Origin of the sequence: Actinoplanes sp. NPDC051513 (assembly GCF_044454685.1) — a bacterium.
Classification (GTDB): domain Bacteria; phylum Actinomycetota; class Actinomycetes; order Mycobacteriales; family Micromonosporaceae; genus Actinoplanes.
In genome coordinates, this window is the sequence record NZ_JBITDW010000015.1 from 1 (window position 1) to 194,344 (window position 194,344).

General features: G+C 70.8%; 189 protein-coding genes, 1 tRNA gene, 4 pseudogenes and 1 riboswitch. Of the genes and pseudogenes, 76 read left to right on the top strand and 118 right to left on the bottom strand.

From position 1 onward, the window contains the following. Positions 1–884 precede the first annotated feature (884 nt). The 5 genes from ACIA5D_RS34470 to ACIA5D_RS34490 all read right to left on the bottom strand — a co-directional run bounded on the left by ACIA5D_RS34470 (position 885) and on the right by ACIA5D_RS34490 (position 4,624). On the bottom strand, positions 885–1,892 hold the full coding sequence (locus tag ACIA5D_RS34470; protein ID WP_396034587.1) for a lysophospholipid acyltransferase family protein: 1,008 nt from the start codon (positions 1,890–1,892) through the stop codon (positions 885–887). Then, entirely contained in the window at positions 1,889–2,971 is a 1,083-nt protein-coding gene (locus ACIA5D_RS34475) for an NAD-dependent epimerase/dehydratase family protein (protein ID WP_396034588.1), read from the bottom strand. The genes ACIA5D_RS34470 and ACIA5D_RS34475 overlap by 4 nt, the downstream gene beginning before the upstream one ends. A 69-nt stretch (positions 2,972–3,040) precedes the next feature. Next, positions 3,041–3,142, bottom strand: a complete 102-nt coding sequence (locus tag ACIA5D_RS34480; RefSeq protein WP_007465623.1) for a 30S ribosomal protein bS22 — start codon at positions 3,140–3,142, stop codon at positions 3,041–3,043. Positions 3,143–3,319: 177 nt separating this feature from the next. Beyond that, the gene (locus tag ACIA5D_RS34485) at positions 3,320–3,532 is read right to left on the bottom strand and encodes a helix-turn-helix domain-containing protein (RefSeq protein ID WP_020512985.1); all 213 of its coding nucleotides are present in this window, start codon (positions 3,530–3,532) and stop codon (positions 3,320–3,322) included. A gap of 171 nt (positions 3,533–3,703) precedes the next feature. Continuing rightward, the gene (locus ACIA5D_RS34490) at positions 3,704–4,624 is read right to left on the bottom strand and encodes a proline dehydrogenase family protein (RefSeq protein WP_396034589.1); all 921 of its coding nucleotides are present in this window, start codon (positions 4,622–4,624) and stop codon (positions 3,704–3,706) included. 78 nt (positions 4,625–4,702) lie between these two features. On the opposite strand from ACIA5D_RS34490, the gene ACIA5D_RS34495 reads away from it, so the two are divergent. Then, the gene (locus ACIA5D_RS34495) at positions 4,703–5,239 is read left to right on the top strand and encodes a CGNR zinc finger domain-containing protein (RefSeq protein WP_396034590.1); all 537 of its coding nucleotides are present in this window, start codon (positions 4,703–4,705) and stop codon (positions 5,237–5,239) included. Here ACIA5D_RS34495 and ACIA5D_RS34500 read toward each other — a convergent pair. Then, the gene (locus tag ACIA5D_RS34500) at positions 5,226–6,047 is read right to left on the bottom strand and encodes a sugar phosphate isomerase/epimerase family protein (RefSeq protein ID WP_396034591.1); all 822 of its coding nucleotides are present in this window, start codon (positions 6,045–6,047) and stop codon (positions 5,226–5,228) included. The genes ACIA5D_RS34495 and ACIA5D_RS34500 overlap by 14 nt on opposite strands. Before the next feature lie 111 nt (positions 6,048–6,158). Here ACIA5D_RS34500 and ACIA5D_RS34505 point away from each other — a divergent pair, with 111 nt between their 5' ends. Beyond that, positions 6,159–6,998, top strand: coding sequence for a hypothetical protein (locus tag ACIA5D_RS34505; RefSeq protein WP_396034592.1), 840 nt, complete (start codon positions 6,159–6,161; stop codon positions 6,996–6,998). Positions 6,999–7,002: 4 nt separating this feature from the next. Here the strand turns inward: ACIA5D_RS34505 and ACIA5D_RS34510 are convergent, their stop codons facing one another. Together ACIA5D_RS34510 and ACIA5D_RS34515 are read right to left on the bottom strand one after the other, a co-directional pair. Then, the gene (locus ACIA5D_RS34510) at positions 7,003–7,686 is read right to left on the bottom strand and encodes a response regulator (RefSeq protein WP_396034593.1); all 684 of its coding nucleotides are present in this window, start codon (positions 7,684–7,686) and stop codon (positions 7,003–7,005) included. Between the two features lie 31 nt (positions 7,687–7,717). Beyond that, entirely contained in the window at positions 7,718–9,013 is a 1,296-nt protein-coding gene (locus ACIA5D_RS34515) for a sensor histidine kinase (RefSeq protein WP_396034594.1), read from the bottom strand. A 197-nt stretch (positions 9,014–9,210) separates the two neighbouring features. Between ACIA5D_RS34515 and phoU the strand changes: the two genes are divergently transcribed. After that, positions 9,211–9,864, top strand: coding sequence for a phosphate signaling complex protein PhoU (phoU, locus tag ACIA5D_RS34520; protein WP_396034595.1), 654 nt, complete (start codon positions 9,211–9,213; stop codon positions 9,862–9,864). Positions 9,865–9,926: 62 nt separating this feature from the next. Here phoU and ACIA5D_RS34525 read toward each other — a convergent pair whose 3' ends face one another. Further along, positions 9,927–10,673 (bottom strand): phosphoglyceromutase, encoded by a 747-nt coding sequence (locus ACIA5D_RS34525; protein WP_396034596.1) that lies wholly within the window; start codon positions 10,671–10,673, stop codon positions 9,927–9,929. Between the two features lie 134 nt (positions 10,674–10,807). Here ACIA5D_RS34525 and ACIA5D_RS34530 point away from each other — a divergent pair, with 134 nt between their 5' ends. Beyond that, positions 10,808–12,106 carry an MDR family MFS transporter gene (locus tag ACIA5D_RS34530; RefSeq protein ID WP_396034598.1) on the top strand — a complete coding sequence of 433 codons (1,299 nt, stop codon included), beginning with the start codon at positions 10,808–10,810 and terminating at the stop codon, positions 12,104–12,106. Further along, on the top strand, positions 12,084–12,299 hold the full coding sequence (locus ACIA5D_RS34535; protein WP_396034599.1) for a hypothetical protein: 216 nt from the start codon (positions 12,084–12,086) through the stop codon (positions 12,297–12,299). Before ACIA5D_RS34530 ends, ACIA5D_RS34535 begins: the two co-directional genes overlap by 23 nt. Positions 12,300–12,307: 8 nt before the next feature. Here ACIA5D_RS34535 and ACIA5D_RS34540 read toward each other — a convergent pair whose 3' ends face one another. The 4 genes from ACIA5D_RS34540 to mshA all read right to left on the bottom strand — a co-directional run bounded on the left by ACIA5D_RS34540 (position 12,308) and on the right by mshA (position 16,705). Next, positions 12,308–13,684 carry a glutamate decarboxylase gene (locus tag ACIA5D_RS34540; RefSeq protein WP_396034600.1) on the bottom strand — a complete coding sequence of 459 codons (1,377 nt, stop codon included), beginning with the start codon at positions 13,682–13,684 and terminating at the stop codon, positions 12,308–12,310. A 12-nt stretch (positions 13,685–13,696) separates the two neighbouring features. After that, the gene (locus tag ACIA5D_RS34545) at positions 13,697–14,392 is read right to left on the bottom strand and encodes a hypothetical protein (protein ID WP_396034602.1); all 696 of its coding nucleotides are present in this window, start codon (positions 14,390–14,392) and stop codon (positions 13,697–13,699) included. Positions 14,393–14,957: 565 nt separating this feature from the next. Then, positions 14,958–15,440, bottom strand: a complete 483-nt coding sequence (locus tag ACIA5D_RS34550) for a YbjN domain-containing protein (protein WP_396034603.1) — start codon at positions 15,438–15,440, stop codon at positions 14,958–14,960. After that, positions 15,434–16,705 (bottom strand): D-inositol-3-phosphate glycosyltransferase, encoded by a 1,272-nt coding sequence (gene mshA / locus ACIA5D_RS34555; protein ID WP_396034768.1) that lies wholly within the window; start codon positions 16,703–16,705, stop codon positions 15,434–15,436. Before mshA ends, ACIA5D_RS34550 begins: the two co-directional genes overlap by 7 nt. Positions 16,706–16,833: 128 nt before the next feature. Here mshA and ACIA5D_RS34560 point away from each other — a divergent pair, with 128 nt between their 5' ends. Continuing rightward, positions 16,834–17,586, top strand: coding sequence for an SDR family oxidoreductase (locus ACIA5D_RS34560; RefSeq protein WP_396034604.1), 753 nt, complete (start codon positions 16,834–16,836; stop codon positions 17,584–17,586). A 2-nt stretch (positions 17,587–17,588) separates the two neighbouring features. Beyond that, complete coding sequence (locus tag ACIA5D_RS34565) at positions 17,589–18,401, top strand: class I SAM-dependent methyltransferase (protein ID WP_396034605.1); 813 nt, start codon at positions 17,589–17,591, stop codon at positions 18,399–18,401. An 11-nt stretch (positions 18,402–18,412) separates the two neighbouring features. On the opposite strand, the gene ACIA5D_RS34570 is transcribed toward ACIA5D_RS34565, so the two are convergent. The 3 genes from ACIA5D_RS34570 to ACIA5D_RS34580 all read right to left on the bottom strand — a co-directional run bounded on the left by ACIA5D_RS34570 (position 18,413) and on the right by ACIA5D_RS34580 (position 21,916). Beyond that, positions 18,413–20,002 carry a DNRLRE domain-containing protein gene (locus ACIA5D_RS34570; protein WP_396034606.1) on the bottom strand — a complete coding sequence of 530 codons (1,590 nt, stop codon included), beginning with the start codon at positions 20,000–20,002 and terminating at the stop codon, positions 18,413–18,415. Between the two features lie 193 nt (positions 20,003–20,195). Further along, positions 20,196–20,600 carry a response regulator gene (locus tag ACIA5D_RS34575; protein WP_396034607.1) on the bottom strand — a complete coding sequence of 135 codons (405 nt, stop codon included), beginning with the start codon at positions 20,598–20,600 and terminating at the stop codon, positions 20,196–20,198. 86 nt (positions 20,601–20,686) lie between these two features. Next, on the bottom strand, positions 20,687–21,916 hold the full coding sequence (locus ACIA5D_RS34580; RefSeq protein WP_396034608.1) for a S8 family peptidase: 1,230 nt from the start codon (positions 21,914–21,916) through the stop codon (positions 20,687–20,689). 269 nt (positions 21,917–22,185) lie between these two features. Between ACIA5D_RS34580 and ACIA5D_RS34585 the strand changes: the two genes are divergently transcribed. After that, positions 22,186–22,398 (top strand): hypothetical protein, encoded by a 213-nt coding sequence (locus tag ACIA5D_RS34585; RefSeq protein WP_396034609.1) that lies wholly within the window; start codon positions 22,186–22,188, stop codon positions 22,396–22,398. A 56-nt stretch (positions 22,399–22,454) separates the two neighbouring features. Further along, on the top strand, positions 22,455–24,251 hold the full coding sequence (locus ACIA5D_RS34590; RefSeq protein WP_396034610.1) for an ATP-binding protein: 1,797 nt from the start codon (positions 22,455–22,457) through the stop codon (positions 24,249–24,251). Positions 24,252–24,261: 10 nt separating this feature from the next. On the opposite strand, the gene ACIA5D_RS34595 is transcribed toward ACIA5D_RS34590, so the two are convergent. From ACIA5D_RS34595 to ACIA5D_RS34625, 7 genes are all read right to left on the bottom strand, one after another. Further along, on the bottom strand, positions 24,262–25,125 hold the full coding sequence (locus tag ACIA5D_RS34595) for an SRPBCC family protein (protein WP_396034611.1): 864 nt from the start codon (positions 25,123–25,125) through the stop codon (positions 24,262–24,264). 89 nt (positions 25,126–25,214) lie between these two features. Beyond that, on the bottom strand, positions 25,215–25,940 hold the full coding sequence (locus ACIA5D_RS34600) for a hydrolase (RefSeq protein ID WP_396034612.1): 726 nt from the start codon (positions 25,938–25,940) through the stop codon (positions 25,215–25,217). A gap of 161 nt (positions 25,941–26,101) precedes the next feature. Then, on the bottom strand, positions 26,102–26,338 hold the full coding sequence (csrA, locus tag ACIA5D_RS34605) for a carbon storage regulator CsrA (protein ID WP_396034613.1): 237 nt from the start codon (positions 26,336–26,338) through the stop codon (positions 26,102–26,104). A gap of 75 nt (positions 26,339–26,413) precedes the next feature. After that, positions 26,414–26,851 (bottom strand): flagellar assembly protein FliW, encoded by a 438-nt coding sequence (gene fliW, locus ACIA5D_RS34610; protein ID WP_396034614.1) that lies wholly within the window; start codon positions 26,849–26,851, stop codon positions 26,414–26,416. 2 nt (positions 26,852–26,853) lie between these two features. Beyond that, complete coding sequence (locus ACIA5D_RS34615) at positions 26,854–27,765, bottom strand: flagellin (RefSeq protein WP_396034615.1); 912 nt, start codon at positions 27,763–27,765, stop codon at positions 26,854–26,856. A gap of 32 nt (positions 27,766–27,797) precedes the next feature. Continuing rightward, complete coding sequence (gene flgK, locus ACIA5D_RS34620; protein WP_396034616.1) at positions 27,798–29,201, bottom strand: flagellar hook-associated protein FlgK; 1,404 nt, start codon at positions 29,199–29,201, stop codon at positions 27,798–27,800. Next, positions 29,201–29,686: a flagellar protein FlgN gene (locus tag ACIA5D_RS34625; protein ID WP_396034617.1), complete on the bottom strand. Its 486-nt coding sequence runs from the start codon at positions 29,684–29,686 to the stop codon at positions 29,201–29,203. The genes flgK and ACIA5D_RS34625 overlap by 1 nt, the downstream gene beginning before the upstream one ends. Positions 29,687–29,939: 253 nt before the next feature. Between ACIA5D_RS34625 and ACIA5D_RS34630 the strand changes: the two genes are divergently transcribed. The 14 genes from ACIA5D_RS34630 to ACIA5D_RS34695 all read left to right on the top strand — a co-directional run bounded on the left by ACIA5D_RS34630 (position 29,940) and on the right by ACIA5D_RS34695 (position 43,430). Beyond that, positions 29,940–31,280, top strand: a complete 1,341-nt coding sequence (locus tag ACIA5D_RS34630) for a flagellin (protein WP_396034618.1) — start codon at positions 29,940–29,942, stop codon at positions 31,278–31,280. Between the two features lie 116 nt (positions 31,281–31,396). Then, positions 31,397–32,815 (top strand): flagellar filament capping protein FliD, encoded by a 1,419-nt coding sequence (gene fliD / locus ACIA5D_RS34635; RefSeq protein ID WP_396034619.1) that lies wholly within the window; start codon positions 31,397–31,399, stop codon positions 32,813–32,815. A 72-nt stretch (positions 32,816–32,887) separates the two neighbouring features. Continuing rightward, positions 32,888–33,268 (top strand): flagellar export chaperone FliS, encoded by a 381-nt coding sequence (fliS, locus tag ACIA5D_RS34640; protein ID WP_396034620.1) that lies wholly within the window; start codon positions 32,888–32,890, stop codon positions 33,266–33,268. 4 nt (positions 33,269–33,272) lie between these two features. Continuing rightward, positions 33,273–33,593, top strand: coding sequence for a hypothetical protein (locus ACIA5D_RS34645; protein WP_396034621.1), 321 nt, complete (start codon positions 33,273–33,275; stop codon positions 33,591–33,593). A gap of 176 nt (positions 33,594–33,769) precedes the next feature. Continuing rightward, entirely contained in the window at positions 33,770–34,117 is a 348-nt protein-coding gene (locus tag ACIA5D_RS34650) for a flagellar basal body rod protein FlgB (RefSeq protein WP_396034622.1), read from the top strand. A 3-nt stretch (positions 34,118–34,120) separates the two neighbouring features. Then, positions 34,121–34,513: a flagellar basal body rod protein FlgC gene (locus ACIA5D_RS34655; RefSeq protein ID WP_396034623.1), complete on the top strand. Its 393-nt coding sequence runs from the start codon at positions 34,121–34,123 to the stop codon at positions 34,511–34,513. 11 nt (positions 34,514–34,524) lie between these two features. Continuing rightward, on the top strand, positions 34,525–34,860 hold the full coding sequence (fliE, locus tag ACIA5D_RS34660; protein WP_396034624.1) for a flagellar hook-basal body complex protein FliE: 336 nt from the start codon (positions 34,525–34,527) through the stop codon (positions 34,858–34,860). 1 nt (position 34,861) lies between these two features. Further along, positions 34,862–36,478, top strand: a complete 1,617-nt coding sequence (gene fliF / locus ACIA5D_RS34665; protein ID WP_396034625.1) for a flagellar basal-body MS-ring/collar protein FliF — start codon at positions 34,862–34,864, stop codon at positions 36,476–36,478. A gap of 91 nt (positions 36,479–36,569) precedes the next feature. Beyond that, positions 36,570–37,595 (top strand): flagellar motor switch protein FliG, encoded by a 1,026-nt coding sequence (gene fliG, locus ACIA5D_RS34670; RefSeq protein WP_396034626.1) that lies wholly within the window; start codon positions 36,570–36,572, stop codon positions 37,593–37,595. Then, positions 37,579–38,259, top strand: coding sequence for a FliH/SctL family protein (locus tag ACIA5D_RS34675; RefSeq protein WP_396034627.1), 681 nt, complete (start codon positions 37,579–37,581; stop codon positions 38,257–38,259). Before fliG ends, ACIA5D_RS34675 begins: the two co-directional genes overlap by 17 nt. Before the next feature lie 18 nt (positions 38,260–38,277). Continuing rightward, positions 38,278–39,585, top strand: coding sequence for a FliI/YscN family ATPase (locus ACIA5D_RS34680; RefSeq protein ID WP_396034628.1), 1,308 nt, complete (start codon positions 38,278–38,280; stop codon positions 39,583–39,585). A gap of 233 nt (positions 39,586–39,818) precedes the next feature. Next, a complete protein-coding gene (locus tag ACIA5D_RS34685; protein ID WP_396034629.1) occupies positions 39,819–40,271 on the top strand; it encodes a flagellar export protein FliJ in 453 nt (150 codons plus the stop codon). Next, a complete protein-coding gene (locus ACIA5D_RS34690) occupies positions 40,268–41,275 on the top strand; it encodes a transglycosylase SLT domain-containing protein (protein ID WP_396034630.1) in 1,008 nt (335 codons plus the stop codon). Before ACIA5D_RS34685 ends, ACIA5D_RS34690 begins: the two co-directional genes overlap by 4 nt. Positions 41,276–41,309: 34 nt before the next feature. Continuing rightward, a complete protein-coding gene (locus ACIA5D_RS34695) occupies positions 41,310–43,430 on the top strand; it encodes a flagellar hook-length control protein FliK (protein WP_396034631.1) in 2,121 nt (706 codons plus the stop codon). A gap of 46 nt (positions 43,431–43,476) precedes the next feature. On the opposite strand, the gene ACIA5D_RS34700 is transcribed toward ACIA5D_RS34695, so the two are convergent. The 25 genes from ACIA5D_RS34700 to ACIA5D_RS34820 form a co-directional block, all read right to left on the bottom strand. Beyond that, positions 43,477–43,728 (bottom strand): hypothetical protein, encoded by a 252-nt coding sequence (locus tag ACIA5D_RS34700; RefSeq protein WP_396034632.1) that lies wholly within the window; start codon positions 43,726–43,728, stop codon positions 43,477–43,479. Continuing rightward, a complete protein-coding gene (locus ACIA5D_RS34705; protein WP_396034633.1) occupies positions 43,725–45,221 on the bottom strand; it encodes a hypothetical protein in 1,497 nt (498 codons plus the stop codon). Before ACIA5D_RS34705 ends, ACIA5D_RS34700 begins: the two co-directional genes overlap by 4 nt. After that, the gene (locus ACIA5D_RS34710) at positions 45,211–47,253 is read right to left on the bottom strand and encodes a flagellar biosynthesis protein FlhA (RefSeq protein ID WP_396034634.1); all 2,043 of its coding nucleotides are present in this window, start codon (positions 47,251–47,253) and stop codon (positions 45,211–45,213) included. Before ACIA5D_RS34710 ends, ACIA5D_RS34705 begins: the two co-directional genes overlap by 11 nt. A 92-nt stretch (positions 47,254–47,345) precedes the next feature. Next, positions 47,346–48,437, bottom strand: a complete 1,092-nt coding sequence (locus ACIA5D_RS34715) for a flagellar biosynthesis protein FlhB (RefSeq protein WP_396034635.1) — start codon at positions 48,435–48,437, stop codon at positions 47,346–47,348. 12 nt (positions 48,438–48,449) lie between these two features. Beyond that, positions 48,450–49,214, bottom strand: a complete 765-nt coding sequence (locus tag ACIA5D_RS34720) for a flagellar biosynthetic protein FliR (RefSeq protein ID WP_396034636.1) — start codon at positions 49,212–49,214, stop codon at positions 48,450–48,452. Then, the gene (gene fliP, locus ACIA5D_RS34725; protein WP_396034637.1) at positions 49,211–50,065 is read right to left on the bottom strand and encodes a flagellar type III secretion system pore protein FliP; all 855 of its coding nucleotides are present in this window, start codon (positions 50,063–50,065) and stop codon (positions 49,211–49,213) included. The genes ACIA5D_RS34720 and fliP overlap by 4 nt, the downstream gene beginning before the upstream one ends. Before the next feature lie 4 nt (positions 50,066–50,069). Continuing rightward, positions 50,070–50,471 carry a FliO/MopB family protein gene (locus ACIA5D_RS34730; protein WP_396034638.1) on the bottom strand — a complete coding sequence of 134 codons (402 nt, stop codon included), beginning with the start codon at positions 50,469–50,471 and terminating at the stop codon, positions 50,070–50,072. Between the two features lie 5 nt (positions 50,472–50,476). Beyond that, positions 50,477–51,229, bottom strand: a complete 753-nt coding sequence (gene fliN / locus ACIA5D_RS34735) for a flagellar motor switch protein FliN (protein ID WP_396034639.1) — start codon at positions 51,227–51,229, stop codon at positions 50,477–50,479. Beyond that, on the bottom strand, positions 51,226–52,173 hold the full coding sequence (locus ACIA5D_RS34740; protein ID WP_396034640.1) for a flagellar motor switch protein FliM: 948 nt from the start codon (positions 52,171–52,173) through the stop codon (positions 51,226–51,228). The genes fliN and ACIA5D_RS34740 overlap by 4 nt, the downstream gene beginning before the upstream one ends. 121 nt (positions 52,174–52,294) lie before the next feature. Further along, positions 52,295–52,756: a flagellar basal body-associated protein FliL gene (gene fliL, locus ACIA5D_RS34745; protein WP_396034641.1), complete on the bottom strand. Its 462-nt coding sequence runs from the start codon at positions 52,754–52,756 to the stop codon at positions 52,295–52,297. 15 nt (positions 52,757–52,771) lie between these two features. Then, the gene (locus ACIA5D_RS34750) at positions 52,772–53,833 is read right to left on the bottom strand and encodes a flagellar motor protein MotB (protein ID WP_396034642.1); all 1,062 of its coding nucleotides are present in this window, start codon (positions 53,831–53,833) and stop codon (positions 52,772–52,774) included. A gap of 3 nt (positions 53,834–53,836) precedes the next feature. Next, positions 53,837–54,628: a flagellar motor protein gene (locus tag ACIA5D_RS34755; protein WP_396034643.1), complete on the bottom strand. Its 792-nt coding sequence runs from the start codon at positions 54,626–54,628 to the stop codon at positions 53,837–53,839. Then, positions 54,628–54,912 (bottom strand): flagellar FlbD family protein, encoded by a 285-nt coding sequence (locus ACIA5D_RS34760; RefSeq protein WP_396034644.1) that lies wholly within the window; start codon positions 54,910–54,912, stop codon positions 54,628–54,630. Before ACIA5D_RS34760 ends, ACIA5D_RS34755 begins: the two co-directional genes overlap by 1 nt. 208 nt (positions 54,913–55,120) lie before the next feature. After that, positions 55,121–56,368: a flagellar hook protein FlgE gene (locus ACIA5D_RS34765; protein WP_396034645.1), complete on the bottom strand. Its 1,248-nt coding sequence runs from the start codon at positions 56,366–56,368 to the stop codon at positions 55,121–55,123. A 33-nt stretch (positions 56,369–56,401) separates the two neighbouring features. Beyond that, a complete protein-coding gene (locus ACIA5D_RS34770) occupies positions 56,402–56,890 on the bottom strand; it encodes a flagellar hook assembly protein FlgD (protein ID WP_396034646.1) in 489 nt (162 codons plus the stop codon). 120 nt (positions 56,891–57,010) lie between these two features. After that, on the bottom strand, positions 57,011–57,499 hold the full coding sequence (locus ACIA5D_RS34775) for a hypothetical protein (protein WP_396034647.1): 489 nt from the start codon (positions 57,497–57,499) through the stop codon (positions 57,011–57,013). Positions 57,500–57,506: 7 nt separating this feature from the next. After that, entirely contained in the window at positions 57,507–57,869 is a 363-nt protein-coding gene (locus ACIA5D_RS34780; RefSeq protein ID WP_396034648.1) for a response regulator, read from the bottom strand. Further along, positions 57,866–58,354 carry a chemotaxis protein CheX gene (locus ACIA5D_RS34785; protein ID WP_396034649.1) on the bottom strand — a complete coding sequence of 163 codons (489 nt, stop codon included), beginning with the start codon at positions 58,352–58,354 and terminating at the stop codon, positions 57,866–57,868. The genes ACIA5D_RS34780 and ACIA5D_RS34785 overlap by 4 nt, the downstream gene beginning before the upstream one ends. Beyond that, positions 58,351–58,728, bottom strand: a complete 378-nt coding sequence (locus ACIA5D_RS34790; RefSeq protein WP_396034650.1) for a response regulator — start codon at positions 58,726–58,728, stop codon at positions 58,351–58,353. The genes ACIA5D_RS34785 and ACIA5D_RS34790 overlap by 4 nt, the downstream gene beginning before the upstream one ends. A 16-nt stretch (positions 58,729–58,744) precedes the next feature. Continuing rightward, complete coding sequence (locus ACIA5D_RS34795; RefSeq protein WP_396034651.1) at positions 58,745–59,590, bottom strand: CheR family methyltransferase; 846 nt, start codon at positions 59,588–59,590, stop codon at positions 58,745–58,747. Continuing rightward, positions 59,587–60,786: a chemotaxis response regulator protein-glutamate methylesterase gene (locus tag ACIA5D_RS34800; RefSeq protein WP_396034652.1), complete on the bottom strand. Its 1,200-nt coding sequence runs from the start codon at positions 60,784–60,786 to the stop codon at positions 59,587–59,589. Before ACIA5D_RS34800 ends, ACIA5D_RS34795 begins: the two co-directional genes overlap by 4 nt. A 13-nt stretch (positions 60,787–60,799) precedes the next feature. Then, on the bottom strand, positions 60,800–61,672 hold the full coding sequence (locus tag ACIA5D_RS34805; RefSeq protein ID WP_396034653.1) for a hypothetical protein: 873 nt from the start codon (positions 61,670–61,672) through the stop codon (positions 60,800–60,802). Beyond that, entirely contained in the window at positions 61,672–62,109 is a 438-nt protein-coding gene (locus ACIA5D_RS34810) for a chemotaxis protein CheW (RefSeq protein WP_396034654.1), read from the bottom strand. The genes ACIA5D_RS34805 and ACIA5D_RS34810 overlap by 1 nt, the downstream gene beginning before the upstream one ends. Next, positions 62,110–64,521 carry a chemotaxis protein CheW gene (locus ACIA5D_RS34815; protein ID WP_396034655.1) on the bottom strand — a complete coding sequence of 804 codons (2,412 nt, stop codon included), beginning with the start codon at positions 64,519–64,521 and terminating at the stop codon, positions 62,110–62,112. It abuts the gene before it with no gap. An 85-nt stretch (positions 64,522–64,606) separates the two neighbouring features. After that, positions 64,607–65,305: a response regulator transcription factor gene (locus tag ACIA5D_RS34820; RefSeq protein ID WP_020513053.1), complete on the bottom strand. Its 699-nt coding sequence runs from the start codon at positions 65,303–65,305 to the stop codon at positions 64,607–64,609. Positions 65,306–65,645: 340 nt separating this feature from the next. Here ACIA5D_RS34820 and ACIA5D_RS34825 point away from each other — a divergent pair, with 340 nt between their 5' ends. After that, positions 65,646–66,152 (top strand): CAP domain-containing protein, encoded by a 507-nt coding sequence (locus ACIA5D_RS34825; protein ID WP_396034656.1) that lies wholly within the window; start codon positions 65,646–65,648, stop codon positions 66,150–66,152. A gap of 10 nt (positions 66,153–66,162) precedes the next feature. Here the strand turns inward: ACIA5D_RS34825 and ACIA5D_RS34830 are convergent, their stop codons facing one another. After that, entirely contained in the window at positions 66,163–67,215 is a 1,053-nt protein-coding gene (locus ACIA5D_RS34830; RefSeq protein WP_396034657.1) for a UDP-N-acetylmuramate dehydrogenase, read from the bottom strand. Positions 67,216–67,355: 140 nt separating this feature from the next. Between ACIA5D_RS34830 and ACIA5D_RS34835 the strand changes: the two genes are divergently transcribed. From ACIA5D_RS34835 to ACIA5D_RS34845, 3 genes are all read left to right on the top strand, one after another. Further along, positions 67,356–68,120: a maleylpyruvate isomerase family mycothiol-dependent enzyme gene (locus ACIA5D_RS34835; RefSeq protein ID WP_396034658.1), complete on the top strand. Its 765-nt coding sequence runs from the start codon at positions 67,356–67,358 to the stop codon at positions 68,118–68,120. A 95-nt stretch (positions 68,121–68,215) separates the two neighbouring features. Further along, positions 68,216–69,640 carry a GH1 family beta-glucosidase gene (locus tag ACIA5D_RS34840; RefSeq protein WP_396034659.1) on the top strand — a complete coding sequence of 475 codons (1,425 nt, stop codon included), beginning with the start codon at positions 68,216–68,218 and terminating at the stop codon, positions 69,638–69,640. Between the two features lie 4 nt (positions 69,641–69,644). Beyond that, positions 69,645–70,655 carry a LacI family DNA-binding transcriptional regulator gene (locus tag ACIA5D_RS34845; protein WP_396034660.1) on the top strand — a complete coding sequence of 337 codons (1,011 nt, stop codon included), beginning with the start codon at positions 69,645–69,647 and terminating at the stop codon, positions 70,653–70,655. A 61-nt stretch (positions 70,656–70,716) separates the two neighbouring features. Here ACIA5D_RS34845 and ACIA5D_RS34850 read toward each other — a convergent pair whose 3' ends face one another. From ACIA5D_RS34850 to ACIA5D_RS34895, 10 genes and pseudogenes are all read right to left on the bottom strand, one after another. After that, complete coding sequence (locus ACIA5D_RS34850; RefSeq protein ID WP_396034661.1) at positions 70,717–71,514, bottom strand: EI24 domain-containing protein; 798 nt, start codon at positions 71,512–71,514, stop codon at positions 70,717–70,719. A gap of 25 nt (positions 71,515–71,539) precedes the next feature. Beyond that, complete coding sequence (locus tag ACIA5D_RS34855; protein WP_396034662.1) at positions 71,540–71,950, bottom strand: hypothetical protein; 411 nt, start codon at positions 71,948–71,950, stop codon at positions 71,540–71,542. Between the two features lie 67 nt (positions 71,951–72,017). Next, the gene (locus ACIA5D_RS34860; RefSeq protein WP_396034663.1) at positions 72,018–72,905 is read right to left on the bottom strand and encodes an alpha/beta fold hydrolase; all 888 of its coding nucleotides are present in this window, start codon (positions 72,903–72,905) and stop codon (positions 72,018–72,020) included. Next, positions 72,902–73,216 carry a DUF2516 family protein gene (locus ACIA5D_RS34865; RefSeq protein WP_396034664.1) on the bottom strand — a complete coding sequence of 105 codons (315 nt, stop codon included), beginning with the start codon at positions 73,214–73,216 and terminating at the stop codon, positions 72,902–72,904. Before ACIA5D_RS34865 ends, ACIA5D_RS34860 begins: the two co-directional genes overlap by 4 nt. A 61-nt stretch (positions 73,217–73,277) precedes the next feature. Next, positions 73,278–73,721, bottom strand: coding sequence for a hypothetical protein (locus ACIA5D_RS34870; protein ID WP_396034665.1), 444 nt, complete (start codon positions 73,719–73,721; stop codon positions 73,278–73,280). Between the two features lie 8 nt (positions 73,722–73,729). Then, positions 73,730–74,101 (bottom strand): annotated as a pseudogene (locus ACIA5D_RS34875) (helix-turn-helix domain-containing protein); the annotation flags it as partial. Positions 74,102–74,170: 69 nt separating this feature from the next. Continuing rightward, positions 74,171–75,079 (bottom strand): asparaginase, encoded by a 909-nt coding sequence (locus ACIA5D_RS34880; protein WP_396034666.1) that lies wholly within the window; start codon positions 75,077–75,079, stop codon positions 74,171–74,173. Beyond that, positions 75,076–75,909, bottom strand: coding sequence for a 3-keto-5-aminohexanoate cleavage protein (locus ACIA5D_RS34885; RefSeq protein WP_396034667.1), 834 nt, complete (start codon positions 75,907–75,909; stop codon positions 75,076–75,078). The genes ACIA5D_RS34880 and ACIA5D_RS34885 overlap by 4 nt, the downstream gene beginning before the upstream one ends. Positions 75,910–75,924: 15 nt before the next feature. After that, positions 75,925–76,965, bottom strand: coding sequence for a YgfZ/GcvT domain-containing protein (locus ACIA5D_RS34890; protein ID WP_396034668.1), 1,041 nt, complete (start codon positions 76,963–76,965; stop codon positions 75,925–75,927). Between the two features lies 1 nt (position 76,966). Continuing rightward, positions 76,967–77,362, bottom strand: coding sequence for a Fur family transcriptional regulator (locus ACIA5D_RS34895; RefSeq protein ID WP_396034769.1), 396 nt, complete (start codon positions 77,360–77,362; stop codon positions 76,967–76,969). Between the two features lie 58 nt (positions 77,363–77,420). On the opposite strand from ACIA5D_RS34895, the gene ACIA5D_RS34900 reads away from it, so the two are divergent. Continuing rightward, a complete protein-coding gene (locus tag ACIA5D_RS34900) occupies positions 77,421–78,161 on the top strand; it encodes an aminotransferase class IV (protein WP_396034669.1) in 741 nt (246 codons plus the stop codon). On the opposite strand, the gene ACIA5D_RS34905 is transcribed toward ACIA5D_RS34900, so the two are convergent. Together ACIA5D_RS34905 and mtfM are read right to left on the bottom strand one after the other, a co-directional pair. Further along, positions 78,158–78,769, bottom strand: coding sequence for an FABP family protein (locus ACIA5D_RS34905; RefSeq protein WP_396034670.1), 612 nt, complete (start codon positions 78,767–78,769; stop codon positions 78,158–78,160). The two genes, ACIA5D_RS34900 and ACIA5D_RS34905, sit on opposite strands and share 4 nt — an antisense overlap. Then, positions 78,766–78,870: a small membrane protein MtfM gene (gene mtfM, locus ACIA5D_RS34910; protein WP_020513070.1), complete on the bottom strand. Its 105-nt coding sequence runs from the start codon at positions 78,868–78,870 to the stop codon at positions 78,766–78,768. Before mtfM ends, ACIA5D_RS34905 begins: the two co-directional genes overlap by 4 nt. 14 nt (positions 78,871–78,884) lie before the next feature. On the opposite strand from mtfM, the gene ACIA5D_RS34915 reads away from it, so the two are divergent. Next, positions 78,885–79,259 carry a DsrE family protein gene (locus ACIA5D_RS34915; protein ID WP_396034671.1) on the top strand — a complete coding sequence of 125 codons (375 nt, stop codon included), beginning with the start codon at positions 78,885–78,887 and terminating at the stop codon, positions 79,257–79,259. Here the strand turns inward: ACIA5D_RS34915 and ACIA5D_RS34920 are convergent. Next, positions 79,253–80,113 carry a hypothetical protein gene (locus ACIA5D_RS34920; RefSeq protein ID WP_396034672.1) on the bottom strand — a complete coding sequence of 287 codons (861 nt, stop codon included), beginning with the start codon at positions 80,111–80,113 and terminating at the stop codon, positions 79,253–79,255. The genes ACIA5D_RS34915 and ACIA5D_RS34920 overlap by 7 nt on opposite strands. Before the next feature lie 28 nt (positions 80,114–80,141). Continuing rightward, positions 80,142–82,196 carry an ATP-dependent DNA helicase gene (locus tag ACIA5D_RS34925; RefSeq protein ID WP_396034673.1) on the bottom strand — a complete coding sequence of 685 codons (2,055 nt, stop codon included), beginning with the start codon at positions 82,194–82,196 and terminating at the stop codon, positions 80,142–80,144. Between the two features lie 55 nt (positions 82,197–82,251). Between ACIA5D_RS34925 and ACIA5D_RS34930 the strand changes: the two genes are divergently transcribed. Further along, positions 82,252–82,755 (top strand): DUF402 domain-containing protein, encoded by a 504-nt coding sequence (locus tag ACIA5D_RS34930; RefSeq protein WP_396034674.1) that lies wholly within the window; start codon positions 82,252–82,254, stop codon positions 82,753–82,755. On the opposite strand, the gene sigJ is transcribed toward ACIA5D_RS34930, so the two are convergent. Then, positions 82,738–83,622, bottom strand: coding sequence for an RNA polymerase sigma factor SigJ (gene sigJ / locus ACIA5D_RS34935; RefSeq protein WP_396034675.1), 885 nt, complete (start codon positions 83,620–83,622; stop codon positions 82,738–82,740). The genes ACIA5D_RS34930 and sigJ overlap by 18 nt on opposite strands. An 89-nt stretch (positions 83,623–83,711) precedes the next feature. Here sigJ and ACIA5D_RS34940 point away from each other — a divergent pair, with 89 nt between their 5' ends. From ACIA5D_RS34940 to ACIA5D_RS34950, 3 genes are all read left to right on the top strand, one after another. Continuing rightward, positions 83,712–84,671: a hypothetical protein gene (locus tag ACIA5D_RS34940; protein WP_396034676.1), complete on the top strand. Its 960-nt coding sequence runs from the start codon at positions 83,712–83,714 to the stop codon at positions 84,669–84,671. 100 nt (positions 84,672–84,771) lie between these two features. After that, positions 84,772–85,398 (top strand): DUF47 domain-containing protein, encoded by a 627-nt coding sequence (locus ACIA5D_RS34945; protein ID WP_396034677.1) that lies wholly within the window; start codon positions 84,772–84,774, stop codon positions 85,396–85,398. A gap of 3 nt (positions 85,399–85,401) precedes the next feature. Next, the gene (locus ACIA5D_RS34950) at positions 85,402–86,403 is read left to right on the top strand and encodes an anion permease (protein WP_396034678.1); all 1,002 of its coding nucleotides are present in this window, start codon (positions 85,402–85,404) and stop codon (positions 86,401–86,403) included. 430 nt (positions 86,404–86,833) lie between these two features. Here ACIA5D_RS34950 and ACIA5D_RS34955 read toward each other — a convergent pair. From ACIA5D_RS34955 to ACIA5D_RS34965, 3 genes and pseudogenes are all read right to left on the bottom strand, one after another. Beyond that, positions 86,834–88,459: pseudogene (locus tag ACIA5D_RS34955) on the bottom strand (glycoside hydrolase family 13 protein). A gap of 30 nt (positions 88,460–88,489) precedes the next feature. Further along, positions 88,490–89,536: a LacI family DNA-binding transcriptional regulator gene (locus ACIA5D_RS34960; protein ID WP_396034679.1), complete on the bottom strand. Its 1,047-nt coding sequence runs from the start codon at positions 89,534–89,536 to the stop codon at positions 88,490–88,492. 13 nt (positions 89,537–89,549) lie between these two features. Next, positions 89,550–90,527 carry a Gfo/Idh/MocA family protein gene (locus ACIA5D_RS34965; RefSeq protein ID WP_396034680.1) on the bottom strand — a complete coding sequence of 326 codons (978 nt, stop codon included), beginning with the start codon at positions 90,525–90,527 and terminating at the stop codon, positions 89,550–89,552. 144 nt (positions 90,528–90,671) lie between these two features. Here ACIA5D_RS34965 and ACIA5D_RS34970 point away from each other — a divergent pair, with 144 nt between their 5' ends. Next, on the top strand, positions 90,672–91,502 hold the full coding sequence (locus ACIA5D_RS34970; RefSeq protein WP_396034770.1) for an NUDIX hydrolase: 831 nt from the start codon (positions 90,672–90,674) through the stop codon (positions 91,500–91,502). Between the two features lie 10 nt (positions 91,503–91,512). On the opposite strand, the gene pstB is transcribed toward ACIA5D_RS34970, so the two are convergent. The 4 genes from pstB to pstS are packed head-to-tail and all read right to left on the bottom strand — an operon-like array spanning position 91,513 to position 95,609. Then, the gene (pstB, locus tag ACIA5D_RS34975) at positions 91,513–92,289 is read right to left on the bottom strand and encodes a phosphate ABC transporter ATP-binding protein PstB (protein ID WP_396034681.1); all 777 of its coding nucleotides are present in this window, start codon (positions 92,287–92,289) and stop codon (positions 91,513–91,515) included. Between the two features lie 11 nt (positions 92,290–92,300). Continuing rightward, complete coding sequence (pstA, locus tag ACIA5D_RS34980; protein WP_396034771.1) at positions 92,301–93,350, bottom strand: phosphate ABC transporter permease PstA; 1,050 nt, start codon at positions 93,348–93,350, stop codon at positions 92,301–92,303. 35 nt (positions 93,351–93,385) lie between these two features. Continuing rightward, positions 93,386–94,456, bottom strand: coding sequence for a phosphate ABC transporter permease subunit PstC (pstC, locus tag ACIA5D_RS34985; RefSeq protein ID WP_396034682.1), 1,071 nt, complete (start codon positions 94,454–94,456; stop codon positions 93,386–93,388). Between the two features lie 55 nt (positions 94,457–94,511). Continuing rightward, a complete protein-coding gene (gene pstS / locus ACIA5D_RS34990; RefSeq protein ID WP_396034683.1) occupies positions 94,512–95,609 on the bottom strand; it encodes a phosphate ABC transporter substrate-binding protein PstS in 1,098 nt (365 codons plus the stop codon). 275 nt (positions 95,610–95,884) lie between these two features. Between pstS and ACIA5D_RS34995 the strand changes: the two genes are divergently transcribed. Genes ACIA5D_RS34995 through ACIA5D_RS35005 form a run of 3 tightly spaced genes read left to right on the top strand, consistent with a single transcriptional unit; the run spans position 95,885 to position 97,223 of the window. After that, positions 95,885–96,328, top strand: a complete 444-nt coding sequence (locus tag ACIA5D_RS34995; protein ID WP_396034684.1) for a universal stress protein — start codon at positions 95,885–95,887, stop codon at positions 96,326–96,328. A 56-nt stretch (positions 96,329–96,384) separates the two neighbouring features. Further along, positions 96,385–96,813 carry a MarR family winged helix-turn-helix transcriptional regulator gene (locus tag ACIA5D_RS35000; protein ID WP_396034685.1) on the top strand — a complete coding sequence of 143 codons (429 nt, stop codon included), beginning with the start codon at positions 96,385–96,387 and terminating at the stop codon, positions 96,811–96,813. A gap of 11 nt (positions 96,814–96,824) precedes the next feature. Next, on the top strand, positions 96,825–97,223 hold the full coding sequence (locus tag ACIA5D_RS35005; protein ID WP_396034686.1) for a MarR family winged helix-turn-helix transcriptional regulator: 399 nt from the start codon (positions 96,825–96,827) through the stop codon (positions 97,221–97,223). Here ACIA5D_RS35005 and mshD read toward each other — a convergent pair. Together mshD and ACIA5D_RS35015 are read right to left on the bottom strand one after the other, a co-directional pair. Next, entirely contained in the window at positions 97,207–98,061 is an 855-nt protein-coding gene (mshD, locus tag ACIA5D_RS35010; protein WP_396034687.1) for a mycothiol synthase, read from the bottom strand. The two genes, ACIA5D_RS35005 and mshD, sit on opposite strands and share 17 nt — an antisense overlap. Positions 98,062–98,074: 13 nt before the next feature. Continuing rightward, positions 98,075–98,791, bottom strand: coding sequence for a winged-helix domain-containing protein (locus ACIA5D_RS35015; protein ID WP_396034688.1), 717 nt, complete (start codon positions 98,789–98,791; stop codon positions 98,075–98,077). Positions 98,792–99,104: 313 nt separating this feature from the next. Here ACIA5D_RS35015 and ACIA5D_RS35020 point away from each other — a divergent pair, with 313 nt between their 5' ends. The 5 genes from ACIA5D_RS35020 to ACIA5D_RS35040 all read left to right on the top strand — a co-directional run bounded on the left by ACIA5D_RS35020 (position 99,105) and on the right by ACIA5D_RS35040 (position 102,436). Continuing rightward, a complete protein-coding gene (locus ACIA5D_RS35020) occupies positions 99,105–100,097 on the top strand; it encodes a hypothetical protein (RefSeq protein ID WP_396034772.1) in 993 nt (330 codons plus the stop codon). Between the two features lie 66 nt (positions 100,098–100,163). Further along, positions 100,164–100,940: a DUF2993 domain-containing protein gene (locus ACIA5D_RS35025; RefSeq protein ID WP_396034689.1), complete on the top strand. Its 777-nt coding sequence runs from the start codon at positions 100,164–100,166 to the stop codon at positions 100,938–100,940. A gap of 70 nt (positions 100,941–101,010) precedes the next feature. Beyond that, positions 101,011–101,088: an Ms5788A family Cys-rich leader peptide gene (locus ACIA5D_RS35030; protein WP_322112171.1), complete on the top strand. Its 78-nt coding sequence runs from the start codon at positions 101,011–101,013 to the stop codon at positions 101,086–101,088. A 162-nt stretch (positions 101,089–101,250) separates the two neighbouring features. Next, positions 101,251–102,099 carry a sulfurtransferase gene (locus ACIA5D_RS35035; protein ID WP_396034690.1) on the top strand — a complete coding sequence of 283 codons (849 nt, stop codon included), beginning with the start codon at positions 101,251–101,253 and terminating at the stop codon, positions 102,097–102,099. A 4-nt stretch (positions 102,100–102,103) separates the two neighbouring features. Beyond that, positions 102,104–102,436 carry a DUF1416 domain-containing protein gene (locus ACIA5D_RS35040; protein ID WP_396034691.1) on the top strand — a complete coding sequence of 111 codons (333 nt, stop codon included), beginning with the start codon at positions 102,104–102,106 and terminating at the stop codon, positions 102,434–102,436. Positions 102,437–102,485: 49 nt separating this feature from the next. Here the strand turns inward: ACIA5D_RS35040 and ACIA5D_RS35045 are convergent, their stop codons facing one another. Next, positions 102,486–103,769 (bottom strand): AI-2E family transporter, encoded by a 1,284-nt coding sequence (locus tag ACIA5D_RS35045; protein ID WP_396034692.1) that lies wholly within the window; start codon positions 103,767–103,769, stop codon positions 102,486–102,488. Between the two features lie 172 nt (positions 103,770–103,941). On the opposite strand from ACIA5D_RS35045, the gene ACIA5D_RS35050 reads away from it, so the two are divergent. Further along, positions 103,942–104,238, top strand: coding sequence for a GroES family chaperonin (locus ACIA5D_RS35050; protein ID WP_396034773.1), 297 nt, complete (start codon positions 103,942–103,944; stop codon positions 104,236–104,238). Between the two features lie 17 nt (positions 104,239–104,255). On the opposite strand, the gene ACIA5D_RS35055 is transcribed toward ACIA5D_RS35050, so the two are convergent. Together ACIA5D_RS35055 and ACIA5D_RS35060 are read right to left on the bottom strand one after the other, a co-directional pair. Beyond that, positions 104,256–106,454: a PrsW family glutamic-type intramembrane protease gene (locus ACIA5D_RS35055; RefSeq protein ID WP_396034693.1), complete on the bottom strand. Its 2,199-nt coding sequence runs from the start codon at positions 106,452–106,454 to the stop codon at positions 104,256–104,258. Positions 106,455–106,610: 156 nt separating this feature from the next. Continuing rightward, positions 106,611–107,771, bottom strand: coding sequence for an aromatic acid exporter family protein (locus ACIA5D_RS35060; RefSeq protein WP_396034694.1), 1,161 nt, complete (start codon positions 107,769–107,771; stop codon positions 106,611–106,613). Positions 107,772–107,794: 23 nt separating this feature from the next. Here ACIA5D_RS35060 and ACIA5D_RS35065 point away from each other — a divergent pair, with 23 nt between their 5' ends. Next, positions 107,795–108,442, top strand: coding sequence for a metal-dependent phosphohydrolase (locus ACIA5D_RS35065; protein ID WP_396034695.1), 648 nt, complete (start codon positions 107,795–107,797; stop codon positions 108,440–108,442). Here the strand turns inward: ACIA5D_RS35065 and ACIA5D_RS35070 are convergent. Beyond that, complete coding sequence (locus ACIA5D_RS35070; RefSeq protein ID WP_396034696.1) at positions 108,416–108,676, bottom strand: DUF4031 domain-containing protein; 261 nt, start codon at positions 108,674–108,676, stop codon at positions 108,416–108,418. The two genes, ACIA5D_RS35065 and ACIA5D_RS35070, sit on opposite strands and share 27 nt — an antisense overlap. Next, complete coding sequence (locus ACIA5D_RS35075; RefSeq protein WP_396034697.1) at positions 108,673–110,472, bottom strand: glycerol-3-phosphate dehydrogenase/oxidase; 1,800 nt, start codon at positions 110,470–110,472, stop codon at positions 108,673–108,675. The genes ACIA5D_RS35070 and ACIA5D_RS35075 overlap by 4 nt, the downstream gene beginning before the upstream one ends. Before the next feature lie 77 nt (positions 110,473–110,549). Between ACIA5D_RS35075 and ACIA5D_RS35080 the strand changes: the two genes are divergently transcribed. After that, positions 110,550–111,485, top strand: coding sequence for a GNAT family N-acetyltransferase (locus ACIA5D_RS35080; RefSeq protein ID WP_396034698.1), 936 nt, complete (start codon positions 110,550–110,552; stop codon positions 111,483–111,485). Positions 111,486–111,508: 23 nt separating this feature from the next. Then, positions 111,509–116,935, top strand: a complete 5,427-nt coding sequence (locus ACIA5D_RS35085; RefSeq protein WP_396034699.1) for a beta strand repeat-containing protein — start codon at positions 111,509–111,511, stop codon at positions 116,933–116,935. Positions 116,936–117,057: 122 nt separating this feature from the next. Here ACIA5D_RS35085 and groL read toward each other — a convergent pair whose 3' ends face one another. Then, positions 117,058–118,680, bottom strand: coding sequence for a chaperonin GroEL (groL, locus tag ACIA5D_RS35090; protein ID WP_396034700.1), 1,623 nt, complete (start codon positions 118,678–118,680; stop codon positions 117,058–117,060). A 276-nt stretch (positions 118,681–118,956) separates the two neighbouring features. After that, the gene (locus tag ACIA5D_RS35095) at positions 118,957–119,886 is read right to left on the bottom strand and encodes a hypothetical protein (protein WP_396034701.1); all 930 of its coding nucleotides are present in this window, start codon (positions 119,884–119,886) and stop codon (positions 118,957–118,959) included. Positions 119,887–119,948: 62 nt separating this feature from the next. On the opposite strand from ACIA5D_RS35095, the gene ACIA5D_RS35100 reads away from it, so the two are divergent. Further along, on the top strand, positions 119,949–120,494 hold the full coding sequence (locus ACIA5D_RS35100) for a GNAT family N-acetyltransferase (RefSeq protein ID WP_396034702.1): 546 nt from the start codon (positions 119,949–119,951) through the stop codon (positions 120,492–120,494). Positions 120,495–120,497: 3 nt separating this feature from the next. Here ACIA5D_RS35100 and ACIA5D_RS35105 read toward each other — a convergent pair whose 3' ends face one another. From ACIA5D_RS35105 to ACIA5D_RS35120, 4 genes are all read right to left on the bottom strand, one after another. After that, positions 120,498–121,475 carry a GNAT family N-acetyltransferase gene (locus tag ACIA5D_RS35105; RefSeq protein WP_396034703.1) on the bottom strand — a complete coding sequence of 326 codons (978 nt, stop codon included), beginning with the start codon at positions 121,473–121,475 and terminating at the stop codon, positions 120,498–120,500. Between the two features lie 241 nt (positions 121,476–121,716). After that, the gene (gene thrC, locus ACIA5D_RS35110) at positions 121,717–122,997 is read right to left on the bottom strand and encodes a threonine synthase (protein ID WP_396034704.1); all 1,281 of its coding nucleotides are present in this window, start codon (positions 122,995–122,997) and stop codon (positions 121,717–121,719) included. A gap of 10 nt (positions 122,998–123,007) precedes the next feature. Beyond that, positions 123,008–123,145, bottom strand: a riboswitch (SAM riboswitch). Between the two features lie 74 nt (positions 123,146–123,219). Further along, on the bottom strand, positions 123,220–124,110 hold the full coding sequence (locus ACIA5D_RS35115) for an ABC transporter permease (protein ID WP_396034705.1): 891 nt from the start codon (positions 124,108–124,110) through the stop codon (positions 123,220–123,222). Then, a complete protein-coding gene (locus tag ACIA5D_RS35120; protein ID WP_396034706.1) occupies positions 124,107–126,863 on the bottom strand; it encodes an alpha/beta fold hydrolase in 2,757 nt (918 codons plus the stop codon). Before ACIA5D_RS35120 ends, ACIA5D_RS35115 begins: the two co-directional genes overlap by 4 nt. Positions 126,864–126,959: 96 nt before the next feature. Between ACIA5D_RS35120 and ACIA5D_RS35125 the strand changes: the two genes are divergently transcribed. Next, positions 126,960–129,167, top strand: coding sequence for an AAA family ATPase (locus ACIA5D_RS35125; protein WP_396034707.1), 2,208 nt, complete (start codon positions 126,960–126,962; stop codon positions 129,165–129,167). Here ACIA5D_RS35125 and ACIA5D_RS35130 read toward each other — a convergent pair. From ACIA5D_RS35130 to ACIA5D_RS35150, 5 genes and pseudogenes are all read right to left on the bottom strand, one after another. Beyond that, positions 129,164–129,388, bottom strand: a pseudogene (locus ACIA5D_RS35130) (DUF3263 domain-containing protein); the annotation flags it as partial. The gene ACIA5D_RS35125 and the pseudogene ACIA5D_RS35130 sit on opposite strands and share 4 nt — an antisense overlap. 212 nt (positions 129,389–129,600) lie before the next feature. Then, on the bottom strand, positions 129,601–130,608 hold the full coding sequence (locus ACIA5D_RS35135; RefSeq protein WP_396034708.1) for an ABC transporter permease subunit: 1,008 nt from the start codon (positions 130,606–130,608) through the stop codon (positions 129,601–129,603). Then, positions 130,605–131,582, bottom strand: coding sequence for an ABC transporter ATP-binding protein (locus ACIA5D_RS35140; RefSeq protein ID WP_396034709.1), 978 nt, complete (start codon positions 131,580–131,582; stop codon positions 130,605–130,607). The genes ACIA5D_RS35135 and ACIA5D_RS35140 overlap by 4 nt, the downstream gene beginning before the upstream one ends. A 24-nt stretch (positions 131,583–131,606) precedes the next feature. Continuing rightward, positions 131,607–131,993, bottom strand: a complete 387-nt coding sequence (locus ACIA5D_RS35145) for a contact-dependent growth inhibition system immunity protein (RefSeq protein WP_396034710.1) — start codon at positions 131,991–131,993, stop codon at positions 131,607–131,609. Continuing rightward, entirely contained in the window at positions 131,990–132,775 is a 786-nt protein-coding gene (locus tag ACIA5D_RS35150; protein WP_396034711.1) for a DeoR/GlpR family DNA-binding transcription regulator, read from the bottom strand. Before ACIA5D_RS35150 ends, ACIA5D_RS35145 begins: the two co-directional genes overlap by 4 nt. 193 nt (positions 132,776–132,968) lie before the next feature. Here ACIA5D_RS35150 and ACIA5D_RS35155 point away from each other — a divergent pair, with 193 nt between their 5' ends. From ACIA5D_RS35155 to nagA, 3 genes are read left to right on the top strand one after another with little or no spacing between them, the layout of a single operon-like run. Further along, entirely contained in the window at positions 132,969–133,892 is a 924-nt protein-coding gene (locus ACIA5D_RS35155; RefSeq protein WP_396034712.1) for an SIS domain-containing protein, read from the top strand. Then, a complete protein-coding gene (locus ACIA5D_RS35160; protein WP_396034713.1) occupies positions 133,889–134,812 on the top strand; it encodes an ROK family protein in 924 nt (307 codons plus the stop codon). The genes ACIA5D_RS35155 and ACIA5D_RS35160 overlap by 4 nt, the downstream gene beginning before the upstream one ends. Next, positions 134,809–135,915, top strand: a complete 1,107-nt coding sequence (gene nagA, locus ACIA5D_RS35165; RefSeq protein WP_396034714.1) for an N-acetylglucosamine-6-phosphate deacetylase — start codon at positions 134,809–134,811, stop codon at positions 135,913–135,915. The genes ACIA5D_RS35160 and nagA overlap by 4 nt, the downstream gene beginning before the upstream one ends. Here the strand turns inward: nagA and ACIA5D_RS35170 are convergent. Both ACIA5D_RS35170 and ACIA5D_RS35175 read right to left on the bottom strand, forming a co-directional pair. Continuing rightward, the gene (locus tag ACIA5D_RS35170) at positions 135,872–136,564 is read right to left on the bottom strand and encodes a phosphatase PAP2 family protein (RefSeq protein WP_396034715.1); all 693 of its coding nucleotides are present in this window, start codon (positions 136,562–136,564) and stop codon (positions 135,872–135,874) included. The two genes, nagA and ACIA5D_RS35170, sit on opposite strands and share 44 nt — an antisense overlap. A 10-nt stretch (positions 136,565–136,574) precedes the next feature. Next, positions 136,575–137,900 carry a trypsin-like serine peptidase gene (locus tag ACIA5D_RS35175; RefSeq protein WP_396034716.1) on the bottom strand — a complete coding sequence of 442 codons (1,326 nt, stop codon included), beginning with the start codon at positions 137,898–137,900 and terminating at the stop codon, positions 136,575–136,577. 182 nt (positions 137,901–138,082) lie between these two features. Between ACIA5D_RS35175 and ACIA5D_RS35180 the strand changes: the two genes are divergently transcribed. After that, positions 138,083–139,303, top strand: a complete 1,221-nt coding sequence (locus ACIA5D_RS35180; RefSeq protein WP_396034717.1) for a DUF4032 domain-containing protein — start codon at positions 138,083–138,085, stop codon at positions 139,301–139,303. A gap of 10 nt (positions 139,304–139,313) precedes the next feature. On the opposite strand, the gene ACIA5D_RS35185 is transcribed toward ACIA5D_RS35180, so the two are convergent. Next, a complete protein-coding gene (locus ACIA5D_RS35185; protein WP_396034718.1) occupies positions 139,314–141,101 on the bottom strand; it encodes a potassium channel family protein in 1,788 nt (595 codons plus the stop codon). A 114-nt stretch (positions 141,102–141,215) separates the two neighbouring features. Between ACIA5D_RS35185 and ACIA5D_RS35190 the strand changes: the two genes are divergently transcribed. Further along, positions 141,216–142,190 carry a hypothetical protein gene (locus ACIA5D_RS35190; protein WP_396034719.1) on the top strand — a complete coding sequence of 325 codons (975 nt, stop codon included), beginning with the start codon at positions 141,216–141,218 and terminating at the stop codon, positions 142,188–142,190. An 86-nt stretch (positions 142,191–142,276) separates the two neighbouring features. Here ACIA5D_RS35190 and ACIA5D_RS35195 read toward each other — a convergent pair whose 3' ends face one another. Continuing rightward, positions 142,277–144,010, bottom strand: coding sequence for an FAD-dependent oxidoreductase (locus ACIA5D_RS35195; protein ID WP_396034721.1), 1,734 nt, complete (start codon positions 144,008–144,010; stop codon positions 142,277–142,279). Positions 144,011–144,065: 55 nt separating this feature from the next. On the opposite strand from ACIA5D_RS35195, the gene ACIA5D_RS35200 reads away from it, so the two are divergent. From ACIA5D_RS35200 to ACIA5D_RS35210, 3 genes and pseudogenes are all read left to right on the top strand, one after another. Next, positions 144,066–144,491: a MarR family winged helix-turn-helix transcriptional regulator gene (locus tag ACIA5D_RS35200; protein WP_396034722.1), complete on the top strand. Its 426-nt coding sequence runs from the start codon at positions 144,066–144,068 to the stop codon at positions 144,489–144,491. Beyond that, the gene (locus ACIA5D_RS35205; RefSeq protein ID WP_396034723.1) at positions 144,488–145,084 is read left to right on the top strand and encodes a cadmium resistance transporter; all 597 of its coding nucleotides are present in this window, start codon (positions 144,488–144,490) and stop codon (positions 145,082–145,084) included. Before ACIA5D_RS35200 ends, ACIA5D_RS35205 begins: the two co-directional genes overlap by 4 nt. A 276-nt stretch (positions 145,085–145,360) precedes the next feature. Continuing rightward, a pseudogene (locus tag ACIA5D_RS35210) lies at positions 145,361–146,936 on the top strand (IS1182 family transposase). Positions 146,937–147,119: 183 nt separating this feature from the next. Here the strand turns inward: ACIA5D_RS35210 and ACIA5D_RS35215 are convergent. Continuing rightward, positions 147,120–148,298 carry a low temperature requirement protein A gene (locus ACIA5D_RS35215; protein ID WP_396034724.1) on the bottom strand — a complete coding sequence of 393 codons (1,179 nt, stop codon included), beginning with the start codon at positions 148,296–148,298 and terminating at the stop codon, positions 147,120–147,122. Then, the gene (locus tag ACIA5D_RS35220; RefSeq protein WP_396034725.1) at positions 148,291–148,722 is read right to left on the bottom strand and encodes a GNAT family N-acetyltransferase; all 432 of its coding nucleotides are present in this window, start codon (positions 148,720–148,722) and stop codon (positions 148,291–148,293) included. Before ACIA5D_RS35220 ends, ACIA5D_RS35215 begins: the two co-directional genes overlap by 8 nt. A gap of 211 nt (positions 148,723–148,933) precedes the next feature. On the opposite strand from ACIA5D_RS35220, the gene ACIA5D_RS35225 reads away from it, so the two are divergent. Continuing rightward, on the top strand, positions 148,934–152,146 hold the full coding sequence (locus ACIA5D_RS35225; protein WP_396034726.1) for an Hsp70 family protein: 3,213 nt from the start codon (positions 148,934–148,936) through the stop codon (positions 152,144–152,146). Between the two features lie 49 nt (positions 152,147–152,195). Here ACIA5D_RS35225 and ACIA5D_RS35230 read toward each other — a convergent pair whose 3' ends face one another. Beyond that, on the bottom strand, positions 152,196–153,281 hold the full coding sequence (locus tag ACIA5D_RS35230) for an ABC transporter ATP-binding protein (RefSeq protein WP_396034727.1): 1,086 nt from the start codon (positions 153,279–153,281) through the stop codon (positions 152,196–152,198). A 136-nt stretch (positions 153,282–153,417) separates the two neighbouring features. Here ACIA5D_RS35230 and ACIA5D_RS35235 point away from each other — a divergent pair. From ACIA5D_RS35235 to ACIA5D_RS35245, 3 genes are all read left to right on the top strand, one after another. After that, a tRNA-Thr gene (locus ACIA5D_RS35235) sits at positions 153,418–153,491 on the top strand. A 68-nt stretch (positions 153,492–153,559) separates the two neighbouring features. After that, positions 153,560–154,486 carry a hypothetical protein gene (locus tag ACIA5D_RS35240; protein WP_396034728.1) on the top strand — a complete coding sequence of 309 codons (927 nt, stop codon included), beginning with the start codon at positions 153,560–153,562 and terminating at the stop codon, positions 154,484–154,486. Positions 154,487–154,551: 65 nt separating this feature from the next. After that, positions 154,552–155,760, top strand: coding sequence for a PQQ-binding-like beta-propeller repeat protein (locus ACIA5D_RS35245; RefSeq protein WP_396034729.1), 1,209 nt, complete (start codon positions 154,552–154,554; stop codon positions 155,758–155,760). Here the strand turns inward: ACIA5D_RS35245 and rlmB are convergent. The 3 genes from rlmB to ACIA5D_RS35260 are packed head-to-tail and all read right to left on the bottom strand — an operon-like array spanning position 155,754 to position 159,668. Beyond that, the gene (gene rlmB, locus ACIA5D_RS35250) at positions 155,754–156,878 is read right to left on the bottom strand and encodes a 23S rRNA (guanosine(2251)-2'-O)-methyltransferase RlmB (RefSeq protein WP_396034730.1); all 1,125 of its coding nucleotides are present in this window, start codon (positions 156,876–156,878) and stop codon (positions 155,754–155,756) included. The genes ACIA5D_RS35245 and rlmB overlap by 7 nt on opposite strands. Continuing rightward, positions 156,878–158,290, bottom strand: coding sequence for a cysteine--tRNA ligase (cysS, locus tag ACIA5D_RS35255; RefSeq protein ID WP_396034731.1), 1,413 nt, complete (start codon positions 158,288–158,290; stop codon positions 156,878–156,880). Before cysS ends, rlmB begins: the two co-directional genes overlap by 1 nt. A 22-nt stretch (positions 158,291–158,312) precedes the next feature. Further along, complete coding sequence (locus ACIA5D_RS35260; protein ID WP_396034774.1) at positions 158,313–159,668, bottom strand: class II fumarate hydratase; 1,356 nt, start codon at positions 159,666–159,668, stop codon at positions 158,313–158,315. Between the two features lie 342 nt (positions 159,669–160,010). Between ACIA5D_RS35260 and ACIA5D_RS35265 the strand changes: the two genes are divergently transcribed. Next, the gene (locus ACIA5D_RS35265) at positions 160,011–160,526 is read left to right on the top strand and encodes a hypothetical protein (protein WP_396034733.1); all 516 of its coding nucleotides are present in this window, start codon (positions 160,011–160,013) and stop codon (positions 160,524–160,526) included. Here ACIA5D_RS35265 and ACIA5D_RS35270 read toward each other — a convergent pair. The 3 genes from ACIA5D_RS35270 to ACIA5D_RS35280 form a co-directional block, all read right to left on the bottom strand. Further along, positions 160,523–162,181: a fumarate hydratase gene (locus ACIA5D_RS35270; protein ID WP_396034734.1), complete on the bottom strand. Its 1,659-nt coding sequence runs from the start codon at positions 162,179–162,181 to the stop codon at positions 160,523–160,525. The two genes, ACIA5D_RS35265 and ACIA5D_RS35270, sit on opposite strands and share 4 nt — an antisense overlap. Before the next feature lie 71 nt (positions 162,182–162,252). Further along, positions 162,253–163,554 carry a PQQ-binding-like beta-propeller repeat protein gene (locus ACIA5D_RS35275; protein WP_396034735.1) on the bottom strand — a complete coding sequence of 434 codons (1,302 nt, stop codon included), beginning with the start codon at positions 163,552–163,554 and terminating at the stop codon, positions 162,253–162,255. Between the two features lie 63 nt (positions 163,555–163,617). Then, on the bottom strand, positions 163,618–164,103 hold the full coding sequence (locus ACIA5D_RS35280; RefSeq protein ID WP_396034736.1) for an Lrp/AsnC family transcriptional regulator: 486 nt from the start codon (positions 164,101–164,103) through the stop codon (positions 163,618–163,620). An 88-nt stretch (positions 164,104–164,191) separates the two neighbouring features. Here ACIA5D_RS35280 and hppD point away from each other — a divergent pair, with 88 nt between their 5' ends. Genes hppD through hisC form a run of 4 tightly spaced genes read left to right on the top strand, consistent with a single transcriptional unit; the run spans position 164,192 to position 168,157 of the window. Beyond that, positions 164,192–165,346, top strand: a complete 1,155-nt coding sequence (gene hppD, locus ACIA5D_RS35285; RefSeq protein ID WP_396034737.1) for a 4-hydroxyphenylpyruvate dioxygenase — start codon at positions 164,192–164,194, stop codon at positions 165,344–165,346. A 10-nt stretch (positions 165,347–165,356) separates the two neighbouring features. Then, positions 165,357–165,956, top strand: coding sequence for an RDD family protein (locus tag ACIA5D_RS35290; RefSeq protein ID WP_396034738.1), 600 nt, complete (start codon positions 165,357–165,359; stop codon positions 165,954–165,956). Next, entirely contained in the window at positions 165,953–167,029 is a 1,077-nt protein-coding gene (locus ACIA5D_RS35295; RefSeq protein ID WP_396034739.1) for an RDD family protein, read from the top strand. The genes ACIA5D_RS35290 and ACIA5D_RS35295 overlap by 4 nt, the downstream gene beginning before the upstream one ends. A 39-nt stretch (positions 167,030–167,068) precedes the next feature. Next, positions 167,069–168,157, top strand: a complete 1,089-nt coding sequence (gene hisC, locus ACIA5D_RS35300; protein WP_396034740.1) for a histidinol-phosphate transaminase — start codon at positions 167,069–167,071, stop codon at positions 168,155–168,157. 17 nt (positions 168,158–168,174) lie between these two features. Here the strand turns inward: hisC and ACIA5D_RS35305 are convergent, their stop codons facing one another. Further along, complete coding sequence (locus ACIA5D_RS35305; RefSeq protein ID WP_396034775.1) at positions 168,175–169,374, bottom strand: MFS transporter; 1,200 nt, start codon at positions 169,372–169,374, stop codon at positions 168,175–168,177. A gap of 52 nt (positions 169,375–169,426) precedes the next feature. Here ACIA5D_RS35305 and ACIA5D_RS35310 point away from each other — a divergent pair, with 52 nt between their 5' ends. Then, entirely contained in the window at positions 169,427–170,536 is a 1,110-nt protein-coding gene (locus tag ACIA5D_RS35310; RefSeq protein WP_396034741.1) for an ROK family protein, read from the top strand. A 78-nt stretch (positions 170,537–170,614) separates the two neighbouring features. On the opposite strand, the gene ACIA5D_RS35315 is transcribed toward ACIA5D_RS35310, so the two are convergent. Genes ACIA5D_RS35315 through ACIA5D_RS35335 form a run of 5 tightly spaced genes read right to left on the bottom strand, consistent with a single transcriptional unit; the run spans position 170,615 to position 175,023 of the window. Beyond that, entirely contained in the window at positions 170,615–171,418 is an 804-nt protein-coding gene (locus ACIA5D_RS35315) for an SMP-30/gluconolactonase/LRE family protein (RefSeq protein WP_396034742.1), read from the bottom strand. Between the two features lie 13 nt (positions 171,419–171,431). Beyond that, positions 171,432–172,565: a PQQ-binding-like beta-propeller repeat protein gene (locus tag ACIA5D_RS35320; RefSeq protein ID WP_396034743.1), complete on the bottom strand. Its 1,134-nt coding sequence runs from the start codon at positions 172,563–172,565 to the stop codon at positions 171,432–171,434. Between the two features lie 14 nt (positions 172,566–172,579). Then, positions 172,580–173,038, bottom strand: a complete 459-nt coding sequence (locus tag ACIA5D_RS35325; protein WP_396034744.1) for an SRPBCC family protein — start codon at positions 173,036–173,038, stop codon at positions 172,580–172,582. A 45-nt stretch (positions 173,039–173,083) separates the two neighbouring features. Beyond that, on the bottom strand, positions 173,084–174,181 hold the full coding sequence (locus ACIA5D_RS35330) for a fumarylacetoacetate hydrolase family protein (protein ID WP_396034745.1): 1,098 nt from the start codon (positions 174,179–174,181) through the stop codon (positions 173,084–173,086). Continuing rightward, a complete protein-coding gene (locus ACIA5D_RS35335) occupies positions 174,178–175,023 on the bottom strand; it encodes a hypothetical protein (protein ID WP_396034746.1) in 846 nt (281 codons plus the stop codon). The genes ACIA5D_RS35330 and ACIA5D_RS35335 overlap by 4 nt, the downstream gene beginning before the upstream one ends. Before the next feature lie 113 nt (positions 175,024–175,136). Between ACIA5D_RS35335 and ACIA5D_RS35340 the strand changes: the two genes are divergently transcribed. Then, positions 175,137–176,297, top strand: a complete 1,161-nt coding sequence (locus tag ACIA5D_RS35340) for a homogentisate 1,2-dioxygenase (protein WP_396034748.1) — start codon at positions 175,137–175,139, stop codon at positions 176,295–176,297. A 56-nt stretch (positions 176,298–176,353) separates the two neighbouring features. Here the strand turns inward: ACIA5D_RS35340 and ACIA5D_RS35345 are convergent, their stop codons facing one another. After that, positions 176,354–177,565 carry a chitosanase gene (locus tag ACIA5D_RS35345; RefSeq protein ID WP_396034749.1) on the bottom strand — a complete coding sequence of 404 codons (1,212 nt, stop codon included), beginning with the start codon at positions 177,563–177,565 and terminating at the stop codon, positions 176,354–176,356. 194 nt (positions 177,566–177,759) lie between these two features. Between ACIA5D_RS35345 and ACIA5D_RS35350 the strand changes: the two genes are divergently transcribed. The 6 genes from ACIA5D_RS35350 to ACIA5D_RS35375 all read left to right on the top strand — a co-directional run bounded on the left by ACIA5D_RS35350 (position 177,760) and on the right by ACIA5D_RS35375 (position 184,463). Then, positions 177,760–178,950 (top strand): ROK family protein, encoded by a 1,191-nt coding sequence (locus ACIA5D_RS35350; protein WP_396034750.1) that lies wholly within the window; start codon positions 177,760–177,762, stop codon positions 178,948–178,950. Positions 178,951–179,033: 83 nt separating this feature from the next. Then, on the top strand, positions 179,034–180,305 hold the full coding sequence (locus ACIA5D_RS35355; RefSeq protein WP_396034752.1) for an ABC transporter substrate-binding protein: 1,272 nt from the start codon (positions 179,034–179,036) through the stop codon (positions 180,303–180,305). 6 nt (positions 180,306–180,311) lie between these two features. Continuing rightward, positions 180,312–181,238 (top strand): carbohydrate ABC transporter permease, encoded by a 927-nt coding sequence (locus ACIA5D_RS35360; protein ID WP_396034753.1) that lies wholly within the window; start codon positions 180,312–180,314, stop codon positions 181,236–181,238. Further along, positions 181,235–182,122: a carbohydrate ABC transporter permease gene (locus ACIA5D_RS35365; RefSeq protein WP_396034754.1), complete on the top strand. Its 888-nt coding sequence runs from the start codon at positions 181,235–181,237 to the stop codon at positions 182,120–182,122. The genes ACIA5D_RS35360 and ACIA5D_RS35365 overlap by 4 nt, the downstream gene beginning before the upstream one ends. Next, positions 182,119–183,375, top strand: coding sequence for a 6-phospho-beta-glucosidase (locus ACIA5D_RS35370; RefSeq protein ID WP_396034755.1), 1,257 nt, complete (start codon positions 182,119–182,121; stop codon positions 183,373–183,375). The genes ACIA5D_RS35365 and ACIA5D_RS35370 overlap by 4 nt, the downstream gene beginning before the upstream one ends. Continuing rightward, positions 183,372–184,463, top strand: coding sequence for an N-acetylglucosamine kinase (locus ACIA5D_RS35375; protein WP_396034756.1), 1,092 nt, complete (start codon positions 183,372–183,374; stop codon positions 184,461–184,463). Before ACIA5D_RS35370 ends, ACIA5D_RS35375 begins: the two co-directional genes overlap by 4 nt. 154 nt (positions 184,464–184,617) lie before the next feature. Here ACIA5D_RS35375 and ACIA5D_RS35380 read toward each other — a convergent pair whose 3' ends face one another. From ACIA5D_RS35380 to ACIA5D_RS35400, 5 genes are all read right to left on the bottom strand, one after another. Further along, the gene (locus ACIA5D_RS35380; protein WP_396034757.1) at positions 184,618–185,823 is read right to left on the bottom strand and encodes a hypothetical protein; all 1,206 of its coding nucleotides are present in this window, start codon (positions 185,821–185,823) and stop codon (positions 184,618–184,620) included. Between the two features lie 148 nt (positions 185,824–185,971). After that, a complete protein-coding gene (locus tag ACIA5D_RS35385) occupies positions 185,972–186,364 on the bottom strand; it encodes a PPOX class F420-dependent oxidoreductase (protein WP_396034758.1) in 393 nt (130 codons plus the stop codon). A 27-nt stretch (positions 186,365–186,391) separates the two neighbouring features. After that, the gene (gene ispF, locus ACIA5D_RS35390) at positions 186,392–186,865 is read right to left on the bottom strand and encodes a 2-C-methyl-D-erythritol 2,4-cyclodiphosphate synthase (RefSeq protein ID WP_396034759.1); all 474 of its coding nucleotides are present in this window, start codon (positions 186,863–186,865) and stop codon (positions 186,392–186,394) included. Between the two features lie 4 nt (positions 186,866–186,869). Beyond that, entirely contained in the window at positions 186,870–187,592 is a 723-nt protein-coding gene (gene ispD / locus ACIA5D_RS35395; RefSeq protein ID WP_396034761.1) for a 2-C-methyl-D-erythritol 4-phosphate cytidylyltransferase, read from the bottom strand. A gap of 40 nt (positions 187,593–187,632) precedes the next feature. Continuing rightward, complete coding sequence (locus tag ACIA5D_RS35400) at positions 187,633–188,118, bottom strand: CarD family transcriptional regulator (RefSeq protein ID WP_026206027.1); 486 nt, start codon at positions 188,116–188,118, stop codon at positions 187,633–187,635. Positions 188,119–188,451: 333 nt separating this feature from the next. Between ACIA5D_RS35400 and ACIA5D_RS35405 the strand changes: the two genes are divergently transcribed. Then, positions 188,452–189,219 (top strand): hypothetical protein, encoded by a 768-nt coding sequence (locus tag ACIA5D_RS35405; RefSeq protein ID WP_396034762.1) that lies wholly within the window; start codon positions 188,452–188,454, stop codon positions 189,217–189,219. Here the strand turns inward: ACIA5D_RS35405 and ACIA5D_RS35410 are convergent. Genes ACIA5D_RS35410 through ACIA5D_RS35425 form a run of 4 tightly spaced genes read right to left on the bottom strand, consistent with a single transcriptional unit; the run spans position 189,216 to position 192,608 of the window. Further along, on the bottom strand, positions 189,216–189,677 hold the full coding sequence (locus tag ACIA5D_RS35410) for a DUF6023 family protein (protein ID WP_396034776.1): 462 nt from the start codon (positions 189,675–189,677) through the stop codon (positions 189,216–189,218). The two genes, ACIA5D_RS35405 and ACIA5D_RS35410, sit on opposite strands and share 4 nt — an antisense overlap. After that, the gene (locus tag ACIA5D_RS35415) at positions 189,677–190,747 is read right to left on the bottom strand and encodes a type III polyketide synthase (RefSeq protein WP_396034763.1); all 1,071 of its coding nucleotides are present in this window, start codon (positions 190,745–190,747) and stop codon (positions 189,677–189,679) included. Before ACIA5D_RS35415 ends, ACIA5D_RS35410 begins: the two co-directional genes overlap by 1 nt. Beyond that, on the bottom strand, positions 190,741–191,895 hold the full coding sequence (locus tag ACIA5D_RS35420) for an acyl-CoA dehydrogenase family protein (protein WP_396034764.1): 1,155 nt from the start codon (positions 191,893–191,895) through the stop codon (positions 190,741–190,743). The genes ACIA5D_RS35415 and ACIA5D_RS35420 overlap by 7 nt, the downstream gene beginning before the upstream one ends. Continuing rightward, positions 191,892–192,608 carry a methyltransferase domain-containing protein gene (locus ACIA5D_RS35425; protein ID WP_396034765.1) on the bottom strand — a complete coding sequence of 239 codons (717 nt, stop codon included), beginning with the start codon at positions 192,606–192,608 and terminating at the stop codon, positions 191,892–191,894. The genes ACIA5D_RS35420 and ACIA5D_RS35425 overlap by 4 nt, the downstream gene beginning before the upstream one ends. 46 nt (positions 192,609–192,654) lie before the next feature. Here ACIA5D_RS35425 and ACIA5D_RS35430 point away from each other — a divergent pair, with 46 nt between their 5' ends. Together ACIA5D_RS35430 and ACIA5D_RS35435 are read left to right on the top strand one after the other, a co-directional pair. After that, the gene (locus tag ACIA5D_RS35430; protein WP_396034766.1) at positions 192,655–193,482 is read left to right on the top strand and encodes a UbiA family prenyltransferase; all 828 of its coding nucleotides are present in this window, start codon (positions 192,655–192,657) and stop codon (positions 193,480–193,482) included. A 121-nt stretch (positions 193,483–193,603) separates the two neighbouring features. Next, the gene (locus tag ACIA5D_RS35435; RefSeq protein ID WP_396034767.1) at positions 193,604–194,245 is read left to right on the top strand and encodes a hypothetical protein; all 642 of its coding nucleotides are present in this window, start codon (positions 193,604–193,606) and stop codon (positions 194,243–194,245) included. The last annotated feature ends 99 nt before the right edge of the window (positions 194,246–194,344 follow it).

Here is a 194,344-nt window from a genome sequence, read left to right on the forward strand (position 1 = left end):
AGGCTCCCGATCCACGCCCGCCCAACGCCACCCCGCCATCAAGAAAACCCAAGTCAAGACCCCGAAACGACGAAACCCACGTTAAACGCGAAGCTAAGAACCAGACAGGTACGTGGCGAGGGGCGGTTGCCGGGAATTACCGGACCGCCCCTCGCTCGTCACTATATCGACCCATCCGACCGCCCCGGCCCGCCACCAAGAACGGACTAAAGGTCATCTAGAGACATCTGGGGTCGGGTTCGCGGTCGTCGGCCGCCGCCTGTGGAGAGCGGCCTCGATTTTGTCGTACCCGGCTGTTCTACTCGTCCCCACCCAGAGGTGCGGGGCGGGGGAGGTCTGTGGGCCGCCGGGTGATCCGAAATTCTTGCGGTGATCTGTGGCTGGGCGGGGCGTGCCATGGCCGGGGGCCGTGGGTAGGTGCGGTGGGTGCGGCCCGTCGCGCTGAGCCTTCGGGATCCCGCGATGTGGTGGTCGCGGTCAGTCTCTGGGACGCACTCCACCGTCTGGCCGGGCGTCCCGATCAGTGGGAACGGATGCCCAGGGTGCGGGAAGATCCATGCCGAGAGACGGGAATATCCGCTTATATCAACCGCTGTTGATCGAGGGCGGCTAGCTGTGATGAGTTCCGGTTCGCGGCAAACCGCCACTTATCAAGGTCTCCACCCGCGGTCGCGGCAGCCGGGGCGAGCCGGGCTCGAAGCCGGCGTCGACGACGACAACCACCGATGACCGCGACGGGCGGCACTCACGGTGACCACGCACGACCCCGGGCCATGGCAAAACCCCAAGCCGACGCTTCAACCGCAGCAGGCCGCACCCACACCACCCCGAAGCCGCCACGACAGCCAGCCCACTCAAACCCAGACCCCCACCCCAACAGGTGTCTAGATGCCGAACGGATCGGGCCGTTTCTCGAGCAGCTCGAGCAGTGTGGCCTGGATCGTCTCGCGTACCTGGTCGGCGAGGTTGTAGACGACCATCGGGTCGTCGGCGTGCTCGGTGAGGTGCGCGGTCGGAATCGGCGGGCAGAACTGGATGAGCCACTTGCTCGGCAGCGGCACCAGCCCGAGCGGCCCCAGCCAGGGGAAAGTCGGCGTGACGGGGAAGTACGGAAGGCCCAGCAGGCGGGCCAGCGGCTTCACGTCGGCGAGGATCGGATAGATCTCCTCGGCGCCGACGATCGCCACCGGGACGATCGGCGTGCCCGTCCGCAGCGCCGCCGAGACGAAGCCGCCCCGGCCGAAGCGCTGCAGCTTGTACCGGTCGGCGAAGCGCTTGCCGATGCCCTTGAAGCCCTCGGGGAAGACGCCGACCAGCTGGCCGCCGCTCATCAGGCGCTCGGCGTCCGGGTTGCAGGCCACGGTGGCGCCCGACTTGCGGGCGAGCTCGCTCAGGAACGGCACCCGGAACACCAGGTCGGCGCCGAGCAGACGGAGGTGACGGCCGCCGGGCGTACGGTCGCGGATCGCCACCGAGAGCATCAGGGCGTCGAGCGCGAGCGTGCCGGAGTGGTTGCCCACGACCAGGCCGCCGCCGTCGGCGGGAAGGTGCTCGACGCCGTACACCTCGGTGCGGAACCAGTCGTGGTAGAGCACGCGCAGCAGCGGCTGGAAGACCGCGTCGGTCAGCTCCTGGTCGAAGCCGAAGTCGTCCACCTCGTACGTCCCGGCGAGCCGGCGTCGCAGGAAGGCCAGCCCGTTGGCGACGCGCTGGTCCCAGATGTCGACCTGGTCCGGCCGCTTCGCGGCGGGCTCGTTTTCCTCGAGATGGCCGTTCATCTGCGGCACCTCCGGGATCGGCCGCCGGCCGTTCACCTTGACCGGCGCTGCCGGCTTGGGCAGCGTGAAATCGGCGTGGCCGGGCAGCATGTCACGGTACTCGTGCTGGCTCACTTCACATCGCCCCCGACGGACGGCTTTTCGCTCATCGCGGCGCGGGTGCGGCGGATGCCGTCCAGGATGGCCTGCTCGGCGGCGGCCAGCCGGTCGGCGGTGAGCGAGGAGCCGTTCGCGTGCGCCGCGATGAAGTCGTCGAAGGCGGTCGCGGTGTCGCGGGGCGTGAAGCCGAACTCGCGGACCAGCCGGGTCGTGTCGACCACGCGACCGTGCACGAACAGGTCGATCTGGTCGAGGCCGATCTCGCCGATGCCGACGTTGCGGGCGAGCGCGAGCAGGGTGGAGAGCGTGCCCTCGGGCAGCGGCACGGCGATGCGGCCGGCCCGGCGCACGGCCTGGGACAGCGCGAGCACCCCGGCGCCGGCCACGTTGAACGTGCCCGGGTGGTCTTCGATCACCGATCGGTGCAGGACCTCGAGAGCGTCGTCGACGTGCACGAACTGGAGCCGGGCGTCGCGGCCGAAGACGGTGGGCACGAATGGCTGGGCGAACAGGCGGGTGAGCGTCGTGCGCGCCTCGGAGCCGATGAACGGCGCGAACCGCAGCACGGTCGCGGACACGTCCGGCCGACGGCGGCGGAACCCGCGGACGTACCCCTCGATGTCGAGGATGTCGCGGGCGAACGAGCCGCGTGGCACCGCCCGGGGCTCGGTGTCTTCGGTGAAGACCGCCGGGTCGCGGAACGACGCGCCGTAGGCCGCCGTGGACGAGCGCACGACGAGCTTGCGCAGGCCGGGAACGCCCTGGGCGGCGGCGAGCAGCTGCATCGTGCCGATGACGTTCTGCTCTTTCATCGCCTGGCGGCCGCCGTGCTGGGAGTCGGGCGTGCTGCCGATGGCCATGTGCACGACCGCCTCGGCCCCGAGGTCGGCGAAAGCGCCGGAGGCCGCGCGGGGATCGGCCCGGATCAGCTCGACGTCCTCCAGCTCAGCCCGCAGGGCCGAGGGGGGTTCGTGCGGATCCAGGCCGACGACGCGTTCAATGCGTGGATCAGCGGCGAGGCGGGCGGCCACCCGGGCGCCGAGCGGCCGGCTGACACCGGTCACCACGACGACGCGGGGCGGTGAGGTCACCACAGGCGCACCTTCCGACGCGGCAGAGTGCGGCAAGCGCGGGGGCCGGGCTCGATTACGCCCGGCCAATCGTCACTTGCCGAGACGGCGACGCTGGACGCGGGTCTTGCGCAGCAGCTTACGGTGCTTCTTCTTCGCCATACGCTTGCGGCGCTTCTTGACCACGGAGCCCATACGAACTGCCTCTCGAAACCATGTGGTGGACGCGGCGTGCTCACCGGCACGCGGATGCATCCGAACTGGACGGCGTCCCGACCTGGTCGCCGCGCGAAGCAGCGGCGAGTGGCGGACCGGGAACCAACCGGTCCAGCCTACCGGCCCGTCCGGGCCAGGCCCAAACGGGCCTGGGTATCAGGCGGTTTGAGAGAAGGCGCCCCGCAGGTAGTCGTGCACCGCGTGCTCGGGCACGCGGAACGAACGGCCGACCCGGACGGCGGTGAGATCGCCGCCGTGCACCAGCCGGTAGACGGTCATCTTCGAGACCCGCATGAGCGCGGCGACCTCGGCCACGGTCAGGAACCGCACCTCGGAGAGGCGTTCCTCGGTCTGGGCTGGACCCGTCATCCCTCGCACCGATCCTTTCGCAGGCACGTTCCGCCGCGACCGGACAGGCTTCGCGACGCGGCGGCTAACGTGCGTGTCATCAGAACGTTATCGATACGGCTGTGACCGACGCGATGCGTTCCGTGAAATGGCCGTAAAAAGTCAAGGCCGACACGCCGGATCTGTGTGGTTTTAGCCCTTTTTGGGGACTCTGCGGCCGAACCGCACCACGGTCGAGGGTCGTTCCGCCAGCCTGCGCAGCAGGTAGCCGTACCACTCGGTCCCGTACGGCAGATAGACCCGGACGATGTTGCCGCTCGCCGCAAGCCGGGCCTGCTCCTCGGTGCGCATGCCGTAGAGCATCTGGAACTCGTACTCCTCCGCGGAGCGATCGAACCAGCGAGCCCGGTCTTCCGCGATCGCGATCAGCCGCGGGTCGTGGGTCGCCACCATCGGGTAGCCCTCGCCCGACATCAGGATGTTCAGGCAGCGGACGAACGACTTGTCGATGTCGAGCGCGTCGGTGAACGCGACCGACTCGGGCTCCGCGTACGCGCCTTTGCACAGCCGCACCCGCGAGCCCGCACGTGACAGCTCGCGGCAGTCCCCCTCGGTGCGCCGCAGGTACGCCTGGAGCACCGCGCCCGTCGACGGGTACTCCTTGCGGAGGTCGGTCAGGATCTCCAGCGTCGAGTCGGTGGTCGTGTGATCCTCGGCGTCCAGGGTCACCGAGGTGCCCGCCTCGGCCGCCGCGGCGCAGACGGCGAGCGCGTGGTCGTACGCGAGCTTCTCGTCAAGCCGTTGACCCAGCGCCGAAAGCTTCACGCTCACCTCGGCGGCCGGCGTCAGCCCGGCCGTCCTGAGCCGGCCCAGAAGGGTGACGTACTCGTCGCGGGTCGCCCGGGCGTCCTCCGCCGTGGCCGTGTCGGGCGCCAGGTGGTCCATCGTGATCGACAGCCCGTCGTCGGCCAGCTCGCGCGCCGCGGCCAGCGCGGCGTCGACGTCGTCACCGGCCACGAAACGGCTGGCCACGTTCTTGCTGAGAGACGACGAAGAGACCAGGCGTCCCAGGCGGGACGAATCCGCGGCGGCCAGGAAGACGGAACGGAGCATGCGCCGAGGGTATCGCCCGAAACCGCGCCGGTCGCGGCAACCGTGTCCGTCGGGGCGCGGTGCGGCTACCGTTGTCGAGTGAACTTCGATGAGTACGCGCGGACCGCCGTCGACCTCGTCAACGCGGACCTGGGCGACCTCGCGGGCATGCGTGCCCTGTTCGCCAACGACCGGGGCTGGATGCGCGAACACCTCACCGAGAAAGACCTCGGCGCGTTCCGTCGCGCCCAGCGCCGGCTGCGCGACGTCTTCGAGCTCGGCACCACGGGCCGGGACGGCGACGCGGTCAACGAGCTGAATGCTCTTCTCGAGAACTTCCCCGTGCAGCCGCGCATCTCCGGGCACGATGCGAGCGACTGGCACATGCACGTGACCAGCCGCGGCGCCTCGGTCTCCGCGGAGTATCTGGCCGGCGCCGTCTGGGGCCTGTCGGTCTGGCTGTGCGAGTACGGCAGCGCCCGCTTCGGCATCTGCGCCGACGAGCGCTGCGGCAACGTCTACCTCGACACGTCGTCCAACAACTGCCGGCGCTTCTGCTCGGAGCGCTGCGCGACGCGGTCCCACGTGGCCGCCCACCGAGCCCGCAAGAGAGCAGCCAACCTCACGCCGGCATGACAGCCGGCGCGGCCGACGACGCCGGGGCTAGGTGACGGCGCGCGAACTCCAATGACTCGCGCAGGTCGGCCTCGCGTGCCGCCCGCGACGCTGCCCGGCGGGTCGAGACCTCGAGCGCCACCGAGCCGGTGAACCCGCGCGCCACCAGCGTCCGCAACACCTCGGCGCAGGGCTGATTGCCCCGCCCCGGCACCAGGTGCTCGTCGCGCCCCTCACCGGTGCCGTCGCCGAGATGCACGTGTCTCAGGCCGCCGCCCATCTTGTCGAGCATGTCCAGCGAATCGATGCGCGAGGCCGCGCAATGCGACAGATCGAGGGTGTACGCGTCGAAGCCGGGCTCGGTCGGATCCCAGCCCGGGGTGTACGGCACGAACCAGCGGCCGGCCATCTTCACCGGGAACATGTTCTCGATCGCGAAGCTCATGTGGGGATGCCGCTGCTGCACCTTCTCGAGGCCGGCGGCGAAGTTCTTGGCGTAGTCGCGCTGCCAGCTGAACGGCGGGTGCACCACCACGGTCGGCGCGCCGAGGGTCTCGGCCAGTTCGGCGGACCGGGTCAGTCGTTCCCACGGGTCGGAGCTCCACACCCGCTGGGTCACCAGCAGGCACGGCGCGTGCACCGACAGGACCGGCATGTCGTAGTGGTCGGCGAGGCCCTTGAGGGCGCCGGCGTCCTGGCTCACCCGGTCTGTCCAGACCATGACTTCGAGACCGTCGTAGCCCACCGTGGCGGCCATCTCGAAAGCGGCGGCGGTGGGTTCGGGGAAGACGGAGGAGCTGGACAGGAGGACGGGGACGCGGGACTTCACGAGGTAAAGGGTAGACCTGTTTGTCTCGTACGCCCTCCACGCGGGCGGGTATATGGGGCTATACCGGGCGGCAACGCGGCATTAGTCACCTGCACGCGTACGCTGTCGCGAGTGACCCGCAGTGACCAGAACCGCCCCAGCGAGGTCGGCCTCGATTTCCCTCGCGAATGGATCGAATTCCTCGACCCGGCCGATGAGCAGCATCTGATCCGCGCCGACCTGACCTGGCTGCTGTCCCGCTGGACGTGCGTGTTCGGCTCCGCCTGCCACGGGATCGTGGCCGGCCGGGCGCACGAGGGCTGCTGCACGCACGGCGCCTTCTTCACCGACGCCGACGACGAGAACCGGGTGAAGGCCGCGGTCGCGAAGCTGACCCCGCAGACGTGGCAGCACCACCGCAAGGGCTTCAAGAACTGGACCGAGATGGACACGGTCGACGGCTCGAACCCGGCCCGCCGCACCGCCATCCGCACCGAGGACGGCCCGTGCGTCTTCCTCAACGACGGCGATTTCCCCGGTGGCGGCGGTTGCGCCCTGCACGCCCAGGCCCTGCGCGACGGCGTGCACCCGCTCGCCTACAAGCCGGACGTCTGCTGGCAGCTTCCGGTCCGCCGCGAGCAGGACTGGGTCAAGCGTCCGGACGGCACCAAGATCCTGCAGTCCACCCTGACCGAGTTCGACCGCCGCGGCTGGGGCGCGGGCGGCGCCGACCTCGACTGGTGGTGTACCTCGTCGCCGGAGGCTCACGTCGGCAGCGACCCGATGTACATCTCCTACGGCCCCGAGCTCGCCGCGCTGATCGGCAAGCCGGCCTACGACAAGCTGACCGAGCTGTGCGCCGCCCGCGCGAAGTTGGGCCTGGTCGCCATCCACCCGGCCACCGCGGCCGCCGGCCGGCCGAGCGAAAGAGGCGGGCGCGAGCCCGCCTCCCCGAGCGCCCCGAAGCGCTGACGGCCTACGGCTCGAACTTGTAGCCGAGGCCGCGCACCGTGACGATGTACCGCGGCGCGGAGGGCTCGGGCTCCACCTTGGAGCGCAGCCGTTTGACGTGGACGTCCAGGGTCTTGGTGTCGCCGACGTAGTCGGCGCCCCAGACCCGGTCGATCAGCTGGCCGCGGGTCAGCACCCGGCCGGCGTTGCGCAGCAGCAGCTCGAGCAGCTCGAACTCCTTCAGCGGCAGCTGCACGCCGGCGCCGGCGACCGTGACGACGTGGCGCTCCACGTCCATCCGGACCGGGCCGGCGGCGAGCGTCGGGGTCGACACCTCGGCCGCCTCGGTGCCCTGTCGGCGCAGCACGGCGCGGATACGGGCGACGAGCTCGCGCGGAGAGTACGGCTTGGTGACGTAGTCGTCGGCGCCGATCTCCAGACCGACTACCTTGTCGATCTCGCTGTCCCGGGCGGTGACCATGATGATCGGGACGGCCGAGCGCTGACGCAGCTGACGGCAGACCTCGGTGCCGGACATCTCCGGAAGCATGAGGTCGAGCAACACGATGTCGGCACCGGTCCGATCGAACTGCGTCAGCGCCGAGGTTCCGGTCGGAGCGACCGACACCTCGAAGCCCTCCTTGCGCAGCATGTACGACAGGGCGTCGGAGAACGACTCCTCATCCTCGACCACGAGCACGCGGGCCAATGTGGTTCCTTCCATCTTCCGGTTCCGGGGACTAGCGCCCGGCCGCACCGGACTCGATCTCAATTGCCGCTGGTAACGGCAAAGGGGCTTCAGGGGGGCGCGCGGGTAGGCGCAGGGTGAACGTCGAGCCATCACCAAGCGTGCTGGTGACGTCGACGCGGCCGCCGTGGTTGGTGGCGATGTGCTTGACGATGGCCAGGCCGAGCCCGGTCCCGCCGGTCGACCGGGACCGCGCCTGATCAGCTCGGTAGAACCGCTCGAAGATGCGGTCGACGTCGTGCGGCGCGATGCCGATGCCCTGGTCGGCGACGTCGATCTCGACCCAGTCCTCGTCCTGACGCAGCGTGATCGACACCTTGGTGTCCTCGCCCGAGTACGCGATCGCGTTCTCCAGGAGGTTGGTCACTGCGGTGGCGACCTGGCTGTCGCTGCCGTACACCATCGCGCCCTTGGGGCCGGCGTACGTGACCTCGATGGTCTTCGCCGACGCGGTCGTACGCGTACGGTCGATGACCTCGGCGATCACCCAGTCGACCGCGACCGGCTCGGGCGTGGGCAACGGCTCGGCGCCCTGCAGGCGGGTCAGCTCCAGCAGCTCGTTCACCAGGCGTCCCATGCGGGCCGACTCGTGGTGGATGCGTTCGGCGAAACGGCGGGCGGCGACGAGGTCTTCGTCCTTCTCGTCCTCGGGCTCGACCTCGGCGGCGGTCTCGGTGGCGTCGAGCAGCGCCTCGGCGAGCAGTTGCAGAGCGCCGATCGGGGTCTTGAGCTCGTGGCTCACGTTCGCCACGAAGTCGCGCCGCACCCGGGCCAGCCGGTGCGCCTCGGTGACGTCGGCGGCCTCGATGGCCACGTGCGTCGTGTTGAGGGCGACGGCGCGCAGATGCAGCCCGAGCGGCGCGTGCGCTCCCCCGGCGCGACCTCGCGGAAGGTCGAGCTCCACCTCGCGGCGCACGCCGGTGCGTCGCACCTGGCCGGCCAGCGTACGCAGGATGGGATGGGCCGCGATCGTGCCGGGCGCCCCGCCGGAGCGGAGCAGGCCCATGGCCCGGGCGGCCGGATTGACCAGCACCGGGTGATCCTCGGCGTCGAGAACGACCACGCCCACGCGCAACGAGTCGAGGCTCTTGCGGCCCAGCCCTTTCATGGCGTGCTTGGCGGCGTGCGGCCCGTCGTCCGTTTCGATGGTGTGTCCCCCCTCGTCCGACCGGGAGCCGGCGGCGCGCGCCTGCTCCGGCGACCTGCGGGCACGGGCGTACAGCAAGCCCGCGCCCACGCCGACGGCGAGCGCGACGAGGGCGAGGAGGATGCTGTACACCAAGTCCACGCAGCGATCGTAGGGTCATTGTTTACCTGACCCCTACGATGAACCGGACATAACGGGCGCGCGTCGAATAATGTTCACCACTACGCCCGGCGTCGTTCATCGGTGTTCATGTTGACGCCGTCGGACGGACTTAGCGTAGGCATCACCAAGGTCACGCCCCGACTGAAGGGCGCGACCCCAACCCCCGGGACGAGGACATGCGCGAGGAGTTCCAGGCAGATCTCGACGAGATCAGTCGCCTGCTGGTGACCATGGCCGAAGCCGTGCGGGCCGCGATGCGCAAGGCAACCACAGCGCTGCTCACCGCCGACCTCAAGGCCGCCGAATCGGTCATCGAGCGGGACGCCGAAGTCGACACGATCTACGGGCAGGTCGAGGCCAAGGTGGCCGACACCATCGCCCGCCAGGCGCCGGTCGCCGGCGACCTGCGCATGGTGATCACCGCCCTGCACATCTCGGCCGACATCGAGCGGATGGGCGACCTGGCCGAGCACGTCGCCAAGACCGCCCAGCGGCGTCACCCGTCGCCGGCGGTGCCGGCCGAGCTCCGCCCGGTCTTCAAGGGCATGGCCGAGGTTGCCGACCGGATGGCGGCGGAGATCGCCACCCTGCTCGGCAAGCCCGACGCCGAGCAGGCCGCCAAGCTCGAGACGGCGGACGACGAGATGGACGCCCTCGAGCGGCGGCTGTTCCAGGTGCTGCTCGACGACGACTGGCCGTACGGCGCGGAGACCGCGATCGACGGCGCGCTGCTGGGCCGCTTCTACGAGCGGTACGCCGACCACATCGTGAACGTGGGCGAGCAGCTGGTCTACCTGATCACCGGTGAGCCGGTGAGCGACCCGAGCTGAGAGCCGGGTCGCGCGAAAGGCCGGGACGCCACGGGGGCGTCCCGGCCTTCTGCGTTCGAAGCCTAGCGGCCCTGGTTGGCTACCGCGGCGGCCGCGTCCCTGGCGGCGGCGGGGTCGAGGTAGGTGCCGCCCGGGTTGGTCGGGCGGAAGCTCTCGTCGAGGTCGTAGCGCAGCGGGAAGCCGGTGGGGATGTTCAGCTTCGCGATCGCCTCGTCGGAGACGCCGTCGAGGTGCTTCACGATCGCGCGCAGCGAGTTGCCGTGGGCGGCCACGAGCACCGTCTTGCCGGCCGAGAGGTCGGGCACGATCGCGTCGTACCAGTACGGCAGGGCGCGCTCGAGCACGTCCTTGAGGCATTCCGCCTTCGGCAGCAGCTCGGGCGGGAGCTCCCCGTAGCGCGGGTCGCCGACCTGGGAGAACTCCGAGTCGTCCTCGATCGGCGGCGGCGGCACGTCGTACGACCGGCGCCAGAGCATGAACTGCTCCTCGCCGTACGCCTCGAGGGTCTGCTTCTTGTCCTTGCCCTGCAGGGCGCCGTAGTGGCGCTCGTTGAGCCGCCAGGAGCGCTTCACCGGGATCCAGTGGCGATCGGCGATGTGCAGAGCGATCTCGCTGGTCCGGATCGCCCGGCGCAGCACGCTGGTGTGCACGACGTCGGGCAGCACGCCGTATTCCTTCAGCTGCTCGCCGCCGCGCCGGGCCTCGTCCTCGCCCTTGGCGTCCAGGTCCACGTCGACCCAGCCGGTGAAGAGGTTCTTGGCGTTCCACTCGCTGTTGCCGTGTCGCAGCAGCACCAAAGTCCCTGTCATGGCCTCCATCCTGCCGCAGCCGCGAAACCCGCGAGCGAGGACCCGTCCGTGGCGACCACCACATGGAAAACCGGTTGTCGCAGCCCATAAGTTGTAAGTGGAGAACGATTGATCAGGACTTACGGGGAGACGGCGTGCGGGGTTGGTTTCGGGAAGCTGCGGGTGGATTGCCCCGGCAGTTCTGGTTCCTGTGGGTCGGCATCCTGATCAACCGCCTCGGGTCGTTCGTGGTGATCTTCCTGGCGATCTATCTCACCTCCGAGCGGCACTTCAGCCAGAGCCAGGCCGGCCTCGTGATCGGCCTCTACGGCGTCGGCGGCGCGATCGGCACGACCATCGGCGGGGTTCTGGCCGACCGCTGGGGGCGGCGGCCCACCATGCTGACCGCCCAATTCGGTGCGGCGGCGCTGATGCTCACCCTGGGTTTCGCGTACGACTACTGGCAGATCCTCGCCGTGACGTTCCTGCTCGGGGTCGTGACCGAGGCCGTCCGCCCCGCGTTCTCGGCCATGATGGTCGACGTCGTGCCCGACCGCGATCGCGTGCGCGCCTTCTCGCTGAACTACTGGGCGATCAACCTCGGTTTCGCCCTCTCCGCGGTCGGCGCCGGGCTCGCCGCCAAGGCCGACTACCTGCTGCTGTTCGTCGTCGACGCCGGCAGCACCGTGATCACCGCCCTGATCGGCCTGGTCTTCCTGGCCGAGACGAAGCCGAAGACGGCGGCCCCGCACGCTGCCCGGCGACAGCCCGGCCTGGGCATGGCGCTGCGCGACCGCACGTACGTGCTCTACCTGATCATCAGCCTGGGCGCCGTGATCGTGATGATGCAGCACCTGTCGACGCTGCCGATCGCGATGGCGGCCGACGGGCTGTCCGCCGCGACGTACGGCTGGGTGATCGCGGTCAACGGCGTGCTCATCGTGCTCGGGCAGCTGTTCGTGCCCCGGCTGATCGAGGGTTTCGACCGGTCCCGGGTGCTGGCGCTGGCGGCGCTGATCATCGGGATCGGGTTCGGGCTGGTCGCGTTCGCCGACGCGGCCTGGTTCTTCGCGCTGACCGTGGTGATCTGGACGCTCGGCGAGATGCTCCAGTCCCCGTCCAACGCGGCCACCGTCGCGGCGCTCTCCCCGGCCCCGCTGCGCGGTCGCTACCAGGGCCTCAACTCGCTGAACTGGTCGGCCGGCACGGCACTGGCGCCGGTGGCCGGCGGCTTCACCCAGGAGCACCTGGGCGACGCGGCGCTGTGGCTCGGATGTTTCGGGATATGCGTCCTGGTGGCGGTGGGGTATTTGGTCACCGGGCCGCGGCGCGAGCGGCGGATCGAGCAGTTGCTGGCGACGCCGTCGGCGCCGGCCGTCGCCCCGGCCGCGCCGGACGCGCTGCCGCCGATGGTGGCCGAGCCGGTCGCGGATGACGCCCGCGCGGCCGGATAGAGGTCGCGACCCGCCGGCGTCCTTCCTCGCGCCGGCGCTCGGCGGAGCCGGGCTTCAGTACCTGGGCAGCGCCCACTGGGCGGTGGTGGCGGGCGTCGGGGTCGCCGCGGCGGCCCTGCACCTGGCGGCGGGTCCGGCCCGGGAACGGCACATCGCCGAGATCCGCCACGAGACGGCCGCCACCACCCGGTAGCCGGTCGCTCAGTGGCCGGGTCCGGTGATGATCCGGTTCCGCTCCAACTCGTGCGCCCCGCCCTTCTTCGCCAGCGTCGCGCAGGCCTCCGCGATGTCCCGGGCGAGCGTGTCGACGTGCTCGCGGCTCATCGTCTCCTTGACCAGCGCCCGCATGATCGTCACCTGCTGGGCATCCGGCGGAAGCGTGTAGGCGGGCACCATCCAGCCCCGCTCGGCGGCCAGCTGCCAGGCGAGGTCGAACTCGTCGAACCCGTTGTCGGCGGCGAGACGGAACGCCACCAGCGGAAGCTGCTCCTCGTCGGCGCCGATCAGCTCGAACTGTCCCATCGCCGCCAGCTTCTCGCCGAGCACGCGGGCGTTGGCCTGCATGTTCTTCATGATGTACGTGTAGCCGGCCCGGCCGTACCGCACGAGGTTGTAGTACTGGGCCAGCACCATGGCCGAACCGGTGGAGAAGTTCAGGGTGAAGGTCGAGTCGGTCTTGCCGAGGTAGTTCTCGGTGAAGACGAGGTCCTCGGCGAGGTCCGCCTTCTCGCGGAAGATCAGCCAGCCGATGCCCGGGTAGACGAGGCCGAACTTGTGCCCGGAGACGTTGATCGAGCGAACCTGCTCGAGGCGGAAGTCCCACGCCGAGTCGGGATAGAGGAAGGGCCACACGAACCCGCCGCTGGCCGCGTCCACGTGCAACGGTACGTCGATCCCGCGCTCGTGCTTGATCCGCACGAGCAGGTCGTTGATGCCGGCGATGTCGTCCTTGTGCCCGGTGAAGGTCGTTCCGAGCACGGCCGCGACACCGATCGTGTTCTCGTCGATGTGCGCCCGCACGTCCTCGGGGCCGATCGTGTACTTGCCAGGCTGCAGCGGCACGATCCGGGGCTCGACGTCGAAGTACCGGCAGAACTTCTCCCAGACCACATGCACGTCGCCGCCGAAGACGAGGTTGGGGCTCGATGCCGAGGCGCCCGCAGCCGCGCGGCGGGTCCGCCAGTTCCACTTGAGCGAAAGACCACCGAGCATGATCGCCTCGGACGATCCCTGGGTACGCGCCCCGGTCGTCTCGCCCGGGGCATGGAAGAGGTCGGCGAGCATCCGGATGCAGCGCTGCTCGATCTCTGCCGTCCGCGGGTACTCCGCGTGGTCGATGAAGTTCCGGTGCAGGTTCTCGGCGATGATCCGCTGCGCCTCCGGCTCCATCCAGGTCGTGACGAACGTCGCCAGGTTCCGGGCCGGGTCGCCCTCGAGGGCCAGGTCCTCACCGACGAGACGCATCGCGTCCAGGGCGGGCATGCCCCGCGCCGGGAACTCGCGCGTCGGCACTTCCCGGGTGGCGAACCGGTTGCCGTACAACGCCGCGTCCTCGTTGCCGTTGAATGTGCTGGTCATTCGTCCTCCTCGTTACCGCGCTACGGGTCGGCGCTTTCGAACGGCCCGTCGCCAGGCCGGGAACATCAGGACGGCTCCGATCAGGAAGCAGAGGGCGCCGAGCAGGGTGCCGGCCACGTCGATCCGGACGGCGAGCACCTCGCCGGTGCTGGGAAGGACAAAGGCGGCCAGGACCGAGAGCATGAACAGGACGGATCCGATCATGTTCAGCCACGCGATGAGCCAGGGCAGCGATCGCGGCTGCCAGCTCCAGAAGGTCCCGATCGCGAGGATCCCGAACGCGCTGGCCACCAGGAACAGCGTCGACCCGACGGCATCCGGCCGCCACACGTGCCGGTCCTGCTCCCGCACGGAGGCGTTACGGGCCAGCGCGGCGAGGGTGCTCACGTTGAAGGCCAGCGTCCCCCCGAACTGCGTGATCGCCGCGAGCCAGTCGCGATCGTGCGGCAGCCTGCGCCACATCGTCACCGGCTCCGGCGTGTTCTGCTGCTGCTCGTCGACGCCCGTCATCGACGGCGTCTGTGCCTGCAACAGCTGCAGGAACGACGCCGAGGTGAAGAAGAGCGAGCCGACGAAATAGGTGAGGCCGTCGGCAACGCCGCCGACCGCGTCGGCGTAGGCCGGCACCGAGCCCACCACGAAGCAGGCCGAGCCCAGGATGAACAGGCTCGCTATGGCGGCATTGAGGCGGGCCGGCCGCATCCGCATGCTGCCCCCTCGATCGGCCCCGACTGCGGTGAGCTCCACCCATGGTCTGGCTGGTGGAGCGGCAGCGTCGTCATCCACCACGGATGACAGGAGGGCCTTACGGGAGCGCGGAAAAGAGGGCAGAAACAAAGCACCGGCGGCGGCGGACGACGCCCATCCCCATAGGCGTCGCCCGCACTAACCGCCGGTCTCGGGTCGCGCCGTCCCCCAACGGCATATGCCACCCGTCCCCAAACGCCGACCGCGGCGACCATTGCTGATCAACCAGTTCCCCGAACTAACGGCTCGGCGTCCATTGATTACGCTAGTTGGGGCGGTCAAGGCTTACAAGCCAGTTGGCTGTCTGCCATCTGTCTGGACCGTCACAGTCAACGACAAATGGCCGATCGGCGGATCGACCCGTCCGACATCCGGGCCCCCACTGCCTCGGCGAGAGGTCACATTCACCGCTCGTTCACCGCGCGCCCGCCGGAATTCCGCAAACGGGACCGCCGCATCATTATGCGAAGGACCCTATCAATCTCTTGATCCAGCGTCGACGGGTCGATAAGGCGGGCAAAAGCCACTATGCGGGCGGTGGGGCCAGGTGCTTGAAGGCCTGGAGGTTGGCAAGCGATTCCCCGCGTTTCACCCGCCACTCCCACTCGCGGCGGATCGACGTGCCGAAGCCGATCTCGAGCATGGTGTCGAAGGACTCGTCCGCGTACGTGAGGACGGCGCCCAGGAGACGATCCAGCTCGTCCTCGTCGAGCGACTTCAGGGAGACGCGGCCGGTCAGGTAGACATCGCCGGCCGCGTCGATCGAGAACGAGACGCCGTACATCCGGGCGTTCCGCCGGAGAAGCCAGGCCCAGAGCTCCTCGTGGTTCTCGTCCGGACGGCGCATCACGAAGGCCTCGACGCGCAGCGCGTGCTCACCCACGATCAGGTTGCAGGCGGTCTTGAGCTTGTGCGTGCCCGGAAGAGTCACCACATAAGACGAATCGCCGGTCTTCTCCCACTCCAGCTCGCGCTCGGTGAGAGCCCTCTCGACAAGAGCGGTCACCACGCGTACGCCTCCAGGCGCGCGGCGATCATCGCACGGTGCTGCACCACGGCCTCACGGTAGACCCGGAGCAGCCCTTCGGCCGTACGGTCCCAGGAGAAACCCGCAGCGTGCGCGACCGCCCCGGCAGACAGCGAGGCGCGAAGCCGGGGAGCGGCGAGCACCGAACCGAGCGCGTGCGCCCAGTCGCGCGGGTCGTGCCCGTCGACCAGCAGACCACTCACCCCGTCGCGCACCGCCGTGACCAGACCGCCGACCGCGGCCGCCACCACCGGCGTGCCGCAGGCCTGCGCCTCGAGCGCGACCAGCCCGAACGACTCGTTGTACGACGGCACCGCCACCACGTCGGCGCACCGGTAGAGCCCGGCCAGGTCGTCCGCGGTCTGCGGGGGCAGGAACAGCACGCGGTCGGTGACCCCGAGCGAGGCCGCCAGCTCGATCAGCGAGCTGGGCCGGTCGAGGCCGCTCCCGCTCGGGCCGCCGCAGATGACCAGCGTGGTGTCCGGTTCGCGGAGGAACGGCAACGCCGAGATCAGCACGTCGGGCGCCTTCAACGGCTGGATCCTGCCGACAAAGGCAACAATGCGCCCGCCGGCCGGGAGTCCCAGCCGGGCACGGTCGGCGGCGCCCGGGCGGAACCGATCGAGGTCGACACCGGGCTGCACGACGACGGTGCGCGCCGGCGGGGCGTCGTAGTTGGCCACGAGATCTTGCGCCTCGAAGCGGGTGTTGGCGACGAGCCGGTCCGACTCGGCGACCACCTGCTCCTCGCCGATCACCCGGGCCTTGGGCTCGGGCCGGTCGCCGGCCGCGATCAACCTGTTCTTGACCTTGGCGAGGGTGTGCGCGGTGTGCACGTGCGGCACGCCCCAGCGCTCCCGGGCCAGCCAGCCCACCTGGCCGGAGAGCCAGTAATGGGAGTGGATCAGGTCGTATCGGCCCGGCGGGTGCGCTGCCTCGGCACGCAGCACGCCGTTGGCGAACGCGCACAGCTGTGAGGGCAGATCCTCCTTGGCGAGCCCCTCGAACGGGCCGGCGGTGACGTGCCGGACGCTCACGCCGGGCGCCATCTCGACGACCGGGGGAAGCTCGCTGCGGGTGGCCCGGGTGAAGATCTCCACCTCGACGCCGAGGCGGGCGAGCCGCTTCGACACCTCGACGATGTAGACGTTCATGCCGCCGGCGTCGCCGGTACCGGGCTGTTCCAGGGGGGATGTATGCACCGAAAGGGTGGCTATGCGCCGCGGGGTCGGCCACTCAACCACGATATTTCCTCCCGAAGCGGTTCAAACGTAACGTTCACTTGTTACGTCCGTGTCAATCTTCCCCACCGTCGCGCGCCGAACCACTACGCAGGTGGTCCGGGGTGACTGAAGTCATCGGGAAAGATGGGGGCATGGTGAACATCGCAGTGGTGACGGGTGCGTCCAGCGGGATCGGCGCGGCAACCGCCCGCCGACTGGCGCGGGAGGGTTTCCACGTGGTCGCGGCGGCCCGCCGCGCCGACCGGCTGGAGGCGCTGGTCAAGGAGATCGGCACGGCGACCGCGGTGGAGTGCGACATCACCGACGACGCCTCGGTCGCCCGGTTGGCGGCGGCGGTCGACGGCCTCGAGGGCACGCTCACCCTGCTGGTCAACAACGCCGGGGGCGCCCGCGGGACCGACGAGGTGGCGAACGGCTCGATCGACGACTGGCAGTGGATGTACGAGGTGAACGTGCTCGGCACCCTGCGGGTCACCAAGGCGCTGCTGCCGGCGCTCGAGGCGAGCGGCCGCGGGGCGATCGTGATGGTGGGCTCGACCGCGGGCTTCGTGGTCTACGAGGGTGGCGGCGGGTACACGGCGGCCAAGCATGCCCAGAACGCCCTGACCGGAACGCTGCGCCTGGAACTGGCCGGCAAACCCGTACGCGTGATGGAGATCGACCCGGGAATGGTGCGCACCGACGAGTTCGCGCTCAAGCGGATGGGCGGCGACCAGGCCAAGGCCGACGCGGTCTACCAGGGCGTCAAGGAGCCGCTGACGGCCGACGACATCGCGGACTGCATCACGTTCATGGCGACCCGCGCCCACCACGTCAACATCGACCGGCTGGTGATCCGGCCGATCGCCCAGGCCGCGCAGCACAAGGTGGTTCGGGAGAACTAGGCGTGACCAGACCGGTCGGCGCGATCACCCGGGGGACGACGAATCCCAACCGGTTGCGCCGCGTCGACAACTACATCGCGTACCGCTGCGGCGACCTCCTGCGCGAGGCCCCCGATCCGCTGGTCATCGACCTCGGCTACGGGGCGACGCCGGTCACGGCCGTGGAGTTGCGCGGCCGTCTGGCGACGGCCGTCCGGGAGGACGTCGCGGTCGTGGGTCTCGAGATCGATCCCGTACGGGTGGAAGCGGCGCGCCCCTATGCGGATCCGCCCCGGCTCGCCTTCCGCCGGGGCGGGTTCGAGCTGGCCGGCCTGCGTCCGGTCGTCGTGCGCGCGTTCAACGTGCTGCGGCAGTATTCCGAGGATGAGGTGGCGGCGGCCTGGCGGCAGATGACGGCGACCGGCGCGCTGCTGGTCGAGGGCACCTGCGACGAGCTGGGCCGCATCGCGACCTGGGCGGTGGTCGAGGACGGCGAGCCGCTGACCCTGACCTTCTCGGCTCGGCTGTCCGATCTGGACCATCCGGCGACGTTCGCCGAGCGGCTGCCGAAGGCGCTGATCCACCACAACATCCAGGGCGAGCCGATCCACGACCTGCTGGTGGCGCTCGGCCGGGCCTGGGAGTCGTCGGCGACGCCGTTCGGGCCACGGCAGCGCTGGCTGGCGACCTGCCGCCGGATGCGCGCGGAGTGGCCGGTGCTCGACGGGCCGGCCCGATGGGGTCGCGGCGAGCTGACCGTGCCATGGCCAGGAACTGGGCAGGGAACAAGGTCGGGCCGGTCCTCCGCAGCGGACCGGCCCGACCCCAGGGGGTGAGTAAAGCTTCTCTAGTTGTCGATCTCGACGTCGAAGATCGGCGACGCCGCCGCCTTCCTGAACGCGGCGAGGCTGTCGGCGGTCGAGTCGACCGCGATGTTGCGGTCGCCCTCGTCGTCCTGGGCGGTGTCGAAGTAGACGATCGCCTTGACCTTCGGGTGCTTCGTGAGCTCGGGAACAACGGTGCCGAACGCCGCGGCCTTGCTGGTCGGGTACGCGATCCGGTGGTACATGCCCCACTCGGCCACCATGATCGGCTTGCTCGGGTGGTTCTTGACCGACCAGTCGTAGAAGCCGAGGCCGCCACCGGTGGGCTGACGGTCGAGCAGGCTGCCGAAGTCACCGAAGTGGTAGTAGGCCTTCTCGACGCTCACGTACGAGTCGAGGCCGATCCAGTCGACGACGTCGTCACCCGGGTAGAGGTCCTTCCACCAGGACTGCGCCATCCACTTCTCGTTGCCCATCAGCGCCAGCACGTTGACCACATTGGTCACCCCGTCGGCGCGGAGCCGCTCGATGACGTGCCGGTACATGGCCGCGTAGTCCTTGGCGGTCATGCCCGAGGAGGCGGTGGTCTTGACGTCGTTCTCCGGCTCGTGGTGCAGGGCCAGGAAGAACTTCTGGGCGCCGTAGTTGGCCTTGACGTACGCGGCCCACGCGTCGATCCGCGCGTCCTTGTCGCCGGCCGCGACCTTGGCCCAGGTGGTGCCGTAGGCGACCTTCCAGTTCAGCAGCAGCACCCGCCGGCGCGCCGGGTCGCGGGTCATCGCGATCTCGGCCTTGGTCGGGAACTTCTCGTCGCCCTTGTGGTAGGCGTGGAAGATCGTCGAGGTACGGCCGGTGAGGGCCTCCCAGTTCTTGAGCGCGGTGTCGCGCGGGGCGTCGGTGAAGCCGCCGGCCGCCGCTCCCCACAGGACGCCGCAGCTCGGCACGAGCAGGCCGCCGGTGGCGCACGAGTCGGGCTTCACGGTCGGGCCCTGGGTCGGCTTCGTGGTCGGGCTCGTCGCCTCCGTCGCCGGCGCGTAGTTGATCACCAGGCGCGGGCCGGCCGTCTTCTGATCGCCCGACTCGGCGGACAGGAACCGGGTGACCGCCTCGGTCGACGCCGAGCGCAGCGCGAACGCGTACGTCCCGGCCTTGGTGACCGCGCCGGAGAGGTCGATCGTCACCGACGAATCGGTGGCGCGCGGAACGGCCGAGCCGGCCGCGGTGGCGCCGATCGCCGGCAGGTCGCCGCCGGTGATCGTGTCCTCGGACCAGGCGCCGGTCACCGGATACGCGCTGACCCGGGCCACCGCCGGCGTGCTCTCGTACGGCAGGATCAGCCGAGCGTTGGTGATCGCGCTCCCGGCCGGGAAAGACCCGGTGCTGAACCGCACGAACGACGTCTTGGTCTCGCCCTCCGTCGTGCCGACGACCAGCTTGTCCTCGGCGCCGAAGTTGGTCTTCGTCCGCGTGCTGGAGACGTACGCGTCGTCGCCGGCGAAGACAGTGCGGATCGCCGGCGCAGTCGCCGCGTCGGCCGTGCCCGCGATGGCGAAGCCGGCGCTCACCGCCGTCCCGATCGCCGCCGCCCCGATCGCTGCCTTTCTGGCCCCCACGTGTTTACCCCCGTGAATAGTCGAGTCCCTCGTTCGGACTCCACGGTCGGCCGGTGCGGGTGCCGGTCCGGTGCATGCACGGGTGCAGGTGGGGTGCGGCCGATGTGGACGGTCGCTTTCACGGCGCACAGAAGAGCGCCGCCGTCATCTCGACGGCGGCGCTCCGGTACCTCTTTGTTCAGGGCGCTTCTATTTACGGCGCTGCGTTCTCGGTCAGGACCGAGCGCAGCGCCTCGATCAGCAGCTCAGTGCTGAACGGCTTCTTGACCAGCAGCGCGTCCGGCTCGATCAGGCCGTCCGCGACGGCCATCTCCTTGGGCAGGCCCGAGATGTAGACGACCCGCATGTCGGGCCGCAGCTCGGTGGCGGAGCGGGACAGCTCGCCGCCGGACACCCCGGGCAGGCCCAGGTCCGTGACCAGGATGTCGATCTCGCCGGGGTGGTCCCGGCAGACCGCGATCGCCTGTTGCGGGTCGCCCGCGACCAGGGTCGAGAAGCCGCGGCGTTCGAGCATCCGTCGCATGATGTCGCGCAGGTCCTCCTCGTCGTCGACGACGAGGACGGTCGGTCGGTCATCCGTGTCGGGCGCCTGCGGCATGGGTCCTCCTCCGGTACGCGTCGAGTTCCCGATTCACGCTATCGGCACCGGGTTGCACCAACCGGCCTTTGCCACATCCCGGCAGCTCAGCGAGACTTCTGGGCCTTGGCGGCGCCGGTGACCGTGCCGGTGAAGAGCAGCTTGTTCGGCGAACCCGCGCCCGCGTTGCTCACCAGGCCGGATCCCGCGCGTCCGACCAGGTCGTCGCGCACCTGGGCCGGCGTCCAGTCCGGGTGTGCGGCGAGCACCAGCGCCGCGGCGCCGGCCACGTGCGGGCTCGCCATCGAGGTGCCGCTCATCACCGTCGTGCCGGTGTTGGAGGCCTTCGACGCGGACAGGATCTGGACGCCGGGCGCGAAGATGTCGAGACAGGACCCGTAGTTCGAGAACGTCGCGCGGGTGTCGTTCTGGTCGGTCGCGCCCACCGTGATCGCGTTCGGGTCGTGGGCCGGCGACTGCTTGCAGGCCTCGCGGTGGTCGTTGCCGGCCGCCACCACGTACGTCACGCCCATGGCGATCGATCGGTCGACGGCGTCGTCGAGCGTCTTGCTGACCGTGCCGCCGAGGCTCATGTTGGCCACGGCCGGCTTCGCCGCGTGCGCGGTGACCCAGTCGATGCCGGCGATGATGTTCGAGTACGACCCGCTGCCGTTGCAGTCGAGCACGCGCACCGAGACCAGCTTGATGTCCTTGGCCACGCCGTAGGTGGCGCCGCCGATGGTGCCGGCCACGTGGGTGCCGTGTCCCTTGCAGTCGTCGGCATTGGCGTCCTTGTCGACGAAGTCCCAGCCGCTCACGGCCCGGCCGCCGAACTCCTTGTGGGTGGTCCGGACGCCGCTGTCGATCACGTACGCGGTGACGCGGGCCGCCGACGGCGCGGAGTAGGGCTTCGACAGCGGCAGGGTGCGCTGGTCGATGCGGTCCAGCCCCCACGTGGGGGTGGCGCCGGCCATGCTGTCGACGGTGGCGTCCTGCTCGACGTAGCGGACGGCCGGATCGGCGGCGAGGCGGGCGGCCTGGGTCGCGGACATCGTCGCGTGGAATCCGCGAACGGCGGTTGTATAGGTGTCGGCGATCTGGCCGCCGTACCGTTGAGTGAGCTCGCGCGAGACGGCGCCGACGCCAGACTCCCCAGGCTCGAGCACCACGATGTAGCTGTTTGCGATGGCGTCGGCGGAGCCGGCGGCGATGATGACGCCGGTGGGCGCCACGGGCGGGGCGGCAAGGGCGGCGCCGGCTGCTCCGCAGAGCGTGGCGGCGGTGGCGCCGGTGAGCAGCGCGACGCGAGTGGCGATACGGCCGGTGTCGATACGCAAAACAGGTGGTCCTCTCGGTTGGGTGCCCTACTTCACCGGGGGAGACAGGCATGCCGATGACGGCTGAGGGAAATGGTGGAGAGGACGCCCTGCCGGCCCGGGACCCTTCGGGTGGCAGCTGTGGTGCAACGCCTTCCGCGCTGCTCGGAGGGCATTTCCGCTCAGCGCGGACGGCCGGGAAGACCGGAGGGAAAGAGCTAAGGCTGTGCAACGGAGGGCCGATCTACCCGCTGTACCGCTGCACACCGCCACCGAGCAAGGAGAGCGATATGACCAGCCTGCTGTCGCCCGAGGTCACCACGTCCGACGCGATGACCGACCGCTGCGACCGTTGCAGCGCGGCCGCGAAACTGGTGGTCCACCTGACCAGCGGCGGCGAGCTGTCCTTCTGCGGCCACCACGCCAACCATCACCGGGACGACATCCTCCGAGTCGCCGGGAGCGTCGTGCTCGAGGAGGGCTTCGAGTGGGCGGGCAAGTAACCGCTTGACCCCATACGCCGCGATATGCTCAATTCCTCTTATCTGAGGGGAATTGCGTGCATATCGCGGCGCAAAACGTGGGCAGGCTCTCCCGGCTGACCGCCGGGTGCGCCGGCATCGCGGTCGCCGTGATCGGGTTTGTCGCAACACCCGTGATCGGGTTTGTCGCAACACCAAGGCCGCCGGGTGGAGCTCTCTCCGACCCGGCGGCCGCTCTCGTTCCGGCCGGGCTGGCGCTGCTGCTGCAGGCGCTGCCCGTCGCTCACCGGGCCGTGCGCGCGCTCACCCTTCTGCTCGCCCTGCTCGCCGCCGCCATCGGCGCCGCGTCGCTCGGCCCCCATCCGGCCGCGGCCGCCGCCACCGTGCTCGCCGGGCTCGGACTGGCCTGCCTCGACGTCCGGGTCGCGCGGTCCCGCTTTCGCGTCGCCGACCCGCTGGTCGCGGGCGCCGCGATCATCGCGCTGGTCGCGCTCGTGCCGCGGATGTTCGATCCGACCTTTCCGTTCGGCCGCGGGCCCGGCGGCGTGATGGCCCCGGCCGCGGCCGGCGGGCTGCTCACGCTCGCCCTCGGCACCGTGCTGGCCCGTCCCGAGACCGGCCCGCTGCGTACCGCCGAGACCGTCGCCGGTCCGGGCACCACCGTTCGCCGGATGCTGCCGGTGCTGATCGCCGTGCCGGCCGTCGCGGCGCTGGTCAGCGCCCTGGCCGCGCGCAGCGGGATCGGCCGCCCGGCCGCCGCGATCAGCACCGGGGCCGTACTCGCCGCGCTCGCCCTGCTCGGGCTCGTCGGTTACCTCGTCCGCACCCTGGACAGCGCCGACCGGCGGCAACGACGGCTGGTCGGCGAGCTGCACGACCGGCAGGAGTTCGCGGCCACGCTGCTCCAGTCGATGAGCGAGGCCGTGATGGTGCTCGACGCCAACCACCGGGTGATCGACGTCAACCGGCGCTGGCGGGAGCTGACCGGGTACGGGCCGGACGAGCCGATCCGCCTCGCCCCGGAGCTGCCGCCGGCCGGGGGCGGCGACTGGCTGATGCCCCGCGTCGACGGGACGGCCGTTCCGGTGCTGGCCACCGTGGCGACGATTCCGGACGAGGAGGGCGCGCCGCGGGCGTACGTGGCGACGTACGTCGACATCGGCGACCGCAAGCGGGCCGAGGACTCGCTCGGGGCGCAGAACGCCGAGCTACGCGAGGCGAACGCCCGGCTCGAGGCGGCGCTGGCCTTCAAGAACGACCTGACGTCGATGCTGACCCACGACGTCGCGCAGCCGATCAGCTCGATCGCGAGCCTCGCCGAGCTGCTGCGGGCCGACTGGGCGGACCTGCCCGACGACATCCGGCTCGAGCTGGCCACAAAGATCGACAAGAACACACAGCGGCTGATCAAGATGATGAACGACCTGCAGCTGCTGTTCCGCCTGGACACCGGGTCGGTGACCGCCCGGCGCGCGCCGGTGCCGCTGCTCGAGGTCGCCGCACAGGCCGCGGCCACCGCCGGCCACGGCATCGAGGTCGCCGTCGACGAGGATCTCGCCGTGCTGGCCGACTCGGGACACCTGCGCGTGGTGACGCAGAACCTGATCACCAACGCGCTCACCTACGGCGACCCGCCGGTGCGGATCGCCGGCCGGCGCCGCGGCGACCTGGTCGAGCTGGTCGTGCAGGACAGCGGGCCCGGCATCCCGGAGGAGCTGGTGCCGAGCTTGTTCGGCCGGTTCGTGCGCGGGGCCGGGCTCGGTCTGTTCATCGTGCGGCACCTGGTCGAGGCGAACGGCGGCTCGGTCCGCTACGAGCGGGCCGAGCCGCGAGGGGCGCGCCTGATCGTGACCCTGGAGGCCGCGCCGATCTAGTCGTGCCGATCTAGACGCCGCCGGAGCCGCGGTCTTCTTCGTTGATCATGCCGTCGCCCCAGGTGTCCTTGTGCGTGGTGCGGCCGCCCATCGGGGCGCTGCCGGCGGCGCCGCCGCTGATCGGGCCGCCCTTGGCGATCCGGCGTCCCGGCGCCAGCACGTCGTCCAGGTCGTGCTCGCTCGTGATGCCTGGCGCCGAGGTGATGTCGACGTTCGTGCCGGCTCCGGCGGCGAGGTCGTGCCGGGGAAGGTCGGCCCGGCTCGCGTTGCTCTGCTCGGCCGCGCTCGTGCCCCAGCCGGCGCCCGGGTGCGGGTTGCGGTTGCGGATCCGGGCCGCCACCGCGGCCGGGCTCGCCGTGGACGCCGCGTTCGTCATCGTCGAGAGCCGCTTCGTGCTCGCGCCGGTCGTCGGGCGCTTTGGCGACGGCCGGGTGCCCACCGACTTGGGGCGTCCGCCCAGCACCCCGCTCTCCACCAGGCCCTTGAAGGTGGTCAGGTCTTCCTTGAGCCGCCTGGTGAGCGAGGCCTGGCCGTGCCGGTCGCTGGGCATGAGAAAGGCGATGTCCGCCTCGAGCTGCGCCACGATCTGCGTCTTCGTCTCGCCCAGGGGGCGGAGCGTGATCGTCTCGGCGAGCAGCGGGCCTTCCACGGTCGCCCAGGAGACCCGCTCGTCGACGGAGCGCTCGGTGATCCGGGCGTCGAACTCGCGTCGCTTGCCGTCGACGTCCATGATCCAGTGTGTCTGGTCGGCGCCGATCGGGGTGACCTCGCGAACCCCGCTCATGAACCGCGGGTAGTTCTCGAACGCGGCGAGCTGCTCGTACACCGTGTGCAGCGGTGCACTCACCTCGATGGCCTGCTGAACCATACTCATCGCATCTCTCCCATGCCTCGGATGATCCCGGCATGATCGAGCGTACGGAGACGACTACTGATCGTGTTCGTTTTCGGCCCGTTTGTGAGTCAGACCCGGCGCAGGTACTGCCAGTGACCCACCTCGGCCGCATACCGGGCGTCACTCGCGGGCACGAGCGTCACCTGAGCCGCGCGCAGCAGCGCCACGAGCCGGGCGGAGGGGCAGCGCCAGGCCTCGCTGATCTCGACGACCGTGCCGGTCTCGCGGCAGGCGGCGGCGAGCGCGGACACCAGGTCCGGGGTGATCACGGCGTCGTCGAGGCCGACTTGGGCGAGCAGGCTCAGCGGGCGGGCGAGTTGGGTCGGCGCGTACCGGGAGGCGCGCTCGATGCCCTGCACCGTGGCGCCGATCAGGCCCTCGGCGACCTGCTCCGGGCTCAGCTCGCCGGCGGCCAGCATGGCGCGCACGTCCCGCGGGCCGTACAGACCGCTGGACAGCGGCAGGCGGGAGACCGCGACCGAGACCGCCTCGAGGTGGCGCAGGTCGGCCGGCCAGGCCAGCCAGCCGTCCGGCTGGACGACCTCGACCTCGGCGGCGACCCGCAGCGTCATTTCGGTGCGCTGGCGGGCGCGGCGCACGGCATCGGCGTACGCGGACAGCCAGGTCGTTTCCGGGCCCACCTGGTCGGCGAAGGTGAGCGCGGTGAGGCCGGCCTGGTCGGCGGCCGAGACCACGACGCCGACGCTGTCCCGTCCGGCTGCGAAGCCGGTGTGCACATGCGCGTCAATCGTCAGGTCCAGGGCATCGATCACCGATTCCCGCTCTGTATCCACCTGTCGCTCCCCGGCTTCGAGTCGACGGGCTCTTTCCCGTCCTGACACAGAGTGGGGTTTGGGGGTTGACAAGCGTGGTCCGCAGATGGTGCAGCTCGGTTTCTTAGCGCCGGCTTCCAGGCCGCGATCCGAGACGAGCCGCCGGAGGAGCGGTGAGTCGCTCACTCCTCCGGCGTCTGCAGCAACTCGGTTACCGCCCGGACCGCATCTTCGGTGGGCGAGGCCGCCTCGCGGTTGGCCGCCTGCAATTCCCGGAACACTTCCTCGCGGTGGACCTGCACGTCGCGCGGGGCCTGGATGCCCAGGCGGATGACGTCCCCGCGCGCCTCGAGCACGGTGATGATCACGTCGTTCCCGATCATCACGCTCTCCCCGGCCCGCCGGGTCAGCACAAGCATCGTCCGGTGCCCCCCTCCATCCATGGCAGGACCTGGGGGCGCGACCACAGTCCCGGCCGCGCCGGCGACGGGACGTCAGTAGGCCCGGTGCATGATCGCGCGGACCGGGTACCCGGAGCCGCTGAGCACGACCTGCATGGCCCGCATGCTGTCCCGGTCGAGAACGATCGGCGCCAGCAGGTTGGCCGTGGTCTCGTCCACGCCGGCGGTGATGACGGTCATCAGCAGCAGGCGGTTGGGATCCTTCGTGTTCAGAGCCGCGAAAACCTCGTTCTCGATCTCCGGGGCGTAGTCCGGGAAGAACGGCTCCGGCGGGGCCACGAGGAAGCGCAACTCCGGGTCCTGGATGGACGTGAAGGCGTAGAGCAGTCCGTCGTCGTTGAGCCGCACCAGGACGTACTCCCGGTGTGCCGGGAACCCGGGCATGGGCACCGCCATGGTGATGGTCGGCAGACCCAGCGACGGGTCGATCATCGTGGCCTCAATCGGACGGAACGCGGTGCGAGTACTCATGGTCACCTCAGGAAATCGATGAGCGAGGGCTGGATCACCCTGGCCGTGGCGGCCAGGGCGGCCTGATACGAGGTCTGCTGGATCTGCAGTTCCATGATCGCTTTGGGCAGGTCGACATCCTCGATGTCGGACAGCTGCGACGACACGGATAACAGATGGTCGTCTGCGGACTGCTTCATCTGTTCAACCCGATTATATCGGGCACCTACATTCGAAAGCGCGGATTTTAGGAAATCGTGGGCGGTATCGAGATTTTCTAGGCTCTTGTTCAGAGTGTCCTGATCGTCGCTCCGAAGGCTCTTCGAAATGGTGTCGAGAACCGTGAACAACTCGGTGTCCGTCCCGGGCGTGCCGAACGCCTCCGGGCCGGTGGTCTCGATGCGCACCTTGGCGTTCGGGCCGACCGTGCGCGTCGTCGGGTTGTCGTTGCCGACGTACTTGTACTCGCCGGTCGTCGTGTCCACCTCGTACGCCACCCCGCCCGGGGTGGTGCCGCCGAAGACCGGCCGGTTCATGTACTTGGCGTTGGCCTGGCCGACCAGCGTCTCGCGGATGTTGTCGATCTCGACGGCCAGCGCCTCGCGGGACTGGTCGCTGTTGGACGAGCTCAATCCCTGAAGAGTCAGATCGCGTACCCGAATGATCGAAGTGGACGCGTCGCCGAGAGTGTCCTGAATGGTGCCGAGCCAGCCGAGCCCGTCGTCGGCGTTGCGGCCGTACTGCTGGGTGGACCGCACCTCGCCGCGCAGCTGGAGCGACGTCACCGTGCCGGTCGGCGAGTCCGACGGCCGGGTCAGCAGCTTGCCGCCGGAGATCTGCGACTGGATCTTCTGTCCACGCGCGAGGGACCGCTGCAGGTCGCCGAGCGCCTTGGTCGCCATGCTGGTGTCGGTGACCCTGCTGGGAATCGTCATGCCGTGCTACCCCCTCTTGCCGGCTGCCACGATTAGCGGCCCACCAGGCCCGTCCGGTTGATCAGCTGATCGAGCATGGCGTCGATCGTGGTGAGCACGCGCGAGGCCGCCTCGTAACCGCGCTGATAGGTGAGCAGGTGGGTCATTTCCTCGTCGAGGTTGACCCCCGACTCCGCCTCGCGGGAAACGTCGACCTGGTCACGTACGGAATCCTGGATCTCGCTGCGGCGTCCCGCCGCCTGCGCCGAGACGCCGAGCCGGCCGATCATGGCCTGGTAGGTGGCGTCCGGGCCGGTGGCCGAGTTCCCGATGTCGGCGAGCGCGTCGGCGACGTTGTGGTCGAGGGCCGGCGTGGTCGCGTCGTTCGGGTCGCCCTTGGAGAATGCGACCTCCTCGGGCTCGGTGATCGCCACATCGATGGTGGCCGCGGTGGTGCCGGTGAAGAAGTCGGCGCCCGGGGTGCCGTCCTTGGTGAAGCCGCCGGTCTGCGCCCCGTTCACGGTGTCGTGGATGCTCTTGGCCACCGCGTCCAGATCGGTGAGGATGCCCGGGATGATGGTGTTCATCGTGTCGAGCATGGCGCCCATGGTGCCGCCGGGAGTGGCGTTGTCCTTGGTGTCGGTCCACTGCAGCGCCACCTGGTTGTTGACGTCGATGCCGTCGAGCGTGGTGGGACCGGTGAGCTTGAGGGCGCGGGATTGGAAGCCCTCGACCAGGGCGGTGCTGCCGACGTACACGTTGACCGCGCCGTTGGGCGTGGCCTGAGCGCTCGCGCCGACCAGCTCGGACAGCTGCAGGATGTTGCGGTCGCGCTGGTCCTGGAGCTCGTTGGCGGGCAGGCCGGCCTGCTGCGCGATGACGATCTCGTGGTTCATGTCGGCGATCGACGCGGCCATGGTGTTGACCTGATCGACGTACGCGCCCATCTCGCCGTTCTGCGACGCGAACTGGTTGGACAGCGACGCGTGCGTGTCGTTCAGGGTGATCGTCACGGTCTTGCTGCGCTCGATCAGCGCGGTCCGGGTCGACGGGTCCTGCCAGTTGTTCGCCACGTCGTTCCACGCGTCCCACATGTCGTGCAGGCGCGCCTGGAGCGCGGTGTCACTCGGCTCGGCCAGGACGCTCTCGATCCCGTCGTACGTAGCCTTCTGGCCGGCCAGATACGCCGAGTTCGCGTGCTCGGTGCGCCCGCGCTCCTCGAGGTACGTGTTGCGGCCGCGCTCGACGGCGGCCACCGTGACCCCGGTGCCGACCTGCTCGGTCGTGGCGTACACGCCGGGGTTGAGGCTGCCGGTCTGCGCCTGCATCCGTACCCGCTGCCGGGTGTACCCGTCGGTGTTCGCGTTCGCGATGTTCTGCCCGGTGACGTCCAGGCCGCGGCGCTGCGCGTACAGCGAGGTGAGCGCCGTGTTGATACTGCCGAAGGTGCTAGCCATCAGATCGCCTCATCAACCAGGCTGGAGCGGCGCACGCCGCCGGAAACGGTCTGGCCCTGCGGTCCGTACGTTTCCACAGTTTCGGCGAACGCGAGCATGGTTTCGCGTGCTGCGCGCTGGCCGGCCGTGAGTAGGTCGCGGTTGACGTCGGCGAGCGCGCTGATCTCCGAGGTGAGCATCAGGAACGCCTTGCGGTGCTGGTGAAGAAGGTCCGACCAGGGCGGCGGGGCAGCGTCGGCCAGCTCGCCGAGCGAGGCCTCCGGGTCGAGCCCGAGCTCGACGGCGACGTCCTGCGAATAGGCGGCGCGGATGACCTCGGTCTGCCGGATCTGGTCGAGCACCACCTCCACCTCGCGGGTGGCGTGGCTGAGCCAGCGGGAGCGATTGGACGCGAGGAGCAGCTGCTCCTCCTCAAGCTTGAACAGCAGCATCTCCAGCAGCTCACGTGATCGCCACAGGACGCTGGCCAGGTCGGTCAGGCTCACCCTGGTCCTCCGTCTCGCTTCTGGTCGGGCGTGCCCCCTCGACATGCCCGCTCATTCGGACAGGTCGGCACGTCCGCCGCTCCGCTGAGGGATTTCGCCCGATCGGGCCTTCCCGGGCTTTCTTCCGGTTCGCCGGAAAAGGGCGAATAAATCTCGGAGACTGCTCATGACCGTCGGCGCCACGCCGAACGGACCGGCGTATCGCCACGGCTCACGGATGGGCCGGTCAGACCCTGATCAAGGAGGAAAACCCATGGGTCTCCGCATCAACCAGAACATCGCCGCGCAGAACGCCTACCGGAACCTGTCGGTCACCGACAGCCAGATGTCGAAGTCCCTGGAGAAGCTGTCCAGCGGTTTCCGCATCAACCGGGCGGCGGACGACGCGGCCGGCCTCTCGATCTCCGAGGGGCTGCGCGCGCAGATCGGCGGTCTCAAGGTCGCCGTGCGCAACACCCAGGACGGTGTGAGCGTCGCGCAGACTGCTGAGGGCTCGCTCAACGAGGTCACCTCGATCCTCCAGCGCATGCGTGACCTGGCGGTGCAGGCGTCGAACTCCGGCGCCACCGACTCGGACGCGGCCGCCGCGGCCAACAAGGAGATGGAGCAGCTCAACGCCGAGCTGAACCGGATCGGCAGCACCACGGCGTTCGGCAAGCAGAAGCTGCTCGACGGCACCTTCGGCGCCACTAAGAAGACCGTCGTGGACACGACGGCGACCGCGGCGAACTCCGTCTTCTCGGACACGGGCAAGCTGGTCACGCTCGACGCCACCAGCAAGATCGTGGACTCGCCCCAGACCGACGCCGTCACCGGCGGCAAGTACTGGAGTTTCGACCTCACCCAGGTCTCGGGCCTCACCAAGGCCCCGAACGACACCGGCACGACCGACCTGACGTCCACTCCCATCACCGTCAAGGTCGGGGCTCTCACCACCGACGCGACGCCGCAGGACGTCGCCAAGGCGGTCAACGACGCCCTCTCCGACGCGCTCAAGGCGCGCGGCTTCCAGGGCAACGAGGTCACCATGTCGGTCAAGGTCGACGCCAACAACATGACCACGTTCGGCATGAGCGGCGCCGGCGACTTCACGATCGATGACACCGACACCGTCCTGAGCGACCCGGCCGCCGTCGCGGCGGGCGCCACCACCAACACCGGCGGTCTCGGGATCGACCTCACCACGGCCCTGGCTGATACCGGTGGCAACAAGGGCGCGTTCCAGGTCGGCGCGAACGCCAACCAGAAGATCAACATCCAGATCGGCGGCGTGGACTCCGAGAGCCTCGGCACCGCGTCGCTGGACCTCACCAACGACCCGGACAGCGCGATCACGGTCATCGACGACGCGCTCCAGTCGGTCTCCGACTCGCGTGCCTCGCTCGGTGCGTACCAGAACCGGTTCGAGCACACCATCAACAACCTCAACGTCGCGGTGGAGAACCTGTCCGCCTCGGAGTCGCGCATCCGCGACACCGACATGGCGCAGGAGATGGTGTCGTACACCCGGTCGCAGATCCTGACCCAGGCCGGCACCTCGATGCTGTCGCAGGCGAACCAGTCCGCGCAGAACGTGCTCTCGCTGCTCCGCTAACCGAGTTGCCACCCGTCCGAACTGAATAGGAAACGCACTCGGCCGAATAGGTGGGGGTAGCTGGCAGACGGCGCCGGCTACCCCCGCTTCTTTTCCGCACCGAAAGGCAGGCCACTGTGACCAGCTCTGTTGACGGACTCGTCAGCGGCCTCAGCACTTCGTCCCTGATCAGCCAGCTCATGCAGGTCGAGGCCCAGCCGCAGGACCGCCTCAAGACCAAGGTCTCCACGGCCCAGACCGCGGTGACGTCATATCAGTCGGTCAACTCCAAGGCCGCCGCGCTCCGGAGCGCCGGCGACGCGATCAGCCAGCTCGGCACGTGGCGCTCGATCAAGGCGACCTCGAGCTCGTCGACGGTCAGCGCCACCACGTCGAACAACATCAACGCCACCACCGGCAGCCTCACCTTCAACGTGACCTCGCTGGCGACCAAGCAGGTCACCACGATGCCGGTGGACACCACGCTGTACGCCAAGGACCCCGACGGCAAGGTCGACGACCCGGCCGCGATCACCACCGACAACTCGATCACGATCACCAAGGGCGCGTTCGACAGCCTCGGCAACACGACCGGAAGCACCACGACGGTCAACGTCGACATCAGCAAGGACAAGTCGGCGGCCGGCATCGCCAAGGCGATCAACGCGGCCAACGCCGGCCTCTCCGCGTATGTGATGAAGACCGGTGACTCGACCGGCGTCCTGCAGATCAGCGGCACCGCCACCGGCACGGCCAACGGCTTCGTGATCAGCGGCCTCGACACCAAGGGCCTGAACGGCGACTCGCCGGCGACCACGTGGGCCGGGGACGCGTCGATCGACGTCACCGGCGGCGGTGGCACCGCGTACACGGTCAACAGCGGCAGCAACACGTTCACGGGGCTGATGGCCGGCGTGACGCTGACGGTGTCGAAGAAGGAGGACGGCGTCACGGTCGACGTCTCCAACGACACCGGCGCGATCGCCGACAAGTTCCAGGCGATGGTGGACGCGGCCAACGCGGCGCTCAGCGAGATCCGGACGCAGACCGCGTACGACGCCGCCACCAAGAAGGGCTCGCCGCTCACCGGCGACTTCGCGGTCCGCGACATGTCGCAGAAGATCCTCAGCGTGATCAGCCGCGGTGTCGACTGGAGCGTGGAGAAGAAGGCCACCCCGCCCGTCGACGTCACGGCGGAGATCCACACGCTCAAGGACCTGGGCATCCAGCTCGACTCGACCGGGCAGCTGAGCTTCGACCGGGCCGCGTTCCTCAACACGTACACGTCGGACCCCGGCCGCGCCCAGAAGGCCGGCGTCCGCTTCGGCGACACCGTCGAGGCGATGGGCACCACGATGACGACCAACCTCAAGTCGATCATCTTGAACCGCAACAACGAGATCAGCAGCATCAACGACCAGATCAGCAACTGGGACGTCCGCCTCGCCGCGAGGCGGGAGGCGCTGCAGAAGGAGTACACCGGCCTCGAGGTCGCGCTCGGCAAGCTCAAGGACCAGTCCAACTGGCTCTCCGGTCAGCTCGCCGGCCTCTCCTGAGTCGCCGGTCTCTCCTGACCCGTACGCCCTTCCGCCGGCCCTGACGCCCCAGGGCATTGACCGAGGAGTCCGATGACCGCCCCGCACCTGCGCGACCGCTACCTGCAGGATTCGATCAACACTGCCTCGCCCGGCAAGCTGCTGCTGATGCTGTACGACCGGCTCGTCCTCGACCTCATGAAGGGCGAGGAGGCGCTGCGCACCGGCGCGCGGGAGCAGGCGCACGAGCAACTCACCCACGCCCAGGAGATCGTCCTGGAGCTGCGCACCAGCCTGGACGTCGACGCCTGGTCGGGCGCGCCCGCCTTGGCCGGCCTCTACGGCTGGATGCTCACCGAGCTGATCGGCGCCAACATCGCCAAGGACGCCGATCGGGTGGCCGCCTGCCGGACCCTGGTGGAGCCGTTGCGCGACGCCTGGCGAGAGGCGGCCGCCGCGGCGGTCGCCGGCTGAGGCGATGGCCGACGACTGGCGCGGCGTCTGGACCGCCGCCCTGGACGAGCTCGAGCTGGACGTGGTCAGGATCGAGACCATGCTGGCCGACGAGCGCCGGCACGCCGAGACGCCGCCGGCCGACCTGTGGCGCCCGCCGACCGAGCTCGGCGCCCTGCCGCTGGAGCTCAAGCCGAGGGCCGACGCGATACTTACCCGCCAACTACGGGCCGCCGAGGAGATCGCCCGCCGGCTCACCAGCAACCGGCAGCAGATGGCGATGACCTCGCGGCTCGAGACCGGCGAGGCGGTCAAGCGGCCCGTGTACGTCGACTGCGCCATGTGACACCGTCCCGGGGTCCCTTTTCCAGGGGCTCCGGGACTTTTTGCGTGCAACCGCGCGGCAACCTTTACACGCTCAGCGGATGGCGGGCCGGGCCGAACTGCTAGGTACGAGCACGGATTGCTCAGATGAAATAGCCAAGGATCGGCGCCCTGGACCAACCATCCAAGGAGCTGTTTGTGTTCGACGATCTCTCGTCGTCCTCCCTTCGCGTCGCCGCCGCGGGTCTTGCCGCCCGGCAGAGCGCCATCGCCAACAACATCGCGAACATCGAAACCCCCGGCTACCGGGCCCGTAAGGTGGAATTCGAGCAGGCGCTGCACGGCGCGATCGCCCACGGCGAGTCGCCGGCCGGGGTCTCCCCGCAGACGCTGAGCTCGCTGGAGCCGACGCGGCTCAACGGCAGCAACGTCAACCTCGACGAGGAGACGCTGTCGCACATCGACACCACGATGCGCTATCAGCTCACCATGCGAGCCCTGGACAGCAAGTACGGCATGCTGCGCGACGCGATCAAGGGGGCCTGATAGATGAGCACGTTCAACGCGATCGGCGTCGCCGGCTCCGGCGTCACCGTGTACCGCAAGTGGCTGGACGCGGTGTCGGACAACATTGCCAACATCGACAACGTCAGCCGCACTTCCGAGAAGGCCTTCCAGGCCCGTTACGTCGTCGCCCAGGAGGCGGCCGACGGCAACGGCGCCCAGGTGGGCGGGGTCGCCTTCGGCAGCGCCAACGGCATCCTCGCGTACGACCCGGACAACCCGCTGGCCGACGGCCAGGGCTACATCCGGCGGCCGGACATCGACCTGGGCGGCCAGATGGCCCAGATGATGATGGCCCAGCGCGCGTACCAGGCGAACCTGTCGGTCGTCGACCGCGCCAAGGACTCGTACACCGCCGCGATCAACCTCGGAAAGTGAGGAAGCCCTAGATGACTTCTCCGATCAGTGCCATCAGCGGCCTTTCCGCGGTCGGCGGCATCGACGCTCTCCAGGGCGTCGACGGCCTGTCCGCGAGCACCGGCGTCGCGCCCGCCTCGGGCCCGGACAACGACTTCGTGAGCATGCTCTCCAAGGGGCTGGAGGGCGTGCAGGCCTCGCAGGCCAAGGCCGACAACCTGGCCGTCCAGGTCGCCGACGGGACGCTGCAGGACCCGGCGCAGTACACCATGGCCGCCAACGAGGCGTCCCTCGGACTTCAGCTCACGCTCGCCATCCGGAACAAGGCCGTCGAGGCCTTCCAGGAGATCATGAGGATGCAGGCCTGACATGACGGACCGCCTTCCCGCTCCGGTTCGCCGCATCACGGACGCCTTCCGGTCCTTCACGCCGGGCCAGAAGGCCGTCACCATCGCGGCGGTGATCGCTCTTGTCGTCGGCGCCTACTTCTTCGCCACCTGGGCGTCGAAGCCGACGTACTCGATCCTGTTCAACAACCTGTCGACCAAGGACGCCAGCGCGATCGTCGAGTCACTGCAGAAGTCCGGCACCAAGTACGAGCTGGCCAACGACGGGCAGACCGTCATGGTCCCGCAGGACCAGGTGAACAGCCTGCGACTGTCGCTGAGCGGCGAGGGCCTGCCCGGCGACGCCGGCACCGGCTACGCGCTGCTCGACCAGCAGGGCATCACCACCAGCGACTTCATGCAGCACACGAACTACCAGCGGGCCCTGGAAGGCGAGCTGTCCAACACCATCAAGTCGATCGAGGGCGTCGAGGCCGCGACCGTGCACCTCGTCATCCCGCAGAAGGACGTCTTCGCCGACGACCAGGACCAGCCCACCGCTTCCGTGCTGGTCGCGTCGAAGAGCACCCAGCCGCTGAGCGGCCAGCAGGTGCAGGCCATCGTGCATCTGGTCGCCTCGAGCGTCGAGGGCCTCGACCCGACCGAGATCACCGTGGCCGGCGCGGACGGCAAGATCCTGTCCACCGGCGGCGGCGCGGCCGTCGGCTCCGGCGGGGACAGCGGCAACGAGGCTCAGACGGTCGCGTTCCAGAACCGGATGAACTCCTCGCTGCAGAAGATGCTGGACAGCGTGGTCGGTCCGGGGCACGCGGTGGTCACGACCACCGCCGAGATGGACTTCGACCAGACCCAGACGACCAGCAAGACGTACAACTCCGACCCGTCGCTGCCCGCCCTCTCGGAGAGCAACAGCCGGGAGGCGTACAACGGCGCCGGCAACTGCGCCGGTGGCGTCCTCGGCCCGGACAACATCTCCGGACCGGGCTGCACCACCGGCACGACCGGCACCGGCCAGTACGAGAACAGCAACAGCGTCAAGAACAACGCGATCAACGAGACCAACGAGGTCCGCAAGAGCGCCCCGGGCAGCATCAAGAAGATGAACGTCGCCGTCCTGCTGGACAGCACCACCGCCGGCACCATCGACCCGGCTCAGGTGCAGCAGCTGGTCAGCGCGGCGGCCGGCGTCGACGCCACCCGCGGCGACACCATCGCGGTCAGCGCCATGCCGTTCGACACGACCGCGGCGCAGGCCGCCCAGCAGGCCCTGAGCGCGGCCACCGCGGCCGAGCAGTCGGCCAAGCAGATGACGCTGATCAAGACCGGCGCGCTCGGCGCCGTGGTGCTGGCGCTGCTCTTCCTCGCCTGGCGGGCCAGTCGCCGGTCGAAGAAGCGCAAGGCCCTCACTCCGGAGGAGCGCAAGCACCTTGAGGAGATGCAGGCCGCGCTCGAGCAGCAGCGCCTGATCGAGCTGAACCAGGCCATCCCGGCCCAGATGCTCGAGGCCGCGCCCGAGACGTACGGGGACGGGGAAGCTCGCGAGGAACGCGTGCGGGAGATCGAGCAGATGGTCGAGGACCAGCCTGAGGAAATGGCAGTGCTGCTGCGTGGCTGGCTCGCCGCCGACGCCGCGCACTGAGCCCGGACGGGCGGCCGGCTTTTGCCGGCCGCCCGTTTTGCTGCGTTCTGCGTTTTAAGATGGGCTTAGGCCGGGCCTGAGGGAGTACGCGTTGACGACACCGCAACTCACCACGCTGTCGATGACGGGCGTGCGCAAAGCGGCAATCATGATGGTGCAGTTCGGCAAGGAGCACTCCGCGCAGGTCCTGGCCAGCATGTCGGAAAAAGAGGTCGAGATGATCTCGGCCGAGATCGCGCGCCTGGGCAAGCTCGACCCGATCGTCGTCGACGACGTGCTGGACGAGTTCTACGCCATGGCGACCACGCGGTACGCCGGGTCCGGCGGCATGGACTACGCCCGCGAGCTGCTCGAGGCGTCCCTCGGAAAGGAGCGCGCCGCGCTCATCCTGGACCGCCTCGAAGCCTCGATGAACGACATACCGTTCAACTTCCTCAGCCACGCCGACCCCCGGCAGCTGCTCTCGTATGTGCAGTACGAGCACCCGCAGACGATCGCGCTGGTGCTCGCGCACATCCCGGCGGCGCTCGCCTCGTCGATCCTGGCCGGCCTCTCGCTGGAGGTGCAGACCGAGGTCGCCCACCGGATCGCGGTGATGGACCGCACGTCCCCCGAGATCATCCGCCAGGTCGAGGCGGCGCTGCAGCGCAAGCTCTCCACCGTGCTCCAGCCGGACGAGCTGTCCACGGTCGGCGGCCTGCAACCGCTGGTCGACATCATCAACCGCGCCGACCGCACCACCGAGCGGCTCATCCTCGAGGCGCTGGACGCGCGCAGCCCCGAGCTGGCCGAGGAGATCCGGCGCCGGATGTTCATGTTCGAGGACATCATCAACCTCGAGGACCGCGCGGTGCAGCTGGTGCTGCGGCAGGTCGAGCCGGCCGACCTCGCCACCGCTCTCAAGGGCGTGCCCGAGACCGTACGCGACAAGGTCACCAAGAACCTGTCCGAGCGTGGCCGCGAGAACCTGCTCGAGGAGATCGACCTGCTCGGCCCGGTCAAGGTCAAGATGGTCGAGGAGGCCCAGGCGAAGATCGTCTCGGTCATCCGCTCGCTCGAGGACTCCGGCCAGATCGAGGTCCAGCGCGGCGGCGAGGCCGATGAGCTCATCGCCTGACCCACGCAATCCGGTGATCCGGGGCGCGGTCGCCGAGAGCGCGGCCGCGGCCAAGTTCGCCAAGAACCTGCGCAACGAGGAGCCCGGGGACAGCCCCGCGGCGGCCGAACGGGCGCGGGAACAGGCCCGCACGACCGGGTACGCCGAGGGCTGGGCCCAGGGGCAGCGCGAGGCGGCCATCGTCGCCGAGGAGGCCGCCGCCCGGGCCAAGGTCGCCGAGCAGCAGTACGACCAGCGACGGGCGGCCGCCCTCGCACAGGCCGTCAACGCGCTCGGCCGGGCCGTCACCGAGCTCGAGAGCCAGCTCATGCCGACCTTCACCGAACTGCAGGAGGTGCTGCTCGCGCACGCCTTCGAGCTGGCCGAGGCGATCGTCGGGCGGTCGCTGGACGATCCGCAGCGGCGCACCGCGGACGCGCTGCGCCGGGCCATGGCCGCGGCGCCGGAGTCCGGCACGCTGATCGTGCACCTCTCCCCCGACGACTACCAGACGCTGGTCGGCGCGGACGGAACGACCGATTTCGACCACGAGGGCCGGCACGTGAACCTGCGCCCGGACCCCTCGCTGCGTCCGGGGGACGCCACCGCCGAGATCGGCATGGCGACCGTGGACGCCACCATCGCGTCCGCGGTGGCCCGTGCCCGCGAGGCGCTGCGCCTCTGATCTTCGGGGAGCTCGATCATGACGGATCTGTTCCGCCACCGGATGACCGCGGCCATCAAGGCCGCTCAACCGCTGGCCAGCGGCAAGGTGATCGGCGCGGTCGGCCTGCGGGTGACCGTGAGCGGCCTGCAGGCCCGCGTCGGCGAGCTGCTTCTGATGGGCGACGGCCCCGGCGCGGTGCTCGCCGAGGTGGCCGCGATCGACGGCGAGAAGCTCTCCTGCCTGCCGCTCGGCCCGCTAGCCGGCATCGGCGGCGGCACCCCGGTGACGACCACCGGCGGACCGTTGCGGGTGCCGGTCGGCCCCGATCTCCAGGGCCGGATCCTGGACGGCCTCGGCCGGCCGATGGACGGCGGACCGCCGCTGCGCGGCGAGTTGGTGAGCATCGAGGCGGCCGCGCCCTCGGCGATGGAGCGCCAGCTGGTCGACGTGCCGATGCCCCTGGGCGTACGGGTGCTGGACACGCTGGTGCCGTGCGGCCGAGGACAGCGGATCGGCATCTTCGCCGGCTCCGGCGTCGGCAAGTCCAGCCTGATGAGCATGATCACGCGAGGCACCTCGGCGGAGATCAACGTGGTGGCCCTGGTCGGCGAGCGCGGCCGCGAGGTGCGCGAGTTCATCGAGCACGACCTCGGGCCCGAGGGCCTGGCCCGCTCGGTCGTGGTCGTCGCCACCTCGGACAATGCGCCGCTGGTGCGACTGCGGGCGGCCGCGGTGGCCACCCGGATCGCCGAGTACTACCGGGACGAGGGCGCCGACGTGCTGCTGCTGATGGACAGCGTGACGCGAGCGGCCATGGCGCAGCGTGAGGTCGGCCTGTCGGTGGGCGAGCCGCCGGCCACCCGCGGCTACCCGCCGTCGGTGTTCGCCATGCTCGCCTCGTTGCTGGAGCGGGCCGGGCCGGGCGCGCGCGGCAGCATCACCGGGCTCTACACCGTGCTGGTGGAGGGCGACGACCACAACGAGCCGATCGCCGACGCGGCGCGTTCGATCCTCGACGGCCACATCGTGCTCGACCGCAAGCTGGCCACCGCCGGTCACTTCCCGGCCGTTCAGGCCCTCGACTCGATCTCTCGGGTGGCCAACAAGATCACCACTCGGGAGCAGCGGGCCGACGCCACCGAGCTGCGCCGCCTGATGGCGGCCCATCGGGAGGTGCGCGAGCTGGTCGAGATCGGCGCGTACGTCCCCGGCACCAACCCGGAGGCCGACCGCGCGAACGCCATCTGGCCGCGAATCAACGCCTTCCTCCGCCAGGACCTCGACGAGCGGATCACCCCTTCGGAAGCCTGGGCCGCCCTGCACGCAATCGTGACGGCGACCTGAACTTCGCGCGATCGCCCCGCCGATCAGGAGGCAGTCGATTTCCGTCGCCGCCGGTTTTGCGGCGCCGGGAAATCGCCTGGCTCCTCATCGGCCCCGAAGGGGCGATCGCCCCGCGGAGCGAAGCGGAGCCAGCCAGCAGAGTTGCAGGTCGGGTGCAGTGGCTCAGCGGATCGGGGTCGAGGCCGAAGCGGTCATGTGAGGGAACGCCCCGCCCGCTAGGAGGCAGAGAAACCTTGAACCGCTTCTTCCGACTCAGCCCCGTGCTCCGCGCCCGCAAGGCGCAGGAGGACGCCGCCCGTGGCTCCTTGACCCACTCCCGCGCCGAGATCCGCGAGGCCGAGGCCCTGGTGAAGCGCCGTCACCTCAACCTCGTCGGCGCCGAGGCGCCCAACGAGGGCACCGCCCGCGCCATGGTCGCCTCGCTGGTCGCCCGCCAGTCGCTGGCGGCCAGTCTCTTCGACGCGCAGCGCATGGTGACCGACGCCCAGGAGGTCGAGCGGGAGCGGATGGCCGCCCTCGCCGACGCGGCCAAGCGCCGCCGCGCCGTCGAGCTGATGGCCGAGCGGCACGCCGAGCTGGTCCGCCACCACGACCTGCGGGTCGACCAGGCCGCCCTGGACGAGTTGGCGGTGACCTCCAAAGCCCGAAATGTTGCGCGTGGCCTCGTCGAGGGGAGTCCGGCATGACGATGATGGGTGTTTCCGGGGTGCTCTCCCGGATCCAGCAGCTGCAGGGCCAGCTCGGCCTCGACCCGCTGAACCCGGACGGCACGACCGCCGCCGGCACGGTCACCACGAAGACCGGCGTCGGCGCCGACCCCACCTTCGCCTCGCTGCTCTCCGACGCCACCGGCGGTCAGCCGCTCGCCCTGGGCGGCAGCGTCTCCGGCGACGACGTCGTGTCGGCCGCCAAGAAGTACCTCGGCACGCCGTACGTCTTCGGCAGCACCGACCCGGACAAGGGCCTCGACTGCTCGGCGCTGGTCCAGCGCACGTACGCGGACCTGGGCATCCAGCTGCCGCGCAACTCGTGGCAGCAGGCCAAGGCCGGCCAGCCGGTGGCGAGCCTCGCCGAGGCGCGACCGGGCGACATCCTGGCCTTCGACAAGCCGGTCGACCACGTCGCCATCTACCTCGGCAACAACCAGATGATCGCGGCGCCCAAGCCGGGCGATCACGTCAAGATCCAGAAGGTGTACGAGCAGCCGACCCAGATCCGGCGCGTGGTCTCCGACGCGGCCCAGGTCGCGGCGCAGAACATGGCCGCGGTCCGGCCGGCCGCCCTGAACGGCAGCGGGTCGCTCGCCGGCGTCCCGTACGGCGACCTCTTCGTCAAGGCCGGCACGAAGTACGGCGTCTCGCCGAAGCTGCTCGCAGCCGTGGCCAAGGTCGAGTCCGGCTACGACCCGCAGGCGGTCAGCAAGGTCGGCGCCCGCGGCCTGATGCAGCTCATGCCGTCGACCGCGAAGGGCCTGGGCGTGGAGAACGCCTTCGACCCCGAGCAGGCGATCTTCGGCGGGGCCAAGCTGCTCGCCCGCAACCTGCACGAGTTCAAGTCGCTGCCGCTGGCGCTGGCCGCCTACAACGCGGGCGGCGGCGCCGTGAAGAAGTACGGCGGCATCCCGCCGTACGCCGAGACCCAGGCGTACGTGCCGAAGGTTCAGAAGGCCCTCGCCGCACTCGGCGGCTGACCCCCGATCCCGACGACCTGAGCAGGAGAACCGCATGAAGATGCCGAGTTCCGTGACGGGACCGGAGCGCGCCGGCGCGCCCGACGCCGGACGCCGGGCCGGTAGCCGGCCCCAGGGTGGCGAGGACTTCGGCTCGGCGCTCTCCGCCGAGCTGGGCCGGCCCGGACGCGACGACGACGCGCCGGCCGAGGCGGGGCCCGACGCCGCACCACGAGCCGACGCCGCGCAGCGGGCCGACGACGCTGCCGACCGGGCCGCCGCTCAGCGGGCCGACCGCGCCGCCGCGGATCGAGCGGCCGCCGCTCAACGAGCCGACCGGACCGCTGCGGACCGCACCGCGGCTGACCGCACCGCGGCTGACCGAGCGGCCGCCGCCGACCGGGCTGCCGGCAAGGCCGCCGACCGCAGCGCACTTCAGCGGGACGCCGCGAACCGTGCCGCGGCGGACCAGGCTGCCGCCAACCGGGCCGATGCCGCACGGGCCGACACAGCACGGGCCGACGCAGCTCGCGCGGACGCCTCTCGCGCGGACGCCGACCGGGCCGATGCCGACCGGGCCGATGCCGACCGGGCCGATGCCGACCGGGCCGATGCCGACCGGGCCGACGCGGCGCGGGGCGCCGACGACCGCGCCGACGCTCGGCGTGCCAAGAGCCGCCGCCCCGCCGACCAGGACGGCGCCGACCGGGGCCCCGGCGACCAGGTGCGGGCGGACCCGGCGAAGGACGCGGCGGCCGACACCCCCGCCACCAAGGACGGCGAGGTCAAGGGCAAGGACGAGGCGAAGTCCGAGGACGGCGCCAGGGCGGACGACGCCAAGGCCACCGGCGACGGGACCGCGGCGGCCACCGGGACGCCGGTTCCGGGCGCCACCATGCCCGGCGCCGCTCCGGCCGCTCCCGTGCCGCCCGTGCCCATGGCCGCTCAGACCGCCGCCGGCACGGGTCAGCCGAACGCCACTCCCGGCGTAACGTCGGTCTCGGGCATCGCCGCCGCCGGACCGTCGGCGCCGGCCGTCGCGACCGCAACGGGCGCGATCGCCGCTCCGGGATCGGCCGTGCCTGCCGCGGACGCCGCCGCGACGGCCGCGCCCTCCGGCACGGTCAAGGACGCCTCGGGCAAGCCCGCCACGGCCGCCGACCTCACCGGCGCCGCCCAGCCGACCGGCACGCCCAGCGCGCCGGCGACCGATCAAGTGACGCAGGCTCCAGGACAGGGCCAGGCTCAGGCTCAGGGCCAGGCGCAAGGCCGGGGCCAGGGCCAGAGCGGCCCGGGGCAGGCCACGCCCGGCGCTCAGGCCGACCCGGCCGCCGCGACAGCGCCGACGACCGGCCAGGCCGCGCAGCCCGGGACCGTCCCGGCGGCGCCGGACGCCCCGGCCGCCTCGACCGCGACCGTGGCTCCGTCGACCGCGCCGACCGCAGTGCCGGCCGCTCCCGGCAACGCGGACGGGCCGGCGGCGGCCGACGCCCCGAGGCCGAACGCTCCGGTCGCCGGTGATCAGCCGGTCCCGGCGCCGGCCGCCGGCGCCGAGCGCGCCATGCCCGATCTCGCGACCGCAGAGCCGACCGGCCTTCCGCCTGCCCCGGCCACGACCCGCGGGGTCGCGGCCGACGGCGCGGCCACTCCGGGCGTACTCGGTCAGGCCGGCCTCGCCGGTGTGACCGGACCGCAGCCCACCGCCCCGGCCGCCCCGGCCGCCGGTACGCCGCCACCCGCCTCGCCGGTGCCGACACCGCCCGCCGCCGCCCAGGTGGCGATGCGGATCGCGCCGCTGCGGCTGGAGCCCGACGGCATACACCGGCTGACCGTGCACCTGCATCCGGTCGACCTCGGTCCGATCCAGGTCGTGGCCGAGATCCGCAACGGGGACATCAACCTCCAGCTGACCGGCACCACGGACGCGGGCACGGACGCGCTGCGCAACGCGCTGGGCGACCTGCGGCGTGAGCTCGAGGACTCGGGCTTCGCCAACTGCACGCTCGACCTGCGGCAGGGCACGGCACAGCAGGAGCAGGCGCGGCAGCAGTTCGCCGCGGCCGGCTACCCCTCGGGCGGACGCCGCGACGCGGGACCGGCCGGCCCCACCGAGCCGGCGCCGGTCGAGCCCACCCGGAGCGCGCCGGGCAGCGGCCGCCTGGACGTGCACGCCTGACTCACAGAACTACGCCGGTGGACACGGTTCGTGTCCACCGGCGTCGTCAGGCGGGCTTCTCGACCTCGTGCACGTCCATCGGCGTGGGCGTGACCGCGGTGCTCTCCGGTTCCCCCTCGTCGGTGCGGCCGTAGCCGGCCGTCACGAAGCGGAGCGCCGCCAGCAGCAGCGCCGCGATCGGCACCGCGATGATGAAGCGGATCAGCACGTCGGTGAGGTCCAGCTGGTCGAGCACGTAGCGGTACAGCGCCGGTGCACTGATCACGAACGCGAACAGCAGGACCGACGGACGGATCATTGCCGTACCGTGCGTGACGCCCGGCGGGGCGGCGCCGCCACCGGCATCACGTCCGTCGCGATCCGGGCGCACAGCATCGCGGCCCAGACGTGCGGGGTGGCCGACTTGCCGTCCAGCGAGTAGATCGGCAGGTCGAGCCCGAGCACCGAAGCCGGGTCGGCGGTGATCTCCACGCTGTGCACGACGAGCGCCTCGACCTCGCCGAGGGTACGCAGGTGCCGTGCCGTGTCGGCGGTCTTGCGGGTCGCGTCGACGATCGCCCAGACCGCGGTGGCCCCGATCGCGTCGCACATCTCGTTGACCCACAGCGGGTCGGTCCCGCCCACCGGCGCGTCCATCACCACGACCCACGCCTGGTCGGCGTTGTGCAGCTTCTCGGCCCGGGACTCCGCCACGTCAAGGGTGGAGATCAGCCGGGACGAGTGCAGGCCGGTCCCGGCCGTCGACTCCGCGGCGAGCAGCAGGTGGTTCTCCGGCACGCCGATCTGGTCGAGCAGATGCCGTCCGATGGCCACGCCGAGATTGATGTCGCCGGCGAGCACCAGGATCTCCCCCGGCCCGTCCGGAACGGCCGGCGCGGACGGCCGCGCCGCGAGCACGCTGAGCACGCCGGCGTACGTGTCGGCGCCGGTGATCTGCCGGGCCATCGGCTCGGGCATGCCCACCGAAATGAGGTTGCGCACCACCGGCTCGTTCTCGGCCGTCGGCGCGGCGTGCGCGGCCGGCTTCACCTTGGGCACCACGATCGGCGCCGGCTCGGCCTCGGCCTCGGGCGCCAGGATCGGCGCGTCCTCCTCGACCTCCACCTCGCCGGCCAGGCCGCCGATCCGCTCGGCCAGGCTCGGCATGGCCGCCTTCTGCGGAGTGTTCACCGGTGTCTCGGTGGTCGCGGCCGGCCGGAACGGACGCACCGTCGGCGCGTCTTCCCCACGCGCCGGCGTTACGGTCTTCGGTTTCGGTGGCGTCCGCTCGATGCCGGGCTCAGCCGTGGCGTCCAGACCGGCCATGAGCTCGGCGAAGGCCGCGCTGGTGTCGCTCAGCCCGGCGCCGCGGCTGAGGTCCGCGTCCGGGCCGCGGCCCTCGATCGGCGGTTCGGCGCGTGGTGGCTCGGCCGGGCGCGGCGAAGTGGCCGGGCGGGCCTGCGCGGCCGGGCGGGAGAACGTGGTCTCCCCGGGCCGGGCCGTGCCGAAGGTCGCGGGCGTGACGGTGCGGGGCGCCGCCCGGGCCGGCTCGTCCATCCGGTCCTGTGACTCGGCCCGTTCGAGCAGCCGTTCCAGCGTGTGAGCGTTCTCGCTCATCGTGCGTTTCGCCATGTCATTCCTGTCCTCGTTCGGGTCCGGAACCTCCACGGAAAGCTCGTAATGCTGCTTCGCGAAGAAGCCACCGACGCCGCCACTGCGGACCTTGTCGGCGGAGATGATCCGGACACCGGAGCCGTACTCATCGCGTACCTGAGCCAGCAAAGGCTCGATGGCCGGTCCCTCAAGCAGCACCCGCGTAGGCACCGTTCACCACCCCTATCGTCTCGATCTGTGCTGTGGAACCAGAGATTTCGCCGTACGACAGCACCTGCACCCGGCGGGAGCCGGCGCGCAGCAGTCGCATCAGTGGCAGCCGCAGCTGTGGCGAGCAGGCGAGCACGGGCGAGAGGCCCTGCTGCTCCGCGGTCTCGGCCAAGCGGGCGGCTTCGCTGACGATCGCCTCGGCACGCAAGCCGTCGATCGCCATGAAGGCTCCCGTCTCGCTCGGCCGTAACGATTCGAGCAGTTGTTGCTCGAGCATGGGATCGAGGGTGATCACCGTGAGCCGGCCGCCGGACACGTAGTTCGCGGCGATGGCCGGTCCGAGCGCGGCGCGAGCCGCCTCGACCAGGCCGTCGGGGTCGGCGGAGATCTTCGCTCTCAGCGAGAGCGCCTCGAAGATGCGGACCAGGTCGCGAACGGGCACGCCCTCGTCCAGCATCGCTTGCAGCACCTTCTGGACCTGACCCAGGCTGAGCAGCGACGGGGTCAGCTCCTCCACGACGACCGGGTGGGTGCGCTTGACCATCTCGGTCAGCGCCCGGACGTCCTCGCGGCCGAGCAGCCGGCTCGCGTTGCTGCGGACCACTTCGGCCAGGTGCGTGATGATCACGCTGGCCCGGTCGACGACCGTCGCTCCGGAGAGCTCGGCCTGATAGTGCAGCTCGGCCGGCACCCATTTGCCGGGCAGGCCGAAGACCGGCTCGACGCCGGCACGGCCGGGGAGACCTTGCAGTCCGTCGCCGATCGCCAGCACCGTGCCGGGCGGCGCCTCGCCGGTGCCGGCGTCGACCCCGGAGATCCTGATCGCGTACGAGGACAGCGGTAGGTCCAGATCGTCACGCGTACGCACGGGGGGCATGATCACGCCGAGCTCCATCGCCATCTTGCGGCGCAGAGCGCGTACGCGATCGAGCAGGTCGCCGCTGCTGGTGTCGACGAGGTCGACGAGATCGGGCGAGAGCGCGAGCTCGAGCGGGTCGACCCGCATCTCGCCGAGCAGCTGTTCCGGGGAGTCGGGGGCGGGCATCTCGACGGCCTCGCTGACCGCCGCCTCGGCCTCGGGGACCGGGTCCTTGATCCGCTGCGCGATCACCAGCACCAGGACGCCGACCAGCAGGAACGGGATCTTCGGCAGGCCGGGGATGACGCAGAGGGCGAGCGCCGCGCCGCCGCCGATACGCAGCGCCAGCTTGTTCTGGCTGAGCTGGGCGGTGACGCTGGAGCCCATGTCGCCGGAGGTAGCCGAGCGGGTCACGATCAGACCGGTGGCCACCGAGAGCAACAGCGCGGGCACCTGGGAGACCAGGCCGTCGCCGACGCTCAGCAGGCTGTACTGGTTCATGGCGTCGGTGGCCGACAGCCCGTGCTGGACGATCCCGACCGCGAAGCCGCCGACCAGGTTGATCAGCGTGATGATGACGGCCGCGATCGCGTCGCCCTTGACGAACTTGGAGCCACCGTCCATGGCGCCGTAGAAGTCGGCCTCGGCGGACACGTCGGCGCGGCGCTTCTTGGCATCGGCCTCGTCGATCAGGCCGGCGTTGAGGTCGGCGTCGATCGCCATCTGCTTGCCGGGCATGGCGTCGAGGGTGAAGCGGGCGCCGACCTCGGCGACGCGCTCGGCGCCCTTGGTCACCACGATCATCTGGACGATCACCAGGATCAGGAAGATGACCAGGCCGATGACGAGGTTGCCACCGACCACGAAGCTGCCGAATGCGTGGATGACCTTGCCGGCGTCGCCGTCGCGCAGCACGAGCCGGGTGGCGCTGATGTTGAGCGCCAGGCGGAACAGGGTGGCGACCAGAAGCAGCGCCGGGAAGACCGAGAAGTCCAGCGGCCGCTGCACGAACATGCTGGTCAGCAGGATCAGCAGGGCACCGGTGATGTTGAACGCGATCAGCGTGTCCAGCAGGAAGGTCGGCAATGGTACGACCATCATGATGATGATGCCGATGACCCCGATGGGTACGGCAAGCCGGCTGATGTTGCGCTTCTTCACGGCACCTTCCCGAGAACAGGGTGTGGCTCACCCATCAGCCAGATCATCCCTCGTTCGAGGGACGCATGTGAGGAAATCTCCTGAATTTTCGGTTATGCGACTGCTGAGGCGGAATTGGGGTTGCGGTGCAGACCGGCAGCCGAACCCTTTGACTTCAGGCTCATCACGAACGCCAGCACCTTTGCCACCGCGGCGTAGAACTCGGCCGGGATCTCGGCGCCCACGTCGCAGCCGCCGTGCAGCGCCCGGGCCAGCGGCACGTCCTGCACCATCGGCACGCGGTGCTCGGCGGCGATCTCGCGGATCTTGGTGGCGACCGGGCCCTGCCCCTTGGCCACCACCCGCGGCGCACCCTTGGTGGGCTCGTAGCGCAGCGCCACCGCCACGTGCGTCGGGTTGACCAGCACCACGTCGGCCATCGGCACGTCGGCCATCTGCCGGTTGCGGGCCATGGCCATCTGCCGCGCGCGAATCTGGGCCTTGATCAGCGGGTCGCCCTCGGCGTTCTTGTTCTCCTGCTTGACCTCTTCCTTGGTCATCCGCAGCTGCTTGTTGGTGCGCCGGCGCACCACGAAGTAATCGGCCGCGGCCATCACGATGCCGGCCGCCGAGGCGGCCCGGATCAGGCCGATCGTGGCGTCGGAGACGGTCGAGACCAGCGCCGCGAGCGGCAACTGCCCGGCGGTCATCAGGGTGGGTATGACGTCCTTGGTCGTGGTGTATAGCACGGCCGCCAGCACCGAGGTCTTGACCAGGGCCTTCGTACCCTCCCAGAGAGCCTGCGGCCCGAACATCTTCTTGATCCCGGGAAACGGGTTGAGCCGGCTGAACTTGGGGATGAACAGCTTGGTGGCGACCCGGATGCCGCCCTGCGCCCCGGCCGCCGCGATGCCGACCGCCATCAGCGTGGCCGACAGCGGCAGCACCGCCCAGGCCGCGCCGAACCCCGCGTCCTTGAGCATGCGCAGCGCGATGGCCGGCTCCGGGTTCTCGATGACCTGAGGAACCTGGGACAGCAGCTCGCGGGCGTGCTGGATGGCGGCGCCCATGGTCCTGGGCAGCATGATGCTGGCCGCCAGCATGCCGAACCACGCGCCGACGTCCTGGCTGCGGCCGATCTGGCCCTCGCGCTTGGCCTTCTTGAGCCGCTGTTGAGTCGGTTGTTCGGTCTTCTCGCCCGCCATCTCACCTCCCCGCTATCCGCCGGTGAGCTTGAGAACGGCGGTGACCGACCGGTCGACCAGCGTCTCGATCACCTGGGGCAGGGTGCTGATGGCGATCCCGGAGAGGACCAGCACCAGAAAGATCTTGGCGGGGAAGCCGAGCTGGAACGCGTTGAGCGCGGGCGCGACCCGGTTGAGCAGGCCGAACGCGACGTCGGTGAGGAACAGCACGACCACCAGCGGCCCGGCGATCTGCAGCGCCGCCAGGAACATCTCGCCGATGCCCTTGAGCAGCAGCTGGCTGAACGTCGCGAGGTCGAAGGTGAGGTTCAGCGGCATGGTCCGGAACGACTGGAGGAAGCCGCGCAGGATCACCTGATGGCCGTCGGTGGCGAACAGGATGGTCACTGCCACCAGGTTGTAGAACCGGCCGAACACCGAGCTCTGGTTGAGCGACAGCGGGTCGTACCCCATGGCCAGGGTGAAGCCGCCGAAGAGGTCGAGCAGGTCGCCGGCGGCCTGCAGGGCCGCGAACAGCAGCGCGGTGATGAAGCCGAGCGCGGCGCCCACGAAGACCTGCAGCGCGGCGCTGGCGACGATGTCGGCGGTCTCCAGCGACGGGAGCGTGCCCCGCAGGTACGGCGCGAGCGGCAAGGTGAGCCCGACCGACAGCAGCGCCTTGACCGTGCCGGGGATGAACCGCGAGTTGAACGGCGGGCTGATCATCAGCCAGGCCCCGGTCCGGGCCGCGCCCAGCAGGATCGCGAGCAGGTCGGCGATCGGGACGTTCCAGTTCATCGGTACGACGCCACCAGCGCCGTCAGGATCAACCCCCAGCCGTTGACCAGGACGAAGAGCAGCAGTTTGAACGGCAGGGAGATGGTCACCGGGGGCAGCATCATCATGCCCAGCGACATCAGGGACGCGGACACCACCATGTCGATCAGCAAGAACGGGATGAAGATGACGAACCCGATGATGAAGGCGGCCCGCAGCTCGGACAGGACGAACGCGGGGATCAGCGTGGTGAGCTCGATGTCGTCCTTGTTCCGCGGCTGCGCCTGGCCGGACAGCTTGATCATCAGGCCGACCTCGTCCTCGCGGGTGGTCTTCCACATGAACTCGCGCAGCGGCTGCACGCCGTCGTGGAACGCCACCGACTGGGTCTTGTCGCCCTTGAGGTAAGGCTGGACGCCCTGCTGGTTCATGGCGGAGACGGTCGGGCCCATGATGAACAGGCTCAGGAACAACGCCAGCCCGGCGAGCACCTGGTTGGGCGGCATGCTGGTGAGGCCGAGCGCGTTGCGGGTGATCCCGAGGACCATGAAGATCTTGGTGAACGACGTGCAGAGCAGTAGTAGGGCCGGCGCCACCGAGAGCACGGTGAGGCCCAGCATGATCACCAGCGACGAGGCCGGGCGGCTGCCGTCCGGATTGGTGCCGTTGACGTTGAGGTTGATGCTCGGCGCGGTCGGCTTGGCCGGCCCGGTGGGCGCGGTGGGCGCCGGCGCCTGAGGCACGCGATCCGGCATCGTCACGCCCGCGACGGGCGGACCGGCCGCCGGCCGCGGCTCGGCCGAGGCGGCTCCGGGGAGCAGCACCAGCGCCAGGCCGGCACTCGCCAGCAGAAGCAGGATCGCGCGTCGCATCACATCATCGCCTCGAAGTGCGGTCGCGGAGGAAGTCGATGGTCGAGGTCCATGTCCGGGCGGGGAGCAGCGACTTGTCCAGCCGCCCGGCGGCCGGCGTCGAAGGGTGGGCGCCCGGCAGGTCGACGGTGTCGCGATGCTCGTCGGCGTGGTGCTCGAACTCGTCCAGGTCGGCCTCGCCGAGGAACGTGACCTGCTGCTCGGTGACGCCGAGGATCATCGCCCGGTCGGCCACCTTCACCACGGTGACGGCCGCCCCGCGGGTCAGCTGCTGCCGGTTCAGCACCGCGAGCCGGCCGTGCGCCCGGCCCGCGCCCAGCGGCCGGCGTACCACCCGCGCCAGCGCCCACATCAGGCCCAGGACGACGAACAGCGAGAAGCCGATCCGCAGGACGAGCTCGAACAAGGCCGTTACCCCTCGGCGCCCGGCGCGACGATCTCGGTGATCCGGATGCCGAAGTTCTCGTCGACCACGACCACCTCGCCCCGGGCGATCAACCGGCCGTTGACCAGCAGATCCGCCGGGCTGCCGGCGGCCCGGTCGAGTTCGACGATCGCGCCCGGCGTCAGCGAGAGCAGCTCGCGGACGCTCATCCGGGTGCGGCCCAGCTCGGCCGAGACCTCCATCTCGACGTCGTGCAGCATGTCGAGGCCGCCGCGCACCATCGCCTGCGTGGGCGTCGCCGGGCGGGCCACGTCGACCTGCCCGGGCTCCTCGCTCGGCCAAGGACTCAGCGCGAGCGCGATCACCGCCCGTACGTCTTCGCCCTCGACCAGCGGCACCAGCACGGCGTCGTCCTTGGCGGCGAGAGCGCTCAGCGCGACGCCGGGCTCCATGACCACCCCGGGATCGAGCACCACCGGCCCGAAGGTCCGCGACGCCGCTTCCAGGGCCGGCCGGACCGCCGCGGTCAGGTCGAGCTCGCCGAGCGGGCTCTCCTTGAGCGCGTCCGCGAGGTCCTGGCCGACCACCACGACGACCTCGCCGCTGGCCGCGCCGCTGAACTTGGCCGTGACCGCCTGGCCCTCGGGCAGGATGTCGGCGGTCGCGGCAATCGGGGCGGCGATGGCGAGCTCGCGGCTGGTGGGCAGGACCGCGAGGGCGGCCTCGGCGGCGTTCCGGGCGAGCGCCAGCTGCGGCGCGGTGATGGTGGGCGCGGTCATGGGCGGCCAGACTCCTTGGACGACTCCGGGGGCGACGGCACCACGAGGCACGCGAGGCGGGCGCCCTGATTACCGGGAACTGCGTGAGCGAAAACGGTCTCGTTGACGGTCACCTCGAGCGGCCTGGTGGTCCCGTGAGCCAGCGGCACGACATCACCGGGACGCAGATCCACGATGTCATCGGTGCGCATGCGAATGGGCTGGAATCGCACCGCAACGTCGATCGGAGCCGAGAAGAGCCCGGCCGTGAGGTTGCGGAGCGCCAGGTCACGGCTGGCGCGCTCGCTGTCGCTGAGCACGACCGCCTCGGTGCGGGACAGCACCGGCAGGATCATGTTGAACGGCATGCAGATGCTGGCCAGGCACTCCTCGGCCCCAATCTTGAGGTCGAAGGTGGCCACCACGCAGGCGTCGCCGGGCGCGTGCGCGCGCAGGAACTGGGCGTTGTACTCGATCTCTTTGAGCCTCGGGCGCACGTCGACCAGCGTCTCGAAGCCGTAGCGCAGCTCGCCCAGCATCCGCTCGAGCAGGCCGCGCAGCAGCGGCATCTCGACCTCGGTGAGCGGGCGCTCCGGCTGGGGGCCGCCAGGCCCGCCGAGCATGTGATCGATCGCGGCCATCACGGCCGACGACGACATCTCCATGAGGGCGGTGCCGGGCAGCGGATCGATGTTCACCACGGCGATCACCGTCGGGTTCGACAGCGAGGCGACGTACTCGTCGTAGTTGAGCTGCTCGATCGCGGCGAGCGTGACACTGCTGACCACGCGCAGACGGGTGGTCAGCAGGGTGCCGCAGCTGCGCGCGTACGTCTCGAAGGCGATCTGCAGCGTGCGGACATGTTCCCGGGAGAGCTTGATCGGGCGACGGAAGTCGTACGGCGCCGGCCCTCCGCCTTGGCCGCGACGCGACATCTTGCCCGGGGATCGAGTAGCGGAGGTCACGCCGTCCCCATCGGCTCATTTCCGGAACCGCTGAGCGGGAGGGCCGTTTTTTGCCAGAAATCGGCGGATGGGCGGGTTCACCGAAGTGAACCCGCCCGTCCCGGTTGTCCGGGTCAGTGGGTCACTGGGTCACGAACTGCGTGTAGTAGATGCCCATGACCATCTCCTTCTTGTCCTCCGTGTAGGCCTTCACGATCTTGGCGAGCAACTCCTCCTTGATCGTCTCCCGGCCCTTCTCGGTGGAGAGCTCGGCGACGGTCTTGCCGGTGTACTCGTCGATCGTGAGCTCGATCGCCTCGCTGGTGTCCACCGACTCGGAGCCGGCGTCCGCCGTCTGCTGGAGGGCGAACTGGAGCTTGAGGTAGTGGCTGTCGGCCAGGTTGATGGTCAGCGCGTCGTCGATCGCGGTGACCGAGCCCTTCTCCGGCGTCTTCGCCTCCGCCTCCGCCGAGTCGCCCTTCATCATGAAGAACGCCCCGCCGCCGCCACCGAGCAGCACGACTGCCGCCACGATTATGATCAACATCTTCTTGCTGGACTTCTTCGGCGCCTCGGCAGCGCCATCCTTCTTCTCGTCAGCCATCGCGGAATCCCCCCGTCAGTCGTGCGTGGTAGTGGTAGTGGTGGTGGTCTCGGTGCTGGGCGAGCTCGTGGAACTGGTCGCGCCGGCCGCGCTGTTCGCCTCGTTGACCGCCTTCTCGATCGCCGAGGCCTGGGCCGTGGTCTGACCCGAGTGCAGCTTCGCGTCGGAGCCCGCCGCGGCCGGCAGCAGCGCCGCCTGGTCGGCCGGGAGAGTGGTGAGGACGACGACGTCCACCCGGCGGTTCATGGTGATCGACCGAGGGTCGGCCGGGTCGATCAGCGGCTTGGTGTCCGAGAAGCCGACCGCGCTGAGCCGGTTCTTGGCGACACCGTGCCCGGTGAGGTACCGGACCGTGGTCGAGGCACGAGCCGCGGAGAGCTCCCAGCCGCTCGGGTAGTACGTGGTGGCCGCTTTGAGCTGGTTGGTGTTGCCGTCGACCTCGATGTTGTTCTTCAGCTTGGCCAGCGTCGGCGCCAGCGCGTCGAGGATCTTCTTGCCACCGGCCTTCAGGTCGGCCCGGTTGCCGGCGAACACCACCTCGTTGGTGACGATGGTGACCACCAGGCCCCGCCGATCGATGGTGAACTGCACGTTGCCGAGCAGCTTGGCCTTGGCCAGCGCGTCGGCCAGCTTGTTCTCGATCTTCTTGAGGTCCTCCGCCTCCTTGGCCGCCGCCTGGGCGTTCTTGGAAGCGGTGGATCGGCTCTCGGCCTGGACGGCGGCCTCGACGGCCGCCTTCTCCTTCTCGGTCATGTTCGAGGTGCCGGACTTGCCGTCACCCGGGTTGGCGCCCGGGTCGATCTTCACGATCTCGGCCGACTGGCCGGCGCCGTCCAGCGTCGAGGTCTGGCCGGAGAACGCCGCGCTCTGCGCGCCGAATCCCGCGGACAGTCCGGACGCCAGCTCGGCGAACTTCTTCATGTTGATGTCGGACATCGAGTAGAGCACCACGAAGAGCACGAACAAAAGCGTGAGCATGTCGGCGTACGACACGAGCCATCGCTCGTGATTGACGTGCTCCTCGTGTTCTTCGTGTCTGCCCTTCCTACGCTTGGCGCCCCCGCCGCCTGAGCTCATCGGTTACGCCGCCTTCTTGGTGTTCGCGGCCGCCTCGGCCTTCTTCGCCTCGTCCGGCGGGAGGAGGCTGCGGAGCTTCTGGGCCACCAGGCGCGGGTTGGAGCCGGCCTGGATGGCGAGCACACCGTCGACCACCAGCTCCATCTCCTCCGCCTCGACCGCGCTGAGGCGGGTCAGACGAGCGGCGACGGGCAGCCAGATCAGGTTGGCGCTGAGCACGCCCCAGAGGGTCGCGACGAACGCCGCCGAGATCGAGTGACCGAGCGTCTCCGGCTGGTTCAGGTTCTCGAGCACGTGCACGAGGCCCATGACCGTGCCGATGATGCCGATCGTCGGGGCGTACCCGCCCATGTTCTCGAAGAGCTTGGAGCTGGCCTTGTCGGACTTCCTCTTGGCCGCGATCTCGGCGTGGAGGATGTCGTGCAGTTCCTCCGGGTCGGTGCCGTCGATCGCCAGCCGAAGACCGCGCTTCAGGAACGGGTGCTCGACGGTCTTGACCGCGTCCTCGAGGGCCAGCAGGCCCTCGCGGCGGGCGCGCTCGGCCAGCTTGACGATGTTCTCGACCAGCTGGGTCGGCGGCGTGACCTTGGCGAGGAACGCCTTCTGGAGCTGCTTGCCGGCGCCGGTCGCGTCCTTCAGCACACCGCCGGCCATACCGGCCATGAACGCGCCACCGAACACCAGCAGCATCGACGGGATCAGGATGATGGAGGCCGGCGAGCCGCCCTCGAGGATCTGTACGGTGAAGACGATTGCCAGTGATACGACTACACCGACGATGGTGGAGATGTCCATCAGCGTTCCTTCCGGTGCAGCGGAAGCACCTTGGCGTCGTTGTCGTGGTCGTCCTCGGACGACCGGGCGATGGCCGTGGGCTCGGCCTCCATGCGGCTCGCCTGGGCGATGAGCGAGGCACGGTAGTGGCGCACCGAGTCGATGAACTCGGGCACGGACTCGGCGATGACGTACTTGGTGCCATCCACCAGCGTGACGACCGTGTCGGGCGTGCACTCGGCACGCTCGACCAGGTCCGGGTTCAGGGCGAACACGGCACCGTTGATGCGGGTAACGAGGATCACTTACATCCGTCCTTGGGTGGTGGTGTGGTCCTGGGCTGGTGGGCCGTCCGTGGCCCGTCTTCACCTGTCACATCGGCGAGTTGACGGTTGCTGATGAGATCCGGCCGGTCGCATTGCGGGTGCAGCCGAACGGCTACAAAGCAACGGCCGGGACAGGCACGTCAGGTGCCTGTCCCGGCCGCCAGCCGGTCTGGTGGTGCTTTATCTACTAGCGCTTCATGCTGACGAGCTCCTGGAGCAGCTCGTCGGAGGTGGTGATGATGCGGGAGTTGGCCTGGAAGCCACGCTGGGCGATGACCAGGTTGGTGAACTCCTGCGCGAGGTCGACGTTCGACATCTCCAGCGCGCCGCTGATCACCTGGCCCATGCCGGCGCTGCCCGGCTGGCCGACCTGGGCGTAGCCCGAGTTGACCGTGGAGCGGTACATCGAGTCACCGGTCTTCTCGAGGCCGTTGACGTTCTTGAAGGTCGCCATGCCGACCTGCCCGAGCACCTGCTTGAGGCCGTTGCTGTAGACGCCGACGATCTGGCCGGTGTCGGAGACCGTGTACGACAGCGAGGTCAGCGCGCCGGCCGCCTGCCCGTCGGTGTCGAACACCCGGGCGTCGCTCAGGCCCGAGTACATCGTCATGTCGGTGATGTCGACGGTGTACGTGTCCGAGCCGTTCGTCAGCGGGATCGTCGCCTTGCCCTGGGTCACGAGGCTGGAGTCGGGCTTGCCGTTGGTGAACGTGATCGGCTGGAAGGTGTCGACCACGGCTCCGGATTCGTCGAGCAGATCGGCGGTCCAGTCGTTCTCGGTGGCCGCCGACGAGTAGTCCCGGCTCCACTTCACGGTGACGGTGTGGGTGGCGCCCTGGGCGTCGTAGACCTTCACCGGGATCGTCGTCGAGTACGTCGTGACCGTTGTGTCGGTGCTCTTGTCGCTGGTCAGGTTGCCCTTGAGCGTGATGCCCGTCGTCGCCGCGGGCGGAATCGTGCTGCCCAGCGGCATCTGGATGTCGCCCGGCTTGCCGGCCGCGTTGACCACGCCGTCGACGGCGGTCCAGCCCTGCACCGTGTCGCCGGTCGCCGTGACCAGCTTCCCGTTGGCGTCGAACGAGAACGACCCGGCCCGGGTGTACAGGTCCTCGTTACCGCTTCGCGTGATGAAGAAGCCGTCACCCTGGATCATCATGTCGCCGGATCGGCCGGTGGTCTCCTGCGAGCCCTGTGCCCAGTTGGACAGGATGCCGGCGTTGCGCACACCGAGGCCGACCTGCGCCGGGTTCGTACCGCCCTGACCGTTCTGCGGGGCGCCGGCGGCGCCCATCATCTGGCTGAGTGTGTCCTGGAACTGCACGGTGCTGGCCTTGTAGCCGACGGTGTTGACGTTGGCGATGTTGTTGCCGGTGACGTCCATCAACTGCTGGTGCGCGTGCAGGCCGCTGATGCCGGAGTAGAGAGAACGCAGCATGGAGAGGTCTTCCTTTGCGGAGAGGGAACAGGGTCAGGGAGTCGGGTCGACCTTCTTGTCGTCCGACTGCGGCGCCGTCGAACCGGGGGTACCGGTCGCCGGGGCCGGCGATTGGACTTCCATGACCTTGGACAGCGGCACATCCGTGTTCCCGATCCGAAGAGTCGGTTCGCTGTCTCCGTTGAGCTTGGCGGCCGATATGACACCCGACTGGCGGGCGCCGTTCTCGTCCATGTACGTCACGCTGTGCCCGACCAGCCCGCTCGCGCCGAGCAGTCGCTGCGACTTGAGCATGTCGGCGATGTCGCCGAGCTTCTCGACCTGGGTGAACTGGGCGGTCTGCGCCAGGAACTGGGTCGAGTCGGCCGGGTTGCTGGGATCCTGGTACTTCAGCTGGGCCACGAGCAGTTTGAGGAAGGTGTCCTTGTCCCCGAGATCCTTGCTCTTGTCCGAGATGCTCTTGGAAGACGAGGCGCTGCTCGCTCCCGACGTACCGGAGATTCCCGAGGTCGGCGAGGTCATGACTTCTCCTGTCCGTTTGCTTGCTCGACCTAAGCTTCGACCGCCCCCGGATTTTGCTTAGGCCAGAAAAATCGCGGGCCCGCCGTGGCGGGCCCGCGATACTCTCTTCGATGCGCTCGGTCAGGGCGCGAGGGACAGGCTGAACTTTCCCTTGCCGTACCGGTTGACCTCGACGCTGAGGTCGACCCGGCGGCCCAGCGCCATCAGGTGCGCCCGGGCGTCCGCGGGCAGCGGGTCGCCGGGGTACACCACCTGGTACAGCTTGATGTGCGGACTCCCCTCGCGGTTGAGCAGGCTCGTCAGGACGTTGCACAGCTCGAAGACGTTCTCGGCGAGGTTCGGGAACAGCTGCTTCTCGTCGATGCTGTCCTCGGCCGCGCCGGCCGGCAGCAGACCCAGCGCCGCGCCTGCGTTGGCCGCCAGCGGGAGGTCCATGCCGAGCACGCCGTAGACCTTCTGCGAGGTGTCGGTGAAAATCGCGACCGTGGACGTGGCGATCTCCTCCGCGGAGATCGGATCGCCGGGGCTGACGGTCACCTCTCGGCCGAGCAGGTCCTCAAAGAGGTTGCGAACGGCCAAAGTGCCAGGAAGAACCGAGACATCGGACATGTCGTAATCATCCCAAAATAGGAGCGAGGACCTCGTCGAATCGCTCAGCTGAGAACGGCTTGACGATGAAAAAGAGCGCGCCGGCGGCCTGAGCCTGATCTTTCATCTCGGGCGTGCTCTCCGAGGTCACGAAACCGAACTTGACGTCGCTGCCCGACGCGCGCAGCTGCCGCAGCACTTCGATGCCGGTCATCTCGGGCATGTTCCAGTCCGAGAGGACCAGATCGGGGTTCTCCGACTTGGCCATGTCGAACGCTTCCCGCCCGTTCGAGGCCTCGATCAGATCGTGATCACCGAAACCTGCCTGCCGCAGGGTGCGGACCACGATCTGCCGCATGACCCGGCTGTCGTCGGCGATGAGAATCTTCATGCGCCTACCTCCTCGTTTCTCTCCGCGCGGCTCTGCCACATGGAAATGGACACCGGTTCGCCGTCCCAGATGCCGTAGACGCCGCTGATCCGCTCGGTGTTCGGGAACCGGGCGATGGATTCGGGCGCCAGGACCACCTGGGGCAGGGAGAGAAAGGCGCCGGGCGGCAGCATCGCCTTCACGTTGCCGCCGACGATGTTCGCGAGCTCGCCCAGCACATCGGAGAGGTCATCCTGACTGACCTCGTCCGCCTCCGTCGCAAGGAAGGCGGCGGCGGCGCGACGGGCAGCCTCGGTGGAGGACGCGACGACGATGTATCCGGTCCAGGAACCGGTGATGGAGACCGAGGAGTGCACCTCGGAGGGCTGGTTCTCGTCGTATGTGGGGATCAGCGGGTTGAGGCCCTCGGGATCCAGGTACGACTCCCAGACCTGTTCCACCATCTCGGCGAGGTCGTTCTCAGTGACCTCGACTTCGACGCTCATGAGTTCGCTCCGGTCGGGACGAGGCCCAGCAGGGCCAGTTTTTCGATCATGGCGCCCTCCGTGAAGGGCTTGATCACGTACTCGTGGGCGCCCGCGGCGAGCGCCCGTACGATCTGGCTCTGTTCGCTCTCGGTGGTGACCATCACCAGCGTCATCTCACGCAGACGCGGATCGGCCCGGACGTTGGTGACGAACTCGAGCCCGTTCATGTTGGGCATGTTCCAGTCGATGAGGGCCAGGTCCGGCACCTCCGGCATGTCGGCGAGCAGGTCGAGCGCCTCCTGGCCGTCGCCTGCTTCCACCGCATCGAAATCCAGCTTGGTGACAATGCGCTTGAGGATCATGCGCATCGCGCGGGAGTCGTCGATCACCATGGCGCGCATCGCAGCGTCATCCCCTTCTCGTGGCGCCCGCGGGCACCCCGGTACGTACTCGGTAGGCGGAGGTGCGGCCGGCGGCCACCCGCTCGTAGTTGTCGTCGATCCCGATGGTCGTCTCGGCGGCGCCGAGGAAGAGCCAGCCGTCGGGGCGGAGCAGCTTGGCCACGTTCTGCAGCACGGTCCGCTTGGTCGCGACGTCGAAATAGATCAGGACGTTGCGCATGAAGATGACATCGAACGGCTGCATGGCCGGCAGCGGCGCGGTCAGGTTCATCAGCTTGAACGAGACGTTCTTGCGCAGCTGCGAGGTGATCCGCCAGTGCGCGCCGGCCCGCTCGAAGTACTGCACGAGCTGGCTGGCCGGCAGGCCGCGGTTGACCTCGACCTGGCTGTACTCGGCCGTCTCGGCCCGCTTCACCATCACGGTGGATATGTCGGTGCCCACGATCTCGTACGACCAGCCGGCCGGCAGCGCTTCCTGCAGGGTGATGGCGAGGCTGTAGGCCTCCTGGCCGCTGGAGCTCGCGCCCGACCAGAACCGGACCTTGCGGGTCGCCGAGCGTGCCTTGATCAGCTCGGGCAGCACCACGTCGGTGAGCGCGGCGAACGGCTCCCGGTCGCGGAACCACGAGGTCTCGTTGGTGGTCAGCGCGTCGATGATCTTGCGCTGGTTCGCCGGGTCGGGTCGGCGCTGGAGCTCGGCGAGGAACTCGTTGACGTTGGCCGCGCCCACCGCGCGAGCCACCGGGATCAGCCGGGCCTCGACCAGGTATTCCTTGCCGGGCGCCAGGACGATCGAGGCTTCCTTGCGGACGAGCGTCGAAACGAAGGCGAACTCGGTCTGGGAAAGTGTCATCGGGCCACCGCCGCCGAGCGTCCGGTCTTCACCCGGTTGACCAGAAAGGCCGAGATCCGGTCCAGCGGCAGGATCTCGTCGGCCAGGCCGGCGCCGACCACGGCTCCCGGCATGCCCCAGACCACCGAGGTGGCCTCATCCTGGGCCAGTATCTCGGCACCTGCGTCTCTCAGCACCTTCGCACCACCTCGTCCATCTTGTCCCATTCCGGTCAATACCGTGGCAAATGCCGATGCCCCGTAGAGGGCCGCGACCGACCGGAACATCACGTCCACGGCGGGGCGGCAGGAGTTCTCCGGGGGCGCGCCGCTGAGCTGAGTCAGCGTCGCCGTGCCCCGGCGATGCAGCACGAGGTGCGAGTCGCCGGGAGCGATGTAGGCCCAGCCGGGCGTCAGATCCATCCCGTCGGTTGCCTCGACCACGTGCAGGGGGGTGCTGCGGTCCAGCCGCTCGGCGAACATCCGGGTGAAGACCGGCGGCATGTGCTGGGTGATCACGACCGGCACCGGCAGGTCGGACGGCAGTCCGGTCAGCACCTTCGTGAGCGCGTCCGGTCCTCCGGTGGAGGAACCGATCGCGAGAATGTCGACCTTGCCGCCGGCGGTGGCGCGCTTGACCGGCCGGGGCCCGGCGCCGGGCGGGGCGGCGGGGGCGAACCCCGGGCGGCCGGGACCCGACGGTGGCAGGCCGGCCCGGGGCGGGGCCGCGGACGGCCGCGCGGGACGGGCCGGCGCCGCACCGGGCCGGCTGGGCGCCGGACCGGGCGATGGGCCGGGCGCGCCGGTGGGCCGGCGCCGGCCGCCGAGCGCGTGGATCTTCGGAACCAGCTGCTCGCGGACCGCCGCGATCGACTCGTTCACCGAGCCGACGTTGCTCGGCTTGGTGACGTAGTCGGTCGCGCCGGCCGCCAGCGCCTCCAGGGTGGCGCTCGCGCCGGCCGCGGAGAGCGTGCTGAACATGATCACCGGGATCTGTTTGTGCCGCTTGCGCAGCTCCTTGACCGCGGCGATGCCGTCCATCTGCGGCATCTCGATGTCCATCGTGATCACGTCAGGCTTGAGCTGATCGATTTTCGCCTGGGCGAGCAGGCCGTTGGAGGCCGTGCCGACGACCTCGATGTTCTCGGCACCCCCGAGGGCGTCGACGATGAGCCGACGGACCACCACGGAGTCGTCTACGACGAGGACCGAAATCATCCGACCATCCCCTTCACCCGAGCCACGCGGGGCCCAGAGCCGCGACCACCGGTGCGAGCAGCCGATGCGCGGTGGAAGTGTCCAAGAGGTCACGGACCACCAGCGCCTGCACGGCACCGCTGAGCATGTTCCAGACGCCGCCGGCCCGGTCGGCCAGCGGAATGTCGGCCGTGTCCACGGCCTGTACCAACAGCATCTGCGCCGCGGCGGCGGTGCGGACGCGATCCGAGAGATACGCGGCCCAGGAGGCCGAGTGCACGGCCGGCGACCAGCCGCCGGCGTTGCGCCGTGCGTCCTCCGCCGAGGACGCCAGCCGATCGAGGTCCATCGACCGCAACGAGCGCAGCCGGTCCAGCAGGGCCGACACCACGTAGTGGTGCGGGCCCAGGTCGACGGGCGCGCCGACCGGCAGCTTGCGCATGGCCGACACCCAGCCGGCGCCGAGGCGCCGGCGTGAGTCGTCGTCCAGCACCTCACGCAGGTAGCTGGCCACCGCCGCGTCGCACAGAAGGGCCGTGGCGCCCGCCGCCGACTCGCTCTGCTGCGCGTCGCGGCCCGTTCCGGTCCAGGTCCACGACATGACGTCGTAGCGCAGGCAGGTGAGCAGCGCGTCGACCGAGCCGATCGGCGCCCGCTCGACCAGCGCCAGGCTGCCCGCCGGGTCTTCCTTCGACATGCCCTTGAGCGACGGCATCCGGCGTGCCGCGCTCTCCACCTCGACCCACAGCGGCCCGCGGACGTCCTCGTCCGGCAGTCGCTCGGCGAGCACCGGCAGGTCGGCGCTCTGCAACCGCAGACCGCGCAGCACCACCTCGGCCGTGGCCGACCCGCCGGTGAGGCGGGTCAGGTCGAAGCCGAGGACCGGGGCGCTGACGAGGCTGTACATCAGGTGGTGGCGCGGTATGTGTCGACGGCCTGGTTGACGTCGAGCGCCAGCATCAACCGCCCGTCCAGCTTGAAGGTGCCCACCACGAGCTCGCGGGTCGGGCCGCTGAGCGTGTCCGGCGGCGGTTCGAAACTCTCGTCGTCCAGGTCGACCACCTCGCCGATCTTGTCGACCAGCAGGCTGACCGGCTCGCCGTCGCCGCGCAGGATCACGTTCATGACCGGGCCCTGCAGCGCCTTGCGCGCCATGCCCAGCTGTACCCGCAGGTCCACCGCCGCGATCACCTGACCACGCAGGTTGAACAGCCCACCCACCGCCGGTGGCGCGAGCGGCACCGGGGTGTACTCGTTGTACGAGAGCACCTCCTGCACCGTGTGCACCTCGACGCCGAAGAGCTGGCCGGCCACCTCGAAGGTGGCGAACTGTCGGCTCGCCATTTAGGCCTCCACCAGCATCTCGTCGCTCTCCAGATCGGTATAGAAGTTCGGGTCGGCGGCGAGGATCGCCCGGCGCACGTCGAGCAGCTCGGTCACCCGTTGCTGGATGACCGCGGTGCCGACCAGGCCGTCCTCCTCGGCGTCGCGGCGCGCCGTGGTCGAGTTCTCGGCGATGTCGACGATCCGGTCCACCACCAGCGCCACGCTCCGTCCGCCCTCGCTGTAGACGACCACCGACACGGTGTCGCCCTCCGGCTCCTCGCCGTACGCCCCGAGCAGGTGCGACAGCCGCACCAGCGGGAGAATCTGCCCGCGGTACTGGACGACCTCGCGGGAGCCGGCGTGCTCGATCCGGTCGCGCGGGAACTCCTCCAGCCGGGTGACCGTGTCCAGCGGGATCGCGACTCGCCGCTCGCCGACCGCGGTGACCAGCAGCCGCTCGCCGTTGCCGCTGCCCGCGTTCGCCCGGGACGAGGCGTCCAGTCCCTTCCGATCGGCGTCGGCGGCCAGGTGACTGCGCCGGGCGAGCGAGGAGACGTCCAGGATCAGGCCGACCTTGCCGTCGCCGAGGATGGTGGCGCCCGCGTACAGGCCAATGTCCTTGAATCTGCTGTTGAGGGCCTTGACGACGACCTCTTCGGTGTTCAGCACCCGGTCCACGACCAGGCCGAACCGCCGGCCGTCGGCCTGCAGCACCATGATGTAGACCCCCTGGTCGCCGCCGACCTCGAGGCCGAGCGCCCGGTCCAGTCGCACCAGCGGGAGCAGCTTGCCGCGCAGGCGATAGACGGGCGCACCCGAGGCGTACTCGATCTTGGTGGAACTTCCGTCGATGAAGACCAGTTCCAAGACCGCGACCTGAGGTACGACGTAGCGCTGCTCGCCGCAATCGACCGTCAGCGCCTGGATGATGGCCAGAGTCAGCGGAATCGTGAGCCGCCAGACCGTGCCCTCGTTGGGCGTCGAGTCGACGCTGACCGCGCCGCCGATGTTCTCGATGTTGGTCTTCACCACGTCCATGCCCACGCCGCGGCCGGACACGTTGGTGACCTTGGCAGCGGTGGAGAAGCCCGGCTGGAAGACCATGGCCATGATGTCGCGCTTGTCCATGTTCGGGATCTGATCCGCTCGGAGCAGCCCGTTCTCGACCGCCTTCTGCGCGATCCGCTCCACGTTGAGCCCGGCGCCGTCGTCGGCCACCTCGACCGCGACGTGACCGCCCTCGTGGTACGCGCGCAGTGTCAGCGTGCCCTCGGGACCTTTGCCGGCCGCCGTACGCCGCTCGGGTTCCTCGATGCCGTGGTCGACCGCGTTGCGCACCAGGTGGGTCAGCGGGTCCTTGACCGCCTCGAGCAGGCTTCGGTCGAGCTCGGTCTCCTTGCCCTCCATGACCAGCTGGACCTGCTTGCCGAGCGAGTTGCTCAGGTCCCGGATGACTCGGGGCAGCTTCGACCAGATGTGCTCGATGGGCTGCATCCGGGTCTTCATGATGCCCTCTTGCAGCTCACTGGTGATCATGCCGAGCCGCTGGGCGCTGCGCACCAGTGTCGCGTCGCCGATCTCCATCACGCCACGTACCAGCTGGTTACGGGCCAGCACCAGCTCGCCGACCATGTTCAGCAGGGTGTCCAGCAGGTCGACGTCGACGCGGATCGCGCTGTCGGCGATGCTCCGCTTCGGAGTCTGCGCCGACAGCGCCTCGCTGACCGCGGCCGGCTTGGCCTTGCCCTGGTCGAGCAGGATCGTGCCGAGCTTGCGCTCGTCGCCCTCGATCTGCTGCGCGAGGGCCGAGCCGACGTCGGCCGCCTGGGCCGCGCCTTGCTCGACGAGGATCTCGCCGATCGGCTTGCGCTGGTTCTCGACCGGGTCGGGCGCCGGGCGCTGGGCCTTCTCGACGGACTCGGGGGCCGGCTCGGCCTCGGCCGCGGGTGCTTCGGCCGCGGGTGCCTCCGCTGCCGGCGCTTGCGCTACCGGAGCCTCGGCCGTCGCAGTCTCGGCCGCCGGAGTCTCGGCCGGGGGCGCCTCGCCCGCCTTCATCTGGGCGTTGACCTGCGCGATGATGCTGTCGATGTCGACGTCGGCCTCGGCCTGAGTCTCCTCGATGGAGGAGAGGATCGAGCGCACACCATCGATCGTCGCCAGAAGTGTGGTGATCGTGGCCGGGGTAACCGGCATAACGCCGTCTCGCAGCTTCGACAGCAGCGACTCGCCCGCATGGGCGAGCTTCTCGAGGCGACTGAACGCCAGGAAGCCGCTGGTGCCCTTGATCGTGTGGATCGCCCGAAAGATGCGGGAGATCAGGTCGCGCGAGTTCGGCTCCTGCTCGAGAGCGACCAGGTCGCGGTCGATCTGGTCCAGGTTCTCGTGGCTCTCCAAGAGGAATTCGCCGACGATTTCACCAAGGTCTTCCACCTACGTACCTCCAACTCGGCTTCCACAGCTCTCATCGACGGGAGCGCCCGTTTGCTGAGAACACCTGTGACCAAGACGACGGAAATCAGGACTCGCCGCCGGGCCGGCGGTAGCGGTAGCCGAATCCGCGGACGGACTCGATGGGTGACTCGTCGGGATCGGACCAGCCGAGCTTGCGGCGCAGCCGCAGGACGGCGAACTTCACCCGTTCCTGACCGATGCCGGTGGGGTCGTCCCAGGCCTGGGTCAGAAGCTGGTTGGGGGACAGCACCGCACCGGCGTGCCGGACCAGGGCGTTGAGCAGACGGAACTCGGTAGGGGTCAGCCGTTTCTCGTCACCCTTGACGTAGACCCGGCGCTTGGTCGGGTCGAGGTGCACCAGCCCGTCGTCGTACACCTGGCTGGCCCAGCTGTTCTGCCCGCTGGAGGACCGCCGGAGCAGCGCCTCGACCCGCGCCAGCAGCTCGTTGTTGGCGAACGGCTTGGTGAGGTAGTCGTCGGCGCCGCCGCGCAGGCCGCGCACCTTCTCGGCCTCCTGGCCGTGTGCGGTGAGCACGAGCACCGGGACGTCCGAGACGTCGCGGAGCCGCTCGAGCACCTGCCAGCCGTCCATCTCGGGCAGGCCGACGTCGAGCACGACCAGGTCGGGGTGCTCGGCGTACGCCTCCTTGAGACCGGTGCGCCCGTCGCCGGCGTGCGCCACCTCGTAGCCCGCCCGGCTGAACAGCAGCCGCAGGGCGAGCGCGATGTCCGGGTCGTCCTCGACGACGAGAAGGCGACTCATCGTTTGCTCACCCTGCCCCCAACCCCTCGCTCACGCCCAGGTTCAGTCAGGCCGAGGCGGGCGAATTAACCGCGCAAAAGCCACGATAGCGTGATGTCACATCCTATTTACGGACAGTGACAGTCTAGCGAGCTATTTGCCGCGTGGGGGCGGTCCGCACGGAAACGGAACCGGGAACGAAGAGGCCGTTGGGGCGGGTGCGCCGGGCCATCCCACCAGCCTGACACTTTTGCGTACGCCAATGCCGTTTTCGGGCAAAAAAGGGACGTACGTCTGAGAAACGGGTGCGATATCCCTGGAGGGCGATAAGGTTCGCCCCCGGACACCGGAGGCCATTCCCGTGCTACGACGTCTCGCCCTGCTCACGGCCGCACCCGCGTTGCTGCTGCTGATCAGCTCGCCGGCGCGTGCGGGAGTGCCGGCGCCGCCGCTTCCGCCGGACGCCCCCGCCGGCGCCGTCACCCCCGCCGAGCTGATGTCCGAGGTGGTCACCATGACCAACCAGCGACGGCACGCGAACGGGTGCGACCAGCTCGCGGTCGACCAGGAGCTGACGGTCGCGTCGATCCGCCAGAGCGTGTACATGGCCCGGACCGGCCTGTTCAGCCACGTCTGGCGGGACGGCACCACCTTCGTGGCCCGCTCGCACGCGGCCGGGTACGCCCAGCCGTCCGGCGAGAACATCGCGTGGGGCTACCGCACCGCGACCGAGGTGATGGACGCCTGGATGGCGAGCCCGGGCCACCGCGAGAACATCCTGAACTGCGGCGCCCACTCGATCGGCACCGGCGTCGCCTACGGCCCGAACGGTCTCGCCTACTACACCCAGGTCTTCGGCTGGGACTGAGCTAAGGGAGCTAGAGGGCGCAGTTGATCAGAACCGGCTCGGGGTGCAGTTCGATGCCGAACCGGTCCCGCACGCCGTCGCGGATGACCCGGGCGAGGTCCAGCAGGGCGGACGTTGTCCCGGCGCCGCGGTTGGTCAGGGCGAGGGTGTGCTTCGCCGAGATCGAGACGCCGTCGCCGGCGAAGCCCTTGGGGAAGCCCGCGTGCTCGATCAGCCAGGCCGCCGGGATCTTGACCGAGCCGTCCTCGCCCGGCCAGTGCGGGGTCTGCGAAAGGCCCAGCTCGGACCAGCGCGACGCGGAGACCACGGGATTGGTGAAGAACGAGCCCACCGACCAGGTGTCCTTGTCGTCGGGGTCGAGCACCATGCCCTTGCCGGCCCGCAGCTTCAGCACGGTGTCGCGGGCCTGGCGCAACGGCGCCCGGTCGCCGGCCTCGGCGCCCAGGCTGCGGGCCAGCTCGGCGTAGCGGATCGGCGCCGAGTCGCCGCTGACCGCGAGCCGGAAGTCGACGTGGGTCACCAGGAAGCGCTCGTTGTGCTTGAAGACGCTCGACCGGTAGGCGAACGCGCACTCGGCCGGGGACATCGCCCGGATCGAGTCGTGCTGCCGGTCGTACGCGTGGACCGCCACGATGGTGTGGGCGACCTCCTGACCGTAGGCGCCCACGTTCTGGATCGGGGTGGCGCCGGTCGACCCGGGGATGCCCGACAGACACTCGATGCCGGACCAGCCGTTCGTCACGGCGTACTCGACGAAGTCGTCCCAGAGCTCGCCCGCGGCAACCCGCACCACCACACTCTCGGCCCGCGTTCCCCCGTCCGACCACCCCGCCGCCGCCCTTGACCGGGCTGAAGACTCGATTACCTCGATACCCCGCGTGCGCAGCAGCAGCACCTCGCCGGCGAAACCGGCATCGCCGACAACCACGTTGCTGCCGCCGGCGAGGATGAACAGTGGGCTTCCCTTCGCGTGCGCGTTACGCACGGTAGCGACCGCTTCGTCGGTTTCGGCGGCCACCGTCAGGGTGCCGGCGGGCCCGCCGAGGCGTAGCGTCGTGTACATCCCGAGTGCCTCGTTACCCAAGGGGGGAGGCGCGGGTGTGTCGAGTTGGCGTTCGCGACTAACGTCAGGCACGACGTTCACCCTAGGCTCAGGGGTCCAAGGCACCTCATCGGCGGTCCGGTGGAGTGGAGAGAAGCGCGATGAACAGGCTGCACGCGACAAAGGACTTCTGGCTCGCGGCGTTGCGGGCCGACAGCCCCGCGTTGCAGGACGCGGTGGCACAGGCCGGGCCCGGCGCCACGGTGCCACCCTGCCCCGACTGGACCTGCGCCGACCTGGTCGAGCACGTGACCACCTTGCTGCACTGGGTGCGCGAGACGGTCCCGCGGGGCACCACCGGCCCGCCGACCACCCGCCCCGACCGCGAGGGCGACGCTCCGCAGTGGGAACAGGCGCTCGACGAGCTACGCCGCGAGCTCACCGGCACGATCGAGACGCTCGAGGCGGTCGAGGCCGACTTCCCGGCGTGGAACTGGGCGCCGCAGAGCAAACAGGCCGCCTTCTGGCACCGGCGCATGGCCCACGAGATCTCGATCCACCGCTGGGACGCCGAGGCCGCGGCCGGCCGCCCCACCCCGATCGAGACCAAGCTGGCGGCCGACGGGATCGGCGAGGTGCTCGACACCTGGCTGCCGGCCGGCAAGCGCAAGGGCCCCACCGACCTGCACGGCGTGGTGCACCTGGTGGCCTCCGACGCCGGGCACGAGTGGTTCGTACGGCTGCGCGGCCCCGGCGTGGCGCTGCTCGACACCGGCACGATCCTCGACTCCGACGACCATCACGCCCGCGCCCAGGCGACCGGCTCGGCGAGCGACCTGCTGCTCGCGCTGATGGGCCGCCAGCGGATCGATCGCCTGGTCGTGACCGGTGATCCTCGGCTGATCGGCGCCCTGCGGACGGGCTGACCCGTTTAAATTCGTCTTACCGGCACGTCGCGGGGACGTTTCCGCCCCTATGATTAACCGGTTAAGTTCGGGACACACCAGGAAGCGGGGAACGCATGACGGCAACCGTCACGTCCACGTCGGCGCAGCCGGCCCTCGCCGGGATCACCTTCCCCGACGGCTTCGTCTGGGGCGCGGCCACCGCGTCGTACCAGATCGAGGGCGCGGCGCGGGAGGATGGTCGCGGCCCGTCCATCTGGGACACCTTCAGCCGTACGCCGGGAAAGGTCTACGCCGGGCACACCGGCGACGTGGCCTGCGATCACTACCACCGTTACGTCGACGACGTGGCGATCATGGCGGATCTCGGCCTCGCGTCCTACCGGTTCTCGGTCGCCTGGCCGCGGATCCAGCCCGACGGCACCGGCCCGGTGAACGTCAAGGGCCTGGACTTCTACGACCGGCTCACCGACGAACTGCTCGGCAAGGGCATCGACCCGGTGGTCACGCTGTACCACTGGGACCTGCCGCAGACACTCGAGGATCTGGGCGGCTGGACCAACCGGCTGACCGCCGAGGCCTTCGCCGAGTACGCGCAGATCGTCCACGCCCGGCTCGGCGACCGCGTCGCCACGTGGACCACGCTCAACGAGCCGTGGTGCTCGGCCTACCTCGGGTACGCCAGCGGCCGGCACGCCCCGGGCCGCCAGGAGCCGGGCGCCGCGTTCGCCGCGGTGCACCACCTGCTGCTCGGCCACGGGCTGGCGGCACGCGCGCTCAAGGACGCGGGCGCGCGCACGCTCAGCATCACGCTCAACCCGTCGGTCGCCTTCCCGGTCGACCCCGAGAGCGCGGCCGACCGCGAGGCCGTCCGGATCATCGACGGGCTGTCCAACCGGATGTTCCTCGACCCTTTGCTCAAGGGTCAGTACCCGGCGGACATGCTCGCCCACATGGCCCGGTTCACCGACCTGTCCTACATCCAGGACGGCGACCTGAAGGCCATCAACGCCCCGATCGACGTGCTGGGGATCAACTTCTACCAGCCGTCGTACGTGTCGGCGAAGCCCGGAACGCCCGCGGCGCCCGACCAGCCCGGCAGCGAGGGGATCGCGTACCGCGACCCGGACGGCCCCGTGACCGACATGAACTGGCTGATCGAGCCGTCCGGCCTGACCCGCCTGCTCAAGCGGATCCACGACGACTACGACGGCATCCCCATGCTGATCACCGAAAACGGCGCGGCGTACCCCGAGGTGCCGGGCGACGACGGTGCGGTGCACGACACCCGCCGCGTCCAGTACCTCGACGGCCACCTGCGAGCCTGCCATGATGCCTTGGCGGCGGGCGTCGATCTGCGCGGATACTTCGTCTGGTCGCTGATGGACAACTTCGAGTGGGCCGAGGGGTACGCGAAGCGCTTCGGGATCGTGCACGTCGACTACGCGACGCAGCAGCGGGTCCTCAAGGACAGCGCGAGGTGGTACCGGGGGGTGATCCGCCGCAACGGCATCGCCGACCCGGGAGAGAGCGAGGGGTGACCTGGTGGTGACGCGGGAGCGGCCGACCCTGGAAGCGGTGGCGCGACGCGCCGGAGTATCCAGGGCGACCGTCTCCCGCGTCGTCAACGGCTCGACATCGGTGGCCGCCTCGATCCGCGAGGCGGTCAACCGGGCCGTCGAGGAGCTCGGCTACGTTCCCAACCAGGCCGCCCGGAGCCTGGTCACCCAGCGCACCGAGTCGATCGCGTTGATCCTGCCGGAAACGGCGAACCGGGTCTTCTCCGACGACCTCTTCTTCCCGGCGATCATCCGCGGCGTGGGCGGCGAGCTCGAGGCCGCCGACAAGCAGCTGGTGCTGATGATGGCCGGCTCCGCCAAGAGCCACGACCGGGTCGAGCGGTACGCGGTGGCCGGTCACGTGGACGGCGTCATGTTCGCCTCCATGCACGGCGCCGACCCGCTCCCCGGCACCCTCGTGCGGCTCGGCATCCCCGTGGTGTGCAGCGGCCGCCCGATCGGCGAGGCCGCCGTCCCCTACGTCGACGTCGACCACTTCGGCGGCGTCTGCTCGGCGGTGCGCCACCTCGTCACCTCCGGCCGCCGCCGGATCGCCACCATCGCCGGCCCGCAGGACATGGTGGCCGGCATCGACCGGCTCGCCGGCTACCGCGCCACCCTCGAGGAGGCCGGCCTAGCCCAGCACGTGGCGATCGGCGACTTCACCCGCGAGTCGGGCATCGTGGCGATGCGCTCGCTGCTCGCCGACGACCCGCAGCTGGACGCGGTCTTCGTGGCCTCCGACATGATGGCCCACGGCGCGCTGATCGCGCTCAAGGACGCGGGCCGCCGGGTGCCGTCCGACGTCGCGGTGGTCGGCTTCGACGATTTCGAGATCAGCCGGTACAGCGAGCCGCCGCTGACCACCGTGCGGCAGCCGATCGTCGAGATGGGCCGAACGATGGCCCGCCAGCTGCTGGGCCTGATCAACGGCGAGCCCCACCAGGCCGACGCCGTGGTCCTCCCGACCGAACTGGTGATCCGAGAGTCGGCCTGACCCTCTCCCAGCCCTCTTGCTGGCCGTTGTTGCCGCGCTCAGGTCGGGCGAAGTGGCCTTGTCAGCGCCCGGGTTGGCCCGGGGCCTCGACGCGGGTGCCGACCTCCGCCAAGGGCTGGCCCAGCGCCGTGCGGGCCAGCAGCGTCGCGCCGGTCACGGCGGCCGGCATGAGCAGCACCGCGCCGAGCGGGATCAGGAAGCAGCAGAAGACGGCCACGCCGAAACCGAGCGCGAGCGGACGGTTGGCACGCAACGCGATCCGGCGGTCGGCCAGCCGCTTGCCGCGCCGCTGGAACGGGACGCCGGTCAGCTCGACCGCGAGCAGCCAGCCGCCGATCAGCGCGCCGATCACCGGGATCACGGTCTGCCCGACCAGCGGCAGGAAGCCGAGCAGGAACAACGGGATGCCGATCAGGATCGACAGCCCGATCAGCCGGAGCGAGTCGACCAGGCTGCGGCCCAGCGACCGCCAGAAACCGACCTCGACCTCGCCGGGCACTCCGCCGAAGCGGTCCTCGACGAGCTCGGAGATGCGCTCGTAGAACGGGTCGCCGATGAGCAGGGTCACCGCGGTGAAGGTGAGGATGCCGAGCAGCGCGGACACGCCGAGCAGCCCGGCGCCGCCGAGCACCCGCGTGAGATCGCGCCAGCCCCCGGACCAGTCGTCGGCGAACCAGGTGACGCCCCGGGACAGCTGCGGGAGGAAGTCGATCAGCGCGATCAGGGCGGCGCCGTACAGGATGCCGGTGATCACGGCGGGCAGCAGGCCGAGTCCGAGCAGCTTGGGGCTGCGCAGGATGAGGCCCAGCCCACGGGCCAGCAGGGAGGCGCCGAACAGGAACTGGCGAACTACGCTCACGACCCGGCAGCTTAGAGCCTCCCCGCTAACCGGTGGAGGGCGCGGCGCTCGGATCCGCTGATGGCGAGTCCGTGCCGCTCGGGGTCACGGAGATCTCGGTGGGCGTGGGGACCGGCGGGTCGATGAGGGTCGGCAGCGGGGACGCCGACGACTCGACCGGTACCGAGGACGCCGCCCCCGCGGTGGGCGACGGGGCCGCGGAGGGCGCCGTGGCGACCGGCGGGACGACCGCGCTGGGCCCCGGTGGGCGGGGCGAGTACTGCACCTCGGTCAGCGGCTGCGAGCCGGCCCGCCGTGGGGCGGTCCCGATTCCGCCGTTCCCGGCGCCGGCGCCGAGTCCTCCGGTGCCGGCCGGCGCGCCGACGTGGGCCGGCTTGCGCGCCGGGGTCGCCAGCGTCCAGCCGACGGCCACCGAGACCGGCAGGCCCAGCGCCACGAGTCCGAAAAAGATGGTTTTAGGGGATAACCGCACGTGGAGAACACCGGACAAGCATGCCCAAAGGTTACGGGGAGTTGAGAAACGAAGAAATTCGCTCCCGGAGCTCTGCCCGATTTGTCCAGAGAACGGCCGGGCGGTCGTACACGTGAAGGTTGGCTTCTGGCAGCAGCGACGCCAACCGCTCGGCCCAGCCCACCGGATGCACCTCGTCGCCCAGGCAGCCGATCACCAGCGCCCGGCCCGGGAAGGCGCGCAGCGCCGACAGATCGGCCACCGCCGGCTCGTGCCACAGCGTGGTCAGTTCGGCCGCCAGGCCGTCCCGCTGCAGCTGCTCGACCCGCTGGCGCAGGTAGCTCCAGCCCGTCGGCGTGTTGCGCACCGAGGCGGGCAGCTCGTATTCCACGGCGGCGGCGATCGACGCGGCCTCCCCCGATTCCACCGCGGCCAGCAGGCGCTCGACCCGGACCTCGGCGGCGGCCGGACGGGTGCCATCGAGCGGCGCCGGCAGATAGCAGACCACCCGCTCGAACCTGTCGGGCGTCTGGCTCAGCACCCGGCACAGCGCTCCGGCGCCCATGCTCACGCCCAGCGCCCGAGTGGCGCCGGCCCGGTCGGCCACGGCGCGCAGATCTTCGGCGAGGTCACCGAACGTCCAGGGACCCACCGGCGCGTCGGAACGGCCGTGACCGCGGAAGTGGAAGAAGACCCGCCGGCCGGAGACCGCGCTGCCCAGCGGGCGGGTGCCGGCGATGTCGCCGCCGAGGCCGTGCGCGAAGACCGTGACCGGCTCGCCCACGCCGGTGACCAACTGCTCGAGGCGCACCCCCGACGGAGTGGAGATCAGCTCGGTGGACGGGCCGGGCAGCGTGGGACGACCCGAGCGCGGGCCGGTCGGCTCGCGGCGTTGCACGCGGGGCCCACCGTCGGGCGGCGGCGGACCGAACCGCCTCACCAGAAGCCTTTGCCGTCCGACAGGTCTTTGAGCCCGGGACGGACGTCGAGCAGGTAGACCAGGGCGGCGCCGATGCCGATCAGGCTGAAGATGCCGATCGCGCCGCTCACCAGCAGCGTCAGCACGATGCAGACGGCCAGGATCGCCGCCCAGGCACCCTTGGGCAGGGTGCCGATGGCCTGGAACCCGTCGCCCCGCTGGGTCAGGCAGTGGATCAGAGCGACCGCCTGTACGACGAGCGAAAGAATCAGGATGAGCAGCTCGACGTAGTTCTGCACATCGATGTAGAAGATCGGCGCGGAAGAGGCCATGACGGAAAGTCTATGCCGCAGGCCCCAGCGGCTGCCGGGGCCTGCGGATCACGATTGACGCTTACTCGGCGGCCGGCTTGGCGGCGCGCTTGCGAGGCTTCGGGGCCGGGGCGGCCTCGACGGCCTTCGGCGCGTCGGTGGTCTCGATGTCGGCGTTCACCACGTCAGCGGTGGTGACGACACCGGAGCCGACAACCTTCTCGCCGCGGGCGACCAGGGCAGTGTACGCCGCGACGGTGCGCTCCTGGGCCAGCTGGGCGATGGAGGTCGCCACGCTCGCCGCGTTGCCGCGGAGGGCGTCGAAGTCGGTGGTCTGCGCCTTCTCGCGGAGCTCGGTGGCCTTGGCGTTGGCCTGCTCGTTGTAGGTGCGCAGCGACGCCGCGGCCTTCTCGCTGAGCACGGTCACCGCGGCCGGCAGCTTGCGCAGCTGCTGGTACGCCAGGTCACCGGCGCCGGCGGCGGCGTAGAGCGGGGCGGGGAATCGGGTCTTGGTCTGCTCGGTCATTTTGTCTCCTCGGCTTTTTCGGTCTCGGGCTCGCGCCGGGCGCTCTCGTTGCGGAACGTCTCGTAGATCTGCGACAGCGACTGCTTCTGGGAGATCGTGAGGTCGGGGTCGACCGCGATCGCGGCCAGCACCCCCTGTTGACCCTCGCCGTCCAGCAAACCCGCACGCAGGTACATCGCGGGGGTGGAAACCCGCAGCGCGCTGGCGATCTGCTGCAACACCTCGGCGCTCGGCTTGCGAAGGCCACGCTCGATCTGGCTCAGATACGGATTGCTCACGCCCGCCTTGTCGGCGAGCTGGCGCAGCGAAATCTTCGCGTTCTCCCGCAGGTCACGGATGAAGCTTCCGATGTCCTGCGGCAGATCTTTGGGCGTGGCCATGCATCCGAAGGTAGCTCGGGGTGCTAGCTGTTGCAAGCAGAATGCTAACTCTAGCTAGCGTGAAACAGCTCACCGCACCGCGCGGACCTCGCCCACCGGCTCGCCGCCGCCCAGGATCAGCTCCGCCGGCACGGGCGCCTCGACACCGAGCCGGCGCAGCTCGTCGAGCAGCACCGGCGTACGCGCCCGCTGTCCCCCGTCCTCGACCTTGATGGCGACCGCGCCGACGCCGGGCACGGCCGCCGCCACGACGCCCTCGGCCCCACCCTTGGCGAGCAGCCCCGGCACCGCGCCCATCAGCACCGTGTCATCGCCGCCGGTTCCCGCCACCAGCTGGGGGTGGGCCCGCATCTCGTCGGCGACCCGGCGCTCGTGCGTCCCCGGCGCCGCCTCGACCAGGCGGGCGAACGCGCGGGCCAGCCCGGTCAGCGAGAACGCGTGCGTCGGCGCGCCGCAGCCGTCCACCCCGATCGCGGCGATCGGCTCGCCGGCCAGCTCGGACACCGCCTCGGTGATCGCCGCCTGCAGCGGGTGCCCCGGGTCGAGGTACGACTCCAGCGGCCAGCCGTTCGCCACGCAGGTCGCGAGCATCCCGGCGTGCTTGCCGGAGCAGTTCATCAGGATCGGCTCGGGGCCGCCCTGCCGGCGCAGCCAGTCGTCGCGCACCTGGGTCGAGAGCGGGAACGCGGCGGGGCAGCGCAGAGCGGCCGGCTCGAGGCCCGCCGCCTCCAGGATGTCCCGCACCCTGCGCACGTGCAGCGGCTCGCCGTAGTGGCTGCCGCCGATCAGGGCCAGGTCGGACTCGTCGCGCGGCGCCAAGCCGGCCCGCAGCATGCCGACCGCCTGGAGCGGCTTCAGCGACGATCGGGGAAAGATCGGCCTGGTCACGTCGCCGCGGGAGTCGCCGCCGAGCACGGCCACCGAGCCGTGGTGCACGCTTTCGACGAAGCCCGAGCGCACCACCTCGGCGATGATCATCGAGCGGGAATGCCGAGCAGCTCGCGGGCCGCCGCCGCGGTGAGCGGCGGGCGCTGCGCGAGCTGGGCGAACCCGGCCGCGCGGGCCACGAGCTGCATGTTCGACTCGACCGGCTGGCCCTTGGCGTACGTGACGGTGTCTTCCATCCCGACGCGCAGGTGACCGCCGGCCGACAGCGAGGCCAGCATCACCGGGAGCGTGCTGCGGCCGATGCCGGTCGCCGAGAAGGTCGTGCCCTCGGGCAGGTCGCGGATGGCCTGCTCGCAGGCGGCCAGCGCGGCGGTCGTGCCCGGCATGCCGCCCGGCACGCCCATCACCAGGTCGACGTGCACGTGGCCGCCGGCTGGCAGGCCGTACTTGCCGAGCAGCCGCTGCAGCGTGGCGAGCTGGCCCAGATCGAAGATCTCGTACTCCGGCACGATGCCGCGCTCCTGCATGCGGGTGTGCAGGTCGACGATGAACTCCCACCGGTTCAGGAACACGCCGTCGCCGAAGTTGACCGTGCCCATCGTGCAGGAGGCCATCTCGGGGGCCGCGCCGAGCACGGCCAGCCGGTCGGATTCCGGGTCGGTCACCGCGCCGCCCGAGGAGAGCTGCACGATCAGATCGGTGGAGTCGCGCAGGGCGGCCACGGTGGCGCGCAGGCGGCCCTGGTCGAGGGTGGGCTCGGCGGCGGCGTCGCGGATGTGCACGTGGATGATCGAGGCGCCGAGCGCCTCGCACTCCTTGGCGGTCTGCACCAGCTCGTCGAGAGTGACGGGCAGGGCGGGCACGGCCGCCTTGCTGACTTCCGCACCGGTCGGAGCGACAGTGATCACGGTCCCGGTCATGGTGTGAACGGTAGTTCAGGCGGCGTCGATGGCCGCCACCGAGTCGCCGATTTTCAGGACGGCGTCGTCGGCGACGTTGCGCTTGATCACGGCCAGGGCGATCATGCCGAGCTCGTGGTGGCGCACCGCGGTGCCCACGAAGCCGACCTCGCGGTCGCCGCTCACGACCGGGGCGCCGTGGGCCGGGGGCTGGTCGGTGGTGATGCCGTCGAGGTGCAGCAGCACCAGGCGGCGGGGCGGGCGGCCCAGGTGGTGGACCCGGGCGACCGTCTCCTGGCCGCGGTAGCAGCCCTTGTCGAGGTGGACCGCGTTCTGGATGAACGACGCCTCGGCCGGGATCGTGCGGTGATCGGTCTCCCAGCCCAGGCGCGGGATGCGGTGCTCGACGCGGATCGCCTCGTAGGCCCACAGGCCCGCGAGCGGGACGCCGAGCTTCTCGATCACTTCGTGGCGCGACGAGCGCGGCACCAGCAGATCGACACCCAACGGCACGCGCCGAGCCAGGCCGCCTTCGAACTCCCGTACGGAATAGAGGCTTGTGGGTTGCGCGGGCACCGACCCGGCGGCGAACTTCGGACCCGGCACCGCACCCACCCGCGGCTCGGAAAGCTCGGGGAACAGATCGGCGGCGCCCGGGCCGACCAGCGACAGCACCGCGATCTCGGACGTCGCGTCGCGCGGCTCGACCTTGGTGAAGAACCGCATCATCTCGAGGTAGCGCAGGAGGCCTTTGCCAGCGCCCGGCTCGGTGTCCAGCCAGGCCGTCTCGCCGTCCTCGGTCACGTACGCGTGCTGCTCGACGTGCCCGTGTGGCGAGAGAACCAACAGCTCAGACCCCGACAGACCGGATAAATCGGTGAGATGTTGGGTGGTCAGCGTGTGCAACCACGACGCCCGCTCCTCGCCGGGCACGGCGATCACGTCGCGGTTCGAACGGTCGACCAGGCCGACCGCGGTGGCCAGGGTGCGCTGCTCCCGCATCGGGTCGCCGTAGTGTGCGGCCACCCCCGCGTCGGCGGACGAGGGATCGAGGTCCTCGACCATCACGACGGTCATCTCACAGCTCCTTGCAGTCCTCACACACGCCGAAGAGCGAGACATGGCCGACGTCGACCCGGAAGCCCCGCTCCGCGAGCAGCCGGTCGGTCACCGGCAGCATCACTGTCGGGTTTACCTCACTTATCGATCCACATCCACGGCAGACGAGGTGAACGTGCTGATCCTCACCCGCGGCGTGATAGGTCGGCGAGCCGTGCGACAGGTGGGTGTGGTTGACCAGACCCAGCTCCTCGAGCAGCTCGAGGGTGCGGTAGACGGTGGTGATGTTGACTCCGGCGACGCGCTCGCGCACCGCGGTGTGCACCTGCTCGGGCGTGGCGTGCCCGAGATCGTGCACCGCCTCGAGGATCAGCTGGCGCTGCGGGGTGAGCCGCAGCCCGCGCTCCCGGAGCATCTCGGCTAGCGATGTGGCGGACACCTCACCAGCATAGGCCGACGGTTACGCTCCGCCGGTGACCGACGATGTCCTGGTCTCCCCGGCCGAGCTCTTCGGCGACGGCGTCTTCGAGACCGTGCACCTGCGGCCGTCGGGGCCGTTCCTGCTGCCCGCCCATCTGACCCGGCTGGCCAGGTCGGCGGCGCTGCTCGATCTCGCGGTTCCCGATCTTGGGCGACTTGAAGCGTTTAGATCGGATATTTCGGAAAGCGCTCTGCGGATCATATTCACCCGCCGGTCACACCACGTCACGGTCGCGCCGATCCCGCCGGACGCGCTGCGCGAGCGACGCGACGGCGTGCGGGTGATCAGCGCCGGCCTCGGTTTCAAAGTCGGCGGCAAGCCGCCATGGTCGCTCTGGGAGGCCAAGACTTTGTCGTACGCGGAGAGCTTCGCGGCCCGCCGCTGGGCCCGCTCGCGCGGCGCCGACGATCTGCTGTGGCTCTCGACCGAGGGCTACGCGCTGGAGGCCCCGACCGCGTCCCTGGTCTGGCTGGCCGGCTCCGAGCTCTGCACGGTGCCACCCCGGGAAGCACAGATCCTGCCCGGCACCACCGCCGCCCATCTGCTCTCGCTGGCGCCGTCGGTCGGTCTGAGCCCGGCCTACCGCATGGTGACGATCGAGCAGCTACGCGGGGCGGACGCGATCTGGCTCGCTTCCGCCTTGCGCGGCTTGTCTTTCGTCAGACAGCTGGACGGCGCACCGCGCCGCCACTCCCGGTGGACGCCGATCTTGCTCGACCTGCTCGGGTACTAGCCGCCGATGCGCAGCAGGCGGGCCGACATGTGGTCGCGCAGCTCGCTGCCGTCCACCGACATGCCGTGCGCGTAGAGCAGCGCGCCGTCGACGATGCCGAACAGCCGGTGCCCGCCCGTCACGTGCAGGCCGGAAGGCGTGTACGCCACCGCGTCGGCCTCCATCTCGAGCCGGGTCGGGCCGATCGTCTTGCCGAGGTACAGCTCGGCCGTGCCCTCGGGCGTGATGAAGGTGGCCTCCATCTCGTCGCCGGGCCGCCCGTCGACCAGCACCGGCCGCCAGAAGCCCAACTCGACGACCCACTCGCCCGCCGGTTTCGACTCTTCGTCGAGCAACCACGACCGCGACTCGAAGCGCAGGAACGGCCGCCCGTCGTGGCTGATCCGCACCTCCTGCGCGAAGTTGTAGTCGTCGTCAGCCGGGAAGCCGCCCTGCCCGCGCCCGCGCCACAACCCGACGAACGGCAGCAACCCGAGCAGCGCAGGGTGCAGGTCGGCGCCTTGACGCAGGTCGTGCGTGTCCTCGTACGGGTAGTCGTCGACCGGCGGCGCGTTCAGCCAGGGCGGTGGGCCCAGCGGATTCTCTGCCGACTCAGCCTCGCCGCTCACCAACGCCCCCTCGAAATCCGAATGGCCAGATAGCCGAAGCCGCCCGCCAGCGCGCCCAACCCGGCGACCAGCAGGCTCACGAACCCGATCTCCGTAACCATGACCGGCCCATCTTATGCTGGCGCCCATGGCACGTTTACTGGTCGTCAAGGCAACCGCCGGCGCCGACGCTCCCGAGCGCTGTTCGCAGGCTTTCACGGTCGCGTCGACGGCCGCCGCGTCCGGCGTGGAGGTCAGCTTCTGGCTGACCGGCGAGTCGACGTGGTTCGCCCTGCCCGGCCGGGCCGCCGAGTTCGAGCTCCCGCACGCCGCGCCGCTGCCCGACCTGCTCGACCTCCTGCTGGCCAGCGGCAAGGTGACGGCCTGCACGCAGTGCGCCGCCCGCCGCGAGATCACCCCCGGAGACGTCCTCCCCGGCATCCGCATAGCCGGGGCCGCGGTCTTCGTCGAGGAGGTCACCACCGAGGGCGCACAGGCCCTGGTCTACTGACAGCCGGTGTTCACGCTGACGCGGAGCTTCTCCCCGTCCGACACCACAACGACAGACTCACTGCCTTTCGCGTACGCCCACACGCCGTCATCCGACCGCACGATCTCCGCGCCCCCGGCGGCCACTCGCAGGAGCGTCTGCCAGTTCCGCGGCTGCGGAACGTCCACGGTGTAGCTCCCCGCCACCCCGCCACCGGGACAGTCGACGGCCCGCACCTCCGGCGTCCCTTCACTTCCCAGCGCGTGGAGCACCGCGGTCATCTCGGCCGGCGTCGCCCCCGCCGCGGGGTCGCCCTTGTCGGCCCGCTCCACCGGCCCTGGCCGGCACCCGCTGGTGAGCCGCAGCGTGACCACCTTGGTCACGGCGTCCGCCGCCGAGTCGATCCCGATGAAGTTCCCAGCGTCGGCATGGATCCCGACCCTCGTGCCGCCCCTGGTGACCGCGACGCCCGCCCGATAGGCGCTCGGCAGCGCGTCGGCGATCCCCTCGAGCGCCGTCTCGGCCTCCCCTTGCCGCACGTAGACGGTGAGGTCGCGGGCGGCCATGTACCCATGCCGCACCGGCGTGATCCGGCAGTCCCCGATCAGCTCGAGTTTCCCGAGCACAACCACCTGCCCGCCCTTGCCGGCGGCCGCATAGACGACCCCCGCGGCCTGCTGCAGCTCGGGCACGGCCTCGGCGATGTCCCGTTGTTCCGGCACACTCGCCGGCGAGTGCCACACCGACCAGGTGCCCAGCACCGCCAGCACCACGATCCAGCCGGCGACGATCCCGAGAAACCACCACCGCCGCCGTCTCGGCCCCTCGGCCGCCGGCGGGGGCGGCGGCGCCGAACTGAGCTGCGGTCCCGTCACGGCAGCCATGGTGACACGCGAGCTTCGCTCAGCTCGCGGCGAGGCGCTGGAGGGCGCCGACCGCGACGTCGGTGCGGGTCGTGTACCAGAACGGGGGCAGCGACTTGCGGAGGAAGGCGCCGTACCCCCGGGCGGTCTCGAGGCGGGAGTCGAGGACCGCTACCACGCCCTTGTCGCCCGTCGAGCGGATCAGTCGGCCCACGCCCTGGGCCAGGCGGATCGCCGCGATCGGGACGCTCACCGAGGCGAACCCGGAGCCGCCGGCGGAGTCGACCGCGGCCGAGCGGGCCGCCGCCAGCGGCTCGTCGGGGCGGGGGAACGGCAGGCGGTCGATGACGACCAGCTGGCAGGCGTCGCCGGGGACGTCGACGCCCTGCCACAGGGACATGACGCCGAACAGGCAGCTCGGCCGGTCTTCCCGGAACTTGCGGACCAGCAGCGGCAGCGCTTCTTCGCCCTGGAGGAGGATCGGCAGATCGGTGCGGGCGCGCAGCAGCTCGGCCGCCTGGGTCGCGGCGCGGCGGGACGAGAACAGGCCGAGCGTGCGGCCGCCCAGCGCCGAGACCAGCTTCAGCAGTTCCTCGCCGGCGGCGTCGGGCAGGCCCGAGGCGGCCGGGCGGGGCAGGTGCGCCGCGACGTACAGGATGCCCTGCTTGGGATAGTCGAACGGCGAGCCGACGTCGAGCGACGTCCAGCCGTCGCCGGAGGCCGCAGGCGCCTCGGGCGTGAGCGCGCCGGGGGCGGCCGACTCGGCCACGGCGCCGCGGGCCGACGGCACGCTGGGCGCGGCGACCGGGAGGCCGAGCGAGCGGGCGACGGTGTCGAAACGGCCGCCCAGGGTGAGCGTGGCCGAGGTGGCGACCACCGTGCGGTCGGTGTAGAGGCCGTTGGAGAGCGTGCCGGCCACCGAGAGCGGCGCGACCACCAGGGCGCGGCGGCCGCTGCCCATGTCGGACTTCTCGACCCACGCCACGTCGAAGTCGGACTCTTCCAGCAGCCGCTGGGCGGTGTCGGACAGGTCACCGATGGAGGCCTTGGCCTGCTGTTTGCGTACCGGATCGGGATCGTCGCTCTTGATGTCGCCGATCGCGCTCAGCCCGGCGCGCGCGGCCGACTCGAGCAGGGTGACCGCCTGGTGCAGCGCCGGCGGCAGGCCGGTGGTGAGACGGCCCGCCGGCACGTCGGCGAGGCCGACCGTCAGCGCGTCGGCGGCCTCGGCCAGCGCCTCGGACGCGGCCTGCGGGATGAGCTTGCCGGCGCGCCGGGCCGAGCGCTCGATCGCGTCGGGGGTCAGCTCGGCCTGCGACGCCGAGGAGACCCGGTCGGCCAGCTCGTGCGCCTCGTCGATGATCAGCAGCTTGTGCGGCGGGACGATGTGCCGGTCGGCCAACATGTCGACGGCGAGCAGACTGTGGTTGGTGACCACCACGTCGGCCTCGCGGGCGCGGACGCGGGACGCCTCGGCGAAGCACTCGGCGCCGTACGGGCACTTGGCCGCGCCGACGCAGTCGCGGGCCGGCATCGACACCTGGCGCCAGGCCGTGTCGTCGACGCCGGGGTCGAGCTCGTCGCGGTCGCCGGTCGCCGTCTTCTCGGACCAGGAGCGCAGCCGCTGGATCTGTTTGCCGAGCTTGCCGGCCTCGCCGAGCCACTGGGTTTTCGGCGGCGCGTCGTCGAAGAGCGTGTCGGTGGGCTCTTCCTCGTCGGCATGTTCCATCTTTGCCATGCACAGGTAGTGGTGGCGGCCCTTGAGCACGGCGTACGTGGGGCGGCGGCCGAGGACCGGCTCGACCGCGTCGGCGAGGCGGGGCAGGTCGTGCTCGACGAGCTGGTTCTGCAGGGCGAGCGTCGCGGTGGAGACCACGACCGGGCCGTCGACGAGCAGAGCCGGCGTGAGGTACGCCAGCGACTTGCCGGTGCCCGTGCCGGCCTGGACCAGCAGGTGCTCACGGTCGCGCACGGCCTTGTCGATGGCGCTCGCCATGGCCTGCTGGCCCGGGCGGGTCGCCCCGCCGGGGACGGCGCCGACGGCGGCGGCCAGGAGTTCGTCAGCGGTGGCCTTCTTGCGGGTGGTGGCGGGCACGCACAGAAGGTACCCGCCACCACCGACAGAAGCCGACCACCGTTAGGGTTCTCGCATGCCGCACGACATGGTCCGGGTCGTCTACACGAAGTACGACGGCTCGGCCCACCGCGACTATCCGGCGCGCCGCTTCGACTCCGATGACCTGGGCGTCTGGCTCGGCGTGACCCGCGGGACGCCGTCGGTCTACCACGGCCGCCCGTCGGTCGAGCAGATCCCGTTCGTCCTGCTGATCCCGCATCACGCATGGTGGACCGGCATGTTCAACCCGCCCCCGCGCACCAGCGAGGTGTACTGCGACATCACCACGCCGGCTCGCTGGGAAGGCGACACGGTGCACATCATCGACCTCGACCTCGACGCGGTGCGCCGGCGCGAGACCGGCGCGGTCGAGCTGCGCGACGAGGACGAGTTCGACGAGCACCGGGTGCAGTTCGGCTACCCCGATTACCTGGTCGACGAGGCCCGCGCGGCCGCGAGCAAGCTGATGGGCGCGCTCGCCGACGGCAGCGAGCCGTTCGCCTCGCAGTACCACAAGTACCTAAATGAGGTCGCGTAGTTCCAGCTTGTTCGGGTTGAGCTGGTTGAAGAAGCCGGTGATCCGGCCGTCGTCGATCGCGACGCTCAGCACCGAGCACAACGGCCGCCCGTTCGCGAGGTGGCCGCGCGCGAGCAGGCCGAGTGAGCCGTTGACCAGCACGGTCTCGATCTCGACCTCACCTAGGCCGGCGATGATGCCGAGATAGAAGCGGGCCACCTTGTCGGCGCCGAAGACCGGGCGGGTGCCGACGCCGGGCACCAGGCCGCCGCCGTCGCCGATCGCGACCACGTCCGGCGCGAGCAGGGCCGCGAGGGCCTGCAGGTCGCCGCCGTTGGCCGCCTCGAGGAACGCGCCCAGCACCCGGCGCTGCTCGGTCAGGTCGGCGGTGTGCCGCACGCTGTCCTGCGCGACGGCCCGCCGGCCGCGGGAGGCGTGCTGGCGGGCGGCGGCCTCGGTGGTGTTGAGGACGGTGGCCACATCCTCGAAGGGCATGGCGAACGCGTCGTGCAGGACCAGCGCCACCCGTTGTTCCGGAGTCAGCTTCTCGAGGACCACCAGGAGCGCGAGGCCGACCTGGTCACTGATTTCCGCGCGGGCGGCGGGTCCGGCGTCGGGTTCCACGACGTACGACGGAAGCCACTGCCCCGGATAGGCCTCGCGGCTCACGCGGGCCGACTTGAGCACGTCGAGGCAGATGCGCCCGGTGACCGTGGTGAGCCAGCCGCGCAGGTCGTGGATCTCGCCGCCGTCGCGCGCCTTGGCGTAGCGCAGCCACGCCTCCTGCACCGCGTCCTCCGCCTCGGCGCGGCTACCGAGCATCCGGTAGGCGACGGCGATCAGGTGCGGCCGCTCGGCCTCGAACTCGGTGGCGGTCAGCGACGGCATGAGGGGATTCTGCGCGACATTGCCCGGGCACGGGTATCGGATGTGACACAGTAGTAAACACGCATTTCGTACGAATCGGATGGTGCACGGTGAACGGTGCGACTATCGCCGGTGGTCTGGCCGGCCTCGCCGGAGTGGCCGGCGCGGTCTCGGCCGGGACCGTCCTGATCCGCCGGCCACGGCCCTTCCAGCCGTCCGGGCACGCGATCGCCGCGCCCACGTCGATCGACCCGCTGCCCGAGGTGATCCGCCGCGGGCTGGGCGGCCTGACGGTTCCGGTCACGCCGGGACCGCACGGCGAGTTGTTCCTCGGACCCGGCGGGCCGCAACCCGGCCGTACGCTGCGGCGGCTCGTGCTCACCCCGCTCTTCGCCCGGATCGCCGGCCGCGGCGGCCGGCTCGCCCGCGAGCAGCAGACGCCGTTCCGGCTCGTCGTCGAGTTCACCGGCGCCATCCGCGAGGCGGAGACACTGCTGCGCGCGTACCGGATGCTCGACCAGCAATTGCGGGACCACGCCGGACTGCTCAGCCACAGCGACGGCGACACCCTCGTCCCGGGGGCGGTCACCGTCTCGGTGAGCGGCATCGTCGACGTACGCGAACTGCTCGCCACCCAGAGCGAGAGATACGCCTTCGCCGACGGCACCTTCGACGACCTCGGCTCCCGGTCGGCGCCGCCGGCCCTGGTGCCCACCATCAGCGAGCCCTGGAGCCGGCGGTTCGGCTGGGACGGCCGCGAGCCGATCTCCGCGGAGGAGCGGCATCTGCTGCATGCGCTGGTCCGCCAGGCGCACGAGGACGGCCGCACCGTACGGATCGCCGGGATCCCGGAGGGCTCGCGGCAGGCGCGGCGGGCGATCTGGACCGAGCTGGGCGCGGCCGGCGTCGACGTGATCGCCGACCGTGACCAGCGTGGACTCGCGGGCCATCTGCGCCGGCACCCGGTCTCGCGGCGAGCGCCGATCGCGCCGCTGCCGACCCGGGCGGTCCGGCGCTCCTCCCCACGACCGCATGCGCCCCGGCCGGACCGCCGGCACGAACCGGTGTAGCGACGGGTGTCACGGGGGACTTGGGCGAACGTCAGGTTAACCAGGAGGGACCGCTAGCATTCCTGGAGATCCATCCCGCCCTTCGATCGAGGTCCGCGCCGTGAAGTTCTCCTTCCGCCCCGTCGAGGGCGCTTTCTACGATCTCTTCACCAGCGCTGCGCACAATCTGGTCAAGGGCACCGAGCTCCTCAACGAGCTGGCGCTGCCGGGCGTCGACGTGCAGTCGGTCAGCGAGCGGCTGACCGATGTGGAGCACGACAGCGACCAGATCACCCACGACCTCTACAAGAAGATCAACTCCACGTTCATCACCCCGTTCGACCGGGCCGACATCTACTCCCTGGGCTCGCAGCTCGACGACGTGATGGACCACCTGGAGGCGGTCGGCAACCTCCTCTACCTGTACGGGCTCACCGAGCTGCCCTCGCTGCCGCGCGAGATGCACGAGCTGATCAACGTGCTCGACCAGCAGGCGAAGATCACCGCCGAGGCGATGCCGAGGCTGCGCGCCATGAAGGGTCTCGAGGAGTACTGGATCGAGATCAACCGGCTCGAGAACGACGGCGACCGCGCGTACCGGATGCTGCTGGTCCGCCTCTTCTCCGGCGAGTACGACGCGCTCACCGTGCTCAAGATGAAGGAGGTCGCCGACGAGCTGGAGGCCGCGTGCGACGCCTTCGAGCACGTGGCGAACACCGTCGAGACCATCGCGGTCAAGGAGTCCTAGGCCTTGTCCGCCGAGTTCGTCGCCGTCCTCGCGGTGATCGTGGTGGCGATGGTGTTCGACTACACCAACGGCTTCCACGACGCGGCCAACGCGATCGCCACCAGCGTCAGCACCCGCGCCCTCACGCCGCGGGTGGCGCTGCTGATGGCCGCCGCCGGCAACTTCATCGGCACCCACTTCGGCGAGAACGTCGCCAAGACGGTCAGCGGCATCATCACCGTGCCGACCTCGGTGGCCGGGCTCGGCGCGGTCTTCGCCGCCGTACTCGGCGCCATCGCGTGGAACCTGATCACCTGGTACTTCGGCCTGCCGTCGTCCTCGTCGCACGCGCTGATCGGCGGGCTGGTCGGCGCCGCGCTGGCCGCCGGCTACACGGTGCAGTGGGACGCGATCGTCCAGAAGGTGGTCATCCCGATGGTGGCCTCACCGTTGGTCGGCTTCGTGGCCGGCTTCCTGTTCATGCTCGCGATCATGTGGACCTTCCGCACCGGCCGGCCGGCCAAGCTCAACCGCGGCTTCCGGTACGCACAAACCGTGTCCGCCGCCGCGATGTCCGTCGGGCACGGCCTCCAGGACGCCGCCAAGACGATCGGCGTCATCGTGCTGGCCCTCCACGTGGGCGGCTTCCAGGACTCGACGTCGGAAATCCCGCAGTGGGCGTACTGGACGTCGGCGACGGTGCTGGCGCTCGGCACGTACGCCGGCGGCTGGCGCATCATCCGCACGCTGGGCCGCAAAATCATCGACCTGGGCCCGCCGGAGGGCTTCGCCGCCGAGACGGTCGCGAGCGTCCTGCTCTTCGTCTTCGGCATCAACCTGGGCGCCCCGATCAGCACGACCCACACGATCACGTCGGCCATCATGGGCGTCGGCGCGACGAAGAAGCTGTCGGCCGTCCGCTGGGGCGTGGCCGGCAACATCGTCGGCGCCTGGATCCTCACCTTCCCGGGCGCCGCGGCCATCGCCGCCATCCTGTACTTCGCGACCCGCCCGCTCTTCACCTGAGGCTCGGGGCGAGACATGGCGAACCTGAGAACCAGCCCCGAGACGACGGCAGAAGTCGCTCCGACGAAGAGGGCGGCCAAGAAGCCGGGCCCGCGGGCCAAGGGCGCCACCCTGACTCCGGGGCCGAGGCCGCGCTGCTCGCCGAGGCCGAAGCCGGGTACGACCCGGACGAGCTTGTGCCTCGGAAGACCGCGGGCCGGCCCTCGTTGTCCGCCGGCGGCGGGACATCGCATCGGATCAACGTTCGAGTGGACGATGAGATCTACAACGTCCTCCAGCGGGTGGCACGCGAATCCGGCCGACGGCCCAGCGAGCTTGTCCGGGAGGTTCTGCGGGCCGCGTACGGGCCGAAGTCCTGACGGCCGCCTACCGGCACGTCAACGGTGAGGTGCTGTCCTCCGCCCGGGGACGGCACCTCACCCGGTGACTCCTAGCGCGACCACCAGACGGTCGTGTCCGGCGGGATGGTCGCGACGCCCTCCTCGATCGTGACGGGACCGCTCGCGATCAGCAGCTCACCGGGCGCCGGAAGCGGGACCGGTGATCCGCTCATGTTGACGACGCAGCGGAACGCCTCACCCCGATCGAAGGCGAGCACCCCGTCGGGGGCGTCCCGCCAGGTCAGCTCGTCCGTGGCGGCCAGCACCTTGCGGCGCAGCGCAAGCGCGTCGCGGTACATGGTCAGCGTCGAGTCGGCCACGCCGTTCTGTGCCTCGACGCTGAGCTACGCCCACGACGACGGCTGCGGCAGCCACGACGGCCCGCCGGAAGGGCCGAAACCGTACGGCGCCGCCGTGCCCGACCACGGGATCAGCACCCGGCAGCCGTCGCGGTAGCCGTCCTGCCCGGCCGCCCGGTGGAATGCCGGGTCCTGCCGGACGGACGGCGGTAGGTCGACGACCTCGGGCAGGCCGAGCTCCTCGCCCTGGTAGAGGTACGCCGAGCCGGGCAGTGCCAGCAGCAGCAAAGATGCAGCCCGGGCCCGGCGCAGGCCGGCGGAAGCGTCGACCTCGGTGGGCCGGCGGCCGGCCACTTCGCCCTGGTTCTCCTGCATCAGGCGGTTGGTGTGCCGGACGACGTCGTGGTTGGAGAGCGTCCAGGTGGCCGGCGCGCCCACCGCGTCCATGGCCGCCAGCGAGGCGTCGATGATCGTCCGCTGCGCGGAGGCCTCCCACGGGGTGCTCATGTAGCTGAAGTTGAACGCCTGATGCAGCTCGTTGGGGCGGACGTAGTCGGCGACCCGGGCCAGCGTGGGCGCCCAGGCCTCGGCCACCGCGATGCGCTCGCCGGGGTACTCGTCGAGGATCCGGCGCCAGCTGCGATAGATGTCGTGCACGCCGGCCCGGTCGAAGCACGGGCTCTCGCCGACGTCGAGCAGGTGCCACGTGGCGTCCCGGCCGATGTCGGGCAGGCACTCCTCCTTGACCAGGCCGTGCGCCACGTCGATGCGGAAGCCGTCGACACCCAGGTCGAGCCAGAAGCGCAGGATCGTGCGGAACTCGTCGGCGACGGCCGGGTGGTCCCAGTTGAAGTCGGGCTGCTCGGGGGCGAACAGGTGCAGGTACCACTGTCCGTCGGCGACCCGCGTCCAGGCCGGTCCGCCGAAGATCGACGGCCAGTCGTTGGGCGGCAGCGAACCGTCCGGGCCGCGGCCGTCGCGGAAGTGGTATCGGCCGCGCAGCGGCGAGCCGGGTCCCTCGGCGAGCGCCTGCTGGAACCAGACATGCTGGTCGGAGGAGTGATTAGGAACAAGATCAACAATTATGCGTACGCCTGCGTCATGCGCATCGCCGACCAGTGCGCGCGCGTCCTCGACGGTGCCGAAGATCGGGTCGACGGTGCGGTAGTCGGCGACGTCGTACCCGGCGTCGGCCTGCGGGGACAGGTAGAAGGGCGAGAGCCAGACCGCGTCGACACCCAGGTCGCGCAGGTAGGGCAGGCGGCTGCGGACGCCGGGCAGGTCGCCGATGCCGTCGCCGTTCGCGTCGGCGAAACTGCGCGGGTAGATCTGGTAGATCACCGCGTCGCGCCACCAGGCTGGGGGTAGATCGCTCATGACGAGACGGTAGCAGGTTACTAACTCGTGTTACATCAGCGGTTTGATGGCGGAATCCCGAACGATGAGGGTGGTGCCGAGCAGTTGGTGCGGGTGCTGATCTTCCCCGCGGATGGCCGAGATGAGGAACGACGCGGCGCTGCGGCCCTTGGTGACGATCGGCTGCCGCACGGTGGTCAGACGCGGGCGGAACCAGGCCGACTCGGCGAGGTCGTCGAAACCGGTCACCGATACCTGATCGGGCACCGACCGCCCCAGCTCCTGGAGCGCGTCCACCGCGCCGTACGCGAGCATGTCGGAAAGCGCGAGAATCGCGGTCGGCGGATCTTCGCGGGCCATCAGGGCCTTGGTGGCGCGGTAGCCGTCGACCCGGGTCACCGGCACCTCGGCCAGCGCCACGTCGGCCATCGCCAGGCCCGAGCCGGCCAGGGCCTCGGCGATGCCGGTCATCCGGCGGCCGAGCGGGCCCCGGTAGCCGCGGGTGGCGACGTCGGGACCGGGGTCGATGGAGAGCACGCCGAGCCGTCGATGGCCAAGCTCCAGCAGGTAACGGGTGACCTCGTGGGCGCCGCCGCGGTCGTCGACCTCGACGCTCGGGGCGTTCTCGTACCGGTCGCTGTCGATCAGCACGAACGGGATCTGGCGGCGCTCCAGCTCGACCACTTCGGCGCCCTCGGTCTCGAGCCCGCACACGATGAAGCCGTCCACCGCCGCGTACGGAATCGCCTTGAGAACGGAATCCTGCAGCGGCGGCGTGAGCAGCAGCGTGTAACCCTCCTGGTCGCAGATCTGCCCGACGCCCATCAGGAAGCGGGCGTAGTACGGGTTCTCCATGATCTGGGCCAGCCGCTGCGGCAGCAGCACGCCGATCGAGTTGGTGGTGCCGGCCTGCAGCATCCGGGCCAGCGTGTTCGGGGTGTAACCGAGCTCGGCGGCGGCCGCGAGGATCCGCTCGCGGGTGGCCGCCGAGATGCGATGGGGGTTGTTGAACGCGAACGAGACGGCGGACCGGGAGACACCCGCGGCCGCGGCCACATCGCTCGACGTCGGCTTGCCGCCGACCTTTCTCGACGGCATCAGCTCACCATAGTCAGTATTGGACGCCGATCTCCTCACGGATGGCGTCGAGCAGCCCCATGACCTCCAAAGTGGTGGCATGCGGCATGAGCGGGCTCTCCAGCTCACCGGCCAGGATGCTGCGCTGCACCTCGATCGCCTCGAACTGGTAGCCGTTCCCCTCGAACGGAAACTGGAACGTCTCGGGCACCTTGCCGGCCCTCGTCAGGGTGAACTCGCGCGGCACGAAGAAGCCTGGCGGGATGTCGATCCGTCCCTCGGTGCCGGTGATCGAGGCGGCGTTGCGGCTCTCGCCGTTGATGCTGCAGGTCAGGGCCGCGACCGCGCCGGGCTGCCAGCCGAGCAGCACGCCGGTGTTTTCGTCGACGCCTTCCGGGGTCAGGTGCGCCCAGGACTGCACACTCGCCGGATTGCCCATGATCAGGTGGGCCAGGTGGATCGGGTAGACGCCGAGGTCGAGCAGCGCGCCGCCACCGAGCTGGGGGTTGCGCAGGCGATGCTCGGGCGGGAACGGGCCCTGGAGGCCGAAGTCGGCGTGGATCGCGCTGACCCAGCCGATCGCGCCCTCCTCGACCAGCTCGACGATCTTGCGGATGGCCGGGTTGAGGCGCATCCACATCGCCTCCATCAGGAAGACGTTCTTGGTGCGCGCGGCCTGCACGAGCTGGGCGGCCGACGCCAGGTCGAGCGTGATCGGCTTCTCCACCAGCACGGCCTTGCCGGCCTCGACGCAGATCAGCGCCGCGGCCAGATGCTGCGCGTGCGGGGTGGCCACGTAGACGACGTCGACGTCCGGGTCGGCGGCGAGCTCGGCGTAGGAGCCGTAGGAGCGGGCGAACCCGTAGCGCTCGGCGAACGCGGCGGCGGTCCCGGCGGATCGCGACCCGACGGCGGCGAGCTCGGCGCCCGGCACCAGCGGGAGATCCTTGGCGAACTGTGCGGCGATCCCGCCGGGGCCGACGATGCCCCAGCGGACCTTCTGTTCGGTCATGATCACTACCGTATCCCTCCAGCAAGTCCCCAAGAAAAGATTTCAGTCGAGTCAGGGGTGGCGGGCGGGGCGGTTGGATGGGGCAGGATCGACGGGGTGACCGACTCGAACCCTGCTGCCCTGACCTTTCCGATTCCGGAGGCCATGGTGCGCCGGGCCCGCGAGTTCCGCGGGGATCCGGCGCCCACGCGACCCGCGGCCACCGTCGTTCTCCTGCGCCCCGAGGGCGAGACATTCCAGCTGTACGTGTTGAAGCGCGCGGCCACCATGGTTTTCGGCGGCCTCCACGCCTTCCCGGGCGGCGGCGTCGACCCCTCCGACCGGCCCGAGACGATCCGCACCGACTGGGCCGAGCGGCTCGGTGTGCCCGGCGAGGAGGCCCGCGCGATCATCGGCGCGGCGGCCCGCGAGCTGTTCGAGGAGGCCGGCGTCCTGCTGGCCGGGCCCGTGGACGAGGTCGACCGGACGGTCAGCGACGGCACGCTGACCGGTGTGGTCACCCATGGGAGTGAGACGGCGGACGGAAACCACGTGGTCGGCGACGTCAGCGCCGAGGACTGGGAGGCCGACCGGGCCGCCCTGGCGGCGCGCAAGCTGACCATGACCGAACTGCTCGACCGGCGGGGACTGCGGCTGCGGGACGACCTGCTGCTGCCGTGGGCGCGGTGGATCACCCCGGAGTTCGAGCCCAAGCGTTTCGACACGTGGTTCTTCGTCGCTCTGCTGCCGGAAGGTCAGACGGCGCGCGACGTGTCCGGCGAGAGTGAGTCAGCCACGTGGATAAGCCCGGAGGCCGCCAACGGCCTGGCCATGCTCCCACCTACGAGGTCGACCGTGGACTCTCTGCGCCCGTACGGAAAAATTGCGGAAGTCATCGCGGCCTCGAGCCGCCGCAACGCCGCAAGCCCGGTCACGCCTCGCGTGGAAATGAAAGAAGACGGGAGCGCCATCTTGCACGTGGCGCTCCCGTCCTGACGCGGACGACTCAGCCGAAGCGGCCGGTGATGTAGTCCTCGGTCTTCTTCTGGGTCGGGTTGCTGAAGATCTTCTGGGTGTCGTCGTACTCGATCAGGCGGCCGGGGTCGCCCGTCTTGTCGATCGAGAAGAAGCCGGTCTTGTCGCTGACCCGGGCGGCCTGCTGCATGTTGTGCGTGACGATGATGATCGTGAAGCGGTCCTTCAGCTTGAACATCAGGTCCTCGATCGCCAGCGTCGAGATCGGGTCGAGCGCCGAGCAGGGCTCGTCCATGAGCACGACCTGCGGCTCGACGGCGATGGTGCGGGCGATGCAGAGACGCTGCTGCTGGCCGCCGGAGAGGCCGGCGCCGGGCCGGCCGAGCCGGTCCTTGACCTCTTCCCAGAGGTTCGCCGACTTCAGTGACTGCTCGGCGGCGTCGTCGAGGGCGGACTTCTTCTTGACGCCGTTGAGCTTGAGGCCGGCCACGACGTTCTCGTAGATCGACATCGTCGGGAACGGGTTGGGCCGCTGGAAGACCATGCCGATCATGCGACGGACCGCGGTGACGTCCACGTCCGCGTCGTAGACGTTCTGGTCGTCGATGGTCAGCCGGCCCTCGATGCGGGCGCCCGGCAGGACCTCGTGCATCCGGTTGATCGACCGGAGGAACGTGGACTTGCCGCAGCCGGACGGGCCGATCAGGGCCGTGATGGTCTTGGGCTCGACGGTCATCGAAATGCTGTCGATAGCCTTGAACGAGCCGTAGTACGAGGTGACGTTGCTCGCCTCGATGCGCTTGGCCATGTGGATTCCTCTTAACGGGTCAAACTGTTGCGACGGGCGAGCATCTTGGCGGCGATCGTCAGGACCAGCACGAGCGTGACCAGGGTCAGCGCGGCCGTCCAGGCCCGCGCGGGCGCGTACTTCGAGGCGTCTCCGGCCTGCTGATACACGAACAGCGCCAGCGAGGACTGGTTGCCGTTGAACGGGTCGAAGTTGATCGCGGCGGCGCCGCCGGCGACCAGCAGGACCGGTGCGGTCTCGCCGGCCGCGCGGGCGATGGCGAGCATGACGCCGGTGACGATGCCGGGCAGGGCGGTCGGGACGACGATCTTGAGGATCGTCTTCCACTGCGGCACGCCGAGTGCGTACGCGCCCTCCCGCAGCGGACCCGGCACCAGGCGCAGCATCTCTTCCGTCGACCGTACGATCGTGGGCAGCATCAGCACGGACAGCGCCAGTGCGGCGGCGAAGCCGGAGTAGCGCGGCTGCCCGTTGTTGAACCAGGGGCTCACGATCAGCACCCAGAACGACAGGATGAACAGACCGGCCACGATCGACGGGATACCGGTCATGACGTCCACGAAGAAGCGGACCGTGTTGGCGAACCGTCCCCGGCCGTACTCGACCAGGTAGATCGCGCCGAGCACGCCCAGCGGCACCGCGATCAGGGTGGCGACACCGACCTGCTCGAGCGTGCCGATGATCGCGTGGTACGCGCCGCCGTTGGCGTCGCGGGCGCCGATGTTGTTCATCGACGAGTTGAAGAAGTCGCCGTCGAGCCGGGCGGCGCCCTTGGAGACGAGTGTCCAGACCACCGAGGCCAGCGGGAGGATCGCCAGGATGCAGGCCGAGTAGATCAGCGACCGCCAGGCCCGGTTGCGGGCCGCGCGGCGACCCTCGATGCGGCCGGCGGCGACCAGGATCCCGACCAGGTAGAGGATCCAGCCGAGGACGACGACGAGCACCCAATTGCCGATGCCGAAGCCGTACACGATCGCGGCGGACAGGCCGAACGCGAGGACGGCGATGCCGAGGTTGAAGACCAGCGGCAGTTTCTTGCTGCGGATGTTGTCCGGCGTCATCACGACGCCGGAGAGGTCACTCTGCGTCATCAGGCTCATGCGGCGGCGTCCCGGAACTCGCGGCGGCGGTAGATGATCGCGCGGGCCGCCATGTTGACCACCAGGGTGATGGCGAACAGCACCAGGCCGGAGGCGATCAGAGCGCCGCGACCGGTGTCGTTGGCCTCGCCGAAGGTGTTGGCGATGTTGGCGGCGATCGAGTTACCGCCCACCTGGATCAGGTTGAACGAGATGCTGAAGACCGTGCCGAGGGTCAGCGCCAGGGCGATGGTCTCGCCGAGCGCGCGGCCGAGGCCGAGCATCACGGCGGCGATCACGCCGGGCTTGCCGTACGGCAGGACCGCGGTGCGGATCATCTCCCACTTGGTGGCGCCCAGGGCGAGGGCGGCCTCCTCGTTCATCCCCGGGGTCTGCTGGAAGACCTCACGGGAGAGCGAGGTGACGATCGGCAGCACCATGATCGCCAGCACCAGGGAGCCGAGCAGGATCGAGCGGCCGAACGGGCCGTCGCCGCCGAACAGCGGGATCCAGCTGAAGTACTTGTTGAGCCAGAGCGAGAAGTCCTGCACGGGCTGAGCGAACACGTCCCGGCCCCAGAGGCCGAAGACGACACTCGGTACGGCCGCGAGCAGGTCGATCACGAACCCGAGCGGGTTGGCCAGCCGCTTGGGAGCGTAATGCGAGAGGAACAGCGCGATGCCCAGGGCGATCGGCACCGCGACGATCAGCGCGATCACCGAGGACAGGACGGTGCCGAACGCGATGGCCGCGATGCCGAACTTCGGCTGCGCGTCGTTCGGGAACCACTGCTCGTAGCTGAAGAAGTTGACCGTGTTGTCACGCAGGGCCGGAACGGCCTTCGCGATCAGGAAGATCGCGATGGCCACGATGATGACCAGGACCATCGCGCCGGCCGAAACGGAAAGGCCACGGAACCCGGTCTCCATGGAGAACCGGGCCTTCTTGGGCAGGGCGCCCCCGCCGCCGATTGGGGGTTCTTCGTAACTGCTCGGCGAAACGCCGTTGCCGGCGGACCGGGCGTGACGTCCTGTCACACCCGGGCCGCCGGCGGTGGCGTTCGTCGAGCCGGTGGGGTAGTCACCCATCTGCTCGCTCGCTGTCGTCTCGGAGGGATTGACTTGTCAGCTATGGAGACCCGGGTCAGCTGATGGCGGCGACCGCGGTCGCGACCTTCGAGCGAACCGTCTCGGGCAGCGGGGCGTAGCCGAGCTCGCCGAGCGCCGACTGGCCACCGGTGCTCGAGGTGTAGTTCAGGAAGGCCTTGATGTCGGCCGCCTTCGAGGAGCCCTTCTCGCAGGCGATCTCGTAGGTGACCAGGACGACCGGGTACGCGCCGGCGGTGGTGGTGTTGTAGTCGATCGACATCTTGAGGTCGTTGCCGGTGCCGGTGATCTTGGCGCCCTCGATGGTCTTGCCGGCGCTGTCGCCGGTCAGCTCGGTGAACTCACCGGCGCCGTTCTTGATCTTCGCCTTCTTCAGGTCGCTGTTCTCGGCGAAGGAGAGCTCGACGTAGCTGAGGGTGCCGGCGGTGCTCTTCACCAGGCTGGCGATGCCGTCCGAGCCCTTGGCGCCGGTGCCGCCCGGTGCCTTCCACGCCTTGGCGTTGCTGAAGGTCCAGTCGGCCTCGGCGGCCTTGCTCAGGTACTTGGTGAAGTTGTCGGTGGTGCCCGACTCGTCCGAGCGGTGGACGGTCTGGATGGCGGTCGACGGCAGCTTGGCGCCGGTGTTCAGCGCGGCGATGGCCGGGTCGTCCCACTTGGTGATCTTGCCAGCGAAGATCTTGGCGATGGTCGAGGCGTCGAGCTGCAGGTTGTCGACACCGTCCACGTTGTAGACGACCGCGATCGGGCCGACCACCATCGGGAGGTTGATCGCCGGGCCGCTGGCGCACTTGGCGTCGGCCTGCTTCTGCTCGTCATCCTTGAGGGCCGAGTCGGAGCCGGCGAAATCGGCCGTGCCCGAGATGAAGGCCTGGATGCCGGCGCCGGAACCGGTGCCCTGGTAGTCGACCTTGGCGCCGGAACACTGGGCGCTGTAGTTCTTGATCCACTCGTCCATGGCGTTCTTCTGAGCCGTCGACCCCTGGGCCGTCAGGCTGCCGGTGCCGCAGCTCCCCGGGGCGGCGGAAGCGCCCGAGCTCCCGGCTCCGTCGGAAGTGTTGTCCGAGCCGCAGGCGGCGAGCGCGAGCGTCGCAGTCAAAGCAATGCCGGCGAGGTAACCGGACCGCTGGAGCTTCACGATTTTCCCTTCGAGGTGAGGTGCACATGCCGATCTCTCATCGGCACACCCCGAAGCTAAGAGGGCGAGGTAGCCGGTTAGCCGGTCGCAAATGAACGCGCGGTGAACACGTATGCCACTCAAGTTTGCTTTCTACTGAGCCCGAGTTGTCCGTTCCGTTAACCCGGTGAGAGAAGTCGGACATGTCTGGAATATCTCCCGGGCGTTTACCGCCCCGAGATCGCCGCTTGTCCATCCCGTGACGCAAGAGACTCGCGGGGCTTAGGTTCTCGGCCATGGGTTCCTTCGAACTCGGCACCGACGGGCCCGGCGCGATCGTCGTCGGCGTCGACGGCACCCCCACGTCCATGCGCGCCGCCGCGTACGCGGCCGGCCTCGCGCGCCGGCAGCACACCAGACTGATCGCGGTCTACGCCCGCAGCGCCCGCACCACGCTGATCACGCTGGCCGACCACAGCGGCACGGCGATGAACGCCGTGCTGGAGGCGCAGGAGGACCTGGAACGTCAGTTGCGGTCCGAGATCGGCGCGTGGGGCGCGGACACCGAGCTGATCGTCCGGCAGGGCGACCCACTCAGCGTGCTCTCCGAGGTGGCAAGGGAAACCCGCGCCGACGCGGTGATCGTGGGCTCGTCGACCAGCGTCGGCCACCGCATCGCCGGCTCGTTGGCGATCCGCCTGGTCCGCTGCGGGAAGTGGCCGGTCACCGTGGTCCCCTGAGGCGGTGCGACGATGGATAGTTGCCATGTTTATGGTTGCCATGTTTAGCTTGGAACGTGGAGACGGTGGGGGCGTTGTTGTGGCGGGTCACCAACCGGTGGCGTGCCGCGGTTGATCGAGGGCTGGCGCCCTTGGGGCTCACGCACGCTCAGTACTCGCTGATGGCCACGCTCTACGGCATGGGCCGCGAGGGAATCACACCCAGCCAGCGGGAGCTCGGCGCGCGGGCCGGGTTCGAGCCCATGTACGTCTCCAAGGTGGCTCGCCAGCTCGAGCAGGCCGGACTGCTCGCGCGGGCCCGCCACCCGAACGATCCGCGGGCCTTCGGGCTCGCGCTCACCGAGCGTGGCGCCGAGGTCATTCTGCGGGCGATTCCGGTCGTCCGCGGGCTGCAGGCCGAGTTGACCGCGCCGATCGGCGGGCCCGAGGGGGCGCGCGCCAAGGAGCTCGCCGATGTTCTTCGTGTGCTGCTGGGATTGGAGTGAATGTGCCCACTTTGACCGGACAGACCATCGCCGAGGCGCAGGGCGCGGTGCGCGCCCTGCTCGACCGGACGCTCGCGGGCAGCGGGCTGACCAGCAACGAGTACGTGGCCCTGCGCGTCGCCGACGCGCGCCGGGTGGACGATCTCGCGGGGTTCCTCGCGGGTCAACGGCAACTGAACCTTGATCAGGTAGCGGCGGGCGCACTGGTGACCGGCCTGCAGCGACGCGGGCTGTTGTGCGAGGGAGCGATCACCCCGGCCGGGATGGAGCTCTTCGAACGGGTCAACGCACGGGTGGCGGCGACGACCGCGCAGCTCTACGAGGCCTTGAACGAGGATGACCTCGCCACGACCCAGCGGGTGCTGACCGAGGTGATCAACCGCGCGCAGACGATCAGCGCTGGTAGTTGACGTCGGTCTTGAAGATCTCGAAGCCGAGCTTTCGGTAGAGGGCCACGGCCGCGGTGTTCGACTCGTCGACGTACAGCAGGGCCTGGGTGAGGCCGGTGTCCGCGAGATGGCGGAGGCCGGCCACGCTCAGCGCCACGCCCAGGCCGCGCCGATGGCCGCCGGGGTCGACGCCGAGCACGTAGATCTCGCCCAGCGCGGGGTCGTCGCCCGCCGGCGGGTGGACCTTGGTCCAGTGGAAGCCGAGCAATTTGTCTGAGATGTCCACGGCGAGCAGGAAGCCGGCCGGATCGAACCACGGCTCGGCCTCGCGCAGCCGCAGATCGGCGAGGGTCCACTGGCCCTGCTCGGGGTGATGGGCGAAGGCCCGCGAGTTGACCTCGAGCCAGGCCTGCTCGTCGTGACCGGGCCGGAAGTGCCGGAGGGTCACGCCGTCCGGAAGCGTCGAGGTGGAGCCGGGAAGATCGGCGAGCGACCGACGCATCTGCCAAAGAACCCGTGCACGCTTAAATCCGGTTTTTTCGGCCAGGGCCGCCGCGCCGGGCAGGTCACCATGCGCCCAGAAGGCCAACGGACCGTCGCCGGAAGACGCCAGCAGGGCCGAACCGAAACCGCGCCGCCGATACGAAGGGTGTACAACCAGCTCCCCGGACCCGGCATAGCCGGCGACAACGCCGTCGGCATAGGCGAGCAGGTGGGCGCCGCCCCCGTGCCGTACGCGGAGAACCGTGTCTTCGGAGAGGGGGTAAACCCCGTCGGCCTGCTCCGCGGCGGTGGCCAACGCGAGAACGTCAGCCACCGCAGCGTCGCTCAACCGGTCGATCGACCGGACATCCGTCATGAACGAGAGTGTGTCAGACCGGCAGCGAGACCGGCTCGTTGTCGGGCAGCTGGCGACCGTTCGGCGGGACCACGAACTTGTAGCCCACCTGGCGCACGGTGCCGATCATCGACTCGTACTCGGATCCGAGCTTGGCGCGCAGCCGCCGCACGTGCACGTCGACCGTGCGGGTGCCGCCGAAGTAGTCGTAGCCCCAGACCTCGCGCAGCAGCTGGTCGCGGGTGAACACCCGGCCGGGGTGCTGCGCCAGGAACTTGAGCAGCTCGAACTCCTTGTAGGTGAGGTCGAGCGGGCGGCCCTTGAGCTTCGCCGCGTACGTGTCGGGGTCGATGTTGAGTTCGCCGGCCCGGACGGAGCCCCCGGCTCCGGCGGTCGAGTTGTTGAGCCGGCCGACGCCCAGGCGCAGCCGGGCCTCGACCTCGGCGGGGCCGGCGCTGGCCAGGATGACGTCGTCGACGCCCCAGTCGGCGTTGAGCGCGATCAGGCCGGCCTCGGTGACGACCGCGACGAGCGGGACGCCGATGCCGGTCGCGTGCAGCATGCGGCACGTGGCGCGGGCCTCGGAGAGCTCGGAACGGGCGTCCACCAGCACGGCGTCGGGGCTGGGCCCGGACACCAGGGTGCGGACGTCGCGGGGCGCGGTGCGTACGGAGTGGGGAAGCAGATCCAGCGCGGGCAGCACAGCGGAAGGTTCACCGGCACGAGCTGTCACCAACAGAAGGATTTCCACACTCACCTCCGTCCTTGCGGCGCTCAAGGGCCGCTAGGGTGACCCGGCTTGCGGCGCGTCACACGCCACTCCCGGAGGACTGTTTCCCCGGCGTCACCGACGGGTGGGCTGGCGTTACCTTAACCGATACATCCGCTCGATCACCTCGATCGTTCGTGCAAGTGATGTAGTGAACGCTCGTGAGGTGACCGTTCAGGCTATTCGTAACAAGCCTTTTACACGGGTGCTCTGGCGACCGGTCGCGATTTTTGCAGGAGGCGAGGAATTGGGTCCCGGCAGCGATTCTGGCACCATCGCAGGCGTGTTCCCCTCCATGCCGCAGGACGACGCCTGGGATGCCGACGCGTCGCGCGAGATCGCGCGCTCGGGCCCGGGCCGGCCGGCCGCGGGCTTTTACGGCGCCGTGCCCGACGACGAGTCGACTCCCAGCGGCGACGAGCCGGACGACGCCGAGGAGGATCTCGAGGAAATCGAGGTCGCCCCGGTCCGGCGGCAGCTGTCGCTGGCGATCGCGGGCTTCGCCGGGCTGCTCGGCCTCGGGCTCGCGCTGGGCGCCCAGACCTCCGCGCCCGACAACCGCCTGCCGTACGCGATCGTGCTCTTCGGCGTGCAGCTGCTCTATCTGCTCGCCTGGATCATGGCCTTGCACCCGCCGGCGGCGAGTGCGACGGCGGGCGTCTGCGCGGTGGTCGCGCTGGTTGCCGACTATTTCGCGGTCACGAGTACGCCCGCCCGACTGTCCCCGCTGATCTTTGTGGCGCTCGGGGGATTCGCAGCGGCGATTGTCGGTCCGCTATTCCGGGCGGAGGACCGCGCGCGCCTCAAGGATTCCTGGCGCGCGACCCTGTTGATCGTGCTCGGCGTCGTGGCGTACGCGATCCCGATGATCCTCACCCGCCAGCCGATCGGCACCCAGACGATGATCGTCAGCGCCGTCGGCGCGGGGGTGGCCCTGCTGGTCGCCCGGCTGACCGACGCGATCTTCCCGAAGCCGCGGATAGCGCTCCAAGTGCCGCGGGGCGCGACCGGCGTGGTGCTGGGCGCGATGCTCGGCACGCTGGCCTCGGCCGCCCTCGGCAGCGTGCTGGTGCTGCCGTTCACCCCGGCCAAGGGCGCGATCGTCGGCCTGGTCGCGGCGGTGGTGGCGAGCGTGGTCGACCTCGCGGTCAACTTCGGCGAGGCGGGCCGCCGGCTGGCCGGTGACGAGCCGACCTTCTGGGTGGCCCGGCACATGCAGGGACCGCTGGGCGCGTTCGCGCTGACCGCCCCGGCCGCGTACGCGCTGGCGCACTGGTACCTCTCGTAACGGTTTCGCCGGGGCCTACCGGAGGGCATGTACCGTCCCAACCACAGTCGATGGTCGGGAGGACCGGTGAGCGAGACGTACCCGCGGCGGCGCTGGGGACGACGCCTCTTCATCAGCTTCATCGTGCTGCTGATCCTGGTGGCCGCGGCGCTCGCGGTCGCCGACCGGGTCGCCGTCTCCTACGCCGAGCGCACGATCGGCGACCGGGTGGCGCAGCAGGTCACCGACCAGAAGGCGACCAGCGAGAAGCCCGACGTGACCATCGAGGGATTCCCGTTCCTCACCCAGGTCGCCCGCGGCGTCTACGACGAGATCAAGATCAAGCTGGCCGACTTCTCCGGCCCGGCCGGCGATGGCCGCACGATCAAGATCAAGCTGCTCGACATCCGCGCCAACGACGTGACCGCGCCGCTCGACACCCTGCGCACCGGCAACGGGAACATCACCGCGGGCACGGTAACCGGCTCGGGGCTCATCGACTACGCGCAGCTCGCCCAGCTCGTCGGGCAGCCCGGCGTGAAGCTCGCCGAGAACGACGGCAAGCTGGTCGTCTCGGCGCCCGTGACGGCGCTCGGCCAGACCGTCGACGTCAGCGGCACGGCCGACCTGGCGGTCAAGGGCAATGTGGTTCAGGTGCGTTTCAGCGATGTGAAGGCGGAGGGTCTGCCCGACAACGCGCTCGTGCGCGGCCTGATCAACTCGTACGTCGAGAAGCTGGCCTTCAACCTCACCGTGCCGGCGTTGCCGCTGGATCTGCAGGTGCAGAAGGTCGAACCGCAGGCCGACGGCCTGAAAATCACCGCCGAGGCGAGCAACGTGGCGCTCAACTCGGTCGGCCTGTGACCCCGGACTCGTTCCCGGATGGTGGTCGAGGCTGTTCCGAGGTCTGGAACCGCTGGTAGGGTCGTTTTCCATGAGCCCGTTGCTCACCAAGAGGCGTGCGGTCGACCTGTGCCGCATGGCCGCCTGCCTGTGTCGCCCTGTCATCTGACGGGGCCACTAATGCTGAGCACCTTCTAGCTCTCGCTCTCCGAAAAGCCCGGCAGTGGCGCCGTCGCACAAGCACGAGATCTTCAAGTCTGGGTCCCGCGCGGGGTGCGACCAAACCTCCGTGCGCTGACTCTCCCCCTCCACCCACCAAGGGAGTGAACCGATGAGTCGCGACACCGCACTCGTCTCGGCCGACTGGGCCGAGAAGAACCTCGAAACACCGGGCATCGTCTTCGTCGAGGTCGACGAGGACACCACCGCCTACGACGGCGGCCACATCCCCGGCGCCATCAAGATCGACTGGAAGAAGGACCTGCAGGACCCGGTCCGGCGGGACTTCGTCAACCAGGAGCAGTTCTCCGCTCTCCTCTCCGAGCGCGGCATCTCCAACAACGACAAGGTCGTGCTCTACGGCGGCAACAACAACTGGTTCGCCGCGTACGCGTACTGGTACTTCAAGCTCTACGGCCACGGCGACGTCGTGCTGGTCGACGGTGGCCGCAAGAAGTGGGAGCTCGACGCCCGCCCGTACTCGAAGGACGTGCCGGCCCGGGAGAAGACCTCCTACCAGGCCTCCGCGCCCGACCTGTCGATCCGCGCGTTCCGCGACGAGGTCGTCCAGGCCATCGGCGTGAAGAACCTGGTCGACGTGCGCAGCCCCGACGAGTTCGCGGGCCGCCTGCTCGCCCCCGCCCACCTGCCGCAGGAGCAGTCGCAGCGGGCCGGCCACATCCCCACGGCGATCAGCGTGCCGTGGAGCAAGGCCGCGAACGAGGACGGCACGTTCAAGTCCGACGACGAGCTCGCCAAGATCTACGGCGACGCGGGCCTCGACGGCAGCAAGGACACCATCGCGTACTGCCGGATCGGCGAGCGCTCCTCGCACACGTGGTTCGTGCTCAAGGAGCTGCTCGGCCAGCAGAACGTGAAGAACTACGACGGATCCTGGACCGAGTACGGCTCGCTCATCGGCGTGCCGATCGCGCTCGGCGACGAGCCCGGGAAGGCGTGATCACATGACTTCTCCGTCCAACATCGCGGCCGGTTGCGCCGCTCCCGATCAGTCGGCGCCCCTCCCCGCCAGCGTCGACCTCGAGAAGGAAACCGTCATCACCGGCCTGGTGAACAACGCCGACGGTGAGGCGGTCGGCGGCGCGTACGTGCGCCTGCTCGACGGCTCCGGCGAGTTCACCGCCGAGGTCGTCACCTCGCCCGAGGGCGTGTTCCGGTTCTTCGCCGCGCCGGGGTCATGGACCCTGCGCGCGCTGAGCCGGGCCGGCAACGGCGAAGTGATCGTCGACGCCACCCGTGGCGTCAACGAGGTCGCGATCAGCGTGGCCGCGGCCTAGCCCGCGCTCTGATACGGAAAGGGCGGGACCCGACGGGTCCCGCCCTTTCCTATGTCTCTGAAGGAGCCGCGGACCCGCCCACGACCACCGCGGTCGGCGGCACCTCGGGCCGCCGGCGGGACAGCCGCCGGATGCCGGTGTTCAGCACCGCGATCAGCGGCACCGCGACGAGCGCGCCGATGATGCCGGCCAGCGTCGCACCGCAGGCGATCCCGATGATCACGACCAGCGGGTGGATCGCCACCGCACGGCCCATGATCAGCGGCTGGAGGACGTGACCCTCCACCTGCTGCACCAGGATCACCGCGCCCAGCAGGACCAGCGCGATCACCCAGCCCTGGTCGACCAGCGCCACCAGCACCGCCACCGCACCCGACACGCTCGCGCCGATGATCGGGATGAACGCGCCCAGGAAAACCAGCGCCGCCAGCGGGAACGGGAACGGGATGTCCAGGATCACCAGCGCGGTGCCGATGCCGACCGCGTCGATGAACGCCACCAGCACGGTCGCCCGCACGTACGCGCCGAGCGTCACCCACGAGGCGTCACCGGCGTCGGCCAGCGACCAGCGGGCCTGCACCGGGAACAGCCGCACGATGAACCGCCAGATCTTCCGGCCGTCGCGCAGAAAGAAGAAGGTCGAGAACAGCACCAGCAGGATGCCGGTCACGATCTCGAACAGGGTCGCCGCGGTCGCGATGCCGGTCGAGGTCAGCTGCGAGGTGTGCTCGTTCACCCACTGCTGAGCGTTGTCGATCGCCTGGTTCACCTGCGCGTCCGACAGGTGCAGCGGACCCGTGCGCGCCCAGTTCTGGATCTGCCGTACGCCGTCGCTCGCCTTCTGCGTCAGCTCGCCGACGCCGTCGACGAACTGGGTGATCACCAGCGTCAGCGTGCCCGCCACCGCGGCGATGCCGCAGATCAGCACGAGGAACGTCGCCAGCGAGCGGGGCACTCGCTGCTTGAGCAGCCAGCGGACCGCCGGAGCGAGCAGCGCCGAGAGCAGCAGGGAGATCGCCAGCGGAACCACGACGATGCTGACGATGCCGATGAAGTGCAGCAGCGCCCAGCCGACCACGCCGACGACGATCAGCCGCCAGCTCCAGGCGGCGGCGATCCGCAGCGAATGCGGCACCTCGGCGTCGTCCCGGCTGTTCGTCGAGTCTTGCACCACCTCGGGCTCGACCGGCGGCGGCACGAATTCATCATCGTCGTCGTCGTCCGTGTCCGGTTCCCCCGTCACGGCCTCGTCGGTGCGCGCCTGACGCACCGAATCCCGGCCCGAGTCGTACGCCCGACGCAGGTTGTCACGGACTCGCTGCAAACGGCTCAACCGGCCTACCCCCTCGCCGTAGCGGCGCCGCGGCGCGGCACGCGGTAACCACCGTAGTGGTCCCGCGCCGCAGAGTGCCCGCCGGACCGGGAGGCAGGCGGGCATTCCGGGCGGCGTACCGTCTGCAATCGTGAGCGCCGACACCCGCACCGAGGCCGGACTGCCGATCCGGATGCTGCATGATCGCGTACTTGTCCGACAGGACGGCGGCGAAGGGGAGCGGCGGTCATCGGCCGGGATCGTGATCCCGGCCACCGCGTCGGTCGGCCGCCGGCTGTCCTGGGCCACGGCGGTGGGAATCGGCCCCAACGTCCGCTCGATCGCGGTCGGCGACCGCGTCCTGTTCGACCCCGACGACCGCTCCGAGGTCGAGCTCCACGGCCGCGAGTACGTCCTGCTCCGCGAGCGCGACGTCCACGCCGTAGCCGCCAGCCGCGTCGAATCCGACGGAACCGGGCTGTATCTCTAGGCTTCCAGGACGCTGGGTTACTCCGGGCGCGCCGCGTCCGGGCGGGTGGGTGGTTCGCTTTCCGACGATGACACGTACGGGCGTGGGGGCTCGACGGGCTGCGTCGAGGGTTCGGCGTACCCGGCTGCTGGGGTGGGCGGCCCCGACGCTGGTCCCGGCGCGAACGGCGGCGGGCCATCGTAACCCGGTGTCGCCGAGTTGCCGTAATCCGGAGTAGCGGGCCGGACATACGGGTTCGGCACGTTGCCGCTGCCGTAACCCGGGGCTCCCTGACCCGGTGACCCATAGCCCGAGGCTCCGTAACCCGAAGCGCCGTAACCCGGGGCTCCTTGGCTCGGAGCGCCGTAGCCGGGAGCGCCATAGCCCGGGGCTCCCTGATTCGGTGAGCCGTAGCCGGGAGCGCCATAGCCCGGAGCGCCGTAACCCGGAGCGCCCTGACTCGGAGCGCCATAGCCGGGAGCGCCATAGCCCGGGGCTCCGTAACCCGGACCGCCGTAACCCGGGGCGCCCTGGCCCGGTGAGCCGTAGCCCGGACCGCCATAGCCGGGCGCGCCGTAACCCGGACCGCCGTAGGCGGGTGGGCCGTAGCCGGGCATCGCGTAGGCGGGTGGGGGCGGTGGCAGCCGGATCGGGACCGGGACCACCGGGTCGGCGGGCGGAGGAAGAATGCGGGGGACGCCGTCGGGGAAGACGATGTGGTAGTTGAGGCCGTCCCAGAAGGACTGCGGGGTGGTCGGGTCCTTCGCCGTGAAGGACTGGCGGTAGGTCTGGATCTCCTGCAGGAGGCGGTGTTCCTCCGAGGTCGTGCGGTATTGGTCGGTCGGGGTGGTGTGCAGGCCCCGCTGCATGCCGTCTCGGAGAAGGGCCAGGTGGGTGGCGGCGAACTGGAATTCGCGCATCGCCCTCTGGCCCGAGACGCCGGCCACACGCTTGGCCCACTGGCGAGCGGAGTGGCGGCGGCCGAGGCTGCCGAGGGACGCCACCTCGGGCGGGGAGAACCATCCGGCCCGGACGTAGAGGGGAAGGACGCGCTCGGTGAGCCGGCCCTCCCAGGCGCGCAGGGCGATGGCGAAGCCGACCACGGCGAAGAACAACGGGACCATGAAGCCGAGGTAGCCGTAGAGCATGATGAACGGCTTCTCGAGGCTGGCCGAGAGCGTGGGCAGCAGGTTGAACGTGCCGTGCAGGATCATCGCGAGCAGCAGGCCGGCGATCGGGGCGAGCCAGCGGACCCGGCGGTCGCCGGAGCGGGCCGAGATGCCCAGGCCGATGCCGGTCATCGAGGTGAACAGCGGGTGTGCGAAGCCGGTGAACAGGATGCGCACGATGAAGATCAGAAATAGGTTCTGGAGGCCGGTGGCGGGGCCGTACTCCTGTGCGCCCGTCGCGTAGCCGTGCTTCCCGAGGTAAAGGACGTTTTCCACCATCGCGAAGCCGAGCGCCGACATGCCGCAGTACACGATGCCGTCGGTGATGCCGGACCACTCGCTGCGGCGGCGCCAGAGCAGCAGGACCGGGCCCAGCGCCTTCATCGACTCCTCGATGAAGGGGGCGACCAGCACGGCGACCAGGGCGTCGGGGAAGCCCCAGCGGTCGAAGAGCTTCGACGCCTCGGTGTTGACCAGCAGGGCCGCGGCGGTGGCGATCGCGGCGCCCCAGGTGAAGCAGAAGGCCAGGTAGCGAATCGGCTCGGGCTCGTAGCGGTCGAGCCAGAGGAAGCTGGCGACCAGCAGCGGCACGGGGAGGACCGCGGCGATCAGGCCGACGGTCAGGCCGGTGAGGCCGATGTCGACGCCCAGGAAGAAGAGCATGCCGACCGCGCCGGCCAGCAGGAAGCCGACGACGCCGACCATCGGAAGCCAGCGCCGCCAGCCCATCGTGCGGCCGATGGACTGGGTCGGGACGGCCGCGTCGGCCGGGAGATAGGCGGCCGGAAGACCGCCAGCCTGAAGAGCGCCAGCCTGAAGAGAGCCGGCCTGAAGAGAGCCGGCCTGAAGAGAGCCGGCTGGAACAGAACCGGCCGGAACAGGGCCGGCCGGGACAGCGCCGGCGTAGACGGCGTCGGGGCCCGGGGGCTGCTCGAAGGCCGCGCCGGCCGGCAACGCGCCGACCGACGGGTCGGAGGCGAACGCCTGCGTGGGCAGCGCCGACGGGTGCGGCACGGCCTGAGTCGGGGCGCTCTGGTCGGGCGGCCCGCCCGGCGAAACGTCGGCCATGCCGCCAGCGTAGTCACCCGGACGGGTGGGGGCGGCCCCGCGGGCCGCGGGCCGGCTGAAGTGGGCACGTGCCCACTTCAAGTGGGCACGCGCCCACTAAGAATGGGCCTCAAGCGTGGCCCGGTGCGGCAGGCGGCGGCCGGGGGCGGCCGGAGCTCAAGCGTGGCCCGGCGCGGGCGGGCGGCGGCCGGGGCGGCGGGAGCGATCGCGCCAGCCCGCGGCCTGGCGGACCAGGCGCGGCGCCTCGGCGAAATCGACCCCGGTGGCGCGCAGCAGGTCGGTGGCGGCCGACCGGATCTGGGCGACCACCACGCCGCCCGAGAAGCCGACCCCCTCGTCGTACGCCTTGGCGGCCTCGGCCACCGCGCTCAGCGCCCGCTCGCGGGCCGCCAGCGGCTCGGCCGCCTTGGCCCACTCCTGGCGCAGCAGGTCGACCGAGTCGCCGAGCAGGCCGATCGCGGCGGCCAGGACCTCGGGCATCTTCTCGTCGTCGCCCAGCCCGGTGCTCACCCGCCGGATCAGCACCCGGACGTTGCGCAGCGCGTGGGTGACCTGCGTGGCGCCGTCCACGTACTGCGCCAGCGCGCCACGGCTGCGCCAGCGGGCGGGCGCGAATGCCACGTTCTCGCGGGCCGCGGTGACCGCCGCCGAGAAGGCGGAGAAGGACGTCTCGGCGGCGCGCAGCTCTACCAGCGCCGCGTCGATCCCGTCGCGGTCGCGGGCTCGCAGCGCCGTCGCGACGTGGTGCAGGCCGTCGGCGAGGGCGCGCAGCGCGGGGTCGGCCGCCCGCTGCACGACGCTGAGCGGGTTGAGCGGCAGCAGCACGGTCATCACGACCAGGCCGACCCCGCCGCCGACCAGCGCGTCGAAGAAGCGCGTCCACGGCAGCCCGGTGGCCGAGGTCAGCGTGGCGACCAGCACCGCCGAGGAGGCGGACTGGACCACCAGCGGGGTGCCGCCGCCGACCGCGGTGGCGACCAGGATCGCGAGCAGCACGACCAGGCCGATCTGCCACGGGCCGGTGCCGATCACCAGGATCAGCGCGTCGCCGATGCCGATGCCGATCGCCACGCCGAGAACCAGCTCGGCCGTGCGGCGGGCGCGCTGCCCGACCGAGGACGCCAGCGTGATCACGGCGGCGATCGGGGCGAAGAACGGCTGCGGGCGGCCGATCAGGTCGTGCGCGACGAACCACGCGATCGCGGCGCCCACCCCGGCCTGGATGGCGAGCGCGACCCCGCCGCGCACCCGGTGCGCCCCGGCCAGCAGGCCGGCGCGGGCGCGCCTCGCCAGCCGGGGCACGGCGGAAGCGGTCACGATCTCTGACCATACTGGCGGATGTGACATCTCTCGTGGACGAGTTCGTGGCGGCGGCCCGGCAGGCGGGCGCCACCGCCGCGGACGCGGATCTGACGGCCGCCGGTGAATACCTGCTGTCCCGCTGGTCGGAGCCGCAACGGCACTATCACACGGTGACGCATCTGTCGGCGGTACTCGATGTGATCGACCGGCATGCCGGTCTCGCGGCACATGCGGAACGGGTCCGTCTGGCCGCGTGGATGCATGACGCGGTCTACGACCCGCGTGCGCTCGGCGACGCGAACGAGCGGGACAGCGCCGAGTTCGCCGAAGGGCTGCTGACCACCCTGGGCGTGCCGGCCGGGGCCTCGGCCGAGGTGGCACGGCTGGTCGGGCTGACCGCCGGGCACGCCACCGAGGAGGACGACCCCGACGGCGAGCTGCTCTGCGACGCCGATCTCGCCATCCTGGCGAGCGACGACGACGCGTACGCGGAGTACACCGCCGCCATCCGCCGGGAGTATGCGCACGTCCCCGAGGACGCCTTCCGCGACGGCCGCGCCCAGGTGCTCAAGGCGTTGCTCGAGCTGCCGTCGATCTACCGCCTCGAGCCGCTGCGCACGCAGTGGGAAGAGAAGGCCCGCGCCAACCTGCGGCGCGAGCTAGACGAGGTGCTTGGGACGGCGTAGGCCCGCCTCCCGCAAGCGGAAAGCCAGCTCCCGCGAGGGCAACAGGGTCGCGCCGAGCCAGAGCGCGCTGCGGAACCGCTCCTGCGGGATGTCGTAATGATCCCGGTCGAAGCCGCGCCGCGGCGCGCCCAGCATCTCGGCGAACACGTGCAGCTCGGCGTAGGAGAGGTCGCTGACCAGGTGGGACCAGAGTCGGCCCCGGGCCGGCCAGAGCGGCTCGTCGACGAGGATCAAAGATTGATCTCTAGGAGGTCGACTCCCCGGTCGGCGGCGAAGCCGCGCACGTCCGGCACCCCGATCCGGGCGGCGTCGGCGGTCAGGTCGTCGGGCATGGTCTGCGACTGCCGCTCGGCGGCCACCCGCGCCAGGTAGTGCTCGACCTCGCGGTCGCGCACCGCCTTGTCCCAGCCGAGCGCATCCCCCATGATCGCGGCCGCGTGGGTGGCCGTCTCGCTGCCGCGGTGGGTCGTTTCGATCGAGATTCGGGTACGCCTGGTGAGCACGTCATCGAGGTGCAGCGCGCCTTCGGCGAGCGCCGCGTACGCCACCTCTGCCGTCAGGTATTCCGGAGCGCCCGCGAGCGGCGTGGCCAGTCCCGGCTCGGCGGCGATCATGGCCAGGATGTGGACGGTCAGGGTCCCGTACCGCTCGAGGAGATGCTCGACCACCCCGGCGGAGACGCCGTGCCGCTTGGCGACATCTTGCCGGTCGCGCCACGCGGCCGTGTAGCCGTCCGCGCCGAGGAGCGGAAGCTGATCGGTGCGCGACGGCCGCGCCGCGCCACCCAGCCGGCGCACCGCCCGGTCGATGACGTCGGCCGCCATCACCCGGTACGTCGTGTACTTGCCGCCGGCCACCAGCAGGAGCCCGAGCATCGGCTCGACCACGGCGTGCTCGCGGGAGAGCTTGGAGGTGGAGTCGGCCTCGCCCGAGAGCAACGGCCGCAGCCCGGCGTAGACGCCCTCGATGTCGTCGGTCGTCAGCGGGCGGTCGAGCACCGTGTTGACCTGGTCGAGGATGTAGCTGATGTCGCGGGCCGAGGCGGCCGGGTGCGCGCGGTCGAGCGTCCAGTCGGTGTCGGTGGTGCCGATGATCCAGTGGCCGCCCCACGGGATCACGAACAGCACCGAGGTGGGCGTGCGCAGGATCAGGCCGGCCTCGCCGGTGATCGCCGAGCGGGGCACCACGAGATGCACGCCCTTGGAGGCACGCACCCGCAGGCCGGGACGGACGCCGACGTCGCTGAGCATCTGCGACATGTCGTCGCTCCAGACGCCGGTGGCGGCCACCACCGTACGCGCCCGCACCTCGAACTCGGGCGCGTCGGGCGCCTCGAGGTCACGGACCCGCACGCCGACCACCTCACGGGCCTCGCGCAGGAAGCCGACCACGCGCGCGCTGGTGACCACGGCCGCGCCCAGGCTGGCCGCGGTGCGGGCGAGGGTGACCACCAGGCGCGCGTCGTCGACCTGGCCGTCGTAGTAGCGGATCGCGCCGGTCAGCGCGTCGGCCCGCAGGCTCGGGAAGAGGTGGCGGGCGCCGTCGCGGGTGAGGTGGCGGTGCAGCGGCATGCCGCGGCCGGTGCCGAAGACGCCGGCGAAGGCGTCGTACGCCGCGACGCCGAGGCCGTAGTAGGCGCGGTGCCAGACCCGGGCGGGCGGGTTCGCCGGCGGCAGCGGCACCAGGATCGGCACCGGGCGGACCAGGTGGGGCGCCAGGCGGGTGGAGAGCAGGCCGCGCTCGGTGAGCGCCTCGTGCACCAGATGGAGCTCGAGCTGCTCGAGGTAGCGCAGGCCGCCGTGGATCAGCTTGCTGGACCGGCTGGACGTGCCGGCGGCCAGGTCACGCGCCTCGACCAGGGCGACCTTGAGCCCACGGGAGGCGGCGTCGAGGGCCGCGCCGGCGCCGGTGACCCCACCACCGATCACCAGGACATCGAACTGCTCATCGCGAAGACGCCGGAGGTCGGCGAGCCGCCGGATCGGCGACAGACGCCCGGCCGAATAGCGGGAAATGGAGGGATCACGCACCCGTCCCACGTTAGCGCTCGCGCGCGTCACCCAGGCGGGGGAAATCTCACCGGCTCGTTGAGTTAGGTTCGGCAGTTGTGGATCGCGAGTTCTGGATAGCCGAGCTGACCGACGACGACCTACCTGCGGTGATCGCCCTGTGCCGGAGCGCGCTGGATCTGCCGGAGGACGCGGCCGAGGCCGCCGAGATCGTGTCGCGGCTGCGCGAGGCCACCGGAACCGACGGCTGGTCGCCGACCCCGCGCCGGCTCGCCGGCTTCCTCGCCATGGCGCCGGGCAACCGGGTGATCGGGGTGGTTCTGGGGTCGGTCTCGCACCGGGACGCGTCCATCGGGCACATCGACCTGATCGCGGTCGACCCGGCCGAGCGGCGCCGCGGCGTGGCCCGGGCCCTGATGGCACGGATCGAGGGCGCGCTGGCCGGCCTCGGCGCCGGCGACGTGGTGCTGGCCGGCAACGCCCCGTACTACGCCTGGCCCGGCATCGACGTGCGGTACACGCCGGCGGTCTGCGCGGCCATGGCGCTCGGCTTCGCCCAGGACCAGCCGGCCTGGAACATGACCGCCGACCTGCGGGCGCTCGCCCCGACCGAGCCCGACGAGAAGCGGCTGGCCGGCGACGGGGTGACGGTCCGCCGGGCCACCACCGACGACACCGCCTCGCTGGTCGCGTTCGCGCTGGCGAACTGGGGCACCGGCTGGGCGGGCGAGATCGGCCATTCGATCGGCCGGGAGCGGGCCGGCTGCCATCTGGCGATCGAGGCCGACGGCACGCTGCTGGGCTTCGCCGCGTACGGGTCGTCGCGCCCTAGCTGGTTCGGCCCGATGGGCACCACGGTGGCCGCCCGGGGCCGCGGGATCGGCTCGGTCCTGCTCCGCCGCTGCCTGGCCGACCAGCGTGCGAACGGGCACGAGACCGCGCAGATCGGCTGGGTCGGCCCGATGCCCTTCTACTCCACCGCGGTGGGCGCCCGGGTGGAAAGGGTGTTCTTCCTGTACCGCAAACAGCTATGACCTCTTTGTCCTAGCCTCGTGGCGTGGGGGTACGCCGCGCGTCCGCGGCCCTGATCGTGCTCGTCGCCGTGTTGCTGGCGGCGGCGACCCTGGTCACGGGCCGCGCCGATGCCGGCGTCACGACAACCTCGTTCAACACGCGCTTCGACGCCAACACCAACGGCTCGATCCTGCTGCGCGGCAACACGCTGCTCACCTGCATCCCGCCGCCGGCGGCCTGCGGGAACGCGCAGACCGGCTCGAACACCGGCGCCAACGCGAACAACAACACCTACGCCATGGCCTACACGAACGCCGACGGCAACCCGCTGACCTTCGACGACAGCACGGCGACGCTCGACATGCCGCCGGGGAGCACGGTGCTCTTCGCCGGCCTCTACTGGGGCGCCTCCTCGGTCTCGCCCCTGCGCAACCAGGTCCTGTTCAGCACGACCGGCGGCACGTCCTACAGCCCGGTCGCCTCGAGCAGCCTGTACACGAACGGCGCGATCTATCAGGGCTTCGCCGACGTGACCGCGCAGGTGGCCGGCGCCGGCAACGGGGTGTACGGGGTGGCGAACGTGCAGGCGTCGATCGCCATGGGCTCGTTCGCGGGGTGGTCGCTGGTGGTGGCGTATCAGAACCCCGCCGAGGACCTGCGTGCCCTGCGCATCTACGACGGCTTCGCCCAGGTCAACCCCGACGATGCGCAGATCTCGGTGACCGGCTTCGAGACGCCGCACTCGGGCACGGTGCGCGCCAAGATCGGCGCGGTGGCGTACGAGGGTGACCGCGGCACCACCGGGGACGCCTTCGAGGTCGACGGCCAGCCACTGAGCGACGGCAGGAACCCGGCCGACAACTTCTTCAACAGCACGGTGAGCGACTCGGGCGCGCTGGTGGGCGGGCGCAACCCGGGATACGTGAACCAGCTCGGCTTCGACGTCGACCAGGTGGACGCGTCCGGGATGTTCGCGAACGCCGCCACCTCGTCGACGCTCACCCTGACCACCAGCGGCGACCAGTACTACCCGGGCGTCATCACGTTCACCATCGACCTCTACGCCCCCAAGATCACCACCACGCTCACCGGCACCGATGTCAACGGCGGCGACCTGCTGGCCGGCGACGTGATCGAGTACCGCATCGCGGTGCAGAACGTCGGCAAGGACATCGCCGACGGCGTGATGCTCGCCGACGCGATCCCGCCTTACACCTCGTACGTGCCCGGCTCGCTCACCCTGCAGGGCGCGCCGCTCACCGATGCCTCGAGCGACGACGCCGGCTCCTACGCGGCCGGTTCGGCCGGCTTCAGTCTGGGCAGCATCCCGTACCTAGGCAGCACCTGGGTCACCTTCCGGGTGGTGGTCCAGGGCGGCGCGCCGATCGGGTACGCCATCACCAACGTCGTGAACGTCAGCTACACCGGGCGCACCACCAGCGTCAACGTCGCCGCGACCGGCGGCTCGGTGGCCACGACCGTGCAGCCGCCGCACCTCGACCTGGCCGCCGCGCTGGCCGTGACCCCGGCGTACGTGCAGCGGGCCGGCACCCCGGTCACCGTCAACTACACGGCCACCGTGACCAACGCGTCCGGCGGTATCGAGCCGGCCGCGGTCGCCACCTTCACCCTGCCGCCCGGCGTCACCCCCGGCCCGGCGCCGACCGGCTGCTCGAGCGCCGGGCAGGTGGTCACCTGTGCGCTCGGCCCGTTGGTGGCCGGAACGTCGGCGAGCGCCACCATCCCCGCCACGGTCGACAACACCGCGGCGGCAAGCCCGATCGCCTCGGCCCGCGCCACCGGCAACGGCGTCGACACGAATGCGGCCAACGACACCGCCACCGCCACGCTCGCTGTCAACAGCCCGCCGCAGGCCGGGGACGACACCGCCACGACGCCGCCCGCCACCCCGGTCACCATCACGGTGAACGGCAACGACACCGACCCGGACGACGCGCCGGCCACCCTGCTCTACTCGGTGGTGGGCGGCGGGCCAGCACACGGCGTCGCGGTGGCCAACGCCGACCGGACCATCACCTACACGCCGGCCGCGGGCTGGGCCGGCCCCGACACGTTCACCTACCGGGTGGACGACCCGCACGGCGGCTCGGACACCGCCACGGTCACGGTGACCACCCAGAACGCCGCGCCGGTCGCCAACGACGACATGGTCAACACGCCGACGAGCACCGCGGTCACGATCGACGTGCGGCAGAACGACACCGACCCCAACGGCGACGCGCTCACCGTCGTCGCAGTCACCCAGCCGGCGTCCGTTCTCATCGGCGCCGTGACCTTCACCGGCACCGGGGTCACCTTCACGCCGTTCTCGGCGTTCCCGGTGTTCGCCGGACCGGCGACCTTCACCTACACGGTGCGCGACCCGGGAGGCCTCACCGCCACCGCCACGGTCTCGATCGACGTCGCGAACGCGCTGCCCACGGCCGCGAACGACGTGCTGAGCGTGACGTACGCGGCCGCCCGGGCCGGCGTGACGGCGCCGGCGGCCGTCAACGACACCGACCCGAACCACGACACGCTCACCGTGATCGCCGTCGGCGGCCCGGCGGCGGGGACCGGCGCCACGTCGCTGCTCGCGGGCGTGGTCACCTACACCGCGCCAGTCGGCTTCTCGGGGAACGCGACGTTCACGTACACGATCAGCGACGGCCACGGCGGTACGGACACCGCCACGGTCACGGTCACCGTCGGCGACGCCCCACCGGTCGCGCAGCCGTTCACGGTGACCACCGGCTACCGGGCGGCGCTCACGCTGGACGTGCTGGCCGTGGCCACCGACCCGAACGGCGACACCTCGTCGGTGTCCGGAGTGACGGCCCCCGCCCACGGCGTGGTCACCCGCGACCCGTTCGGCATGATCACCTATCTGCCGGACGTCGCGTACTCCGGGACCGACTCGTTCACGTACACGATCGACGACGGCCACGGCGGGACGGACACCGCGAACGTGACGGTGACCGTGGCCAACGGAGTCGCGGCGGCGCGGGCCGACGCGGCCACCGGACCGGGCGGCGCGCCGGTGACGATCGACGTGCTCGCCAACGACGACCCCGATCCCAACGGCGACCCGATCACGTACGCCATCGACGTGGTTCCCGGGCACGGCATCGCCGGCTTCGACGCCGGCCACCGGATCGTCTACACCCCGGACGCCGGCTTCCTCGGCGTCGACACCCTGCGCTACACGACCGACGACGGCCGCGGCGGCCTGGTCGGCGCGATCGTGACGATCAACGTGATCAACACCGCTCCGGTGGCTCGCCCCGACACATCGGCCACCGACACGAACACCGATCTGACCGTGCCGGTGCTCGCCAACGACGACGACCCGAACGGCGACCCGGTGACCCTGACGGCGGTGGCGGTCGGAGGCCATGGCACGGTCACCGCAAACCCGGGCGGCACGGTCACCTACGTGCCGGACACCGGCTTCTACGGCAACGACTCCTTCGTCTACTCGATCCGGGACCCGTCAGGCCTCACCGACTCGGCGCTCGTGACGGTCATCGTGCGCAACGCCGCGCCGATGGCGAACGACGACACCTACACCGCCCGGCCGGGCGTGCCGATCGTGTTGCCGGTGCTGGCCAACGACGTCGATCCCAACACGGGGCAGGCGATCGAGGTCGTCTCGGCCACCGCGACCGCCAAGGGCATGCTCACGTTCTCGGGCGGGGTGCTGACCTACCGGGCCGACCCGGGCACGGTCGGGACGGACGGCTTCGACTACGTGCTCACCGACGACCTCAGCCAGACCGACACCGGGCACGTCACGATCACCATCGACGGGTCGCCGTCCGCGGTCGGCGACGCGGTGTCCATCCCGGCCGACACCGCGGTCGACATCGCCGTCACGGCCAACGACACCGACCCCGAGTCGCAGCTCCTCACGGTGACCACGGTGGGGACGCCCGGGCACGGCTCGACCAAGATCAACGCGAACGGGACCGTGGAGTACCGGCCGCATCCCGGGTTCTTCGGGACCGACACCTTCGGGTACGCGATCGTGGACAGCGTCGGGAACACCTCGTCCGCTCAGGTCACGGTGCAGGTGGCGAACGCCGTGCCGGTGGCGCGGACGGACACCGCGGCGCTGCTCTCCGACCGGACCGTGCTGGTCGACGTGCTCGCCAACGACACCGACGCCAACCCGGGCCAGACGCTCGCCATCGCCTCGGCCGGCACGCCGGCGCATGGCACGGCCACCCTTGAGTCCGGCCAGATCCGGTACGTCGCGGCGGCCGGCTACGTGGGGCCGGACACCTTCACGTACGCGATCGGCGACGGCAACGGCGGCGCCGCGACCGGGACCGTCGCGATCACCGTGTCCAACGGCGTGCCGGTGGCGGTGCCGGACTCCCGCACGACGCCTTACCAGCACGCGATCGCCGTCGACGTGCTCACCAACGACCTCGATCCGGGCGGAACGCTGGACGTCACCGCGGTCACCACGCCCGACCACGGCACGGCCACGTTCGCCGCGACCGCGGTGACCTACACCCCGCCGGCCGGGTTCGCCGGGATCGCCACCCTCGCCTACACGGCCACCGACGATGCCGGGCACCGCACCACCGCCGACGTCGAGATCCTCGTGGGCGTGCCGCCGTCGGTACCGAACAAACAGGTCACCGTGCTGGACGGCCGGTCGGTCGGCATCGGGCTGCCGAACACCGGCCAGGACGGGCGGCCGGTCAGCCTCGTCCGGATCGGAGGGCCCGCGCACGGCACGGCCCGGATCAACGCGGACGGGACGGTCACCTACGTGCCGTTTCCGGGCTTCGCCGGGACCGACAGCTTCAGCTACGAGGTGGTGGACGCCGACGGCAACGTGGCGCAGGGGATGGTCTACGTGATCGTCCCGGCGGTTCCGGTCATCCCGCCGCCCACGACCGCACCGACCACGCCACCCCCGTCCCCGTCGCCCACTCCCCGGCCCAGCGGCTCCCCCACGCCGGCGCCGGGCCACGGCACGCCGGCGCCGGGCCACGGCACGCCGGCGCCGGGCCACGGCACGCCGCCGCGGCGCAACCGGCCGCCGGTGGCGGTGGACGATCGGGTGAGGGTCGCGGCCGGGGACAGCGTGGTGATCCGGCCGCTGCTGAACGACCGGGACCCGGACGGCGACGCCCTCACGATCATGACGATCCGCAAGCCCCGGCACGGCACGGCGGCGATGACCGCCACGACCGTCACCTACACGGCCGATGGTCTCGACGAGGCCGCCGAGATCTACGCGGCCGCGGCGGACGCTCTCGGCTACACGGTCGGCGACGGGCGCGGCGGGCGGTCCACCGGGAGCGTGACGATCCACGTCGTCCCGGTCGCCGACCTGCCGACCACCGGGCACGACGTGCTGGCCGTGGTGCGGGCCGGCCTGCTCGCCGTCGCGGCCGGTGGGACGCTGTGGTGGCTGGGCGAGCGCCCCCGCCCCGGCCGCCACCGCCGCTGACCCGGAGCCCCCGCCCCGCGCACGCGAAAGGCCGGCGCGCCATCGCTCACCAGGCCCCCGTGCACGCGAAAGGCGGGCCGCCGAAGCGACCCGCCTTCCGGATGTTGCTGTCCGGACTGGACTCAGAAGTCCATGTCCCCGCCGCCCGGGGCGCCGGCCGGGGCCGGGTTCTTCTCGGGCTTGTCGGCCACGACGGCCTCGGTGGTGAGGAACAGCGCGGCGATCGACGCGGCGTTCTGCAGCGCCGAGCGGGTGACCTTGGCCGGGTCGATGATGCCCGCGGCCAGCAGGTCGACGTACTCGCCGGTCGCGGCGTTGAGGCCGTGACCCGCGTCGAGGTTGCGCACCTTCTCGACCACGACGCCGCCCTCGAGGCCGGCGTTCACGGCGATCTGACGCAGCGGGGCGTCGAGCGCGAGCTTCACGATCTGCGCGCCGGTCGCCTCGTCGCCGACCAGGTCGAGCTTCTCGAACGCGGTCTTGCCGGCCTGCACCAGGGCGACGCCACCACCGGGCACGATGCCCTCCTCGACGGCCGCCTTCGCGTTGCGAACGGCGTCCTCGATGCGGTGCTTGCGCTCCTTGAGCTCGACCTCGGTGGCCGCGCCGACCTTGATGACCGCAACACCGCCGGCCAGCTTGGCCAGGCGCTCCTGCAGCTTCTCACGGTCGTAGTCGGAGTCCGACTTCTCGATCTCGGCGCGGATCTGGTTGACCCGGCCCTGGATCTGCTCGGCGTCGCCGCCGCCGTCCACGACGGTGGTCTCGTCCTTGGTGATGACGATCTTGCGAGCGGTGCCCAGCAGGCTCAGGTCGGCGTTGTCGAGCTTGAGGCCGACCTCCTCGCTGATGACGGCGCCACCGGTCAGGATGGCGATGTCCTCCAGCATGGCCTTGCGGCGGTCGCCGAAGCCCGGGGCCTTGACGGCGACCGACTTGAAGGTGCCGCGCACCTTGTTGACCACCAGGGTCGCCAGGGCCTCGCCCTCGACGTCCTCGGCGATGATGACCAGCGGCTTGCCGCCCTGCATGACCTTCTCCAGCACAGGGAGGAGGTCCTTCACGGCGGAGATCTTGCTGTTGGCGATCAGGATGTACGGGTCGTCGAAGACGGCCTCCATCCGCTCGGCGTCGGTCATGAAGTACGCCGAGATGTAGCCCTTGTCGAAGCGCATACCCTCGGTGAGCTCGAGCTCGAGGCCGAAGGTGTTGCTCTCCTCGACGGTGATGACGCCTTCCTTGCCGACCTTGTCCATGGCCTCGGCGATGATCTCGCCGACCGTGGAGTCACCGGCGGAGATGGAGGCGGTGGAGGCGATCTGCTCCTTGGTCTCCACGTCCTTGGCGAGCTGCGAGAGAGCCTCGGAGACGCTCGCGACGGCGGCCTCGATGCCCCGCTTCAGGGCCATCGGGTTGGCGCCGGCGGCGACGTTGCGCAGACCCTCACGAACCAGCGCCTGGGCGAGAACGGTCGCGGTCGTCGTGCCGTCACCGGCAACGTCGTCGGTCTTCTTCGCGACCTCCTTGACCAGCTCAGCGCCGATCTTCTCGAAGGTGTCCTCGAGCTCGATCTCCTTGGCGATGGATACACCATCGTTGGTGATCGTGGGGGCGCCCCACTTCTTCTCAAGGACGACGTTGCGGCCCTTGGGGCCGAGCGTCACCTTGACGGCGTCGGCGAGCTGGTTCATGCCCCGCTCGAGGCCCCGACGAGCTTCCTCGTCGAATGCGATGATCTTGGCCATTCGGCTGTGTCCTCCTGGACATTCGCGGTGCCGGGCCAATTGGCCCCGCATTCCCGCAGGTTGCGAACTCTGCGGACGTCACCACCTGGCGATGTGACGTCCTCAGGCCGAGCCGGAAAGCCCGCGACGACCGGTACCGTGCCCCGGCGCCGATGGCGGCGCCGCGACCGGAACCCCACCGTCCCGACCTGCTTGGCACTCAGCGGTCACGAGTGCCAATGACTTGTTTAGCACTCCAGGGGGGCGAGTGCAAGGAAACGCGGGCGGACAGACCCCTCAGTCGAGCTCGGACGTGGCCAGCTCGGAAAGCAACGAGTCGCTGGTCACCGGGCCCTCGGCGCGGCGGGCCTGCGCGTAGGTCACCAGGGCGGCGATCGCCCAGAGCAGAACGGCCGCCACCGCCACCACGGTCGACGCCAGGGCGCCCCAGCCGGCGTCGGCCAGCCGGGGCAGGACGGTGACAGCCAGCGAGGCGGCGACCAGCCCGCCCAGCCGGGCCCGCGAGCAGAGGTGCTGGGCCCGGCGCCGGCCGCGATCGCGCTCGATCAGCACGACGCAGCCGAGCACACCGGTGAAGGTGAGCACGGCGGTCGAGAGCGCGGCGAGGCCGGCGGCGAGCGGCGCGGCCACGGCCGGGCCCAGCCGGTCGGCGGTGAGCAGCAGCGGCAGCGCCTGGGTCAGCAGGCCGAACACGGCGAACCAGAGCCAGAGCGGGCGCAGCCGATAGGCCACCAGCCGCCACACCCGGCGCGGGCGGGGCAGTGACCCGGTGGCCCCCTCGGCGAGCGCCACCGCCACCACGCCGGCCAGGCAGATCACCAGGGGCAGGGCGGAGACTGCGAAGTAGGCCAGCCACATCAGCGGGAGCAGCAGTAGGCCGAAGCCGCCGAGCAGGTCGAAGAGGGCGGGAGCGGCGATCACCGTGTCGTCGACGTTGCCGACGAAGAAGTGCATCGGGAGCGCGGCGAGCAGGCCGATCGGCAGCAGCGCGACGAGGCAGCGGCGCAGCACCCCGCGCCACCGCGAGAGCCAGCCGGACAGGCCGGCGCCCTGCGGCGGGACGACCGGGTCGTTCTCGCGGACCGGGGGCACGGCGACGGCGCCGGGGCGGGTGAGCTCGGCCGTGCGCGACTCAGGGTCGAACGGGTCGGCGGCCTCGACCACCGGGCCCTCGACCATGCGCATGCGGCCCTCGCCCACATCCATCGACACACCTTGCCTCAGCGGGGACCGCATCCGCTACCCTCGTCCGTTTCCCGGCAACCAGGTTGCCCGCGCCCCCGGCACAGGGTAGGGAGAACAGCGTGAACAGCTGGCGCGTGCACCGGGTGACCGTCGAGGACGCGGCACGGATGCGCGCGCTGCGGCTCGAGATGCTGGCCGACGCCCCGCTCGCGTTCCTCGAGACGCTCGCCCAGGCCGCGGCCCGGCCCCACGAGGCGTACCGGCAGCGCATCACCCAGGCGGCGCACGGCGGCCGCCTGGCGCAGTTCGTGGCCGACCCCGGCGGCCGGTCCCGGCTGATCGGGCACGCGGGCGGCACGGTCCTGCCCGAGGAGCCCGACGTGACGGTGATCTTCGCGGTCTACGTGACCCCCGAGCAGCGCGGCGGCAAGGTGCTGGCCGAGCTGGTCGAAGCGGTGGCCACCTGGTCCCGGGCGAACGGGCGCGACCGGCTGATGCTCGAGGTGGTCGCCGGCAACGCGCGCGCCGTCCGGGCGTACGAGAAGCTAGGTTTCGAAGACACCGGCGAGCGCGTGCCGCACCCCGTGCTGCCGATCCTCACCGAGCTGCGGATGCGCCGCCGCATCTGAGGCTCACACCGTCAGCTGCCAGAAGGTCACCGAGTCGAGCGCCCGGAAGCCCAGCGCCCGATTGATCCGCAGCATGTGCTCGTTGGACGCCGCGTTGAACGTGTCGATCACCTCGAGGCCCGGTCGCAGTTCCCGGACGTGCGCGAGGTTGGCCAGCTTCACCAGCATGCCGAGCCGGTGGCCACGGTGGCCGGGGTCGACCAGCGTGATGTTCTGCCAGGCATGCGCGGGGTCGGTGGCGTCGCCGGCGATCTTCGTCCAGGCGACCAGCCGCTCGCCGTGCAGAGCGCCGGCGTGGTAGCTCGTCCGCCCGCGCAGGGCCGCCCGCTGCTCGCCCTCGCGAATCTTCGCGGCGTCCACGTTCTCGGGCTCCCACGCCAGGTCGCCGGTCGGGGCGTCGGCGTTGAGGCGCCCGTCCAGGTAGGCCACGTCGTCGATGATCTCCTCGGGTGGCACGCCGGTCCACAGGATCAGCCGGTACCCCTCGGCGTGCTGCCAGGCGCCGGCCAACAGGGCATCGTGCCGGGCCTGGTCGACCGTGCGGAGGTCGAGCCGGCTGCGCACCTCCTCGAGAGCGGGCTTGGCCGCCGCCGCGGAGGCGAACTGCGCGCCGTCCGGGTGGCGCGACATCACGGGGGCGATCACGTTCTTGCGGCCGAGCGCCCGGGCCCGCTCGAGAACCAGGTCGAGAAGGGCCCGGCCGACGCCCTGCCGTCGATGTGCGGGAAGGACCGACAGCTCGATATTCACATTGTCCAAGTTGTCGAGAATGGGCAGCTCGACCTGTACGTAGCCGACCGGCACCCCGTCCAGGAAACCCAGATAGTGCTCGAGAGTCGCGCCCGGCCAGGGGTGGGCGTGCCGGGCGACGAAACCCTCCAGGGCGAGCGGCGGGACGTCGGGTTTGTCGCGCTCCTCGCAGGCCCGATAGATCTCGTACGCGTCGGCCGGGTCTTCCAGCCGGCCCGTAGAAAGATTCATGGCCGTCACCCTGCCGGGCAACGGCCAAGAATGCTAACGATTTTGGTCGGGAGGGCGGACGCACAGCGCCTCCGGCGCTGGGTCGTTGGGCACCTCGAGAGATTGTCGCCAAGCTCGAAGGTGAGGGGCCTCGTACGGCGTCGGCCCTCCCGCAGAGAGCATCCTGCCGACCCTGAGATCGGTGCGCAAGTCCTCCGGGGATGGAATCTTCAACTAATGGCAGACCTTTGACTACCGAGCGTTATCCCAGCAGGCCAGCCTCGCGGGCCCCTCGCAGCGACGGTTTGATCTGGTGAGTCGGTCCGACGAGGCCCGCGACCGCGTCGAGCGTCTTGAGCCCCTCGCCGGTGTTGTAGACGACGGTCTCTTTCTCGGGGTCGAGCTTGCCGCTCGCCACCAGCTTCTTGAGCACCGCGACCGTGGCGCCGCCCGCAGTCTCGGCGAAGACGCCGGTCGTCTCGGCCAGCAGCCGGATGCCGTCGCGGATCTCGTCGTCGTCGGCGTAGTCCATCCACCCGCCGGTGCGGCGCACCGACTCGATCGCGTACGCGCCGGCCGCCGGGTCGCCGATGTTCAGCGACTTCGCGATGCCGGTCGGCTTCACCGGGACGATCTCGTCGGTGCCCTTGTGCAGCGCCACCGCGATCGGGTTGCAGCCGGCCGACTGGGCGCCGAAGACGGTCCAGCCGCCCTCGGGCGCGGTGGCCAGGCCGATCTCGACCAGCTCCTGGAACGCCTTGTCCACCTTGGTGAGCAGCTCGCCGGAGGCCATCGGGATGACGACCTGGGCGGGGATGCGCCAGCCGAGCTGCTCGGCGACCTCGTAGCCGAGCGTCTTGGAGCCCTCGGCGTAGAACGGCCGCACGTTCACGTTGACGAACGCGGTGTCCTCGAACTCGTCGGTCTCGACCAGCTCGCCGCAGAGCCGGTTGACGTCGTCGTACGACCCCTCGATGGCCACCAGCTCGCCGCCGTAGACGGCGGTGGTAATGATCTTGCCCGGCTCGAGGTCGTACGGGATGAAGACGATGCTCGGCGCGCCGGCCCGGGCCGCGTGCGCGGCGACCGAGTTGGCCAGGTTGCCGGTGGAGGCACAGGCGAAGCGGGTGAAGCCGAGGCCGCGGGCGGCAGTGAGCGCCACCGAGACGACCCGGTCCTTGAACGAGTGGGTCGGGTTGGCCGAGTCGTCCTTGACGTACAGCGGCGCGCGCAGGCCGACCGCGGCGGCCAGGGCGGGCGCGCTCACCAGCGGGGTCAGGCCGGGGTCGAGGGTGACCCGGGTGGCCGGGTCCTGACCGGCCGGGAGGAGGCCGGCGTAGCGCCAGATGTTGTTCGGCCCGGCTTCGATCTGCTCACGGGTCACCCGCGCGAGTGCGGCCTGGTCGTAGGCCACCTCGAGCGGGCCGAAACACTCGTAACAGGCGTGCTGGGCGATCAGCGGGTACTCCGCGCCGCACGCACGGCAGACGAGGCCGCGGGCGGGCGAGTCAGTGGCAGAGGGTGTGCTGACGGCAGACGTCATCGAGGCCTTCCTCTCATCTTTCCCCGCCGGCGACCTGCCGGAGCGAGGACGGAATTAGCACCTGCCATGCACGGGCCTCGTCATCGAGACGTACGCGGTGGTTGCCGGGGCTTCACAGGGCCGTTCCCTCTGCCCCTCTGGATGAGGTATTCAGTTGTGTTTCCAACACCTTACGTCGAGTCGCGGGAAACACAGAGTGGGTATCCCGAGGTGTGAGCCAAGCTACGACGTGATGTCTTTGCGGGTGAAACGCCAGAATGCCAGCGACCAGAAGAGGGTGGCGTAGCAGATCGCCGCGATCGCGCCCTTGACCAGGTCGTCCACCTGCGGTGGCGTGGAGAGCAGGCCGAGCCAGGCGTCGCTGTAGTGGGTCGGCAGCCCGACCCGGATGCTGCCCAGCGCGGTGATCTGGTCGAGGATGCTCGACAGGATCCAGAGCAGCACCGCGCCGCCCACCGCGCCCAGCGCCGCGTCGGTCGACACCGAGAGCAGGAAGGCCAGGCCGGCCACGACCAGCATGATGGTCGCCAGGTAGGCGACGATGCCGAGCAGCCGCAGCAGACCTTGCCCGGGCGGGATGGCGGCGGCCACGGTGCTGCCCAGCGGGTGCCAGCCGTATCTCAGGGTGCCGATCAGCAGGCCGGTGGCCGTCAAGATCAAAAGCGCCAGCAGCGAGTACGCGAGCGCTACCACCAGCTTGACCGCCAGGAGCCGGGCACGGGGCACCGGAATCGCCAGCAGGTAACGCAGGCTGCCCCAGCTCGCCTCGCTGGCGATCGGGTCGCCGCAGAACAGCGCCACCACCACGACCAGCAGGAAGCCGGCCGAGACCGCGAGGCAGAACAGCGCGAAGTTGAGCCCGCCCGAGGTGGCCAGGTCGACCAGGCTGCCGAACGCGCCGCCACCGTTGTCGTCGTCCCCGCCGTTGTTCCCGCCGAACTCGAAGGCGACCAGGATGATGATCGGAAGCAGAACCATGAAACCCAGGGCCAATTGCGTACGCCGGCGCGTGGCCTGCCGCCGCACCTCGGCCCACACCGGCAGCGTCGCCGACCCGCGGAAGCCCGCGTCCGGCCGCCCGACCCCGGACTGGAGGGTGCTGTTCGCGCTCATCGGTCTCCACTTCCCCGCGAGTTGTCGCCCACCAGGGCCAGGAAGGCGTCCTCGAGCCGCCGTCGCGGCACCACCCGGTCGACGTCGACGCCGGCCCGCACCAGCGACGCAACCATCTCGGCGCGGGGCGTGCCGTTCATGTCCACGATCAGGCCGTTCGGGCCGTCCGGGGTCACCGAGCGCACGCCCAGCCCCTCGAGCACCTTCGACGCGGCCGGCACGTCCGAGACGTCGAGCAGCACCGACGGCGACTCGCCGACGATCTCGTCGACCGGGCCGGACGCCACGATCCGCCCCTTGTTGACCACCACGGCGTGCGTGCAGGTCTGCTCCACCTCGGCGAGCAGGTGGCTGGAGACCAGCACGGCCCGGCCGTCGGTGGCGTACCGCTTCAGGACCCGGCGCATCTCGGCGATCTGCGGCGGGTCGAGCCCGTCCGTCGGCTCGTCGAGCACCAGCAGCTCGGGCAGGCCGAGCATGGCCTGGGCGATGGCGAGCCGCTGCCGCATGCCGTGGCTGTACTTGCGGGTCTTGCGGTGCACCGAGTCGCCGAGGCCGGCGATCTCGAGCGCCTCGTCGAAATGCGCGTCGGCCGCCGGCCGCCCAGTGGCCTGCCAGTACGCCTTGAGGTTGTCGAGACCGCTCAGATGGGGCAGGAAGCCGGGCCCCTCGACCAGCGCGCCGACCCGGGACAGGATCGGCGCTCCCGGCGAGAGCCGGTGGCCGAAGACCAGGGCGTCGCCGCCGGTCGGCATGGTCAGGCCCATCAGCACCCGCAGCGTGGTGGTCTTGCCGGCGCCGTTCGGCCCGAGCAGGCCGACGACCTGACCGCGCCGCACGGTGAAGCTGATCTCCTCGACGGCGACGAACCCGTCCCCGTACGCCTTGCGGAGATCGCGCACCACCAGCGGCGTCTCGGCGAACTCCTCGATCACCTCGTCGTGCCGGCGGCGCCGCAGGCGACGGCGCACGAGGAGCACCACCGCGAGACCCAGCACGATAGCGACCACCAGGCCGGCGAGCACGTAGCGCCAGATCGTCTGCGGGTTGGCGATCGGGGTGCCGACCACGGTGGGCAGGGTGATCGAGGAGCCGGCCGCCACGGTATAGACGGTCGGCTGCGCCGGGGTGAGGAAGGCCTGGTCGCTGGTGGCGACCACGACGCGTACGGTGTGGCCGGCGTCGATCCGCCGCACGATCGCCGGCAGCGTGACCGTCACCTCGCTCGCCTTGTCGATCGAGGCGGGCAGGCCGGTCAGCCGCACGGGCGCGACCAGGCCGGCGCTCAGCGTCTCGGTGCCCGACTCGTCCACGTCGTAGAGCTTGACGAACAGCGTAGCCTCCCCGGTCGGCGAGGCCGCGCGCAGCCGCACGACCGGCGCGCCGGCCACCTCGATGGCGCTGGTCACCGGCGTCGACTGGAACGTCGCGTACTGGCCGGGGATGTCGCCCGCGATGCCGCCGAGCAACTCGCTGAGCCGTCCGCCGGCGCCGGGCAGCGAGGAGAGGGCGGCCGGGTTGCCGTTCGGCGGGTTGGCGATCGGCTGCGCCGATCCCGCGAGGGAGACCTGCGTGCTTCCGGTCCCGCTCATTCCCGGGTACGACTTCGTCGAGTACCCGTTCGTGACCAGCCCCCGGTCGAGCGCGCTGAAACCGGCCACCCGGGAATAGGTGAAGCTGTTCTCGGGGGCGTCGCCCTCGCCCTTCACGTAGTGGTCGAGCCACTGCACGGTGAGGTATTTCAGCCTGTCTTGGTCGGTCTGCGGCCCGGCGCCGCCGTCGTGCCCGCCGGTGAACCACGCGACCCGCACGGGCGTGCCGGTGGCCGCGATGCCACGCGCGTTCGCGTCGGCCTCGGACAGCGGGAAGAGCGTGTCGACCTCGCCCTGGATCAGCAGCGCCGGCGCCTTGATCTTGCTGAGCACGGTGGCCGGGCTCGACTTGCGCAGCACGGCGAGGGTTTCGGCGTCGGGGGTGCCGGCCGTGGCCAGCTGCAGGTAGGCCTTGCAGACGTCGGCGGCGAACCGGCCGCAGGCGGGGTCGCCGGGGCTCTCCGCGGGAGCGTCCGGCTGACCGGCCGACTGGCCGACCGCGGCGCCGTTCCCGAAGTACAGCCCGGCCCAGCCCTTCTTGAACACGCCGGTCGTGCTGGTGTCGGCCGACTGCGGCAGGAAGACCTTCGTCAGGTCGTTCCAGGTGATCGACGGGACGATCGCGTCGACCCGGGGATCCTGGCCGGCGAGCAGCAGGGCCAGGCCGCCGCCGTACGAGCCGCCGACCACGCCCACCCGGGGGTCGCCGGTCGCGTCGAGCCGCACCTCGGGCCGGGCCGCGAGCCAGTCGAGCAGGCGCTGCGCGTCCTTGACCTCGTAGTCGGGGCTGTCCAGGTGGATCTGCCCGCCGCTGCGGCCGAAGCCCTGCGCCGTCCAGGTCAGCACCGCGTAGCCGCGCTCGGCCAGCGACTCGGCGTCGTCGCTCACCGACTCTTTCGTGCCGCCGAAACCGTGCGCGAGCAGCACCGCCGGCACCCGGCCGCCGCGGTCGCGCGGCAGGTAGAAGCGCGTGTCCAGCGCGACGCTCTCGTCGTCGGCCGGGCCGGTGCGCACGGTGATCTCCTGGTCGGTGGCCTTCCAGTCGGGGGTGTCGGGCCAGACGGCCCACCCGGCCACGCCGGCGACGAGCACGAGAACCACCGAGCCGGCCACGACACGGCGACGAGTGACCGCTTTGCGCAGGCGGCCCGACAGAGACATGCGCCAAAGCTATCCGGACCGGTCTGAGCCTCGGCTGTGAGCCATCTCCGCGGCGCGGTCCCGTCCCGGCGGCGCGGCGGCGATAGCGTGTAACCCGTGCCCGATGAACTCACGCTGACCGTCACACTGCGGCCGGCGGCCCTTGACGCCCGTCGCGGCATCGTCCGGCTCCACCCCGAGGTCATGGCCGCTCTGGCGATCAACCCCGGTGATCCCGTACGCCTGGCCGGCAGCCGCACGACCGCGGGCGTGGCCGCCCGCGCCGAGGCCGGCGCCAGCCGCGCCCTGCTCTACGCCGACGACCTCACGATCGGCAACCTCGGCATGCGCGACGGCGGTCAGGTCACGATCGCGCCGCTGCCGGTGGTCGAGGCCCGCCGGGTCACGCTCACCGGCCCGCCCGAGATCGTCGCCGTGGTCTCCCCCGAGATGCTGCGGCTCGCCCTGCTCGGCAAGGTGGTCAGCGCCGGCGACGACGTCTCCCTGCTGCCGCAGGATGTGCTGCCCGACGCCGGCAACCGCTCGCTGGTCGAGGCGGCCCGGCGCAGTCTCGCGAACCGGGTCGGCTACGGCTGGACCAGCGCCCTGCTCACCGTGGCGGCCGTCGACGACATCGACGCTGCCCTGGTCACCATGGACACCGTGGTCGGCTGGACGGACGGCTACCACACCACCGGCGGCACCGCCGCCACCCCGGCCGTCCGCGCCGGCGCGCCCGCCGCCACCGATCCCGAGGTGCCGCCGCCCAGCCTCGACGACCTGCCCGGCCTGCGCGCCCAGGCCAAAGAGCTGGAGGAGCTGCTCGACCTCGGCTTCCACCACGGCGAGGTGCTGGCCCGGCTCGGCACCAAGGTCTCGCTCGGCGTGCTGATCTCCGGGCCGTCCGGCTCGGGCAAGTCGGCGCTGGTCCGCGCGGTCGCGGCCAAGGTCGGGGCGCGGGTGCTGCCGGCCTGGGCGCCGTCGCTGGCCGCCCTCACCAACTCCGCCGCCGCCCAGCAGCTACGTGCCCTGGCCCGGGACGCCCGCGGCCAGGGGCCCTCGGTGCTGCTCTTCTCGGACGTGGAGGCGCTGGCGCCGCGGGAGGAGCCCGGTCCCCTCTCCACGGTCTTCCATCAGATGCTGGAAGAGACGGTGCGTGCCGGGGTCGCGGTGGTGTGCACGACCAGCCGGCCCGAGTCGGTCGACCCGTCGCTGCGCGCGCCCGACCTGCTGGCCGTGCAGCTCGCCGTCCCGCTGCCCGACGCCGCCATGCGCCGCGAACAGCTCGGGGTGCTCACCCGGGGCATGCCGCTGGCCGAAGACGTCCGCTTGGACGAGGTCGCCGGCCGTGCGCCCGGATTCGTCGCCGCCGACCTCGGCGCCCTCGCCCGCGAAGCCGGCGTCCGCGCCGCCCTGCGCCAGAAGGAGGCCGAGTCGCCGACGGTGACGATGGCCGACTTCGACGCCGCGCTCGACGTCGTGCGCCCCACCTCGATGGCCGACTCCACGCTCGAGGTCGCGGCCGTCACCCTCGACGACGTCGGCGACCTCGCCGACGTCAAGCAGGTGCTCACCGAGTCGGTGCTGTGGCCGCTCACCTACCCCGACACGTTCGCCCGGCTCGGCGTCTCCCCGCCGCGCGGCGTGCTGCTCTACGGCCCGCCCGGGTGCGGCAAGACGTACCTGGTCAAGGCGATCGCCGGGACCGGCAAGGCCAACGTGCTCTCGGTCAAGGGCGCCGAGCTGCTCAGCAAGTGGGTCGGCGACAGCGAGCGGGCGGTGCGCGAGCTGTTCCGCCGCGCCCGGGAGGCCGCCCCGACGCTGGTCTTCCTCGACGAGGTGGACGCGCTCGCGCCCACCCGCGGCCAGGCCACCGACGGCGGCACGACCGACCGGGTGGTGGCGGCGCTGCTCACCGAGCTCGACGGCGTGGAAGACCTGCGCAACGTCGTCGTGGTCGGCGCCACCAACCGGCCCGACCTGATCGATCCGGCGCTGCTGCGGCCCGGCCGGCTCGAACGGCTCATCTACGTGCCGCCGCCGGACGGCGAGGCCCGGGCGGCGATCCTGCGGGCTTCGTCGAAACAGGTGCCGCTCGACAAGTCGGTCGATCTGGACGCGCTCGGGGCCGACCTGGAGGGCTTCTCGGCGGCCGACTGCGCGGCGCTGATCCGCGAATCGGCGCTGGCCGCCATGCGGGACTCGCTCGAGGCCACGACCGTGACCGCCGCCAACGTGGCGACCGCCCGCGAACGCGTACGCGCGTCTCTCGACCCGACGCAGGTGGCCTGGCTGGCGGCGTACGCGAAAGAAAACCAGCGCTAACGACGGCGCGTGCGTGCCCGTGTCGCCCGCAGGCGCCGGAGGCGGCCGACCAGGACCGGATCGTGCTCGGTGGCCTCGGGCTTGTCGAGCAGCGCGTTGAGCAGCTGGTAGTAGCGGGTCGAGGAGAGGGCGAAGGTGTCGCGGATCGCCTGCTCCTTGGCGCCGGCGTGCTTCCACCAGAGGGCCTCGAAGGCGAGGATCTCGCGCTCGCGATCGGTGAGAGCGGATTTCTCTTTTTCGTTGGCCCGTTGAGCGGGAATCTGCGGGGTGGACGACTCGTCAGGCAAGCCTTCAGTCCGGTCAAGGGCGGTGGTGGGGCGGTCGGATGAGGGGTCCGCGGCGGCGGGCTGCATGGTGCTCCAAAGACGAGGGCGGGGGCCGCGAGCAGCATAAATCGCCGGCGACCCCCGCGCACGGACAGCCCGACGTTACCTCACGTTATGTCCCGCTTACGCATTGTCCACATCGCGCCACCCACGATGAGCGCGAACGACAGGACCATCGCCGCGCCCGCCCATTGCCAGGTGATGGTCAGGGTCTCCGGCAGGCAGCCCCCGGTCGGCGAGAAGTCGCAGGAGTTGTAGTCCTGGGACACGTACTCCTTGTTCAGCCAGGCGTAGATCCAGAACGGGGCCAGGTACAACTCCGGAAACTTCACGTCCGCCATGCCGAGCACCGCGAGCAGGCCGAACTGCAGCACCACGATCACGCCGATCGCCACACCCAGCGCCGTCGCCGTGTGCCGGCCGATCGAGGCCAGGCCGAAGCCGAGCGCGCCGGCCAGCAGCACCAGCGCCAGCGCCCGCAGCTCCATCAACCCGATCGACTGCCAGGCGCCGGAGGTCATGCTGTCGGTGCTGCCGCGCGTCCGCGCGATGAAATAGAAGCCGGCCGTCCAGAGAGCGCCGACCAGCAAGGTCAGCACCGTCGCGCCGGCCAGCAGCACGCCCAGCTTGGTGCCGAGCACCTGCATCCGGCGCGGCCGCCAGAGCAGCAGGTTCATCATGCCGCCGCTGCTCCACTCGGCCCCCACGAAGGACGCGCCGACGATGTACGCGACCAGCGCGAGCACCGCGGCGAACGTGGTGATCATCTCCGGGAAGCTCTCCCGGAAGTCGAAGGTCGGCGGCATGTACCACTTGGGATCGAAATCGGACGGCTGCGGCTGCGAGATCTCGCAGTTCGGCGGAAAGTTGGTCGCCTGCGCCGTCCCCTGCGCGGCCTGGCACTCCTGGATGATCCGGCTCGTCTCCTGCACGGACTGCTGGTAATTCGCCTGCGCGTCCGCCGTGGCCTTCGCGATGATCTCCGGGCTGACCTTGTGGTTGCTGAGGAAAACGCCGGCCGCCACCGCCGCCAGCACCAGCAGGCCGCACAGCACGAACAGTTTGGTGAACCGGCGCTTGACCAGCCGGCGCGTCTCCGCTTTGGACAGGCTCACTGACCCCACCCATTCTGCGCCGCCACCTGATCGACCTGGCGGTTCTCGCCCTCGACCGGGGCGGTGCCGGTGATCTCGAGGAAGACGCTCTCGAGGTCGGCCGAGATCGGGGTGAGCTCGCTGACGTAGATCTGGTTCTCGGCGAGGATCCGGGTGATCTGCGCCGGGTTGCCGGCGTTGCCGACCACGAAGTGATCGGTTTCGAGGCTCACCTCGGCGCCGTTCGTCTTCAGGATCGCGGCCGCCCCGAGCAGGTCGACACCCGGCTCGAGCCGCACCTTCACGCTGTTCGAGGTGTGCCGGGCAAGCACGTCCGCGACCGAGCCGGCCGCGACCCGCTTGCCCGCCGAGATGATCGTGACGTGGTCGCAGATCAGCTGGATCTCGCCGAGGATGTGGCTGGAGAGCAGGACCGTCATGCCCGACTCGGCGAGGTTGCGCATCAGCGTGCGCATCTCCCGGATGCCGCCCGGGTCGAGCCCGTTGGCCGGCTCGTCCAGAATGAGCAGCTTGGGCTCCTTGAGCAGCGCCGAGGCGACCGCGAGCCGCTGCTTCATACCGAGCGAGTAGGTGCGCACGCGCTCCTTGGCCCGGTCACGCAGGCCGACGAGCTCCAGAACGGCGGTGACCCGCTCCCTTTTCAGGCCGCCCGCGTCCGCGAGCAGCGACAGCGTGTCCTGCGCGCTGAAGTTGCCGAAGAACTGCGGGCTCTCGACGATCGCGCCGACGCTCTGCGCCACCTCCGGCAGGCGTTTCGGCACGTCCTGCCCGAGCAGCGTCATGCGGCCGCCGTTGGGCCGGATCAGCCCGAGAAGCGTACGCAGGGTGGTCGTCTTGCCGGACCCGTTCGGCCCCAGGAACCCATGGACCTGCCCCGCACCGACCACCATGTCGAACCCATCGAGGGCGCGGCGCACGCCTTTCCGGCTGCGATACGTTTTCCGCAGCCCAGCTATCTCGAGTACGGCATCCATGCCGCGAGACTCTAGGCACCAGCGTCAATATCCGGCAGCCCCAAATGCGGAAATTTCAGTCTTCAGCTGGCCATCATCAACACTCTCGGTGTCGACCGCCCGCAGCCGCGCCGCCTGAGCAGGGTGCGCCCGCCAGTAGTCGGCCGGCGCCCGCAGCACCGCGGAGAGCAGGTCACCCGGATAGAAGTCGCCCTCGGCGAGCGGGTCGCGCTCCAGGATGTCGAGCGCGAGCGGCACGACCACGGCGAGCCCGACCGCCTGCCCGGCGAGCACGCGAAGGTCCTCGACCCCGAGCGTCCTGACCGGCCTCCGCCGCAGCCTAAGCACGGTCGCGACGAGCCTGGTCGCGTCGGGCGACGGGTCACCCCAGTCGTCGCCTTCGAACTCCTCGATCGACGCGTCGGTGTTCACGCGGTGATGACGTGGACGCCGGCCTCGCGGAAGGCCGCCACCGTCGCGGGTGCGGCGCCCGAGTCGGTGACCAGGGTTTCGACCTTGGCGATGGGGCAGATGCGGGCGAACGCGTGCCCGCCCAGCTTCGACGAGTCGGCGATCACCACCACCCGCTTCGCGCGGGCGACCATCAGGCTGTTCATGGCCGCCTCGCCCTCGTGGTGGGAGGCGGCGCCCAGCTCCACGTCCAGCGCGTCCACGCCCAGCAACACGATGTCGAGCGTGACCTCCTTCAGGAGGGCGCCGCCCAGCGGGCCCACCACCTCGAAGGACTGCGGGCGGACCACGCCGCCGGCGACGACGATCTTCATGCGGGAGCGGACCAGCAGCTCGTTGGCGATGTTCAGGGCGTTGGTGACCACCGTGAGCTGGCTGCCCTCGCCGCCCGCGTTGAGATCGGGGCGGACGGCCAGGGCGCGGGCGACCTCGGTGACCGTGGTGCCGCCGTTGAGGCCGACCACCGTGCCGGGGGTGACCAGGCCGGCCGCGGCCTCGCCGATGCGCTGCTTCTCGGCGCTGTGCTTGGCGCTCTTGTAGCGCAGCGGCAGGTCGTACGAGACGCCGTTGGCGACCGCGCCGCCGCGGGTCCGGGTGATCATTTGCTGTTGGGCGAGCTGGTCGAAGTCGCGTCTGATGGTGGCCTGCGACACGTCCAGGCGCGCCGACGCGTCCTCGACGCTGACCCGGCCGTTCTCGGCGAGTAACTCGAGCAGGGCATTCCACCGCGCGTACCGGTCCACCAACACACTCCCGATGCACGTTCTGTGATAAGTGTGTGCACATTAGTGCGCGAAAGGCCGGGAAAGCAAAGGTCTTCCTTGCGCGGTCGGGGGATGACGGTTGCGTCGGCGCGGTCGCTCCGCGCAGAATGGCGCTCGAAAAAGCGGGGAACTGAGCGCTTATGCGCATCCGCGACGGTGTGAAGGGTGGCCCATGACGCACGTCAAGGCGGAGATCGCGAGCCAGCCGGACTGCTGGCGTCTCGCCGCGAAGCTCGCCGACTCCCCGGGTCTTCCGGCCCGCGGCGAACGGGTCGCGGTGGTCGGTTGCGGCACGTCGTGGTTCATGGCGATGGCGTACGCGTCGTTGCGCGAACGCGCCGGCGAGGGCGAGACCGACGCGTTCCAGGCCTCCGAGTTCCCGCACGGCCGGCGCTACGACCGGATCGTGGCGATCACCCGCTCCGGCACCACCACCGAGATCGTCGCGCTCCTCGACGCGCTCGACGGCCGCACCCCGGCGACCGTGCTGACCGCCGACGCCGGGCAGCCGGCCGGCCGGCGGGCCACCGACGCGATCGAGCTGGAATTCGCCGACGAGGAGTCGGTGGTGCAGACCCGCTTCGCCACGAGCGCCCTGGCGCTGCTACGTGCCCACCTCGGCGAGGACATCGACCCGGTGGCCGCGGACGCCGAGGTCGCGGTGCGCCTGCCGCTGCCGGTGCACCCGGCGCTGGCCGAGCAGATCACCTTCCTGGGTCGCGGCTGGACCGTCGGCCTGGCCCACGAGGCGGCGCTCAAGTGCCGGGAGGCCGCGTCGTACTGGGCCGAGGCGTACCCGGCCATGGACTACCGGCACGGGCCGATCTCGATCGCCGGGCCACGCCGGGTGGTCTGGGCCTTCGGCGACGTCCCGGTGGGCCTGGCCGACGACGTGGAGGCGACCGGCGCCTCGTTCGTGCACAGCCGCTACCACGGCGGGTACGCCGCGCTGGGCCGCTGGTGCGGCGGGCGCGCCCCGCTCGACCCGATGGCCGACCTGGTGCTCGCCCAGCGGGTGGCGGTGCTGCTCGCCACCGGCCAGGGCCTCGATCCCGACAGCCCGCGCCACCTGACCCGGTCGGTAGTGCTGGCGTGAGCAACCACGTCGTCGTTGCCCTCGACGTCGGCGGCACGGGAATGAAGTGCGCGCTGGTCCGCCCGGACGGCACGGTCTACCACGAGGAACGGCACCCCACCCTCGCCGCCCGTGGCCCCGGGGCGGTCACCGAGAACATCCTCCAGATCGCGGACGGGCTGGCCGGCCGGGCCCGCTCCGACGGCCTCGACCCGGTGGCGGTGGGCATCGCCGTCCCGGGCGTGGTGGACGAGGAGAACGGCGTCGCGGTCTGGTCCTCCAACGTCGGATTCCGCGACGTTCCGGTGCGGCAGAAGATCGAGGAGCGACTCGGCCTGCCGGCCGCGCTCGGCCACGACGTCCGGGTCGGCGGCATCGCCGAGGCCCGTCTCGGCGCGGGCCGGGGAGAGAAGCACGTGCTGTTCGCCGCGATCGGCACCGGCATCGCCGCTGCCCTGGTGGTGAACGGCGTTGGCTACAACGGCGCCCACGGCGCGGCCGGCGAGCTGGGCCACATCATCGTGCGCCCGGGCGGCGCCCCCTGCCCCTGCGGCGCCGGCGGGTGCCTCGAGGCAATCGCCTCGGCCCGGGCCATCGGCGCCCGATATGCCGAACTGTCCGGCAACAAGGATGCGACCGCCTTCGACGTCGTGAACAGCATTGATACCGACAAGACGGCAAGGCGCGTCTGGCACGAGGCCATCGAGGCCCTGGCGGACGGGTTGATCACGGCGCAGGCGCTGTTCGACGTCAGCGTCCTGGTGCTGGGCGGAGGGCTGGCCGAGGCCGGAGACACGCTGCTGACGCCGTTGACCCGCGAGATGGAGAAGCGCCTCACCTTCCACCGCATGCCCAAGATCGTCAAAGCGGCCCTCGGCGACACGGCCGGCTGCAAGGGCGCCGCCCTCCTCGCCCTCGACCACCTGGAGCAGACCAAGTGACCCGCATCAGCGGCCGCATCGTCCGCCCCGGCGCGGTCGTCCCCGGCCACGTCGAGATCGACGGCCCGACGATCATCGACGTGGTGGCCGGCAACAAGGCGAGCGACGACATCATCGTGCCCGGCTTCGTCGACCTGCACTGCCACGGCGGCGGCGGCCACACGTTCACCACCGGCGACGTCGCCGAGGCCCGGGCGGCGGCGGCGTTCCACCGGGCGCATGGCACCACCACGATGCTCGCCAGCCTGGTCAGCTCCCCCTTCGAGCTGATGCGTGAGGCCACCCGCGAATACCTGCCGCTGGTCAAGGACCGCACGATCGCCGGTGTGCACTACGAGGGGCCGTACCTCTCGGGCGCCCGCTGCGGCGCACAGAACCCCGACTTTCTGCGCGACCCGTCGATTCCCGAGCTCACCGAATTGATCAAGGCGGGCGAAACCCAAGCCGTACGCATGGTGACCGTCGCCCCCGAGCTTCCGGGCGCGGCGGAGGCCATCGCCTTCCTGCGCCAGCACGGGGTGCTGGCGGCCGTGGGGCACACCGATGCCACGTACGCGGAGACGGAAGCCGGCATTGCGGCCGGCGCGACCGTCGGCACCCACCTGTTCAACGGCATGCGCCCGCCGCACCACCGCGAGCCGGGCCCGGTGATCGGGTTGCTCGACTCGATCGCGGTGTGCGAGCTGATCGCCGACAACATCCACCTGCACCCCGGGATGCTGGCGTTCGCCGCGCGCAGCGCCGGTCCCGACCGCGCCGCCCTGATCACCGACGCCATGGACGCCACCGGCATGCCGGACGGCGCCTACGACCTGGGCGGCCAGGAGGTGATCGTCGCCGACCGGGTGGCCCGGCTGGCCCGCAACGGCTCGATCGCCGGCAGCACGCTCACCATGGACGCGGCGCTGCGCAACGCGGTGGCCGCCGGGATCCCGCTCGAGGACGCGGCCGCGATGGCCTCGACCACCCCCGCCCGCGTGCTGGGCCTGGACGACGAGGTCGGCGCTCTGGAGGCGGGCCTGCGGGCCGATCTGGTGGTGCTCGACGCCGACCTGAACGTCAAGCGCGTGATGCGGGCAGGAACCTGGGTACAAAACGCGTGATGAGCCGGGCCAGGACCAGGCCCAGCAGCACCCCGGCGATCGAGTCGGTGAGCCAGTGGAACCCGGTGTAGACCGTGGTGCAGAAGAGGATCACCACCGGAACCACGCGGATCGCCCAGAACTCCCACCTACGAAGCGGCCGCCGCAGGATCGACGCGACGAGCAGACCGATCACCGCGTACCAGGCGAGTGAGTTGCCCATGTGCCCGGAGGGATAGCTCATGGCCTCCACGCCGGACGCGTAGGGGTTGAACATCACCACGGCGTCGGGCCCGTCGAAGGCCGGCGCGGCCCGATCGGCCCAGATCTTGAGGGGGCCGATCGTGACGTAGGTCAGCACGAACGCCGCCGCGAACGGCAGCACCGCCCGCCACGATCGGGTGCGGAAGGCCAGGACGCCGGTCAGGATCAGCGCCACCGGCATCAGCACCTGGCCGCCCTGCCCCAGGTAGTTGAAGACCCGCGCGGTCCAGTAGACCGGGGCCGGCTGGTGCGCGAACGCCCAGTCGGCCACCCGCTGATCGAGTGTGAGCAGGTGGCCTCGCGCCAGGGCCCAGGTCAGCCCGGCGAACGCCGCGACCAGCACGACGTCGAACCACCAGCCCAGGATCGGGCGGGTGCGTGCGGGCGTCGGCAACGTCTGGGTCACGCCCTCAAAGTTAGAGGAGGGCGCGCAACCGGCTGGCGAGCAGGTCGCCACGCACTCCCGAGTTGGGGCAGCCGCCGAAATGGTGCAGGGCGACGACCCGGTTGGTGGCGCGGGACAGCACCGGCGAGCCCGACGACCCGCCTTCGGTGTCGCAGTAGTACGCGACGTCGGAGTTCGCGGCGTACCCGGTGTACATCGGGTCGGCCACGGAGCAGTTGCCGGCCCGCTCGCCCAGCGAGCCGGCGATCCGGGTGGGCTCTCCGGCCGGGTGCTGCGGCACGTACAGCTCCTGGTTCTTGGCCGGGCGGGTGGTGTCGAGCTGGAGGTAGCCGAACTTCTTCACGGCGTTGAAGTTGTCGACGCTGAACAGCGTGTAGTCGTACGCGTGGTCGGTGGAGAGGACCTTCTCGCCCCAGACCTTGGTAGGCCGGAAGACGTCGTACCCGCCGCAGCTCGCGCACTGGTAGTTGAACCAGACCTCGGTGTCGTAGGCCTCGTTCGTGGTGGTGAAGCAGTGGTTGTTGGTGAGCATGCGGTTGTTGGGACCGACCCGCCAACCGGTGCACAGCTCGGTGCCGTTGATCAGAAGCCGGGCGATCGCCTTGGACTTGGTGTAGGCGACCGGGTCGGCCGAGCGGTAGCAGACGGCGTCGGCCGAGGTGTCGCTGCCGCAGACCGATTCCTCGCGGCCGGTGCGGCCGGGCGCGGTGAGCTGGTCCTCGGGCACTTTGGCCTGCTCGGTGCGGCTGAAGCCGCGGGCCACCCGATCCACGTCGACGCCGAGAGTGCCGAGCACCGAGCCGAGGCCCAGCACGTCGGCGGTGCGGTGCATCTCGACCACCGCGGTGTCGCCGGTGACCGACATCGCCCACTTGTCGACGGCGCCGCTCTCGAGCAGCTTCGGCGCGTCGTACCGGTAGGACTCCTTGCCGTCGGCGCTGGAGACGGTCAGGTAGTCGCCGGGCAGCATCGCCATCTTGCGGAAATGCAGCTTGACGTAGGAGGCGCCCGGGTAGCGGAAGGTCTCACGCTGCGGGCCCTTGCCCAGGTAGCCGAGCAGCCGGTCGACGCTGAGCAGCTCGCCGACGCGCTGCCGGCCGTCGTTCGCGGCAGCGGACTCGAGAGGCCCATGACGGCCCTTCTCGGCCTTGCCGGTGGGCGCGACGCTGCCGGCGGTCGCGGAGGGGGTGACTGCCTGGCCGGCGGTCGCCTGCGGCGCCGCGGTGGTCGGGGTTCCGGCCAGTCGTTCTTGTTCAGCGGCAACTTGCGTACGGGTGACAGCCGGCGCCTCGTGCCAGGTGCCCACCGGTCCGTTCCCGGTCGACCAAGCCGTCACGCCCGCCACCCCGGCCAGAACCAGGGCCGCGCACGCTCCGAGAGCGATGCCTGACTTCCGTCGCATCCTCAACCGCCATTCACGTCATATCAGGGGACATATGTGCTATTCCGGCGTTCTCGCACCTGTGTAACGAGCCACCTGCGGCCGCGACGCGCCACGGACACGGGCACACTTATCCGGTGCGCATCACGTCCGCCCTCATCGACCCGGCGTTGCTGGACCTGCCGTGGGGCATCCCGCTCGAGGAGTGGCCCGCCGACCACCTGGTCGCCCTGCCGCAGGGCATCTCGCGGCACATCGTCCGGTTCGTCAAGCTCAACGAGACGGTCTACGCCCTGAAGGAGACCCGCGAGCGGATCGCCGAAAAGGAGTACGACCTCCTGCGCGCGCTCGAGCGCATCGACTTCCCCGCGGTCGAGGCGGTGGCAACCGTCACCGACCGGCACGACGCCGACGGCGAGCCGCTCGAGACGATCCTGATCACCCGGCATCTGCAGTTCTCCTTGCCGTACCGTGCGCTCTTCTCCCACGTGCTGCGCCCCGAGACGCTCAACCGGCTGCTCGACGCGCTGGTGGCGCTGGTCGTCCGGATGCACCTGACCGGCTTCTCGTGGGGCGACTGCTCGCTGTCCAACACGCTGTTCCGGCGGGACGCGGGCGCGTTCGCGGCGTACCTGGTGGACGCCGAGACGGGCAACCTCTACCCGAAGCTCTCCGAGGGGCAGCGCAGCGAGGACATCGAGATCCTGCGGCTCAACATCTTCGGCGAGTGCCTCGACCTGCAGGCCGCCGAGCTGCTGCACGAGTCGATCGACCCCGAGGCGGTGGTCGACGACATCGTGGCCCGCTACGAGCGGCTGTGGCACGAGGTCACGTACGAGCAGGAGATCCGCCGGCCGGACGCGCGGCACAACATCGAGCGCCGGATCCGGCGGCTCAACGAGCTCGGCTTCGACGTCGCCGAGGTGGCCCTGTCCACGGTGGACGACGGCTATCGCGTACGCCCCAAGGTGGTCGACGCCGGCTATCACACTCGCCGCCTGCTGCGCCTGACCGGCCTCGACGCCGAGGAGAACCAGGCGCGTCAGCTGCTCAACGACCTCGACACCTACCGGGCGGAGAGCGACCTCACCGACGAGCAGCAGGCGGCACACCGCTGGCTCACCGAGGTCTTCGAGCCGGTGGTGCGGGCCGTTCCGGCGGGCATGCGCCGCAAGCTCGAGCCGCAGGAGATCTTCACCCAGGTCATCCAGCACAAGTGGCTGATGTCCGAGAAGGCCGGCCGTGACGTCGGCATGGCCGCGGCCGTGCAGTCCTATCTGACCGACGTCCTGGCCCGCAAGCCCGACGAGCAGGCCGTCCTCGGCGTCGAGGTCGGCTCATTGGCCGGCGGCGTCTAGCCCGTCTCTCTCACTGGCCGGCGGCGTCGAGCTGTTGCTCCACCGGGGTGGCCTCTTCGAGCAGGACGCGCAGGCCGCCCCGGCGCGCCACGACGACGACCTGATCGCCGGCCGCCAGCACCCGCCGCGGGTCGGGTGACCAGTCGACCCATTCCTCGCCGGCCGCCCGCATGCTGATCACCCGGGTGCTCCGCGGCCGGTCGAGGCTCGCCAGCGGCGAACCGTCCAATGCGGATCCGGCCAGCACCTGGACCGTTGCCACGAGCACCGCGTGCCGGTCGACCGGGATCGTCGCCAGCACCTCGCGGTCGAGCATCGAGGCCGCGAAGATCGGCGCGCAGAGCCGGGAGACGCTGCGCGAGATGTTGATGTTGAAGGCGTCGCCGACCCGGCGGGCGAAGTCGTCGTCGAACAGGCGCAGCACCACCCGGATGTCCGGGCGGGCGGCGCGGGCGTGCAGCGCGGCCTGAAGGTTGACTGCGTCGTCGGTGGAGAGCACCAGCAGCGCCCGGCACGTGTCGATCGACGCGGCCCGCAGGATCTCCTCGCGGGACGCGTCGCCGACGATCAGCGGCACGCCCAGTTCCTCGGCGACCCTGGCGCCGCGCGCGTCGGGCGCGCGGTCGATCGCCACCACGTCGATGCCGAGGTCGTTGAGCTGGCGTAGCACCCGGGTGCCGACGTTGCCGAGGCCGACCAGCACCACGTGGTCGGCGTGCAGGCCGAGGACCTCGCCGCGGTCGCGGGCCAGCCTGGTCTTGACCACCCCGTCGACGATCGCCGCGGTGATCAGCGGGATCAGCGCGACGCCGGCGATCGTGAGCACGACCTGCGCGGCCTGCGCGACCGGGTTGCGGTTGGGCTCCACATCGGACGAGCCGACCACGGTGAGCAGGGTCAGGTAGATCGACTCCCAGAAGCCCTGCACTCCGGTGCGGCGGGCGAGGATCGCGCCGGCGGCGACCATGACCACCACGGCGATGAGCACGGGGATCAGCAGCTTGCGGGTCATGCCGACCCGCATGGCACGGCGCAGCGACAGCCGCTTGTGGTGCCGCCGGCCGGAGCGGGCCAGGCGGCGGGTGGTCGCGTCCTCACCGGCCGAGCGGCCCACCGCCTCGGCCAGCACCAGGTCGCCGTCGAGGCGCTCGCCCGGGTCGGGCTCGGCCGGCAGCACCGCGATCTGTCCCTCGCCCGCGGGAGCGGTCAGCGTCAGCACCACCGAGCTCTCGGCCACGTCGCCGCGACGGGCGACGTAGAGCGTGCGGCCGGCATATCGGAAATGCGTCGGCGCGATGCCGCCGAGCGCCGCGGCGGCGAAGGCGGGCGCGGCCATGCCGGCGTCGGACAGCACGGCGCAGTCGGTGAACAGCCGGCGCACGCCCTGGGCGAGGCCGGTGGTGAACATGCGGATCACGAGCCGCAGATCGCCCTCGACCGCCCGGGCGCACAGCGCCGCATGCAAATTGATCATGTCGTCGGGCATGACCAGAGCGAGCGCGGCGGCGCCGGCGAGACCGGCCTCCATGAAGGTGCGCTCGTCGAGGCGGGCGGCTGTGATGACGCGCACGCCCCGGGCTTGGAGATCGTCGAACGCGGGGACGTCGGGCCGCAGGTCGGGCGGGACGATAACGGTGAGCCGCAACCGGCGACCGGAACTGATCAGTTCTTCGGCAAGAGTCCAGACCAGCGCGTCGGCGCCGCACACCAGGTAATGCGGCCGATCGTCGCCATTGCGGTCGCGCAGACGGGACACCAGCGACCGGCGCGGGATCTCTTTCGCCGGTTCCGTAGCCACGCTCGCGATCGTAGCCAGCCGGAACCCCTTCGCGGGGCCGCTCGTTGCCCCTTCCGACGCTATTCGTCCGAGTTTGCACAGTTGTCGCAATCCCGAATTGCCAGGAGGAGATCAGTGCGCAAGTGGTGGTACGCCGGAGCCGTCGTCGCGAGCGGGATGTTTCTGTTCGGTGTCGCCGCGCCCGCGCAGGCCGACCTGCTGCCCGGAACCGGAACGGCCGAACAGCAGGCGGACGAGCAACTCGCCCGCATCCTCGGGCAGAGCAACGGGATCAACATGGACAATCCGCTCCGCTACAGCACGCTGGGCACCACGCCGGTCGGCTCCACGCCGGTGCTCCAGTTCAAGGCCGGGCAGAACACGCCCGACCTCAACCCGGTGCTTCCCGGCGAGTCCACTCAGGATCACCGGGCCGGCGCGGTTCTCCCGGCCGCCGACGTGGTCGGGCCGCCGCGCCGGCTCCGCGACGGACTGCCGGTGCGAAACCTGAACATGCCGCAGACCTCGGTGGCGAACCTGCCGATGTTCCGCGGGCTGTTCGGCGGCCTGATGCCCGACGGTGACCTGTCCGGCGCGATGCAGCAGCCGACGCCGCGCCAGGCCGAGACCTTCGACGGCGGCATGCCGCTGCTCGGCGGGCTCGGCGGGCTGTTGCCGGTGAACGGGCTGCCCAAGACCGGCGACGGGCCGGACACGTCGGGCCTGCCGGCGGGCGGCATCGCGATCGTCCCGGGCGCGCCGACGTTCGGTCAGGCCCCGCTCAACCCGGCCGGCGCAACCAACCCGGCCGGCGCAACCAACCCGGCCGGCGCAACCAACCCGGCCGGCGCGACCAACCCGGCCGGCGCGGCGAACCCAGCCGGCGCTACCAACCCGGCCGGCCTGGCGGGCGCGGCGAACCCGGCCGGCGCGGGAGTGCAGATGCCGTCGGCCGGTCAGCCGAAGCCCGCCGCCGGGCAGAAGCCGGCCGCGGCCCCCGACGACCCGCGCCTGCACGAGGAGCCGGTCGACAACGACGCCACGGCGCCCCGCCGGGCCTTCACGCCCGACGGCCGACCGGTCGCCGGGATCGACGAGCAGTACCGGTAGTAGTGGGCGCGTGCCCACTTCAAGTGGGCACGCGCCCACTTACGACCGCGCAGGTTGCCGCCCCACGAGGCGCGGCAACCTGCGTTCTAGGCCGGCGACAGGCAAGCCTTGATCGCCGCCCGCAGCGAGGCCGCCGGGTCCGTGGGCACGTCCACCTGCCGCCATGCCACGTGCTGGTCCGGCCGCACCAGCAGACAGCCGGTCTCGCCGATCTCCGCGATCTCGGCCCAGGTGCCGTACAGGTCGGCGACTTCGCAGCCGGGACCGATCCGTAGCACCGTGAGCGGGATGCCGGCGTCCGCCGCGGCCTCCTGCCAGACCGCGCCGCGCGCCCGGGTCAGCAGCGTGAACCGCTCCGGCTCGCAAAGGTCGAGTGTGGACACCGTACGGCCGCGGTGGCCGACCCAGCAGTGCGGCACACGGGCGCCGGGGCGGCTGCTCACCTGGTAGTGGAGGACCGGGTCACGCTCGTACACAATCGGCGCCTCGCCCTCGTCGAGGACCGCGCTCGACGCGTACACCTGATTCATCTCCATGCCGTGCGCGTGATAGCTGAGATCCTTGGATCGCTTCGCGGCCGCGAAAGCGGCCCGGCGCCGCTCGCCGGCCTCGGAGTCGGCGAAGAGCTCGTCGAACTGCTCGAGCCGCTCCTTCGGCGGCGCCTTGGGGTCGATGCCGAGCGAGCGGATCACGTCCGGGTTCTGCCGCCAGCTCGCGATCGCGCGGTCGACCACCGCCTTGCCGATCGGGCGGCGCTCGGCGTCGTAGGTTTCCAGCAGCTCCGGCCCCGCGCCCCAGCGCAGCACCGCGGCGAGCTTCCATGCCAGGTTGAACGCGTCCTGAATGCAGGTGTTGCCGCCCAGGCCGTTCATCGGCGGGTGCCGGTGCACCGCGTCGCCGGCGCAGAAGACCTGGCCCGCGCTGTACCGCTCGGCCCAGACGTGGTTGATCCGCCACGGGTACGCGCCGGTCACCTCCACGTCGATCGTGTCGTCCTGGATGATCTCGCGGACCTGAGCGGTGAGCTGCTCATGACTGAGGTCGTAGGCGCTCTCGCCGAGGTGCACGAAGCCGATCACCCACTCGTGCCACGGCCGGACCATGCGGAGCATCGCGTTGCCGAGCGCGCCGTCCCGCCCCGGCTGGAGAATCCAGAAGATCGACCCCGGCCGGTCGGCAAAATACTTCGACAAATCGGCATTGAATCGTACGTTGAGCGCCGGCCCCATCCCCGGCTGCCCGCTCAACGGCAACCCGATCGCCTCGGCCACCGGGCTCTGCCCTCCGTCGGCGCCGATCACGTACCGCGAGCGCACCTTTGTCTCGAGACCGGTGACCAGGTCGCGAAGCGTCGTGGTGACGCCGTCATCGTCCTGCTCCAAGCCGACGAACGACGTGCCGAAGCGGGTCACCACGCCTCGCTTGGCCGCCTCGTCGATCAGGATCGGCTCGAACCGGTCCTGCGGCAGGTCGCAACCCTTCCCCGGGCTGGCCGCCAGGTATTCGCCGGCGCGGGCCGGGTCGTTGCCCCAGGTCCACATGCGACCGAACTCGAGCCCGTTGACCGCGGTCATCATCACGTGGTTGGCCATCAGCTCGCCCGGGGTGGCGGCGGCGGCGCAGGCCTCCTCGAGCCCGATCGAGCGCATCACCTCCATGGTCCGCTGGTTGATGATGTGCGCCCGCGGCGAGTCGGCGACCCATCGCCCGCGGCTGATCATCATGGTCCGGACGCCGTGCCGCGCCAGCATCACGGCGGCGCTCGCACCGGTCAGCCCGGCCCCGATGACCAGCACTTCCGTCTCGATAGGCTCCATCATCATCCCTCCCGCTCAGGTGAGATGATTATGTGTGCATAACTATCTGGAGGCAAGAGTGGATCCGCGGTTCGCCACGCTGGCCGATCTCGTCATCGACGTCGCCCGGGAGATCCGCATCCGCGGCGCCGTCCCCGGCCCCGGCGTCCCGCTCAATCAGACCCAGAGCCAGGTCATGCGCTACGTGCACGCGCATCCCGGCTGCAAGGCCTCCGAGATCGCCGACCGCACCGGGGTGAAGCGCGCCAACGTCAGCGCCGCCATCACCGAGCTGCGCGACCTGGGCTACCTCGTCTCCCGGCGCGACGAGCACGACGGCCGCGTGGTGCGCATCGAGGCCACCCCGCAGGCCGTCGACACCCTCGATCGCCTGCGCGCCAGCTGGTCCGGACTGCTCGCCCAGGCCTGGGGAGACGACGTCAGCGATCTGGACCCGGTGATCACCCGGATGGAGACGCTGCTGCGCGGCCTGGGCCGTTCGTGAGCCTCGGCATCGCCGGCCAGGCCGTCGTTCTGTTCGCCGTCACCAACGTCGACGACATCGTGGTGCTCGCCCTGTTCTTCGCCCAGGGCGCCGGACACCGCAGCACGACGCGGAACATCGCCGCCGGCCAGTACCTCGGCTTCGCCGCGATCCTCGCGGTGGCCGTGGCCGCCGCGTTCGGCGCCACCTTCCTGCCCGACGAGATCATCCCCTACCTCGGCCTGCTTCCGCTGGCCCTGGGCATCAAGTCCGCGGTCCAGGCCTGGCGGCGCCGCGCCGACCTCGGCGACGACGCGAAGACGGCGGACAAGGCGCCCGGGATCCTCGAGGTCGCCTCGGTGACTTTCGCCAACGGCGGCGACAACATCGGCGTGTACGTGCCGGTCTTCGCCACCGCGGGCGCCGCCGGCATGAGCGTCTACGTGGTCGTCTTCCTGGCGCTGGTCGCGGTGTGGGTGGCGGCCGGCCGGTTCTTCGCGACCCGGCCGGTGATCGCGAAGGCGCTCAGCCGGTGGGGGCACATCCTGCTGCCCATCGTGCTGATCGGCCTCGGCCTGCTCATCCTGGTCGAGGGCGGCGCCTTCGGGCTCTGACGACACCACCCCACCCTCGTGGGTCGGCTTGACACCACCCCGCCCTCGTGGGTGGGCTTGACACCACCCCGCCCTCGTGGGTGGGCTTGACACCACGCCGCCCTCGTGGGTGGGGTGGACGCCACGCCACCCCGCCCTCGTGGGTGGGGCCAGCAAAGCAGCCAGGTATGACAATTTTCCGCCGCCGTCCACAGCCGCCGGCGCTGTCTAGGAGTGCACTGAATAATCCGCGCGTCGTTATCCCGGGTTTGATCGGGTTTGATCGATAATAGGTAGATGCAAGGTCGTTCAGGTTCCGAGCCGGTGTTGATGGACACTGCGGCGCTGGTCGGGCATCTGGTGCCGGCGGGCAGTGTGTACGCGCTTTTGGCCGAGCATCGGCAGGTGTTGTTCCCGGACGGGATGTTCGCGGATCTGTTCCCGTCCGGGCGGGGCCGGCCGTCGCTGCCGGGCGCGGTGATCGCGTCGGTGCTGGTGCTGCAGACCTTGCAGGACTACTCGGATCCCGAGGCGGTCCAGGCGGTGCGGTGTGATTTGCGGTGGAAGGTGGCGTGTGGGCTGCCGATCGACCACGCGGGTTTCCACCCGACGACGTTGACGGTGTGGCGTAACCGGTTGCGGGCCTGCGAGCGGCCGGATCGGATCTTCGACGCGGTCCGGGAGGTCGTCGCGCAGACCGGCGTGTTGAAGGGCAAGACTCGCCGGGCTTTGGATTCGGTGGTGTTCCGACGACGCGGTCGCCACCCAGGACACGATCACCCAGTTGATCGCCGCGATGCGCCGGGTCCGGCGGGAGGTCCCCGGCGCCGCCGAGGTGATCGCGGAGCGCTGTCACGCGCATGACTGGGACGATCCGGGCAAGCCGCGGATCGCCTGGGACGACAAGAGTGCCCGCGACGTGCTGGTGTCGGCGCTGGTGGTCGACGCGCTCACCGTCATCGACGCGTTCGCCGGTGTCGAACTGGACGAACCGGCCGCTCAAGCGGTGGCCCTGCTGGCGCTGGTCGCCGGGCAGGACGTGGAGCCGGCCGAGGGCTCGGATGGCACCGACGGCCGGTGGCGCATCGCCCGCCGGGTCGCCCCGGAACGGGTGATCTCGACGGTGGATCCGCAGGCCCGGCACGTGCACAAGACCGTCCACCACCGCCAAGACGGGTTCAAAGGCCACGTGGTCATCGAGCCGGACACCGGCCTGTTCACCGGCGCTGATCTGACCGAGGCCGCCGGCGCGGACAACCACGAAGCGGTGGTCGGCCTGGGCCTGCTCGGCCAGGACCCCGGCATCACGCCCGGCCAGGAATGCGACGTTCTGGGTGACACCGCCTACGGCACCGGCGAGGCCCGCACCGCGCTGACCGAGGGGGGTCACACCGCGATCATCAAACCCGCGCCGCTGCGTCCCGCAGTGCCCGGCGGGTTCACCATCGACGACTTCACCGTCGACCAGACCGCCGGCACGGTGACCTGCCCGAACGGGCTGGTCCGCCGGCTCACCAGCAAACGCACCGCCACCTTCGGCGCCGGCTGCCGCGGCTGCCCCCTGCGCGCACGGTGCACCACCGCCAAGACCGGCCGGTCGATCAGCCTGCACCCACACGACCAGATCCTGCGCGCCGCCCGCCGCGAATGGGCCACCAACCCGGCCCTGCGCCACACCTACCGCCGGCACCGGCCCATGGTCGAACGCTCCATCGCCTGGCTGATCGGCCCGAAAGGCCGCTGCCGGAAACTGCGCTACCACGGCACCACCGCGAACGCCTGGTGGCTACGCACCCGCATCGCCGCCCTCAACCTGCGCCGACTGCTCAACCTCGGCCTCACCCACCAGCCCACCGGCTGGGCCCTGACCTGAACCACCCGGACCGGCACCACCCACCCGCCCGCATCCCGCCCTAAACCGCCCCAATGACGGGAAAGCCAAACTCGCAGTCCAGCCACACGCTGTGACCTACCGCCGCTCGACGGCCTCCTGAGACACCTTCCCCGTCACCCCAACCAAGACCCTCCCCGAAAACCGGGATTGTTCAGTGGTCTCCTAGCCGACCCGGTCGGGGACGCGGCGGCCCAGTGTCACGTTGACGGCGACCAGGGCGATCAGCAGGACCGACAGCAGCTCCAACGTGCCCGGGACGAGCGGGGTCAGCAGGGCCAGCACCGCTGCCGCCGGGAAGGCGGCCAGCATCGGGCCGCTCTGGTGCGGGCGGATGTGCAGCAGCCAGACGAAGAACAGATAGATCGCCACCGGTACGGCGATCGCGTAACCGGTCATCGCCGAGGAGATCTCGGCGTGGCCGGTGATGTGGTCGATCGAGACGCCGAGGCCGGCGCCGACCGCGGCGGCCGACGCGAAGATGAAGTAGTGGCCGTAGCCCCACAGGATCGACGTGCGCAGCGAGTTGAGCAGGTTGTGCGCCGAGCGGTCGAAGTAGAGCCACCAGAGCGCGAAGACGATCACCAGGCCGGCCACGGCCAGGCGGATCAGCCCGGCGACGTGCTCGCCCTCGTCGAGCGCGCCGCGGAAGGCGATCGTCGCAGCCGACACCGACTCGCCGAGCACGATGATGGTGAACAGGCCGTAGCGCTCGGCGATGTGGTGCGGGTGGTAGCTGGTCGGGCCGCCGGGGGCGCGCTCGGCCCAGATCGGCACGGCCAGCTCGAGGAGCACCAGCAGCACGAAGATCGGTACGACCGGCCACGACTCGGGAGCGGCCAGCCGCAGCAACCAGAGCACCTGGACCGCGGAAACGCCGACGGCGTAGCGCAGGGCGGTGTGGCGGCGCTGCGGATCGGACTTGGCGGCACGCAGCCACTGGGCGACCAGGGCCAGCCGCATGATCACGTACCCGATGGTGATGATCCGGAAGTCGGTCTGCTCGAACGCCGGGCTCACCCCGGCGGCGAGCACCAGCGCGCCGGCGATCTGGACGAATGTGGTGATCCGGTAGACGTCGTCGTCGGTGTCGTAGGCCGAGGCGAACCAGGTGAAGTTCATCCACGCCCACCAGATGGCGAAGAAGACCATCAGGTAGCCGCGGAGGCCGTCCAGCACGTGGTGGTCGGCGATGCTGTGGTGCAGCGGCGTGGCGGCCTGGGCCACGGCCACCACGAAGCAGAGGTCGAAGAAGAGCTCGAGCGGGGTGGAGACGCGGAACCGCTCGTCGGACGACCGGCCCACCATCGGCGTGAGGAACCGCCGCTTCGGTTGCTCAGACATCGGCCCCTCCGTCGATCAGATCCCAGTTGAGCAGCGTGAACGACGCTTCGTCGGTGGCGCCCGCCCGGCGGTAGGTGGCCAGCGCCGCGTCGTTGTCGACCTCGGTGCCGACCCACATGCCGTAGCAGCCGTTGCGGCGGGCGATCACGCCGAGTTCGGCCACCAGCCGCGCCCCGATGCCCTGGAGGCGGGCGGCCGGCGCGACGCCGAGCTCGTAGATGAACATTTCGGTGCCCTTGTCCGGATGGGTCATCTCGACACCTGAGATCATGCCGACCGCGCGGCCGCTCTCGTCGTACGCGAAAAGCAGATGATGCCCCGGTTGCGCGAGAAATAGCTCGGTGGCCGCCGGGATCGGCGGCGCATCAAAGAGGTCTGCCGCGGCGGACACCGCGTCGCAGCTCAAGATCCGTTCGATGCGCATGCGGAGCACTTTAAGCACCGTTGGTCACGGCCGGGTCATGCTCCCATCGCCTGGGCGATCGCGAGTTGTCCTGGTATGCCCGCCGAGATCGGAGCCGACGAGGCGATGGCGCTGCTCGTCGCGGTCTGCCAGGGTGCGATGCGGCCACGGGAGTGTCGTAGGCGGGTCGTAGCATGACGGGGCCGAGGCGGGTAGCTGAAGGGACAGCAGGGTGACCGACATCGACGGCTTCGTGCTCGGCGTCGACCTGGGCACCTCGCACACGGTCGCCATGCTGCGCCATCCCGACGGGCGCACCCGGCCGCTGCTGTTCGACGGCAAGCCGCTTCTGCCCTCGGCGGTCTATCTCGACACCACCGGCCGTCTGCACGTGGGCGCCGACGCGCTGCGCCTCGGTCAGGCCGAGCCCGGCCGGCTCGAGCCCAACCCCAAGCGCCACGTCGACGCCGGCTCGGTGCAGCTGGGCGAGACGACAATCGGGGTCGCCGACCTGTTCGCGGCCCTGCTCGGCGCGGTCGCCCGCGAGGCGGTCGCCACCGCCGGCCAGCTGCCGCCGGCGATCCTGACCCATCCGGCGGCCTGGGGCGCTCCCCGCCGCGCGGTGCTCACCGAGGCGCTCGGCAAGGCCGGGTGGCCGCCCGGGTCCCGGCTGGTCCCCGAGCCGGTCGCCGCCGCGCGCTACTTCGCCGGCGTGCTGCGCCGCCCGGTGCCGTCCGGCGCGTCGCTCGCGGTCTTCGACTTCGGCGGCGGCACGCTCGACGTGGCGGTGGTGCGCAACGACGGCCCCGGCGCGGGCGGGCGCCCGAGCTTCTCGGTGACGGCCTCGGGCGGCGCCGACGACCTCGGCGGCCTCGACTTCGACGCGGTGCTGGTCGAGCACCTCGGCAAGACGCTGGCCGGGGCCGAGCCCGAGGCGTGGCGGCGGCTGACCGAGCCGGTGACGCTCGCCGAGTGGCGAGCCCGCCGCCAGTTCTGGGAAGACGTGCGCGGCGCCAAGGAGATGCTGTCCCGCGGTTCGTTCGCCCCGGTCCCGGTGCCCGGCGTCGAGCACGCGGTACACCTGACCCGCGACGAGCTCGAGGCCGCGATCGACCCGCTGGTACGGCGCGGCGTGGCCGAGGCGGCCGCGGTGCTCAAGGCGGCCGGCCTGCGCGCGCCCGACCTGGCCGGGCTGTTCCTGGTGGGCGGCTCGTCGCGGGTGCCGATGGTGGCCCGGCTGCTGCACGCCGGGCTGGGCATCGCCCCGACCGTGCTCGAGCAGCCCGAGCTCCCCGTCGCCGAGGGCTCGATCCTCGCGTCCGGCTACTCCACGGCCAACGCCTCCTCGGGCGGCTTTCCCTCGGCAAAAGGCGCCGCGGCGGGCAGCAACGCAGCGACCCCCTCCCGCGCGCCGACGCTGCACGATTCAGCCCCTCCGATCACCGACACGCGAGCCGAGCCGGCAGCCACCCCCGGGTCGCCGACGCCAGTGCCGGCGGCACGCGAGCCCGAGCACGCGCCCGCGTCCGGGCCACCCGCGCACACGCCCGCATCCGGGCCACCCGCGCACACGCCGGCGTCAAGGCCGCCTGAGCACGCGCCCGCGGCGCGCCCATACGAGCGGCCGCCGGCAGCCCGCACTCCCGACGAGATCGCCGACGAGCGGCTGAAGTCTGAGCCCGTCGACCCCTGGGCGACCGGGGAAGCGGCTGCCCTCGCGGCCGCGGGCCACGTTGCGCCCCTCACCCCTGTCTCGCCGCCGCCCGGCCCGGTCTCCTCCCCGCCACCCGGCCCGGTCTCCTCGCCGCCGAGGTCGACCTCGCCGCCGCCGTTCGGTGCCCACCAGCAACCCGGCGTTCACCAGCAGCCCGGCGGTCACCAGACCGGGGTTCACCAGACCGGCGGTCACCAACAGCCGGGCGCCCACCACACCGGCTATCAGCAGGCCGGCAGCTGGTCCCCGGCCGGGCCACCGGCCCACCAGCAGGGCGTCGCCCGCCCCGGCTCGGCGCACGACCCGGCACCGCACGCTCAGCCCGGCGGCTGGGTCCCGGGCGCAACCACCCCCGAAGCGACCCCGGCGCGCCGGGGACTCCGCAAACGCCCCTACGCGATAATCGCCGCGGCCGTGGCTCTCACGCTCGCCGCAGGCAGCGCCCTGGCCTGGTATCTCTGGTCCGGAAACCGGGCCATCGACTACCGGCCGCTCAGCGAGCCCACCCGCGCCTCCGCCGTCGTCCCGGTCAGCTCCGAGTGGTCCGACGCCGAGATCCTCGGCGACCGGGTCTACTTCGCCAGCTCCGACAGCTCTACCGGCGCGGTCGGCGTCGTCGCGATGCGCCTGGGCGACACGAAGCCCCTCTGGTCCACCAGCACGGCGGCCGGCACGGCCAAGGGCGGCTGGAAATCGATGGTCGCGCTGCCCGTCGGCATCGCCCTGTTCAGCGAGACCAACTCCGACAACAGCACCCGCCGGCTCGTGGTGCTCGGCGCCGACGGCGGCGGCGCCGTGCTCTGGGAGCGCACCATCGGCAGCCAGGACGTCGTGCTCTTCGCCGGCGGCACCGCCGTGGTCGCCGACCGCGAGGGACACAAGCTGATCGGCCTGCGGCTCTCCGACGGCCGGCAGCGCTGGTCGCTCGACGACCCCAAGACCACCTACCCGACCGACACCAACGTGCTCGCGCTGACCACACCCAAAGACCTGAACGGGCCCGCCACGGTCTTCGGCCGCGCCTACCAGCCCGACCTCGCCGACGACCCGCGAATCGTGCAGATCGCCGCCGACAAGTCCGCCCGGGTCATCAACGCGGACACCGGCAAGGTCGTGGCCTCGCGGCAGAACGTGGCCGAGCCCAACGACGAGGTGGTCGCGCACAACGGGCGGCTCATCGTGCTCCGGCCCGACGACAAGCAGATCGTCGCGTACGACCTGGGCAAGTTCGGGGATTCGCCGGTGCTGTACGCGGTCCAGACGCCGAACAGCCAGATGAAGTACGTCGCGCCCTGCGGTGACGACCGCGTCTGCTTCGACGAGGAGGTCGGCTACGACGGCAAGACCGCCACCGTCGTGGCTCTCGACGTGGCCGACGGCAAGGAGCTGTGGCGCTACCCGCTGCCGAACACCGACACCCTGGTGCCCGTCGGCGAGTCCGTGCTGGTCACCACGACCAACTCCGAGATGACGCTGCTCGACTCGGCCGGCCACAAGATCTGGACGCACACCGGGGAGGCGGCCCGGCTCGACGCCGGCAACATCCTCGAGTTCTCGAAGCCGCTCAGCCGCTCCCCCGGCGAGACGGCGCTCTACGGCCGGCACATCGGCGACGACGCGGTCCCGCTCGGCTCGCTCATCGACGTGCGGGCCGACACCTGCTCCTGGGACAAATCGACGCTCGCCTGCGTCGCCGAGAAGGACTTCGTGCTCCAGACCTTCGCCAAGTAGGCGAAACGGGCGGCCCTCCCGAAGGAGGACCGCCCGCACTTCACCAAACTCAGATGCGCTGTCCGGTCTCGGCGTTGAAGACGTGGATGGCGGCCACCTGCGGCTTCACGTACACGGTCTCACCCATCGAGGGCATGTGCCGCCGGTCGGTGCGGACCACGAAGCGCTCCGAGCCATCTTCCAGGTCGGCGTGACCGTAGACGTTCGCGTCCGAGCCGAGGTCCTCGACCAGGTCCACGACGATCGGCAGCGCGCCCTCGGCCTCGGACACCAGATCGGCCGCCTCGGGGCGGAACCCGATCGTGACCTTGCCGCCGGTGTTCTGCGCCGCCGCGACCTGCTCGCGGGTCAGCGTCACCGCCATCGCGCCGAACTTCGCGCCCGACTCGGTCAGCGGAACGGTCTTGAGGTTCATGGCCGGGGAGCCCATGAAGCCCGCCACGAAGACGTTCCCGGGGGCGTCGTAGAGCGTCCGCGGGGTGTCCACCTGCTGGAGCACGCCGTCGAGCATGACCGCGACCCGGTGGCCCATGGTCATGGCCTCCACCTGGTCGTGCGTGACGTAGACGGTGGTGACGCCCAGCTTGGCCTGCAGCGTCGCGATCTGCGAACGGGTCTGAACACGGAGCTTGGCGTCGAGGTTCGACAGCGGCTCGTCCATGAGGAACACCTGCGGCTCGCGGACGATCGCCCGGCCCATCGCGACACGCTGGCGCTGGCCACCGGAAAGCGCCTTCGGCTTACGGGACAGGTACTCGTCGAGCTGCAGAAGAGCCGCCGCCTCCTTCACCCGCCGGTCGATCTCGGCCTTCGAGGTCTTGCGCAGCTTCAGCGCGAAGGCCATGTTCTCGTACACCGACATGTGCGGGTACAGCGCGTAGTTCTGGAAGACCATTGCGATGTCGCGGGACTTCGGCGGGAGGTTCGTGACGTCCTTGCCCTCGATCAGGATGCGGCCCTTGTCGACGTCCTCGAGGCCGGCCAGCATGCGCAGGCTCGTGGACTTGCCGCAACCGGAGGGGCCGACCAGAACCAGGAACTCGCCGTCGCCGACCTCGAGGTTGAGCTCGTTGACGGCGGGACGCTCAGACCCGGGATAGATCCGGGAAGCGTGGTCATAAGTGACGGTAGCCATGGTGAAGCGACTTCCTTTCCACCGGCAGGAACGTGCCGGACGATCCGAGTGGAGGAACAGCGCTGTAAACGTAAAGCTTTTTACGCCACCTGCCAAGGCGAGTCCCAAAGTGACGAGACGATATGCTGGCCCCCTCGCCTCCTTAGCTCAGCTGGCCAGAGCACCCGTCTTGTAAACGGGAGGTCGTCGGTTCGAGCCCGACAGGAGGCTCAAGCAAAGGTTTTCGGGTTGCTGACAACCCTGGGTGTTTCTCGTGGGTCTTGCTGGACGTGACTGACATGAAGCACGTAAGCGAGCAGGTTCAGAGCCACGAGCGCAAGCCGGGGCGCGGCCGGATGGTGTGGCGGGTCGGCGCGGGGGTCAGCTTCGCGGCCGCCGCGGTGGCCGCCGTGGCGGTTGCCACCAGCGGTAGTGGGACCCAGGCGCCGGTAGCCGGTAACGCCGCCGCGCTGCCGGCTACGGCTGGGACCGTTGCGCCTGCGCAGGAGACGCCGCTGGTTCAGCTCGTGGGGTACCTGAGCAAGGCCGAGCAGCCGAAGGGCGACGCGACGCTGCTGCTGCGCGACCAGGTCTACGACAACGGGCTCAAGGTCGACGTCTGGGACCTGCACGCGGACAACGGGACGTACTTCTTCGCCAAGAAGAAGAGCGGGCTGCCGGGACAAGTCAAGGGCGGGCACAAGCAGGCCGACGAAGCCGGGCGGATCAAGGCGGTTGCGGCGGCCAAGAAGGCGGCCAACGGCGATCTGAACGCGGCTCGCAAGGACATGGCCTGGGCGTACGTTCCGAAGAACCCCAAGGTCAAGCCGACGCTCGAGGGTCCGGGCGTGGTGCCACCCACGCCTACCGACGCCGCGATCCTCAAGAAGGTCAAGGGCGCCACCTTCCCCCAGCTCAACACGACCGACAACTGGGTCTGGAACAACTCGATGGACGCTCTGCGCGACGGCGCCGGCAGCCCGGCGGTACGCGCGGGCGTGCTGCGGCTGCTCGGGCAGATGCCCGAGGTCAAGGTGGCCAAGGGCACCTACCGGGGGCAGGCGGTGCTGAACCTGACCGCCGGCACGCCGGCCACCATGACCGCGGAGACGCTGACCGTCGACGCCGCGACCGGGCTGCCGATCAAGTACTCGAGCGACGGCGTGACCATCAACTACACGGTGACCCGCGTAACCCTCGCGGACGTGGCCAAGGGCAAGTTCTGATCCGAATCTGACCCGACGCCAGGCCGGCCGTCCGCCGGACCTGGCGTCGCGTCGTTGATCTTTGTATGAAGATCAAGGTCTACACCGTTGCGGCCGTGCTCGTGCTCGTTCCGGCGCCGGCCGCCGCGGCGTCGCCGTCCGAGTGGCCCCAGCCGGGCTACGGGCCGGGCAGCACGTACTACAACCCGAACGAGTCGAGGCTCAACGCCGGCACGATCGACCGGATCCGGGAACGCTGGAAACTCCCCGCGCACGGGCCGTCCCGGTGCGAGACCGGCGCCGATCCGGTGCTCGCCGGCGGGCGGCTCTTCACCACCGACCCGGGCGGCATCGGCGCCTACGACCCGGCCACCGGCGCCCGCCGCTGGCACCTCGGCCTGCCCCGGACCACCGTGCGGCGCCTCGCGATCGCCGACGGGCGGCTGCTGATGCTCTCCTCCGAGTGCGCGCTCCCGGCCGAATACGAAAGCCATCTCACCGCGTACGACCCGGCCACCGGGCGCCGGCTCTGGGCCGCGGGGCTGGCGAAGTTCAGCTATGACATGCGCATCGACCGGGGGACGATCGCGCTCGACAGCAACCAGGACGGGCTCGCCTCGACCATCGCGTACGGCGTGTCCGACGGACGTTTCCGATGGCTGCGGCGCGGCGATCGGGGCGACGGCCTGGTACCGGCGGGCGGCCGGGTGTTGCTGCGCGGCGCGGGCGGCGGCGCCATGGGTGTCTCGATCGCCGACGGACGGACGCTCTGGCGGACGAAGAACAACTGGTACGCCGTCGGCAGCGACCCCGCCGGGACCCGCTTCTACGTCGGCGGGCCCGGTCTGTCCGCGGTCGACGCCGCCACCGGCCGGGTGCTCTGGGCCAGCCCGCTGCAGGCCGCCGAGGTGACCTCCGACGGCCGGCATGTCTACTTCGCCCGGGCCCGCAGCGTCGAATGCCTGGACGCCGCGACCGGCCATAAGCTCTGGTCGATTCACCTGCACGGCGTCGCGGGACGGCCGGTTCGGGCCGGCGGGCTGCTCTACGCGGCGAACGCCGCGAACCCGGACGCCGCGAGCCCCACGAACCCGGACGCCGCGAGCCCCACGAACCCGGACGCCGCGAGCCCCGCGAACCCGGACGCCGTCGGGGCCGCCACGCTCGCGATCGTGGACGCCGCCACGGGCCGTCCGGAAAAATCCGGGATTTCGGGCAGCGTCGACCACCCAGCCGTCGTCGCCGGTGGACGGCTGTTCACCACCGACGGCGACGAGCTGCGTGCGTACTACTGACCGTACGTGCGACGCCGGGCCACCTCGGCCAGCGTCACGGCCGCCGCGACCGATGCGTTCAGCGACTCCACATCGGAGGCCATCGGGATACTCACCCGCAGGTCACAGGTTTCACCGACCAGGCGGGACAGCCCGCGACCCTCGGAGCCGACCACCACGATCAGCGGCCCGATCGCCGCCTCGAGCTGGTAGAGGTCGGTCTCGCCGTCGGCGTCGAGGCCGATCGCGGTGAAGCCGGCCTTCTGCGCCGTCTTGATCGCCCGGGTCAGGTTGACCACCTGGGAGACCGGGACCCGGGCCGCGGCGCCGGCGCTGGTGCGCCAGGCCGTGGCCGTGATGCCGGCCGCCCGGCGCTCGGTCATGAACACGCCCTGCCCGCCGAACGCGGCGACCGACCGGATCACCGCGCCCACGTTGCGCGGGTCGGTCACCCCGTCGAGCGCCACCAGCAGCGGGGCGGTCTGCTCGAGCGACGCGGCGATGAGGTCGTCGAAGTCCTCGTACGCGAAGGGCGGCACCTGAAGCCCGATGCCCTGGTGCAGCACGCCGCCGGTCATCCGGTCGAGCTCGTGGCGCCCGATCTCGAGGATCGGGATGCCACGGTCGCCCGCGGTACGCATGATCTCGGTGATCCGCTCGTCGATGTCGATGCCCTGCGCCACGTACAGCGCCGTGGCCGGCACCGCGGCACGCAGCGCCTCGACCACCGGGTTGCGGCCGAGCAGCAGCTCGGGCCCTTCCCGGGTGGGGTTGGAGCGACGACCGGGCGCGACCCGCGGCCCGCCGCGCCCGGGCAGCTTGCCGCCCGCCCGCTGCTGCTGCATCGGCCGGCCGGTGTTGCGCCCGCCGCGGCCCCACGTCGTGTCCTTGGAGCCGGGCATGCCGATCTTGGGCGCGCGGCCCTCGGCGGCCGCGGCCCGGCGCTCCTTGTCCTGCTTGCGGGCCGTCTTCTCGGGTAGCTTCTCGGTGCCCGAGTAGCCCTTGTGCCAGGGACGCTCGTCGGCCGGCAGGGTCTTGCCCCGGCCCTTGAGACCGGCCCTGTTCTTGCCGCCCGAGCCGGCGGCCGCGCCCTTCTTGGACACGACCCGCTTGCTCACATTTCGGGAATTACCCGGCATCAGTGCTCTCCTACCGTCCAGCGCGGCCCGGCCGGAGTGTCCTCCACCTGAATTCCCGCGTTCTTGAGCTGATCACGGACCGAGTCGGCAGCCGACCAGTCCTTCCGTGCCCGTGCCTGCGCCCGCTGCTCGAGCGCGAGCTTGACCAGCGAGTCGACCACCGGCTTGAGGTCGCTCTTGGTCTCGCCGCCGGCCCACGCGGGGTCGAGCGGGTCGAGCCCGAGCACACCCAGCATGGCTCGTACCGCGGTGAGCGCACCACGGATGCCGGTCTCGTCGCCGGCCGCGAGCGCCGTGTTGCCCTCGCGGATCGTGTCGTGCACGACGGCGAGCGCCGCCGACGTGTTGACGTCGTCGTTCATCGCCGCGGCGAACGCCGGCGGCACGTCCTTGGGGCGGCCGGGGCCGACCACCTCGGCGGCCCGCTGCACGAACCCCTCGATGCGCCGGTAGGCGACCGCGGCCTCGCGCAGCGCGTCGTCGGAGTAGTCGATGCGCGAGCGGTAGTGCGGGGTGCCCAGGTAGTAGCGAAGCTCGACCAGCCGGATGCCCATGGCCTGCACCGCCGCCGGGTCGATCACGTTGCCCAGCGATTTGCTCATCTTGGCCTCGCCGAGATTGAGCAGCGCGTGGTGCACCCAGTAGCGCGCGAACGGCAGTCCGGCCGAGCGGGACTGGGCGATCTCGTTCTCGTGGTGCGGGAAGGTCAGGTCGAGGCCGCCGCCGTGGATGTCGAACTCGTCGCCGAGGTAGCGCCGGGCCATCGCCGAGCACTCGATGTGCCAGCCGGGACGGCCACGGCCCCACGGCGAGGGCCAGGAGCCGTCGGCGGGCTCGTCGGCCTTGACGCCCTTCCACAATGCGAAGTCGCGGTAGTCGCGCTTGTCGGGCTCGCCGCCGTCGGTCGGCGGGCGCATGTCGTCGGGGTTCTGACCCGACAAAGCGCCATATTCGGCATACGACGGGACGTCGAAGTAGACATCACCGTTTCCGCCCGCGGCCGGGTAGGCGTGCCCGCGATCGATGAGCGAAGCGATCAACTCGTGCATCTCGGGGATGTGCCCGGTCGCGAGCGGCTCGTAGGTCGCGGGCAGAACGTTGAGCCCGCGGTAGTCGGCGTCGAGGACGAGACGGTTGGCGTACGCGATCGACCAGAACGGCCGCCCCGAGGCCGTCGCCTTGTCGAGGATCTTGTCATCGACGTCGGTGATGTTGCGGATGAAGGTGACGTCGTGGTTGGTATGCAGCAGCCAGCGCCGCAGCACGTCGTAGTTCACCGCGGAGCGCAGGTGCCCGATGTGCGGCGTGGACTGCACGGTGAGACCACACAGGTAGATCCCGACCTGACCGGGCGTCTTGGGCACGAAGTCCCGGACGGATCGGGTCGCGGTGTCGTACAAGCGGAGCGTCACCGTACAAGGGTAGCGAGCGCGGTCAGGGGCGGGTCATCCGGAGCACGTCGAGAGCCTCGTCCAGCTGCTGCTCGGTGAGGCGCCCCTCGGCCACGTGACCTCGCTCGATCACCAGCTCGCGAATGGTGCGCCCGGAGGCGAGGGCGGCCTTGGCGATCGCGGCGCCCTCCTCGTACCCGATGAAGCGGTTGAGGGGTGTGACGATCGACGGCGATCCCTCCGCGTACGCGAGCGCGACCTCGACGTTCGGCTCGAGGCCGGCCACGCATCGATCGGCGAGCAACCGGGACGCGGCGCCGAGCAGCCGGATCGACTCGAGCAGGTTGCGGGCCATCACCGGGAGCATGACGTTGAGCTCGAAGTCGCCCTGGGTGCCGGCGAACGCCACGGTCGCGTCGTTGCCGATGACCTGGGCCGCGACCTGCCGGACCGCCTCGGGGACCACCGGGTTGACCTTGCCGGGCATGATCGACGAGCCGGGCTGGAGATCGGGCAGGCGCAGCTCGCGCAGGCCGGCCCGCGGGCCCGAGCCCATCCAGCGGATGTCGTTGACGATCTTGTAGAGGCTCACCGCGATCGCGCGCAGCTGGCCGGACGCCTCGACCAGGCCGTCCCGCGCGCCCTGCGCCTCGAAGTGATTGCGCGCCTCGGTCACCGGCAGGCCGGTGCTCTCGCGCAGCCGCTCGATCACCGCGGGCGCGAAGCCGGGCGGCGTGTTGACGCCGGTTCCCACGGCGGTGCCGCCCAGCGGCAGTTCGGCCAGGCGGGGCAGCATGGCGTGGAGCCGTTCGACGCCGGCGGCGACCTGGGCCGCGTACCCGGAGAACTCCTGGCCGAGGGTGACCGGCGTCGCGTCCATCAGGTGCGTCCGCCCGCTCTTGACCACCGTCGCCCAGGAGTCGGCCTTCGTGGTCAGCGCCCCCTGCAGATGCTCGAGCGCCGGGATCAGCTGGTTCACGACGGCCTCGGTCGCCGCCAGGTGGATCGAGGAGGGGAACACGTCGTTGCTGGACTGCGAGGCGTTGACGTGGTCGTTCGGGTGCACCGGCCGGCCCAGTTCCCGGGACGCCAGCGTCGCGATGACCTCGTTGGCGTTCATGTTCGACGACGTGCCCGACCCGGTCTGGAAGACGTCGATCGGGAACTGGTCGTCGTAACCCCCGGCGGCCACATGCGCCGCTGCACGTGAAATCGCTTTGGCGAGATCGTCATCGAGTACGCCGAGAGCCGCGTTCACCTGCGCGGCGGCGCCCTTGATCTGCGCCAGGGCGGCGATGTGCCCGGGTTCGAGCCCTCGCCCCGAGATCGGGAAGTTCTCCACCGCCCGCTGCGTCTGCGCCCGCCACAGGGCGTCGGCCGGCACCCGGACCTCGCCCATCGTGTCCCGCTCGACCCGGTAGCCGCTCTGCTCGGTAGTCACCCCACCATCGTCCCTCGCCCGGCCGCGGGCCGCACTTGATCCTCACCACCGGCGAGCCGGCGCTCGCGCACCCACCGGCGAGGTTGTGCAGCGGCGCCCGGGCCCGGTCGGCGTCGCCGGTCAGTGCCCGCAGCCGCAGAGACGCCTGGGCCGACGCGACGCACTCGGCGAACCGGCCCACCGCCTCGTAGACGCCGGGCGGGCTGTTCGTATTGTGATGATCACTGTGGGTTGGACGTTGGCCGAGCCGGAACGTAACGTCGGCCGGGTTCGGACGTACCCGACGAGAAGGATCACCCCATGCGACGCGCCATCCTGGCCGCGATCGCCGGCAGCGCCCTGCTGACCGGCGCCGCCTGCGACAGCGACGCGAAGGCCGACCCCGAGGCGGCGGCGCCCACCCGCACCGCGGCCACCGCCGCGCCCAGCGCCTCGGCGGCGCCCGACTACTCGACCAGCACCAAGCTCGTCTGCGACAAGCTACAGACCCTGTACTCGATCGAGCTGCGCTCCTTCGGCACCGCGATGGGCAAGATGGTCACCTACAAGGAGAACAAGCGGACGGCCGACGCCGAGAAGGCCGAGACGAGCGCCGCCGGCCAGTTGAAGGCGGCCGCGACCAAAATCCGCAAGGAGACGGCCACGGCCCAGGACCCCGACTTCCAGGCGGCCGGCAAGGTGTCGGCCTCGAAGCTGGAGAGCAGCGCCACCGACCGCCGCTACTTCGACCGGGTGAAATCCCTGACCGATCTGAACAAGACGGTCCAGGCCCAGTTCAACGAGTGGCTGACCCCGGTAGCCGGCTACTGCGGCTAGCGGCGGCCGATCGCCAGCACGGGCTTGGTGACCTCGGCGAAGAAGTCGTTGCCCTTGTCGTCGACGACGATGAAGGCGGGGAAGTCCTCCACCTCGATCTTCCAGACCGCCTCCATGCCGAGCTCGGGGTACTCGAGCACCTCGACATGGCGGATGCAGTCCTGGGCCAGCCGCGCCGCCGGCCCGCCGATCGAGCCCAGGTAGAAGCCCCCGTGCGACTGGCAGGCCCGGGTCACCTGGGCCGAGCGGTTGCCCTTCGCGAGCATCACCAGGCTGCCGCCGGCGGCCTGGAACTGCTCGACGTACGCGTCCATGCGGCCGGCCGTGGTCGGGCCGAACGAGCCCGACGCGTAGCCCTCGGGAGTCTTCGCCGGACCGGCGTAATACACCGCATGGTCGCGCAGGTACTGCGGCATCGGCTCGCCGGCCGCCAGGCGCTCCGAGATCTTCGCGTGGGCGATGTCGCGCGCCACGACCAGCGGGCCGGTCAGCGACAGGCGGGTCTTCACCGGGTACTGCGACAGCTCGGCGCGGATCTCGGCCATCGGCCGGTTGAGGTCGACCTTCACGACCGGGCCCTCGTCGAGCTCGACGTCGGGCAGGAAGCGGGCCGGGTCGGCCTCGAGGCGCTCCAGCCACACGCCGGACGGCGTGATCTTCGCGAGCGCCTGGCGGTCGGCCGAGCAGGAGACGGCGATCGCGACCGGGCACGACGCGCCGTGGCGCGGGAGGCGGATGACGCGTACGTCGTGGCAGAAGTACCGCCCGCCGAACTGCGCGCCGATTCCGAAGTCGCGGGTCAGCTCGAGCACCGCCGCCTCGAGTTCGAGGTCGCGGAAGCCGTGCGCGGACATCGTGCCGTGCCGGGGCAGGTTGTCGAGGTACTTCGCGCTGGCCAGCTTGGCCGTCTTGAGCGCGTACTCGGCGCTCGTGCCGCCGATGACGACCGCCAGGTGGTAGGGCGGGCAGGCCGACGTACCGATCAGCCGCAGTTTCTCGTCGAGGAACTCCATCATGCGTGCGGGGTTCAGCAGCGCCTTGGTCTCCTGGTACAGGTAGCTCTTGTTGGCCGAGCCGCCGCCCTTGGCCATGAACAGGAACTTGTACGCGTCGGGCTGGCCGCCCGGGTCTTCGGCGTACAGCTCGATCTGGGCCGGCAGGTTGGAGCCGGTGTTCCGCTCGTCCCACATGGTGAGCGGCGCGAGCTGGGAGTAGCGCAGGTTGAGCCGGGTGTACGCCTGGTACACGCCCTGCGCGATGGCCTCCTCGTCGAGCCCGTCGGTGAGCACGTGCCGCCCGCGCTTGCCCATCACGATCGCGGTGCCGGTGTCCTGGCACATCGGCAGCACGCCGCCGGCCGCGATGTTCGCGTTGCGCAGCAGGTCGAGCGCGACGAACCGGTCGTTCGGCGACGCCTTGGGGTCGTCGATGATCGAGCGCAGCTGGGACAGGTGCGCCGGGCGCAGGAAGTGCGCGATGTCGTGCATCGCCTCGGCGGTGAGCTGGGTCATCACCGACGAGTCGACGGTGAGGAACCGCCGCCCGCCGGGGCCGTTGACCACGTCCACGCCCTCGTCCGTGACCAGTCGGTACTCGGTCAGGTCGTCGCCGATCGGCAACAGCGGCGAGTACGAGAATGCGGCGCCTCTGCTCATGACGGGCAAGCCTAGGACAGCGGCGCCCGGTCATGCGAACCGCTCCGGCCGTGAGCCGCATACCAGTTCGGTCAAGCAAACGGCAGGTAGGCCATGTCGCGGCCGTCGACGGCGATCATTCCGCTGGGTCCGGCCGTGAAAATCTTGGCACTTGTCCGAACCTCGGCGAGCAGGTGGCCGCTCGAGGGCGACAGCGCGGCGACGCGGCTGGGCTTCGTAGTGACGATGATCACGGCGTACGGGGTCAGCGCGGCGGACGCCCCGGTGCCGGCCGGGCGGCTCCACGCGGTCTCGCCGGTGGCCATCGAGAAGCCACGCAGGGTCGCCTTGTCGGCACTGCGGATCACCGCGAAGCCGTCGTTGATCGCGAGCACCTCCTCGCCCTTGGCGCCGTGCCACAGCACCCGCCCGTCGTGGGCCGCGATGAGCTCCTGCTTGCCGACCGGGTCGACGCCGAGCACCACGTCCTCGCCGCCGGCCGGGTCGCGGTCCTGCTTGCAGCCGGAACCGTTGGACGCGGTCCGCAGGTTGAGCCCGTCCTTCTTCCAGACCGTGCCGCCGCCGGGCGGGTCGGTGGCGACCACGCCGTAATAGCAGGTGCCGTCGCCGGCCGTGCCGGTCACCGTGAGCACCCGGCCGCCGGTCACCGCGACGCGCTGATCGGCGGCGGGCTCGGCGGTCTGCACCAGCTTGCCGGTCGCCGTGTCGATCACCCGGACCTTGCGGTCGTCGGGCAGCCCGATCAGGGCCGGCATCTCCCGCGGGCCGGCCACGTCGTCGTCGATGCCGTTGGCGGTGAGCGGGTTGGTGTCGGGCAGGTCGGGGTTGGCGGCGTCGAGCACGAAGCCGATGCCGCCGGTGCTGACCCGCCAGCGCGCGGTGCCCCTGATGTCCCAGGCGGTGAGCTCGCAGTCGCCGCCCTTGGCGCAGTGCAGGTCGAGGATGCCGGTGCGGTAGGTCCAGACGGCGCTGGCCTGGGTGTCGGTGCGGCGGACCGCCCCGCTGCGGGGGTCGAGCACCTGGTAGCCCTTTTCGAGCAGCCGGCCGGTGACCACCACGGCGTCGTTGCCCTCGCCGGCCACGGCGGCCCAGTCGGCATCGCTCTTCCAGAGCTGCAGGCCCGCGGTCAGCCCGTACGCCTCGACCGAGGTGCGGTACTCGACGATCACCGAGTCGCCGGCGATGGTGACGCTCTGCGGGCTGCCGCCGATCGTCGTCTGCCAGCGGGAGACGCCCGCGGCGATCGGCTCGCTCGTGTTGATCCAGTTCCAGACCTTGGGCCACGGGTTCCAGACGCCGGTGGTCGCGAGCACGATGACCAGCACGAGTGCGGCCAGCCCGTAGCCCTTCCAGGGGCTGCCACCCGACGCCATGCGCGACACGCTAACGACGTCAATCCCACGCGCGATGGATCTCGATATGCCCGTGTCGATCCCTTATGTGCCGGATGCGGCCCGCACCAGCGGCAACGTGCGATAAGGGATCAGCTCGGCCAGCGCGATGATGGTCGATGCGCGGACGATGCCCTCGTAGCCGACGATCTGGTCGATCACCCGTTGCAGGTCGGCGTTCGAGCGGGCCACGATCCGGCAGAGCACGTCGCCGCTGCCGGTGATCGTGTGCGCCTCGAGCACCTCGGGGATCTCGGCCAGGTGATCGGCCACGGCCTGGTGCCCGTACCGCTGGCTGATCTCGAGGGTCACGAAGCTCATCACCCCGTACCCGATGGCCTCGGGAATCACCTCGGGCCCGAAGCCCTTGATCGCGCCGCGCGCGATCAGCTTGTCCAGCCTTGCCTGAACGGTTCCGCGAGCGACGGCGAGACGCCGCGACATTTCGAGTACGCCGATGCGCGGCTCCGCCGCCAGCAGTTCCACCAGCCTTGCGTCGAGAAGGTCGAGCTGGACAACTTGCATGGTCATCCAAGCAAGCTACCGGACGAGTTGCGCAGACTGCTCAGCGAAAACATCGACTATTGCCCACTGAAACGGGCAGGGGCAGCCTCTGAACATGACGCAGATGATGGAACACGAGACAACGAAGGCCGACGTCTTCCCCGTCAAGGGCGTCGACTACCTGCAGTTCCTCGTGGGCAACGCGAAGCAGGCGGCCCACTACTACTCCTCAGCCTTCGGCATGACCTGTGTCGCCTACCGCGGCCCCGAGCAGGGCTATCGCGACCACGCCGAGTACGTGCTGGTCAGCGGCTCGGCCCGGTTCCTGATCACCGGCGCCGTGCACGCGGGCGCGCCCGGCGCCGACCACGTCACCAAGCACAGCGACGGCATCCACGACATCGCGCTCGAGGTGCCCGACGTCGACGCCGCCTACCTGCACGCGATCAACGCGGGCGCCCGCGGGGTCACCGAGCCGCACGACCTCAAGGACGAGCACGGCACCGTCCGGATCGCCGCGATCGCCACCTACGGCGACACCATCCACTCGCTGGTCGACCGCTCCGGGTACGACGGCCCGTTCCTGCCGGGCTTCGTGACCCGCGCCCCGATCGTCGACCGCACCGCCGCGATCGCGGCCGGCGTCCAGCCGAAGCGCTACTTCCAGGCCGTCGACCACGTCGTCGGCAACGTCGAGCTCGGCAAGATGGACGAGTGGGTGGAGTTCTACGGCCGGGTCATGGGCTTCACCAACATGGCCGAGTTTATCGGCGACGACATCGCCACCGATTACTCGGCGCTGATGAGCAAGGTCGTCGCCGACGGCCACCGCAAGGTGAAGTTCCCGCTCAACGAGCCGGCCGTCTCGAAGCGCAAGTCGCAGATCGACGAGTACCTCGAGTTCTACGGCGGCCCCGGCGCCCAGCACATCGCGGTCGCCACCAACGACATCCTGGCCAGCGTCGACGCCATGCGCGCGGCCGGCGTCGAGTTCCTGAACACCCCCGACTCGTACTACGACGATCCCGAGCTACGCGCCCGGATCGGCGAGGTGCGTGCCCCGATCGACGAGCTCAAGAGGCGCGGGATCCTGGTCGACCGGGACGAGGACGGCTACCTGCTGCAGATCTTCACGGCGCCCGTCCAGGACCGGCCGACGGTGTTCTTCGAGCTGATCGAGCGGCACGGCTCGCTCGGCTTCGGCAAGGGGAACTTCAAGGCGCTCTTCGAAGCGATCGAGCGGGAGCAGGAGCGTCGCGGGAACCTGTAACACTGTCCGCGTGACCCAGCTTCCGGGGCCACCGCCGGGCTATCCGGCGGTGGCGCAGCCCCACCCGTACCCGCAGTACTACTACGTGCCGGTCGGGCCACCCCCGCCGATCAGCCCGGCGGGGGCGCCGCTCGCCGACTTCGGAACCCGCCTGCTCGCATACATCATCGACGCGCTGCTGGTCGGCGCGGTCGCCTTCGTCTATCTGATCGTGGCCGGCATCATGCTCGGCCTGTCGCTCGCCGGCCGGCCGACCACCGACGACCCGAACGTCTTCCTCCACCAGATCTGGCTGCCGCTGCTGCTCATCGAGGCCGGCTTCTTCGTCCTCTACCTGCTGGTGTACTACCTGTACGAGGTCGAGTTCATGCACCGGAGCGGACAGACCCTCGGCAAGAAGGCCATGAAGATCAGGGTGGTGCCGATCGACCCGTCGGCCAGGCTGACCCGCGGCATGGCGGCCCGCCGCTACCTGGTGCAGCACGTCGCCGGGATGTTCGTCCCGTTCTTCAGCTATGTCGACGGGTTGTGGCAGCTCTGGGACAAGCCCTACCTGCAGACCCTGCACGACAAGGCCGCTCAGACCGTGGTGGTTAAGGTTTCCGCATGAGCTCGTTGCCTGCCGGTTGGTACAAGGACCCGGCCGACCCCACCACCCAGCGCTACTGGGACGGTGAAGGCTGGCTCGGAAAGGCCATCCCGGCCGACGCGGTTCCGCCGGACGGGCCGCCCCCGGTCGAGGAGGAGCCCCCACCCGCCCCGGCGCCCGAGCCGGCCGTGGCGCCGGTGTCGCCATCGCAGCAGACGCCGCAGCAGCAGGCGCCGCCGGGCTGGGGCCCGATGCCCCCGCCACCCCCGGGCTGGCAGCCGCCCCCGGGCTGGCAGCCCCCGCCCGCACAGGGCCCGCCGCCGGGGCAGGGCCAGCCGCCGGCGCAAGGCCAGCCACCCACACAGGGCCCGGCGGGATGGCAGCCGCCCGCGCAGGGCCCACCGGGATGGCAGCAGCCGCCCGGGTGGCAGCAGATGTCGCCCGCCATGCGGATGGCCGCCTACCCCCACCGCGTCGAGGCGCGCCCGCACGGCTTCGCCCTGGCCGGTCTCGGCCCGCGCCTGGTGGCCCGGCTGCTCGACATCATCGCCGTGCTGCTGCTCAACGTCGTGGTCAACGGCTACTTCGCCTACCAGTGGTGGCAGGAGTTCCGGCCCATCCTGCGCGACGCCTGGAACACCGCGGCCAACGGCGGCGACGCCTCCGAGGTCACGTCGCAGGCCTCCTCCCGGATGGACGGCCTGCTCTGGGCCATGCTGATCGTGGCCACCCTGCTGTGGCTGCTCTATGAGGCGCCGGCCATCGCCGGCAGCGGGCAGACCCTCGGCAAACGCGTCATGCGCATCAAGGTGGTCGCGATCGAGAACACCGAGCCGCTCGGCTTCGGCCGCGCGTTCGGCCGCTGGGCCCGCCTCGGCCTGTGGACTCCCGCCTGGGGCTGCGCCGGCCTCGGGCTGGTCCTGCAGTTCATCGACTCGCTCTCACCCGTGTTCGACCAACAGCTCCGGCAGGCGTACCACGACAAGTCCGCCCGGACGGTCGTCATCGCCCTGCCTCCGCACGACCGGCAACCCGTCGACGCCTCCTCCACCAGCGGCGGCGGCGGCAGCAGCAGCAGCAGCAGCAGCTCGTAAGGCCCAGCCGCCGCGCAAAACGGACTAAAGGATCCTGAAATGACCCGCCTCACCCGCGCCGACCTGGACGGACTTCCCGCCTACGTGCCCGGCCGCAACCTCGCCGATCTGACCCGCGAGCTCGGCATCGCCGAGGCGATCAAGCTCGCCAGCAACGAGGTGCCGTACGGGCCGCTGCCCGGCGTGGTCGAGGCGGTGACCGACGCGATGCTCCACTCGCACCGCTACCCCGACATGGGCGCGGTCGCGCTGCGCGACGCGCTCGGCGAGCGGTACGGCGTCGCCGCCGACCGGATCGTCACCGGCTGCGGGTCGGTGGCGCTCACCGAGATCCTGGTGAAGGCGACCTGCCTGCCCGGCGACGAGATCGTCTACTCGTGGCGCTCGTTCGAGGCGTACCCGATCATCTCGGCCGGCTCGGGCGCGACCAGCGTGCGGGTGCCGAACACCGCGACCCACGGCCACGACCTCGCGGCGATGGCCGACGCGATCACCGAGCGCACCCGCCTGGTCTTCGTCTGCAACCCGAACAACCCGACCGGCACCGCGGTGCGCAAGGCCGAGATCGACCGGTTCCTCGCCGAGGTGCCCTCCGACGTGCTGGTGGTGCTCGACGAGGCGTACCGCGAGATGGTGACCGACCCCGACGTGCCGGACGGCATCGGCACCTACGCCGACCGGTCCAACGTGCTGGTGCTGCGCACGATGTCGAAGGCGTGGGGCCTGGCCGGCCTGCGGATGGGCTTCCTGGTGGCGCAGCCCGAGGTGGCCTCGGCCATCCGCAAGGTGCTTACGCCGTTCTCGACGAGCCTGGTCGCGCAGGCCGCCGCGATGGCCGCGCTCGCGCAGGAGGGCGAGGTCAAGCGTCGCTGCGGCCTGGTCGTCGCCGAGCGGGCCCGGGTCACCGAGGCGCTGCGCAAACTGCACCTGAACGTGCCGGAGAGCCAGGCCAACTTCGTCTGGCTGCCCCTGGGCGACCAGGCCGCGGCGTTCGGCGCGGTCTGCGAGGGCCGCGGGGTGATCGTGCGTCCGTTCCAGGGCGACGGTGTACGGGTCACGATCGGCACCCCGGAGGAGAACGACGCCTTCCTGGCCGCCGCCGAGGTCGCGCTCGAGCAGCTCGCCTGATCCAGTGGGCGACTGATCTAGTGGGCGGCGGCGAGGTGGTGGTCGGCCTCCTCCAGGCGGGCCGGGAAGACCTCCCGGGCCCGCGCGACCATCACCAGCGCCACCAGGGCCAGACCGGCCGCCAGCAGCGGAAGCCCGCCGAGCAGGGCCGCCGAGGCGAACCGCTCGCCCACGAACGCGCCGCCGCCGATCCCGATCTGGAACGACACCACGTACACGGCCGAGGCGGCGTCGCGGGCGCGCGGCGCGATGCGCAGCGCCGTGGCGGACAGGCAGACCGGAATGGCGCAGAACGCTCCGCCCCACAGCAGCGCGGCGAGGACGGTCGGCACCGGGCCGAGCACCGGCGCGAGCAGGGCGACCGCGACGGCCAGCGCCGCGAGGAGCAGGGTCAGCGCCGGTCCGGGCCGCCGATCGATGTGCCGGCCGACCGCGTATCCGGCGACGAGCGCGGCCGCGCCGTACCCCAGAAGCAATGCGCTCAGGCCGAAGCCCTGCAACCCGCCGTCGCGTCTCACCAGCGGGGCGATGTAGGTGTAGGCCGCGAAGTGGCCTACCACCAGGATCCCGGTGATCACGCAGAGCAGCGCCACCCGGCGATCGCGGATGATCGCCACCGAGGCCCGCAGCTGGGTGCCGAGGCGCGTCTCGCGGTCGTGCGGCAGCGGGTCGAGCGCGGGCAGCGCCCGCCGCAGCAGAAGCACGCAGACCGCGCCGCCCGCCGCCACCACGCCGACCGCCACCCGCCAGCCCAGCCATTGCCCGATCCCCGTGCCGACCGGGACGCCGGCCACGATCGCCAGCGAGTTGCCGATGAAGACCAGCGCCGTCGCCCGCCCGGCCTGTCCCGGCGGGGCGAGCCGGGCGGCGACCGGCCCGATGATCGACCAGAAGACCCCGTGCGCCAGCGCGCAGACCAGCCGGGTCGCCGCGAGCACGAGGAAGGTCGGCGCGAAGGCGGCCGCGCCCTGCGAGACCACGAAGATCGCCATGGTGATCGCGAGCAGCAGATGCCGCGGCACCCGCATGGTGAGCGCGGTCAGCGGGATGGTGCTGATCGCGGCGACCACGGCGTAGCTGGTGAGCAGCAGTCCGACGTGCGCCTCGTCGACGTGCAGGCCGTCGGCGATCTGCGGGAGCAGCCCGACCGGCAGCGTCTCGGCGGTGACGAAGCAGAAGGCGGAGGCCCCGAGGACGGCCAGCGCCGGGCGGTTCATGGTCACTCTCGCAGATTAAGCTCTTGATCAGAGCAAAAGAAGGGAACGGGATGTGACGACGCGCTCAACCGAGCTGCTCCGGGTCGCGCACACGCGCCCGGGCGTCACTCGCGCCGACGCCGCGAGGCTGGTGGGGGTGGGCACCGGCGCGGCCACCGAGATCGTCGCCCGCCTCGCGCAGCAGTCCCTGCTCGCCGAGGCGCCGGCCGCACCCAGCGGCAATCGCGGCCGCCCCACGACGGTGCTCGTGCCGCATCCCGCCGGCCCGCTGGTGCTGGCCGTGGCGATCACCCACGAGGCCTGGCGGGTCGATGTGGTGGAGCTGGGCGGCAAGGGCCTGACCTCGGCGACCGGCCGGCACGCCGGCGCCACGTGGGTCGCGGTGACTGCCGCGGTCACGGCCGCGGTCGAGGCACTTCAGCACGCGTACGTCGGCAGACTGCGCGCGATGGGCGTGTCGCTGCCCGGCACGGTCTCCCCCGCGCTGCGCCTGACCGCGAGCAACCTGGGCTGGGACGACGTGGACCTGACCCCGCTGTGGCCCGGCGATGTCCTCGCCGCCGGCAACGACGCCACCTTGGCCGCCACCGCGGAATCCCACCGAGGCGCCGCGGCGGACGCGACGGTGGCCCTGCACCTGCGCATCGAGGGCGGCCTGGGCGGCGCCGTGGTCGACCACGGCCGAGCCCTGCTCGGCGCCCGGGGCGCCGGCGGCGAGTTCGGCCACATGCCCTTCGGCGACCCGGCGGTGGCCTGCCCGTGCGGCGCCACCGGCTGCTGGGGCACGGCGGTGGACGGCACGGCCCTGGCTCGCCTGCTGGGCAAGCCCGCCCCGCCCGACCCGGTCAGCTACGCCCGCCGCGTGATCGCCTCGCCGGATCCGGCATCGCGCGCGGCGGTGCGGACGGTCGCGGCCGCGCTGGGCCGCGGCATGGCCGGCCTGGTGAACGGCTTGGATGCCGACCTGGTGACGCTGGGCGGCATCGGCGTGGACCTGCTGGCGGCGGCCCCGGCGGAGATCGACGCGGCCTATCGGGCCGGCCTGATGCGGGTGCACCGGGCGGCGCCACCGCCGGTGGTCCCGGCGGCACTAGGCGACGACGGCCCGATCGCGGGAGCGGCCGAGGAGGCGTGGACACGGCTGCTGCCGGAACTCGCCTGACCGCCGGCCGGGCCGTTCACGGCAACTCATCATCGTGGGCAGATGCGGCCGGCTTCCCGTGGGCGCTGCCGGCCGGGGTCAGCGCAGGTCGGCGGCGAAGAGCCGGCCCGTGTGCCCCGCGAACATCGCCTCGGGGTCGGTGTAGTCGGCGGTCACCGCGTACAGCGTCCGCTGGTCGTCCGAGATCGCGCAGTCGAAGGCGCCGTCCGGCAGCGGAATCGTAGCCAGGATCTCGCCGCCCTCGCGGACCCGGCGGCAATGCTGGTTGGGCACGTCGGCATACCAGACCGCACCCGTGGCATCGAGGCAGATGCCGTCGGGCGCCGAGCCGGGCAGGTCGGCCCAGACCCGGCGGTTGGTCGGCCCGCCATCGGCAGCGATGTCAAAAGCGGTCAGCCGGGCGGCATGCGACTCGGCGACAATCAGCGTGGCGTCGTCGGCCGTGACCGCCATGCCGTTGGGGAAGAGCAGCCCGTCAGCCACCTGGCGGGCCGCGCCGCCGGGAGTCACTACGGCGACGATGCCCGGCGCCGGCGCCCCGCCCGGGAAGTCATAGCCGATGTTGTTGACGAAGGCGTTGCCCCGCGAATCGGCGGCGATGTCGTTCCACGGGTGCGCCGCGTCGATGTGCCCCAGGTCGGCGTGGACCTGGCCGTCGCGCAGCAGCCGCGCGCCCGGCCCATCGAGGATCAGCAGTTCGCCGCCGGGCAGCCAGTCGATGCAGAACGGCAGGCCGGGCATGCGGGCCACCACGGTCGGCTCGCCGTCGGAGAGACGGATCACCTCGCCCGCCACCCAGTCGCAGAACCACAGATGATCCTCGTGCCAGCGGGCCGACTCGCCCATGACTATTCCGGTCAGCACCACCCGCGGGTCCGCCATGCGACCACAGTAGTCACAGCGCGGCCACGACCACGGTGTCGACCGAGAAGTAGTAGCCGGGGGTGTCCGGATCATCCGGGCGGTCCGGCGCGAGCCGCTCGACCGCCATATGGTGATCGGTCACCTGCCAGCGGCCGGGATCCCACCTGGTGCCCTCGCGCACCAGCTCGAGCGGGAACGAGGCGATGACCGCGCCGGTCCGCGGGTCGGCCAGCAGCAGCGTGCGGCCGGGCGTGAGCAGCACGACGCGCCCGGCCGCGGCCCCGAGGACCCGGCTGCCGGCGGGATAGTCGTGGCGCGCCGCGCCGGTGACCGCATCGACCGCGTGGCCGTCGGCGGAGACCACCAGGCCGGCCGCGACGGTAGCGTCGGGGCGATCGAGCGGCGCCGAGCGGACAGGCTCGGGCGAGGTGGTGAGCCAGCCGTGGCCGCTGCCGTCGCGCAGCCCGGCGCACGACGACGAGGCGACATCGCAGCCCACCGGCGTGTATGGCCCGGGCGGGAACGAAGCGACGGGCGTTCTGCTGCCGGCGTCGTAGACACCCGACGGGCAGACAACCTGAGCCGCGGCGGTCGTGAAGGCCTGCGCGCAGGTCGCGCTCCAGAGTGGGGTTCCGGTGCTCATCGCGTACGCGAAAAGCTGCCCACCCGCCGTGACCAGCACGCTCGGCCCGGCCACCCGCAGGCCCGCCGGCGCCCACACGGTGGCCGAACCCGTGCGATGTCCCTCGAAGCCCGGCCCCGAGGGCCCGGACACCCGCCAGATGATCTTGCCGGTACCCCCGTCGATCGCCACGAGGTCGCCGTCCGACCAGCGGCTGACCACCGTCGCGCCCGACGCGACCAGTCCGGAGAGCTGCTCGGGCCAGCGCCGGAAGCTCCAGATCGCGGTGTAGACCGTCTCGGCGTCGACCGGCGCGTCGGCCCGGACCTGACGCTTCGACGCGTAGACCCGGATCTTGTCGCCGACGATCAGTGGGGCGATCCCGAGCTGGCCGGTGGTGTGCGGATGTTCCGCGTGGGCGGTCGGGTAGGGCGGCGCGACGGTCGCCAGCACCTCGGCCGGTTTGAGGACGCGCCAGCCGATCAGCACCGCCGCGGCTGCCACGACCAGCGCGAACAGCGACCGCAGCAGCACCCGTGACACCAGCAGAGACTATGTCAGGCCGCGGCGGCCAGATCGTCCAGGTCGCGCCGGAGGGCGCCCTCGGCCGTGCCGGCCGCGAGACCGCCGAAGATCAGCGCGAGGAAACGGCCGGCCGGCGCGGTCGCGCTGCCGTCCTGCACGACGGTGACCATCGTGCCGCCCTTGTGCCGGCCGGCGACGACGGGCACGAACGAGTACGTCATGCGGTAGTCGGCGCCGATGCCGGGCGAGGTGACCACGAACCGCTCGGGGATCACGCACTCCAGAACCCGGAACTCCTCGGTGATCTCGCCGCCGTCGGCCATCCGGCGGGTCTCGCGCCAGGTGGCGCCGGCGCCGAACGGGCCCGGGGTGAGCACCTCGACGGCGGCGACCGCCGACAACCATTCGCGCCGGCGAGCCAGATCAGTGAACACCTGCCAGACCGCGGCGACGGGCGCCTCGACCAAGCGTGTCACCGCGACCGTCGACATAGCGTGACCTCCCGCGTACACGCTACGAGGGTAAGACGCTCAGCACTAGGGGAGTACGGTTCCGGTCACTTCGCCCAAACCGATTTCCACGCCGGCCGCGCCGATCGCGGTTCCGGCGATGGTGACCTTGTCGCCGTCCTCGAGGAAACCGCGGGTGCTGCCGTCGGAAAGCTTCACCGGCTCGGCGCCGTTGACGGTGAGCTCGAGGAACGACCCGACCTGGTCGCGCCGCGGACCGGAGACGGTGCCGGAGGCGAACAGATCGCCCGTGCGCACCGAGGCGCCGTTGCTGGTCAGGTGGGCCAGCTGCTGCGCTGCCGTCCAGTACATCGAGGCGAACGGCGGCGAGCTCACCCGCGTGTCGTTCCACTCGACCGAGAGCCGCAGGTCGTAGGCGGGGCCGGCGGGCTGGAGATAGGTCAGTGGCTGTGGATCTTGCCGCGGATGATCAAGGGCGGTCAGTGCGGCGAGAGGCACGACCCACGGCGAGACCGATGTGGCGAAAGATTTCGCCAAGAAGGGACCCAAGGGTCGATATTCCCAGGCTTGGATGTCACGAGCCGACCAGTCGTTGACCAGCGTGATGCCGAAGACGTGGTCGGTGAAGTCTTCCGTTCGCAACCGCCGCCCCGGCACGCCGACCACGAACCCCACCTCGGCCTCGATGTCGAGCCGCCGGCTGGGGCCGAAGACGCCCGGCCCGAGCTGCCCCGACGGCCGCCGGATCGGAGTGCCCGAAACCACCACCGTGCTCGACCGGCCGTGATACCCGATCGGCAGATGCTTCCAATGCTCGGGCAGGCCGGGCGAGTCGGGCCGCAGGATCGCCGACACGTTCAGCGCGTGCTGTTCCGACGAGTAGAAATCGGTGTAGTCGGCCACCTCGAACGGCAGGTGCAGCGTCACCTCGCTCAGCGGGATCCGCTCGGGCCCGGCCGCGACGAGCTCGGCGATCGCCGCGCGCGCCGCCGTCCACTGTGCCCGTCCGGCCGCCATCAGCGGGTTGAGTGAGGGCTGGTCGAGCAGGCCGCCGAGCGACGAAAGATCAATGACGGACGACCCCAGGCGTACGCCGAGACGCGGGCCCTCGCGGGGCCGGCTGAACACGCCGTACGGAAGATTTTCGATGCCGTAGCGACTCATTGACGGCCTCCGTTGATCAGGCCGAGCCGGACGAGCTCGGTGAGCGGTTCGACCACGTTGGCCGCGCCGAAGCCGACGAACAGCGGCCGCGGATCTTCGCGCCGGAGCCGGGCCGGCTCGACCAGCGGCAACGGGTGGGTGGCGGCCAGCACCTCGGCCACCTCGGCCACCTCGGCGCCGTCGGTCGCGAGGATCGAGGCGGCCAGCACGTTGAGGAAGCCGTGGTGCGTGAAGCCGGTCTCGGGGTCGGTGTGCCGGATCGCGTGCCGCTGCCCCGCGGCCAGCCGGAACGGCAGTTCCCGGTCGCGGCAGGCGCACAGCACGGCGGCCAGCTCGACCGGAGTCGGGAACAGCTCGGCCGCGAGCCCGCCGACCCGGAACTTCGGGGCCAGGCGCAGACCCTCGGCGCGGCACTCAGCCACCGTGTCGAGGGCGGCCAGCAGTCCCCAGCTCAGCGGGATCTCGGCGTACACCTCGAGGTCTTTGTCGTTGCCGGCGAGAGAGCGCAAGCCGGCCAGCCCGGGCTGCGGGTCCTCCCCGCGACGGGCCACCGCCACCTCGATGTGGAAGACCACGGCGCCGCCCGACCGCAGCTTCTCCACCGCGGCCGGCACCGCGCCCACCGGGACGTCGCCGATGAGCGCGACCGGCAGTTCCCGGGCCGGGGGCTCGCCATCGATCAGCGACGCCGGGACCAGCAACGGCCCGAGCAATCGGGCGAACCAGGCTGCTCGATGCTCGCCGTGCTTGGCCACGGCGTCGGGCAGGCTGATGAAGCTGGGTGGGAGCAGGGACGCGTCATCGACCAGCCCGGCGAAGAGCGTTGGCACCAGCGTTGACACGAAACTGAACCTAATAGACGCTTCGAGAAGCGGACAACCACGTCCGCTATGTCGGATTTTACCGGCTGGGCCCTTCTGTCCGGCTGGATCGGCTTATGAGGTGGGAGGCAACGATGCCGTACTACCGCAGCGTCGGCGAGGTGCCACACAAACGGCACACTCAGTTCCGGCGCCCCGACGGCGGCCTGTACGCCGAGGAGCTCATGGGGCAGGAGGGCTTCTCCTCCGATTCGTCCCTGCTCTATCACCGGCACGCGCCGACCGCGATCGTGTCCGCTTCCGAGTTCTCGCCGCCGGCCGCGGCACAGCGGCCGAACCTGCCGCTCAAGCCGCGCCACCTGCGCACGCACAAGCTCGACGAGGGTCCCGCCGACGCGGTCCTCGGCCGGCGGCAGCTGCTGGCCAACAACGACGTCCGGATCGGGTACGTGATCGCCGACCGGCCCTCCCCGCTGTACCGCAACGCGGTCGGCGACGAGTGCCTCTACATCGAGGAGGGCACCGCGATCATCGAGTCGACGTTCGGCCGCCTCGAGGCCGGCACCGGCGACTACGTGATCATCCCGACCTCGGTGATTCACCGGATCGTGCCGCAGGGCCGCCCGGTGCGGATGCTCACGGTCGAGGCCACCGGGCACATCGGCCCGCCCAAGCGCTACCTCTCGGTGCGCGGGCAGTTCCTCGAGCACTCGCCGTACTGCGAGCGCGACCAGCGCGCGCCCGCCGACCCGCTGCTGGTCGACGAGACCGACGTCGAGGTGTACGTGAAGCACCGCGCCGGCTGGACCAGGCACGTCTACGCCCACCACCCGTTCGACGTGGTCGGCTGGGACGGCTGCCTCTACCCGTGGGCGTTCTCGATCCACGACTTCGAGCCGATCACCGGCCGCATCCACCAGCCGCCGCCGGTGCACCAGACCTTCGAGGGCCCCAACTTCGTGGTCTGCTCGTTCGTGCCCCGCAAGGTCGACTACCACCCGCTGGCGATCCCGGTGCCGTACAACCACCACAACGTCGACTCGGACGAGGTGCTGTTCTACACCGGTGGCAACTACGAGGCGCGGCGCGGCTCCGGCATCGAGCAGGGGTCGATCTCGCTGCACCCGTCGGGCTTCACCCATGGCCCGCAGCCCGGGGCGGTCGAGCGGGCACTGGGCGCCGAGGCGTTCGACGAGCTGGCGGTCATGGTCGACACGTTCCGCCCGCTCGACCTGTGCGAGGCGGGACTGTCCGTCGAGGACACCGGCTACGCGTGGACCTGGAGCCGCAACTGACCTTCGCGGACGGCCGGTGACCCGGGGCCGGGCGAATCCGGCCCCGGGTTGCCGCCTCAGCCGATGTGGAAGCTCTCGCCGTAGACCTTGAAGTCGAGCGGCGTGTTCAGGTCGAAGTTGCCGTTGTTGAGGAAGACCCGCTGCGCGGTGTCCACCCGGGACGTGTCCGAGTGGGCCTCCTCCTTCTTCATCTCGATGACCCGCTCGTCGAGGAACGCGTTGAGCCAGGCCCGCTCGTCGCCGCCCTGGGACGGCGGCTTCGCCTTGCCCAGCGCGCGACTGCGGATGGCGCGCATGCCCTCGTACCCGTGCATGACCGCCGCGTCGTAGTAGGCGAACTGCCCGAGCGCCCGCACGCCGTCGCTCCTGCCGTCACGCACCGACGGGTTGAAGTAGACGCGGTCGCGCTCGGCCTCCTGCGCGGCCCGGAACACCGAGTCGGCCGCCGCGGTCTTCCAGTCCCGGGTGAAGTTGGGGTCGAGGCCGCTGTGCGAGTCCGTGCCGTCGACGTTGCGCAGCGCCGGGAGGTACTTGGCGAGCACATTGGACGGCTTGGTGTTCGTGTACGCCTCGACGAGCTCGAGCATGTCGCCGGTCCCCGAGCAGAAGCCGATGATCCCGGCGGTGTAGCCCCGCCCGTCGCCGATGTCCTCGATGTACGAGAACTGCGCCCGCCAGTCGAGCGACGAGTTCTCGGCCGCCGAGACGATCTGCATGGCGACGTCCTTCTTCGCCGGATCGTCCAGGTTCTTGCCCGAAGGGGCAGTGGTGGGCGGACTGGTGGGTGTAGTTCCGCCGGGCATGGTCCAAGTCTGGTTGGCGGTGTTGGTGCAGGTCCAGATCTGGAGCCGGGTGCCGTTCGCCGAGCTCTGCCCGGTGGCGTCGAGGCACTTGCCCGACCCGGTGTTGACCAGCGCGCCGTTGGAGACGGTCCATTTCTGGGCGCCGGTAGCGTTGCAGTCGTACAGCTGGATCTTCGCTCCGTTCGTCGTGGACGCCGCGGTCACGTCCATGCACTTACCGAGCGCCCGGATCGTGCCGTCGGTGTTGCCGACGGTCCACTGCTGGGCGGCGCTGCCGTTGCAGTCGTAGAGCTGGATGGCGGTGCCGTTGGCGCTGGCGGCGCCGGCGACGTCGATGCACTTGCCGCCGATTCCCTTGATCGGCCCGGCGGTGGCGGCACTGGCCGGCAGCAAGCCGAGAACTACGGCTGCCGCGGGGATGACCAGGCCCAATGAGGCGTACGCGAGTGTCCTCACGCGGTTCATGGCGCTCCTCGAAGAGGGGGATTACGGGGATGGCGCGCGCGTTGGATCGAGACGCTACAACTGTTAAAGAGGTTTATCAATCCCCGTCGATGGCGGGGTCTAGGCTGCCCGGAGTGGGCCTTGACACATGCCGGGCCCGTGCCTACCGTCCGTTGCAACTGTTAGTCAGTTTGCCAATCACCACGGGAGCCCCGTTGACGCGTCTGGCCGGCTCGTCCAAGCTGCTCCGCGCCATGAATGAGAGCGCGGCGCTCGCGCATCTGCTCGATCCGGGCATGCTCACCCGGTCCGACCTGCGCAAGCTGACCGCGCTCTCCACCCCGACCATCTCCGAGGTGCTGCGCCGGCTCACCGACGCCGGCTTGGTCAACGTGGTTGGCCACAACAGCGGCCGCCCCGGACCGAACGCCGAGATCTACGCCGCGAACCCGGAGGCGGCCTACACGGCGGCCGTCTCGGTGCGGGACATCGGCACCAGCGGCACCCCCTCCGTCACGGCCGCGCTCTGCGACCTCACCGGCACGGTCCGCGCCCGCTTCGACTCCCGCGTCGACTTCCTGGCCACCCAGCCGGCCGACGCGCTGGTCGATGCGGTCGCCCGCCTGCGCGAGGAGGCGCTGGTGCCGGCCGACCGCATCCGGCACGTGCAGCTCGGCGTCCCCGGCTCGTACGACCCGCGCACCGAGACCATCCGGCACGTCGACGTGCCCGGCTTCGGCCGCGCCGGCCTGGTGCCCGAGATCGCCGCGGCGCTCGGCACGCACATCGGCGTCGACAACGACGTCAACCTGGCCGCGGTGGCCGAGCGCAGGCGTGGCACCGGCCGCGACGCCGACGGCTTCGCGCTGCTCTGGATCGGCCAGGACGGCCTCGGTCTGGCCATCGACATCAACGGCTCGCTGATCCGTGGCGCCCGCGGCGGCGCCGGCGAGATCGGCTACATGCCGCTGTACTCACCCGACTCCACCCACCGCAAGCTCGACCTGCAAGACCTCTTCGGCGGCGCGGCCATCCTCGATCTGGCCCGCGACAACGGCATCGCTGGGGAGACCCCGGCCGACGTCGTGCGGGCCGCCGCGGCCCTACCCTCCGCGGCTCAGCCCGCCGGGGAGTTCCTCACCACGCTGGCCGACCGCATCGCGGTCGGCCTGGCCGCTGTTACTGCCGTGCTCGACCCCTACCTGGTTGTGCTGGCCGGCCCGATCGCCCAGGCCGGCGGCGACACGCTGCTGACCGCGGTGACCGCCGCCGCCCGGCGCACCGCGCCGCTGGAGAGCACGATCGCGGTCACCACCATCGACGACGACGCGGTGCTGCTCGGCGCGCTCGATGCCGGGCTCACCGCGGTCCGCGAAGCCTTGATCACCGCAATTCGCGACAGCTGATCCCCCCGCTGCACTGAGTCAGTTGAGAGGCCGAAGTGAACAAACGGATACCCCTTGCCCTTTTTGCCCTCGGAACCGCCGTTTTGCTGACCACCGCCTGCACGCCGGCGCCGAAGGAAGAGACCAAGATCGCCGATCCCGGGGCCTCGGTCTCCGGGACCGTCGAGCTCTGGCACTTCTTCACCGAGCGCGAGGCCGACGCCATCGACCAGGTCATCAAGGACTTCGAGTCGACGCACCCGAACATCAAGGTGACCGTCAAGTCCGGGCAGGACGACTCGAAGGTCACCCAGGCCATCGGCGCCGGCAACGGGCCGGACGTCGGGCTCTCCTACTCCACCGACATCGTGGGCAAGTTCTGCTCGTCGGGAGCGTGGGTCGACCTCACGCAGTACATCAACCGCGACAAGGTCGACCTCAACCAGCTCAACGCCACCACCCGGTCGTACACCGAGTTCGACGGCAAGCGCTGTGCGATGCCGTTCCTCGCCGACGCGTACGGCATGTACTACAACAAGGACTTGTTCGCGAAGGCGGGCATCGCCGGCCCGCCGAAGACGCTCGACGAGCTCACCGAGGACGCCAAGAAGCTGACCGTCAAGAACCCGGACGGCTCGCTCAAGACGGTCGGCTTCCTGCCGCTCTACGACTTCTACGAGAACGCGGCCGCGCACCTGGCCCCGGCCACCGGCGCGAAGTGGCTGACCGATGACGGCAAGTCGGCCGTCGGCGCGGACCCGAACTGGAAGACGCTGATGACCTGGCAGAAGAACCTGGTCGACTGGTACGGCTACGACAACCTGACCAAGTTCAAGGCTTCGCTGGGTGACGAGTTCAGCGCCGACAACGCCTTCCAGAAGGGTCAGGTCGCGATCAACATGGACGCCGAGTACCGCCTCGCGTTCCTCAAGGACCAGGCCCCCACTCTCAAGTACGGCGTCGCGCCGATCCCGACCACCGACCCGGCCCGCTACGGCGGCGGCTATGTGACCGGCAACATCCTGGGCATCTCCAAGAACGCCAAGAACCCCGAGGCGGCCTGGGAACTGATCAAGTACCTGACCACGAACGACGCGGCCGTCACCAAGCTGGCCGGCCTGCTCAAGAACGTGCCGACCACGACGAAGTCGATCGCCGACCCGACGCTGAACGGGGACGCGGACTTCAAGGCGTTCATCGACATCTTCAACAACCCGAACTCGATGACCACGCCGCCGTCCGCCTCGGGACCGGCCTATCAGGAGACGTTCGGCAAGTTCCTCACCGACTACCAGGCCGGCAAGGTGAAGGACCTCGACGCCGGCCTGGCCGATGCCGACAAGCAGATCAACAGCGTCATGACCCTCGGCGGCTGACCCTTCATGCGCGCCATCCGCTTACGCAAGAACCTGACGACGCTCTCGTTCCTGGCGCCCGCGCTGATCGGTATCGCGGTGTTCTTCCTGTACCCGCTGCTCTCGGCGCTGTACTTCTCGTTCACGAAGTTCGACCTGCTCTCCGTGCCGGAGTGGGTCGGGCTGGACAACTACAAGCGGATGGCGGACGACCCGTTCCTGCTCCAGGCGGTACGCAACACGCTGTGGATGGTGGCGATCTTCGTACCGGCCCGGATCATCGGGGCGATCGGGCTGTCCATGCTGCTCACCCAGATCCGGCGGGGCGCGGGCTTCTTCCGGACGATTTTCTACCTGCCGGCTCTCGTCCCGCCGGTGGCCGCCACCATCGCGTTCGTCTACCTGCTCAAGCCGGGCATCGGCCCGGTGAACCACGTCCTCGAAAAGATCGGCATCGACGGCCCGCTGTGGTTCAACTCTCCCACCTGGGCGAAGCCGTCGCTGGTCCTGCTGGGCCTGTGGGCCATCGGGGACCTGATGGTGATCTTCCTGGCCGCGGTGCTGGGCGTTCCGGAGAGCCTCTACGAGGCCGCGTCGCTGGACGGCGCGAACGCCTGGCACCGGTTCAAGTCGATCACGCTGCCGTCGATCCAGCCGGTGATCCTGTTCGCCGCGGTCACCGGCGTGATCTACACGTTGCAGTACTTCGACCAGGCGGCGGTGGCCGGCTCGATCGCCAGCGGGCAGGCCACCACCGGCGGCGGGATCTCCTCGTCCTTCGGCTATCCGGAGGGCTCGACCTTCACCTATCCGCTCTGGCTCTACACCGTCGGCTTCCGCTACAACGCGCTCGGCTACGCGAACGCCCTCGCGATCGCGCTGTTCGTGGTCGCGTTCGCGGTGACCGTGATCCTGATGCGCCGCGCCAAGGCCTTCTCCGGGGAGGAACAATGACCGCCGCGGTCCTCGACGTCTCGGCCGAACCTCTTCTGGAGAAAGGCCCGGACCGCCGCATCAGGCGGCAGAACAGGCTGGCCTGGATCGCCAAGCACAGCATCGCGATCGTGCTGGTCATCATGTTCCTCACGCCGGTGGTCTACCTGGTCCTGCTCTCGCTGATGACCAGCAACCAGGCGCTGACCAGCGACTACTGGCCGAACTCGTGGCATCCCGAGAACTACGTCAAGGTCTTCCAGGCCACGCCGATGCCTCGCTACCTGCTCAACACGGTCCTGTACGCGGTGACGTCCACGGTCCTCACCCTGGCGTCGAGCATCCCGGCCGCGTACGCGTTGGCGAAGCTCAGGTTCCGCGGCCGCAACGTGCTGTTCCTGGTCGTCATCTGCGTGATGATGCTCCCGCCGCAGGTCGTGACCGTCCCGCTGTACCTGATGTGGGCCCGGTACGGCCTGACCGGCTCGCTCGCGCCGCTGATCATCCCGGCCCTGTTCGGCGACGCGTTCTGCATCTTCCTGCTGCGCCAGTTCCTGCTCACCATCCCCACGGAGTACCTGGACGCGGCGCGGGTGGACGGCTGCGGCGAGTGGCGCACGCTGCTCCGGGTGGTGCTGCCGATGGCCAGGCCCGGCATCGCGGCCGCCGGCCTGTTCCAGTTCTTCTACTGCTGGAACGACTACTACGGCCCGCTGCTCTACACGAGCGAGAACGAGAAGGCGTGGACGCTGACGCTGGGCCTGGCGTCGTTCCGGACCGTCCACCACATCGACTGGAACCTGGTCACGGCGGCAACGGTGCTGGCGATGGCCCCGCTGATCATCATCTTCTTCTTCGCCCAGCGCGCGTTCGTCCAGGGCATCACGATTACGGGGTTCAAGTGAAAATCGCAGTCATCGGCGGCGGGTCGACCTACACGCCCGAGCTCGTGGACGGGTTCGCCCGTCTCGGCTCGATGGTCGACGAGCTCGTCCTGATCGATCCGGCCGCTTCTCGTTTGGAGATCGTCGGAGCCTTCGCCGCCCGAATCTTCAACCACCACGGCCACCCCGGCAAGGTCACCTGGACGACCGACCTGGACGCGGGCGTGACCGACGCCGACGCCGCGGTGATTCAGCTACGGGTCGGCGGGCAGAACGCGCGGATCAACGACGAGACGTTCCCGCTCGAGTGCGGCTGCGTCGGCCAGGAGACGACCGGCGCGGGCGGACTGGCCAAGGCGCTGCGCACGGTCCCGGTCGTGCTAGATGTGGCCGACCGCATCCGCCGGCGGGCCAAGCCCGGCGCGTGGATCGTCGACTTCACCAACCCGGTCGGCATCGTCACGCGCGCCCTGCTCGACGCCGGCCACAAGGCGGTCGGCCTGTGCAACGTGGCGATCGGCTTCCAGCGCCGCTTCGCCGGCTTCCTCGGCGTCGACCCGTCCGCCGTCGTCCTCGACCACATCGGCCTGAACCACCTGACGTGGGAGCGGGCTGCCTTTGTGGACGGTGTCGACCGTCTTCCCGGGCTGATTTCAGGGCACTTGTCCGAAATATCGGACACTGTGGACGTGCCAGCGGAGATCATCTCCATGCTCGGCAATGTGCCTTCTTACTATCTGTCGTACTTCTACAACCACGACAAACACGTACGCGAATCGCTCGGCGTCCAGACGCGAGGCCAGCGCGTCGCCGAGATCGAGGCGGTTTTGCTCGACATGTACCGCGACGTCAGCCTCACCGAGAAGCCGGCCCTGCTCGCCGAGCGCGGCGGCGCCTTCTACTCCGAGGCGGCCGTCGGCCTGCTCGCCTCCCTGTACGGCCTCGACGACACTTCCGTCCACAGTGTCAACGTCCGCAACAACGGCACGCTGCCCTTCCTCCCCGACGAGGCGGTCATCGAGGTCTCGGCCCGGGCGGGCCTCGAGGGCCCGGCGCCGTTGCCGGTCACGCCGGTCACGCCCGACCTGGCCGGTCTCATCACCCACGTCTGGGGGTACGAGGAGTACGCGATCGACGCCGCGCAGCGGGGCGGGCGCGATCGCGTCTACCGCGCCCTGCTCGCCCACCCGCTGATCGGCCAGCACGAATACGCGGACGCACTCGCCGACAAACTGATCGCCACCGGGCGGGACCACCTCGCGTGGGCCCGATGAGAGCGCTCTATCTGGCGGTCGACGGGGGCAACTCCAAGACGGACGTGCTGCTCGGCGACGAGTCCGGCCAGATCCTCGGCTTCGTCCGCGGCGGCACGTCCTCCCCGCACAACGTCGGCCTGCCGGGCGCCATCGAGGTCCTGAACGGGCTGGTCCGCGCGGTGCACGAGGACGCCGGCCTGCCGTTCGGCGCCCCGATCGAGGCGGTCGCCGTCTACCTGGCCGGCGCCGACCTGCCGATCGAGGTGACCCGCCTCCAGCAGGCGATCGAGGCGGAGAGCTGGGCACGGCGCACGATCGTCGACAACGATTGCTTCGCGATGCTGCGGGCCGGCACCGCGAAGCCCGACGCGGTGGTGGTGGTCTGCGGCGCCGGCAACAATTGCGTGGGCCGCGCCGCCGACGGCCGCACTGCCCGGTTTCTCGCGCTCGGCCCGATCACCGGCGACTGGGGTGGCGGCCACGACCTGGCCGATCACGCGCTGCGCGAGGCGGCCCGCGGCGAGGACGGCCGGGGCCGGCCGACCGCGCTGTCCCGGGCGGTCGCCGACCACTTCGGATTGCCCTCGGTCGAGGCCGTGAGCGTCGCGCTGCACTTCGGCGACCTGCCGATGGAACGGACCTTCGAACTGGCCCCGGTGCTGTTCGAGGTGGCCGCCACCGGCGACGAGGTGGCTTCGGCACTGATCGACCGGCAGGCCGCGGAGATCCTCGGCCAGCACCGGGTGGCCGCGAAACGGCTCGGCCTGCTCGACCGGCCACACGCGCTGGTGCTCGGCGGCGGCGTTCTGCGAGCCCGCCACCCGCAGCTGCACGACCAGGTCGTGGCGGGCGCGACGGCGCTGGCCCCGCAGGTCGAGATCACCGTGCTGGAGTCGCCGCCGGTCACCGGGGCCGCTCTGCTCGCGCTCGACGCCCTGGGCCTCTCGGCCGCCGCCGAGCCGATCCTGCGCTCGGAGATGATCAGCCGCCGCCCCGTACGCGTTCCCGCCGCCGCGATCTCTCCTGATGGCGTCTCTCCCAACGGCGTCGCTCGAGATGGCGTCTCGCTCTCCGCCGATGCCGACCGGCTCGGGGTCGCCGACTGACGAAGCCGGGGCAGCACGACCTGCGCCCCGAGCACGAGGGCGCCGGCCCGGAGGTCAACCCCTGCCCGGACCGGCGCCCACCCTGCGACGATCAGCCGCGCGCTCGCGGCCGCTCGAGATGGCGGTCATGGTCGCCGCGCCCGCTCCCGCGCCGCTACCTACGCCCTACCAAGATCATCATGCCCGCCGCCGCCAGCACCATGCCCGCGACCAGCGGCACCACGCCGCCGACGACCGTGTACACCAGCAACAGCAGCGGCGCGACCAGGCTCAGATAGACCGCCGCGGCCAGCCCTCGGTTGCCGGCGCGCAGCCGGGCCAGCGCCGGGCCCAGCGGGCCGATCATCTTCCGGTTGAGCCAGATCGCCACGCCGGCCACGATCAGCACGCCGATCAAGCCCGCCCAGGCTCGCGAGATTCCGTCGCTGACCAGTGTCATCGCCGCGGTCATCACCCCGGCGACCATGGTGGCGTTGGACGCGATGCGCGCGCCCTGGCGGAACGTCGCGACCTCTTCCCCCGACGAGTCGAGCACCGGCCCGCTCGGACGGCTCACCGCGGACTCCCCCGTCCAGCTCGCCGACGTCTGCGCCGGCGACCGCTCGGGATCGGGCCGATCGGGCGCCGGGTAGGCCCGGGGGAACGGATTCGGGTACGGCCCGTCGTCCGGCACCGGCTCGTCGGCCGGCACCGGCTCGTCGGCCGGGACGGGCTCGTCGGCCACGACCGGCAGTGCCGCGTCGTCGGCGAGCTCCTCCAGGGCCAGCGCCCAGCGGCGCCGCTCGAAGCGGACGATCCCCACGTCGGCCTGCGCGTTCCCGATCGCCGGATCGAGATCGAGCGCTTCCGCGTACGCCCGCTGGGCCAGGTCGAAAAGGCGGAGGCGGGCCGCGACCACGGCCAGGACCAGGTGCGCTTCGGCCTCGGCCGGGGCGACCCGGACGCCGTTCCACGCGGCGTTCAGCGCCTCCTGGCCGTTGCGCGACTCGCTGAGCAGGGCGGCGCCGGTGCGCTGCGCGTACGCGTCGACGGGCCACCGCCGCAGGATGTCGGAGGCGTCCCGGGCGGCGTCCGCATAGCGGCGGCTGTCGCTGAGCGCCATGGCCCGCACCACCAGCGTGCTCAGCGTCTCGGGCGCGGCCGCGACCGCCCGCTCGGCCGCCGCCAGCGCCTCGGCCGGCTGCTCGGCGGCCAGGTGGATCCGCGCGAGTGTGGCGAGCAGACTCGGCTCGCCGGGGGCGACGCTCAGCCCGGCCGCGATCTCCCCGGCCGCCTCGTCATAGCGGCCCAGGTCGGCAAGCAGCAGCGCGCGTTGCCGGTACTCCTCCGGCGTCGTCTCCGGATCCAGGTCGGGGCCCACGCGTCGAGCCTAGGCGCTCCCCGCCACCGCGAGATCACCCGGTCCGCTCCGCCTGCGCCCTATGCCGCCTGCGCCCTGTGGACGGCGACAACGAAAATGTCGTACCCGGTTGCTTGAATCGGCCCCACCCAACCGAGGGTGGGGCGGGTCACTCGGCGCGCGCGACCATCCGGTCGGCGGTGAGGCGGCAGACCACACGGGTCGCGCCCGGGATAGGCGTCCACGGCTTCCCGTCGTACTTGCGGCTCAGCTCGTCGATCAGCTCGTCCCCGCCCTCCTCGACGAGCGTGACCGTCCCCTCCACGGTGAAGTAGATGTAGGGGTTCGCCGGGTCGTATGCGCACAGCGACACCCGCGGGTCGCGCTCCATGTTGCGGGTCTTCTTCCGGCCCCGGATCGTCGAGAACAGCACATCGTCGCCGTCGCGCCGGACCCAGACGACGGTCGACTGCGGGCTCGAGTCGGCGTTGATGGTGGTGATCACGGCGAAGGTGTTTCCGTCGACCAGCCGGCGGACGGTTTCGGGCAGGGAGACTGTCATGGCTAGATCCTGCCGGACGCCGGGAGATCAGGGAGCCGTGACCATGGCCACCGCGATCGCGGCCAGCCCCTCGCCGCGTCCGGTGAGCCCGAGCCCGTCGCTGGTGGTCCCGGCCACGGTGACCGGCGCGCCGACCGCCGCGGAGAGCACCTTCTGCGCCTCGTCCCGGCGCGTGCCGATCTTGGGCCGGTTCCCGATCACCTGGATCGAGACGTTGACCACCTCGAACGACGCGGCCCGCAGGAGCCGCACGGTCTCGGTGAGCAGCGCCGCGCCCGACGCCCCGGCCCACTCCGGCCGGCTCGTGCCGAAGTTGCTGCCCAGGTCACCCAAACCGGCCGCGCCGAACAGCGCGTCGCAGGCGGCATGGGCGGCGACATCGGCGTCGGAGTGACCGGCCAGGCCGACCTCGCCCGGCCAGAGCAGGCCCGCCACCCAGCAGGGCTCGCCGGGCTGGAACGCGTGCACATCGGTGCCGATGCCGACCCGCTGATTGACCACGCGATCAGATTACGTGCAGCAGGGCCTCGGCCAGCACCAGATCGAGAGGCCGGGTGATCTTCAAGGCGAGCTCGGAGCCGGGCACGCAGGCGACCGGCAGTCCCGCCTTCTCCACCAGGCCGGCGTCGTCGGTGAGGGCGTCGGCCGCCACGGCGTGCGCGGCCGCCAGCACGTGATGCCGGAATCCTTGCGGCGTCTGCACGCTGCGCAGCACGCTGCGGTCGACGGTGCCGAGGACGATCTCGGCTGCGACGCCTTCCGGCGCCGTGACGGAGGCCGGCCCGACCTCTTTGATCGTGTCGACCACCGGCAGGACGGGAATCACCGCAGGGCTCCCGGCCCGGACGGCCGCCGCCACCGACTCGAACAGCTGCGGCGGCGTGAGCGCGCGCGCCGCGTCGTGCACCAGCACGATCGCGATCTCGTCGGGCACGGCGGCCAACGCCAGCGACACCGATTCCTGCCGCTCGGCGCCGCCGGCCACCACGGTCACCGGCGCCACCGGGGCGAGCAGGTCACGCACGGCCCCGACCTCGGCGGCCGGGGCGGCGACCACGATCATCCGCACCGAGGGAGCGGCCGCGACCCGCCGGATCGCGTGCACCAGCAGCGGCTCGCCGGCGAGCAGGCGCAGGGCTTTCGGGCCGCCGGGGCCGAGCCGCAGGCCCGCGCCGGCCGCCGGAACGAGGACCGCGACGTCACCCCGGGCATTGAGCTGCGGGGTCACGTCGCGGTCCTGTGCAGAGATCTCAGAAATGAAGCGCTGGTCAGGCTTCGGTGAGGACCTTGTCGAGGAGAACCTCGGCCTCGTCCTTGGTGCTCTTCTCCGCAAGAGCCACCTCGCCGACCAGAATGTCGCGGGCCTTCGCCAGCATGCGCTTCTCTCCGGCCGAGAGACCGCGCTCGCGCTCACGCCGCCAGAGGTCACGAACAACCTCAGCAACCTTCAGGGGGTTACCGGAGGCCAGCTTCTCGAGATTGGCCTTGTAACGCCGCGACCAGTTGGTCGGCTCCTCGGTGTGCGGTGCGCGGAGGACGTCGAAGACCTTACCCAGGCCTTCCTCGCCGACCACTTCACGCACGCCGACGATTTCGGCGTTCTCAGCGGGCACTCGAACAGTCAGATCACCCTGGGCAACGCGGAGAACGAGATACTGCTTCGGCTCGCCCTTGATGACCCGAGTTTCGATCGCCTCGATGAGTGCGGCCCCGTGGTGGGGGTAAACAACGGTCTCGCCGACACTGAAAACCATAGGTTCGAAGCCCCTTTCGCTGTGTCTAGGGTAACACGCTCAGGCAGCTATGTCCCACCCAGCTGGTGACTGTTAGTGCAGCTCAGAGCCCCTGTGACGGGCCTTTCTGCGGCTTGACAGGAGCGCCGGGAGCTGCCTCAGTAACGGAATGTGACGAAAGCGTGACCGCTTTGCCCAGCGAGTCGGATATTTCGGACCTATGCCCTTTGTGAGGTCAAGCTTATCGCTAAGGTCCGGAAGCGCGCACTACTGGCGGTCGAGCGAAGGTTAAGGAAGGCTGGACGTAGGTCCCCGACCGAAGAATTCCTGGTCGGCCAGGGGGGAGGGTGAGTAATGGCTGGTTCTGGCGACAACGGTGGATGGACGTCTGATGGCGGATCCTCCGACGACCTGCCCGACCTCCCCGAAGAGTGGGGCGTCATCGTCATCCCCGACGACCTCTCCGAGCTTTCCGACGAGGTCGACGCCGTCCGCGCCGAGCTGCGACTGGCCGCCAAACCGACCCGCTGGCGCCGCTTCCTCAACCGCCCCAGCATGCGCCGCCTCCGCAAGGTGGCCACCACCGCCGTACGCGCCCCGGTTTTGATCATCTCGATGGCCGTGCTGGTCACCGTGGCCAGCCTGTTCGCGTCGGCCTGGCCCGGCCCGCCGCGCCAGCCGGTGACCCAGCGGACGGCCAACACCACCGACGACCACAACGACACGCTCCCCGCGCTCGAGCTGATCGGCGCCGACGGGCAGACGGTGCCGCTACGCGGGCAGCTACCGGCCGTGATCCTGCTGATCGACGGTTGCGACTGCGCGAGCCTGGTGTCCGACACGATCGCCGCAGTCCGCCCCGAGATCGCGGTGGTGACAGTCTCGAACGCGACGGCCACGGCCAAGGGCGGCACTCCGCCGACCGGCGCGACCCCACAGGCCCAGGGCAAGACCGTGCGGGTCCTTCAAGACCCGAGCGGCAGCGTGCGCAACGAGCTCAAGCTGAGCAAGGCCGACGGCACCGCCGCCGCCCTGCTGGTCGACAAGGGCGGCTTGATCGTGCGCACCTTCCAGCGGCTGGCCGCGGTCGACGAGATCCGCCCCGACCTCGCCCGGCTTTAACCGCCGCGGCGCAGCAGGGTGTACCGGAAGACCACCGGCCCCACGCTGTTCACCGAGAGGTACATCCGCAGCTGGCCCGAGGTGCCCACGTCGAAGTAGTCGCCGCCGGCGCCGTCGGAGCAGTCCAGGCCGTGCCCCGAGTCGGTGCCGGCCTCGCCGAGGCTGACCCGCACCTGGCTGCCGACACCGCCCACGCAGACCACCGACACCCGGTACTCCCCCGAGTCGACCACGGCCAGCACCTGATGGTCGGCGCCGGGCGCGAGCGCCACCGTGTCAGCGTCGTCCTGGCCGGACTCGTCCGGCAGCACCTGCATCGCGGTCCGCCGCCACTGTTCGATCGTGGGGTCGGGGTCGGCCTCCTCGTGCGGCGCGGCCCGCAGCCACCAGGTGACGCCGCCGGCGAGCAGCACGAAGGCGACCGCGTACACCACGGCCCCGCGCGCCCGATCCCCCATCACGCAGTGACTGTAGAGGTCTCGAGCAGCGTTCCGTAGAGCGTGAGTCCCGGTCCGAAGGCGAGCATCAGGATGCGGCGCGGGGGCGCCGCGCGACGACGCAGAGCGTCCAGCACGAGCAACACGGTGGGTGAGGAGCAGTTTCCGTACGTCGCCAGCACGTCACGGGAGGCAGCGATCGCCGCCTCGTCCAGGCCGAGCTCGTCCCGCACCACGTCGAGGATCTTGGGACCGCCCGGGTGGACCGCCCAGCCGTCCACGTCGGCGATCTCCAGACCGTGCCGGGCCAGCAGGTCCACCACGAGCGCGCGGACGTGCACGGCGAGCACGGCCGGTACCCGCGGAGACAGGCCCATCCGGAAGCCCAGATCGGTGACCTCCCACGTCATGTGGTCGGCGGTCGTGCTGTCGGTGACCGCGGCGACCTCGCGGACGGCGTACCCGGTAGAGGTTTTGTCACCTGGAGTGAGCACGACGGCGGCTGCGGCGTCCGAGAAGAGCGCGTGCGAGACGATCTGCTGGATGTCGGCCCGCACGCCCGGCGGCTGCAGGTGCAGGCTGGTCAGCTCGGCGCAGAGCAGCAGCGCGGGCCGGCCGTGGGCGAACACGAAGTCGGCCGCCGTGCCCAGACCGGGCAGGGCCGCGTAACAACCCATGTGCCCGATGAAGAGCCGGCGTACGTCCGGCGCCATGCCCAGGTCGCGGGCCAGCAGAATGTCGAGCCCCGGCGTCGCGTAGCCGGTGCACGAGCAGACGGCGAACAGGCCGATCTCGTCGGCCGCGAGACCCGCATCGGTCAGCGCCCGGGACACCGCTTCTTTGCCCAACGGCATCGCCTCGACCTGGTAGCGGCGCATCCGGCGCTCGGTCGACCAGTCCGACACGTCCTCGAGCAGCGGACTCACCGCCGCCTGCCGGGTGCGCACCCCCGAGTTCGCGAAGATCCGCTCGGCCAGGACGCGGCGCGCCCCGGTGTGCTGGCCGGCGAAGTAGCCCGCCCAGACCTCCTCCTGCTTCACGGCAGGCGGCAGCGCCACACCCATTCCGGCGATCCGCGCCTGGCTCACCATCGGGGAGCGAACCCCTCCGAGTCGGGATCGCCGCCGAGCGCGTCCACGCCGAGCCAGTCGGCGCAGACGTCGCTGGTGGCCGGCTGCAGCGAGCCCGCCCGGGCGTCCCGGTACAGCCGCTCGAGCGGGTGGCCACGGCGCATCGCCGATGTGCCGGCCGCCTCCAGCATCGACGCCGCCACCTCGGCCGCGGTCGTGCCGGCCAGCAGCTTGGCCCGCCACACCCAGCGGTTCGTCTCGGCGTCGCCGGGCGCGCTGTCGACCCGCCGCGCCGCCTCCATCACCGCCAGGTGCGCCGCGGCGACCGCCGCGTCGGCCCGGCCGATCCGGGCTCGGATGGCCGGCAGGTGCGCCAGCTTGCGCTCGTTGACGTGCTCGATCGCGGCGTCCACCGCGGCCCGGGCCACGCCCACGTAGACCGCCGCGTAGCTGGCCACCATCCAGTGCGGCGCCAGCTGGGCGACCACCAGGGCCAGCCCCTCGACCCCGCCGAGCAACGCGCCGGCCGGCACGGTCACGGCGACGTGCAGGTCGTGCGAGGCGGTGGCGCGCATCCCGAGCGCGTCCCACGTCTGCTCGACCCGTAAGCCCTCCCCGGCCGGCACCAGGAACTGCGACACCTTGTCGGGCTCCTCGGCGCTGCGCGCCGCCACCAGATACGCATCGGCGTTGCCGGCCCCCGAGCAGAACGTCTTGGCCCCCTCGATGCGGTAGCCGCCGTCCACCGCCCGGTACGAGGTCGACATCTGCGACAGTCGCGACCCGGCGCCGCGCTCGCTCATCGCCACCGCGTACCAGGCGCCCTGGGCGGCCGCGCGCAAGGCGTCGTCGCGGGCCTGCAGCGCCCCGGGCGGCAGGCCCAGCGCCTCGGCCAGCTCGTCGGTGACCCCGCTCAGCGCGCCGGTGACCGACGCGTGCATGTTGAAGATCAACGCGGTCGCGCCGTTGCCCCGGGCCAGCTCGTACGCGATCGCCGCGTAGTCCGCGAAGCCGGCGCCCGCCCCGCCCAGCCGGGCCGGGGCCATCAGCCCGAAGAACCCCGCCTCGCGGAGGTCGGCGAAGTCGTCGGCGGGAAAGGCGCCGTCCCTGTCGTGCGCGGCCGCCCGTGCCGCGAACCGGGGCGCCAGCCGCCGGGCCTCGTCGATCATGACGGTTCCCCCTCCTTGCGTCCGGTCCCCTGGTAGAGCACCGTCGTCAGCCCCGACGGCACGATCCGGCCGCGGGTGCATTCGCGTCGCAGGACCCGCCAGCGGAACAGGCCGGTCAGCGTCGGGCGGGCGCCGCGCACCTCGAGGCGTACGCCGTGCCGGGCAAACTCCGTGATCAGCCGGCGCGGGCGTACGAACAGCGCCGGATCGTGCAGCCGCGGCGGGGCGAAGCCCAGACCTTCGCCCGCCGTGACCGTGATGAACCGGCTCAGCGCGTTGTCGTTGACCGTGTCCAGCACCAGCAGCCCGCCCGGCCGCAGCACCCGGGAGAGCTCGGCCACCGTCGCCGGCAGGTCGGTGACGTGCTCGAGGATCTCCCCGGCCGCCACCACGTCGGCGGCGCCGGTCGCGATCGGCAGCGCGGTCACGTCGCCGTTCACCGGGCGTACGCCGTGCGCGGCGGCCACCCGCAACCCGTGGTGCCGCAGATCGACGCCGACGTGCCGGTACCCCTTGCCGGTCAGATGCGGGGCGAGGAGACCTCCGCCACAGCCCGCGTCGACGAGCACCGCGCCGGACCGGCCGGCCGGTGGGATCAGGGCGGCCCGCGCCGCGGCGAGCCAGTGCAGCATCTCGAAGCCGCCGCCCGGCCGCCACCATTGGTCGGCCAGCTCGTCGTACTGACGCGGATCGTTACGGGGCATCGACCGCATGTGATCGAGCGTGGCACGCATCTGGCACATCCACCACACTGCTCCCATGGCCCGAGCGCTCACTGTGATCAAGGCATCCCATCCGGAGCCCGGGCTGGCGGTCACCGTGGCCATGACGCTGCTCGGCGTCGGGGTGGGTCATCGCGGCTGGGCCATCGCCGGGATCTTCCTGGCCGTGGGGGCGACCCAGCTGTCGGTCGGGTGGGTCAACGACTGGCTCGACGCGGCGCGCGACCGGCAGGCGGGGCGGCGCGACAAGCCGATCGCGTCGGGGGCGGTCTCCCGGCGTACGGTCGGAATCGCCGGACTGATCGCGACGCTGGCCGTTCCCCTGCTCGCCGCGCCGTTCGGCCTACGGCCGGCGGTGATCCTCACGGTGGCCAGCCTGGTCGCGCTCTCCTACGACTGGCCGCTCAAGTCCACGGTGTTCTCGGTGGTGCCCTACCTGATCGCGTTCGGCCTTCTCCCGGCCTTTGTGGTGACCGCGCTGCCCGGCCATCCCGCGCCGCCGGCCTGGCTGGTCGCGGCGGGCGCGCTGCTCGGCGGCGGCGCCCATTTCGCGAACGTGCTGCCCGATCTCGAGGACGACGCGGCCACCGGGGTGCGCGGCCTCCCGCATCGGCTCGGCGCCACCGGCTCCGCGTTCGCCGCCGCGGCACTGCTGCTGGGCGCCACGCTCACGCTGGTCTTCGGTCCCGCGGGGCCGCCGTCGTGGGCGGGCTGGGCGGCCGCGGCGGCCGCCGTCGTGGTCCTTCCCCTTGGCTGGTACGCGCAGAAGCGCACCAAGGGACGGCGGGTGGCCATGTTCCGGGCGGTGATCGTGGTGGCCCTGATCGACGTTCTACTGCTGATCTTCAGTGGCCGGGTGGTGTGAATGGACGGGTCGGCGCACGCGCCGGATCACGGCCCTCTAGGCTGACCCTGAGCTCCGCCGACTGATAGTCCAGGCTTGGGTCGGGGCATCTGCCTTTGGTGTCTTTTCTTGGAGGATCGTGATGCGCTCGCTGGGAACCCGCCGCGTCGCACAGGCCGCGGGTGCCGCGATGGTCGCCGTGATCGCGCTGGCCGGCTGCTCGGCCGGTCAGGTCGCCGAGACCGCTCTTCTCAAGGCGCCGGTCTCGGGGCTGAACACGCAGAGCCCCGACGGCAACCTCCTGATCCGCAACCTCCAGGTGGCCTACGACAGCCCCGAGGGCTACTCGGCCAACGGCACCGCGCCGCTGCAGGTCAGCCTGTTCAACCAGACCGAGCAGCCGATGACCGTGACGATCACGAGCCGTCCCCAGACGAACGTGACGCCCGGCATCGTCTCGGCCCAGCAGGTCGGCGTGGGCCCGCTCGCCCCCTCCGAAGAGCCGTCGCCGTCCGCGTCCGCCGCGGCCGAGCCGTCCGCTCCCGCGCTGGAGCCGGCGAAGTTCACCATCCCGCCGCTGGGCACCCAGACCTTCATCCCCGGCGCCGGAAAGAACCTGCAGGCCGTCGGCCTCAGCAACGAGCTCAAGCCCGGCTTCTCGCTGAGCCTCACCATCCAGGCCAACGACGGCGAGGCCATCGACGTGCTCGCCCCGTTCCAGACGCCGACGTCGCCCGCCTCCCGCGCCCCCGGCAACAAAGACGAGAACGCCGAGTCGGAGTAATTGTGGCTCTTGTGATCGGTGTGTGGGTGGGTTTGCGGTCATCGGTCGGGTAGTTCGGGTCGGTGGCCGCCGAGGGTGAGCATGGCCAGGGCGATGATG

What these genes read in the sequence shown, in the direction of transcription:
- ACIA5D_RS34480 (WP_007465623.1), bottom strand. Translation starts at nt 3,142, where the DNA reads ATGGGCTCCGTGGTCAAGAAGCGCCGCAAGCGTATGGCGAAGAAGAAG.
- ACIA5D_RS34485 (WP_020512985.1), bottom strand. Translation starts at nt 3,532, where the DNA reads ATGACGGGTCCAGCCCAGACCGAGGAACGCCTCTCCGAGGTGCGGTTC.
- ACIA5D_RS34490 (WP_396034589.1), bottom strand. Translation starts at nt 4,624, where the DNA reads ATGCTCCGTTCCGTCTTCCTGGCCGCCGCGGATTCGTCCCGCCTGGGA.
- phoU (WP_396034595.1), top strand. Translation starts at nt 9,211, where the DNA reads ATGCGCGAGGAGTTCCAGGCAGATCTCGACGAGATCAGTCGCCTGCTG.
- ACIA5D_RS34525 (WP_396034596.1), bottom strand. Translation starts at nt 10,673, where the DNA reads ATGACAGGGACTTTGGTGCTGCTGCGACACGGCAACAGCGAGTGGAAC.
- ACIA5D_RS34535 (WP_396034599.1), top strand. Translation starts at nt 12,084, where the DNA reads ATGACGCCCGCGCGGCCGGATAGAGGTCGCGACCCGCCGGCGTCCTTC.
- ACIA5D_RS34540 (WP_396034600.1), bottom strand. Translation starts at nt 13,684, where the DNA reads ATGACCAGCACATTCAACGGCAACGAGGACGCGGCGTTGTACGGCAAC.
- ACIA5D_RS34545 (WP_396034602.1), bottom strand. Translation starts at nt 14,392, where the DNA reads ATGCGGATGCGGCCGGCCCGCCTCAATGCCGCCATAGCGAGCCTGTTC.
- ACIA5D_RS34560 (WP_396034604.1), top strand. Translation starts at nt 16,834, where the DNA reads ATGGTGAACATCGCAGTGGTGACGGGTGCGTCCAGCGGGATCGGCGCG.
- ACIA5D_RS34575 (WP_396034607.1), bottom strand. Translation starts at nt 20,600, where the DNA reads ATGCCGCAGGCGCCCGACACGGATGACCGACCGACCGTCCTCGTCGTC.
- ACIA5D_RS34585 (WP_396034609.1), top strand. Translation starts at nt 22,186, where the DNA reads ATGACCAGCCTGCTGTCGCCCGAGGTCACCACGTCCGACGCGATGACC.
- ACIA5D_RS34595 (WP_396034611.1), bottom strand. Translation starts at nt 25,125, where the DNA reads ATGAGTATGGTTCAGCAGGCCATCGAGGTGAGTGCACCGCTGCACACG.
- csrA (WP_396034613.1), bottom strand. Translation starts at nt 26,338, where the DNA reads ATGCTTGTGCTGACCCGGCGGGCCGGGGAGAGCGTGATGATCGGGAAC.
- fliW (WP_396034614.1), bottom strand. Translation starts at nt 26,851, where the DNA reads ATGAGTACTCGCACCGCGTTCCGTCCGATTGAGGCCACGATGATCGAC.
- ACIA5D_RS34615 (WP_396034615.1), bottom strand. Translation starts at nt 27,765, where the DNA reads ATGACGATTCCCAGCAGGGTCACCGACACCAGCATGGCGACCAAGGCG.
- flgK (WP_396034616.1), bottom strand. Translation starts at nt 29,201, where the DNA reads ATGGCTAGCACCTTCGGCAGTATCAACACGGCGCTCACCTCGCTGTAC.
- ACIA5D_RS34630 (WP_396034618.1), top strand. Translation starts at nt 29,940, where the DNA reads ATGGGTCTCCGCATCAACCAGAACATCGCCGCGCAGAACGCCTACCGG.
- fliS (WP_396034620.1), top strand. Translation starts at nt 32,888, where the DNA reads ATGACCGCCCCGCACCTGCGCGACCGCTACCTGCAGGATTCGATCAAC.
- ACIA5D_RS34645 (WP_396034621.1), top strand. Translation starts at nt 33,273, where the DNA reads ATGGCCGACGACTGGCGCGGCGTCTGGACCGCCGCCCTGGACGAGCTC.
- ACIA5D_RS34655 (WP_396034623.1), top strand. Translation starts at nt 34,121, where the DNA reads ATGAGCACGTTCAACGCGATCGGCGTCGCCGGCTCCGGCGTCACCGTG.
- fliE (WP_396034624.1), top strand. Translation starts at nt 34,525, where the DNA reads ATGACTTCTCCGATCAGTGCCATCAGCGGCCTTTCCGCGGTCGGCGGC.
- fliF (WP_396034625.1), top strand. Translation starts at nt 34,862, where the DNA reads ATGACGGACCGCCTTCCCGCTCCGGTTCGCCGCATCACGGACGCCTTC.
- ACIA5D_RS34675 (WP_396034627.1), top strand. Translation starts at nt 37,579, where the DNA reads ATGAGCTCATCGCCTGACCCACGCAATCCGGTGATCCGGGGCGCGGTC.
- ACIA5D_RS34680 (WP_396034628.1), top strand. Translation starts at nt 38,278, where the DNA reads ATGACGGATCTGTTCCGCCACCGGATGACCGCGGCCATCAAGGCCGCT.
- ACIA5D_RS34690 (WP_396034630.1), top strand. Translation starts at nt 40,268, where the DNA reads ATGACGATGATGGGTGTTTCCGGGGTGCTCTCCCGGATCCAGCAGCTG.
- ACIA5D_RS34695 (WP_396034631.1), top strand. Translation starts at nt 41,310, where the DNA reads ATGAAGATGCCGAGTTCCGTGACGGGACCGGAGCGCGCCGGCGCGCCC.
- ACIA5D_RS34700 (WP_396034632.1), bottom strand. Translation starts at nt 43,728, where the DNA reads ATGATCCGTCCGTCGGTCCTGCTGTTCGCGTTCGTGATCAGTGCACCG.
- ACIA5D_RS34715 (WP_396034635.1), bottom strand. Translation starts at nt 48,437, where the DNA reads ATGGCGGGCGAGAAGACCGAACAACCGACTCAACAGCGGCTCAAGAAG.
- ACIA5D_RS34720 (WP_396034636.1), bottom strand. Translation starts at nt 49,214, where the DNA reads ATGAACTGGAACGTCCCGATCGCCGACCTGCTCGCGATCCTGCTGGGC.
- fliP (WP_396034637.1), bottom strand. Translation starts at nt 50,065, where the DNA reads ATGCGACGCGCGATCCTGCTTCTGCTGGCGAGTGCCGGCCTGGCGCTG.
- fliN (WP_396034639.1), bottom strand. Translation starts at nt 51,229, where the DNA reads ATGACCGCGCCCACCATCACCGCGCCGCAGCTGGCGCTCGCCCGGAAC.
- fliL (WP_396034641.1), bottom strand. Translation starts at nt 52,756, where the DNA reads ATGGCTGACGAGAAGAAGGATGGCGCTGCCGAGGCGCCGAAGAAGTCC.
- ACIA5D_RS34750 (WP_396034642.1), bottom strand. Translation starts at nt 53,833, where the DNA reads ATGAGCTCAGGCGGCGGGGGCGCCAAGCGTAGGAAGGGCAGACACGAA.
- ACIA5D_RS34755 (WP_396034643.1), bottom strand. Translation starts at nt 54,628, where the DNA reads ATGGACATCTCCACCATCGTCGGTGTAGTCGTATCACTGGCAATCGTC.
- ACIA5D_RS34765 (WP_396034645.1), bottom strand. Translation starts at nt 56,368, where the DNA reads ATGCTGCGTTCTCTCTACTCCGGCATCAGCGGCCTGCACGCGCACCAG.
- ACIA5D_RS34770 (WP_396034646.1), bottom strand. Translation starts at nt 56,890, where the DNA reads ATGACCTCGCCGACCTCGGGAATCTCCGGTACGTCGGGAGCGAGCAGC.
- ACIA5D_RS34775 (WP_396034647.1), bottom strand. Translation starts at nt 57,499, where the DNA reads ATGTCCGATGTCTCGGTTCTTCCTGGCACTTTGGCCGTTCGCAACCTC.
- ACIA5D_RS34780 (WP_396034648.1), bottom strand. Translation starts at nt 57,869, where the DNA reads ATGAAGATTCTCATCGCCGACGACAGCCGGGTCATGCGGCAGATCGTG.
- ACIA5D_RS34785 (WP_396034649.1), bottom strand. Translation starts at nt 58,354, where the DNA reads ATGAGCGTCGAAGTCGAGGTCACTGAGAACGACCTCGCCGAGATGGTG.
- ACIA5D_RS34790 (WP_396034650.1), bottom strand. Translation starts at nt 58,728, where the DNA reads ATGGTGATCGACGACTCCCGCGCGATGCGCATGATCCTCAAGCGCATT.
- ACIA5D_RS34795 (WP_396034651.1), bottom strand. Translation starts at nt 59,590, where the DNA reads ATGACACTTTCCCAGACCGAGTTCGCCTTCGTTTCGACGCTCGTCCGC.
- ACIA5D_RS34800 (WP_396034652.1), bottom strand. Translation starts at nt 60,786, where the DNA reads ATGATTTCGGTCCTCGTCGTAGACGACTCCGTGGTGGTCCGTCGGCTC.
- ACIA5D_RS34805 (WP_396034653.1), bottom strand. Translation starts at nt 61,672, where the DNA reads ATGTACAGCCTCGTCAGCGCCCCGGTCCTCGGCTTCGACCTGACCCGC.
- ACIA5D_RS34810 (WP_396034654.1), bottom strand. Translation starts at nt 62,109, where the DNA reads ATGGCGAGCCGACAGTTCGCCACCTTCGAGGTGGCCGGCCAGCTCTTC.
- ACIA5D_RS34820 (WP_020513053.1), bottom strand. Translation starts at nt 65,305, where the DNA reads ATGAGTCGCCTTCTCGTCGTCGAGGACGACCCGGACATCGCGCTCGCC.
- ACIA5D_RS34830 (WP_396034657.1), bottom strand. Translation starts at nt 67,215, where the DNA reads ATGTACACGACGCTACGCCTCGGCGGGCCCGCCGGCACCCTGACGGTG.
- ACIA5D_RS34835 (WP_396034658.1), top strand. Translation starts at nt 67,356, where the DNA reads ATGAACAGGCTGCACGCGACAAAGGACTTCTGGCTCGCGGCGTTGCGG.
- ACIA5D_RS34840 (WP_396034659.1), top strand. Translation starts at nt 68,216, where the DNA reads ATGACGGCAACCGTCACGTCCACGTCGGCGCAGCCGGCCCTCGCCGGG.
- ACIA5D_RS34865 (WP_396034664.1), bottom strand. Translation starts at nt 73,216, where the DNA reads ATGGCCTCTTCCGCGCCGATCTTCTACATCGATGTGCAGAACTACGTC.
- ACIA5D_RS34870 (WP_396034665.1), bottom strand. Translation starts at nt 73,721, where the DNA reads ATGACCGAGCAGACCAAGACCCGATTCCCCGCCCCGCTCTACGCCGCC.
- ACIA5D_RS34880 (WP_396034666.1), bottom strand. Translation starts at nt 75,079, where the DNA reads ATGATCATCGCCGAGGTGGTGCGCTCGGGCTTCGTCGAAAGCGTGCAC.
- ACIA5D_RS34885 (WP_396034667.1), bottom strand. Translation starts at nt 75,909, where the DNA reads ATGACCGGGACCGTGATCACTGTCGCTCCGACCGGTGCGGAAGTCAGC.
- ACIA5D_RS34890 (WP_396034668.1), bottom strand. Translation starts at nt 76,965, where the DNA reads ATGACCGTCGTGATGGTCGAGGACCTCGATCCCTCGTCCGCCGACGCG.
- ACIA5D_RS34895 (WP_396034769.1), bottom strand. Translation starts at nt 77,362, where the DNA reads ATGCTCCGGGAGCGCGGGCTGCGGCTCACCCCGCAGCGCCAGCTGATC.
- mtfM (WP_020513070.1), bottom strand. Translation starts at nt 78,870, where the DNA reads ATGGTTACGGAGATCGGGTTCGTGAGCCTGCTGGTCGCCGGGTTGGGC.
- ACIA5D_RS34915 (WP_396034671.1), top strand. Translation starts at nt 78,885, where the DNA reads ATGCTGGCGCCCATGGCACGTTTACTGGTCGTCAAGGCAACCGCCGGC.
- ACIA5D_RS34930 (WP_396034674.1), top strand. Translation starts at nt 82,252, where the DNA reads ATGCCGCACGACATGGTCCGGGTCGTCTACACGAAGTACGACGGCTCG.
- sigJ (WP_396034675.1), bottom strand. Translation starts at nt 83,622, where the DNA reads ATGCCGTCGCTGACCGCCACCGAGTTCGAGGCCGAGCGGCCGCACCTG.
- ACIA5D_RS34960 (WP_396034679.1), bottom strand. Translation starts at nt 89,536, where the DNA reads ATGCCGTCGAGAAAGGTCGGCGGCAAGCCGACGTCGAGCGATGTGGCC.
- ACIA5D_RS34965 (WP_396034680.1), bottom strand. Translation starts at nt 90,527, where the DNA reads ATGACCGAACAGAAGGTCCGCTGGGGCATCGTCGGCCCCGGCGGGATC.
- ACIA5D_RS34970 (WP_396034770.1), top strand. Translation starts at nt 90,672, where the DNA reads ATGGTGCGCCGGGCCCGCGAGTTCCGCGGGGATCCGGCGCCCACGCGA.
- pstB (WP_396034681.1), bottom strand. Translation starts at nt 92,289, where the DNA reads ATGGCCAAGCGCATCGAGGCGAGCAACGTCACCTCGTACTACGGCTCG.
- pstA (WP_396034771.1), bottom strand. Translation starts at nt 93,350, where the DNA reads ATGACGCCGGACAACATCCGCAGCAAGAAACTGCCGCTGGTCTTCAAC.
- pstC (WP_396034682.1), bottom strand. Translation starts at nt 94,456, where the DNA reads ATGGGTGACTACCCCACCGGCTCGACGAACGCCACCGCCGGCGGCCCG.
- ACIA5D_RS34995 (WP_396034684.1), top strand. Translation starts at nt 95,885, where the DNA reads ATGGGTTCCTTCGAACTCGGCACCGACGGGCCCGGCGCGATCGTCGTC.
- mshD (WP_396034687.1), bottom strand. Translation starts at nt 98,061, where the DNA reads ATGACGGATGTCCGGTCGATCGACCGGTTGAGCGACGCTGCGGTGGCT.
- ACIA5D_RS35020 (WP_396034772.1), top strand. Translation starts at nt 99,105, where the DNA reads ATGCCGCAGGACGACGCCTGGGATGCCGACGCGTCGCGCGAGATCGCG.
- ACIA5D_RS35030 (WP_322112171.1), top strand. Translation starts at nt 101,011, where the DNA reads ATGAGCCCGTTGCTCACCAAGAGGCGTGCGGTCGACCTGTGCCGCATG.
- ACIA5D_RS35035 (WP_396034690.1), top strand. Translation starts at nt 101,251, where the DNA reads ATGAGTCGCGACACCGCACTCGTCTCGGCCGACTGGGCCGAGAAGAAC.
- ACIA5D_RS35040 (WP_396034691.1), top strand. Translation starts at nt 102,104, where the DNA reads ATGACTTCTCCGTCCAACATCGCGGCCGGTTGCGCCGCTCCCGATCAG.
- ACIA5D_RS35050 (WP_396034773.1), top strand. Translation starts at nt 103,942, where the DNA reads ATGCTGCATGATCGCGTACTTGTCCGACAGGACGGCGGCGAAGGGGAG.
- ACIA5D_RS35055 (WP_396034693.1), bottom strand. Translation starts at nt 106,454, where the DNA reads ATGGCCGACGTTTCGCCGGGCGGGCCGCCCGACCAGAGCGCCCCGACT.
- groL (WP_396034700.1), bottom strand. Translation starts at nt 118,680, where the DNA reads ATGGCCAAGATCATCGCATTCGACGAGGAAGCTCGTCGGGGCCTCGAG.
- ACIA5D_RS35095 (WP_396034701.1), bottom strand. Translation starts at nt 119,886, where the DNA reads ATGGATGTGGGCGAGGGCCGCATGCGCATGGTCGAGGGCCCGGTGGTC.
- ACIA5D_RS35105 (WP_396034703.1), bottom strand. Translation starts at nt 121,475, where the DNA reads ATGAATCTTTCTACGGGCCGGCTGGAAGACCCGGCCGACGCGTACGAG.
- thrC (WP_396034704.1), bottom strand. Translation starts at nt 122,997, where the DNA reads ATGACGTCTGCCGTCAGCACACCCTCTGCCACTGACTCGCCCGCCCGC.
- ACIA5D_RS35115 (WP_396034705.1), bottom strand. Translation starts at nt 124,110, where the DNA reads ATGAGCGCGAACAGCACCCTCCAGTCCGGGGTCGGGCGGCCGGACGCG.
- ACIA5D_RS35120 (WP_396034706.1), bottom strand. Translation starts at nt 126,863, where the DNA reads ATGTCTCTGTCGGGCCGCCTGCGCAAAGCGGTCACTCGTCGCCGTGTC.
- ACIA5D_RS35140 (WP_396034709.1), bottom strand. Translation starts at nt 131,582, where the DNA reads ATGGATGCCGTACTCGAGATAGCTGGGCTGCGGAAAACGTATCGCAGC.
- ACIA5D_RS35155 (WP_396034712.1), top strand. Translation starts at nt 132,969, where the DNA reads ATGACGCACGTCAAGGCGGAGATCGCGAGCCAGCCGGACTGCTGGCGT.
- ACIA5D_RS35195 (WP_396034721.1), bottom strand. Translation starts at nt 144,010, where the DNA reads ATGATGGAGCCTATCGAGACGGAAGTGCTGGTCATCGGGGCCGGGCTG.
- ACIA5D_RS35215 (WP_396034724.1), bottom strand. Translation starts at nt 148,298, where the DNA reads ATGTCTGAGCAACCGAAGCGGCGGTTCCTCACGCCGATGGTGGGCCGG.
- ACIA5D_RS35220 (WP_396034725.1), bottom strand. Translation starts at nt 148,722, where the DNA reads ATGCGCATCGAACGGATCTTGAGCTGCGACGCGGTGTCCGCCGCGGCA.
- ACIA5D_RS35230 (WP_396034727.1), bottom strand. Translation starts at nt 153,281, where the DNA reads ATGGCTACCGTCACTTATGACCACGCTTCCCGGATCTATCCCGGGTCT.
- ACIA5D_RS35240 (WP_396034728.1), top strand. Translation starts at nt 153,560, where the DNA reads ATGAAGCACGTAAGCGAGCAGGTTCAGAGCCACGAGCGCAAGCCGGGG.
- ACIA5D_RS35245 (WP_396034729.1), top strand. Translation starts at nt 154,552, where the DNA reads ATGAAGATCAAGGTCTACACCGTTGCGGCCGTGCTCGTGCTCGTTCCG.
- rlmB (WP_396034730.1), bottom strand. Translation starts at nt 156,878, where the DNA reads ATGCCGGGTAATTCCCGAAATGTGAGCAAGCGGGTCGTGTCCAAGAAG.
- ACIA5D_RS35260 (WP_396034774.1), bottom strand. Translation starts at nt 159,668, where the DNA reads ATGGGCGAGGTCCGGGTGCCGGCCGACGCCCTGTGGCGGGCGCAGACG.
- ACIA5D_RS35265 (WP_396034733.1), top strand. Translation starts at nt 160,011, where the DNA reads ATGCGACGCGCCATCCTGGCCGCGATCGCCGGCAGCGCCCTGCTGACC.
- ACIA5D_RS35270 (WP_396034734.1), bottom strand. Translation starts at nt 162,181, where the DNA reads ATGAGCAGAGGCGCCGCATTCTCGTACTCGCCGCTGTTGCCGATCGGC.
- ACIA5D_RS35275 (WP_396034735.1), bottom strand. Translation starts at nt 163,554, where the DNA reads ATGGCGTCGGGTGGCAGCCCCTGGAAGGGCTACGGGCTGGCCGCACTC.
- ACIA5D_RS35280 (WP_396034736.1), bottom strand. Translation starts at nt 164,103, where the DNA reads ATGACCATGCAAGTTGTCCAGCTCGACCTTCTCGACGCAAGGCTGGTG.
- hppD (WP_396034737.1), top strand. Translation starts at nt 164,192, where the DNA reads ATGACGCAGATGATGGAACACGAGACAACGAAGGCCGACGTCTTCCCC.
- ACIA5D_RS35295 (WP_396034739.1), top strand. Translation starts at nt 165,953, where the DNA reads ATGAGCTCGTTGCCTGCCGGTTGGTACAAGGACCCGGCCGACCCCACC.
- hisC (WP_396034740.1), top strand. Translation starts at nt 167,069, where the DNA reads ATGACCCGCCTCACCCGCGCCGACCTGGACGGACTTCCCGCCTACGTG.
- ACIA5D_RS35305 (WP_396034775.1), bottom strand. Translation starts at nt 169,374, where the DNA reads ATGAACCGCCCGGCGCTGGCCGTCCTCGGGGCCTCCGCCTTCTGCTTC.
- ACIA5D_RS35315 (WP_396034742.1), bottom strand. Translation starts at nt 171,418, where the DNA reads ATGGCGGACCCGCGGGTGGTGCTGACCGGAATAGTCATGGGCGAGTCG.
- ACIA5D_RS35325 (WP_396034744.1), bottom strand. Translation starts at nt 173,038, where the DNA reads ATGTCGACGGTCGCGGTGACACGCTTGGTCGAGGCGCCCGTCGCCGCG.
- ACIA5D_RS35330 (WP_396034745.1), bottom strand. Translation starts at nt 174,181, where the DNA reads ATGAGTCGCTACGGCATCGAAAATCTTCCGTACGGCGTGTTCAGCCGG.
- ACIA5D_RS35340 (WP_396034748.1), top strand. Translation starts at nt 175,137, where the DNA reads ATGCCGTACTACCGCAGCGTCGGCGAGGTGCCACACAAACGGCACACT.
- ACIA5D_RS35345 (WP_396034749.1), bottom strand. Translation starts at nt 177,565, where the DNA reads ATGAACCGCGTGAGGACACTCGCGTACGCCTCATTGGGCCTGGTCATC.
- ACIA5D_RS35360 (WP_396034753.1), top strand. Translation starts at nt 180,312, where the DNA reads ATGCGCGCCATCCGCTTACGCAAGAACCTGACGACGCTCTCGTTCCTG.
- ACIA5D_RS35365 (WP_396034754.1), top strand. Translation starts at nt 181,235, where the DNA reads ATGACCGCCGCGGTCCTCGACGTCTCGGCCGAACCTCTTCTGGAGAAA.
- ACIA5D_RS35375 (WP_396034756.1), top strand. Translation starts at nt 183,372, where the DNA reads ATGAGAGCGCTCTATCTGGCGGTCGACGGGGGCAACTCCAAGACGGAC.
- ACIA5D_RS35385 (WP_396034758.1), bottom strand. Translation starts at nt 186,364, where the DNA reads ATGACAGTCTCCCTGCCCGAAACCGTCCGCCGGCTGGTCGACGGAAAC.
- ACIA5D_RS35400 (WP_026206027.1), bottom strand. Translation starts at nt 188,118, where the DNA reads ATGGTTTTCAGTGTCGGCGAGACCGTTGTTTACCCCCACCACGGGGCC.
- ACIA5D_RS35405 (WP_396034762.1), top strand. Translation starts at nt 188,452, where the DNA reads ATGGCTGGTTCTGGCGACAACGGTGGATGGACGTCTGATGGCGGATCC.
- ACIA5D_RS35410 (WP_396034776.1), bottom strand. Translation starts at nt 189,677, where the DNA reads ATGGGGGATCGGGCGCGCGGGGCCGTGGTGTACGCGGTCGCCTTCGTG.
- ACIA5D_RS35415 (WP_396034763.1), bottom strand. Translation starts at nt 190,747, where the DNA reads ATGGTGAGCCAGGCGCGGATCGCCGGAATGGGTGTGGCGCTGCCGCCT.
- ACIA5D_RS35420 (WP_396034764.1), bottom strand. Translation starts at nt 191,895, where the DNA reads ATGATCGACGAGGCCCGGCGGCTGGCGCCCCGGTTCGCGGCACGGGCG.
- ACIA5D_RS35425 (WP_396034765.1), bottom strand. Translation starts at nt 192,608, where the DNA reads ATGCGGTCGATGCCCCGTAACGATCCGCGTCAGTACGACGAGCTGGCC.
- ACIA5D_RS35430 (WP_396034766.1), top strand. Translation starts at nt 192,655, where the DNA reads ATGGCCCGAGCGCTCACTGTGATCAAGGCATCCCATCCGGAGCCCGGG.
- ACIA5D_RS35435 (WP_396034767.1), top strand. Translation starts at nt 193,604, where the DNA reads ATGCGCTCGCTGGGAACCCGCCGCGTCGCACAGGCCGCGGGTGCCGCG.